Origin of the sequence: Providencia sp. PROV205, from assembly GCF_028479505.1 — a bacterium.
Lineage (GTDB): Bacteria > Pseudomonadota > Gammaproteobacteria > Enterobacterales > Enterobacteriaceae > Providencia > Providencia huaxiensis.
Map to the genome: position 1 here is coordinate 1 of NZ_JAMPNU010000013.1, position 210,043 is coordinate 210,043.

A 210,043-nucleotide genomic window follows, 5' to 3' on the forward strand; every position below is an offset into this window, starting at 1 on the left:
CCCCGTCGTCGATGGAGGTGCATTATAGGGATACTGAGTTCTGAGTCAACGCTTTTTCAATAGATTTTTTTCGTTCGTTGCAAAAATAATCAAGATGTTTCAATATTCGCCAGAAAAGCCGCCTTTTTAATCAATTACCTATCATTTTCTCGTTATTCTTTTAAGAAAAAAACATAAACTATTTTTAAAGCGTATTTATTTATGTCAAATTTGGCGAAACAAACTAATTTCTTGCCTTCTATTCTGATAACTTGATTGAGGAATCATTGTAGGATGATAGAATAGATATACATTTTAGCAATGCTTAGACATTTCACTGCTTAGAACATCAAACTCGCCATCAAGTCAATTGTGCCTGTTTTTAGTCTTCTAAACAGTAAACAGATAAGCGCTTCAAAAACATGTTTTGCAATTAAGGCAATCTCGATGAGTAAAATCAAAACCCGTTTTGCGCCAAGCCCAACTGGCTATTTACACGTTGGTGGTGCACGTACCGCTCTGTATTCCTGGTTATTTAGTCGCCACAATCAGGGCGAATTTGTCCTGCGTATTGAAGATACTGACTTAGAACGCTCAACTCAGGAAGCTATCGATGCCATTATGGACGGTATGAACTGGTTGAATTTAAATTGGGATGAAGGCCCGTACTATCAGACTAAACGCTTTGACCGTTATAATGATGTCATTGACCAAATGTTAGATGCAGGTACCGCTTATCGTTGTTATTGTTCGAAAGAGCGCTTAGAAGCTTTGCGTGAAGAGCAAATGGCAAATAACGAAAAGCCTCGTTATGATGGCTGCTGCCGTGACCATGCCCACAACCATACACCTGATGAGCCACACGTTGTTCGTTTCCGTAACCCACAAGAAGGTTCCGTTATTTTTGACGACAAAATTCGTGGGCCAATTGAATTTAGTAACCAAGAGCTGGACGATTTAATTATTCGTCGTACTGATGGTTCACCAACTTACAACTTCTGTGTGGTTATTGATGACTGGGATATGGAAATTACCCACGTTATCCGTGGTGAAGACCATATCAACAACACGCCTCGCCAAATCAACATTCTAAAAGCATTAGGGGCACCAGTGCCTGTGTATGCTCACGTTTCGATGATCCTAGGTGATGATGGTAAAAAACTGTCAAAACGCCATGGTGCTGTTAGCGTTATGCAATATCGTGATGATGGTTACTTGCCGCAAGCACTTCTTAACTATTTAGTGCGTTTAGGTTGGTCTCATGGCGACCAAGAGATTTTCACTGTTGATGAAATGAAAGAATATTTCAGCCTTGATGCTATCAGTAAATCAGCAAGCGCGTTTAACACTGAAAAACTACAATGGTTAAACCATCATTATATCAATACGTTACCAGCAGAAGAAGTTGCAACCTATCTTGCATGGCATATTGAACAACAGAATATTGATACCAGCACAGGGCCTCAATTAGTTGATCTAATCAAATTACTGGGTGAACGTTGCAAAACATTGAAAGAAATGGCCGAATCTTGCCACTATTTCTACCAAGATTTTGACGAGTTTGATGCAGATGCTGCTAAGAAACATTTGCGCCCAGTCGCTCGCCAGCCATTAGAAGTGGTAAAAGTTAAGTTAGCTGCGATCACTGATTGGACGGCTGAAAATGTTCACCAAGCTATTGAAGCGACAGCAGCTGAGTTAGAAGTGGGCATGGGTAAAGTGGGTATGCCTTTACGTGTCGCTGTGACAGGTGCTGGCCAATCTCCAGGCCTAGATGTCACTGTTCACGCTATCGGCCAAGCTCGTTCTATTGCTCGTATTGAAAAAGCCTTAGCGTTTATTGCTGAACGTGAAGCTTCTGCTCAATAATTTTAATTATTGGCCTCCAATTTATTGGGGGCCAATTCTCTGCCTCAATCTCCCTTCCCCACTCAGCTGACTGCAAAATGTTCTATATTTCAGCAATTAAACCTAAAACCCGATTATTTTATTGACACTCTAACTTAGCTTGAATATGATGCATCCCGTCCAAAAGATTTTGTTTGGGGCTATAGCTCAGCTGGGAGAGCGCTTGCATGGCATGCAAGAGGTCAGCGGTTCGATCCCGCTTAGCTCCACCATCTAATTCCCTGTTAGGTGGCACAATACAAAACATTTCGATTGGGGCTATAGCTCAGCTGGGAGAGCGCTTGCATGGCATGCAAGAGGTCAGCGGTTCGATCCCGCTTAGCTCCACCAATCACTTAAAGACTAAAAGTCGCTATTCACCCCTTCCATTTTAAATCAATAATATCTTTTAGATTATGAATTACTGCGCGGTATAACCACCATCAATAGGAATAAATGCACCGGTTATAAAGCTACTCTCTTCTGATAACAAAAAGGCCACCACATTAGCAATTTCTTGCCGAGTCGCCATTCTGCCCATTGGGTGAGTAGAGGCCATCCATTGCTGCGTTTCCTGGGGTAATACACTGATATTCGGAGTTTCTACATAGCCAGGGCCAACAGCATTGATACGGATACCTTTTTGAGCGTTCTCTAAGGCTGCGGAACGTGTTAACCCCAATACTGCATGCTTTGCTGCCGTGTATGGTGCTATACCCGCTATCCCTGTTACCCCATTGCAAGCTGATAAATTGACGATAGCTCCCCCACCACTACGCAAAATCGCAGGAATACTGTACTTCATACCATGAAATGTCCCTGTTATATCGGTTTCAATCACCTCATGCCAAGCCTCTAAAGGATAATCCTCAATATTGACACCATGAGGGCCAGTGATCCCTGCATTATTCACTAAATAATGTAGAACACCGTATTGCTGCTCAATTTTTTCGACTGTTGTTTTAAAGTCTTGTGCATTTGCGACATCCATTTTTATGGCATAGACACGCTGTCCTGTTGGGTCTATCTCTTTAGCGGCTTGCTGTAAAGCTACCTCATTACGCCCCGTAATTACCGTTATCGCACCAAGTGAATACAGCTTTTGTGCAATAGTAAAACCGACACCCGTCGATGCCCCTGTAACCAATGCCACTCGCTGATTAAACTTACCCATAACTCACCTCAATTATGATTAACTTTAGTTAACTATAATTAATTAACTAAAGTTAATCAACTAGTCGTCTTATTATTAAAATCAATATATACTCAATAGATTGAATGTTACGGAGTTTTCATAATGCCAAATTCTCTTGAAGATGCACTTTCCCTGCTGCAATGTACGCTAGTTGCACGCAGAGTTAGCTTTACCCCTGAGCAAATAACTTGGGGTCAATATGATGTGCTAGAGATATTGAGATTAAAAGGGGATTTAACACCAAGTCAGTTAAGCCAATCACTTGGGCTCTCTCGCCAAAATTTATCGAAGTTTCTTCGAGTTCTGAAATCTTATGAATTTGTCGAGCAATATCAATCTGAAGAAGATAGACGGGAGCTGATCACCCGTTTAACCGACAAAGGGCATCATTTTTTGCAGCGTGCAGCTACAGGGCGTGCTGAAAATGCAGCTAAGGTCAAAGCAGCATTAACCCCCCAAGAACAGAAACTATTTATTACTTTAAGTCAGAAAATTACTCACGCACTAGGCCACGATTAACCCCGTTTTAAAGGTTTTACCAGCCCTTCTAAGCCTTCTATTTTTAGTCCTAGGGTCATCTCCATTAATTGCCCTAAACGTCCAGCAGGGAACTCTCCTTTCTTATAGAACCATAATAAATATTCTTCGGGTAAATCAATTAATACGCACCCTTTATATTTACCAAATGGCATATACGTATTGGCCATATCAATGAGGTCTTGTTTTTCCATTGTGATTTCTCTTTCGTATCAAAGCATAAAAAAACGGCGCTCATTTGAACGCCGTTTCGTAATCTAGCATGTTTTAATGGATTACAAAACTAACCCAACGACCGCTGCAGATAAGAAGCTAACTAAGGTTGAACCGTACAGTAATTTTAAACCGAAGCGAGCCACAGTATTACCTTGTTTCTCATCTAAGCCTTTAATTGCACCCGCAATAATACCAATGGATGAGAAGTTAGCGAAAGACACTAAGAATACCGATAAGATACCAACAGAACGCTCAGATAACCCACCAGCAATCGCTTGTAAACCATCCATCGCAACGAATTCATTCGTGACCATTTTCACTGCCATAATTCCGCCAACCTGTAAAGCTTCATCAGCAGGAATACCGAGCATCCATGCAAACGGATAGAACACGTAACCTAACATAGTTTGGAAGTCGATACCGAATACAGCTGAGAAAATACCGTTAATCATCGCAATAAGAGCAATAAAACCAATCAACATCGCTGAAACGATAATCGCTACTTTAAACCCTGCAAGAATATATTCACCTAACATTTCAAAGAAGCTTTGCCCTTCGTGCAGGTTGCTCATTTGAATATCTTCTTCACCTTCCGGTGGGTAAGGGTTAATCAGTGACAGTACGACGAAAGTACCAAACATATTCAGAACCAATGCAGCGACCACGAAACGTGGTTCTAACATGGTCATATATGCCCCAACGATAGACATAGATACCGTTGACATAGCTGTTGCTGCCATGGTGTACATTCTGCGGTCTGACATCCGGTTCAATTGGTCTTTATACGCGATAAAGTTTTCTGACTGACCCAATAACAATGAACTTACTGCGTTAAAAGATTCCAACTTACCCATACCGTTCACTTTCGATAATACGGTACCGATAATACGGATCACGATAGGAAGAATTTTGATGTGCTGTAAGATCCCGATCAACGCAGAAATAAAGATGATTGGGCATAACACTTGTAAGAAGAAGAACGCTAAGTTCCCTTCAATCATACCACCAAAAATAAATTTGGTTCCTTCTGCTGCATAGCCTAGCAAGTGGGTAAATACCCCTGCCACACCAAGAACAAAAGATTCGCCAATATTCGATTTCAAGAACAAATACGCTAATGCAATTTGAATAACGAGCAGTTGAACAACATAGCGAGGACGGATCCCTCTACGGTTACTACTAGCTAAAATGGCAAGAGCTGCGATTACAACTAAAGATAAAACGAAATGCAGGATCGAGGTCATATGCGACTCCAACAAATTTAAGAATCAGTCTATGGTGCATATTCTATGTAATAGGTAACATTTAAATGAGACGGACGTCACATTAATATGAAAGCTTACTAGGTGTATTTTGCAAAAAGAAGAAGGCGATCACGTTTCAACGATAACAATTCCTACCATTCGCTTTTTTTGCACAGAAATTTTACTGAGAATTTAAGTTAAGACTTACAACAACCTGCGTATAAAATTGTTGCCTACAGAGATTGTAGGCAACTAAGCCAAATTGAATATAGTTCACTATTGGATATTCAGCAAACGAATCAATTCATTTTCATCGATAACACGTATGCCAAGTTCATTTGCTTTCGCTAATTTAGAACCTGCGGCCTCCCCTGCAATAACCAAATCTGTTTTCTTCGAGACGCTTCCTGAGACTTTCGCGCCCAAAGCCACTAACTTGTCTTTGGCTTCATCACGCGTCAATACGCTCATTGACCCTGTTAGCACCACCGTTTTACCTGCAAATGGGCTGTCGATTTCTGCACTATTCACGACTTTTACTTCTGGCCAATGAATGTTTGCCTTATTGATTAAATCATCAATCACTGCTTGGTTATGGGCCTCATGAAAGAAATTAACCACATGTTTCGCAACCACATGACCAATATCTTGAACCGTTTTTAGTGACTCTTCATCTGCTGCCATCACGGCTTCAAGTGTGGTGTAATGCGCCGCTAAATTTGCCGCTGTGGCTTCACCAACCTCTCGAATTCCAAGAGCGTAAATAAAGCGAGCTAACGTCGTTTGTTTAGACTTATTGAGTGCATCAACCAGATTCTGTGCCGACTTCGGCCCCATTCTATCGAGGCCAGTTAAAATGCCTGCACTTAATTGGTACAAATCTGCTGGAGTTTTGACATACTCTTTTTCAACTAACTGGTCGATAATTTTATCGCCCATGCCATCGACATCCATTGCTCGGCGTGAGACAAAATGCTTCAGCGCTTCTTTGCGTTGTGCCCCACAAATCAGCCCACCTGTACAGCGCGCTACCGCTTCACCTTCGACTCGTTCGATATCAGAGCCGCATACAGGGCAATGGGTTGGGAAAACAATTTCACGACTATTCGCGGGGCGCTTATCAACGACAACACTGACGATTTGTGGAATAACATCCCCTGCTCGACGAATAATGACCGTATCACCGATATGCACACCAAGGCGTTCAATTTCATCTGCATTGTGCAGCGTCGCATTGCTGACTACCACACCCGCGACTTGCACGGGCTCTAAACGCGCCACTGGCGTGATAGCACCGGTACGCCCAACTTGAAATTCCACATCTTTTAATAGTGTAACTTGCTCTTGAGCTGGAAATTTAAACGCAGTCGCCCAACGAGGTGCTCGAGAAACAAAACCTAACTCTTCTTGAATCGCAATTGAGTTAACTTTAATGACTACCCCATCGATATCAAAGCCAAGATCAGGGCGAACTTGCTCAATTTCATGGTAAAAATCTAACACGGCCTGATGACCAACTCGTAATTGAACATAATCACTAACTGGTAACCCCCATGCTTTGAATTGCATCAAACGGTCATAATGTGTATCTGGTAACGTGCCACCTTCCACTAACCCAACACCATAACAATAAAAAGTGAGTGGCCTTTTGGCGGTAATACGTGGGTCTAATTGACGCAGAGAACCCGCAGCCGCATTACGTGGGTTCGCAAAGACTTTGCCATCTGTTTTACGTGCTTGCTCATTCAGCGCTTCAAACCCTTTTTGGGGCATGAAAACTTCGCCGCGGATCTCAACACGATCTGGAATATTACTGCCGGTTAAACGCAATGGGATAGCGCGTATGGTTCGAACATTCGCGGTAATATTTTCACCGACTGTCCCATCACCACGAGTCGCAGCTTGTACTAACTCACCGTTTTCATACAACAAACTTACCGCGAGTCCATCAAGTTTAAGCTCACAACAGAAAGTCAGCTCTTGATGGTTTTTCAAACGATCTCTTACCCGCTTATCAAAGGCAAGGTAACTCTCTTCGTCAAAAACATTATCTAGCGATAACATAGGTATTTCATGGCGTACGGTATCAAACGCCGCTAATGGTGCGGCACCAACACGTTGAGTTGGTGAATCACTCGTAACAAGTTCAGGATGCAGCGCCTCAATCTCTTTTAGACGTTGCATTAGCTTGTCATATTCAACGTCTGGAATTTCAGGCGCATCTAATACATGGTATTGATATTCATGATGACGTAACTGTTTTTTTAATTCGTCTATTTCTTGTTTGGTTGTCATGATCCACTCATACAGATAAAAAACCCCCAATTAATGGGGGTTTTGTTTAATGTTTATTTAACTTAATGTGTTTCTAATTCGAGCATGATACACCTCTATTTTTTGAGGTGTCAGCATTTTGCGTTCGTCATCAAGAACGACGCCTCCCGCATCTGATGCGATACGTTGAGCGGCTTGTAACATCAGTTTGAAATTTTGCCCTGCATCACCATAAGACGGTACCATCATAAACATGGAAACCCCTGGCGTACTAAAGTCAGCCATTGTCTCAGGGTCAAATGAGCCCGGTTTCACCATGTTAGCCAGGCTAAACAGCACTGGTCCCGTACCCGACGGATTTACATGACGGTGGAATATTTTCATTTCCCCGAATTGGAAACCAGCTTGTAAAATACTTTGCAGTAATAACTCACCTTGCAGTTCTTGTCCTTGATGAGCGGCTACGTGAAGTACCAGAACTGTCTCCTTGCTACTTGTTGTAGCAGGAGCTTCCTGCGGCTCAGCTTTCTTCTCAATATGCTGCGTCTCTTGTTCATAGGTGCTCGGCTGAGGCTCTTCTCTTAATTTAGTTGAATCAATATGTGGTTCAGCGGCAATACTTGTAACCGGCTGAGTACGAATTTCAGGCTCTATTGCCACTTCCTCACTCATGTTAATGGTGAGTTGCTCAGGTACATGAATAGGTTCAGTACGTTGATGCGGCGTAGGTTCATTATGAACTGGCGGTTTAGCCTCTGGCTCCCTATTCATAATAATGTCAGGTTCAACCGACACCTGTGGCTGTATATTAGGTTCAACTGGAGACTCATTTTTTACCGGATATACAGGCTCAGTTGCAGCCGGATGAACAGGCGCCTGCTGAGTAGGTTGATTTTCAGTAAATAATGCAGAATCATCATATTCTGATGAGTTCTCTTGCATATCGTTCTTTCTACGTTTTACGGGTCTGTCGCGAAATAACTTTGAGCGCTCTTTACGGCTGGTCCATAAACCATGCAGTAATAAAGCGACAATCGCTATCGCACCTACGACCACTAATATCAGACGCAAATCCTGCATCGCTGCTATCTCTAGTTGATGAATGATAATGCCAACACGGCGGAAACTACCTTAAGATTATTTCTCAATTGCTCTAAGTGCAACCCCCAGAACGATTTTCTTACAAGAAAGAGAATATTCCGCTTTCATTTGCTGCTTTTTTAAGCGAATAATGGCTAGTCAGCCTAATTTCATATCTATATGATACATGGTCAACCGAAAAGGAGAGAACAAGAAGTATGACCCAATCGACATTTTCGACACAAAAAGACCATTCTGGTTTTTATTATTTTACACAAGGCTGGAGATTAATCACTCGTCCCGGTATCAAACGTTTTGTTATTTTGCCCCTATTAGCCAATATTTTATTCTTAGGCGGCGCATTTTGGTGGTTATATACCAAGCTTGGTGGCTGGATTGACCAAGTAATGGGTTACATTCCTGACTGGCTACAATGGCTCGATTATGTTATTTGGCCAATCGCTGTTATCTCAATACTGCTCGTGTTTACTTATTTTTTTAGTACGATAGCCAATATTATCGCGGCACCTTTTAACGGCTGGCTATCAGAAAAACTCGAAGCGGAGCTAACAGGCAAACCGTCTCCAGATACTGGCGTCGCGGAGTTATTAAAAGATGTTCCTCGCATGATAAAACGCGAGTTTGTCCGAATCGGTTACTACTTACCTCGCGCTATTGGGTTACTGATCTTATTTTTCATACCCGGTATTGGCCAAACCGTCGCCCCCGTACTGTGGTTTTTATTTGGTGCTTGGATGATGTCAATCCAATATTGCGATTACCCGTTTGATAACCACCGTGTTGGCTTCGGCGAAATGAAGCAAGCACTTGCCAAAGAACGGATGAGAAACGTTCAATTTGGTGGCGTTATCAGCCTGTTAATGATGGTCCCTTTTGTCAACTTAGTGATCATGCCTGTTGCAGTTTGCGGTGCAACATTGATGTGGGTTGACCGGTATCGTGAGCGTTACGCACGCTACTAATCTATTAATCATTGTCTATTAATCAGTGCGCAGGTTTACCGCCTGCGCTCTTTTATTGACTTATTTTTGTTACACTATAATCATTCTTTAGAATTATTAGTTCTAAAATAACATTTCGTTATAAGCTTATTCTCAAATCATATTTGCATTAATCTGTTCTTAACGTATGTTGAATCCATCTCATTATTTTTAATTAATACCGATTACATTACTGGCTAACCGATTTTTAAGGATATCCCATGAGCAAAATTTATGATGATAACTCGTTGACCATTGGCCACACCCCACTTGTCCGATTAAAGCATTTTGGTAATGGCAATATTTTAGCAAAAGTGGAATCTCGCAACCCAAGCTTCAGTGTTAAGTGCCGTATTGGTGCGAACATGATTTGGGACGCAGAGAAAAAAGGTATCCTAAACAAAGACAAAGAATTAGTTGAGCCAACCAGTGGTAATACAGGGATCGCTTTAGCCTATGTCGCTGCGGCAAGAGGTTATAAGTTGACCTTAACCATGCCTGAAACGATGAGTATTGAACGTCGTAAACTGCTCAAAGCACTGGGCGCCAACCTCGTTTTAACCGAGGGGGCAAAAGGTATGAAAGGTGCGATAGCTAAAGCTGAAGAAATAGTGAATAGCAACCCTAAGAAATACCTATTACTTCAACAGTTTAATAATCCAGCAAACCCTGAAATTCATGAAAAAACCACAGGGCCTGAAATTTGGGAAGATACTGACGGCAATGTCGACGTTGTGGTTGCTGGTGTCGGTACAGGTGGGACAATTACAGGGATTGCAAAGTACCTGAAAAACACCAAAGGCAAAGATGTGACTATCGTAGCTGTTGAGCCAGAAACCTCACCCGTTATCACACAAGCCTTAGCAGGTGAAGAAATTAAACCAGGACCACATAAGATCCAAGGGATCGGAGCTGGGTTTATTCCGGGTAACTTAGATTTAAAATTACTCGATAAAGTCATTCAAATCAGCGATGACGAAGCCATCAAAACTGCTCGTGAACTAATGGAAAAAGAAGGCATTCTGGCCGGTATTTCATCAGGCGCGGCTATTGCTGCTGCCACTCAAATTGCCGCAGACCCTGCCTATAAAGGTAAAAATATCGTCGTTATTTTACCTTCTTCAGGTGAGCGTTATTTGTCTACAGCCCTATTTGCTGACATCTCCGCTGAGTAACATAACTTCGTTACAATATCGTTAAAAAAGCACCTAAATGGTGCTTTTTTTGTGGCATGGATCAAAGTTTAGCACGGATGGAGATGATTTATAATTCGGGGTTTAGTATTAAACATAGTAATTATTTTGCACCTCGAAATTAATCACTTTTTAGCCAACCTCTAGGGCGAGTAAAATAATTTGCCAATGAGAAAAAAGTGGCGAGATCGCAAGAAAAATAGAAAAAGGGTTGATACCGCACAAAGTAGGAAACCTTTTTTCAAGTTAATAATCTAACTTATACGCAAACCTAGTCTATTTCATCTACAATTGGCTGGGTAATTAAAAAAACGAAAGTTATTGAGGAAATACTATGTTTCAGCAAGAAGTTACTATTACGGCACCAAATGGTCTACATACTCGTCCTGCAGCTCAATTTGTAAAAGAAGCAAAAGCATTCTCTTCTGATATTTCTTTAATCTCTGGCGGCAAATCCGCTAGCGCAAAAAGTTTGTTTAAATTACAAACCTTAGGCCTAACACAAGGCACAGTAGTAACAATTTCTGCTGAAGGCGAAGACGAAAAAGAAGCCGTTGAGCATTTAGTTAAACTGATGGGCGAATTAGAATAATTTCGCACGAAAATAGCATTTACTGATTTCATTCAATGTCCCTGAGTGATGTCATTCGGGGACATTTGTATAATCGGCTATATTCATTGTCGTCTCTGCAACATCAGAACTCCCAGCACTAGCAGCAGTAAGGTAATATTATGATTTCAGGAATTTTAGTATCCCCGGGTTTTGCTTTTGGTCAAGCTTTAATCCTCAAAGAAGATCCTATCGTTGTTAGCACAAAAAAAATCGCTGACGATCAGGTTGATAAAGAAATCGCTCGCTTTATTGAGGGACGAAACAAATCAGCCGAACAACTCAATTTGATTAAAGAAAAAGCCGAAAGAAATCTTGGAGCTGAAAAAGCTGAGATTTTTGAAGGTCATATAATGCTGCTGGAAGATGAAGAGCTGGAGCAAGAAATTGTCACTTTAATCAAAGGCGACAAAAAAACAGCTGATGCAGCTGCATATTCTGTTATTGAAGATCAAGCTCAAGCCCTTGAATCTCTTGATGATGAATACCTTAAAGAGCGTGCCGCTGACGTACGTGATATCGGTAAGCGTTTATTAAAAAACATCTTAAATATTCCTATCGTTGATTTAAGTGCAATCAGCGAAGAAGTTATTTTAGTGGCGGCTGATTTAACCCCTTCAGAAACCGCACAGCTGAATTTAGATAAAGTATTAGGGTTTATTACTGATTTAGGTGGCCGTACATCACATACCTCGATTATGGCACGTTCCCTTGAGTTACCAGCCATTGTCGGAACTAGTGATGCCACCCGCAAAATTAAAAATGGCGATTTCATTGTATTAGATGGTGTTAACAACACTATCCACCTGAACCCATCTGAAGCCGAAATCGACAAACTCAAAGCCTTCCGTGATGAATACCTACAAGAAAAAGAAGAGCTCGCAAAATTAAAAGATTTGCCTGCTATCACCCTTGATGGTCATCAAGTTGAAGTTTGTGCCAACATTGGTACCGTACGAGATGTCGCTGGTGCTGAACGCAATGGCGCAGAAGGCGTTGGCCTTTACCGCACTGAATTTTTATTTATGGATAGAGACTCTCTTCCTACTGAAGAAGAGCAATTCCAAGCTTATAAAGCAGTTGCAGAAGCAATGGGCAGCCAAGCCGTTATTGTCCGCACAATGGATATAGGCGGTGATAAAGACCTGCCATATATGAATTTACCGAAAGAAGAGAACCCATTCCTCGGCTGGCGTGCAATTCGTATTTGTCTTGATCGCAAAGAAATCTTACACTCACAGTTAAGAGCTATTTTAAGAGCCTCTAAATTTGGTAAACTGCGTATTATGTTCCCAATGGTCATTTCCGTTGAAGAAGTTCGTGAACTAAAAGCAGAGCTAGAAATGCTAAAAGCTCAGTTACGTGAGGAAGGTAAGGCTTTTGACGAGTCAATTGAAGTCGGTGTGATGGTTGAAACACCAGCCGCTGCTGTGATTGCTCGCCACTTGGCAAAAGAAGTTGATTTCTTTAGTATTGGGACGAACGATCTCACTCAATACACTTTAGCGGTCGACCGTGGTAATGAACTGATTTCTCATCTTTACAACCCGATGTCACCTGCTGTCCTAAACTTAATTAAGCAAGTGATCGATGCATCACACGCTGAAGGTAAATGGACTGGGATGTGTGGGGAGTTAGCAGGAGATGAGCGTGCAACCTTATTGCTACTTGGCATGGGGCTGGATGAATTTAGTATGAGCGCAATTTCAATTCCACGTATCAAAAAGTTAATTCGCAATGCGAGCTTTACTGATACTCAAGCGTTGGCTGAACAAGCACTTGCTCAACCAACAGCGGATGAATTGATGAAACTTGTAGATACCTTTATCCAAGAAAAAACGTTATGCTAGGAACAGCACATTAGTTCGGTCCCATATAAAACGATTAGGAGAAGGTCCATGGGTCTGTTTGACAAACTGAAATCACTCGTTTCGGAAGACAAAAGTAGCAGTGGCAGTATTGAAATTATCGCACCTTTATCCGGTGAAATTGTCAATATTGAAGATGTTCCAGACGTTGTGTTCGCAGAAAAAATTGTGGGTGATGGTATTGCGATTAAACCCGCAGGTAACAAAATCGTTGCCCCTGTAGACGGCACAATTGGTAAGATTTTTGAAACTAACCATGCGTTTTCTATTGAGTCAGATGATGGTATAGAACTATTTGTTCACTTCGGTATTGATACCGTTGAGCTTAAAGGTGAAGGCTTTAAACGCATCGCTGAAGAAGGCCAAACGGTGAAAAAAGGTGATTTAATCATTGAGTTTGATTTAGCACTGTTAGAAGAGAAAGCAAAATCTGTTTTAACGCCAGTTGTCATTTCTAATATGGACGAAATCAAAGAGCTCAACAAACTGACAGGCTCCGTGACAGTCGGTGAAACTGTCATCATGCGTATTAAGAAATAGCTTAAGTGCCAATATTTAGTTTAAACCATCAGGTCTTGCCTGATGGTTTTTCATTTAGCATGATGATTAAAACTTGATAATCAGGTTAGGTTTTTTATTTTATCAACAACATTTGAGAATTATATTTCTATTACTTATATGTAAATAAAACATTTACGGTATTGCTAAATGGCCCCTGCTTAATATTCTCATTATTTTTTTTAGATAACTCAGCTGAATACTGATAATTACCGGGCTTTTGCTTAGTAATAACACCTTTATAATACTCCTGACCAAAACTAATTTCTTGCCCCAAACTTCTATCGGTAATCGCCATCTGCAAACCGTTATCAAAAACGATATATTTATTATTCACTACGCCTTTATTGCTTTGAAATTTAACACTAACTTCTAAAGCAGCATCACAAGTTGAAACTGGAGTTAAAGTTAAATTAAAATTTTCTTTTATTGTTTTATTATTTTCAAATTGATCCGTTGTCAGCTCTTTAAAATCAACTACTTTGTCACTCATCGTAACAATCGGTGTTGGACAATAATTAATTAATGTGCCAACAAGGCGGATAGTGTAATAATCAGCAATACGATTTCCCACTCCATCCGTGTGATAGCCAAGAATGAAATCACCTGTGTCAAATGATTTTAACGGCCCCTTTCCACGTTCTATAGTAAAATTATGCCACAATGATATGTTTTCGGTACCTACCTTCCAATATCCCACATTTAATGCTGGAGTAGTCGGTGCTGTAATTTCAACTTTCCCCACATAAGATGACTGAAAAACTTTAACTCCGCTAGAGAGAAGGTGAGCTTTAACTGAGCCGGGTGTTTGACTATGAAACCAGATAGTTCTATCTGCTACAGTTCCAGAAAAATTACATCGCCATGATAACGCTGAAAACCCTGAGCCTAATCTTGTTCCTTCAGGAACAGTACCTGGGATTGTATTCATATCAATGGATAATAATGGTAATGGGTACCACGCCCCCAAAGGAGTACAGCTAACACCGGAATAAGAAAATGTGCTAAAAGCCATCAGTAACGAGCCAAACACACCTAGTTTTAGTTTATTTTCTATTTTTTTGCTCATAAGAGATTTCATTTAATTATTCCTCAGGGCTAATACTAAAATTTTAAAAGTCACATTTATATCTATGTAATCAACATGTTCAACATTGGACTATGCTAATGTACGTACTAGATATCCATCTCACGCTTCAAATTCAGTAAACCCGTAGCTATTGACTGCGTTTTATACACCCCTTTCTACTACTTTAAATGGGCATGCGTTATTTTCACGAATGGTACTCAATTGATGAGTAAAATAGTATTAGTAAATTATTAATTTCATCTATAGTATGTAACTAAATATAATAAATTAAAATAAATGTGCCAATAAATAGGGTTTTTGGGGTATATATATCTATAGATATCTATAGACAAAAAATTAAAAACAAAGAGACTACGCACTCTGCTATTCCAATAGGCGGAGAGCTAAAACTGATCATCGAGGAAAGTAGAGATAATACTGCTAACTCTTACGTTGTTTGTCGGTTCTCAATAAAGAAGTCGCTTGATTAGCTCAGCAGTTCATCATCTTGCACAAACAGTGTCCTAGTTATCTATGCCGTGTATTTTAAAAAGCAAGAAATAAGGACACTCGCTATGCATTCACCTGAGAAGCTAGGCGTAGATCCTCAATTGAGGGTACACAGTGATGTGAAATCAACTAAGATTTATACGCCAATTCATGTTGAATGGGCCAGCGTTCGGCACGCTGAAGTTAAGGTAGGATAACGGTAGAAAACATGTACCTTAAAAAGCAAATAACACTGCACATGATATATATTTAAGTCATCATGTTATGCATGCCGCAAAAATAGCACCTCCATAAATTAGCCCATTTTTCGTTTCATACTATATTTAAAATTAAAATAATTGTGCTTTATACTAAAGTACATAAATAAATTAAAGATACGATGACCTTCATACTCATTAGATGAAATGATTGTCGTTACCAATGCGACATGATTAGATACAGGAGTCATTGCGAAAACGCCTTTTCCCTTTCTGAAGTATTTGTCTGAAGTATTTGTCTGAAGAACACGCTTTGAATGTATTGATTCAGCAAGTGTGCTTTTGCCCATCCACACTTCCAAATGGCGATTTTTCGTTTATGGTCGAATAAACATATCATTGACATCACGTAATATGCTAAGACTTCGGTCTGATGCAGATGCTATTCGGTGAACACCATAGTTTGCGCTGTTACCAAAGATATAAGCAAGAAGATCATTATTATCGGCTTCTAAACTGTTTTTTCTGGATGAGACTGAATTAAAAACAGACAAAAACCCCGTTTCATTGTTCACAAACTTCATGATATCAATTATTCCAGTATTCTTTATTTGCCTATAAATCGGATTATCAATACTGGTTTTCCACTTTTTACTGGCTAAACCCCATTGTAACCGATTTGACGGCGGCTACTTTTTGACAAAGTCATTCACATCTGAATTTATGTTGAGGCTAACATGACTCAGCTTTGTATTAAAATCTGTCTCTAAATTAGCTAAAGTCTGCTCTATTGGGTAAATCAGTCATTCAAGCCCCGTTTTCTATCAAATTAAGACCATAATATCTTTCTAAGACACAATAAACACTAACCAATTGTTTTATAACTAATTTTAGTTTGTCTACTTTATCGGATAAAAATAAGTGAAAAATAATAGAATATCGCCTTCATTTAAGAAAATTTAAAATAACATTAAAAAACAAGTGATTAGATCACTTCCTTTCATGCTAATGAATGATTTAACGTGATAAAATCGTTTCAAACCCATAAACGGATGTAAATAAATATCTCAAAAACTCGATTTTTGATTATTTAAAAAATATTTTATCACCAAAATACTCTGGTGACGTGTTTATTTGTTTTTATTGGCTATGTTGGAGCTTAATCCTTTCCATTGCTAATTTATTGGATTAATAAACTACATTTAATACCCTAAAGCGGCCCCGGTAATAATACCAATAAATATCTCAATTTATACTTTCCTTTAATTTCAATACGTTAGATTAATATATTTCGTTACATTCTACCGCGTAAATACATACTTTAGCGGTATCTGATTACTCATTTTATGGATATTATTTGTTTCGTTCTTCACAACAGATAAATTTTTTTAATTAAATTATTTAATATAAGGTAAACAAAAATGAATAAGACTTTAATTGCATTATGCTTAGCGTTAACTACAACTTCTATTTCTGCAATGGCTGCGGATGCAGGTTCAGGTAAAATTACTTTTAAAGGCACAGTAAATAGCGGTGCATGTACAATTTCTCCGACCGATGTAAATAAAGAAGTTCAATTAGGTAGTATTGCCGCTGCTAATTTAAGTTCTGCAGGTAAAAAAGGCCCACTAAATACATTTGAATTAAAATTACAAGATTGCCAATTAGACCCAAGTGCTTCAGGTACACCATATTCTAAAGTAAAAATTACTTTTAATGGCCAACCTGATGCAACTAACGCAACTTTATGGTCAAGCACAGGTAGCGCAAATAACGTTGCAGTTTCATTCTTAGACAATGCAGGTAAAGCCATTAAACCAGGTGATACCTTAGAGCAAACACTGAAAGCGTCTGACACCACAATTATTTTATCTGCTCAAGCAGAAGCAACTGGTGCAGCAACTTCAGGTAGCATCAACTCTATCGCTAACTATGTATTAAGCTACGAATAAGATAGCCATCATACCTAAACAAAGCTTTACGCTGATTAGTGTAAAGCTTTGTATTTCCTCTATCGATTAGCATAAGAGTGCCAACATGTATTTTAACAGAAAAAATATAGGTTATATTATCTCACTCATTATGTGTGGTGGATATACGAACGCTGAAACTTTTAATATCAACGCCCTTAATTTATCTGTAGACGATAATATTGACCTAAGCTATTTTGAAAAAAATAGTTTAAGTGAAGGTTTATATGAGTCGGATATCATTTTAAATGATAAAAAAATCATCCGCGGCGAAAAAATTAAATTTATTAATAATGGTGGAATAATTGAGCCGTGTATTACGGCGCAGTTAATAAAACGTTTCCCATTAAATGAAGAGGCGAAAGAAATATTACTTTCCTCTCAAGAAAACGATTGTATTAATTTACTCTCTCTCGATCAAAACGTGGCTATCGATTTTAATGATAGCGAACAAGTTCTGAGTATTTCGATACCTCAGAAATATATGGAATCGACTTATTCTTCGTGGGTAACCCCTGAAATGCGCGATTACGGTATTGCTGGGTTAATTTTAGATTATACGATTAGCGATAATCATTTAACCCGTAAAAACGAAGAAACACGTAACCAGTTATATGCCTTCGGAAATGTGGGCGCTAACTTCGCGCAATGGCGTTTACGGGCAAATTACCAATATGAAAATAAATTGGTTGGCGAAGATGGACAGAGTAGCAAGAAACGCAACTTAGATTGGGACCAAGTCTACGCTTTTAGGGATATTACCAGCTTATCGGCGAAGTTGTTTGCCGGGGAAATTTTTATTAAATCAGATTTGTTTGATAGCGTGCGTTTCAAAGGCGTGAGCATGTTCACCGATGAAAGCATGATGCCACCGAATCTCAGGGGGTATGCGCCTCAAATTACCGGGGTTGCAGCCTCAAATGCAACGGTGACCTTATCACAAAATGGCCGTATCATCAGCCAAGTGAAAGTGCCGGCGGGTCCTTTTGTGATTAAGGACTTAAGTCAATCCATCATGGGAACCATTGATGTAACCGTAGCAGAGGATAACGGTAAAGAAACGAAATTTCAGTTTACCACAACCAATATTCCGTTTTTAACCCGTAAAGGACAAGCGCGCTACACCTTGAATTTAGGTCAACTATCCCCGAAAAATGGTACCCATGCTAACGACAATTTTATGACAGTCGAAAGCTCTGTTGGGGTGTTTAACAATACCTCTGTTTTTGGGGGAATAGTGGCGACAGCAGGAAATAAATATAAAGCCATTAACCTCGGCATTGGTCAAAATATCGGCTTTTTAGGGGCTTTTTCGGTGGATATCACCCAATCTTACGCCGATACCTTACTGGGGCATGAGAAAGGCAAAAGCTACCGTATCAACTATGCCAAAGATTTACCGAGTTTTAATGGGCAGTTGACATTAACCGGGTACCGTTTTGCCGACAGAACCTTTAACTCTTTATCCAATTTTGTTGAGCAAAACTTTGTCGACAGACAAAATACCGATACCAATAAAGATAAACATGTTTTTTCATTGTCTTACGCTCAGCAATTACCTGGGATTAATGCGAGTGCGAATATCACCGCATCCCGTAAAACCTATTGGAATGGTAAGCAAAATAACTATTTCAGTGTGGGGCTAAATAAATTCTTCGATGAAGGTATCATGAAAGGTGGGAACATATCCCTATCTTTAAACCAAGTTCGTGGAGCTAATAATAAAACAGATAACCAAGTTTATTTATCAGTCAGTAAACCGTTAAACTCTGAAAATCATAATGCATCCATATCGTATTTCGCCTCTTATAGTGACAACAACAAGCGCTATGCGAATAATGTGAATTACAGTCGTCATATTGATAGCAATACGAACTATAATTTAACTGCATCAACCCAAGATGGGTTATCGGAAGGGATGGTGAGCACATATGTATCACACAGTGCGGATGCTGGCCAAGTGCAAGTCACAGGGTCATTATCGGACTCAATGACGTCGCTGGGTATGACAGTGAGTGGCTCGGTTACCGCGACACAACACGGTATTTCAGCGCACCGTTTAACGTATCGTGACCAATCTCGCTTAGTGGTTGATGTGCCAAATGCGAAAGGCGTGATTATTGAAAATGGCAATGCGACGACGAATAGTCGTGGGTTAGCTACTATCAGTAACGTTCCGACCTACTATAATATGGAGTATAAGGTGGATGTGAACAACTTACCAGACACCGTAAACATTGATGATAATGTTTTAGCGTCTACACTCACTGATGGTGCAATCGGTTATGCTAAAATGGATGCGGATATTGGTAAATCGCTGATAACACGAATTAAGCTAGCTAATGGTCAATACCCACCATTAGGCTCAGTGGTGAAAAATAACGTAACGGGTAAAGTTTCAGGCATTATTGCTGAATCTGGCATCGTCTACTTAACTGGGTTGAACATGGGCGATCAGCTTAGCGTCAACTGGGGAGATGCACAAGCATGCACGTTCTTAGCTGACAGCCTCCTGGCTAAAAGTAGCGATTCAATTACTTGTCGTCACTAATGTGATTTCAATGGGTGAAAAAATGACATTATTTAAAAAAGTATTTTCCGTTGTTTTACTATCAAGCGTCATGAGCCAAGCGTATGCCGTCCTTGGGTTAGATAGAACCCGTGTTATTTTTAATGAAGCCGATGGCGGAACCAGTGTCGTTGTTGAAAACCAAGATACCGCTTCTTCATTTTTAGCGCAGACATGGATAGAAAACCAGAAAGGTGAAAAGCTGACTAACTCACTAGTGGCGTTACCTTTTTTACAAAAAATCGGCCCTAAACAGAAAAAACAAATCAAAATTGCCTATATGGATGGGCAAAATACCTTACCAACGGACAGGGAGAGTCTTTTGTATTTCAATGTATTAGGTATTCCACCGCAAGGTAAAGAAGCGAATGCGGTTCAATTTACTATCCAATCACGCTTAAAACTGTTTTATCGCCCAAAAGGTATTGACTACAAAGTCTCTGCCGAGAAAGATTTTCAGCGCGATTTAAAAGTCACAAAACAAGGTGGACAGATTACGTTATCGAATCCAACCCCGTTTAATATTGTGATCACCAATATCAATGTTGACCAAAGTAAGGATAAAGATTTTCCTGAAGTGCTTGTCGCCCCGTTTAGTGATTCGACCGTGACATTGAAAAACCCAGCATGGAATAGTTTTGAAGTCGCTTATATTGATGACTTTGGTGGCCTGAAATTTAATAAATACCAGTGTGCTGCAGCGCAGCCTTGCCAATTACTACCACAGCCGAAAAACAAATGAAAGTAACAGAAAATAATCAATAAAAGCACTACCAGTTATATTAGGGATAATGCTTCTAGCCGTTGGTCAAGAACCAATTGAGCAGCTTCAAGCTTGAATCCAACACTGAATAGTCGTCTTATACGTTTTGCCATGATTGTCACCCATTATGAGGAGATGATATTACCTCTGAATGGGTGACCAAATTAACTATGCCATTACAGTAATAAGCCCTTATAGGGCTAGAGCAAACCACCCGCATAGCGGGTGGTTATGATTTGTGGAGATTTTTTATTGAGCACAGACTTGCCATTAAATTATCTCACTCATTAAATACACCTGTTGATAAATAACGGTCTCCTCGGTCGCAAATGACTGCCACAATGACCGCTCCTGGGTTAGCCTTCGCCACTTTTAACGCACCGGCAACCGCCCCACCCGAGCTCACCCCACAAAAGATACCTTCAACTTTAGCTAAAGCTTTCATGGTCTCTTCAGCTTCTTGCTGGTTTATATCCAACACGCTGTCGACTAACGAGTCATCGAAGATACCGGGCAAATAACCAGGGGACCAACGACGAATACCGGGGATCTGACTCTTTTCCGCAGGCTGTAAACCAACAACATGTACCTCTGAAGATTGAGATTTTAAATAACGGCTTACCCCTGTAATTGTCCCTGTCGTCCCCATACTGGACACAAAGTGGGTAATGCTACCGTTAGTTTGCTGCCATATTTCAGGACCTGTGGTTTTAAAATGGGCCAACGGGTTATCAGGGTTATTAAATTGGTCTAAAACTTTCCCCTCACCTCTTTGTTCCATTTCCTTAGCCAAATCGCGGGCACCTTCCATACCAACAGCCGTACTCACTAAGATGAGTTCTGCACCATAGGCTTGCATTGAAGCTTGCCGCTCTTTACTCATGTTATCAGGCATGAGTAATTTCAGTTTGTAGCCTTTTACCGCAGCAATCATCGCGAGTGCGATACCTGTATTTCCACTAGTTGCTTCAATTAGCGTATCACCTGGTTTAATTTCACCCCGTAATTGCGCTTCATTAATCATTGAAAATGCCGCGCGATCTTTCACTGAACCTGCAGGGTTATTACCTTCAAGTTTCACCCAAATTTCAGCTTCAATCCCTTGTGTTAAACGCTGAAGTTTTACTAATGGGGTATTACCGATAAATTGTTCCAGAGCCGACACGTTACCATCCTTATAATTTTTATATATAAATAAGAAACAATAGAGATAAGATATTACCCCAATATTGGTACGTGAAAGTTGAAATCTCTTCACATTAATATTAGAAAAATAGATTATCTTAATGACCATTTCTGATATAGCTAATTGATATATTATATTACAATAAGCTTATAGAATTACCAGTTATATTTCACATAAAAATACAATGATTAACCCTATTTTATCAATGAGTTAGATGGATTTTGAACATGAAAGGAATTAGGCTGCATATTTTTATATACAAAGCCTAAATATCGCTAATATATGAAGAAAATAATAGAAAATATAACACCAATAATATATTTATCAGTGTTATAAATTATTGAATTTTATATTCATGCACTTTTAGCTAACTGTGGGAAAATTAATTCCTGATCCCCTTGATAAATCTTCGCCTGTTGGCTGCCTAAAAAGTAACGCTCACCTCGAGTTGGTATCGTTTTAGCAGATTGCCAAATCACTGACAACGGTTCTTTACCCCAACCTAAAGGCTGAACGGTTAATTGCCAAAAATGCCCTCTTGGCCCCGATTCGGTGACCCTAACAGGTAAACGGTGCTGCTCATCCACTTCCGCTTGTAATGAAATATCCCAAGGCCGTAAGAATACATCGACTTCACCTTGCTGAGCACCTGTATGCTTTAGTGGGAACGCATATCCATCGATATTTAATGTGGAACCTTTGATATGGGCAGAGATTTGGTTGATTTCCCCCATAAATTCAAGGACAAAACGTGTCTCTGGACGTTGCCAAATATCACTCGGTGTACCCACTTGTTCAATATGACCTTGGCTCATCACCACCACTCTGTCCGCCACTTCCATGGCTTCTTCTTGGTCGTGGGTGACAAAAACACTGGTAAATTTTAGTTCATCATGTAATTGGCGTAGCCAACGGCGTAACTCAATACGCACTTGTGCGTCGAGCGCACCAAAAGGCTCGTCCAATAATAAAATTTGCGGGTCAACCGCGAGAGCCCTTGCTAATGCCACACGCTGTTTTTGCCCCCCTGAAAGTTGTGCGGGGTAACGTGAAGCCAAATGGCCAAGTTGAACCATTTCTAGCAATTTGGTTACTTTATCTTTAATAACTTGAGCTGATGGCCGCTGTTTTCTGGGTAAGACAGTTAAACCAAATGCCACATTATCAAATACTGTCATGTGCCGGAATAGCGCATAGTGTTGAAATACAAAGCCAACATGCCTATCTTTGGCGTGAATTTTACTGACATCATGGCCATGAAAACGTAATAACCCCTGACTTTGCTGTTCAAGCCCTGCAATAATACGCAATAAGGTTGTTTTTCCTGAACCAGAAGGCCCTAATAGGGCAACCATTTCACCCGATGCGATATCCAGTGAAATATCGTTGAGTACTTGGGTTTTACCAAATAACTTACCGATTTTTTCAATTTCAATACTCATGATTAATGGACTCCTGATTCAGATTGCTGTCGACTTAAATGCCACTGCAATGCACTTTTAAGAATTAAGGTGATAATCGCCATGACTGCGAGGATCCCTGCGGCCGTAAACGCCCCTACCGTATTATAATCTTGATGCAATAATTCAACCTGCAACGGTAAGGTGTATGTTTCCCCACGAATAGCCCCTGAAACTACCGAAACTGCACCAAATTCACCGATTGCCCGGGCGTTAGTTAAAACGACCCCATACAGTAGTGCCCAGCGGATATTGGGTAATGTCACACGCCAAAACATCTTCCATCCTGACGCTCCCAGTAACACCGCAGCTTCATCTTCTTGGCTACCTTGGCTTAACATCAAGGGCACGAGCTCACGCACGACAAATGGACACGTCACAAAAATGGTCACTAACGCCATACCTGGCCATGAAAACATGAGCTGGATATCAAAACCTTCAAGCCACCCACCAAACCAGCTGTTCGAGCCATAAAAAAGTAAGTACAGCAAACCCGCAACAACAGGTGAAACCGCAAATGGGATATCCACCAAGGTGAGTAATAATTGGCGGCCGGGAAACTGAAATCGCGTTACTAACCAGGCCATCATGGTGCCAAAGACTAAATTTACCGGAACGGTAATTAAAGCGATTAATACTGTTAAACCAATGGCATGTAGCATGTCTGGGTCTGCCAGATTTAATAAAACGGTATCTAACCCTTTTTGAAAAGCCGTAATAAATATCCAAACAATTGGAATGACTAACAGTAAAAATGAAAACAATAAACCTATTGCAATTAGTAGCCATTTTCCCCAGTTAATTTGAGTACGGCTAGCGGTGTGAATTGGTGTAATTTGCGCCATTACTTGCCCCCTAACCGTTTACCAAAGCGGCTTTGTACTAAATTAACACTAAATAGAAGTAACAATGAAACCGCTAAAATAACTGAAGCCACAGCACTGGCTGCCGGGTAGTCAAATTGCTGTAGCTGACTAAAAATCATTAATGAAACAACTTCGGTTTGCCACGCAATATTACCCGCAATAAATATAATGGCACCAAACTCGCCTAAACTCCGTGTAAAGGACAAAACCGTTCCGGCTAATAAGGCCGGTGAAAGCTCTGGCAGTACCACTCGACGAAAGGTTTGCCAACGGCTCGCACCTAGGGTTTGAGCAGCTTCTTCGTACTCAGGGCCTAGCTCTTCCAATACAGGTTGAACTGTACGCACAACAAACGGAATACTGGTAAAAGCCATCGCAACCGCAATTCCCAACCAAGTATTCACGACTTTAATATCAAACTGCTGCAGATATTGCCCATACCAGCCCGAGGTTGCAAACAGGGTTGCCAATGTCAGCCCCGCTACCGCAGTAGGTAAGGCAAAAGGTAAATCCACTAAACCATCTAAAAACAAACGCCCAGGAAAACGATAACGCGTTAGGATCCACGCTAATAGCATGCCAAACACCGCATTAAACAAGCTTGCCACTAGTGCTGACAATAACGTCACTTTATACGCGGCAACCACTTGCGGGTAACTAATGACCGCCCAATATTGCTGCCATGTCATTTCCGATAATTGAATTACCAATGCGCTCATGGGTAATAGCAATATCAAACAGGTATAAAATAGACTGCTACCTAGCGTTAGCCCGAAACCCGGCAAGAAACGCTTTCCTGAACGCTCCATTAACGGCGCCCTTCTGCCATTAATTGGTCAAATTCTCCACCTGTAGCAAAATGAACCTCCATCACTTTTGGCCAGCTCTCAAATTGTGATTCAACGGTAAAGAGCTGAGTTTCAGGAAATTTAGCCTTATTTGCATTCATCACAGCTTTGTCATTCACTCGATAATTATACTGAGTGATGATTTCTTGAGCCTGTGGGCTATAGAGATAATTTAAGTAAGCTTTAGCGACGTCTTCCGTGCCATTTTTCTGTACATTTTTGTCGACCCAAGCGACAGGAAACTCCGCTAAGATATCCACTGGCGGTACAATGACTTCGTAGTCTGACTCGCCATACTGAGAGCGAATATTATTCACCTCTGATTCAAAGCTAATGAGGACGTCACCGAGCCCTCGCTCAATAAATGACGTCGTCGCGCCACGCCCACCGGTATCGAATACCTCTACATTTTTCAAAAACTGTTTCATTTGTTCACGGGTTTTTGCTTTATCATCTTTATTTTCCTGATTAAAAGCGCCCCATGCCGCAAGGTAGGTATAACGGCCATTTCCTGATGTTTTTGGATTTGGGAAGATTAGTTTGACATCTTCGCGGACTAAATCATCCCACGTTTTAATTCCTTTAGGGTTTCCTTTACGAACTAAAAATGCCATCGTTGAATAATAAGGCGAGCTATTATTTGGCAAGCGCGCTTGCCAGTCTGCTGGGATCAAATTCCCTTTCTCATGCAAAATTTGCACGTCAGTGACTTGGTTGTAGGTCACGACATCCGCTTTCAAACCTTGTAAAATAGCTAAGGCCTGCTTAGATGAACCTGCGTGTGATTGCTTAATCGTGAGTTTGTCGTCAGGGTGAGCCTCATTCCATTGCTTTTCAAATGATGGATTCAATGCCACAAATAATTCACGAGCAATATCATAAGAGCTATTAAGTAGTTCAGCGGCAACTAATGGCGAGCTCCCAAGTAATGATACCGTTGCCAAACTCGCTAGTGCTGTTTTTTTCAAAAATGATTTTTTCATTCCACACCTGTTCGTAACTAAACCCAAATGGCTAAGATTAAAACCACTGTATCTGTTTTGGTTATAACTGTGTAGCTATCAATCACCTTTTTATATACCAAATTGGAATAACAAAGAAATGAACGTCATAAGCAGGAAAATTAACTGATTTTTTAATTAGTTAGTGATATGAATGCGTTTCATTTTTAAGTTTAGCGAAGCAAAGACACCTTAAACATTTTCCCCCTCTCTCTTTTTTATACACATAATACACACTTTAAATATTGTAAGCACTCTTCAGAGTGTGTATTATGTGTATATCAGTTAACGAAATGGAGGGATCGTGCAAAGTTCGGAACTGATAAACATACTGCAAAAAAACGGTTGGAAACTTGAAAGAATAAAAGGAAGTCACCATCAGTTTTCCCACCCACATTTTTCAATTGTAATTACTGTTCCGCATCCACAAAAAGATTTAAAGATAGGCACACTAAATCACATTTTGAAGGCTGCGAAACTAAAACATTAAATAAGAAAAGCGTTCACGCATGAGCGCTATCTTTAATGGAGATAACCTAATGCTTTATACCGCCTTTATTGAAATTGATAATGATGGCAGCGCAAGTGGCTGGTTTCCTGATATTGAAGGATGTACATTCGCGGGCAGCAATATAGAAGAGGCTTACGCAGAAGCAAAATCAGCAATTGATGCTCATTTTGAATTATTGAGTGAAAAAGGCTTTGAGATCCCATTATCGAAATCTCAGCAAACGCTATTGAACCCAATACAACCTGAATATGCGCATGGGATATGGTTATTTGTGGATGTCGATATGGATAAATACGATGGCCGTACTGAGCGTATTAATATCACCTTGCCGCATCGTTTATTACATCGTATTGATGCTTTAGTGAAGGTTAATCCTGAATATGGTAGCCGTAGTGGTTTTATTGCTGCTGCAGCTCGTAAAGAATTAAAAAAAACCGATTAATACATTGAAAATAATAGATTACATAAATAATTATCAATCGCCGCATCCCTGCGGCAACTTATTGATCAAAGAGACGTCAATGTCTCAATCGACGGAGCATAGTAATAACTCCCCGAAACGGCTTTCGTCATACGTAGCAAATCATCGTATTTGCCGTCTTTTTCGCCGAACATACTTAATAATTGCTGTTCAATATTGTGTAACCTTGCACAATAAGCGATAAAAAATAAGCCATGTTTGCCGCTTGCTGTACCATATGGCAAGCTGTGACGCATAACTGAAAGCTCTTCGCCCTCTTCTTCTATCACCACGCGTGAGACATGAGAGGTGACATTGCGTGCATCTTCATCTAATTCAACACTATCTTTTTTCGTACGACCAATCATTTTTTCTTGTTCATGTTCCGAAAAACGATCCCATTTTCTCAAATCGTGTTCATAGCGTTGGACTAAAACATAACTTCCGCCTGTATCTTCACCGTCTTCGATTAATGTGACTTCTGCAATTTCTTCCCCTTGCGGGTTCTCTGTTCCATCAATAAAACCGCTTAAATCTCTGTCATCTACCCAACGGAAGCCATGAATTTCTTCCACTACAGAGATAGATTTACCAAATGCTTTTAAAGCTGCCTGCGCTAATGAAAAATTAATATCATGGCGCAGTGATTGAATATGAATAAACATATCCCGTTGAGTGGCAGGAGCAAGCCCTTTACCTAGAGTGCGAAATGGTTTCAATTCAGGGGCAGTATTTGCCTTACCGAGCTGTTTCCAGATGTCAGAACCAAACGCGATAACGGCACCAAGGCGATCATCTGGATATTGCGCTTGTAATTTGGTTAAAGCCTCGACAAAGCTTTTACATCCAGACTTAACTTCATCCAGAGCTCCCTCTTGCACTTGCGCTTCAATAAAAATACCAAAACGGCTATGTTCTTTCAAAATACCACTTTGAGAATGAGACATACGGTAAACCTCGTAAAATGAATATGTTATATAACCTATTTTTTATATAAGCGATTTTAATATTCTATCTTATCGCTATGATGTTCGCCTTGTTTTAACGCAAGGGAATATAGGTTTCCGGTCTATTATAAGAAAGAAAATTTAAGAAAGGGGAAATTTCTTTGAAAACAAGGAAAAAGAAATTTTAGTGGGAAGATATCGCCAGTATGAATAGACTTGGCGATATCATTAACGAAATGAGGTTATTTATGCCAAATAATTTGTGAGACTTGCCATGTTTTCAGGTCATTATCTGAAGGCATTAAATCTTCTGGTCCTTGCCATTTACCTGTAAAACGGTAAACCACTTTACTTGATTGCGGTGAATTACATTCAATGGTAGGAACGTCATTGACTCGCTCACCTAAGCCGCAAATACCAAATGCTTTTTGATAAATTTCGCTAAATTCAGTACCAATCGTAGGCCCCCATTCGGTTGCGATATCAGGGTCATTCACCGTAATTCGCGATACATAGCCGTGCTCTGGACCAACTATTTCTAATTTTACTTCATCATCATCCATTCCTTGGAAAATTGTGACCACATCCCCATTTTCCATTTGCATACCGCTGCGTAATGCATAGCGGTCATCCAGTTGTTTCTTAATGATATCCGCTTGCATTGGTGTAAAACTAGTCACTTGACCAAGGCCTGAGTCAGAAACCGTCAGTGGACCACTAAACCAAGTCGACGGTGAAAAAACCTTCACACCCGCACACCCTGATAACAGGGCTGCTCCACAGAGTAGAGAAGCCTTAAACAACGGCGATAATCCATTATTACTATTCAACTTTGCATGTTGGGACATATCACCCTCTTTTATGAGTCGCATAATGCATATTGTGACAATCTATTTATTAAAACATTCCCATGAATAGTTAAATAAATAGTCAATTAACTTAAAAATCCGTTTCGTGAGTTAATTTTTTCGAATAAATTAAACGTTCAGGTTGTTCTTCTTCATACAACATTTTTTCAAACATACAGATAGCCGCATCAGACTCTTCACTCACTAATAGCTCTATTCTTCCGCAGCCTCTGGCGATCAGTTTTTTTTCTAGTCGGCTCACTAGTGCGTTAGCGATACCACGGCCACGGTATTCAGGGTGAACGGCAAGGTAAACAGCAGTACCACGAATGCCATCATATCCTCCCATAATAGTGCCAACGACTTCCCCGGCAACTTCAGCCACTAAAAATAAGTCTGCCCCACACTGTAATTTGCGTTCGATATCGAGCTCAGGATCCCCTGAAAATTCATTGAGAGAACAGCGCTCCCATAGTGTCAGGACGTCTTCATAATCACTTTGCCGAAAGACTCGTATTTCCATCTTATTTGCCTGCTTAACCTAATCTTTCTGCCATTATCTCTGCTTTTACGACACAATCAATATTCAATATGCCTTTCTTCGAGCAAAAGGGTATACTTTAACCATTATTTTTTACCTATGGTTCTATTATAAAACAATGAATTACCCAGATATTGATCGTGTAAAAACCTATTTGCAAAGCTTGCAAGAGACCATTTGCCAAAAAATCACTGAGCTAGATGGTAAAGAAACTTTTCTAGAACAAACATGGGAACGCTCTGAAGGTGGTGGAGGTCGTAGCCGAGTACTAACTAAAGGGGCACTATTTGAACAAGCAGGAGTGAATTTCTCGCATATTAAAGGAGAAAAATTACCTGCTTCTGCTTCAGCCCACCGCCCTGAACTTGCAGGTCGCAGCTACCAAGCAATGGGCGTCTCTCTCGTTATTCACCCTCTGAATCCTTATATTCCAACAACCCACGCTAATGTCCGTTTCTTTATTGCTGAAAAAGAAGGTTGTGAACCTGTTTGGTGGTTTGGTGGTGGTTTTGATTTAACCCCTTTCTATGGTTTTCATGAAGATGTTATCCACTGGCACACCGTTGCTCGTGATTTATGTCGTCCTTATGGGCATGATGTTTATCCTAAATATAAAAATTGGTGTGATGAATATTTCTTCCTGAAACATAGAAATGAGCCTCGTGGTGTTGGCGGGCTATTTTATGACGACCTTAACCAAGGCGGGTTTGAGTCTTGTTTTAACTTCACTCAAGCCGTTGGCAATGGCTTTTTAAATGCCTATGTGCCTATTGTTGAAAAACGTCGAGAGTATTCATGGGGTGAACGAGAACGTCAATTCCAATTATATCGTCGTGGCCGTTATGTAGAATTCAATTTAGTATGGGATAGAGGTACATTATTTGGCTTACAAAGTGGAGGCCGAACAGAATCAATTTTAATGTCAATGCCTCCGCTTGTTCGCTGGGAATACGACTATCACCCAGAACCGAATAGCCAAGAGGCCGCTCTCTATACTGAATTTTTAATCTTAAATAAAGAGTGGGTTTTGCCATAATTAATAACATTGGTTTACAAATTAAGGTAGAAAGATAACTGTTCTACCTTTCTAACATAAAATAACAATAATTAATTTTAAAGCTTAGATATCAGGTAGTTACAAAACCATCACGACGAATTATGATTCCATTTCACCCAACTGAATGGAGTTATAATATGAATCAATCTTTAGGCCGTTCTTTACTCTCACCTTGTTTATTGGCCAATTTAGTGACTAAAGCAGGTCATAGTGACTTAAAACCAACGCTCACACATATCAATGATATTATGAGCCGAACCTATTCACATGAAGATGCCTTACTTCACCGCAATAATCTTTCATCTTGCCCTATAGATACCGCTGGAAAGCGTTATAACCGCTTTATTCGTGACGCTCAACTCCCCGTTCCATATAAGCACCACTGGCACTCCGACCTACCAATCTGTGAACGTTCAGGACTTTCTCCAGATAGTCATATGCCACATGATGACTATGCTGTCATTATGTGCGAAGACGACACTCAAGCTCCCTCAAGGCCAGCTGGGCAAGTATTTAATTCAATTGGTGTTATTCGTACCTTTTTTAAGGAAAAATTAAATATTGACCAAATTTTTGGCTGTTCTGCTGATATTAATGCGGTTATTCATTATGGAACAAACTACGCTAACGCATTTTGGAATTCTCAAGCTATTTTCTTTGGTGACGGGGATGGAATCGTTTTTGGTCCATTCTATAACGACATTGATATAATCGCTCACGAACTTGCTCATGGTTTCATTAGTTCAAAAGCTGATTTTAGATACTCTTTCCAGTCAGGAGCACTGAATGAGTCCGTCGCAGACGTACTTGGTATTATGGTAAAACAATATTTGAACAATGAAACGGCGGATACATCTAGTTGGTTGCTCGGGGAAAATTTATTTATCGACCAAATAAATGCGCCAGCACTACGTTCTATGATGGATCCAGGCGACGCTTATTATCTTTCTGACGATATTAGAGACCCACAAGTTGGCCATATGGCGCAATATCAGGATTTACCTATTTTTATTGATAATGGCGGCGTACATATTAATTCAGGCATTCCAAATAAAGCCTTTTACCTATTAGCCAAGAGCCTTGGTGGTTATACATGGGATATTGCAGGTAAAATTTGGCTTGAAGCCGTATCTGACAAACGCGTGACCTCGAAGGCAACCTTCATCGAATTTGCTGATGCAACGATCCGCGCAGCTAAGAAACTGTTTGATAATAATATCGCACAAAAAACACAACAGAGTTGGTTAGATGTTGGGTTAGAAGTCAATCTGTAATCATTAATATCGCTAGATAGCATTAAACTATTTAAGAACCATTTTCTGAAAAACTAAAGGCCGATATTAAAGAGCATTCGCTAACTCTTTCATTCAGCCTTATTAATCAAACCTGCACGTTAGCGTTTTTTCTTTTTTCTACCTGGTTGTGTAAATTTTTTACGTGTCGGGTTTTCTGTTTTTGCTTTTGGTTTACTTGGCGACGCTTGCTTTGTATTACCTTTGCTCGCAGAAGTGGATTTCTGTGGCTTTTTCAATTTTACGTCTGACTCAGATTTTTCCATCATATCAAATAATTCAATTAGTTCATCATCCGTTAAGTCTCGCCACTCACCGACAGGAATGCCGGTCAACTTAACATTCATAATGCGAACGCGTTCAAGTTTTGTGACTTCAAAACCAAAATGCTCACACATACGACGAATTTGACGGTTTAGCCCTTGCACAAGCGTAATTCTAAAAACAAAAGGCGCTTCCTTCTTAACCTTACATTTTTTAGTCATTGTACCGAGGATCGGGACTCCAGCCCCCATTCCACGAATAAAATCATCTGTAACGGGCTTATTGACAGTAACTAAATACTCTTTCTCATGAGAATTTCCAGCCCGCAAAATTTTATTCACCAAATCCCCATGGTTTGTTAGAAAAATTAACCCTTGAGAGTCTTTATCTAAGCGGCCAATTGGAAAAATTCGGGTGCTGTGATTAACATAATCAACAATATTATCTTTTTCACCACTCTCCGTCGTACTGACAATACCGACTGGCTTATTGAGTGCGATTAACACTAAATCTTCTTCATTACGCGGCTCAATTAATTGCCCATTAACTTTTACCACGTCACCAGAAAAAACTTGGTCGCCAATTCCTGCACGCTTACCATTAATAAATACATTACCCTGCTCAATATAACGGTCAGCTTCACGCCTTGAGCAAATACCACTTTCACTAATATATTTGTTTAAACGTGTAGAAGAACGAGTGTCCATAATTTCCCTCAATCTTTAATTCTTACCCTTCGTCCATCATGATGTATTCTGGTCACGTAAGGGCGATATTCTTTCTTAAAGTATCAATCTAGATAATATTAAAAAGCCGTAACAGAATAATTTTGTTACGGCTTTGTCTGTTCAATAGGGTTAATTAAACCTTCATTAACGCCTTACTGACTAACGCTTTTTCAAATGCTGCATTAAACGCTTACGCTTACGTAGCTGGGTTGCCGTTAACTTATTTTTCTTATCTGCATAAGGGTTTTCACCCTCTTTAAACAGAATTCGAATTGGCGTTCCCATCACTTGTAATGAACGACGGAAGTAATTCATCAAATAACGTTTATAGCTATCTGGTAAATCGGAAACTTGGTTACCGTGGATCACCACAATCGGTGGGTTGTGTCCTCCGGCATGGGCATATTTCATTTTAACACGGCGACCACGGATAAGCGGTGGTTGGTGCTCATCTTCTGCCATCTTCATAATGCGTGTTAATAATGCCGTTCCGACTCGACGAGTTGCTGATTCGTAAGCTTCTTGCACTGATTCAAATAGATTCCCCACTCCACTACCATGCAGTGCAGAAATAAAGTGAATACGTGCGAAATCAACAAAGCCAAGACGCAGTTCAAGCATGTCTTTTACGTGTTCGCGGTCTTCTGGCTTCATACCGTCCCATTTATTGACCGCAATCACCAATGAGCGCCCCGCATTGAGGATAAAACCAAGTAAAGATAAATCTTGGTCTGAGATACCTTCACGTGCATCAATGACTAATAATACGACGTTCGCATCTTCAATCGCTTGTAACGTTTTAATTACAGAGAATTTTTCGACTGTTTCAGTGACTTTGCCACGTTTACGAACACCTGCGGTGTCAATCAGGATATATTCACGCTCATCGCGTTCCATTGGAATGTAAATGCTGTCACGGGTTGTCCCGGGCATATCAAACACAATAACCCTATCTTCACCTAATATACGGTTGGTTAATGTGGATTTACCTACATTCGGGCGACCAACAATGGCTAATTTAATCGGTAGTGTTGTTGGGTCAAAGTCATCTTCTTCGTCTTCATCAAGCTCACCTTGAGCTTCTAACTCAGCCCAATAAGCCGCATTTTCTTCTTCTTCAGTCAGCTCAACCTCTTCTTCGTCTTCACCAATAAAAGGTTTTAACGATTGTTCGATTAACTGAGTGACACCACGGCCGTGCGATGCTGCGATAGGATGAATTTCCCCTAAGCCAAGAGAGTAAAAATCCCCGATTGCCGTTGTAACATCGATGCCATCTGTTTTGTTCGCGACTAAATATGTTTTTTTCTTGCGACTACGAAGATGTTTGGCAATACCTTCATCTGCAGGCATTAACCCAGATCTTGCATCAACCATAAACAGAACAATATCGGCCTCTTCAATGGCTTGCAAGGACTGTGCGGCCATGTGCGTTTCTACGCCTTCCTCAGTCCCATCGATACCACCCGTGTCGATAATAATGAATTCATGCCCTTCAACTTCAGCACGACCATATTTGCGATCACGAGTCAGACCGGGAAAGTCCGCTACTAATGCGTCACGGGTACGGGTTAAACGGTTAAATAACGTGGATTTTCCTACGTTTGGACGCCCTACCAGCGCTACGACGGGTATCATTCTTAGATGCCTCACAACTTTTATTAACTTAAGGAATTCTGAGGCTTTAACTCAGAAAACAAAAAAACGAAACGGCTCCTGTCTTCAGGAACCGTTGATTTTATCGATAAATTGGCGGTTTGTCAGAAAATTAACGTGTTAACAGGTAAACTGTTCCGTTTTTTGTCTGAACCATTAGCTTATCACTCGCAACAACTGGGCGACTGTGAATACCTGAGCTGTTTAATTTGTTTTGTGCAACAAACCCACCCGTATTCATGTCTAACCAATGCAGATAACCTTCTTTATCACCGACAACAAGATAGCCATTATACATTTCTGGCGCAGATAACCCACGATTTAACAGGTCTTCCTGCGTCCATAGCGTCACACCATCGCTTTTACGAACAGATAATACGCGGTCACTTTGGTCAACGAGATACAGGTTTTCACCTGACATCACCATGTCATTGATTGAGCCCAGCTCACGTTTCCACAGAATTTGACCTGAGCGCATATCCAGTGCTGCCAATGTGCCATTATAAGCAATCGCATACACTTTACCGTCATCAATAATTGGTGTCATGTCGACATCATTTAAGCGGCCGATTTCTGTCGAACTTGTCACTTGCGAAATACGTTGTTGCCAAATTAATTGACCTTGAGACAACAGCACCGCACTAACACGGCCGTTGTCCCCACCGACAATCGCAGCACCAAAAGCAACCGCAGGCGCAGATTCACCGCGTAATGACAACGATGGGGTATCCATGTTAACGGTCCATTTGATTTCACCGCTATTGACGTCTAAAGCTTGCAGTTGGCCATTACTGGTATGAATAATAACAAAATCATTACTCACTACCGGTTTAGAAAGGGCTTCACCGGCGACTTCGACATCCCAAACGACTTGGCCATCTTCTTTGTTCAGCGCAATAACGGTTCCGCGCTCTGTACCCACAAAGATTTTGTCGCCATCGACGGTTAAACCGCCTGACAATAACGCAGACAAGTTAGCAGAAAGAAAACCTGTTCGTTTAGATAAATCGACTGACCAGAGCTCTTTACCGCTATCGAGTTCAAAAGCTTTAACTAAACCTTTACGGTCTGCTGCATAAACCGCTGAACCATCCCAAACAGGTGATAATTCAGAATAAAATTGTTCAACACCATTTCCGACAGATTTATCCCAAACAATTGATGGGCTGAATTGATTTTCAACCTGTGGAAGTGGCGCCATGATAATAGAATCAGTTTCGCTGGAACAACCGGCAAGTAAAGCTGAAGCGACTAGGCCAACTAAAAGTGTTTTGCGCAACTGCATGTTTGTCGTTTCCTTTCTTCTTATGAATTAGATACGTTGTTCAACTTCAGAGTCAAAATACCTCTAATAGATTGAGAGCCTTCACTTTCTAACCCCTGAGCGTAAGCCGCTTTTGCACCTGCTTTATCGCCCTTGTGGAGTAAAGCATCACCACGGACATCCTGTGCCGTTGCTTGCCATGACTTACTTTTAATATTTGCAACTGATGCTATCGCACCGTCCGCATTACCTTGAGCCAATTGAACTCGCGCTAAACGCAGGTTAATTAAATCTTGCATATCCGCGGTTTTTGCCTTCGCTAGTGCATTGGTCAAAGCAGTTTGTGCGTTAGCCAAATCACCTTTATCCACAGCGATTTGCGCAAGCTCTAAGCCCATCATCGCACTGTATACATCGTCAGTTTCAGCTGCGAATTTTTGCGCTGCAACAATACTTTGTTCTGAACCTGAACGTAACTGAGTGTTTACTGCTTCAAACTTTTGAGCGCTTTCTTGCAGTACATTGGTTTTATGTGATTGCCAGTAGTTCCAACCAAATACACCACCCACACCAATTACGAGGCCAACAACTAATGCCACGCCATTATTCGCAAAGAAGCGTTTAATCGCATCGACTTGATCATTTTCGTTTGTATAGACTTCCACTTGTCTCTCCTTAACCTAATAACTCGGCGATGCGTGACGCCATAAGTTGCTGCGAAATGGTTTCTTGTACGCCTGTGCGTAAATCTTTCAATGTGACTTGGTTATTTTGAATTTCATCTTCCCCCAAGATCAGGGCAATTTTAGCGCCTTGTTTATCCGCTCTTGCTAACTGTTTCTTGAAGTTACCACCACCGTGGTTAGTCATTAACCGCAGTGTCGGTAGTGCATCACGCACTTTTTCGGCCACTAATATCGCTGCTTGCTGGCTATTTTCGCCAAATGAAGCAAGATAAACATCAGCCACTGAAGCATCCGCTGTAAATTCAGGATTCACTTCTTGGACTAATAACACCATGCGTTCCATACCCATGGCAAAACCCACCGCAGGTGTTGCACGACCGCCTAATTGTTCAACTAAGCCATCATAACGGCCACCCGCGCAAACTGTACCCTGTGAGCCCAACGCCGTTGTTACCCATTCAAAAACAGTGCGGTTATAGTAGTCAAGACCACGAACTAAACGCTGATTAACACGGTATTGAACGCCAGCGGCTTCTAACAGCTTGCATAAGCCATCAAAGTGCTCACGTGATTCGACATCAAGGTAATCAAACAGTTCAGGTGCATCATTCAATAAAGTCTGAACGTCTTGATTTTTGGAGTCCAAAACACGCAGAGGATTTGTGTACATCCGGCGTTTGCAATCTTCATCCAGCTTGTCTTTATGCTGTTCTAAGAAAGCAACTAAGGCCTCACGGTAATTAGCACGCGCTTCTAATGAGCCAATCGAATTCAGCTCTAATGTCACATGCTCACTAATACCTAATGCTTTCCACCAGCGCGCTGTCATTAAGATGACTTCCGCATCAATGTCAGGACCCGCAAGACCAAACACTTCAGCACCTAATTGGTGAAATTGACGGTAACGGCCTTTTTGTGGGCGCTCATAACGGAACATTGGCCCTAAATACCACAAACGCTGTTCCTGATTGTACAGCAAACCATGCTCAATACCGGCACGGACACAACCTGCGGTATTTTCAGGGCGTAATGTCAGACTTTCATCATTACGGTCATTGAAAGTGTACATTTCTTTTTCAACGACATCCGTCACTTCACCTATCGCTCTGCGAAATAGCGGGGTCTGCTCTACAATCGGGGTACGAATTTCACTAAAACCATAACCCTGTAAAATATTTTTTAATGTTGCTTCGATTTTCTGCCATACACGCGTGTCAGCTGGTAAGTAATCATTCATGCCGCGAATGGCTTGGATATTTTTTCCCACTTTATTTCTCTATTTTCAGAATTACATAAGTTTGATTATAAGAGCGAAATATCATCTGGTTCAATCAACAAACACCAATTACTGATACTAATCGGGATTTATCTGTCAATTTGTACGGTGAGCGACCGATTTTAGAAAAAAATGCGGATAATTGATATAGCGTTTGTTCTAAATATGCCAAACGACACAATGAATCGTTTGGCACTAGATTAGACAAAATTAATCTTTTAAGTTGACTTCAATCCGCTTGCTTTCATCCATCATCGCTGCTTTGGCTCGAATTTTAGCTTCTAACTGGTCGATAATGTTGTCATTATCAAAGCGCTCTTTTTGACGTTTACCGTCTTCATAGAAACCACTCTTGGTTTTTGCGCCTGCAACACCTAGCGTGGACACTTCCGCTTCACCGGGACCATTAACCACACAACCAATAATCGACACATCCATTGGTGTAATGATATCTTCTAAGCGCTGTTCTAACTCATTCACCGTGCCTATCACATCAAACTCTTGCCGTGAACAAGTTGGACAAGCAATAAAATTAATACCACGTGAACGAATACGCAGTGATTTTAAGATATCAAAACCGACTTTAACTTCTTCAACCGGGTCCGCCGCTAAAGAAATACGCAAGGTATCACCAATACCCTCGGACAGTAGCATTCCTAAGCCAATTGCCGATTTTACTGAACCTGCACGTGCACCACCGGCCTCGGTGATCCCTAAATGCAGTGGTTGATCGATTTTATTCGCTAATAAACGGTAGGAGCCGACAGCGAGAAATACATCTGATGCTTTTACACTGACTTTAAACTGGTCGAAATTCAGTCTATCTAAGATATCCACATGGCGCATTGCTGACTCAACTAAGGCTTCAGGTGTCGGTTCGCCATACTTCTCTTGAATATCTTTTTCAAGGGAACCACCATTGACCCCAATGCGAATAGGAATATTGTAATGGCGTGCACAATCAACCACTTGGCGAATTCTTTCTTCGCTACCAATATTACCTGGGTTAATACGCAAGCAATCAACACCGTATTCGGCCACTTTTAATGCAATACGATAGTCAAAATGGATATCAGCCACCAGAGGAACACTAACTTGCTGTTTAATCAACTTAAACGCTTCTGCCGCATCCATCGTAGGAACAGAAACGCGAACAATATCCACACCAACACGCTCAAGTGATTTAATTTGGCGGACTGTGGCTTCGACATCAGTTGTGCGGGTATTGGTCATTGATTGGACAGCGATAGGTGCGCCATCGCCTACTGGTACGCTGCCTACATTAATACGAGTGGATTTACGTCTTTTTATCGGTGATTCATTATGCATTTTTGTTTAATTCTCCGAACGTCCATGTGCTCTTTGTTACCGTGGTACTCTTTGCTACCGAGGTATAGTTTTAACGATTATTTTTATACGCTCAACTATACACAAGAAAGCAAACCATAGCCTATCAAAAAAGATGTTTTCGGATATAGTTTGCTTCTTTTTGTCTTTCTAATTTAGGCTTCAGGTAACTTCAATTTTGCCGGACGTTTCGCTTTGATGAAGCGGCTTAAATCAACGGCATTACCTTGGAACTGTACAGTGACATTTGCTGGTGCACCGATGTTCAGACGATAAGGCTGCGGGCCATCAAGCTCCAGCTTATCGCCATTGTTTTTGGTGCCACTGAATAAGATTTTATTATTCGCGTCACGAATTTCTAACCAGCACTGGCCAGTAAAGTTTAAGACCAAAGCTTGGCTGCTAACAGCAACAGGGTCAGTCGTTTCTGTGTTTTGTGTTCTATCTAATGCAACAGAAGATTGCGGTGCATTAGGTAATGGAATGGTTCTGACAGGCTCGGTAATCGGGTCTGTGGTTAATACAGGCTCTTGAACTTGTAATTCAAGCGCATTTTCCTGTGCGGCAGGGGCAGTGTCAGTTGAGACAATTTCTGTTGAAGTCGACAATTCAACCGGCGTTGTGCTGTTATTTTGCTGAGACAAAATCAAATCATTTTGATTTGCAATTGAAACTAGCTCATTTTTCTGTGCGTTATGATCTTGCCACCACCACACACCAACCATTGCAATCAGCACAATCACAATCAACCACGTCAGTTTCATTAGCCAACCTTCACGCTTTTTACGTTTTTTCCCTAAAGAATAGCTTTGCATAGGAGAAACTTTGGCTAATGTGACAGGTTCTTCCGTTTTCAAATACGTTTTTAATTCGTTTTCTGATATGCCGACCATTCGAGCATAAAGGCGAATATAACCACGTAAAAATGTCGGTTCTACACCAGCGGGAGCAATATCTTGTTCTATCTCTTTTACCGTACTGATTTTAAGGCATAATCGTTCTGCAACAATATCTTGGGTTAGCCCCATGCGCTCACGTGCTTGCGTCAATAATTGTCCGACTGTCGTCGTAGTCTGTTCGGTATTATTTTCGATAGTCATTTGCTGGCAACACTATTTCCAAGTTTAAAATATATAAAGCAAACATTGAGCAGCTTTATTCGTCAATAATTTATCATCATGTTGAAACAACAATTAAATTTTTCTTATTGCTTCTACTATTGTAGGTTAACAAGGGCGTTTTGCCTAACTCTAAAACGCCCTAAATCATAACCTAATTCACTAATTCAAACATATTTATAAATCAGACTGTTTTTACCTTAATAGGTTCCCCTGCTAAGCGTTTTTTCAACGTTCGCTTCGTTCTGTCAATCACGTCACCAGCAAGTTGCCCACAGGCAGCGTCAATATCATCACCGCGTGTTTTGCGCACTATCGTGGTAAAACCATAGCCCATCAACACTTTACAGAAGCGGTCGATACGACTATTCGAACTTCTACCGTAAGGGGCCCCTGGGAACGGGTTCCACGGGATTAAGTTAATTTTGCTCGGTGTGTTTTTTAAACATTCTGCTAATTGATGAGCTTGCTCAACACTGTCGTTCACGTGATCTAACATCACATACTCTACAGTTACTCGTCCTGCATTCGCATTCGATTTGGTTAAATAACGATTCACGCTGTTGAGGAAAGTTTCAATATTGTATTTTTTATTAATTGGAACAATATCGTCGCGAATATCGTCTGTTGGTGCATGTAGTGAAATCGCTAATGCAACGTCAATCATATCCCCTAGTTTATCTAATGCAGGTACAACCCCCGAAGTGGAAATCGTGACACGGCGCTTAGATAAACCAAAACCGAAGTCATCTAACATAATCTCCATTGCAGGGACGACATTATTCAAATTCAGTAATGGTTCGCCCATTCCCATCATTACGACGTTAGTAATTGGACGACGTCCGCTGGATTTCAGTGAACCAATAATTTTTGCAGCTCGCCAAACCTGGCCAATGATTTCGGAAACACGTAAGTTACGGTTGAAACCTTGCTGTGCCGTAGAGCAGAATTTACATTCCAGTGCACAACCGACCTGTGAAGAGACACACAGTGTTGCCCGATCTGCTTCTGGGATATAGACGGTTTCAACCAGTTGGTCACCCACTTTGATGGCCCACTTGATGGTGCCATCTGATGAACGTTGTTCATCAGCGACTTCCGGTGCACGGATTTCTGCAACTTCTTTCAGTTTTGCTCTAAGGACTTTATTAATATCGGTCATTTGGTCAAAATCATCATAGCAATAATGATAAATCCATTTCATGACCTGATCAGCGCGGAACGGTTTTTCACCCATTTGAGCAAAAAATTCGCGCATTTGTTTGCGATTTAAATCGAGTAAATTGGTTTTTTGGTTCGTTTTTTCTGGTGTGACAGAAATAGCGGAAGAAGTTGCACATTGTGCATCTGTCGTCATATCAGACATGGTGTATTGCCTCGTTGTTACACTTTCGGCAGTGCTATTGATGAGTATAGCACGACGTAATTTTTGCAGTCTTAAAAATATAATCGCCCCGCTAATCATAGCAGGGCGTCGCATTGTACAAACTTTATAACAATAATGCTAATGCATTAGTTAAAGAAGTCTTAGCGTGAGCAGATTTCATCCGCAGTGAAGAAATATGCGATTTCACGTGCCGCAGATTCTTCAGAGTCTGAACCGTGAGTTGCGTTTTCAGTGAAGCTGTCCGCGTAGTCTGCGCGTAAAGTACCCGCTAATGCGTTATCTGGGTTAGTTGCGCCCATCAGGTCACGGTGACGTTGGATTGCATTTTCACCTTCTAACACTTGCAGCATGATAGGGCCTGAAGTCATAAATTCAACCAGACCTTCAAAGAAAGGACGGCCTTTGTGTTCAGCGTAGAAGCCTTCAGCTTGCTCACGAGTCAAATGCATCATTTTAGCAGCGATAATAGTGAAACCGGCGCTTTCAAAACGGTTGTAGATTGCACCAATAACGTTTTTCTTCACAGCGTTTGGTTTAATAATAGAAAATGTACGTTGAACAGTCATAAATAACCTCTTAGCGATTCATTAGGCCTTTATTCTTTATTCTTCCCTGTAACTTAGGATGTAAGAACTTAAAATAGGCATGTTGTAGTTTTTTATATTATTTCTAATTCTATTGTTAGACCTTTAGACCTCAAAGGCAACCCTATCTAGGAAAAAGAAAAATAAGGCGATGATTATAGGGGCTCTGATTACAATTTCCTACAGTCACAACAACATTTTGTTAAACTTTTTATAGCAAAAAACACTATTTTTTCGGGTAAGTCACGTTTTTCATCTATTACTTCACTCTAAAGCTTATTGCCGTTACTTGGCCGCTTAAATCTAATACTGAAATTTGGTAGCTTCCACTTTTATCGAGTGTTAGCAAAATAGAACCGTTTTGCTCGGTTGTATTCACTTGTTCTCCGTTTAAAAACCACCATTTCTGCCCTTGCCCACCCTGTGTGACTAAACGCAAGTCTAAGCTAGTTTTACCAGGTAAACGCTGTAATACTTCACCATCACGTATACCAGAAATCAATAATGGCGGCATTTCTAACTTCATAGGAGGACAAACTGAATCCGCTTTAGGTAACCGATTTTCCCGTTTTTCACTGTTTGGTAACCATGACTCCACCGTAATTGGCCATAAATGCACTTCTTTTTCTTGGGCATTCGGGCAATCAGCCGCAACTTGGAGCCCTTTCTCATTGACCCAAATTTTTTGCCTTAATCCTAATAACGACTCTTGGTCTCGCGCCATTAAAGTCGGTGGGATCGTATTATCCAAGATCCAGCTAAGACGCCTTTGGCGGCAATTATTGTCATCTTTCAGCAATGCTGTGCCACCCGGCCAGCAAATCACCGCTTGGCTTACACTGGCAGGTTTCACATCTTTTGGTAACGGCTCATGTGATTGGTAAATTTTGCTCAGTAACATGCCATTTATTTGATTCATAATAGGGATCGCTGTGGCGAAACCTAACTGCCCTGCAACAGGCGTGGCATCAGGCCGCCCAACCCAAACACCGATGGTATAACGTGGATTAACACCAATCGCCCACGCATCACGATAACCATAGCTGGTCCCTGTTTTCCATGCCAAATTTATTTGCCCTGATAAATTAGGATCCGGTACAGGACGAGCTTCCCCACCCATAATTCGGCGCACTATCCATGCTGCGCCCGGTGACATCAGCGCTCTATCACGAATTTCATCGGTGGGTTTAAAGCGCAGCGGTGACACATTACCTTTTCGCGCAAATGCGCTGTAAGCGGAAACCAAATCTTCCATCCGTGTAGCTGTCCCGCCTAAAATTAGCGACAAATTTGGCTCGCTGCCTAACGGAAAGCGCAGTTCAGTCCCAACATTGCGGAGTTGAGCCGTAAATCGTTTACTGCCATACACATCTAACAACTGCACTACGGGTAAATTCAATGAGCGAACTAATGCATCGCTGACACTCACAGGGCCATTAAAACCACTGTCAAAGTTACCGGGACGATAATCATTAAAGCGCCGCGGAACATCTTGTAATAACGATTCCGCGTGGATGAGCCCATCATCCATCGCTAATGCATATAAAAATGGTTTTAACGTTGAGCCGGGGGAGCGCCAAGCGCTTACCATATCGACATGCCCAAAACGGCTATCATCTTGGAAATCAATGGAGCCAATATACGCTTTCACGGCCATATCCGTATGATCGACCACCAAAATCCCAAGTGACGTTTGTTTTGGCAGTTGGTTTTTCCAATTCATTGCCATATCTTCCAGCTGCCTTTGTAAGCTGGCATCGATAGTGGTTTCAATGATGGACTCTTGCGTCCCCTTGGTCACCCGCCTTGCCAGCAAGGGGGCTGAATGTGGATTCTTTCGCGGTGCTAACCAAATCTGTTCTTGTTTAATATCAGTAACTTTTTCAGGGCTCCAGACCTGGTATTCCTCTAACCGGTCTAACACCTTATCACGAGCGGCTTGTGCTCTTTCTGGATAACGGTCTGGCCTTAAGCGGCTAGGGGCTTGGGGTAAAACAGCAAAGAGAGCCGCTTCACTCGCTGTCAATTTTGCCGGTGACTTATTCAAATATACCCAGCTAGCGGCGCCAATCCCTTCAATCGTTCCGCCATACGGAGCGCGGTTTAAATACATCTCTAAAATTTCATCTTTTGAATAGTGGTACTCAAGCTGAGCCGTACGCCAAAGTTGTTTTAGCTTACCACCCAATGTTCTTTCATGGGGGTCAATTAACCGCGCAACTTGCATCGAAATGGTACTACCGCCTGACACAATGCGCCCAGAACTCACAAACTGCCCCGCAGCCCTAACTAGCGAAAACGGGTTTACCCCCGGATGGCGATAAAAATGGCGATCTTCATAGGTTAATAACGCTTCAATAAAATCAGGAGAAACCTCCTCGAGTGTAACCGGAAAGCGCCAAATACCCTCTTTGTCTGCAAAGCGCCACAATGGTGTGCCATCCGCTGCAACCACGGTTCGTGCCATTTCAATTTGCTTAATCGGCAACGGCCAGATTTTATCAGCCGCTAGAAAAGCCAGTGGCAAAATAATGACCAACAGAACCAGTGTAATGCCTGTGCGGCGTAACCATTTTTTCATTGATGGGAGTACCGAAAATAAATTAAAAGAGCCCTTATATCTTGAGTATTAATATAAGGGCTTTAAGAGGAGATTAACGAACGATTTCTAATTGGCCATCAGAATAGCCAGTCGCACGCCAGTCAGGGACATACATTGATTCAACTTGTGGTACTGGAATGCTATACACACCCGGTGTCACTGCCCGCGCTAAGTAGACTAATGTCGTTGGTCGATATTGCTGTACTTCAACGGCAGCCACAAAACGGTCATCACGGTATTCCATATGGCGAATTTGTGATTGTTGCATATCATCAATCAGTTCTTGCAGGTTCGGTGCAGATTCACTCAAATTAGCGCTACTGTTCGCTAAATTTTGGTTTTCTAGTTCTAAGCCCGCTGGCAGCAAGTCAACCACTAGCGCATCTGGCACACTTTGGGATGCCTGAACTTCCAGCTTAACCACCACCATTTCACCGCTTCTTAATCTATCTAATGAAATGCGATTGCCTTTCATATCATAGTAACTACGGCTGATACCTAATACGTTCGAACTTGGTTTCGGTGAATGTTGCGGATACCCCACTACGTTTAAGCGTGTATACAGGGTATTGGTTCCACTGTTTTCGATGCTATAGCCTGTTTCTAATTGGCCTTTACTCAGGAACTCACTCACAGGTTTATCTGAAACCATCGGAGGTTCTTGGCCATTAATCGTTGCTTTCCATGGAGCTTCACTTTCATTTAAGTAGAAACGGCCCGCTAAGTACAACGCGTTGCTCTCTTGTGTCGAGAAATAACGTTGAGAAGTCAAATTATTAGACAAAGTTTGCAGTTTTTGGTCGCGCGATTTTGGCATTAAATTATATTCATTTAACAGCGCAACAATCATCGCATCGTCACGGATCACTGAGCCGTAATCCCCGACATAACTGTAGCGATTACGCTGTTTTTTCAGCCCGTCAATCACCGCGCTCTCACCACGTGATTTATCCCCCATCAAGTTCAACGCAACGCCTAACTGAACAAGTGGTAAGCCACTCGCGGCATGATCTCTTTGGTTATAAAGTTGACGTAATGCACCTAGAGGTGCTTTTTGCTGTGACGCCAATACTAAGCCTGCATAAGCTTGGGTTGCGAAACGCGCGCCTGCCTGATTTTCCGTATAAGGATAATTGATTTGGTTGCCATCTTGTAAATAGCTCAATAAGCGCGTGTTTGCGTTACTGATAGCTTCTTGGGGAACCGTAAACCCACGTTGATTCGCTTTATTCAAGAAATCCGCTGCATATGCGGTTAACCAATACTCTTCGCGGCCGTTTCTATCCCATAACGAGAAACCGCCATCATTACGTTGCATACTTAACAAATGCGGAATACCAATTTCAATCGCTTTATGGCGGTCTGCATCCGTCTGCGTTTTAATCCCTATCTTATTCAGCTCAGCTTGAGTTGAGAATAATGATGGATATAACCCGCTGATAGTTTGCTCCAAGCAACCATATGGGTAAGCAAATAACTCTCTAATATAACGAGAAACATCTAACGGTGGACGGCTCGTTAATAGCACTTGCCCTTCAATGGTATCTGGTTGTAGGCCCGCAATCTGGTTAATTGGCAGTGCCCATGAGGTACCTGGCTCAATAGCGGTTGCAAACGAAACGGTTTCTGCCGGTTGTGCCGGACGAACGCCAACTTTCCAACTGTTGCTGTAATCTTTATTGGCTTCGCCTTGAATGTTAATGCCATTAATGGTCATCGACACTTCGCCTTCACCAAAGCCGTAGTCTGCTTTGACCGGTAAGTTAATCGTGGTGCGTTTGCCTTTCGGTAACGCTAACTCACGGCTACTGACACCATCAAGTTTCACCATTCCTGATGCCTTGAAGTTGACGGTCACATTCTGCGTGTTATCCGTCATATTGGTCAAATCAAGTGCAAGGTAAGACTTATCACCGCCAGCCATAAATCGTGGCATCGACATTTGTGTCACTAATGGTGCCGCGACAATCACTTTGCTATCTGCATGGCCGAACTCTTTTTCATTCCATGCTTGCGCCATCACGCGGAGTTCGCCATTAAAATCAGGGATAGCAAGGCTAATTTCACCCTCACCATCTTTATTTAATGTGACAGGCTTAGCCTGCTCAGCAATAATTTGCACTTCAGTGAGTGGCTTCATACCACCACGCTCTAATGCCGCCTCTTCGCTGTCACCACCAAAGCGCAGGTTAGCAACCTTACCTTGGCCTTCAATTAAGTGACCATAAACGTCATATTGGTCAACACTATAGCGCTTACGGCCAAAGAAAGCGTCATACGGGTCTGGAGTTTTGAAATCCGTGATATTCAATACACCAGTATCTACCGCTGATAACAACACATTCACTTTTTCAGGTAATGGTTTTCCGTCTTGTGCGGTCGCTTTAATTTTTACCGTCAAGTCTTGATTAGGACGCATTTTGTCTGGCGTCGTTAGAGCCAACGCTATTTTACGGTTCTCATCTGCAATCGGTAAATGCAACACACCCACCGCACGTTTCACCGTGGCTTCTTTAGAGTCATCTCCTGGGCGAACCACAACTGCTGAGACGTAGAGGTCATGACGAGCCCACTCTTTATTGACTGGAATTTCAACGTCTAAGCCCTTTTCTGGCACGTCGATTTCTTCCCACCACAGTGGGCCATTACTCGACTCGAGCAATATATATCCTTTACCTGCTTTAGGGGATTCAATGCGAACTTTGGCTTTTTCACCCGGTAAGTACGCGGGTTTATTTAGGCTAAGTTTCACTTGGTCAGGGCGAACTGAACCACTTCCCCCCGTATTATCTTGCCATGAATACCCTGCCCAGAACTGGACACTCGACACGAGCTGATTTTCTGGGTTGACGACTTCTAGGCGGAATGCGCCCCAATCCACAGGGAAAGACACTTTCGCAGTCCCGTCTTTGGCGATGACAATATTTTCATTCGCCATAACGAGGTCTTTTTGGTCATAATTTGAAGACCAGCCACCACTTTCAGACCAACTCCAGTAATAATCACGGCGTTCGTACACTAAACGCGCTGTTAAGTTTTCTGCCGCCAGTTTATTACCCGCCGCATCTGCCATGACTAATTCAAACTCAGCAAGCGAGTTTTCATCCACATTATGGCGTTTGACATAACGGTCTGTGCGGTAATCATAAATTTCTTTCTTAGCAAATAATGGGCGAATACCGACCAATTTTTCCGCCGGCCAAATGGCTTGCTCAGCACGACGCGTCACTGGACGGCCACCTGCTTCAAGCAAACTTGCTTGTAAAACAGCTGAAATCGGTGAACGTGTTGAACTCCAATTACTGTTTGGAATTGAAATCACCGTTTCACCGTTGCTGTCCAGCGTCAGGTCAAACTCATCCAACTTACGTGGTAAACCCTCTTCGTTGACAGCACCAAATTCAAAGCCCGGTAATTTTGCTACCGCTTCACGATTGGCCTTTAACACAATTTGGCCTTGTAACTGGTTATCTGCCGCTGGCGCACCATATAAATAACGCCCTTGAATATCAAAATCCACGGATTGATCAGTTAAACGCGGCACATCGCTACCAACGATTTCTAGCGCCATACGTTCAGGCATGAAATCTTCAACATTAAATTTGTAATAACGCAGTGGCGAACCATCACCTAAATCAAAGCGCAGTGACCAACCGCCTGTCTCTGCATTTTTAGGGATTTCAAATTGATATTGATATAGCCCATTTTGGTTTTCTTCCGGCTGCCAAACAAAGCTACGAACCACTTGCCCATCCGTTTTTAATACATCAACTTTAACTGGTTGAGTTTTAACCGGATTACCATCACCATCACGCAATAAACCATTGACCAGTAGCAATTCACCCGGACGATATAAATCACGAGGCCCAAAGGTGAAAAATTGTTTTGCGTAGCCTTCCGGCCCTGAAATGTCGAATTCAGATAAATCAAGTGCAGGCTGAGTTAAATCAATCATACTGGTTTGCCCTTCGTGGGTTGCCAGTAATAATTTTCCACCCGCTAATTTATCTAACTGGGCATGACCATCGCCATCTGTCGTGCCTTTTGTCACTAACTGGCCTTTTTCATCCAAAATACGCAGCTCAACACCTTTAATTGCGGAGCCTTTCGCTAAGGATTGGGTGAAAATGTCGACACGGTCTTGGTAACTGTGTAGTGACACACCAATATCACTCAATGTGAAGACGGTCGCAGGGAATTGATAACTATAGCTGCCTGCTTTTTGCATGATGGCCAAATATACGCCATCTTGCTGCAACTCTTTGACATCTTTGAGTGGCAGCAAAATGGTTTGGCGGGTATTTTTATCTGGGTTTAAATCAAAGCGGCCGGTATAAGCCAGCTCCACTTTGTCGAGAAACTCTTCTGAATACCAATACTCATAATTACTGCGATATTGCCACTGCGCTAAAAATTGTGGCAATTGCTTTTCATCTACACGGAAGAAATTGACGTCGACTTTATCAACGTTCAAGGCTATCACAGGTAAGCCTTGGGCGACCTTGCTCGGTAATAAGGAGCCTTTACTTGCAAAACCAACCGTTGGGATAATTTGTGCTGTGGTCAGTTTTTTCTCAAAACTGTCGGTCGTTGTACGCTCATTAACCGCTTTAATACCTGGGTTAATGGTTAAATTTAATTCTTTAGAGGGTGGAAGGTGACGGAAGCGTAGTTCCATCTGGTTATCAGACAGCTCCCAAGCTCCATCCAATTTTCCTGATTTAACATCAATAAGGTTAATAAACTGGCCGAAGTCTTGGTTGGCTTGCAATGGCACGGAGAATGTCACCACCATGGCACTTGCACCATCAAGTTGTAATTCAGATGCATCCAAAATGGTTAAATCTTTCCCTGCATATTTTTTTACCATTTCTTCAGCGGAAAGTTTCGGTGCTACTTTTTTCTGTTCTGCAACTGGCGCTGTTTTGGTTTGGTTTTCTGGCGCTGTTGTTGAAACATTTGGCTCATTTTTGGTTGTTTCATCTGCATTATCACAACCGGCCAATGCCACGACCGATGCTAACGCAAGTGCTAAATAACGTTTTTTGGTTTTTAGACCCGCCAATGAAGCCCAACTTGATTGTTGTTTCATTACCGCCCGCCCTTTAATTAGTTAAAATGTATTCTATTTTTACGGTTTTAACAGAAGGTTAAAACCACACTATATACGTTTAAATCGTTTAAAATACACACAGATAAATGCTGCTGATAGTGTTTTAATTATCAATATAATTTAACAGAATGTAATAAGAACACCTATCAGACAAAACGGAAAAAATGATGGGAGAGAAAAACAGAGAAATGAAATAATATTTTTTAAATAGTAAGCAGAATATATATTTAATTAATGACCAATATGCATTTTATGAGTGAGAAAAGTATTTTCCTCACTCTATACATGAAATTATTAGGTATTTTTTACTGGGATTGTATCTCGTAAGAAGCTACCAAGACGACGCTGATAAAAAGGTTGAACGTGTTGAGTAATAAAGTGGCTAACACCTTGCTCATTTTCATTCACCACACAAAAATCAATAGATTCGTCATCAGCTAAGAACTCACAAGCAAGTGTTCCCGCCTCATGAATAATGGTATCAATATTTTCCGCTCCTGCGGTAAATTCCAATGCTATCATTAAGATAGGCGTTTCTTGCGCGTCATCGTTCTCTATTGCGGAAACCATAAAACCGCGTCTAACCACTTTGTATTGTTTAAAAAATTCAGTCAGCGCCTCAACAATGGCTTGTGGCTGTTCTTCTAACACACTTAATTTAAGTGATGAACCTTTTGGCACGGTTAATTCAGTAAATTGGATCTCAGTTTCTTGGTTGGAACTGTTATTATTCGATTGCTGCGACATTGCCAATCCCCTGCTATTAAAAAGAATCGCTTATTATACTCGCAAATACGTCAAGGTAAAAAAATAGGCACGAAAAGTCACCTTCCCGTGCCTGTTATCAATCAAACATTCGCTACTTTGATTTACTGATTAATAAGTTAGCCAATGTTCTTACACCTGTACCCGTTGCGCCCTCAGCCCATAAGCTAACAGCGGATTTACGGTAAGTCGCGGAGCAGTCAATATGCACCCAATTTTGACGATAATTTTCAACAAAGTGCGATAAAAAGGCAGCTGCTGTACTTGCACCCGCGGTATGAGATGGCGCTGCAATGTTGTTTAAATCGGCAAAGCCTGACGGTAATTGTTGGCGATGGAATTCAGCTAATGGTAAACGCCAAAATAATTCGAACTCTGCATCTGACGCATTCATTAAGTCAGCGACTAACTTATCATCGAAGCTCAATACTGAATGGTAATCATTACCCACAGCCATTTTCGCTGCGCCTGTCAAGGTTGCTGCATCGATGATCAACGTTGGTTTTTCTTTGCTCGCATCAATCAGGCCATCGGCTAGTACTAAACGACCTTCCGCATCTGTATTCATAATTTCAACGGACTTACCATTACGGTAACGAATAATATCACCCAACTTGAATGCATTGCCGCTAACCATATTGTCAGCAATGCACAGGAACATTTTCACGCGTTTTTGTAAGCCACGCGAAATCGCCAATGCCAATGAACCCGCTAATGTTGCAGCACCGCCCATATCCGCTTTCATTGAATTCATTGAAGAGGAAGGTTTGATGCTATAGCCACCTGAGTCAAAGGTAATACCTTTACCCACTAACGCAGCAAAAACAGGGGCATTTGGGTTCGCACCTGGGTTGTAATCTAACGCTAAAAAGACCGGTGGACGACTTGAACCGCGACCAACCGTATGAATACCGGTATAACCTTGTTCTAATAAATCATCACCTTTAATAATACGGTAACTAATATCTTGTGCGCCCACCGTGCAGAGTAAATCAATGGCGCGTTGTGCTAGTTGCTCTGGCCCTAACTCTTCTGCCGGTGCATTAATGACATCACGTACCCAATCAATGGTACGAATACGGTTTTCTAACTCTTTACGATCCGCTTCTGGCAATACAGGCCATTCAATCGTTCTAGCCCCTTTTGGTGCACGAAAACCTTGCCAAAATGCCCAGCTTTTTTCTAAATCCCAGCCTTCGCCAGCCAAAGCAACATTGCGGATCCCTTGGCCATCTAATTTACGGCCAGCGCTTTGTACTGCACATAATTTACCTGCATGTTTCAGGTGGATTGTCATCCCTTTATCGCTAGAGCTTAACAATGCGCCTTCGCCCCAACAAGGTGCAGCTGGCTCACAAGAAATCATTACTGGCATAATTTGTTTTGTCATCGTTTTTCTCACTTTGTCTATTTTTGCAGACAGCAAAAGCCCATTTATTCTGTCAGCAGATGGCATTACCTTAACTGATAAATGCTAATAGGGATATCATTATAGTGCTGATATAAAATAAAAAACCGAGCACTATTTCTAATAGTCGCTCGGTCTTTAGAATAAATCCCTCGTTATTCGAATTCATCCAGCCAAACTAACAAAATCGCTTCTAGGATTTTTTCATTCGATTTTTGCGGATCATCATCAAATTCTTCTAAATCGCAAATCCACTGGTGCATATCGGTAAAGCGCACCGTTTTTGGATCAACATCGGGAAATGCGTCATACAGTGCCTCTCCGATTTCACGGCTATTTGACCATTTTAAACTCACGACACCCTCTCTTATCTATATCTGTCAGAGACATTTATGTACTTCATACAAGTCATTCAGTGCTCTAATTTTAGTCATGCTCTAAATAGTTTGTGTGTAGCTAGGCGGCAAATGAGCTAATCCCTAGGAGCATACAAAAGTATGTGACTAGGGTTAGTGAAAGAAGCCAACAACGCTACAGCGTGAAGTATGACAATGCATAACAAGCACTTCGATTTTTTAAATAATTCACCTTGTAGCTAGGCGGCAAATGAGCTAATCCCTAGGAGCATACACAAGTATGTGACTAGGGTTAGTGAAAGAAGCCAACAACGCTACAGCGTGAAGTATGACAAAAATCAGTGTTCGCGGGCGTGATTGATAGTATATTTTGGTATCTCTACCACTAAATCCTCATCCGTCACCAGCGCCTGACAACTTAGACGACTTTCTGGCTCTAGTCCCCATGCTTTGTCTAGCATGTCATCTTCGAGTTCACTACTTTCTTCCAGTGAGTCAAAACCTTCACGAACGATACAATGACAAGTTGTACAAGCACAGGATTTTTCACAGGCGTGCTCAAGCTCAATACCGCTGCGTAGTGCAACATTTAAAATAGATTCGCCTTCTTGTGCTTCGACAACCGCACCGTCTGGACATAAATCACTATGAGGTAAAAAAACTATTTTAGGCATAATTATATCTCATCCACAGAATGGCCTGACAACGCTTGGCGAATGGAGGTATCCATACGACGCGCGGCAAACTCCTGCGATTGCTTATCCAGTTGTTTAATGGCATTTTCAATTGCGATTGGGTCTGTACCCTCAACCGCTTTAATTAACTCATTGACCGCATTATCAATTCCTGACTCTTCTTCTGGCGTCAGTAAATTGCCATCTTGGGCTAATGCGCTCGTTAAACTTTCAAGCACTCTTGCTGCTTCAACTTTTTGCTCCGCTAGGCGGCGCGCATTTAAGTCATCTTGCGCGTTAGTCATTGAATCTTTAATCATGTTTGAAATTTCATTATCCGTTAACCCATATGATGGCTTAACTTGAATAGAGGCTTCTACACCCGTGGATTTCTCCATAGCGCTAACACTTAATAGCCCATCCGCATCCACTTGGAAAGTCACACGAATATGCGCACCACCAGCTGCCATTGCAGGAATATCACGCAAGGTAAAGCGAGCTAATGAACGACAATCTGCTACCATTTCACGTTCACCTTGCACCACATGAACGCTCATCGCCGTTTGCCCATCTTTAAATGTGGTAAATTCTTGAGCACGAGCAACTGGGATCGTCGTATTACGCGGGATCACTTTTTCAACCAATCCCCCCATGGTCTCTAGGCCAAGGGATAACGGGATCACGTCCAATAACAACATTTCGCTGTCGGGTTTGTTCCCTACTAAGATATCCGCTTGAATGGCGGCGCCAATCGCTACGACTTTATCTGGGTCGATGGATGTCAGAGGTGATTTACCGAAAAACTCCCCGACTTTTTGGCGTACTAATGGCACGCGAGTCGAGCCACCGACCATAACAACGTTCAGTACCTCTTGCGCTTCAACACCTGCATCTTTCAATGCACGACGACAAGCCATTAAAGTGCGTTTAACATGAGTTTCAATAAGTGCTTCAAACTGTTCACGTTGAATTTCACCTTGCCAATCACCAAGGGTGATCGTCGCAACTTCAGATGCACTTAAGGCAATTTTCGTTTCTGTCGCCACATTTAATAACTGACGATTTAAATGGTGATCGCCTTGTAATGAAACGCCTGCCTGCTCAGCAATCCACTGAGCCAATACTTGGTCAAAGTCATCACCACCAAGTGCTGTGTCGCCCCCCGTCGCCAACACCTCGAAGACTCCACGGCTCAGGCGCAAAATGGACACATCAAAAGTCCCACCGCCTAAATCATATACCGCGATCACCCCTTCTTGCCCTGAATCTAATCCGTAAGCAATCGCGGCGGCAGTCGGTTCATTCAGCAAACGTAATACATGTAAGCCTGCAAGACGAGCCGCATCTTTCGTACCTTGACGCTGAGCATCATCGAAATAAGCAGGAACCGTGATCACTACGCCATCCATTTCCCCCGCTAAGGTTTCTTCTGCACGTTTTGCTAATGTTCTTAGAATGTCAGAAGACACTTGGATTGGGTCGACTTGGCCAGCCGCGGTTTGAATAAATGGCAAACCGTTTTCGCTCGCGCTCAGTTGATATGGCAAGTCAGGATAACGTTTTTGAATATCGGTTAGAGAGCGCCCCATCATACGTTTCACAGAAATGATGGTATTAACGGGGTCTTGCTCAGCACGTTGCTTCGCATCCCATCCCACTAATTTGCTTTCGGATTGATAATTAACAATCGATGGTAATAAAAAGCGACCTTGGTTGTCAGGTAAAACCGCGGCTTCACCACTTCTGACGGTGGCAATTAAAGAATGCGTAGTTCCGAGGTCAATCCCTGCTGCTAATTTACGTTGATGCGGAGCTGCGGTCATGCCGGGTTCGCTGATTTGTAGTAACGCCATAATCGTTTTCTCTTAAAATTCATCTAGTAATCGTTCTTCGAGTTGCTCCGCTTGCTGCTGAAGCTTATCGAGAAAACGTAGTTTACGTACTGTATCAGCGGCTTTTTCCCACTCCATGGCATCCAGTTCTGTCACCATCAGGGCACTTCGTGCTTGCTGCATTTGTTTAACGTTTTGCATAAATTTAGCCAACAGATCAAGTGCATCATCACTGTTCTCAATATTGTCTAACTCTTCACGTAGCTCAAGCTGCTCCATCAAAAATGCCGTGTCATGCATAGTATGTTGTTCGTTATTAATATCAAAACCATGCAATGAAAGCATATATTCCGCACGTTTTAGCGGATGACGAAGGGCTTGGTAGGCAGCATTAATGGTTGCTGCTTTTTGCAGTGTTTGCATTTTTTCCTGTTCAGAACAGGTAGCAAAACGGTCAGGATGGTATTGACGCTGTAAGTCTTGAAAACGTAACGTCAGTTGTTCGCTATCGATGGCATAAGTGGGGGTCAACCCAAAAAGAGTAAAGTAATCCATAAGTGCTCAGTTTCTCGAACCGGTTACCAATACCACTAATAAGCTAAAACTAGTGAGATTGGCCGAAAATTAGGCTTAATTGAACGCATTATACGTGAAAACTTTCACCGCATCCGCATTCACTATTGACGTTAGGGTTATTAAATTTAAACCCTTCGTTTAAGCCTTCTTTAACGAAATCCAGCTCAGTACCATCAAGATAAACAATGCTCTTGCCATCGACGATGACCTTCACGCCTTTATCTTCAAAAACTGTGTCTTCTTCATTGATTATATCGGCGAATTCAAGAACATAAGCCATTCCTGAACAACCTGAAGTTCTTACACCTAAACGCAAGCCTTCGCCTTTTCCACGATTTTGCAGAAAGGATTGAATACGCTGCGCAGCACTTTCTGTAAGAGAAATAGACATTGCAAACCTCACTTTAGAAACAAACAAGGCAGATGCTACTCATGAGTCGCATCCGCCTTCAAATTATTTTATACCCACCCGATTTCTAAGCTAAGAAACTCAGCGATGTTTAGCCTAGATGGCGAGAGTATTGTTCCAGTTATAGGACGATAACTTGTTGTTATTTATTAATATGGGTTGCCCTATAGACTGATTAAAAACTTATTTGCTTTGGCGTTTGCTTTTGTAATCAGCAATAGCAGCTTTAATTGCATCTTCCGCTAGAATTGAACAGTGAATTTTCACTGGTGGTAATTCTAACTCTTCTGCAATTGCTGTATTTTTGATTGACTCCGCTTCATCCAAACTTTTGCCTTTCATCCACTCAGTCACCAGTGAACTTGATGCAATTGCTGAACCGCAACCATAAGTTTTAAAACGTGCATCTTCAATAATGCCGTCATCATTTACTTTAATCTGTAATTTCATGACGTCACCACAGGCAGGTGCACCTACCATACCGCTACCGACGCTTGGGTCGCTGTTGTCAAACGAACCAACGTTACGTGGGTTTTCATAATGATCGATAACTTTTTCACTGTAAGCCATTTTTAAACTCCTGAAACCGTCTGATTAATGGTGAGACCATTCGATGCTGTTAAGATCTACGCCGTCTTTGAACATTTCCCATAAAGGAGACAGCTCGCGTAAGTGGCCAATTGCGCCATGAATCATTTTGATTGCATAGTCAATTTCTTCTTCTGTCGTGAAACGACCTAAAGAGAAACGGATTGAGCTATGTGCCAGCTCATCATTCATCCCTAAAGCGCGCAGTACATAAGAAGGTTCTAGGCTTGCAGAAGTACATGCAGAACCTGAAGATACAGCCAAATCTTTTAATGACATCATCAGTGATTCACCTTCAACATAGTTGAAGCTGACGTTCAGAATGTGCGGCGCACCGTGTTCTAAATCACCATTGAGGTAAACTTCTTCGATATCTTTAATGCCGTTCCACAAACGTAACCGTAAACCGCGTAAGCGTTCAGATTCCGCAGCCATTTCTTCTTTGGCAATACGGTAAGCTTCGCCCATACCAACGATTTGGTGTACAGGTAATGTCCCAGAACGCATACCGCGCTCATGACCACCACCGTGCTGTTGTGCTTCAAGGCGAACACGTGGTTTACGACGGACATACAGTGCCCCAATACCCATTGGGCCATAGAGTTTGTGCGCAGAAAATGACATTAAATCAACTTTTAACGCATTCAGGTCGATGGGCAATTTGCCCACGCTTTGAGTTGCGTCAACGTGGAAAATAATCCCTTTACTACGGCATAATTCACCAATAGCTTCGATATCCTGCACCACACCAATTTCATTATTAACATGCATAATAGAAATTAAAATGGTGTCTTCACGGATAGCGTCTTGTAGGTCTTGCATAGCAATTAAACCGTTGCTTTGCGGTGACAAGTAAGTCACTTCAAAACCTTCACGCTCTAATTGGCGGCAGGTATCTAAAACGGCTTTATGTTCCGTTTTACAGGTAATAATGTGGTTGCCTTTCTTTTTATAGAAATTAGCAGCGCCTTTAATCGCTAAGTTATCAGACTCAGTTGCGCCTGAAGTAAACACGATTTCACGTGGGTCAGCGCCCACTAATTCGGCGATTTGATTGCGAGCAATATCTACCGCTTCTTCCGCTTGCCAGCCGAAACGATGAGAACGGGACGCTGGGTTACCAAAGTTCCCATCCATTGTTAAACATTGCATCATTTTTTCAGCCACACGCGGGTCAACCGGTGTTGTTGCTGAATAATCAAGATAAATTGGTAATTTCATTGCTCACTTACTCCAAAGGACAAGGTAACTTGCCTTTAATTTTTAAAGATACAAATGGCGGAAATTAGCTCTTCGTCTAACAACTCACCGAGGTGTACCGACTGCAATTTTTTTAATATTTTTAAGCACGTACATTGATAATCGATTCAGGTGTAATCCCATTAGGCATGGTTTTACGCTGTTCGTTATCTTGTCTATCAGCAACAACCATGACTTCTTGGTTTTTAACCAGTTCATCAAGGCTAATGCTGCTAAGGAAACTTGTAATTCTATCGCTTAAATCACGCCATAATGCGTGAGTTAAGCAGCGGTCGCCATTTTGGCAACCTTCTTTATTACCCTGACAGCGGGTGGCGTCAACAGATTCATCTACCGCAGCGATTACTTCAGCAACAAAGATTTGGTCTGCGTCTCTACCAAGCAAATAACCACCGCCTGGACCGCGCACACTCGAAACCAACTCGTTTTTACGTAAACGAGAAAAAAGTTGCTCAAGATAAGAGAGGGAAATCCCCTGACGTTCAGAAATATCAGCTAAAGGCACTGGACCTGACTGAGAGTGTAATGCGACATCTAACATCGCAGTTACTGCGTAACGCCCTTTGGAAGTGAGTCTCATAACATATTACTCCATGGTAAATTATGGTCAGATTGTGACATTCCTGAGTAATTTAGTCAACTATTTACCTGACTAATTTACTCAAGTATTATTTGCCTGTTTTTACCGTGGATTTCGCCTCACTTTTTCGCCCATTTTTCCATTGACGTTAAAATACCCCGCAGGATATGTAACTCTTGGGTTTCAATATGTGCACGTGTGAATAACCGACGTAACTTATTCATAATTAAGCCAGGGTGTGCTTTACGAATAAAACCCGATTCATTCAACACGCTTTCAAGGTGAACATAAAAACGCTCAACGTCTTCAGATGGCGGGTATTCTACCTCATCATCTGTTGAAATTACCGTATTTTTTTCATCCATTGAAAGATACGCCATGCGTATCTCATAACTCACCAGTTGAACCGCCATCGCTAAATTCAAAGAGCCGTATTCTGGGTTCGTGGGGATATATAAATGATACTGACATTTTTGTAGTTCTTCGTTGGTCAAACCCACTCGCTCGCGACCAAAAACGATAGCAACGGGAGATTCCTTCGATTGCTCTACAGATTTAACGCCACATTTACGCGGCTCAACCATTGGCCAAGATAAGGTGCGAGAACGAGCACTGGTGCCGATCACTAACTTACAACCTTCTAAGGCTTCATCGAGGGTTTTAACGATTGTTGCATTACCAATAACATCACTCGCCCCCGCAGAAAGCGCAATAGAGTGTGAGTCTGGTTCAACAAGAGGATTAACAAGATAGAGATTAGAAAGCCCCATGGTTTTCATTGCGCGGGCCGTTGAGCCCATATTACCAGTGTGTGAGGTCTCAACAAGAACAATACGGATATTATCTAACATGGTTTATACGTTTCATGAAAAAATTATCGCAATAGCTTAACACAAAATTGCTTATTGTGACGAACATCTATATACTTCGGCACTCAAGTTTTTCGTTCTTTAACATTCCAGTGGAAAAAGCCCATGCATCCGATGCTTAACATCGCCATACGTGCAGCACGTAAGGCCGGTAATCACATAGCTAAAAACTATGAAATGCCTAGCAATATCAAAGTCACTCAGAAAGGCACTAACGATTTCGTTACTAACGTTGACCATGAATCTGAGCAGCTAATTATTGAAATCATCCGCAAGTCATATCCAGACCACACGATTATCACTGAAGAAAGTGGTGAGTTAATTGGTAAAGATGATGATATTCAATGGGTAATCGATCCACTGGATGGCACTACCAACTTCACAAAACGCCTCCCTCATTTTTCTGTCTCTATCGCTGTACGCGTTAAAGGCCGTACAGAAGTTGCTGTTGTTTACGACCCAATGCGTAATGAATTATTTAGCGCAGTACGTGGACAAGGCGCTCAGCTTAACGGTTATCGTATTCGTATCGATGAAAAACGCGACCTTGATGGCGCTATCGTTGCGACAGGTTTCCCTTTCAAACAAAAACAACACGCTGCGGTATATATGAATATCATGACTGCAATGTTCGACAAATGTGCTGATTTCCGTCGTACGGGTTCTGCCGCATTAGACCTATGCTATGTTGCTTCCGGTCGTGTTGATGCATTCTTTGAAATTGGCTTAAAACCTTGGGACTTCTTAGGTGGTGAGCTGATCATGCGTGAAGCTGGCGGTATTATGACTGACTTTATTGGCGGCCATAATTACATCGCATCTGGTAACTTAGTCGCAGGTAGCCCACGCGTTGTTAGAGACATACTGTCTGTCATGAAAAATGAATTATCGGAATCATTAAAACGTTAATCCGGTAACTTATTGAATTTTCACACCCACACAATTCGACTGTTTTGTGTGGGTGTTTTTTACTGATTAAATGGCTTGATGTGTATTAAAATAAGATAACACCTTTAATTAGCTCACGGTTATTAATCACGTCTTGCTCATAACTATCACCAATAGAATTAAAATCAAATTGATGAGTTAGCATCATTTCACTCGCGAGTTTCCCTTCCGCCATCAACCTTGCAACTTTATTAAAATCTTCAAGCGTTGCATTACGACTCCCCATCATTGTTGTTTCTTTCTTATGAAAATCAGGGTCTGGAAACGATAAATTACCTTTAAATAGCCCAACAAACACGATCAAACCGCCATGACGAATTAAATTCACTGCAGTGTTCATTGCGTGTTGGTTCCCCGTTGCATCAATGACTTTCTCTGCAAGCATGCCTGAAAAATGGCTTTCAATACTTGATAAGTAGTTTTCAGCCGCTGGGTCACACGTTTTTAAACCTAATACCTTTTCAACATGTTGGCGACGTGCCTCACTGGTATCAGCAACTAATACGTTAGCACCGTCCGCTTTAGCAATCGCAGCGACACCAAGCCCTATCGGACCCGCCCCTACGACTAGAACAGTATCTTGAGGCTTAACTTGTGCACGCCTCACGGCATGAGCACTAATCGAAAAAGGTTCAATTAACGCCCCATCAATATCAGTAACGGTATCCGCAATGGCTAACACATTGTTTTGTGGGACGTTTAAGAACTCACAAAAACCACCATCTTCATGAACACCAATCACCGAAATTTTTTCACAGCAATTTGTTTTACCACTTTTGCAAGCCCCACACTCATAGCAAGCCACATAAGGCATCACGGCAACACGTTGCCCTACTTTCCATTGAGTGACATCAGAACCAACCTCACAAATAGTTCCAGAAATTTCATGGCCTAATACACGTGGATACTGGAAAAATGGCTGATTTCCTCCCCATGCGTGAATATCAGTTCCACATATTCCAACTGCATGTATTTTTATTTTTACGTGCCCAACTTGAGCTGTAGGTTCAGCGACTTCTTGGTAGACTAATTTTTTAGGTTCTTGGCAAATCAATTGTTTCATATTTCCCTCCATCAATTTATCTGTCTTTTTTAATTTAAAAAACATAGACTAGATACTTAGCAACCAAATTTTGTGATTAAATGTTTTTAAATCGGTTTTAAATCGGTCTTTAAAGAATAAAAAACAGCTTAAGGGGGCATTAAATGGTAAGGAGTAAAAATATACGTTATGGGTCAATTAACGAATTTTTAGATGCGATTCATAAAAATTTATTAACGTCTCCCTTCCCATCACAATCTTCTTTAGCGGAAATGTTTAATATCAGTCGAACCACCGTTAGACATACCCTTGAATATTTACTAGAAAAGAAAATCATTGAAAAACAAGGGAATGAATACCATGTCATTCGCTATCCCAATAAAACTGATTTTTTCCCAGTTGAGTCAAGCCTTCCAGATCAACAAATCGTCTTATTCGAAAAAGCGTTTTACCAAATGATAAAACGCAAAGAGTTGATGCCTGGAGATACTTTTACTGAGTTACAATTGGCGAAAAAAAGCCATGTGAGCTCTAGCGTTGTCCGAGAGTTTTTAGTGGAGTTTTCTCGTTATGGGTTAATTAAAAACACCCACCGAGGAAATTGGCATATGATGAAGTTTTCACGTGAATATGCAGAAAAACTTTTTGAGTTCAGAGAATTACTGGAAACCAACGCCCTTACTCACTTTTTAAATTTACCCGCAGATGACCATCGTTGGATTTTAGCGAAAGAGCTATTACTCAAGCATAGAACACTGCGCGAAACGGTGACTATCAATTACCGCGACTTTTCCCAACTCGATTATGAGCTACATAGCCTTATTTTATCGGGTGCCAACAACCCATTTTTTAATCAGTCTCTTGAAATCATCACTGTGATATTTCACTTTCAATACCAGTGGGATGAATCTGACTTAAAAGAAAGAAATGTACTGGCAATTGAAGAACATATGACCATTTTAAGTGCTTTAATTAGCCGTAATGACATTGTTGCGATGAATGAACTTCGTCACCATTTAGATACCGCTAAACGAACGATGATCAATTCCATACAACAAACTTATGAATAAATAGCACCAACATGCCAGGCCAATGGATGGCCAACAACAGTATTTCATTTTCTCGATAATTGTACACATCAAATAAAACCTGAATTTTTTAGTAAAAAAACAACTCAATTATAAAATTATTATTATTCAAAATTATAACAACCTAAAATATTTGTTATTTTTCAATTAATTAAAATAAATACTTATTAAACACATTTAATCCATCAATAACCTGTCTGTTTTTAACTGATAAAAAACACATTAAAAACATCAAAAAGCCATTCATTCCACAAAATTGATTCAATTAATAGTCCATAGAAAAAAATACTTCTAGTCTGAGTCAACACCAGATGATTAATACACATAATAACTAGAGGAATGGTCATGGATTACTTAAATCGACAGTCAATGGCTAACAAGCAATACCCAGAAAGAATTCTACAATTCGGAGAAGGTAATTTTCTACGTGCTTTTATCGACTGGATGGTTGACCAACTGAATGAAAAAACAGACTTCAATAGTGGGATTACTATTGTTAGGCCAATTGACTCATCACATCCCTCAATTAATCAACAAAATGGACTTTATACCGCCATCACCAGGGGAATTAATGAACAAAAACAAAGCGTTTCTAATATAAGAATAATTAATTCCGTTAATCGTGAAATACTTATTTACTCTGAATATGATAAATTTTTAAAGTGTGCAGAAAATCCTGACTTGCAATGGGTATTCTCTAACACAACTGAAGCAGGGATCGTATATAAGCACGATGTACGCCTAGAAGATGCACCGGCAAGTAGTTTCCCGGCTAAACTTACGCAATTTTTATTTCACCGCTTTCAATATTTTAATGGCGATAACAGTAAAGGGTTAATCATCATCCCATGTGAGTTAATTGACTATAATGGCGACAAGTTACAAGAATTTGTGAATAAACATGCGCAAGACTGGAAACTTCCCGCAGATTTTATTGCTTGGCTAAATGACAGTAATACGTTTTGTTCTACGTTAGTCGATAGAATTGTTACTGGCTATCCAAAAAATGAAATTGAAAAACTAGAAAAAGAATTAGGTTATAAAGACGATTTTCTCGTCACAGCTGAATATTTCTATTTGTTTGTCATTCAAGGACCAAAAGTATTAGAGCAAAAACTAAAACTAAATGAATTACCATTAAATATCAAAGTTGTCGACGATATAAAACCCTATAAAGAGCGTAAAGTGGCAATTTTGAATGGTGCACACACTGCGATGGTCCCCGTTGCTTACTTAGCAGGCATTAGAACTGTTCGTGATGTCACTACCAACCCCATTTTCTTATCTTTCATTAAAGATTTAATTGATAATGAAGTTATTCCTGTTTTATCTCAAAGCCCTTCGGAGCTCGCAGCTTTTGCTTCCGCAGTGATTGACCGTTTTAATAACCCATATATAGAACATGAATTAATCTCAATTTCGCTTAACTCACTAACTAAATTTAAAACTCGCTTATTACCCCAATTAATCTCTTACGTTAATCAATACAATAAAATCCCTTATTGCATTTCATTTTCACTTGCTGCGTTGATTGTTTTCTACCGAGGAGAGCAGGCTGGGAAAATCATTCCTTTAAATGATGATGATTATTTACTGGAACGCTTTAAAGCTTGGAATGAACTCTATGACTCAAATGTAAAACAACTTACTGAAAATGTGCTAGCGATGTCTGATTTATGGGGATTAGACCTCAACGAAATACCGAAATTACAGGATGATGTGAGCCAGAAAGTTACTGAAATTCTGAGTAATGGTACAGAATCAATGCTACGCAAAAAATACGTTTGTTAGAAAGAAATAATAAATACTTAAAACAATAAATCCCCCTACAGGAGATACATTTATGAAACTGAGCACATTAAACGGAAAAACACTTCTTAGCTTAACACTCAGCACAATGCTATTAATGGGCAGCATGACAGGAGCAGCATTTGCAGATGCTAAATATAAGCTAAAAGTTGCTTATGAAAATAACCCCGGAGAGCCATTTGACTTAGCTATCCACGAATGGGCAAAAAAATTCAATGAAAAAACCAATGGTGAAGGTGAATTAATCCCTTATCCAAGTTCGCAATTAGGTTCTAAAAAAGATGTCATCGAACAAATGAAGTTAGGTAGCCCATTAATTACTTTAGCGGATGGTGCCTTCTTCTCTGATTATGTACCTGATTACGGCATTATGTTTGGACCATATTTAGGGCTATCTTATAAAGATATTTTTAAATTGAACGCCTCGCCTTGGTATGGTTCTTTAGAACAACAATTAGATAAAAAAGGCCTTCATGTCGTTTCTAAAGATTGGCTATATGGTTCACGCCATATTTTAGCCAATAAAATGATCCAAACCCCAGATGACCTAAAAGGTTTAAAAATTCGCGTTCCCAATAATAAAATTCAAATTAAAGGTTTAGAGGCAATGGGTGCCACACCCACACCATTACCTTTAGCTGAAGTTTATACTGCACTTAATCTTAAAATTATTGATGGCGCAGAAAACCCAATCCCAGTGCTATATGGGCAAAAACACCATGAAGCAGCTAAGTTCTTGATCCTAACGGGCCATGTAGAGAACGTGACCAACTTAGTCATGGGCAGTAAAACTTATGATAAATTACCCGAAAATATTCAACAGGCTTTAGTTGAATCAGGCAATGAAGCTGGGCAATTCTTAACAGATCTAGTCCTACAACAAGAAAAAGAAATTATTGAAAAAATGAAAAGTGAAGGCGTCACGGTTGTTGAAGTAGATAGAGCGCTCTTCAAAGAAAAATCTAAACCTTTCTATAATGAGTTCCCTGAATGGTCTGCGAACTTATATCAACAAACTCAAGATATTATTAATAATTAACCCTATGACTTGGCGGTACTCACCGCCAATATTTTAACAACACAAACGGTTAACTATTGTTCTCGCAAGGATCTTTTATGTTTAAATTTCTGGGGAAATTAAGTGATATAGTGGCATCACTTGCCGTTGCCGCTATTGTCATTATTACTATTCTTGCTGTATTCATGCGCTGGCTTCTTAATGACCCTTTAATGTGGAGTGAGGAAGTTTTAATCATTTGCTACATTTGGTTGGTGATGATTGGTGCAGCATCCGCTGCGGGTAAAAGAATGCATGTCAGTATTGATGCAATTACCTCTTTATTTCCTGAAAAAGTACAATTAGCTATCGCGGTTATCACTCATATTATGGCCATTATTGCTTTATCAATTTTTGGCTATCTTGGATATGAACTCTCGATTATCGCAGAAGATAAAATAACACCAATTATTGGTGTTTCTTATTACTATATCGACCTTTCTGTTCCTATTGGTGCATCCATCATGGTGTTATTTTCTATTCAACATTTACTGGAAGACATGAGTAAATTAATAAAAGGAGATAAACCATGTCAGTAGTTATCGCCTGTATCGTATTAATATTTTGCTTTTTAATTAATGTTCCTATTTTTTTAAGTGTGCTTATTGCATTGCTCACTTATTTCTTTTCTGTCGGTGATATCTCTCCTCTTATTGCCGTGCAGCGCATTATTGGGGCAGGAGAAAATGTCACATTACTCGCAATCCCTTTTTTCATTCTGTTAGGTAACCTTTTGAATTACACCGGTATCACTAGCCGAATGTTAAAATTTACTGGCACACTGTCTGGTCACTATCCAGGGGGACTTGCCCAATCTAACGTATTATTAAGTACAATGATGGGTGGGCTTTCTGCATCTAACCTTGCTGACTGTGCAATGTTATCTAAAATGCTAGTGCCCGAGATGACCAAATTAGGTTATGGGAAAAGCTTCTCTGCCGCTGTTACCGCTGCAGGGTCATTAATAACACCTATTATTCCACCCGGTATTGCATTAATCATCTATGGATTTGTTGCTGATGTTTCTATTGGCAAGATGTTCATGGCCGCGATCATTCCAGGTTTAATGTGCTGCGTTGCTTTAATGTTTGCCATTTATCTTATTGCAAAAAAACGTGGATACAAACCTGCTAGAGATAAAGCTCCTACATTTGCTGAAGTTTACCAAACAGGTAAAGGGGCGATGTCTGCTTTCCTTTTAGTGCTCGTTATTATTGGTGGAATTCGCTTTGGGATCTTTACACCGACCGAAGCGGGTGCGATAGCTGTACTTTACGTTATTATAATTGGTACTTTCTTTTATCGCGAAATGAAGTTAAAAGACATTGCCGCCTCATTTTTAGAAACAGCGCGTTCTACAGCAAGTATTATGTTGATTATCATGACTTGTTCTGCACTAGCTTGGGTATTGACGAATGAGCAAGTGGCACAAGATGTCGCCAAAATGATGACCAATTTCTCTGACAATCCATATGTTTTCTTAATGATTGTCAATGCTGTGCTCTTAATTTTAGGTATGTTTATTGAAGGTAATGCCGCAATTATTGTTCTTGTTCCATTATTAATGCCTACGGTAAAACTTTTAGGAATTGACCCTATCCATTTTGGTATTGTCATGATCCTTAATTTAGCTATCGGCTGTTTAACACCGCCAATGGGAACAGTCATGTTTGTTGCCACATCGATTACTGGTGTACGTATTTCTGATTTTATTCGTGAAGTTATGCCATTATTCTTAACATTAATTATCGTATTACTCTTAGTCACTTTTATGCCTGTATTTACGACCTTCCTGCCAAGCTTATAAGATAAGATTATATCTCAATGGCAAGTCATTAACTATGACTTGCCATTTTATTATCAATTAATTTTTTATAAATTAAATTTTATTTGATTCCACAAATTAATGTAACTTTTGTTTATTGTTAAGTTAATTTACCTTTATCCTTGTCACAATAACATGCACAACAAAAAATACTCAAAAAGATAAACTACTGATCATTAAAAAATTACACTTATTACGAGTCACATTGAAATAATTAGAAAAACAATATCACATTAAATTCATATATATAAAAAAGACATTAATCTCATTAAATATTTTTTTGACTTTTAATTTGAAAAAAATATATTTTATATCTAGCATAAAATAACACAGCTAATTTACATTTGGCTGTTAATCAAAGTTATATCACTTTATTTTACTTTGACCTTATGGGGTTAATTATGTCTAGATATATACTACCTCTGTCTTTACTTTCGTTATCTGTTATATCAGGTTCAGCACTTGCAATAACTAATAGTGCTGGAGGAATTATTTCAATTTCTGGAGCAATAAGCGATACAACTTGTACTATTAATGGCGGAAATAGTGCCGATATGACTGTTGTTCTTGACCCAATAACCGTAACAGATGCAGGGACCACTGCTGCGACGGTTATTTCTAAAAATCAAAAACAATTTTCTTTAACTTTCTCTGATTGCGCACCTGCGAGCACTCCTGTAAGTAATCTGAAATTACACTTTTATTCATCAAGTAATATTTCCCCTTCCGGTTTGTATTTAGTGAATACTTCCGTCAATGAAAATGATGCTTCCGTTGCTAAAAATGTTGGATTTAGTTTATCTAAAACCAGCACTCCAACAACCGCAATTCCACTCAATGTGGCCTTTGATACTAACCTTACAGGGGCTGACACTGGTGGTGCAACAGGAGCTACACTCAATTTAATTGCCAGTTATTATAAAACTAATGCAACTGCTGCCAAAGTCGGTCTTTTGCAATCAAATGTAATATATACAGTTTCCTATTTATAATTATGACTTAGCCAGGCTTTTATTAGCCTGGCTTTAAATGGATACTATTATGAAAACTCTAGTTTTATTACTCACTATTTTATTTTCGAGCTCAACATTTTCTAATGTTATTATTACAGGCACTCGAATTATATATTCTGCTGACGCTGATAGTATTACTGTACAATTAACCAATAATAGCAAAACATCGTCTCTTGTTCAGTCATGGATTGATAACGGTGATGAAAATTCCACACCTGAGAATTCTGAAGCGCCTTTTTATTTATCCCCTCCTATTGTTAAAATTGAAGGTTTACAAGGTCAGCAATTAAAAATAAAAAAAATACCCGGAAAACTTCCTGACAATGTTGAAAGTGTATTTTTCTTAAATGTTTTAGATATTCCTAAAACTCCAGAATCTGCTAAAGGCAAGAATGCAATTCAGCTAGCCACACGCTCACGAATTAAAATTTTTTATCGTCCTATTGGGCTAACCGAATCCTCCGATGAAATAATTAATCATGCGAGCTACCAGATTAAAAATAATAACATATTAGTTAAAAATAACTCGCAATACCATTTAACTATTGCAGCTATCACACCATCGGACGATAAAAATAATTCATTAATTGATTCTGCGATGATTGCCCCTATGTCTGAAAAAGAATTACCTATTAAAGGAACAATGAAAAGCCACGATCTTATTTTAATGTATGTGGATGACTATGGTGTTTTCAAATCTAAAAACATTAAACTTTAATAGAAGAAATCATCGTGAAAAAAGAAAACTATCTCTACCTCCTAATCTTAATAGGACTACAAAGTTATCAAAAGAACTCAATAGCGGACGAGTTTGAGACTTCCCTATTGGTAGGTAAATCTGCACAAGGAGATATTTCACGATTCTATACCGACAGTAAAATTCCATCAGGTAAACAATTAGCCGAGCTTTATGTAAATAATAGTTGGAAAGGCCAATTTGAAATTGATATCAATAATGATGGTAAACTGATTAGCCTTGCTGCTGATGATGTGCAGAAATTAAACCTGAATTTATCTTCTGAGGTGATTGAACAAACCAAACAACAGCCATTTATTCCTATTGATGATTTAGTGGCCAATATAAAATATAAATTCAATATCAACGACCTACGACTCGATATTACCGTCCCTCAAGTCGCTCTGAAACAACTCGAAGCTAACTATATTGACCCCAGTCTCTGGAATTATGGCGAACCTGCAATTATTTTTTCTTATAATACAAATTATTATAGTTACAAAGAGAAAAAAAACTCTAAAACCAGCAGTGACAATTTTTTTGCTACCTTAAATTCAGGCGTTAATTTAGGCGCTTGGCAATTTAGAGATGAATCCAGCTATCGACATAGCTCTCATAGTAGCCAAAAATGGAAAAACAATACCCGTTATATTTATCGTCCTCTTAGTGCAATCAAATCCGGGTTGAAATTAGGTGATTTTTATACACCCGCAGCCCTATTTAATAGTATTCGAGTTCGAGGGATTGCATTGGCAACAGAAGCTAGTATGTTGCCAAATTCAAGTCAAAATTTTGTACCTATTATACGCGGTGTCGCTCAAACAAATGCCTTAGTCAGCGTGTACCAAAATAATAATCTGGTTTATCAAGAAAGCGTTCCCCCTGGTGAGTTTGCATTTAATGACCTTCAGCCTAGTGCTGGTGGAGGTGACTTATTCGTCGTTGTCCAAGAAGCTGATGGAAGGCAAGAAACCTTTACTGTGCCCTATTCTGCTGTACCTGACATGCTCAAACAGGGCGTTTATAATTACAGCCTCATTGCTGGGCAAACTAAAATTGACAATACCCATTATCAACCCAAATTTACTCAAGGTGAGTTTCACTATGGGTTAAATAATTTAGTGACGCTTTATGCAGGAATGCTATTTAGCGAAAAATACTATTCTGGCGTTATAGGGAGTGGTTGGAATTTTAGTTTTGGAGCCATTTCAGCTGACATTACGCAAGCAAATACTAAATTGGATTCAGGAAATCACAGTGGGCAAAGCTACCGCCTGACTTATAACAAATATATTAATGCAACATCGACCAATTTAACCTTGGCGTCATATCGTTATTCCACAAGTGGTTACTATAGCTTTATTGATGCCATTTATTCCCAAGATAATTATCGCGCTTGGAAAGCTTATCAAGACCAGTTATCAGAAAAACTCGGCAATAATATTCCACCTGAGCTTTCACTCACTAATTATGACGCTTTACGTGGTTCACGTGCTAAAAATACATTTACGTTGAATTTAAACCAACAATTAGCTGATGGTTATGGTTCGGTATTCATATCGGGTACACACCGTGATTATTGGAATGCAAACGGTAATAGCCGTGAATATCAAGCCGGTTACGCAAACAATTATAACGATATTTCCTATAGTGTGTCTGTTTCACGTGTTCGCAATTACGACAGCGAAGAAGAAACTCGTATTTATGCCAACTTTAGTATTCCTTTTTCTTTATTTGAAAAACGCGCCAATATTAGTATGGGAAGCTATTTCACCGACTCTCGTTATCAACAAACTACGCTGAGTGTCAGTGGTATTGCAGGTAAAAATGACCAAGTCAATTATACGTTAACTGCAACGAACCAAAGCGGTGGTAATAACTTAGTTGGTGGGAACGTCAGCTATCAGCTTCCCTCTAGCACACTTTCAGGATCTTACACAGAGGCCAATAATTACCGCCAAACGGGTTTAGGCGCCAAAGGAACTCTGGTTGCTATTCCTGGACATATTGTTTTTTCAGGAGAAACAGGACAGACCTACACCATCATTGATGCACCAATGGCCAGTGACATGATGGTCAATGCCGATAAAACTACCTTAACTAATCAACAAGGTGTTGTTTTAGTCGCTAACTCCACCCCCTATAGAACCAATACCTATACCTTGACAGATACAGAGAAAACCGCAGGCGCTGAGGTGCTCGGTAATATGGCTAATGTAAGTCCATATCAAGGGGCGGTAAGTTACATCAAACTCGAAACTGATACTCGACAAACTTATATCATCCGTGGCGCTCTTGCTAATGGCGATAGCTTACCTTTTGGAACAGAAATCACAGATGCTAAACAACAGAGTATTGGTTATGTCGGTCAATCTGGCGTGATGTATATCAAAAGTGAGCAATTACCGGTGGCATTGCACATAAAGCTTAAAGGGAAACAGACATGTGTTATCGAGCCGCTACTCAACACGATGGATAAGAACAAAAACCTCTGTCGATAAAGGAAAATATGATGAAAAAAATCACTTTAGCACTGATGCTTTCCAGTATATTGGCTTACAGCCAGTATTCCTCAGCGCATTGTAGACAAACTTCTACCGTGACGGCTCCCGCTCTTACTTTTGATTTATCGACAGAGCTCACTAGTACATCATCGACTCAAGTTAGTAAAAATAGTAGAACCATCTACCCTGGAACTTTTACCTGTACTGCAAGAGGGATACTTTTTCCTAACTCTATTGGTATCGCATCTCCTTTCCAAGGTAGAACCGCCACTATTGGTTTTAATGGTGGAAAGCAGTTTGTCTCAATTACAGTCACTGCATTAGAAAAAGATAGGGTTATCGGCCTTACGGAAGGTGTACATCAAGGTAGTGAACTCGATACAAATTTTACCGTTCAATTTAATTTGCTTGCGACTAAACCCGGAACCAACTATGTCGAAGTATCAGGAAGCACCGCCACAGTTACCCCTATTGTACTCGCCTCTGATGCATCCAGCTTGGGAATTCTACAGTGGTTATTAGATATTGTAGTCAAATTAGTCACTTTTCTGTTAACGCTACAATGGCCAACCAGTGCCGATGATATCTACTTACAACCAATTACCTTAACTTATAATCCAATCCTCACTACCTGTAATTTTGTTAACCAAGGTTTAGTCGTTTCGCTACCCCCAGTAAGCATCAATGCAGTGAAAACTGTAACCAGAGCGGGCTACACGCCATTCACACTTAATTTTACTTGCCAAGACTTTTTAGCAGGCGGTAATGCTTCTCGTGATGTATCTATTTTTTTATCCAGTAGCAATTTGCTCTCAAATGATAAAGCAACATTGAATAATACCATTAGCCAAGGCGCTAAAGGCGTTGGCTTCCGATTAGTTAGCGCAAGTAATCTCAATACACCGTTAGTGCTTTCAGATAGTGTGGCAGCTAAAAATGGAGCGACAAATATTTTTTCTGTCCTCAAGGGAAATCCAATCTCCCCTTCTTTTTCAGTAAATTTAGGAGCTTATTACCATGCATACAACACAAATAGTGTCACTCAAGGGCAAGTCTCAAGTACGGCAACAGTTGTGATGTCATATAATTAACAAGGAAAATACCATGGTGGGATTCATTAAAATTACAGGGTTCGCTACATTACTATTTTTTAGCTTCCAAACAAGTGCAAGTCTTGTTTTACAAGGAACACGAATTATTTTTCCTAGTGATAAAAAGTCCGTCGGAATTCAACTTACTAATTACAGTGAACAAGCCACATTAACTCAAAGCTGGGTGGATGAAGGTAATCCGGACTCGACACCAGAAACGACGAACGCACTATTTATTGTAACGCCCCCCGTCACTAAAATCGCAGCAAATGACGGAGTTCAATTACAAATACGTTTTATTGGTGACAAACTCCCTACGAATAAAGAGTCTGTATTTTATTTAAATGTATTAGACATTGCGCCAAAGCCAAAACAAATAAATAGTGCCAATATGCTACAGTTTGCCATTCAAACACGAATTAAAGTTTTTTATCGCCCTACAAACCTCACAGAAAAGCCAAACAATGTCATCAAAAACATCCAATTTCATTTAGCTAAAGACGGTATTGTCGTCAACAACCCGACCCCTTATTTTTTAAATATTGCCAATATCTATCTGGCTAATAATAAAAGTCGTTCTATTGCAAAAAGCTCGATGGTAGAGCCATTTTCATCACAAACTTACTTTTCAACCGCTGATATTAATCACGGAGAAAATATAACAATGATTTATATTGATGACACTGGAAAACAAATTCAATACCAAACCAAGCTATAAAATAGGTTTAACACCTTTCATAGCTTGATTGGTGATTTTAGGATTGAGCGGTAACTTTAGGCCGAATAAATAATGCAGGAACAGCAAGAAGCGCCATTAAATAAAAAACTACGCCATGATGAGCAGGTACTCGTTCATAAATGTATCCGACAATAATAGTCAGTACAGCTAACCCACCACCAGTTGCAAGTGCAGAGTAAACACCTTGTAATGGGATAATTTCATTTTCTTTTCTTGCACTTATAAAACGCATTGCCGCTAAGTGGCAAACCGTAAAAGTACCACTGTGCAGGATTTGCACCACAATTAACACCGGTAATGCCGTAAACGCGCCCATCAAGCCCCAGCGAATAATTCCACAAAAGGCTGATAACAGCAGTAAATTGCGAGCACTCCAACGCCTAAATAAACGGTGGCTTAACATAAATACAATGACTTCAGCAACGACACCGAGCGACCATAAATTACCAATCACTAAGTCTGAATAGCCAGCTTCTTTCCAAAATAGGGAAGCAAAGCCATAATAAGCCGCGTGAGCCCCTTGCAGTAACGTGACACAGATGAGAAACCTAACGACGTTTTTGTCTGCTATCAATTGTTTAAATGTAACCTTATTACCGCCATCCGCTTTCGCCGCCCCCATTGGCATAATTGCTGGCTTCAGCATTGCGCCTAGTAATAATGCTAAACAGCTTACTATCAAGGCCATCATGATGGCTTTATTACCCCAAACACCAGCTAAATACCCCATCAATGAGGAGCCAATAATGAAGGCTATCGACCCCCAGACGCGAATTTTGCCGTAGTCAAAGGTAAATTGTTTTTGCCATGCCCCCGCCAGAGAGTCTCCCAGTGGAACCATCGGCGCAAAGAATAGGTTAAACCCAATCATCACAAATAATAGCCATGCCCAGTGAGACCCCAGAGCAAAGCCAACAGAGAAAATGAGCGAAAGCCCAGCAAGTAAGCGTAGAGCCGTGATCAACTTCGAGGGCTCTTTAACTAAAGGAGTAATAAACATCGCGCCAAGGAAACGAGCTGCTAGCCCAACCCCTAACAAAACGCCAATCATTTCTGCATCAATTCCCTCACCTTGTAGCCAAACTGACCAAAATGGTAAGAAAATACTGTAGGCAAAAAAGTAGGTAAAATAATCAATAGCTAGCCAACGCGTTGATGGAATGACCATCACTCCTCCGTTTTTTCAATGCAAAAAACCCGCTCATACATGCATGTAGAAGCGGGTTTAGGTAATTAATATTACGTTATGTTATGCGTAAACTGGGTGTTTTTTGCAAATTGCTAATACTTTTTGCTTCACGCTCTCAATGGTCGCTTCGTCATTGAGGTTGTCTAGAATATCACACATCCAGCCAGCTAGCTCACCCGCTTCTGCTTCTTTGAAGCCACGGCGCGTAATCGCAGGAGAACCAATTCGTACACCAGACGTTACAAATGGGCTCTTAGGGTCGTTCGGTACACTGTTTTTGTTAACAGTGATATTCGCACGGCCAAGTGCTGCATCTGCATCTTTACCAGTGATGTCTTTATCAACTAAATCAACTAAGAATAAGTGGTTTTCAGTGCCGCCAGATACCACTTTATAGCCACGTTTTTGGAAAACATCGACCATCGCCTTCGCATTCTTAGCAACTTGCTGTTGATAAACTTTAAACTCAGGTTCCATCGCTTCTTTCAGAGCAACCGCTTTACCTGCAATAACATGCATTAAAGGGCCACCTTGAGAACCAGGGAACACTGCTGAATTGATTTTTTTGTATAATTCTTCGTCACCACCTTTAGCTAAAATTAATCCACCACGTGGACCCGCTAAAGTTTTATGTGTCGTTGTCGTCACAACATGTGCGTGAGGCACTGGGTTTGGATAAACACCCGCAGCAATCAAACCTGCAACGTGAGCCATATCAACAAACAGGTAAGCACCAATGCTGTCTGCGATTTCACGCATTTTTGCCCAATCAACCACACCTGAGTACGCAGAGAAACCACCGATAATCATTTTTGGTTTGTGTTTTTCCGCTTGCGCTTTGATATCGTCGTAGTCAATTTTACCGCTTTCATCGATACCATAAGGTACGATGTTATACAGTTTACCAGAGAAGTTAACTGGTGAACCGTGGGTTAAGTGGCCACCATGTGCAAGGTTCATCCCCAGAACGGTGTCGCCTGGTTGTAATAACGCCATATAAACTGCAGCGTTAGCTTGTGAACCTGAGTGTGGTTGTACGTTTGCGTAGTCAGCACCAAATAGCTCTTTTGCACGGTCAATTGCTAATTGCTCGACCACATCAACATGCTCACAACCGCCATAGTAGCGTTTGCCTGGGTAACCTTCTGCATATTTATTGGTTAGCTGAGAACCTTGAGCCTGCATGACTCGTGGACTGGTATAGTTTTCAGAAGCAATTAATTCAATATGTTCTTCTTGACGTTGTACTTCTTGCTCCATTGCTTCCCATAATTTTGGATCGTAGTCAGCAATATTCATTTCACGCTTTAACATTCGCTTCTCCTGCCTCAGCAATTCAATAGGTTGAAAATCGATTCATCGCAATGACACACAGTGTAAACTCTTTTTCACTCTTGAGATAGCCCTAAAGAAAAAATATACGCAAACGATTGCATTAATTTTTTTCACTTCATTTGCTTCTGAAGGCTTCATTATAAAATAGCCCAAATTTTAATTTTTGACGGACAAACCTCCAGATTTGTAATCCCCTTCTCATTATGTGCCTAAATTCACCCTATTTTCCCAGTTTGAGTCTTTACATAAACCCTTAAATATTATAAGTTGTATTTAAAATACATCTTTATAAATCGCCTTCATGGATCTCAAAAAATAGAGGTTAACTGAGATGAAATAATATTATCTCACTGATGTACAAAGAGATATTTTTGATATTACAAAAAATAGCTTTTTACCTTAACGATAACGAGAACATGAAAATAATTCAGGAGCACCTGTATGCTAGATAGCCAAACCATCGCCATTGTTAAATCCACCATTCCTGCCATTGCTGAAACAGGGCCAAAACTGACCGCACATTTTTATGATAGGATGTTTAAACAGCATCCTGAGTTAAAAGATATTTTTAACATGACTCACCAAATGAATGGGGACCAACGTGAAGCCCTTTTCAATGCTATCTGCGCATATGCTGTGCATATTGAAACTCCTGAAGCTCTCATTTCAGCTGTCGAAAAAATCGCCCAAAAGCATGTAAGCTTAAATATTAAACCTGAGCACTATCCCATTGTTGGGGAAAACTTACTCGCGGCTATTGATGAACTCCTTAACCCAGGCCAAGAGGTGCTTGATGCATGGGGAAGAGCTTACGGTGTTTTAGCCGATATTTTTATTGGTAGAGAAGCTGCGATTTACCAAGAAAATGCAGATAAAAATGGGGGTTGGGAAGGCTTACGTGAATTTAAATTAGCGCAAAAACAGTCACAAAGTGATGTGATCACAAGTTTTGAATTTGTTCCTGTCGATGGGCAACCTGTCGCTGATTACCGCCCAGGCCAATATATCACGATTTATGTCAACAACCCGGGATTTGAAAACCAAGAAATCCGCCAATACTCACTGACTACTGCCCCTAATGGTCGTAGCTACCGTATCGCGGTAAAACGTGAAGACCAAGGCGCCGTTTCTAATTTCTTACATCAACAATTAAATGAAGGTGACAGCGTGCATCTCGCACCTCCATGTGGGGATTTCTTTATCGATGTTGATAATACAACGCCTGTTACGCTAATTTCGGCAGGGGTTGGCTTAACCCCAATGTTAAGTATGTTAAATCATCTAACGGAACAAGCTCACAGCGCACAAGTAAATTGGTTCCATGCCGCTGAGAATGGTGCAGTTCATGCCTTCAAGCATGAGATTCAACAACTACTAGCAAAACAGCAAATTAGCCAATCTGCGATTTGGTTTAATCAACCAAGAGAGGAAGATCGCCTCGGGTTTGATTACCAATATGAAGGTTTAATGAATTTAGAATTGGTACGTGAATGGATTGAGCAACCGAATATGCAGTTCTATTTCTGTGGCCCTGTTGGTTTTATGCAGCACGTAGGTAAGCAGTTAATTGCAATGGGTGTCGATGCCGATGCGATTCACTATGAATGTTTTGGACCACACAAGGTATTGCCCCTCAATTAATGCACAAAAAAAATGCTCTTCTGTTTAGGAGAGCATTCTATGAAACATATTAACTGAAGAAAATTGGTTAAATAGTTAAATGTTCGTAGTTTTCTAATTTAGCGGTAACGGGCTCGCATAATAAATACGCAATTCTAATCCCATTCCTGTGTATTTTCCGTTACCGCATTTTCATATCAACTTAAATTGACTAAATCGCTTCTTCGTCTTGCTCACCAGTACGAATACGGATCACGCGAGCGACATCATAAACAAAGATCTTCCCATCACCGATTTTACCTGTTTGTGCCGTTTGCATAATGGTTTCGACACAGTTTTCAACAATGTCATCAGGAACAACAATTTCAATTTTTACCTTAGGTAAAAAATCGACCATATACTCTGCACCGCGGTAAAGTTCAGTATGCCCTTTTTGACGACCAAAACCTTTCACTTCAGTTACGGTCATTCCTGTAATACCGACTTCTGCCAACGCTTCACGGACATCATCAAGTTTGAATGGCTTTATAATTGCATCAATTTTTTTCATAAATAATTCCTGTTATGACCAGTTTTTACGGCCAAAACCTGAGGTGATCGGATAGCGGCGATCTTTGCCAAAATTACGCATCGTAATACGTGGCCCAACCGGAGCCTGACGACGTTTATATTCATTAATATCGACAAGACGCACAACTTTGCGTACTACGTCTTTATCGAAACCAAGTTTGATTAGGTCATTCACTGACAAGTCTTTTTCCACATAACCTTCTAATAAGGCGTCTAGCACATCATAAGGCGGTAAACTGTCTTGATCTAATTGGCCTGGCGCAAGTTCTGCTGATGGAGGCCTATCAATCACACGTTGTGGGATTGCAGGAGATAATGTATTACGGTATTTAGCCAACTCAAAGACAAGGGTTTTAGGCACATCTTTTAACACATCAAACCCACCCGCCATATCACCATAAAGCGTTGAGTAACCGACTGCTGACTCACTCTTATTACTGGTAGTCAGCACTAAGCGACGGCGTTTATTCGACATCGCCATTAAAATAACCGCTCGGCACCGTGCTTGTAAGTTTTCTTCAGTTGTATCAACCGCAGTCCCTTCAAACATAGGCGTTAACTGCGCCATAAATGCATCAAACATCGGCTCGATAGATACGATATCAAACTCAACACCAAGCAAATCAGCTTGTTCTTTAGCGTCGTGAATACTCATTTCAGAAGTATAACGGAATGGCATCATCACTGCTTGCACATGCTCTTTCCCTATTGCATCAACAGCAATAGCCACTGTCAGCCCCGAGTCAATACCCCCTGATAGCCCTAAAATAGCCCCATTAAAACCATTTTTATTGATGTAGTCACGAGTTGACATGACTAAGGCTTGGTATACCTGTGCAACAGGGTCATTTTCAATAAATACACTACCTTCGCTCACCAGTGCAAGTTCATCAAATTGCACTGTAATAACCTGCTCTTTAAACTCTTCCAATTTAAAGGTTTGCTTGCCCTTGTTTGCAATGATTTTTGAGCCACCATCAAACACCAATTCATCTTGCCCACCCACTTGGTTGAGATACACAATTGGCATATGAGTGCGTTTACAATGTTCGACTAATAAATCGGTTCGAATATGTTCTTTATTAATGTCATAAGGAGATGCATTGATTGTCAATAATATTTCAGCGCCAGCCCCTTTGGCTGCATCTACCGGCTCGTCATACCAAATATCTTCACAAATCAATAAGCCAAGCTGATAGCCTTTAAATTCAACGACACAGGTTTTTTCATCTGCGGTAAAATAACGAGGCTCATCAAACACGCCATAATTGGGTAGCTCTTGTTTAAAATAACGTGCGTGCAGTTTACCTTGGTAGAAAAATGATAATGCATTATAGATATCATCCCCTTCATACCATGGGTGACCAACGATAATCGCTGTCTCTGAGCTTGCTTTTTGTAAACGTTCTAATTGTGCGACGCAACGATCTTCAAAATCGCCACGAAAAATCAAATCTTCTGGTGGGTAGCCTGTCAAAGACAGCTCTGAAAACATGACAATATCTGTGTTTGGTGCTTGTTCACTCACAACTTGCAACATGCGTTCGCAGTTGCCTTCGATGTCACCGACTAACCAATTAAGTTGTGCTAGTGAAATATTAAGCTTACGGCTCATAAGGTGTTTTTTCTCCCGGAGCGTGAATATGAATTGCCTTATTCCACATAATGTAATCGATAACAACCATGTGGTAAATAATTCTTATTTATTCTTTGAAATCATTGGCTTCTAAATCATGGCGGCCAAGTAATTTATAAAATTCTGTACGGTTTCGTCCTGCCATTCGAGCTGCTTGGGTGACATTTCCCTTCGTCATTTGTAATAACTTACGTAAATAATTCAATTCAAATTGATTACGTGCTTCAACGAATGTCGGCAAGGCCGTATTTTCACCTTGCAGGGCTTGGCTAACCAACGCTTCACTGATAACTGGGGACGTAGTTAATGCAACACACTGTTCAATAACATTCACTAATTGGCGGACATTACCCGGCCAGCTTGCTGTTATTAAGCATTTCATTGCATCACTGGAAAAACTGCGTACGAAAGGTTTATGTCGTGATGCAGATTCACGTAATAAGTGATTAGCTAATAAAGGAATATCTTCTGAACGCTCATTTAACGCAGGAATACGTAAATTAACCACATTCAGGCGATAGTAGAGGTCTTCACGAAACTCATTTTTTTCCATCGCTTTAGGAAGATTACGGTGAGTTGCAGACAAAATACGCACGTCAATGTCTAAATCGCGGTTACTACCTAAAGGACGAACTTTGCGCTCTTGCAATACCCGCAGTAATTTAACCTGCAATGGCATTGGCATATCGCCAATTTCATCTAAAAATAACGTACCACCACTGGCTGCAAAGAATAACCCTTCGCGGTTACTGACTGCACCGGTAAAAGCCCCTTTCGCATGGCCAAATAATTCAGACTCTAATAATTGTTCAGGCAGTGCACCGCAGTTAATGGCAATAAATGGCTTACGAGCCCTAGGACTAGCTTTATGAATAGCCTGAGCTAATACCTCTTTACCTGTACCACTTTGCCCATTAATCAATACGCTAACATCAGATTGCGCCACCATATGTGCTTGTTCTAATAGCCGTATCATTAAGGGACTACGCGTGACAATGCCAGAGCTCCACTCTTCATCGCTAATCGGTGTCGAGGAGAGCGCGAGTGCCTCATCAATCGCTTTATACAACGCGTCTTTATCGACAGGTTTAGTTAAAAAACTAAATACGCCCCGCTGCGTTGCTGCTACTGCATCAGGAATAGAGCCATGTGCCGTTAATATAATGACAGGCATATTTGGATGCGCTTTTTGAATTTCATCAAATAGCGCCATGCCGTCCATTTCGTCCATGCGTAAATCGCTGATCACTAAATCTAACTTTTCTTTTTGTAAGATTTTTAGTGCTTCTGGACCACTTTCTGCTGTAGTGACTTTAAAACCTTCACTACTCAAGCGCATACCTAACAGTTTAAGAAGGCTTGGGTCATCGTCAACTAACAATAAACTTGCTGACTTGCGATTCGTCATTTTTGTTCATTCTCCGATGAATTTTGTTCTACTGGAGAAGATACGCTGTTACCCGGCTTTGGCTCTTCTGAGGAAATAGGTTTATCTCCTTCCCCCCCATTTTCCACGTCTTTTTCGGTTTCGTTCGTGCTTTTTTTGCGAGAAGAAAGCTGACGTTCAATATCCGTTAAATTTTCAAGCTTACGGGAGGTCGTATTCAGCTCGAAAGCCAATTTAGCATTATCTTCCTTTAAACGGTCGAGTTTGCTATCCATTTCTTGCTGTAAGCGTTTATAGCGGGCCCCTGAGTCTGACAAGTTGATAATTTGCACTTGTTGCTCACGCCATAATTGTAATAATGGCCTTACGGCTGTTGGAAAATTCAAACTATACGTATTTATGCTATCAAGCATTTTACGGCGCTCTGCAATGGACGGATCCGCAGAATTCAACAAAATATTATGTTGAAATGCGCTCGACCAGTTTGTTACTTCTATTTTGCTTGCGTCTTCACGTGCTTGACTGGTTTCAGTGCGATCAGCACAGTCCATCATTCGCAACCAAAATAGTGCATTTTCCCGTGCAGTTGGCTGGTCATTATTCCAAATCGTTTCACATGATGTATAACGGTAGTCTGTAACTTTAACTTCTGGCACAACGACTTGGGCCAGAGTTTCGAGTGGTGACTGACCATTCTTGACTACACAACCACTTAAAATTAGGGAAAATAAAACCGCCCCAAAATTGAGCCCCGTACGTCTCATCACATAAGGTACTCTTTGATTATGTTTATTTAACGATGCGTTACGGTAAAGTACCGCCCAAACACCTGTAGACCGATTTACCATTATTCATTCTCTGCGGTTAGAGGCAGTTCAATTCTAAAACAGACATCTGCTGATTTATTGGGAACGAGAGAAAGTTCTCCTCCCATTTGTTTAATACAATCTTGCGCAATACTTAGCCCTAGCCCACTTCCTTTAACAGCACCTTTTCTTTGTAATGAGCCTTGATAGAACGGCTCAAAAATCATGCTTTGCTCAGATTCAGGAATTGGCGTTCCTGTATTCGCAACTTCAATCAGAAGTTTATTACCCGTTTGGCGACTAGAGATCCAAATATTACCTGATTCGCCACCATAGTGCACCGCATTGGAATAGATATTATCAATAACTCGCCCAAGAAGTGAGGGTTCAGCTAAACAGCTATCCACTTTTAAACGCACTTCTGTTTTGATGTTCTTAGCCCGTGCAGGTAAGTTATGTGCTTTGACGATATCTTCAATGAGTTTTTGTAAATCAACGATCTGTGCTTCTGGTGGGTCATCTACAAGCTTACGATTATAATCAAGTAATTGCTCAATAAGTTGCTGAAGATGCTTACTGCTGTGATCAAGAATTTCTACAACCTCTTTTTGAGACACGGTTAATGGCCCAGCAACCTCGTCCGCGAGTAACTCCGTCCCTTCACGCATGCTTGCAAGAGGCGTTTTTAATTCATGTGAAATATGGCGGAGAAATTCGTGGCGCTGTGATTCAAGCCATGCGAGTCGTTCACTTAACCAAATAATGCGCTGTGCGATTGTCCGTAGCTCCCTAGGGCCTTTAAAGCGCTCAATATTATTGGCTATCGTACGCCCAGTACCGAGACGGTTAATCATTCGCTCGATAGCTTTAACGGGGCCAATAATCATCCGAGTGAATAGTGCCACTAGCAATGCGCTTAATAAGAATAAAATTAAACTTTGCCAACCAAATAGTTGGCCTTTATTCGCAATCGCTTTTTGCAACTGTTCCCCACGGCTAAAAATCACATCTCGAGTTTCTTGCACTAATAAGGCATTCTCAGTAGAAAATTGTTCTAAAGCCCGTGTGATTTTTTCTGTTGGTTCATTGTTTTCACATGTGACCGTCTTAAGCGCATCCAATGTTTTAGTCAACGCGGAAGTATCTGACGAGGCGGGTAAGATAGTACTCTGGCGTTCAAACATTTGCTGGTAGTCAGCAAACTGTTTCTGATATTGGGTTTTCAATGTGGCATCTTGCAAAACACAATATTGACGATAGCTCCGCTCCATTTCTAATGCGAGGCTACTCATCACTTCACTACGCCGTGCGTCAAGTAACGTGGTTTTATTGATATTGGCTGCTTGGTTACTCAGTTGCTCAAGGCTTTGATATGCTTGATAGGCTAATACTAATAAAGGAAGCAGTACAAGCCAAAATGCCATCACAACTAGTTGACGCAAGGAGCGAGGGAAAAAACGCCATTTACTCAATACATTCATCTCATACCCATTAAACGTATTGCAATGGTAGCAGAACTCCCTGTAATGCGAAAAGCACAATCCAAATTCTGTGTCCCATAGCGTTAAAATCAGACTAAGTATAAGAGTGAAATAGCAATGAACGTGCCAAGTTAATTGGTAAAAGACAATAGTTTTCAGGTAGGTATATTCTATAAAGCGAATTGTTTAATATCTGACTCGTCTAAAATATCTTCAGCTATGCCCTAAATAATTCGGATTGCAGCTAGGCGACAAGAGAAGATATCTCTATGAAGCATACAAAAGTATGTGACTAGAGTAGCTGAACGCAGGTAACAACGCTGCGGTTCGAAGTATGACGGGCATTATGATAGGCATAAAACAGGAAGGCGGGATAAAGGACTCACCTTTACCCCGCCAGCGATAACAACTACTCTGATGGTTACTGCTTTATATAATTATGTCTTTACATTAAAGATAATTATATAGGTGGTGCCTCACTCCACGTGTCGCCCTGTGTTTGATAAGGCCCTAAGGCGAATATCTGTGCTGTTGGACGGTAGGCACCTTACTTTGGCGTCATTCTTGGTTTATGTGGTATGTACCCAACTAATTTTGGACCTACATAAGAAGTTGAATGAGCAACTGAATATTATTATGCACATGCCGTGCCAACTTTTCAATTTATTTTTTAAAGCATTAAAAAATAAGACAATTTATTTTTTACAGTCTATTCAGTGATTTTGGATACACTGAAACGGTTTATCTCTTTCTCAATATTGTCGCTAATTTAAGACACCCTAAACACCAATCTTATAAGTCTATATTTATCAATAAGATAAATGTCTCCTTTTGGAGACACCCCTATGGGGGGTTTGTCGCTATTTTTATACACCTTGTTTTTTGGTTATTTATTATTCAATATAAATAAGTTTGCGTGAAAATTTTACCCCAATAAAAAAATTGCTCGTCATTATGGATGAACAGCAGAATTTTACATTCTGCTTCTAGCTTATCTTTTCCTATATTGATATAAGATTTCCCAATACCCTACTCATCAAATTGATAAAAAATATGATAAAAATCGCGTTAGTTGATGACCACATCGTTGTGCGTTCTGGTTTCGCACAACTTTTGACACTTGAACCTGATATTTCGGTTGTCGGGCAATATGCCAATGCTCAAGAGGCTTGGCCTAATTTGCTTAATTTAGATATTGATGTTGCCATCATGGATATTTCGATGCCAGATGAAAACGGTTTACAACTTTTATCACGGTTACGCCAAAAAAAGCCTGATTTTCGCACTATTATCTTGAGCATTTATGATACCCCAGCCTTTGTACAAAGCGCATTGGATGCAGGCGCCAGTGCTTACTTAACAAAACGTTGTGGCCCTGAAGAGCTAGTCCAAGCGGTTCGCTCTGTACACCAAGGCGGTTGCTACCTATGCTCTGATGCTATGCGAGCGCTACGCCATTCACCACAACAGCAAAAAAGCCTACAAGAACTGACGCCCCGAGAACGGGAAGTGTTTGATTTATTAGTGGCTGGCTTGAGTGTCAAAGTGATCGCAGAGCAACTTGAACTAAGCCATAAAACTGTGCATGTGCACCGCGCAAATATTTTAGGCAAACTACAATGTGAAAATACCATCGACCTTGTTCATTACGCGTTAGAACATAACCTAATTTCAAGGTAATTCAGGCATGAATAAAAGCTTACGGTTAACGCTGCAATCCATCTTTTTATTTTTTACCTATTCCCTGTTATGGATTGGGTTGTGGATCATCGGCTTTTATTTAAGTCAAAACAGTTTTCAGGCAACGTTGTTTCTTCCACAAGGCTTGCGCCTAGCATTGATGATTATCCTTTGGCGGCGCTACTGGCCAACACTGCTGCTTAGCGAAGGAATATTGAATTTTTGGTTATCATCGGAGCAACTTCTCTTTCAACCTGTTTTGCTGTTGTCTCCATTATTAAGTCTCGGTGTTGCTTTTGTTATTCAAAACATCTGGTGGCGCTATACGTTATATTGGCAACGATTATTATTATTGCTCGCAGGTGTTGCCGCAAATAGTGTATTACATGCCTTATTATTCAGTGGGTTATCACCCTATTCCATTAGCCAGTTATTTCTAACAACATTCACAGGGGGAATACTCCTTTCTCCTTTTGTTTACCTTATTTATGAGTATCTCCACGAACAGCACTACCAGATGTTACTGGATTATGGAACGCCAGATAAACAATTGCGCACATCCTTAATTGTTTGGTGTTTTCTATTTTGTGTTGTCGGGCTCAGTGTCCAAGTTTTTTTCACCCCCGAAATCGAACGGTTAATTGTCCTTCTGGTATTTATTCCTAACGTTTTTATGGCCTACCGCTATGGCTGGCAAGGTGGCGTACTTTCTGCATTATTAGGCAGTTTAATTATTACTTTTGCACGGCAATTTCACGGGGCATTTGCCGATTTAGAAGAGTTAGAAATGTTTCTCAGCACCCAGGCCTTAATTGGCATTGGGCTTGGGATAGCAATTAGCCGGCAGAAACAATTAGCCAGTAATTTACAGCGTTATCGCCAACGCCTAGAAGAGGAGTTAAAAGCACGCCGCGACTTAATGCGGCAGCTCGTGCACACAGAGGAGGATATCAAAAAAGCGATTGCCCGTGAGCTGCATGATGAGATTGGGCAAAATATTACTGCCATCCAAATTCAGTCGATGCTAGTGAAAAAAACGGCGCCAGATGATATCAGCCACCAAGCTGCAAGCCAAATAAATGAATTAGCCCAGCAAATTCACCAATCTACGCGGCAAATGTTACGCCAATTGCGCCCTCCCGTATTAGATGAAATGTCCCTTGAAAATGCACTTAAGCACTTAATTGCTGAATTTTCTTTCCCACAAAATAATATCCAGTGCCAATTTCATTATGGCTTACAAGAAACACCGATCAATGAAACGGTTTTGTTTACACTTTATCGTCTCGTCCAAGAGTTACTAAACAATATCAGTAAACATGCAAAAGCCACACAAATCCACATATCTCTTAAGCAAATAGGTGACTCGATCCAGCTAGTTGTTGATGATAATGGCGTTGGTATTCCATTTAGCAAACGCACGAGTGGCTTTGGTTTGCGCGGTATTGAGGAGAGAGTTCGAGCCTTAGGCGGTGACTGGACACTGACCACCCAAAATGGAACACAAATAAGTGTTAACTTGCCCACATTTTAAGATAAAACCTTGCAAAACTAGGAATAATTCCTAGTCCTCTAATACCTTCTCTCATCCTTTTTGTTAAAAACTTGATTACATTCTGCCTAACAAGAGAAACCGCCCTATGACAGGTAAAGACACCTTGAGTCTGGATAACACGTATCGTTTTTGGCGTCGCCGCTTAATGCTATCAATGATTATTGGTTATGCCACTTTTTACCTTACGCGAAAGAGTTTTAACTTCGTGATGCCTGTCATGCAAAACGAGCTGTTTCTCGATAAAAGCGATATTGGCTGGATAGCGACTGCCTTTTATTTAACCTACGGTATTTCTAAGTTTTTATCGGGGATTTTCCACGATATTACCGGATACCGTTGGTTTATGGGCGTCGGTTTAGTGATGACTGGGCTACTGAATATTATTTTTGCCTATTGTTTATCGTTTCCCGCGTTATTAATTGTCTGGACACTAAATGGCTTTTTTCAAGGTTGGGGCTGGCCACCTTGCGCACGTATTCTAACGCACTGGTATTCACGCAATGAGCGTGGGTTTTGGTGGGGGCTGTGGAATATTTCCATCAACCTAGGTGGAATGTTACTGCCTTTGCTTACAGCACTATTGGCAACCCAGTACAGCTGGCAAATGGCGTTAATTGTCCCCGGGATTATTGGTGTCATCATTGGGTTATGGCTGTGCCGCCAATTACGTGGCACACCACAAGAAGAACAGCTACCAAGCGTGGGGCAATGGCGACAAGATGTTTTGGAGTTACGCCAAGAGCGTTTGTCCCCTCCCATGCCGATGTTAACGATTTTAAAAGATGCCATTATTTTTAACCGAATGATTTGGTTACTAGGCTTCTCCTATATTTTGGTTTATCTGATTCGCATGGCGATAAACGATTGGGGGAATTTATGGTTAACAGAGAAACATGGCACTAACTTACTCAGTGCAAATGCCACACTGTCGTTATTTGAATTAGGGGGATTATTAGGTGCGCTCTGCTCGGGCTGGGGCTCTGATATCCTATTTCGTGGCCAACGTGCACCTATGATCCTACTGTTTTCATTGGGGCTTTGTGTCTCCGTGAGCGCCTTATGGTTAACACCAATTCATCACTACGCTTTATTGGCTGTATGTTTTTTTGCTATCGGATTTTTTGTTTTTGGGCCCCAAATGTTAATCGGTCTAGCTGCAACAGAATATTGTCATAAAAAAGCAGCTGGAGCGGTAACGGGCTATCTGGGTTTGTATGCCTATTTAGGGGCTGCAATCGCTGGATGGCCACTCTCTCAAGTCATTGCACACTATGGTTGGTCAGGGATGTTTTCTTTACTAGCCAGTGCCGCGGCTTTGATGGGATTACTGCTAATGCCTCTTTTGATTGCCAATGTCAGCAAACGAGAGCATTTAGCAGGCACTGTTTCACCCTCTGATAATAAAACCTGAATAAAGGACTGAAAATGAAACTGAAAACTCTCTCTACGCTTATCGCTGCGGGTTTATCCCTAGCGGCTATTTCTACCACTGTGAATGCGGCAGGCCGTTTAGTTGTTTACTGTAGCGCCACTAACGCCATGTGTGAAACTGAAACGCAAGCTTTTGCTAAGAAATACGATGTCAAAACCACCTTTGTACGTAATGGTTCTGGCAGTACTTTAGCCAAAATTGAAGCAGAAAAACGTAACCCACAAGCTGACGTGTGGTATGGCGGTACATTAGACCCACATTCACAAGCTGGGGAAATGGATTTACTTGAGCCATATAAATCGCCGAATCTGTCTGAGATCATGCCGCAGTTCCAAGACCCTGCAAAACGTAAAGGCAACTACTCTTCCGCTGTTTACATCGGTATTTTAGGTTTCGGTGTCAATAAAGACCGCTTAAAAGAGAAAGGTTTACCAATCCCAACTTGCTGGAAAGATTTAACTAAACCTGAATATAAAGGCGAAATTCAAATTGCAGATCCACAAAGCTCAGGAACTGCTTATACCGCATTAGCCACTTTCGACCAATTATGGGGAAATGAGCAAGCCTTTGATTACCTGAAAAAACTAAACTCAAATATCTCTCAATATACTAAGTCTGGTATTGCCCCGGCACGTAATGCCGCTCGTGGTGAGTCGGCAATTGGTATTGGCTTCTTACATGATTATTCATTAGAAGTGGAAAACGGTGCGCCATTAGAACTTATCGCCCCTTGTGAAGGAACAGGCTATGAAATCGGTGGGATCAGTATCTTGAAAAATGCACGTAATATGGACAACGCGAAACTGTTTGTCGATTTCGTCTTATCGAAAGAAGCTCAAGAGCTGAGCTGGAAAGAAGGGAAATCTTATCAAATTTTGACCAATACGACGGCTGAATCCTCACCTATCTCATTGAAACTCAATGAGTTGAACCTAATTAATTACGATATGGATAAATACGGCGATGCTGACGTCCGTAAAAACCTTATCAACAAATGGGTTACTGAAGTCAAAATGAGCAAATAGTATTAAGTGCGGCGTTAACTCGCCGCACTGAGCACTTACTTAACTAAAATAAAAAATTAATTTAATTAAGCTTCGAGTTATGAGCGTTGCCACTAGGCGGTAAGTGACGTTATCTCTAAGAACATGCAAAAATATGTGACTAGGGTTAGCGAAATAAGCCAACACCGTGACAATGCAAAATATGACGAGCTTAGGGGGAACTATGTCTCAAACCCTAACCTTATCGACCCCAACCAAAAAAGATAGTATCTTTTTTTGGCTGCTGATTGCTTGGCTAGGTTTCGCATTACTACCTTCTTGGAGCCTAGATTATGGCGTTCTTGACTCAACACAAGACGAAATCATAGCGGCTTACGGTTGGAGTAGCCTAAACATTAGCTGGCTTTGGTATTTATTACCTTCCATTTTATTTATTCGCCCGTTAACACCAGCGGACCGTTATCACAAAACACGCCATTATTTCGATATTAGCGTGGCTGTTGCCACCGCTGCGGTGGTGATCTTAACCTCCTACTTTGAAGGGAAAGGGTTAGGTTACTCCGCTATTGTGCTATTTATCGCCTTGGGAATGGTGATGACATTGGCGTTAACCCGCCTTGAATGGCTCGGTGGAGACCAGTTTGTTATTGGCTCGCTGATCACCGTTGTTGCGTTGATAACACTATTTATTGTGTTCCCAAGTGTTGCCATTTTTATCCCAATGTTTACGGATGGAAATGGCGACTTTGCGCCATTCGCCTTTGTGGCAATTTTGACACAATCTCATATTGTCCAAGTTATTATTAACTCAGTATTTTTATCGTTAGCGGTAGGGGCCGGTTGTACTTTCTTTGGCTTAATTTTAGCCATTTATACCACGCGTATTGCTAAACGCTCTGCCATTATTGGCCGTGTTTTTTCTATTTTGCCTATCGTCACTCCGCCATTTGTTGTCGGTCTCGGAGTCACCTTGATGATGGGGCGCTCGGGCTATATTACTGAATTCCTTGCGACCTATATGGGCCTTGAAAATACCAACTGGCTGTATGGCTTTACAGGGATTTGGTTAGCGCAAGTTCTCGCCTTCACGCCAATGTCATTCATGATCTTAGATGGTGCGATTAAAACCATTCACCCATCTTTAGAAGAAGCATCTTATACTTTACGAGCCAACCGTTACCAAACTTTCTTTAATGTATTTATGCCATTACTGAAACCTGCTTTGGCAAACGCATTTTTAATCGTTATCGTGCAATCATTGGCTGACTTTAGTAACCCATTAGTTTTAGGCGGAAACTTCGACGTACTCGCAACACAAATTTACTTCTATATCACCGGGTCACAGCTGGACTATCAAGCCGCCAGTACATTAGGTGCGTCACTATTAGTGTTCTCACTATTAGTATTCTGCGTTCAGTATATGTGGATAGGCAAGCGCTCCTATGTCACTGTGTCAGGGAAATCTTACCGTGGTGATGTTCAACCATTACCGACATCGTTAATTGCCACCGTAACAACTTTCTTAGCCATTTGGGTTGCATTTAACGTCTTGTTATACGGCAGTATTTTCTACGGCAGTTTCACTGTTAACTGGGGAGTTGATTACACCTTAACCTTTGATAACTTTATTAAATTATTTGGTCAAGGCATGAGTGATGGGGCATGGCCGTCATTGTTGGATACCCTTCTGTACGCAGGTATTGCCGCACCGATTACCGCGATCCTTGGTTTACTGATTGCCTATATCGTGGTTCGCCAAGACTTCCGTGGTAAAAAGACCATCGAATTCACGACGATGCTGTGCTTTGCGGTACCGGGTACCGTGGCAGGTGTGTCATACATTTTAGCCTTTAACGACTCACCGTTTTATTTAACGGGAACGGCTGCCATCGTAATTATTTCAATGACCATGCGTAACGTCCCTGTGGGGATCCGTGCCGGTATCGCAGGATTAGGCCAAATTGATAAATCATTGGATGAAGCATCACTCAGCTTACGAGCGGGTTCAATGCGCACCATCTTCTTTATCCTGTTGCCACTGTTGCGCCCAGCCATTCTCTCCGCGTTGATTTATAGCTTTGTCCGCGCGATCACTACTGTCAGTGCGATTGTGTTCTTGGTTACCCCAGATACGCGCGTCGCAACGGCCTATATATTGAACCGTGTCGAAGACGGTGAATATGGCGTTGCCATTGCCTACGGCTCAATCCTGATTGTCGTAATGTTGGCAATTATTTTCTTATTTGACTATTTGATTGGCGAAGCCCGTGTTTCACGTTCCAAAGCCAAAAATGCACAGTAATCATGGAGTAACTGACATGACACAACATCATTTTGTTGAACTAAAAAATGTGACTAAACGCTTTGGCAACAATACCGTCATCGATGATTTAAGTCTTTCAATTCCGCAAGGTAGCATGGTGACCCTACTCGGCCCATCAGGCTGCGGTAAAACTACCGTATTACGCTTAGTGGCTGGCTTAGAGAAACCCTCTGAAGGCCGTATGTTTATTGACGGTGAAGATGTGACAGACCGTTCCATTCAACAACGCGATATCTGTATGGTTTTCCAATCTTACGCCCTGTTCCCGCATATGTCCTTGGGGGACAACGTGGGTTATGGCTTAAAAATGTTAGGATTACCCAAAGCCGAAATAAAAAAACGAGTTGACGAGGCATTAGAATTAGTGGATTTAGCCGGTTTTGCTGACCGTTTCGTTGACCAAATATCAGGTGGCCAACAACAGCGCGTGGCCTTGGCTCGTGCATTGATCCTTAAACCAAAAGTCCTGTTATTCGATGAGCCATTAAGTAACTTGGATGCAAATTTACGTCGAAGCATGCGTGAAAAAATTCGTGAGTTACAGCAGCAGTTTAATATCACCTCTTTATATGTCACTCATGACCAAAGCGAGGCCTTTGCGGTATCGGATATGGTTTTAGTGATGAATAAAGGGAAAATCATGCAGCTAGGCTCACCGCAAGAACTCTACCGCCAGCCAGCCTCAAAATTTATGGCGAGCTTTATGGGTGATGCGAATATTTTCCCTGCAACACTCAGTGCGGATTCTGTGGATATTTTCAATTATCGCTTACCACGCCCAGAACAGTTTGTGACTGATAAAACTGCGGTGACTGTGGGGGTTCGTCCTGAAGCCATCACACTGAGTTTACAAGGCGACGATAGCCAACGCTGTACGGTGACTCACGTTGCTTATATGGGGCCTCAATATGAGGTTACTGTTGATTGGCATGGTCAATCAATGTTGCTGCAAATCAATGCCACTCAATTACAACCTTCTGTTGGGGAAAACCTCTATTTGCAGATCCACCCATACGGCATGTTTATCTTAAACGAAAAAGAATAATCTCAAATGTAATAGCTTAAACCGTCACTTCATCGTGGCGGTTTTTTCGTTATTAAGCCCAAATAAAAAACAGAAGAGTTTCCCCTTCTGCTTTTCTTAACAAACCAATTAATTACAAAAATGCTTTATATGGCAATTCAGGTTCATTTTTAAATATATCGTTAAAACCGCGGAAATGTTGATAATGCATACGGTCTTTATCCGTTGGATAAGTGTATTTTCCACCTACTTGCCAGAAGAACGGCGCAAATTTATATTGCAGACGCTCTTTTTTCATATTCCATAAAACTTCAATTTCACGTGGGTCGTTTTGGAAGTTCGCCCAAATATCATGGTGGAATGGAATAACACGTTCGCAATCCAATGACTCTGCTGCACGTAAAATATCTGATGAAGTCATTTTATCGGTCACACCACGCGGGTTCTCGCCATAGGAAAGCAATGCCACATCAATTTGATAACGGTTACCGTGAGCCGCATAATAGTTTGAATAATGTGAATCGCCTGAATGGTAAATCGAGCCACCTGTCGTTTCAATCAGGTAATTCACTGCACGTGAATCCATACCATCTAAAATTTGCTTATCATAGGAAGAAACGCCCTGTGGCAATGTCACTAACGCAGTACGGTCGAATGAATCTAATACACGGATTTTCATATCACCGATATCAATCACATCCCCCACTTTGGCGACCACACAGCGCTCTACGGGTACGCCCCACTTCGTCCATAAATCCACACAGGCTTGAGGGCCAATAAATTTAACGTGGTCACCGCAGTTTTGCATTACCGCAGCAGCAACATTGACATCTATATGGTCAGCATGGTCATGAGACGCTAAAATCGCATCAACCTCTTTAATAGCAAACGGGTCGAGAGGAAAAATTGCAGTACGTAAATTAGGTTGCAGCGCTTCTACCCCCCCCATACGCATCATTTGATGCTGTTTATTCATCAGTGGATTTTTTTGCGTTTTTTTCCCAGTTCCACACCAAAAATCGATACAAATATTGGTATTTCCCTCACTTTTTAACCAAATTCCTGTGCACCCAAGCCACCACATTGAAAAGGTATTGGGTTCAATAACCGTTTTTTCAATTTCTTCATTTAGCCACGTTCCCCACTCAGGAAACGTACTTAAAATCCAAGATTCACGTGTGATTTCATTTACTTTGCTCATAGTAACAATACCTTTTCTAGAATTTTAGATGTAGGGAGCCTGATGCCTTAATCGAGAAATTAAGGCATGGCGGCTGAATTTGTCTATATTAAAAAATCAGGTATTCGACGGAATTAAACCAGTATCACTCGCGTGCCCTGTGCAGCAATCGCTTTGATAACTTCAGAGTTGGCATTCCTCCCAGTGATAAGAACATCTATCTTCTTAGCTGGGCAAAATAACATTCCGGTTCGATGACCCACCTTGGAACTGTCTACAACAACGACTAATTTATCAATTTGGTCAAGCATTTGCTGCTCAGCTACCGCGGTTAGCATGTCAGCTTTGTATAAGCCAGCTTCGGTTAATCCTTTACCTGAAGTGAACATCCAGTTACCTGCGTAACCCATTAACGTGTTCAATGCGGGGTTTAGAAAGATATTCTGAGCCTTATTATACTGCCCACCGATTAAAATAACGTCATCATGGTCTTGGTCAATCAAATAGCTCGCTAATGGAAAATAATTAGTCACAATTTGTACGTTTTTTCCGCACAATTGCTGTCCTAACATAAAAGCCGTTGAACCACAGTTAATGACAGCACTTTCCCCAGGAAGACACAGTTCCGCGGCTTTAATCGCGATTTCTGATTTTTCTTCATAGTGCTCAGTGCTATTGATGTTTAACGGTGACCACTTACGCTTTTTATTTTCAATGCGTTCAGCACCATTACGGACTTTTCGTAATTTACCTTGCCCATCTAACTTTGAAATATCACGACGAGCAGTTGCAGGAGACACACTAAATTGTTCGGTTATATGAGAAACATTGATCACTCGATGTGATTCCAATAACGACAATATTTCATTGTGTCTTTGCACTTCATTCATAATCATCGCCTTATTTGTTAATAATCACCACCATGATGACAAATGATTCAAAATGATTATCTGTGATTAGTTTTGATTCTATTTATCTCATCTAATGTTGTCAACCTTTGCTCATGCAAAAATACAACATTTGACATAAGTAAAAATTAACATACTGATATATATTGATAATTTAAATTTTACGTGATCAAGTCGCCATTTATTCATTTTTTTACTGGTAAAAAAACAGACAAATGCAAACAATCATAAAAGAGCAATTCGTGATTACATATGATCACCTTTGATTTTTGCGAGACTGTTTGACCGCTTTAAATGATTATATCGCAATAACACCAGATACGATCAATATGAATCATCTCTGACCCAGATAAATTACAAATACAATTTGATTAGAGGTAAAAATATGGATTTTTTATACGACGCTTTCTATATTTTTTACAGCCAAGTAATGACAAAAGCGCCTCTATTATTAGGCTTAGTCACATTTATTGGTTATTGGCTATTAAAGCGCGATGGTACGACGATCCTCAAGGGTACAATCAAAACAATTGTTGGATTTATGCTAGTTGGCGTGGGTGCTAGTACCTTAGTTTCCAGCTTTAAACCCGTCATAGAAAAAATGTCTGAATACCACGGACTGACAGGCTCAGTTATTGACCCTTACACTTCCATGATGGCCACGATGGAAGCGATGGGGGATAACTACTCTTGGGTGGGCTATACCGTCTTATTAGCCCTCGCCCTTAACATTCTTTTAGTCCTTTTTCGCCGCGTGACGGGTATTCGTACCATTATGTTGACGGGGCATATTATGTTTCAACAAGCTGGCTTGATCGCAGTTTTCTATTTTGTTCTCGGCTCAAGCATGTGGGAAACCATTTTATACTCCTCGGTTTTAATGGCGCTGTATTGGGGTATTTCCTCCAATATTATGTTCAAGCCAACACAAGAAGTTACGGGTGGTGCAGGTTTTTCTATCGGCCACCAACAACAGTTTGCTTCGTGGATAGCCACCAAAGTTTCCCCGAAATTGGGCGATAAAAATGACAGTGTTGATAATTTAAAACTGCCCAAATGGCTGCATATCTTCCACGACAGTATCTCCGCCACTGCCATTGTAATGACCTTATTCTTTGGTGTGATCTTAATTTCCTTTGGTATCCCCAACCTACAAACCATGGCAGGGACCACCCACTGGACCATTTATATTATTGAAACCGGCCTAAAATTTGCCGTCGCTATCCAAATCATTGTCACTGGCGTGCGAATGTTTGTTGCCGAGCTTTCTGAGGCCTTTAAAGGGATTTCCGAGCGTGTCATTCCTAATGCAGTGCTCGCCATCGATTGTGCGGCAATCTATGCATTCTCCCCTAATGCTATGGTATTTGGTTTTATGTGGGGTGCTATCGGGCAATTTGTTGCCGTTCTGGGTATGTTGGCATTTAATTCGCCAATTATGATTATCCCTGGTTTTATCCCAATGTTTTTCTCCAATGCCACTATTGGTATCTTTGCAAACCATTTTGGCGGCTGGAAAGCGGTCATGAAAGTGTGTTTCGTGATGGGCATCATCGAAGTATTGGGTTCAGCTTGGGCAATCAGCTTAATTAACAACCACGGAACTGAATTCAGTGGTTGGATGGGCATGGCCGACTGGGCACTCGCCTTCCCTGTCATTATGCAAGGTTTGTCGTTCACTAAAATGTTCTTCTTTGTCATTGTCGCCTTAGCCGTTGTCTACATGTATTTTGCGGCAAAGAAATTGCGTGCCGAAGAAGATGCACAGAGTACAAGCGAACCCGTCGTTAGTATTAGTGAAGAAGCCGAATCCGCGCCTATTGAACATAGTGGAGCTAAACCTGTACGTATCTTAGCCGTTTGTGGTAATGGGCAAGGCTCGTCCATGATGATGAAAATGAAAATTGGCCAGTATCTTGAGAAAAAGGGGATCCCACACATCATGGATTCCTGCGCAGTATCTGACTATAAATCGAAATTAACAGCGACAGACATTATTGTCTCTTCTAAGCATTTAAGCTCAGAGATGGATCCCGGTGATGGAAAATTTGTGCTTGGCGTACAAAATATGCTCAACCCCAACTCATTCGGTGATGAACTACTCGATATCATACATACCAATTTTATCGTAAATAAATAGCCTAAGTCATAGGAATAGATATCGCTCATGGCGGTATCGATTTCCTTAACATTAAAAAATAGGAACGCAATGATGGGATTTAAACAATCACTAATCGACAATAATTCGATACAGCTTCAAGCATCCGCTGATAACTGGCGTGATGCCATTAAGATAGGTACAGACCTGCTCATCGCTTCAGGTGCAATAAAACCCAGTTATCATGAGGCAATCATCAGCAGCGTCGAAAAACTCGGACCTTATATTTGCATCGCGCCTAGCTTGGCCCTGCCCCATGCTAGACCTGAAGATGGTGTGCTAAAAACCGCCTTTGCTTTAGTCACACTGAAAAAACCGATTATTTTTGAGGGTGAAGATGAACCGGTTGATGTGCTGATCACTTTAGCAGGCAGTTCATCCGATGAACATATGGAGGGCTTGATGGAGGTGACTCGCGTCCTCGATGATGAAGACAGCGAAACCGGTGTCGACCTTGATAAATTACGTCGCTGCCGCACCATTGATGATGTTTATCAGGTTATTGATCAAGCATTATGCTAATTTAATGATAATAAAAGAATCATTAATTAGCGATAGAGGTAATCAACTATGTATAACGTATTAGCGCTTGACTTAGATGGCACAGTTTTAACCCAAGAACACACTATCCATCCCGCTGTCAAACAAGCTATTAACAACGCAGCAAAGCAATGCCATGTCATGATAGTCACAGGGCGCCACCACACCGCAGCCCGTCCCTATTATGATGAGCTTGGTTTAACCACGCCAATTATTTGTTGCAATGGTACTTATATCTATGATTACCAAAATGAAAAAGTTCTCACACACAATGCTCTCACCAAAGAGAATGCGCTTACTTTTATTGAATTAGCGCAACAGGACAAACTAAAAATGGTGATGTATATCACCGACGCCATGGTGTATTCAAAAATCGACCCTATCGATTACATGAGCGCGATGGAGCAATGGGCTAACAACCCAACCATGGCACATCCGCCAAAAATTTATCGCATTGATTCATTTGAAGAACAAGTCCAGCACGCTGACTATATTTGGAAATTTGTCGTCGAAGGTGAACCCGCTACGTTAGCGCGTTTCTTAAACTTGCCTTGGATAAAACAAACTTTTAATGCAGAAAAATCATGGTCAAACCGTTTCGATTTTGCTGCTAAAGGCAATAACAAAGGAACGCGTTTAGCTGAGTATCTTAACTCTCTGGGTTATGACTCAAACCAAGTTATTGCTGTTGGTGATAATCACAACGATATCTCCATGATTGAGCTAGCAGGCTTAGGAGTTGCAATGAAAAATGCCGATGACACCGTGAAGTCCCACGCGGATTTTGTTTGTGCGACAGATAACAATGGTGATGGCCTTGCGCGTCTAATACATGAAAATATTTTAGGACAATCACAATGACAAAGCCTTTGATCCAAATTGCTTTAGACCAAACCAACTTACCCGCTGCTCTCGAAGTGGCTGAAAATGTACACACTTTTGTTGATATTATTGAAGTGGGTACCATTTTGGCTTTCGCTGATGGCATGAATGCGGTCTCGACTTTACGTCAAAAGTACCCCAACCACATTCTGGTTTGCGATATGAAAACCACCGACGGAGGAGCCATTTTATCGAGAATGGCATTTGAAGCGGGAGCAGACTGGATCACGGTTTCAGCCGCAGCGCATATTGCCACTATTGCTGCCTGTAAAAAAGTTGCCGATGAGTTTAATCGTGAGATCCAAATTGAAATCTATGGTAATTGGACATTTGAAGATGCCAAAAATTGGGTCGAACTTGGTATTACGCAAGCAATTTACCATCGTTCCCGCGATGCCGAACTTGCTGGTATTGGCTGGACAAATGAAGATATCGAAAAAATGCGTAAACTGTCTGATTTAGGGTTAGAACTCTCGATTACAGGCGGAATAGTCCCTGAAGACCTTCATCTATTTAACGGTATCAAAGCGAAAGCCTTTATTGCTGGCCGTGCATTAGTTGGCGAAAAAGGCAAAAAAACGGCGGAAGCATTAAGGGAACAAATTGACCGTTTTTGGAAATAATGAGCTTTAATTAAACTGCTATATTCGCTCGAATACGGTCAGTTATAATACAGCTAGCCCTAATACTATCAATAGGTTAGGGCTTCATATTTTATTTGCTCTATAACGTTAAAAATAAGTCGCTCATGTACTTAATATTTTTTTGTACTTACCTTTTTGACAAAAAATTATTGACAAGTTGAGCTGGTTGCCAATGGTTATTTATTCTTTCAAAATCATTAATTCCACCGCTATTATATTCATCCTGTAACCGCATTTCTGCTAAAGTATTCACTAAATACTCAAGTTTTTGGGCTGTTGTATACTTTCGGGCCCCTGATAATGAATTATGATGAATAACGATTGGCTCTTGACTATTTTTTTGTTGGATAATCGTGACTTTATAACCAGACTCAGAGCTATAAATATAGTGAACTATTTCATTTTGGTTATCAGGCTCTATTAGTTCAGGTATTCGATTAAAGCTAATTAGGTGTATTTTGTCTTTATCATTATAGTGGTGAATAATACTCTCCCCTCTGAACTCACCATTAACAATAAATATATTTTCCCCTTCTTGGTCACTTAACAACCCACTATGGCCATTAGCAATTAGTACGTCATTTCCTGCACCACCGTATAAATCAATATTTCCTTCTTCTGCATACAAGACATTATGGCCAGTATTATTGTGTGCCATAGATATACTTCCAGTACCCATATTGGCTTTAAATACTCGTCCGTGTTTACTTTCATCTATTACTTTATGTTGATTACCAGTAAATTGCATAACTAACTGAGAAGGTTTGGAATCCTTTGTAATATGGATCTCTGGTAAAGATAAATCGATTATTGCGTGATCCGAGTTTTCGAAAAAACCTTTAAAAGCAAACATCGGCTGCCATGGTAATAATGGAGATTCTCTTTTCCAATATTGTTTATGTTCTGCCAAGTACCTTACCATATGACTCATACTTTCCTTTACATCATTTGAGATATTATCAGGAAGCCTATCATAATGGTGAATATGATTTTTATTTATTTCATCAGAGGATATTCTTTTTATTTTCACCTCGCGTAACTTTGAATTTGACGTAAAAACTTGATACGTCACCCCATTTTCTTCTATATCTTTATATTTATCATTAAAATGCATTAAATGGATGTTGTTAATTCCATTATTATCATTGATAACTGTTATTCCGCGGCCTATAGAACCATCAACAATATAGTGATCATTACCATCATTGCCATTTAAGGTATCATTACCTAAATCTGATAATAATAAGTCCCCTTGCACACTGCCCTCTAAAAAATCATTCCCAGCACCACCATATAAAACATTCATTCCTTCATGTGCAGCGATTCTGTCGTTACCCTTTCCACCATTAACAACCATGCCAAAATAACTATAATTATAAATTTTATCATCTCCATCTAATGCATCAATAATCGCATTTTGATAAATCTCTCCTCTTCTATGGTAAAGTTCATCAGATTGCTGAGTAAATAAATCGGGTCTTTTTTCAGTAACTATTTCATGTCCATCTACCTTTAGGTTAATCTTAAATAGATTATCATTCGCATCCTTTATATATATATGTTGGAATTCTTTATTTTCATAACCTACGAATTTGATATTCAGTTTTTTATCATTAAACATATTGGAAAAATATATTGACTGACCCTCTGCACGTAACTGCTTTCCATATTCATCAAACAGCTTTATAATAATGCTATTATCGCGACCATCCCTTCCTTTCATATTACTAAGATCAACGGTCAATTCTGACTGTGCAAGACCACCTATTTTCAATTGATAAATATCATTCCCTTTTGTTGCTATAATATAGCTACCTCTATTTACCATAGTTAAGTTATCATCATTATGACTACCTGTGTACGTTAGATTTTTAACATTCCCATTAGGATTAAAATCCCCCCATGACGGAGATGAATACCCCTGATTATTGATAATAATATTTTTCTTTTCTTGATTGATGATAACTTTGTCATTCTCGGCACGCCTCTTAAGATAATCTTTATCTTGAAAATAGCTAATCTCATAAATCTTATCAAAACTTTCCTTATTTCTATAATTTTTTAGAATAGGTGTTAAACAGAAACCATCATGGGTATAAAGTTGATAATGATGTTTTAATACTTTTCCATCTGCTGAATTTTGATACGCATTTTTTAATGTTAAGTTCAACTCTAAAGTATCCGTCGTTTTATAAGGCGACTTTGTCTTAATTGTTAACATCAGGTCATTATCAATGAGTTTTACATTAGTTATCTCATTTAGCGTGTAACCTAAGTTAACTTCACTCTGGCTTTCAGTTTTTTCAACAATTCTCGCATTTAATTTAATTGTTTTTTTATTCTTAACATTCTCCCATTGATAACGGCGTAAATAATAATTATCATCGCCATCTCCACCTCGTGCAACACCCGACCGAAAAATAAGATGATCGTTTCCATCATACCCATTAATCGAAGCTTTCATTTTACCTGCATCTAATACATTGTTTTCTTTATTCCCTTTTATAAATAAATTTGATTTTACCTCCCCTGAAAAAACAACATTTCTAGTATTTTTCAGTTTAACTTCATGCCCTTCCTCCTCATTTAAATTAAGGCCATCTCTCATTAAATTAATGTATATTGATTTCTTATCAATATAATCCAAACCTTCAATTTCCTTATCATAAGACATCATCATTTTTAATTTATTTATAGCATCCATATTAACTCTCTAGAATTTTACTGTGAATATAAATAACTAAGTCATTCACTGCCTTAGCACTATTTAACATTCAACAATTTAGCACTTAATTTATTTTTTAATTAAAAAGTTAATCTGATATATCAATAAATTTATTCATGAAATAAATTAGAAATTAATTAATATTTAAATAATAAAAAAGCACTCTATCACGTTGGCTTTATACCTAGTGATAGAGTGCTTGTATTCAAAATTTGCTTAGAGACTAATTTGCTTAAATGCTAATTAACCTAATTGCTTACGTGCGTTACGGAAAATACGCATCCATGGGCTATCTTCTCCCCAATTTTCAGGGTGCCATGAATTGCTCACGGTACGGAAAACACGCTCTGGGTGCGGCATCATGATCGTTGCTCGGCCATCTTTCGAGGTCACCGAAGTAATACCATTAACTGACCCATTCGGATTAGCTGGATATTGTTCTGTCACTTGGCCGTAGTTATTTACGAAGCGCATTGCCACCAGCCCATTATCTTCTAACTGCTGTAAATGTGCAGCCGCACGGGTTTCCACTTGCCCTTCCCCATGAGAAATCGCTATTGGCATACGAGAGCCCGCCATGTCTTGCAGCAACAGCGATGGGCTTTTTGCTATTTCAACTAAGCTAAAACGCGCTTCAAAGCGTTCAGAACGGTTACGCACAAAACGCGGCCAGAACTCTGCACCTGGAATAAGCGTATGTAAATTCGACATCATCTGGCAGCCATTACATACCCCCAGTGATAAGGTGTCTGCACGGTTAAAGAACGCAGCAAATTCATCGCGGACTTTATTGTTGAACAGAATAGATTTTGCCCAACCCTCGCCTGCACCTAATACGTCCCCATAAGAGAAACCGCCGCAAGCCACTAATGTTTGGAACTGTTCCAAAGACAAGTTACCTGCAAGTAAATCACTCATATGCACATCAACTGCGTCGAAACCAGCACGGTCGAAAGCGGCAGCCATTTCCACATGGGAGTTCACGCCTTGTTCACGTAAAACGGCCACTTTAGGACGCACACCAGACAAAATAAACGGTGCTGCAATGTCTTCTTCAATGTCATAAGTCAGTTTCACATTCAAACCAGGGTCTTGGTTATCCTGTTTTAATGCGTGTTCTTCATCTGCGCACACTTCGTTATCGCGCAAACGCTGCATTTGCCAAGTCGTTTCAGCCCACCATTGACGCAGTAAGCTGCGAGACTCACGATAAACAACGGTATCTCGGCTATTGATGATCACGGCATCATCCTTTATTGCAGAACCTAGATGATGAACACAGCCTGCAAGCCCTGCTTGCTCAAAGCATTCTGCCACATACGCTCTATCAGCTTCATGAATTTGAATGACCGCACCTAACTCTTCGTTAAATAACGCTGCCAGCGTGTCTTCATCAAAAGAGCTGATATCAACATTAATGCCGCAATGACCCGCAAAGGCCATTTCCACTAACGTGACGAATAAACCACCATCTGAGCGGTCATGGTAGGCTAATAGTTTTTGCTCTGATAATAACTTCTGAATGGTATTAAAGAAGCCGAGCAAGACTTCCGGGCTGCGTACATCAGGGGCTTTATTACCTAATTGACGATATACCTGTGCAAGTGCAGAACCGCCCAGTGCGTTATTGCCTTGTCCAAGGTCAATCAATAACAAGGCGTTATTATGGCCTGTTTTTAGCTCAGGTGTCACTGTTAAGCGGACATCTTCAACACGGCCAAATGCGCTGATCACCAAGGACAGTGGCGATGTCATTTCACGCTCTTCGCCATCTTGCTGCCAACGGGTTTTCATTGACATGGAGTCTTTACCAACTGGGATCGTTAACCCTAACGCAGGGCAAAGTTCTTCCCCAACCGCTTTAACCGCTTCATATAAACCTGCGTCTTCCCCCGGGTGCCCAGCTGCTGCCATCCAGTTTGCAGAAAGTTTTACACGTTTAAGATCTTGCACATAAGAACACGCTAAGTTAGTTAATGCTTCACCTACCGCCATACGCGCTGACGCAGCGAAATCCACTAAAGCCACTGGCGTTCTTTCGCCAATTGACATGGATTCCCCATAGTAGCTATCTAAGCTAGCAGTGGTTACCGCGCAGTCAGCGACAGGAATTTGCCATGGGCCAACCATCTGGTCACGAGCAACCATACCTGTAACTGTGCGGTCGCCAATGGTAATTAAGAATGTTTTTTCAGCTACAGCGGGTAAATGCAGAACACGTTTTACCGCTTCATTTAAATTAATCGCCGTTCTATCTAATGAATCCGGCTCTGCCTTTAATGTTTTCACGTCACGCAACATTTTTGGCGTTTTGCCTAATAAAACATCCAGTGGCATGTCTATTGGTTGGTTAGCAAAGTGTTCATCATTAAGCGTTAAATGACGCTCTTCAGTGGCTTCCCCAATCACTGCGAACGGAGCACGTTCACGTTCACAAATCGCGGTGAACACAGGGAGTTGCTCAGGTGAAACTGCCATTACATAACGTTCTTGAGATTCATTACACCAAACCTCTAGCGGGCTCATTCCTGGTTCATCATTGAGAATTTTACGTAGCTCAAAGCGCCCACCACGGCCACCATCACTGACCAGTTCAGGCATTGCGTTCGACAAACCACCTGCGCCTACGTCATGGATAAATAAAATTGGGTTATCATCACCCAGTTGCCAGCAGCTATCGATGACTTCTTGGCAACGGCGTTCCATCTCTGCGTTATCACGCTGTACCGAAGCAAAATCGAGGTCTGCATCTGATTGGCCGGATGCCATGGATGAAGCAGCTCCACCACCTAACCCAATATTCATCGAAGGGCCACCCAGTACAATGAGTTTGGCACCAACCGTAATTTCACCTTTTTGTACGTGATCAGCACGGATATTGCCGATGCCACCCGCTAACATGATAGGTTTATGATAACCACGTAACTCTTCACCATTGTGGCTATTGACCTTTTCTTCATAAGTACGGAAATAACCTAATAACGCAGGACGGCCAAATTCATTATTAAATGCCGCGCCGCCTAATGGCCCTTCCATCATAATATCTAAAGCGGTCACAATGCGCTCTGGCTTACCGAAATCCTCTTCCCAAGGCTGTTCAAAGCCGGGAATGCGTAAGTTAGAAACAGAAAAACCCACTAAACCGGCTTTTGGCTTAGCACCACGGCCCGTTGCGCCTTCATCACGAATTTCACCGCCAGAGCCCGTTGCTGCGCCTGGCCAAGGGGAAATCGCTGTTGGGTGGTTATGAGTTTCGACCTTCATTAAGATATGAGCATCTTCTTGATGATAACGGTATGTACGCCCTTCAGGCTCAGGGAAGAAACGCCCAACAGATGAACCTTCCATCACCGCAGCATTATCTTTATAAGCAGATAAAACATGGTCAGGTGTTTTTTCAAAGGTGTTTTTAATCATTTTAAACAGCGACTTAGGCTGTTCTTCACCATCAATAACCCAATCTGCATTAAAGATTTTGTGGCGGCAATGTTCTGAGTTTGCTTGAGCAAACATGTAAAGCTCAACATCCGTTGGGTTACGTTCTAACCCAATAAATGCATCTAGCAAGTAATCAATTTCGTCATCAGCTAACGCTAGACCCATTTCCCTATTTGCTGTTTCCAATGCAAGGCGGCCGCCCGTAATCACATCTATGGATTTCATTGGTGCCGGCTGCTGCTGCACAAATAATGCGCTCGCTTGTTCAAAAGAAGAGAAAATGCTTTCCATCATGCGATCGTGTAAAGCCGCGATCACTTCATGCCACTGTTCTTGGGTCAGTTCATCACCTTGAATATAATAAGCAATCCCACGCTCAATACGCTTTACTTGGCTAAGGCCACAGTTATGGGCAATATCCGTTGCTTTTGAAGACCATGGAGAGATAGTACCCGGACGAGGGGTGACTAAAATAAGCTTACCGAATGGGTCGTGCTCTGCCAGAGAAGGACCATACTTTAACAAACTGCTTAGTTTGCCTTGCTCGCTATCACTCAACGGCGCTGATAATTCAGCAAAGTGCATATATTCAGCATAGATATCCGTGACAGGAAGCTGTTTTTCTGCAAACAGCGCCAAAAGGCGGGTAATACGAAATGCTGATAGAGCAGGTGAACCACGCAAAATTTCCATCGTCTTAATTTCTCTCTTTTAAACGCCAGCCCTGAACATGAAAGCAGGGAAACCGGAACACATTATAGAGCAATGTTCATCAATACGAAACCGTTTGCGTGATTAAAAATAAAGCGATTAGTTAAATATTATTCTGTGCTAAATACGATAATATAGGTTGCACCGTTCCTAAATGTTGAGCAAAATAGCCGACCACTGGAATTATAACCATTACTTAGCCATACTCTTTTATGGACATGCAACACCAGTCAATGCACGAGAAACTATTATTTGAATAACTTAAAAGTTAACTATTTAATTGTCGTGGTCATCGCGCTACTGGCTACTATGGTCATCGGTTTTAACGTCCGTTGGCCCAATACGCAAGATTCACAAATTAATAAAATTATTTCTCAAGGTGAATTACGTATTAGTGCCGTTAGCTCACCACTTATCTATATTGATGAGCAAAAACAGCTGCGTGGGTTTGACTACGAGCTGGCTCAAGGCTTTGCTTCATACCTAGGAGTTAAGCTTAAAATAACCATCCGCCCAACATTCGAGCAAATATTCGATGACCTTGAAAATGGTGATGCTGATATCGCAGTCGCGGGCTTGCTGTATAACAAAGATCGTTTAGCCAAAACGAAAACAGGTCCAAGTTATCTTAATGTCACTCAACAGCTTGTCTATCGCAAAGGGACCAATCGACCTAAAAATTTCAATGAAATTAATGGTAAATTGTTAGTTACAGCAGGTACGGCTCATGCAAGTACACTGAAAGAACTGGCCAAAGAATACCCAAACCTAAAATGGGAAGAAACCTCAAAATACAATACCAATCAAATCCTTGAAATGGTTGCCGATGGTGAGGTTGACTACACATTAGAAGACTCTATCGCTGTTGCGCTACAGCAACGCATTCACCCTCAAATTGCCGTTGCTTTTGATCTCTTGGATGAACATGCTGTCACTTGGTACATGCGTCGTAGCAAAGAAAACAGTTTAGACGCTGCATTGCTTGATTTCTTCAATCTCAGCCATGAAACCGAATTACTCGCACGTCTTAATGAAAAATATTTTAGCCATGTAGAGTCTTTCGATTATTTCGACACAATGGCATTTATAAAAGCAATTGATAGCAAACTCCCTGAATATCAACCACTTTTTGAAAAATACGCTCAAGTCATTGACTGGAAACTGTTAGCGGCTATCGCATGGCAAGAGTCCCATTGGGATCCTTTAGCAACTTCGCCTACAGGGGTACGCGGTTTGATGATGCTAACCAAGCCAACAGCAACAACAATGGGTATTGTGGACAGGTTAGACCCTGAAGAAAGTATCAAGGGTGGGGCCGCGTATATTGCTTATATTATGGAACGTTTACCTGAAACCATCGAAGAGGATGACCGTATCTGGTTCGCCCTCTCTGCCTATAATATGGGATATGGGCATATGCAGGATGTGCGTAAATTAACTGAAATGTTAGGTGGAGACCCTAACAGGTGGTTAGACGTAAAAGCCCGTTTACCCTTATTAACGCAGAAAAAATATTACTCACAACTCACTTATGGCTATGCTCGTGGCCATGAAGCTTATCGTTACGTTGAAAACATTCGTCGTTATCATCAAAGCCTAGTTGGTTACCTACAAAGCCAAGAAAGAAAGCAACATGCGCTTGATATTGCGCAAAAATCACTTATTTATTTAATTTCTCCAGAAGATCTTACCCCAGCAGGGGCTCAAACGATTCAAAACCAGTCCCCTGTTCCTGAAAAAGTGAGTATTTCGCACTTAGAGAAAATGCGCTCTACGACGCAACCCCCTAAAACTCTTGAAGAAAAAAGACTACCATTAGGAAAATATTTGCTTTCACTGCACCCATCGCAAAATACCGATGAGGCCGATGGTGATGCCGCTGTCTCTCCACCAAAAGCACCTGAAAACCCGCTATAAGTTGTGCAGAAATAAAAAATAAAAGCGCTAAATTTTATTGTGTTAGCGCTTTTGTTCTTTTTTTTGGGCTCTACGCAGTTTAAAAAAAGCACTCAGCATTGAAGAACACTCTTTTTCTAGAACACCACCAGTAACATCAACATAATGATTTAGCCCAGCTTGCCCCATGATATTTAGGTAAGAACCACAAGCTCCTGTTTTAAAGTCCTTCGCGCCATAAACTACACGGCTAATGCGGCTGTGGATCATTGCACCTGCACACATAATACAAGGCTCTAACGTGACATATAGCGTGGTATCTAATAGCCGATAATTTGATAGCGCTTGCCCTGCATGTTGCAAAGCTATGATCTCAGCATGTGCTGTCGGATTGTGATCAATAATAGAGCGGTTCCAACCCGAAGCAATTAAGCGGTTATCTTTAACTAAAACCGCACCAACAGGAATTTCTCCGAGATCTTGTGCTTTTAGCGCAAGTTCAATGGCTTGTTGCATCCAATATTCATCAATTTCTATTTGCGTCACTCTTACCTCTGGCCAATGCGTTTACACGTAATTATCCTTAAATGTTAGAGTGACCGCAATTAAAATGCTTTTGCCTCTATAATAACAGCCTAATTTTAATTACTAAAAATCGCTAATTTAGCGGCAAAACCCATAAAGAAAGCACCTACCGTACAATTTCCAAGCTTTGCAAGGAGTTGTTTTTCACGTAAAAAACGCGCTATCAAGTAACCACTAAAAATCAATAAGCTTAAGTATAAAAAACTAACTAATTCTAAGATCGTCGCGAGTACAAGATAGGGCACCCATGCATGAGAGTAATTAAAATCAACAAATTGAATGAAGAAAGAGATATAAAATAAAATAGCTTTCGGGTTTGTTAAGCTAAGTACAAGGGCACGAGTAAAATGTTTTTCTGTTTTAATTGAGATAACGTCAATGCCGTCTTGACTCGATTTTTTACGCATAAAGGTGCTATATAAAATCTTACCGCCTAAATATAGCAGATAAGCCGCACCTAAATAGCGCACTATCATAAATAGCGTTGGAGATGCTTTTATCACTGACGCGACACCGATAAATGATAGGAAAATTAATATCGCATCCCCAGTAAATACCCCTAGCGCAGCCCGATAACCAAACCGTGTGCCGCTCGATGTACTTGTTTTTAATACATATAATGAATTAGGCCCTGGTACGATAATGATTAGTACAAGCCCTGCCAAATAAGTCCAGAAGTTAAGAACGCCAAGATTTTCGAACATATTTTTAACCCTTTATCTTTTTTATTATTTCTATCATAACTTTCAATCTTTGTGAATGTTTATTCTATTAATTAGATATATGAAATGAACTAATAATAAAGATTATTTTAAATCTAACTTATTTATTTATGATAACTAGGCAATCACATTATTATTCATTATTAACATTAGAAGGAATAAATATATGGCTATCATTAGACGATTAGTACAAGATGGTTCATTTGAAGAGTTTTACCCAACAACAATGACGTTCAGTGCTGCAAAGCGTAATTATTTTTTAGGTCACTCAAAAGATAAAACTTACGTTGTATATTCTATGGCTGAAAATGGTAAAATTGACCCAAATGCTCCAGCACAAAAAGGAAAATTAAGATCCTACCTTGGTAACATTCAAGCATTTTATGATACGGTAGAGAATAAACAATATTTATATGGATATAATTTAAGCGAAAAAATTGTCGAGTTATATGAAATCGACGATAAAGCAGGTATAAAACTACTCTATGTTGATGAATTTACTGTTGGAAGTACGATTCAATCAGCAACTCTGTTTATCGCTAATGGGCTTATTCATATATTTAGTCAAGCTGAAAAAGATAAAAGCTGGAGAACTCATAGCTATAGTATCATATAATATCAGCCTTATATTTTATGAAAATTTAAATTAGTTTCCAAGGGGTACCATGCCCCTTATTTAAAATAACTAATTTTAAATTATGTTTTTATAAAAAATAAATAAAAATATTAATCATAAAAATATAAATTTATCAGCGTAAAAAACTCTATCATGAGTAATTAATTTAAAATAATAAATTTTATTTCACACATCTAAATTCAATTTTTTAGTACAAGTCTAGTTATATCCTCATCTAAGCTTACATTATTATTATATTCTAATTTACTGATTATTGTAAAATCAGAAGGTAACTATCCAGGTATCACTCAAATAACAGAAAAGACTGCCAACATCTTGATGTAACAAAAATTGAACGCAAAAAACATAAATTTATCGTTTAAATGATATAAAGCATCTACATTATGATTTGTTGTTACTTTTTTCGAACTTTAAAGGTAAAATACACGACATAAAAATATAAAAACCAAACGAAAGTAACGAATAGGTGCAAGGTATAAGTTACTAGTTTTTAACTTAATACAATGTAAATCACTGATATGTCTTTATTAATTACAAAACGCTGTATCAATTGCGATATGTGCGAACCTGAGTGCCCAAATGATGCAATTTTTATGGGTGATGAAATTTATGAAATTGACTCAACTCTATGTACTGAATGTGTAGGCCATTACGACAAACCTACTTGCCAGTCCGTATGCCCAATTACTAATACGATCATCACTGATCCGCAACATATCGAAACTGAAGAACAGCTTTGGGATAAGTTTGTCGCCATTCACCATGCGGATAAAATTTAGGCTTAACTTCACTTTGTTTTCAATTATTCGCCTAGTTACCCCTAAATGCTGCCAGTAACTCTTACTGGCAGCTCAATATGACATCGGTTTAAGAATTACTTTCTATGATAACTGTCGCAGATGCATAGTGCCGCTCATCGGTAATAGAAACATGGCAATGCGTGACTCTTAACCGATTTGCTAGTGCCAATGCTTCTCCTGTTAGGCTTAGTAATGGTTTCCCCAATTTATCATTGCTGACTTCAAATTGGTTAAATGCTAAGCCATTACGGATCCCAGTGCCTAATGCTTTAGCTGCTGCTTCTTTCACTGCAAACCGTTTAGCTAAAAAGCGAGCTGGCTTTGACTGTTGTTGATATTGAACTAACTCAGTCTCCGTTAAGATCCTTTTTGCTAAGCTATCACCCGTTCGTTCAAGAACAGACTCAATACGTGCAATTTCAACAATATCCGTTCCCAATCCAACAATTGCCATTATTTGCGTGCTTCTAATAAGATTTTTTTCATGTCAGCAACGGCTTGAGCCAACCCACTAAATAAAGCTCGACCAATAATTGCATGGCCAATATTAAGCTCATAAATTTCAGGCAACTGCGCAATGCGTTGAACGTTATGGTATGTCAAGCCGTGACCTGCATTGACTTTAATGCCTTTACTTGCTGCGTACACGACGCCATCACGAATACGACGAAATTCTAACTCTTGCTCTTGTTCTGACTTCGCATCAGCATAAGCTCCAGTGTGAATTTCAATAAATGGTGCGCCACACGCTTGAGCAGCATCAATTTGTTGATGATCCGCATCAATAAATAATGAAACAAGAATACCCGCATCAGTTAGACGTTTTACAGCATCAGCCACTTTTTGCTTTTGGCCCGCAACATCTAAACCACCTTCAGTAGTGACTTCTTCACGCTTTTCTGGCACTAAACAGCAAAAAGTTGGTTTGATACGGCATGCAATTTCAACCATTTCCTCAGTTACTGCCATTTCAAGATTCATACGCGTTTGAATAGTTTCATTCAACAAAGCGATGTCTCTATCTGTAATATGGCGACGGTCCTCGCGTAAGTGCACTGTAATACCGTCAGCTCCGGCTTGCTCCGCAACAAATGCAGCTTGTACAGGGTCTGGATATTGAGTTCCTCTTGCATTTCTAACCGTTGCAATATGGTCGATATTTACGCCTAACAAAAGCTCTGCCATTTTTTATTCCCCATTAATAAACGCTAATAAACTTATCTACCCACTATCCTACTGTAATTTTCTCTGTTGAGGGAATAAATCTCTCACCATTCGAAGCAAATTCCAATCCGCACGCTCTGTTTCAGTATTTGAACTTTATTTTTGCGAAGCGCTTCGTAAGATTTTATATCGGCAAAAAACTTGCGTTGTCTGATTACGCTAATTCAGCTAAAAAGACACATGAGAAAAGGATATATGCTAGTAATAACGGCGTGACAAATTAGATAAAAATAAAATTAAAAACAGTTTTAACTCTGTTTGTTATGTTCAACGGGTGAATAAGTAAACTGACGAAATAATTCTCGACTTTTTAATGGCTTACCACCTAAATAGGGTTTTAATGCCAGCCGGGTAAAACGTTTTGCTGCTTTAAGCGTATCTGTGTCAGGGAATTCTCGACTCGCCAATGCTTTCAGTTGTTTCCCCGTAAAACTAAGTTGGTCAACAACTAGACTGCCAATAAACCCCTTTTCTTCTCTATACCGGTAAGTCATTGTGTCAGAAACAGGTTCCCCGCTACCAGCACAATGTAAAAAATCAACACCATAACCAAGGTAAGAAAGCAAAGCTAGTTCAAATCGACGCAATGCAAACTCGGGAGTGTGCTCACTTGCAGCCAGAATTTGTAAGCAGGAGAGGTAATCAAAAAATAGTGCGGAATATGGTGTACCAAACTCTAATACACGCGCGGTTAATTCATTAAGGTATAAACCGCTATATAGAACGGTACCTGTTAAAGGGAGGGCTAAAGATACGGGATCAGCATTAATTAAGGTTTTGATTTCACCTTTGCCACCCCAACGGATAAGCAAAGGTGTAAAGGGCTGTAAACAGCCCCTCAATGGTGAGCGATTACGGCGAGCGCCTTTTGCAAGTAAACGTATTTTTCCTTCACCTTCAGTAAAAAAATCGAGCAGTAAACTCGTCTCACTGTAAGGCCTTGAATGGAGTACAAACGCACGCTGCCAACCACTCACTTTGCCACCTACTATTTTAGGTCGTCAACATAACCTAGGCTGCGTAATGCTCTTTCGTCATCAGCCCAACCAGATTTAACCTTAACCCAAAGCTCAAGGTGAACCTTGTTATCAAACATTCTTTCCATATCGATACGCGCTTCGGTACCAATAGTTTTCAGTTTGCTACCTTTGTTACCAATAACCATTTTCTTTTGGCCTTCACGCTCAACAAGAATTAAGCCATTGATATGGTAAATACCCGCATCTGTTACTTTAAATTGTTCAATTTCAACTGTAACTGAGTATGGCAGTTCGTCACCTAAGAAACGCATGAGCTTTTCTCGGATAATTTCTGATGCCATAAAACGCTGCGAACGGTCAGTAATATAGTCTTCTGGAAAATGGTGCACTGCTTCAGGGATATGCTGTTTTACAATCTTAGCAATGGTATCAACACCTACACCTTTTTCTGCACTGATAGGAACAACATCCAAGAAATTCATTTTCTGGCTGATCATACCAATATGAGGAAGTAAAACCGTTTTATCAGTGACGTTGTCAATCTTATTAATCGCTAAGATCACAGGGCAGCGTAAGCTAGATAGCTTGGTCAGTACCATCTCATCATCAGCGGTCCAATTAGTCCCTTCAACAACAAAAATAACTAACTCAACATCGCCGATTGAACTGGATGCAGCGCGGTTCATTAAACGGTTAATTGCACGTTTTTCTTCAATATGAAGTCCTGGGGTATCAACATAAATAATTTGGTAATTATCTTCTGTATGGATCCCCATAATACGATGGCGAGTCGTCTGTGGCTTTCTCGATGTAATCGAAACTTTTTGCCCCAGTAATTGATTCAATAATGTCGATTTACCGACATTTGGCCGTCCAACTATGGCGACGAAACCACAGTGGGATTGTAATTCACTCATTCAAGCTCCAAAATTTTCAATGCTTGTTCTGCTGCTGCTTGCTCCGCTTTACGACGGCTTGAGCCAACGCCATTAATCGGTTGGTCAATACCACTGACTTGACAGTGGATCGTAAATTCTTGATCGTGAGCTTCACCCTTAACCTGAACAACCAAATAATTAGGTAGTGGTAAATGGCGCCCTTGCAGATATTCTTGTAACCTTGTTTTCGGGTCTTTTTGTTTATCACCCGGACTGATCTCAACCAGTCTACTTTGATACCAATCTAAAATAATTCTTTCGATCGTTTGGATATCACTATCTAAAAAAATACCACCGATCAGTGCTTCAACAGTATCAGCAAGGATAGATTCGCGACGAAAACCACCGCTTTTTAATTCCCCCGGCCCTAAACGTAAACATTCACCGAGTTCAAATTCACGTGCGATTTCTGCTAATGTATTTCCGCGTACAAGCGTTGCTCGCATGCGACTCATATCCCCCTCGTCTACCTTTGGAAAACGATGGTATAAGTCATTTGCAATCACAAAACTTAAAATCGAGTCACCTAAAAATTCTAGACGCTCATTATGTTTGCTGCTTGCACTTCTATGTGTTAATGCTTGGATTAATAATTCGTTCTGTTTGAATTGATAACCAAGCTTACGCTGTAATCTTTCTAATAAAGAGGGGTTCATGTGCGCCCAACCATTTTTATTTGATAAAAAAGCACACGCAACAGACCTGTAAAATGTCCCATTTTACAAAACTGTTGCGTTTGCACTGACACCTTATTTTCCCACATTTTTTGCAGCTCAGTGGAACTAATTATAAAAAACCATTAGTTACAATAAGTTAAAATAGGTGAGTTAATAATTGAGGAGCCAATAATATTAATTAATTTATATTGTACACTGGGTAAAACAATAATGCTTCGGATAATGCGGATTTTCAAACGAAAACCCGCATTTTCAATATTTAGCTAACCGACTAATCAAATTATAGTGGACCAATTCGACTAAAGCGTACACCCGTCGGCCATTCGTTTTCTTGCTTATCTAAACTTAACCAAATAAATACCGCACGACCAACTAAATTTTCTTCCGGTACAAAGCCCCACATGCGGCTGTCAGAGCTATTATCTCTGTTATCACCCATCATAAAGTAGTGCTTTTCAGGAACAATCCATTCATTCTTCGGCATGCCTGGTTGCAAATATTTTGCTTCAGTAATCGCTTGGCGAATAATAAGAATTTGATGCTCTACGGTATCTAATTTTTCGCTGCGCTCATACTGACGTAGTGCATTTCTTGGTAATGCTTGATCTAACGGAACTTCATAATTCCCTTTTTGGTTATCAACAACAGAACCGATATCAAGGAACATTGTCCACTCACTCGGGGCTAGAGGGCCATAAACAATTGGCAGTTTCTCTGTGCACTTGTTGTCAGCACAATTAGGGTAAATTGTTAGCTCTTTAGCATCCGGGTTATAAACAATTTTATCTCCCGGTAGACCAATAACACGCTTCACGAAATCCACGTTAGTATCTTTCGGATATTTAAATACCGCGATATCACCACGCTTTGGCTTACCCGTTTCGACTAGTGTCGTTTGGGTAATTGGATCTTTTAGCCCATAAGCAAATTTCTCAACCAACATAAAGTCACCAACTAACAATGTTGGCATCATTGACCCTGAAGGTATTTGAAATGGCTCATAAATAAATGAGCGCACAATCAATACAATCGCTAACACAGGGAAAATAGACGACCCTGTTTCAAGCCAAGATGGACGGCGGACAGCATTTGCCACATCCGCTTCACTCACTGCGCCATTCGCTGCATCCTGTAACTGCTTGAGTTTTGCTTTACGCGCAGGTGCAAATTTAAACTTGTCTAAACACCATATAATCCCTGTGATTAATGTTGCCAGTGTTAGGATCAAGGCAAAGGTGTTCGCCATTGAGGCTCCTTGTAAACTTAGTCTTTACCAACGTGCAATATAGCAAGGAACGCTTCTTGTGGTAGCTCAACGTTACCAACTTGCTTCATACGTTTCTTACCATCCTTTTGCTTCTGCAACAGTTTTTTCTTACGGCTAACGTCACCACCATAACACTTGGCGAGTACGTTTTTACGCAATTGTTTAACTGTAGAACGAGCAATAATGTGGTTACCAATCGCTGCTTGGATCGCAATATCGAACTGCTGACGCGGGATCAACTCTTTCATTTTTTCAACCAGTTCACGGCCGCGATATTGAGAATTCGCACGGTGAGTGATCAAGGCCAAAGCATCTACACGCTCATTGTTAATAAGAACATCAACACGCACCATGTCTGATGTCTGGAAGCGTTTAAATGCATAATCTAAAGATGCATACCCACGAGATGTTGATTTTAAGCGATCAAAGAAATCCAATACCACTTCTGCCATTGGGATTTCGTAAGTCAGCGATACTTGATTACCATGATAGACCATATTGGTCTGAACGCCACGTTTCTCAATACAAAGTGTAATAACGTTACCTAAATATTCTTTAGGCATCAGCATGTGGCACTCTGCGATTGGTTCGCGTAATTCTTCAATATTGTTCAATGCTGGTAGCTTAGATGGGCTATCAACATACACAATATCACCGTTGGTCTGCTGCACTTCATATACTACAGTCGGTGCAGTGGTAATCAAATCAAGGTCATATTCACGTTCTAAACGCTCTTGAATGATTTCCATGTGCAGTAAGCCAAGGAAACCACAACGGAAACCGAAGCCTAGCGCTGTCGAGGTTTCCGGTTCATAGAATAAAGAGGCGTCATTTAGACTTAACTTACCTAATGCATCACGAAATGATTCATAATCATCAGAACTTACGGGGAATAAACCCGCATAAACCTGTGGTTTAACCTTTTTAAAACCAGGTAATGCTTTATCTGCTGGATTACGAGCGCCAGTTAACGTATCCCCAACTGGGGCGCCGGTGATATCTTTAATCGCACAAACTAACCAGCCCACTTCACCGCAACTCAAAGCATCACGGTCAATTTGCTTCGGTGTGAAAATACCAAGACGGTCTGCGTTATACACTTGCCCTGTGCTCATGACTTTAATTTTATCGCCTTTTTTCAATGTTCCGTTCTTAATACGGATCAATGAAACAACGCCTAAATAGTTATCAAACCATGAGTCAATAATCAGTGCTTGTAAAGGTGCATCTACATCCCCAATAGGCGGTGGGATCTCTTTAACGAGGCGCTCAATCACATCTTGAACACCAATACCTGTTTTTGCAGAGCAGCGAACTGCATCATGTGCGTCAAGACCAACAATATCTTCTATCTCATCGGCAACACGCTCAGGATCGGCAGCGGGTAAATCAATTTTATTTAAAACCGGAACAACTTCTAAGTCCATTTCGATAGCGGTATAGCAGTTTGCCAAGGTTTGAGCTTCAACACCTTGCCCTGCATCAACCACCAGCAAAGCACCTTCACAGGCTGCTAATGAACGAGATACTTCATAAGAGAAGTCAACGTGACCCGGTGTATCAATGAAGTTTAATTGGTAAGTTTCACCATCTGAAGCTTTATAATCAAGCGTCACGCTCTGTGCTTTAATGGTGATCCCACGCTCACGCTCTAAGTCCATCGAGTCTAAAACTTGTGCCGCCATTTCGCGGTCGGTTAAACCACCACAAATTTGAATAATGCGGTCTGACAAGGTCGACTTACCGTGGTCGATATGAGCAATGATGGAAAAGTTTCTTATATTATTGATTTTCAAGGTAATATCTTCTTTTAAATTGCCTTACAAAATCAGCTTTGTGCAAATATCGCAACAAAACTAAAATGCTATGATTATCACAAGATTGTTAATTAGCTGCATTTTACATATAAGAACCCGCTAACACAAAGATTCAATGTAAAACAACTGTAAACCTGCATCAGGTTAATAGGTTAGTTGCCGTAATTCATCATTGATACGACCCACATCAACCACTTTTATAGCCATAATCAATCTATTGTAATTTCTAACTCAAAACTGACAAAATATGTTAATGACTTGATTTGTCATAATACTATATCTGTCATAATACTATTTGCCTGCTAACTAACTCTCATCCACAAAAAAGGGAAACATATGTTCCCCTTCTATTGATAATATCAAATTAACCTTCTAACTCAACATATTGAAATTTAGCAATTAATTTGCACTGAAAGCTCGTTTGGAGGTAACCCAATCTGTAAAACGACGGGTTGAAAAGCTTCATCATCACGCCAATTTGATGCAAGTCTACGCGCGACATAAAAACCAATAATACCACCAATTACACCTGAAATCGCTATCCAGAACTGTTCAAAATCAAACGCCTGCGCTAAGCCAGCAAAAATAAATAACCCCAAAATAGGCGTTAGATAAACTAATAGCGCTGAACGAATCAAACTTCCTTCAGGAATACCGACTTCAATTTTTTGTCCTTCAACTAACGGTTGTTCAATCGCAATTTCTAATTCATGTTCCGTATTTGGCCCTATTTTGCTTAAAGCATAAGAACCACAGGTTTTACGAGCACCACAACTGCCACACCCGGACGAAGAACCATAGCGCAATAAAGCCCTACCGTTTTGCCAACGGACTACTGTTGCCCACTCTTTTACCATAATTTACTCCCGAAACTGAATACTACCTGCTACCACTTGTGCTGTTGCTAACGGTAATTCACCGATGATAGTGATGACATTTTGCTTTTGCGTCATGGTGTAAATAGTCCGACGCCCATTTTGAAGCGGTTGGTCAAGTAACGGGCCTTTAGTCGATTTTGTCACATTTACAGAAAAGGTAAATAAACCATCACTAAACATTGCGGTTTCTACCACGTCATCTTCAGCTAATTTTCGCGAAGAGCGGGATATTTCTTCAAAACCAGGTGGTAACATGCCAACTTGCCACTTAAAGGAAGGATTTCCATTTTTAGGGGAAATCAATAATGGCGGCATATTTACCTTACTTAACGCAAGTAATGAATCCTTAACTGTTTGGCTATCTAGCACCGTCGAGATCACACGAAATTGTTCTAATGTTTGGCTATTATTATCGAGAAGGTCGATACGTAATGGCAATTTCGTTTCTTCGTCGATCAATACTACATAGTTAAACCGAGAATTGTCTTTCGATATTATGCGAATTACTAATGCTGGCCTATCGCCAATGTGGGTACGCCCAGCATCAATAAAATTATAATAAGGTTTAATCTGTTGATAATTGGCAAAAACTACTGATGGTAAATTATCAACTATATATTTACCACTTAAGCTAAATGCATCAAAACCAGGTTCAAAGTAACTGATACTATTGCCTTTTTGAACAATTTCACGACGCGATGAGTCCATTTGGATCATTTGTGAAACAGGCTCACCATTAATGATTGCGTGGCGGTAACGTACTGGTGTTATTGATTGCGGACTGAATGTCATATAAGACATTTCGTAAGAAAGGTTCTGGGCAGCATTTCCCATTTCTTTAAAAAGAACATCGGCATCTAGTTCAGATGCCGAAGCTTGATTAGAAATAATCAGGCTGCCCGTCAGGCAGATGACGGATAACCATTTGTTCATTATTGCAATTTAACTCCTGCTGAAGACGCAGGTTGTGCAGACTCTTGATATTGCTGGTTAAGCATCGAGCGTCTTTCAATTTCATATTGTTGAAGCATCGCATTAATACGTTGATTTTGTTGTTCAACTTGTTGAATTTGCTGCTCATTACCAAATAATTGGTTATCTGAGATATTCAAGCTAACTGGCGCCCCACTACCAACAGGGATCGTGTTGAACATTGGCTCGTCAACAGGAGAGTCAACAGCACTACTTTGGTTATATTGTTGAACACCAACAATCACGGCCAAAGATACACAAGCTGCAACACCAATTTGAGTTAACTGGCTCGCCCAAGGACGAATTTTGCCCCAGAATGGGAAAGCCCCCCAAGTCGCAGGTTCTGGCTGCGATTCGACAACTACCTGAGGATTAATACGCACAGCTTCATTCTCTAATGCTGCCGCAACTTTACTTGCAATATCAAAGTGCATGACTTCACTAGTATCGTTACGCAGAGTATCACGAATAAGATGATAGCTCTCCCAACGTTGTTTTAACGTTGAATCACGTGAAATAGCGTTGACCAGTTCTAAGTCTAGTACTTCGCCATCCATCATTGCGGAAAGTTTCTCTCTTTGCATGCCCAATTACCTTCAGTTAATTGCATCACAATTATATTTAATTGACTGATTTAACATATCAATATTGTTGAATCAGTGGCTGAACTTTATTGTCAATTGCTTCCCTTGCCCTAAAAATTCGAGAACGTACGGTGCCAACTGGGCAATCCATTATTTCTGCGATTTCTTCGTAGCTCAACCCATCTAACTCGCGAAGCGTAATTGCCATTCTAAGATCTTCAGGCAGCGATTCGATGGTTCGGAAAACAACGTTCTTTAATTCATCAGACAACATTAAGTTCTCTGGGTTCGAAATTTCTTTTAAGGCACCTGCGGTTTCAAAGTTTTCTGCATCACTCGCTTCCAAGTCCGACGCAGGTGGGCGTCTATCTTGGGCAACTAAATAATTTTTAGCTGTATTTACCGCAATCCGATAAAGCCAAGTATAAAACGCGCTGTCACCACGAAACGAACCAATGGCACGATAGGCTTTTATAAATGACTCCTGCGCAACGTCAGGCACATCTGCTTGCGGTACATAGCGGGATACTAGGCTCGCGACTTTATGCTGATATTTTATCACCAATAAGTTGAAAGCTTGTTGATCGCCTTTCTGTACCTTTTCAACCAAAATCTGGTCGGTCAGTTGCTCGCTCATTCCAGGAAATATCTCCCGAATTCAGGCCGATAATATGTTAACTTGATCATGTTCTCCCTTCCTAAAGCAAGCACTACTTTGAGTAGTAGAATTCGTTGAAGTTCAATTTAATCTAAAAAAATAGTCAAAAATTTACAAAACTGATAAAAAAATTACTTAGATGATCTTAAAGATCCTTATTAAAACAACTGCCTATAATAATCTTGCAGACTCATATGACAGCATACAGATTTTAAATACGAATGCGATAGCTATCACAGTAAAACCATTTGAATACGTAAATAGCGCTAGGTCAATATACTGTGTCTTAACAGATATCCACTAATAGCAATAGGGCACTCGATAGGCTAACATAAAAAACTCAATACATACTATTATATACATGCAAACACTTATGAACGGATCCACACAGCATTACACTGATATTTTAATCATTGGGAGTGGTGTCGCAGGACTTTCAGCTGCCTTACGGCTCGCCCCTTTTCATCAAGTGACCATTCTCAGTAAAAGTAGCCTCAGTGAAGGGGCATCTTATTACGCACAAGGCGGTATTGCCGCTGTTTTTGATGACACTGACAGCATCGAATCTCATGTAGAAGACACGCTAATTGCGGGTGCTGGTATCTGCCAGAAAGAAGCGGTTGAGTTTATTGCCTCCAATGCGAAACATTGTGTTCAATGGCTTATAGACCAAGGTGTTTTATTCGATACTGAAATTACCGAGAACGGTGAAACACAGTATCATTTAACACGTGAAGGTGGTCACAGCCATCGTCGGATCCTACATCATGCAGATGCGACAGGAAAAGAAGTTGAAACCACCTTAGTCGACCTCGCTTTTGCCCATCCAAATATTCATATTAAAGAACGTTATAATGCCGTCGACCTTATCCTTTCTAATGAGGTTGAATCACCACGAATTCTAGGCGCTTACGTATGGAACCGCCAAAAAGAACAAGTTGAAACCATTCGAGCGAAAACGATTGTTCTCGCCACAGGTGGAGCGGCTAAAGTTTATCAATATACCACAAACCCAGATATTTCTTCTGGTGATGGCATCGCAATGGCATGGCGAGCTGGCTGCCGTGTTGCTAACCTTGAATTTAATCAATTCCATCCGACTTGTTTGTTTCACCCACAAGCACGTAATTTTTTATTAACTGAAGCATTACGTGGTGAAGGGGCTTACCTCAAGCGCCCTGATGGAAGCCGGTTTATGCCTGATCACGACGATCGTGGTGAACTTGCCCCTCGTGATGTTGTTGCGCGTGCTATTGACCATGAAATGAAGCGTCTTGGGGCTGATTGCATGTATTTAGACATCAGCCATAAGCCTAACGATTTTGTTAAAAATCATTTTCCAACTATTTATGCGAAATTGATGACTTTAGGGCTAGACCTGACCAAAGAGCCTATCCCTATCGTTCCTGCAGCCCATTATACCTGCGGTGGTGTTATTGTAGATGAAACCGGTATGACTGATATCACGAATCTCTATGCTATTGGCGAAGTTAGCTACACAGGCTTGCACGGTGCAAACCGTATGGCTTCCAATTCGCTATTAGAATGCTTGGTATACGGCTGGGCTGCGGCAGAAAACATTAATAAAACGATCAAACAGATCGATGAAATCCCCTATTTATCTGAATGGGATGAAAGCAGAGTACATAATTCAGATGAACAGGTTGTTATTCAACATAACTGGCATGAATTACGTCTATTCATGTGGGATTATATGGGGATTGTAAGAACCACAAAGCGCCTTGAACGCGCACTGCGTCGCATCCATCTATTGCAGCAAGAAATTCATGACTACTATGCAAATTTCCGTATTTCAAATAACTTACTTGAATTACGTAACTTAGTTCAAGTCGCTGAATTAATGGTTCGTTGTGCATTAGAACGCAAAGAGAGCCGTGGGTTACATTACACCTTAGATTACCCAGAGCCACGTCCTAATTCAGGCCCCACTATTTTACAGCCTGAATAACCAAAACTTTAGCCGGCCCTTAGTGCCGGCTTTAGTATTTACCTAATTTAGTATTTCACATAAAATGGTTGGATTAGTTTACGAAATTCATCGGTATATTCCCCATTTTCTTCCTTGAGCGCTAATGATGTCACCTTAGTTTCAATATTCTGTAATCGTAAACCTAACAACATCCGATGATAAGGTGTTACCCTTTTATCACTCACATTGATGCGAAAAGCAGTAAACCAGCCAGAATCTTCGGCCATCTTCTGTAATTTCTCCCCTGCGTCATGTGGTAGCACTAAGCAAAATAGTCCATGAGCAGCAAGGCAAGCTTTCGCACTTTCAAGTAAAACATCATGTGTTAACGTTGATGTATATCTTGCTTGGTCTCGTTTTTCATCTCGACATGCAACCGCAGGCTCGAAGTAAGGTGGGTTACTGACAATTAAATCATATTGCGCGGGAGACGACTGGCTGTAACTTACAATGTCCTGGTTGATAACCTGTAAACGCTCAGCCCATGGTGACCCAATAAAGTTTTCTTGCGCTTGCGCTGCTGCATCACTATCTAACTCAACGGCATCAACACGTAATATTGTATTTCTCTGTGCTAGCATCAACGCGATTAACCCACTACCACTCCCGATATCTAAAGCAGACAGGATACCCTCTACAGGGGCCCAAGCACCCAATAGCACACCATCCGTTCCCACTTTCATCGCACATCGGTCATGAGCCACAAAAAACTGTTTAAACGTAAAACCGCCTTTGCGGTAATTCTTTTGTTGCTTACACATTCAGGCACTCTAATTGGTTAATACTTATTCGATCATTCTCATTTTAAGCAAATAAAAGTGATAATTTAACCTATTTGCTACAATATAATTCTCATATTACGGGAATTATATTTGAGACGGAAAAAATTTACTGATAAGTTCGAAAAAAAGGAGATGCCATGAACAGTATAAATAGAACCTTAGACATCTTGTCTTACATTACAACTTGCGCCTCTCCGGTGACACCACAGTCTATTTCGTCAGCGCTAGATATCCCATTATCAACCGTTTATCGGTTACTGACAATTCTCATAGATTGGGAATTTGTATCTCACGCAAAACAATACGGTACATATTGCGTCGGTTCGCAGAGTATCAAAAATCAAGAAAAATACTATCACCACAGTTTATTGATGAGCGCCTCTAAACAAGAGCTACAAACTTTAGCGAAAAAAACCCAAGAAACCGTGGCGATTATCACCTCAAATCTACGAGAAACCATTTGTGTCGACATGATTGAGAGTGAACAAGCACTGCGCTGTTCCTTTATTATTGGTCGTGGTAATACCTTAATTAAAGGCGCCAGTGCGAAAACATTGTTAGCTTTTCGCCATGAACTCTATCAAAAACAAGTGGTTGAAGCTCATACAAAGCAATTAACCACTGAACAACAAAAAATAAAGCTACAACAAGATTTACAACAAATACGCCAACAAGGTTACGGCATGTCTGTAAGTGAAATCGATGAAGGCGTACTGGGTGTCTCTGCCCCCATTTTCAAAGGGAATGATGTATTAGCGGTCGTTTCAGTTATGGCACCTGAATTTCGTTCTACGCATCGTGTGGATGAATTTATCACGCACACCTGCCAAGCCGCGCATAACATCACTAAACTAATTAACTTGGAGTAACTATGACACAACCTTTCCAATGGCAAGGGCGCACAGATGGTGAAACACAAGAACACTTGCGCATCCACCAAGTCATGAACAAACACACACCCGCCAAATTTGCATTAATTGGTTTTGCCTCTGATGAAGGCGTCCGACGTAATAAAGGCCGCCAAGGCGCTAAAGCAGGCCCTGATGCAATTCGTCATCAGCTGGCAGGGTTGCCTATTCATCAACCACTTGCGATCAAAGACGTTGGTACAATTCGCTGTGATGATGGCAATTTAGAAGCAGCACAGCGCTGTTTATCTGACCAACTTATTGCTCTCCTCGCTGATAACCAAAAGCCGATTGTCCTTGGCGGTGGTCATGAAGTTGCATTTGCAAGCTTCCAAGGTTTGTTTGACTATGTTGAACAGTATCAAACAGGTAAAACGATTGGCATTATCAACTTTGATGCACATTTTGATTTACGCGAAGCCCCTGTCGCCACATCTGGCACCCCATTTTTACAGTCCGCCATGCTGTGTCAGCAACACCAACGTCCTTTCCAGTATTTATGTTTAGGCATCGCTGATCATGGCAATACAAAAGTCCTATTCGATACCGCAGATAAATTGGGTTGCCAATATATCCGCGATAAAGAGTTAGCTTATTCCAAGCTACCTCAAGCTATTGAAAAAATTAAAAACTTTATTGACGCTGTAGACTATTTATATGTCACCGTTGATTTAGATGTATTTTCTGCAGCTATCGCACCGGGTGTGAGTGCGCCTGCACCGAAAGGCATTTCCACTGAAATTTTTGATGAACTATTTGCCATTATCAAGCACAGCCAAAAAATTGCTGTTTTTGATATCGCAGAATGCAACCCTGAATTTGATATTGACAACCATACTGCCAAACTCGCGGCTTATTTGATTTACCAATACTTATTCTAATAAAACAACACAACAACTCGACTGATAAATACACTGTTTCTCACGCTGTTAAGATAATTAATTTTCAAACACCACAATAAAAATAGCTTTGAAGTTGATTATCAAACTAGCCGTAGCGCAATGACTTAATAGTTTTTAACTATTGAATTTCGCGTTACAGCTAGGCGGCAAGTGACGTTATCCCTAGGAGCATACAAAAGTATGTGACTAGGGTAACGGAGCGCGGCCAACAACGCTGTAGCGTGAAAGACAACAGTTAAAAAGGGAAAAATATGATTCTACACCTCGACACACTCTCCACCCTCTTCCTAACGGTGATCTGCCTACTCATGGGGATCCACTTAAAAAAACGCATCGAATGGCTACAACGCTTCTGTATCCCTTCTCCCGTCATTGGTGGTTTTCTCGTTAGTTTGATCATTTGGGGGCTTAAATCATTTAACCTAGCCGAAATCAACTTTGATACCAGTTTACAAACCTTCTTAATGGTCGCCTTCTTTACAACTATTGGTATTGATGGCAGCTTCCGCATCTTAAAAAGTGGCGGCCGGTTACTCTTTATCTACCTGTTTATCTGCTGGTTTGTGGTTATCTTCCAAGACACCTTTGGTGCAGGCCTTGCGCATTTACTCGGTGTTGACCCTGTTATTGGTATCATGGCTGGTGGTGTTTCACTTACTGGGGGCCATGGCGGTGCGGCTGCCTTTGGTGGAATGGCTGAAGGCCTTGGTGTGCAATCTGCAACAGTTGCAGCAATTGCCGCGGCAACTTTTGGCCTAATTACAGGAAGTTTACTCGGTGGCCCTATTGCAACATTCTTAATTAAGAAATTTAATGTGCAGATTAAAGCAGATGAAAACGTTGAGCGAGTTCAAGTTCCTGAAACTATCGCAGGGAAAATTGAATCTATCGATGCTCATGCTTTTCTAAAAATGCTGGCGCTCGTCCTAGGGATTATGGTCATCGGCCAATTCGCTTCAGCGCAATTTACTAAAGCAACCGGGTTTTCATTACCCAGCTATGTTGGGGCGATGATCATTGCAATCGTAATTCGCAATGTTAATGACCAAGTAGAATTATTCCGTATTAACCAAAAATCGGTTGACCTTATCTCTGAAGTTTCACTTGGCCTATTTTTAACTATGGCTATGATGTCACTGAAAATATGGGAACTAAAAGCTGTTGCTTTGCCACTATTCACCATATTATTGGCACAAGTCATTATTTTAATTCTATTAGTTGTCTTTGTCATTTTCCGCTTATTAGGCAAAAACTACGATGCCGCGGTAATGTGTGCTGGCTTAATGGGGCATGGTTTAGGCGCAACGCCAAATGCAATGGCAAATATGTCCTCTGTATGTGAACGTTACAAACAAGTATCAATGAAAGCTTTCATGATTGTGCCACTCAGTGGTGCGGTGCTCATTGACTTAGTTGGTATTCCTTATCATACATGGTTAATTAATATACTTAGCTAAGCATGATGAAGGAGGAGCTTTCTCCTCCTTCAATTATTTATCTTCCCTGTATTTCATTCATATGTATCGATATATCGCTCCCTGTCCGTAATGAAAACAGTTACACTTGAGCAAAGCTGATTTTTTCAGGTGAACAATTTTGCTAACCTGTTTATAATCAGCGCCCCAAATAGAGGTATATCATGACTGCATCCACTTTTACTGAACTTGAACTTGATGAAAGCCTAATAGATGCGCTTTCAGACAAAGGCTATCAACGTCCGACCGCTATTCAAGCGGCAGCCATTCCTGCTGCAATGGATGGCCGCGATGTATTAGGTTCAGCCCCGACAGGAACAGGTAAAACCGCCGCGTTTTTACTGCCTGCGATCCAACATTTACTTGATTTCCCTAGAAAGAAATCAGGTCCGCCTCGCGTTCTAGTTGTCACGCCAACGCGTGAATTAGCCATGCAGGTTGCTGACCAAGCAAAAGAATTATGCGCCCATAATCACTTAGATATCGCTACAATCACGGGTGGTGTAGCTTATATGAATCACGCTGAAGTTTTCAGCGAAAATCAAGACATTGTCGTCGCAACAACAGGCCGTCTACTCCAATATATTAAGGAAGAAAACTTTGACTGCCGTGCCGTTGAAATTTTGATCCTTGATGAAGCTGACCGCATGCTCGACATGGGGTTTGCAAATGACATAGAAACAATCGCAGGTGAAACACGCTGGCGTAAGCAAACCATGCTGTTTTCTGCCACTCTTGAAGGCGAAGCGATTCGTGATTTTGCTGAGCGCTTATTAGAAGACCCAATTGAAATTGATGCAGACCCTTCTCGTCGTGAACGTAAAAAAATTCAGCAATTTCATTACCGAGCTGACACGCTAGAGCATAAAACAGCCTTACTGTGCCATTTATTAAAACAAGACGAAGTCACCAAAGCCATCGTTTTCGTACGTAAGCGTGAGCGTTTACGCGAATTAGTTCAATGGCTACGTGAGGCCGGTATCGAGCCTTGCTATCTCGAAGGTGAAATGCCACAAGCTAAACGCAATGAAGCTGTACGCCGCCTAGTTGATGGCCAAGTTAAGGTACTCGTTGCAACAGATGTGGCTTCTCGTGGTTTAGATATCGAAAACGTTAGCCATGTATTTAACTTTGACTTACCGAGAACTGCTGATGTGTACTTGCACCGTATTGGTCGTACTGGTCGAGCGGGCCGTAAAGGAACGGCAATTTCCTTAGTCGAAGCGCATGATTTCCCTTTATTTGGTAAAATTACTCGTTATATTGAAGAGCCTATCAAGATCCGTGTTGTGGATTCTTTACGTCCAACAACTAAAGCCCCTTCAGAAGCGATGTTAAATAAACCAAAACCATCGAAGAAAGTACTTGCTAAGCGTAAAGAAAAGAAAAAAGAAGAACAAGCCAAGAAAAAAGAAAAAGTACGCCATCGCGACAAGAAAAATATTGGGAAACGTCGTACTCCTGCTAGCCCTTCCGTATCAACAGATAACGACAAAAGCTAGTCACTAAAAACGGGTTTAGGCCCGTTTTTTATTTAGCTCATCATTTGAAAAGCTTTATCTCGCATTTGTTTACCTTCAGGCGTTAATAAATCATATTTAATAATGTGGTTACCAAGTATATCCTTACAGTCTAACCCTTTATTATTTTTGATTCGCCAATCAGCCCCATTCTCTAATAATAATGCAGCAACATCGAGAGCATGGCTATTTAAGGCATCGTGTAAAGGAGTATTCCCAAAATTATCTCTAATATTAACTGCGAACCCATTTTTTAATAAAAGTTGTGATTGTACAAAACAGCCATTTTGCGCCGCTAAATGTAGAATACTTTTTTGTTCTCTTGATTGAAACATTTTAATTGTTTGACCATATCGGGATTCAATTAAAATTTTCATAAATTGCCCATTAGCCGTTCTAACTGAGTGTTGAGCCAGAAAATTAATGTCACAAGGTTTATGGCCTAATGATAAAAGTGCTGAAAACTCAGTTATATTCCCTTTTCTTATTGCACTTTCACAACACTCTTGCCAACTCATTTCCTGTTTTTCTTCTTTAATTGGAAACGTTTCTAATGGTATTTCTTTTACCTTATTATATTCACCTGTAATTGCATTCCAATTATTCCATGGTTTATACTTGCACATAACCCTAATAATTTTAAGCATTGAATGAGCAATAAAACTTCTTGTCAATAAACGGGTCGGTAACCAATCTTTCCAAGAACTATGTTCGCTATAAGCCATTTTAATACAATTTCCCAACGCAGAAGGGATCGGTAAAGAGTTTTGTAATCTATCGAGCCAGTCATATTGCACCGTGTAATAGCGTATCAACCCTTCTTGTGCCATTTTTTCAGCAATGTGATAATCAATCCCAATATTATTAATAGTGTTTTTTGCCAACCCTGCAGGACTGAATGCAATACAGGGGGATTGACTCGCTAACGCCGCAATTGAAGCTAGTCCTCCTCCTAATGAATGCCCCGTGCAAATCGTATTTCCATTTACTGCATTGAATAAAATATTCATCAAGTTAACAGCTTGATAATATTGAAACTCATAAAAACCAAGACCTTGACGAATATTACTGTAAAAATCGATAATATCATTAGTACCAGCAAAACAAAGAATATATAAATCATTAAATCGACAGATATTAGCTTGAAATCCTGTTTGATCGTCATTTAATAATTCAGCGTTAATTCCAAGTTCATAAATCTCTTTATTATTTAATCTTTCAACTCCCTGTATATTCCGCCAATCTTTATGATAGGCCCCCTGCGATAGTAAAGCTAAAATATAATCGTTTTGTTGAGCATACCCTCCTAAAAAATCCTCTCTTAATATATTTTTAGGCCATTGTTCTGTTATGCAAGGTTTAATCTCTTGGTGTTCTTGCCGTAAATAAATATTTAAATTTTCTCTAACAAAAACATATTCATCTTTTTTTGATAGTGTTTGTTGTGTAGATAATAACATGAATTCTCCCTAACAAGTGTATTTGTTGGAAGAATATTGAAATACAAATAACCAAGGAGGGAAATAATCAACTTTATTAGTAACAAATAAAAAGCCATTGATAACAATGGCTTTAGAATTTAATATACATTACTAGATGTAATTATATTTAATATTTATTACAAGCTTTCAGTGAAAGTACGAGTAATAACATCACGCTGTTGTTCTGGTGTTAATGAATTAAAACGCACAGCATAACCAGAAACACGAATTGTTAATTGTGGATATTTTTCTGGATTTTTGACTGCATCTTCTAATGTTTCACGGCTCAATACGTTAACATTTAAGTGCTGACCACCTTCAACGCGTACAGTTGGTTTCATTTCTAAAGGAACTTCACGATACTCAAAAGCACCTAATTCGTCTTTAGCAACGATTTGCCCTTCGTTATAATCGGCTTTCGCACAAACACAACGAGCTTCATTTTTTTCGTCATCGAGTAACCAGAACGAATTCAACAATGCTGCATTATCAGTTTTTGTAATTTGAATACCTGTAATCATGTCGACCTCCACGTTCGAGCTAGATTGCATTCGATTTGCTTAATAAATCGAAGCTACATTAACCATTAATCTTATGAAAACTTGCAATTGGATATTTGGTCTAACCAATGTATATAGGTATTTTATACCAGCTAGAACCCCTTTTTTCTTTGATATTTATCAATTATTCCACTTAGCAACTAATTTACTCAGCTCAACTTTATGATTTAAATCAAAATTCATAATTTGTTTTTTTAACTATTTTTATAAAATTTCAATTTTTTTTAAATTAATCGTCAATATCAGGGCTTTATCTCTCCCTCATGAACCAGTAAGCTTATAGCTATCAACTGGTTCATATAATTGTTCCTTCATAAATTCATTGTTATGGAATATTTCATGTCAAACTCCATTACGTGGCACGATGTTATTGGCCCTGAAAAATCAAAATCTTATTTCAAAGAAACATTGGCGTATGTCGCAGAGCAACGTAAAAATGGTAAGGTTATCTACCCTGCTCAAGACGACGTTTTTAATGCATTTAAGTATACCGAGCTTTCCGATATTAAAGTGGTTATCCTAGGACAAGACCCATATCATGGACCAGGGCAAGCCCATGGTCTCTCTTTTTCCGTACTTCCTGGAATTAAGCCACCCCCATCATTAGTGAATATGTATAAAGAGCTCGAAAAGGATATTGATGGATTTCAAAGGCCGGCTCATGGTTACTTGCTCAGTTGGGCTCAACAAGGCGTTTTACTCCTTAATACCGTCCTCACCGTAGAACAAGGCAATGCCCATTCCCATGCGCATTTAGGTTGGGAAACATTTACAGATAAAGTCATTGAAGCAATTAATGAAAATACTGAGGGTGTGATTTTTTTACTCTGGGGCTCGCATGCCCAGAAAAAAGGTAAAATTATTGATACCAAACGCCATCATGTTCTGAAAGCACCTCACCCTTCTCCGCTTTCTGCTCACCGTGGTTTTCTAGGATGTGGACATTTTTCACAAACAAATGAAATTTTAGCTCAGCAGGGCAAAACCCCCATTGATTGGGCGCCAGTGATTAATGAATAATTTCAGATTGTAGACATAGAAAAAATGGGATACTTATGCATCCCATTTTATCAATTACTTAGACACAATAACCATTGCAGGTCTGAGTAAACGGTTATTTAGCGTGTACCCTTTTTGCATCACATTAATCACATGATTAGCTTGGTGATCTGGTGACTCAATCATCGTTATCGCTTGATGAACTTCAGGATTGAATGGCACATTCACTTCACTTACAGGCTCAATACCGAACTTAGCCACGGCATCTAAGAAGGTTTTCAGTGTTAAATTTAGCCCTTCTAACATCGCTTTAGACTCTTCACTTTCATGGTCTGCAGCATCTATTGCGCGTTCTAAGTTATCAATCACTGGTAATAATTCATTTGAGAATTTTTCCAATGCAAATTTATGTGCTTTCTCGATATCTTGCTCAGTCCTGCGACGAATATTTTCAATTTCGGCGTGTGCACGCAACATTGCTTCACGTTCAGTTTTTTGTGAAGCCTCTAATTGTTGCTCAAGCTCAGCAATACGCGCGGCTAACGCTTGTTCGTCTGCTTGTAATTCATCAGCTTGTTGAACGTCTACTTCTTGCTCTACTTGAACTTTTTGTGATTCATTTTGCTCAGAAGCTTGCTCATCATGCATGTTTTGGTCTTTACTACTCATGAATATCTCCGCGTATTTAGCATTAATCCCATATATGAGAGTATTATGGGGATCTAATACAGGGATTCAAGGGAAGTCATACAATCAGAGGCCAAAAAAGTATGCGAAAGGACAATAATACACCACCAACACATTTTAAAACGATAGGCATTGTCGGGCACCCTAGGCACCCTGAGGCATTGGCAACTCATGAATTAATATACCATTGGTTAATTTCAAAAAATTATCATGCCATTATCGATAAACAAATTGCTAAAGATTTAAAATTAACTAATGCCAACACTGGGACATTAACTGAAATAGGCCAACAGGCTGATTTAGTTGTCGTCGTTGGCGGTGATGGCAACATGCTTGGTGCTGCTCGTATTTTATCTCGATATAATAATAAAGTTATTGGTGTAAATCGTGGTAATCTCGGTTTCCTTACTGATTTAGACCCTGATAACGCATTACAACAACTTTCGAGTGTTCTTGACGGTAAATATCGTGAAGAAAGACGTTTTTTGCTCGAAGCACAAGTTATTAAAGCTAACCAAAAAGCACGTAAAAGCACCGCAATTAATGAGATTGTTCTCCACCCTGGCAAAGTTGCGCATATGATCGAATTCGAGGTCTACATTGATGAAAAATTTGCCTTTTCTCAACGTTCTGATGGCTTGATTATCGCCACACCAACAGGCTCTACAGCTTATTCTCTTTCCGCAGGTGGCCCTATTTTAACCCCAAACTTGGACGCGATTGTATTGGTGCCCATGTTTCCACATACCTTATCCTCAAGACCACTGGTCATTAGCAGTGACAGCAGTATTCGGCTGAAATTTTTACGAACAAATATTGATTATGAAGTCAGCTGTGATAGCCAAATCATGCTTCCTATTCAGGATGGCGAGGAAGTCATTGTTAAACGTAGTAATAAAAATCTTAATTTAGTTCACCCACAAGATTATAATTATTTCAATACGTTAAGTTCAAAATTAGGCTGGGCTAAAAAAACTTTCTAATTTTTTCATTCTGCCTCTTTACTGTATAAAAAAACAGTCATACACTGTATTAAAACACAGGTGTGTATTTTCACAGGAGAGCGCAGATGCTTACCCAACTAACAATTAATAATTTTGCAATCGTACGTGAATTAGAAATTGATTTCCGTAATGGTATGACCGCCATAACCGGTGAAACAGGTGCGGGTAAGTCTATTGCTATTGATGCACTTGGCCTGTGTCTAGGGAATCGAGGTGAAGCCAATATGGTACGCCCTGGTGCACAACGTGCTGACCTTTGCGCTCGCTTTTCCTTAGTAGATGCACAATTAGCTGCCAATTGGCTTACAGAACACCAACTTGATAACCAAAATGAGTGCTTATTACGTCGTACTATCTCTCCAGATGGTCGCTCCCGTGGCTTTATTAATGGCGTTTCAGTTCCTTTATCACAACTTAGAGAACTAGGCACATTGCTGATTCAAATCCATGGTCAACACGCACACCAGCTCTTGCTAGATAGCTCTCATCAAAAATCCTTGCTTGATGCCTATTCCAACCAGCAAGAACTACTGGTTCAAATGAAAAAAGCATGGCAAACATGGCATGATTCCTGCCAACAATTAGCCGTCTTTCAAAAGCAGGTGCAAGAGCGTGAATCTCGGCAGCAACTGCTGGAATATCATCTGAAAGAACTAAACGAATTCCTCCCTGTTCAAGGAGAGTTTGAAGAAATAGACCAAGAATATAAGCAACTCGCTAATCATGGGCAGTTTTTAGCTATTGGGCAAACAACAACACAAATACTATCCGAAAATGATGATTCGAATGTTATTAGCTTATTAAATATGGCAAAAAATGAATTGACTGACTTGGTTGCTCTCAATCCTAAATTCTCAGAGTTACTTGATATGCTTGAAGAAGCATCAATACAAGTCAGCGAAGTCAGCGATGAAATCAAACACTATTGTGACCAATATGAGCTTGACCCTAATCGCTTGTTTGAACTGGAAAAACGCATCTCCAAACAAATCAACTTAGCGCGTAAACACCATGTCACACCAGAAGCCTTACCTGAATTATTTCAGCAATTACTAAGCGAACAAGAACAGATAGCCAATCAGAATGAAGACGCAGAAGTCTTAAATGCACAAGTACAAGCGAATCATCATACAGCTCTCGAATGTGCAAAACGCTTACACCATGTACGTTTACATTATGCACAAGAGTTAAGTACATTAATTACCAATAGTATGCATCAACTTTCAATGCCTCATGGCCTATTTACTATTGATGTAAAATTTATACCTGAACAACTACAAATCGATGGTGCCTGTAAAGTAGAATTCAATGTGACGACTAACCCAGGACAACCACACCAAGCGCTTGCTAAAGTTGCATCGGGTGGTGAATTATCACGTATAGCATTAGCTATCCAAGTCATTACTGCTAAAAAAATGGATACCCCTGCATTAATATTTGATGAGGTCGATGTCGGTATTAGTGGACCAACCGCAGCAATTGTAGGGAAGTTACTACGTGAACTAGGTGAGTCAACGCAAGTGATGTGCGTGACACATTTACCACAAGTAGCTGGGTGCGGTCATCATCACTTTTATGTGAGTAAAGAGACAAACGGTGTAGAAACAGAAACTCACATGCAATTACTGGATAAAAAAGCCAGATTACAAGAACTTGCGCGTCTTCTTGCTGGTTCTGAGGTAACAAAAAATACGCTTGCCAACGCGAAAGAGTTACTTGCAGCATAATTTTTGACAACTTTTTTATGCTTATGTGGTCTTAGAGTCGATAAGGAAGGTTTTAAATTGTATCAATGTCGATTATCATTGATGTTCTGACTCCAAAAGGAATGAGATATCCATGCGTTATAAATTGTTAACTGCTGCAGCACTATCACTCGCATTAATGTCTACGGGCTGTTCAATGATGGAACGTCTTGTCTATCACCCGGACATTAACCAAGGTAATTACCTCACAGCGAAAGATGTTGCTAAGATCCAAAAAGGAATGACACAGCAACAAGTCGCTTATACTTTGGGCACGCCAATGTTATCTGACCCGTTTGGTACTCAGACTTGGTATTATGTTTTCCGCCAAGAACTTGGTCATGACCCAGTTCAGCAAGAAACTTTAACTCTGATCTTTGATCGTAATGGCATTCTGACTGACATCAAAAACGAGAAAAATCTTGCCGCGCAGGAATCAATGGAAGCCGCTGAAACAAAAGTATCAGAAACTAAAGCCGCTGACTAACCATAAGACACTAGGGCCACCTAGTATGATAATAACAGCCTGTCTTTTGAAAAATTATTCAGGCGGGTTGTTATTATGAGTGCCTTTATTATAGATTTATTTAATCTCATTTTAACTAAATAAATTTCAATAAAAAACCGAGCTTTTGCTCGGTTAGCTACAATAGAATAAAGTTACTTATTTTTAGCTTCTTTAGATTTTTCGGCTCGTTTACGCCTTAATTCTTTTGGATCAGCAATCAAAGGTCGATAAATCTCAACACGATCCCCATCTTGCACTAAATCAGTCAATTTAGCGGGTCGGCTATAAATACCAATCTTATTTTTTTTAAGGTCAATATCATCCCTAAGGGCTAGGATGCCAGAAGCAAGTATTGCTTCTTCTATTGTGCTACCTTCTTTAACTTTAACTGATAACAAAAATTGCTTTTCAGGAAGCGCATATGTCACTTCAATGTTCAGCTCAGACACTGTAAACATCCTTTGCTCTTAAAGTGAAAGCTTGGACCATATTATTTGCTAATTCTTTGAAAACTTTGCCAAATGCAAGCTCTATCAATTTATTTGTAAATTCAAAATCAAGGTGAAATTCGATTTTACAAGCATCCGCACTTAAAGGAATAAATCTCCAACCACCCGCTAATTTACTAAATGGCCCTTCCACAAGTTGCATATGAATGCACTTGTTATCTTCTAGCACATTTTTTGTGATAAAAGTTTTGCTAATGCCTGCTTTTGACACCTCAACAGAGGCGGTCATCTCTTCAGAACTATGACTAATAATTTGGCTACCGACACACCCTGGCAAGAAGCTTGGATATGAAATAACGTCATTAACGAGTTTATACATTTGTTCTGCGCTAAACGGAACTAACGCAGAGCGGCTAATCTGTGGCATATCAATTCCTATCCCCAAAAACTGAACGTATAATACCACCTTTGATTGGTTAAACAAAAAACAAAACCCACATAGGGCAAGATTTGCACAATCAAAAAAATATCAGCTTAGAAAGATTTCTTTCAACTCAGCTTACAGTATAATGATTGCACTATGACAAAGAAAAAACCATATAAACCCGGTTCAGCAACAATTGCTATGAACAAGCGTGCTCGCCACGAATATTCTATCGAAGAGGAGTTCGAGGCGGGTCTATCCCTACAAGGTTGGGAAGTTAAATCACTCCGAGCAGGCAAAGCCAACATTGGAGATAGCTACGTTCTTTTAAGGGACGGTGAAGCTTATTTATTCGGTGCAAACTTCACTCCACTGACAGTTGCATCATCGCATGTTGTATGCGACCCAACTCGTAGCCGTAAGTTACTTTTAAATCAACGTGAATTAGATACACTCTACGGTAAAGTTAATCGTGAAGGTTATACCGTTATTGCACTTTCCCTCTACTGGAAAAATGCATGGTGTAAAGTTAAAATTGGTGTTGCCAGAGGTAAAAAATCTCACGATAAACGTTCTGACATTAAAGAACGTGAATGGCAACTCGATAAAGCACGTATAATGAAACATTCTAATCGCTAACCGCTAGCTTTATAGAGTATTTTTCTGTTATACTGCGCTCAACAACTTGGGGCTGATTCTGGATTCGACGGGATTTGCGAAACCCAAGGTGCATGCCGAGGGGCGGTTGGCCTCGTAAAAAGCCGCAAAAAAATAGTCGCAAACGACGAAAACTACGCTTTAGCAGCTTAATAACCTGCTTAGAGCCCTCTCTCCCTAGCCTCCGCTCTTAGGACGGGGATCAAGAGAGGTCAAACCCAAAAGAGATCGCGTGGATGCCTTGCCTGGGGTTGAAGCGTTAAATTTAATCAGGATAGTTTGTTGGTGGCGTGTCTGTCCGCAGCTGGCAAATGAATTTAAAGACTAGACTAAGCATGTAGTACCGAGGATGTAGAAATTTCGGACGCGGGTTCAACTCCCGCCAGCTCCACCAATTAAATCAAGGGGTTGCGTGAAAACGCAGCCCCTTTGTTTTATCTAATGTCCACTTTACGTCCATCACTCTAAATGAAGATGGACACTCAATATTTATTAACGAGGGTGATATGGCTTTAGTAAAATGCAAAGAATGCAAAAAGGAAGTATCAGACAAAGCAAAACAATGTCCTCATTGTGGAGTGAAAGAACCCGGAGTAACAGCAAAACAAAAAGCAGGTGGCTGTCTTGTTGCCCTAGTCATTTTTGCAGGTATTGTTTATTACTTCGCTAGTAGTGATTCTGAGAATAAAACAACGAATACAAACCCTGTTGCATGTGCTAAGAATGATGGAGAGTGCATTGCAAACTCTATGATGAAAAATGCGGATTTAATTGTAAGTTGTAAAACCAATATTCAAAAACTGTCAAAGTACGATTACGAGTGGACTGATGGAATAATGACACCTATGTTTTCACGGTACTTGCTCGATGAAAAGAATAATCAAATGACTCTTGTTGGTGATGAACTTAAATTCACAAATGGATTTAATGCAAAGGTTCCTATGACCTATCACTGCATTATTAATATTGATAGTGAATCAGTTGCTAATGCAAAAGTAACTCAAGGCCGCTTACAATAATTTCGTGACATGTCACAGCGTGATTTATTTTTTCTAAAGTATGTCACGCTAATTTCCCCAAATAATTTTCCAGTTCATTTCAGTTTTTCAATTCCTCTCAAGCCGCATGGTTGCTGGCTTTCTAAAATTGTGCGCTTAATATCGCGATCCAATGAAACCCACGCAAAATAGAAATTTCTTTTATTTTTCATCGGGTTGTGTTTTTGACGCGATCCATTTCGTGATCTAAAAACTGAAATCTATTGAAATTCTTTTCACACATTTCAGTTTGAGATTTTCTGCAACTCCCTAGTATTGGCGCGGCTTGGCGATATGTTTTGTAGAATTTTAAAACTGAAATAATTTTTAGATCCAAATTGTGCAGGCGGGTGCGGTGTAGTGCGTTTTACGTGGTGAAATCTTTTCTTTCGTGGGGTCTGTACTTCGCCTGCGCTATGCAGGGAACGCGATCCAATTTAATGATTAGGTTCAGTTAGATTATAATTAATGCGCCCTGTGTGGCGTGTAGGCTGTTATATTGCAGGTATAAAAAAGCCCACTCGATGTGGGCAATGATGGACGATACTTGTATTTATAATTCACATATTATCTTTAAGCTTTTCTATGCATTCCTGTACTACACCAGCCAGTGCTGGATACTCGCCGCTTTCATCTTTGAGCATTGTTTCAAGGGCTGCATTCATTTCACCAATGGCACGCTGTAACGCTTGTTGCCGTAATACTTGCAGCATTGTTGCATTACTCATAAGAACCTCTCAATAATCCTTTGTTGCAGTGATTCTATCTAATTCTAGTTTTACTTACCAATTACAGGTGAATACTTTTCATTCAAGGTGTCTGACTTTGTGCCAGTGCCTTTAATCGCTTGCGCGTTTAATGGTGCGCCTGTATTGCTGTGAGTGTGTGCTGCTGTCAATTCTGCTAATTCTTTCACTACATCAAGTGTGTCTATCATTAGCTGTGCGACGTTAATTTGCTGGCTACCTATCCAAACAACAGGGGCAATAATTTGTTGCTGTGCGCCTGCGATACTTTGTTTTATCTGCCCAACTTTCTCAATGAGCTTTTGCCCAACCTCAACGGTCATGTCTTTTTCAATACTGGCGACATAGTTTGATGATGTGGCGATTGAGTAGTCACCCTCAGACAATTGCTGTATTGCGCCTGCTAGTAATTTTCGTGTACCTAGAACGGTTAATGTGTCGCTGGCCTGTACTGTGGTTTCCCTTGCGACCAGTTCGCGCTGTTCTTTGTCCGCTTTAATCGTGCGTAACATTGACGCTTCATTAATGCTTTGGTCAGTTTCACGGTTCCAACTGCCATCTTGGGTTACACGCTGAAAAACTTCTTTGCGTTGTTGCTGCAGTTGCTCCCCTGGTTGTATGTCCGGTAGGGTATTATTTTGGCTGAGCGTTTGCCGGATAAACGGTTTATCTGGCCTGCCGCCTTCAAAAGCAATCTCAACCAGTGTTCCATCGGGTGGAAACTGAAAAATACCGCTTTCATCACCCGCCATCGGTAGCGGCAATGGTACCGCTTTATACGTTGGTGCTGCCGATTCGTTACCATCGCTATCTAGCAATTTGACGTCAACAGCATACTTTGGTCTGTATGGGTCCGATATATCACCGGCACTAACCGATTCGCTCGGTGATTCAATTCGCGCGAATTTTGGTAAATGTAAACCTGCTGATAATTCGGGGTAAGCTTTATCAATTTGTTTTTGAATTGGGCTCTTATTTTCGCTTTTCCCTGTCAGTGGATTTGCTGCAGTCCAATACAGCGTAATATCTTCATTTTCAAGCTGAATTTTATTAACCCGCTGATTATTCACCACGGTTCCAGCACGTAAAGCAGGGATTAACGGATAAGTGGCGCTGTTACCTGCAGATTGATTTTTTGAAAACTCTGCAGGTATTTCGTAGTTATCGGATTTAAACATCGAATCAACCCAACTGCCGACAAAAACTTTACCATCTGGCATTTGGTACCATACATAATCAGTGATACTGAAAACTGCGCCTAAATTACTTAATAGCTGATATCCGGTACCGTTGTGGGTGAAATGAGGAATAGGCGTATTGATGTATTTTGCATCGGGCAAAATAAAGGTTAGTCCGCTATTTTCCTGTAAATAGTCGGTGATGGCTTTTAATGTTGGGTGCTGAAATGAACATGGCCACATTTTATCAAACAGGCCAACCAGTTCACGAACAAACAATTTTTGAAATCCATTATCGGCAGGTTGTGAGCGTTCAACGTACCCAGTGAAATATCGATACAGTGAATCTGTGTAACCCGTATCAAAGCGAACTAATTTACCTGTGTAATCATTTTCTGTCTCAACCGTCAGAAACCCACGACCACACGCTGATAGTTCGAGCATGATTTTAGCGTTCACAATATGGACTTCATCATTGGATAAATAACAGCGGCTAATGGGTTTCATGGGTTCCCCCAATCATTAATAGGCTTCAATACTTCTCTCTCAAGCCAGCTTAATTCGTCTTTTTCTTCTTGTGAGCCTGCTGTCGGTGCTTTCGGGTTGCCCGTCTGCTTTTTCGCTTTGACTTGGGCTGCGGCTCTCATGTCCTTTTTCTCAGAGACGGATAAATGCTCTCTTAATGTGAACGTGACTTGCCACGCCATCTGCCCGTCGATTTCGCTTGCATCAATATTATTAGTAAAGGTACCAATGCGAAAATTAATCGCTTTTGCGGTGTGGTTTGCCACCCGATAACGTTTTAGCTTTCCGTTTTCGGTGGCTCTCGCTAATGTAAATAGGCGCGTGAGGATTTTTTCATCAGTAAAATTAATCACGCCCGTGATGCGCAACTCTTGCGGCTTAATGCCTTGCTCCGCTACGGATGTGCTGGACGTTTGACCGGATTGGTCTTTATCTTGAAATTGAATGGACGAATTAACTTTGATGTTTTTCAGCGGAATAGCTTCACCATCAAGGGCGAGCGTGATTGTCGGGTTCTGTGCTGTTGATTGGTTTTGTTGGATCATGAAGCATTCCCTTTAGTGGTGCAAGTTCGCTTCCTGCGAACAGTGTAGCTAGTGTAAAAATGGCATCTGGCTCAGGGATACCTTTTTGTAGCCGTTCCGCTAAATAATCACCTGTGCCTTTGCCCGTAAAACTCCAAATAATCACGGATTTTCCTAATAAATCCGTGAGTTTATTACCAATGTCTTTAAGCGCATTTTCTCTTGCTGATTTAAAACCAGACATAGCGGATTTCATGGCATCGATACCGCTTGCACTGCCTGCGCTGTTTTTGGCTTGTTCTATCAATTGGGCATTAATTGCTGCCCGACTTGTTGATGTTGATAGTGCCTGCGGTTTGGGTAAGCCGCCAAACTGTTTGCCCGGCAATTGCATTTTGGTGACTTGCAGATTAGCCGCTGTTTTTGCCATGCGTTCCACTTGTGAGAAAACAGGCAATGGAAATACAGACGAAAACAATTGTAACAATGACATAAATTCGACCTGCGATTTAGCGCAGACCATCATGACAACAATGTCAGTTTCACCCGCACCTGCCAGTTTTTTTGCAATATGGCGAATCGCATTGGTCGGGCTTAAATAGCAGCCTGTATCGGTTTTTTGCCCAAGTCCGTAAACAAACGGATGTGCTGGCACCATCGAACAGGTTAACCCCGACATAGTCGGGGACATTTTCATCAATGATTTACGCCACGTTGGGTGGATTATGGTTTCACTGGCCATTCGATATCCGGTGCGTTTGAGGTATCAATATCAGATACTTTAATGCTGTATACTTCCCATGCAGTTAAGCTGTTTTTATCATCGTCTGTCGCCATGTTCAGTTTTACCTTGCGTTCTAACATAGTGATATTTTTTTCTGCATCATCGGCACATAGTTGTTTTTGCATTTCAGATTCTGCAATTAACTGTTCTTTTGAAATTGGCGGGTTAAGATGTGCGTCAATCTCTTTTATCGTCATTTTTTTCATGACTTTCAATTTTTCGCGAATACTAAAAAATACAGGTAATATTTCGTCATATTCATCTTTTATCGGCTGATAGGTAAGCTTTTCTTTATCAAATAGTGCTAATGCAATTTCATGTTGACGCGTTTTATTGTCAACTAATAATTTTAATTCGCTGCTTTTTTTAGCACTGTCGTTGTTTTCATTTTCGTCAACAACAGCTACCTCATTTAGCATTGCTTTGGCGGCTTCTAGTTCAATCTCAGCTTGAGCTAGATTATTACTGGCATCAATATAAGCAGGCTCTTTTTCGCGCAATAATAATTCTAATTCCGTGATACGCTCAGCTTGAGTGATATCAGCTTTTTGATAAGCATAAACATCACTATTTTTGGTTTTAAAATAAATCATCGTAATTCGCTCCATGCTTCTATATTAATATTAGCCCCTTTTTCAATTCGATATGAGCTACCCGGGGGAACAATAAAGCTTACTGTCGCCCAAGTGTCTCTTGCATAACAACTTTGTGTTTGAATTAAAGCGCTATCGACATACGCTGAAATATTGGCTTGACCGCCAGTATCCCGTTGAAAGATTGATGCGCAGACATAAATCGCTGCTGCTGTGGTATTTGTATAATTTGTACCTGCCACTTTTTCGGTTTTTTCAGAATGGTATTTCTGACCTTTACCTAATGTGATGTTGTCGACGTAGTTTTTTGTTGCAAACTCAATCCATCCCCCTACGTTGTTACTTTGTATTACTCTAAAACCAATGCGCTCATTTCCCACTGACGGAATAACCGCTAATTGAGCACCATAAGTTGAATCTGTATAACCAAATAAATTTAAGAACAAATTATTAGCACCGAGAAATAAGTCACTCGATACGGTATTCCATGCATAGCCAATTGAGTTTAAACGGTAATCTGCTAGTTTACTGCTGGATGTTAAAGCAACTCCACGGTTAGCCATCCAACCGCCTGCACCAGTATTCATTTTATTATTGAGCAATGAATCAACTTGGGATTTTGTATACCTGTCATTCATCCAGATACTAACTGCATTTTGACTAGGAACTTGCGTTGTTGATGTTCCCGATGTTTGAGTTATATCATTCGTGTTGAGTTTTTTATCAAGTTCTGCTTTAAAAGTAGTGCTTGTAACCAAATTACTCAATGCATTATCAACGTAGCTTTTTTTGGCCAGTTCCATCCAATCACCAACAACATCATTGGAGATAACACGAAACCCGATATCACCCGAAGTATTGGGAATAACGGCTATCTGAGCACCGTATTTATTATTTAAATACCCAAATAAATTAAAAATAATATTATTCGTATTTTTGAATGTGTCAGTTGAAATGGATGCGTAAGCATAGCCTATTGAGTTAATTCGATAATTTGATAATTTAGCTGTGTTATTTAAACTAACCCCGATATCTTTCATCCAGCCGCCATCACCGACATTTAAGTAATTGCCAGATGGTTGTAATTTACCAACCTCAGTTGTTAGTAATTGCTGACTTACAACTAATTCAGTGCTATTGCCTTTAACATGTGTAATATTGGCCTTATCAATTTTTTTACTTAAATCAAGCTTAAAACGAGTTTCTAACGCTGCAATTTCTTGGCTACTTAACCCACCCATTGGGCGTAAATCTTTTACATTCCCTGATGCGTCAATGCTGGCAATGGCAAATACTTGGTGATTAAATCCAGCCGCATCAACATAATTATTTAATGCTGCTGATGATGTGATTTTAACAACGGTATTCCACTGGCTAACAATGTTTCCCTGATAAGAAAAATCAGCGTAAACCTTGGTATTGCGCAGACCATTTAAAATCTGGTTTTGTGTCAGCTCACCACGCAAACCGCCAACATAGCCCAAGCCTTTTTTAACGGTATATTGTTCACCACTGCGCGTGACTTCAAAACTTTCATTAAAGAATGCAGCCGCGCCGTAGCTATCAACATTAATCAGGCGCTGCATTTCATCAATGCCAGACAAACGCGCAGTAAAATCAATTTGCCACGTTTCCGCACTGGTTTTGATTTGAGTTTCTTCGGCTGCGCCTTGGAATTCCAGTATAAAAGAACGGGTTAATACGTTCCCTTGCTGCCCGTTTTGATTTTTTATCTTCTTTTGGGGTGGTGCATGGGTAATCATGGCAACCGTGCCGGATGCTTTATTTAATAAGCCTATCCAGTTGAAATCAAAGTTACCGACATCCGCACCCATCGTGACGCTGTAGGCGACGGCATTTTCACTGGCTAAACCAGCCTTGTTGACCGCTTGACGGTGAACAATTTGATTTGCAGGGGGTAACTTTTCGTTGCGGTCAATCGGTTTGGTTGGGTCTAAATTCGGCACATTAGCGAACACGAATTCATCTAACAACACGGCCTTGCCGCTAGCCGCTTCTTGGGCTTTCCAATTTTCGAAAGCAACTGTAATAACTGATGCCATGAATGTAGTCCTTTACATTAATGATGCGCCAAAGGTTTCACTTGACGCAGTAATTTGTCCAATTCGTATAAATAATGGCTGATTTGGGAGCGTGGCGTAATAGCAAATATAATCAGCTTCAACAAAGCCCACTCGCATTCCTAACTCATGCACCGCCATGACTTCAAAGCGATAGCGTCGGCAGGTTCGCCCGTACTGCCTAATGATTTGAAGTAACAAATCAGGGTTATTCGCAATTTGACCATCACTGACCCGTAAAATAATGACGTCCCAGTCAATATCCGGTTGTCGTTCGTTAATTTCGACATAGCCCACGCCAAGGCGTTTAAATATCTCAATAAACCCTGCGACGCTGCCTGAGTCCTTGGCATTAATAAACGCATACTTCACGCGCTTACGGTATAAATCCAACGGTTCATTATTAAATCGGTGGATATCTCGCTGATAGGCCAACAAGTTTAATAATGGCTCAGTGCATGTGTCGGGGTCTAACTGCGCCAAAGGCCACGTTAACCAGCTATAAACAATTTCCCAAAATCGCTTTGCTGCACGCAATAACGTGGCTAGCTCACCAAGGTTCATCCATGACGGCAACTGCAATCGCTTTAATCGTTCTTTAAACTCGGGCATTTTGCACCTCTATCGTGAGCGATTTTAGGCGTGGGACGCTTAAATCACTGACAATGTCGGGAATGCTAAACACAATAGAGTCCAGAACGGAAAACTGTTTATGTAACTCACGGCCTAAATTTGAGAATGAAAAACGCGAATATGGCCATGTTTTTTTAACGTCATAATTGGTGTTCTCACGAAAGGCGCAACGCACCAAATCACCCGTATCTTGTTTGAGTTTTTGCAATTCCTCAGCCGTGAAGTTTTCCACGCTTTGCACAAATAACGTAATTTTTAATGTGTGCTGTGTTTCTGGCATGGGAAAGCACTGCATATCATCACCGTGCCCGTGGTGGCCTTGTGCATTAATATAATCATTCACTTTGTCGATAAATGGCTGACTGGTGACACCACTGTCTAATAACAAATAGGCATTAGCCGTTCCCGCCCCGCGCGGTGCATCATGCAAAAAGAAAATACGGTCAATACTCAAGCCGACAACATTCGCTATCATTCCACGATAAACCGCATCAGTGTGATATTGACCGACTAAGTTATACTGATTGCGGCAGCGGTCACGCAAATCATTGTCGCTTTCCGCATTCGCACCCGGTACCAATAACCAATTTTCTTCACTTTGAACGCGCTCAATCCCTGCAATCGCCACGGGTAAAATACGAAAATAACCAGGAGCAAGATTGTAAGCCCCTCCGGCATTTTCAGCGATAACCGGCACTAATGCGCTATCGGTATTTATCGCTTTCGTTTCAACGGTTTTCATACTGTAAATAATTCCGTTGATACGCTCTGTTTGCACAATGGTTCCCGCAGGAATAGTGACAGTTCCCGCACCTGCGGCACGATAAAAACGGATAACGCCTTTTGCTTCAGTGGCAGGTTTTCGCGTTAAATTGACGCCCCATGCAAACATATCTAGCCATTGCCCTGATGCGGTAGCTAAATACATATTTTTCAAGGTGACATTAATTAATGCTTCCGTGAGCCAGCGAACAGGCTTTGTCACAATGGTGTTAATCAAACGCCAGAACGGTGACATGTCCGAGGTGTTAGTAACAAAGCCCTCATCGTGGACAATTTCCGCAAATTTATCGCTAATTTCGTCCTCTGATACTGGCATCCCGCTATCACGTAAAACCTGCTCATAATCAATTTCAGGGATATTTTTACTGTTCATAATTTACCCCTAAATTGATACGGCCAAAATCATAAGTATCCGCAGTTACCCAAAGTCGCTTGGTATTTTCTTCATCAATCACAACGGTACCCGGAACTAACCGTTCATCACTTTCAACCAAGATTTCCATTTGCGTGCGAATGTCCGCGCGTAATGTTGGGCTACGTTCTGCCACTAGTTGGGTGGCGAGTCCGCTTTCAATAATACGGTGTGCCACATCTTGGGTGATTGATTGGCGGTTATTACATAACTCCGGCTCATTGCCGGAGTTTAATGTCAAATCTCGGTTTGTAATTAATAAATCAATGTAGAGTAAATTATCCATTATCAAGCGCAGTCCATTCAGCTAAATCCGTTGGTGACATTCCGTTTGTCACATTGATATTTACTGTATCGTATCGCTTGCTGTTATCAATCGATTGGGTTCGGTTATTGCTGATTTGCCGACTAATGCCGCCTTTCTCTACACCACTAAGTTGCCCACCGACTAATAAACCTGCCGCGCCTGCTGGAGCGGGTGAGCCGTCAACGGTTCCTGTGGCTTTGGTTTCAATATTGACGCCCGGCAAGTAATTTAGTGTTTCTACAATGGTGTTGTAGACACTACGGAAAGAATCAGTAATTGATTGCCAAACCTTTGAAAAAATAGCTTTAATACTATTTCCCATTGCTTCAAATGTTTTATCAATCGGTGAGTCACTAAAGAAATTGCAAACCGCATTCCACCCATCCGTAATTGCCTGCCACGTTTGAATAAATGCAGATTTCAAAGTATCAATCACAATCATGAGCGCCTTGAATGCCCATGTATCGGCAAAATAGGCTGTAAACTCTTGCCACTTTTGTGACATCCATTCCCATGCTTGTATAGCAACAAGCCCGACGGTACGCACAGCGATAGCCACCACTTTAAACGCTGTCGTGTTCATTATTGCGGCTTTAACATCATCCCAATGTTTAATGAGTTTATAGATGCCATAAGCTAAAAGCGCGATAGCGCCAATAACTAATAAGACAGGCCAACTCATAAATGAAAAGCTAACACCTGCCGCCATTGCCGCAATACGCACCGCTAACAATGTGCCACGAATAAATTTAAGTGCGGTATTCCATGCCAATATTGCAGTGCGATATAGCCAAATAGCAGCGGTACCAATTTTCAGCACACCACTAAATACCCCCATGATGATACTTAACCCTGCCATGATAAATTTGGAAATACCCATCACGATATTGGCGGCAGCACCTGCGGCAGCAAAACCGAGTGTCCCCATCGTGATATAGCCGACCCACCGCGCGATATTAGGGAATAACGTAAACCAACGCACAAGGGTTTGACCACCTTCTGCGAGTTTATCGATTAATGGGGTAATGACAGGTAATAACGTCATACCAATGGCAATGCGAATAGATTGCCAAATAGACATAAGCCGTTCCCACGGATTGGCTAATTTTGCGGCTTGCTCCGTGGTGCGCTTCATTCCATCACTGGCACCTAAGAAACCAATATTTTTACGCAAAATATCAACATTACCATAAAGCTGTTTGACCACAACGGCAGAATCACCAAAGGCCGCTTCAATTTCTTTTTGGGCTTTTAAATTGCCCTCAATACTCTTTCCGTATTTGGCCTGCAATTTATCCAGCATTTCAGGCATGGATAACATCTGACCTGACGCATTGACGAATGATAGGCCGAGTTTTTTACCGCTATCGGTGGCTGTTTTGAGGAATGCTTCATACGCTCCCGACGACTCACCGCCTAGCGTTCTTTGCAGTTCACCCAATACCGCAAGCTGCTCATCAATCCCGACGCCAAACTGCGTACCTGCATTTTTTGCGCCCTCCATCAAACCTGTTATTTCAGCCATCGATACGCCAAATGCTTTTGACATATACACAGCCTTACCTGCCAAATCTTCGGCAAATTTAACATGCCCAACGGCATTGGCTTGGTTTTCAAACTGATTGAACATTTGCCCCATATATTCGGTGGCTTCGGTTGATGTGGCTTTCAATGCAGCGGCTGTCGTATTGGTAATACGGGTTAATTGCGGCAAATCTTGCTGTGTGACATTGTTAATAGCTTTGCTGATTGCCGTAGTGGAATTGACAAAATCAATGGATGATTTTCCGTATTGAGATGCGAATTTCAGGGCGTCTTTAGACACTTTAGACATGATGCCATCATCAATACCCTGTAATGATGCACTCATCATGGCGTCATTCATTTCAATGGCAGGGTCAAGAATGCTTTTAATAGACCAGAACGCCCCGGCAAGACCAGCACCGCCTACCGCAATTTTACCAAAGGCGACTTGGCTATCTCTAGCAAAATTAGAGACAGCCGATTGCACTTGTCGAATAGGCTTGGTGATATTGTCGATAAGGCTGAGAGTAAAATCTAACTCGCTCATGAGTCACCTTTAAACGCTAATACAATTCCGTTTGCGACTGCAATTTGCGTGTTTTCCCAGTGACGGTTATCTAACCAGATTGCAGTAGCGAGATTTTCTTCCGTGTCCGGCTCATGAGGTAAATAGTGTTTTCTGAGCGCAATGAATTGCTCTAACTCATTACGCTCAATTGCACGAACACGGTTTTTTAGTTTTTTACGCTAATTTCCAGCTTTGGCGCGTATTCTTTGTTTACTGCTTCGGCAAGCTGTGCGGCAGCTCCCGGAAAGCTCAGTAATTCGTCTAAATATTCTTTGCTTTCTGCGGTGACAATACGTTTTAAATAAGTGGTGAGCGGAGCAACTTTATTGTCCATCGACATATCGTTAATCATGCCGTTATAAGCCGTGATATTTGGCTCAAAGCTAACGTCTTTTTCATTGATAGTTAACGTAATAATTTTTTTAGTCATGAGATAATTCCTTTCTCTTTCTGATTTCGTCCGTTAATTGGTTGTGCCGTGCGGCACATTGACCATAAAGTATGGCTGATGCAGTTAAGGCATCAGATAAATCTTTACCTGTTGTCCCCATTAGTTCGGGGAGTTTTGTTGAGCATTTTTTTAACAGGTTTTCCTGATAGCTCACTGTCGATATTGGCGAGGGTGTCGTTGTACATGCTGACAAACTCATCACTAACACAAACGTTAGTAAACACAGGCTTAATAATTTCAGTGCGTATTTCTCTGGGGGCAGCATTGGCAATCCCCTCCAATTTTTCCTCAAGCGCTTGGCCTGATTGGCTTGATATTTCTTCAAGATTAATACGGGTTTTATCTGCCACTTTTTGAGCTGTTAGCTCTAAGCTGTCGTGATAAAGCCCGTTGACTCGCCAACCTGCGCCAAATGCACAAAGTAATAACGCAAGTATTAGCGCAAGTTGCTTTGTCATTACTTAACCCCGTTATGCTCTAATGAGTAGTGATTACCGTCATTAAATCGACCGCCCCACGTTCCTCCGATAGATTCCCAATATTCGCCAAGCGGTTGATGGTCAGTGGATTTTGTCAGCCACACACCATTTTTAAACAGATTAAAATCGACGGCTAAACGTTGCGTATGCAAACTGTTTTTAATGCCTTTGCCTGATTTTGCGTTAGCTGCGGCCTGTTCTGGCGTGCGGTAAGCTTCACCAAAGGTGAGGCGGTAGCCGTGCTCGTCAGCCCAAAAAATTAATTTAGCAATCATCACGGTAAACAATGCTTGTTTTTCACTGAGTGTCATTTTTTTAACTTTCCTTGTAATAATGCGCTTCCACGCTTTTTCAGCCACATTTCAACCAATTGATATCCTGCTATCCCGAATGCCGTGCCAATTCCTGTGAGTGCTAAGGGTGAAATATCAGGAAACCATATCAATAAAGCCCCTGCTAAAACTGATATTGCCGCGCCTAAAATTACACGCCCAAAAAACAACCGAACTGTAATTTGCTCATCACTAGTTAGAATTTTTCCTATAGCAATCAAGACCCCCATAAAAAATAGGGCTATAAACGTTTTTTCGTGTTCTTCCATGAACAAAATCACCTTATCCGATAAGGGTTTGAGTTAATTCCGACTCTAAATACGGAATACCTTTAATACGCACAAAATCAGGACTGGTGACCAGATATTTAATTTTGTGAGTAGTGAGTGCGCCACCTTTTGGATCGGTATCTAAAATATCAGTCAAAATCAATTTATTACCGAATGATTCGACTTTCATTTCTTCATTACCCGCCTTGGCATACCATAAGAAATCCATTGGCTTAATCCCACGCCATGAACCTGCCGCCCGTGCTTTTGCGACGATAATCTCAAAATATTTTGTACTAATTTCGATTTCACCCTCTGCGCTTACATCACCTGCGACAAAACCGTCGGGCATACCTTTGGTTTGCGCGGCTGCAGTATTATCAGTAATGGATAGGCTCACTTTTTCGACGTGAATTAAGTCACCATCAATATTAAAGTCAAAGGATTGACCAGATAAACGTTGGCTCATTATGCGCTCTCCAAGCTAGCATCCAGTAAGATACTGACCGTGATTCCTTTCGGACATTCATACGTTCTTACTGTGATATAAATTTCAACGGTGTTTTTGGTTTTCCACACAATCACGACGTCATTGTCTTGCGGTGGCTTGCACTCACCGGGGAACGTAACACCGTTAATTTCTGCACTGCGTGACATTTCACGCATAGTGCGAGCAAAATACGATTTGTGGGTTTCAATGCTGTTTGGTGTACTGTTTAAGCTACGGTCTGCAATTTTTGCAATAGCTTGTAAGCGAACGCGACGCGCGACCTTATCAACAATACGCAAATTTTCAATTGCTTGAAAATCGCCACCCTCAACATCTAAGGTGCGACCATCCGACCAATACATGCCGTCATAGTCTGGGTACCACATCGGTACGCTATAACGGAGTTTTTCCAACGCTTGCAAGGTGGCTAAATCAATTTCTACACCGCTATCGTCTTTAGGTTTATCAACGCTACCTAAATCAAGTAAAGCGCCTGTTTTCACCCGAGCCGGACTATCAGCAATGGTAACCGCACGGTTACATAAACGCCCCGCCAATACGCCCGCTTCATTTCCCCAAAATGTGGGCACTAATTGAATAGATTCAACCGCTTCGCCTTTTTGAAGTTCACCAAGGCGCGTTAATGCTAGCTGCCACGTTTCTTTTGCTTGTAAACCTGCGACGGAAAGAATTGCCCATGTCCAGCGCCCAAATTTCGCAATTAGATTTGCGCGGAGTGTTTGCGCGGCTTTAATTGTTGCTTTCGTGGTGTCACCGATATAGACATAGCCCTCAACACTGGCAACAGATTGCGCTTTCATTACCGCATCAACAAAATCGGTTTCGGCTGCGCTCTCCGGCAAAACGTGAACATAACCAAACCAATTCTGCCCAGCATTCGCCATTGCTGCCTTGATATTCGACTTTAAAGGGCTATTTTCTACCCCCAATAATGTATCTAAATCAGTTTGAGTATTAATAGGTAAGGTTTCACCAATATGGCTTTTCCCTTTACCCACAAACAGCAAAACACGCTCAATTTCTTTGGTTTCGCCTTGTAACTGATTGACTTGATTAACCTGAATGTTAGGCCACATAGTTAAGTCCTTTTATTTAATATCCTGCGCTTTAACATCAGCGCCAAATCCAATCCCTTGTAACTGCCTTGCGAGTGCCTTTTTAAAATCACTGTCACTCATACCTAAAAACACACGAGATGGAACATCTATCGACCATGTGTTTTTAGGTGGTTTTTCACTTAACTTTCTAATTAATAAACCTGCTTGCCCCATATCCATATTTTCACAAATATGTTTTACAGTTGGTTTTTTCCAACGCTTCCCAGATTTAACTTGATATCCTAAATCCCGTAATTTTTTTGCTTGTTTCTTTGTGGCTTCACGCTCAGTTGTTTTTTTTGATTGAACATCACGTTTTCTTATTGTTGCTTTCATTCCATGTTGTTGAGTGAAACCAACAACACCTGCACTTAATTTTTTACCGCCACTATGATAATTCCCACCTTGTAAATAAATTCTTACTGAATCTGTTTCGGGCATCTCCCTGATATTCAATAACTTAGGCATATTACGAAGCATTTTTTTCTTATAATTACTTTGCCTTTTTTTCCAAGCTTCACCATCAGGCGATTGTTGATTTTTAACATTTCGTTTTGCTGATGCAATTACGCCATGTTTCGCCATGCGCCATAAAAAACGCTGTTTTTTCTTTTCTGGTAATTCAAGGTTTTTTAAAGCTTTTTGCATTTCTGCAAATTGCTCTTTGCTCAATTGGCCTTTAATTATCATTTTTCACATCGCTATAAATTTCAGCGTGCTCTGCGTATCCAAATTCGGTATCTGCCAGTGACCAACGCTTACCATCAAAAGGAACAATCCCGTTTACGTCTTCTTTCATCACAACGGGCTCAGCGAGTGAAATTGACACAATGACAACGGCTGTTTCGTCATCAACTTCAACAATCATAGATGGCGGTTCTTGTTCTATATTGCTATTGCCTAACTCGTTATCTTGTTCACATGCCCACGCATCAATTAGCAAAGGGATATAATCAGGATGAATCAGTCGATAAGGAAAACGCCCCCACGAAATGACAGCTTCGCTTTGTCGTATCATCATTTGATACTGGTCTAAACCTAAATCCCGATGGGCACGAATAAACTGTATTTCGTCCATTTCACTTTTAAATTCAACATCGCAGACGCGTGGCGGTAAATTGGCTTTTAAAAAATCAGTTAGGCTTTTTAATTTATTCATATCATCGCCACCGTGACACGTTTTAAGCCTTTCATATTGCGGATAACAAATGCGGCTTCTGCGAGTAAATTATTCTTTGTTTCAGGGTTTTCTTGCTTCGGATTTGCCGCACGGCTGACAATTGATGTTATCTCACCGATTAAATCCGCTTTAGCCCGTGCGTAGAGTGCTTTTTTATATTGCGCACATAATGCGTTTTGTCCGTTAGCTTTAGCACCCGGTGCATCACTGGCAGTGTTATACCCTTTAGACAACAATTGTTTTTTCAGTGATTCGAGCGATAAATTAATTTCAGCAACACTGGCTAATAACGCATCCGTTAATAACTCATGATTTAAATCCGGTGGTACTTGGCGCTGCTTTTGAAAATCCGCTAAATTAATATCAGGCCAAAAACCATCATTCGTTATTTCAACTGATTGATAATTTAAATCGTTACCGTTGAACATGATATTTTCCTTACCGCAACTTTAATTAGATATCGCGATACAACACACATTACAGCTAGGCTTACAGCTGTAATAATGAATCCTGATAAAAACAATAATACAATTGCTAATACATTATTTATTAAATAGAAAATGGTTCTCGTTTTTGAATTATCTGTATTAAGCATTAAAACATACTCTTTAATTCTTTCTTTATCTTCTGCGTCACCAAATGTAAAAGCAAATAGAGCTAAAAATAACGACCCGGAAATAATGTAATAAAAAGCAATACACACCCATGCGAGTGAAAACCCAACGTTTGATAATATTTCAATATCAAATGTATTACCCACAATTAAACTCATTAAAAATACCAGCGCACCAAATACGCCTATCATCCATGTTTTCATTTTTTATCCTTAAAAAACGGGCAGTCCGGTTTCCACGGTTAATGACATGATTGTCATACCTCCACCGCGCCCGTTTCGGCTTGCGGTAGTCGTTTTTATTCGGCTGTTAACGCTCGAATGCGCATTGCGATCCGTTTTAAATGCGTATCAACACCCACTTTAGGATTAAGCTGTCGTGCTTTTTCCATGTATGATGCTGCTTGCTCGAGTGTATCAACACAGTCAATGGCACTGGCTTTTGCATCTTGATTGATATTGCTTCTTAGCAAATTCAATGCAGCAAATTTGTAGTATTTCGCCCTGATTTTTTCGTGAACTCGCCACTTTTCAGTGACATTTTTAAAGGTTCTTGAAAAATAAGGCTCAATACTGTTTCCCGCTTCATTTTCCAATATTGCCCACGCTAATATAGTGTCAGCCACAAAAGCCGGAAAATTACTGCGGAAATTGTCAGGGGTGAGCTGTCCTTGCTCAATGGCAATATCTGCCCAATCCAATCCCTTGTCGAAATCCCCAACATCAAATAGCCAAATGGTGCAGTAAGCAAAAATCGGGTTTCGGTAGACTTCCCCCTCGGACAAGTAGCGTTCAGCGGTGGGAAGATAAGCGGGGAGTAACTCCCGCTTTTTCATTTCCACTCTGTCAGCCGTTGTCGGTTGCTCACGCAGTCTTTTGACATCCCGCTCAATCGCCCTCGCTTGTAAGTGCATACTGGCACCATCAGCGATAGTGACGGCCTCTTGCCTTTCCAGCTTTTGCTTGACTTCAACGTCTAAGCGGTGGCGTTGGGCGGGTGATAACATTACTCTTGTTCCTGATTATCTGGATTGTTCGGTAATTCAGAAACGGTGCCGATAGTAACTGCATCTTCATCATAAGCGGCATATAACTCTGGGTATTCCAACGCATATCCCTCATTACGCAGATATTTGTTTTCATACTGCTTACGGTCTTCTACAAACTCTGCTTTACGCTGACGCGTGTTGCGCTGGGTGTAGATATGCAGATTTGACAACATTGTCACAACCATGCGCTTACCAGGCATAAATGGCGGCACTAACGCTTTACGACCCGCGATAGTATCTGCCAGCATTTGTGCAGCGATTTTTTCGGTTGGTTTATCAGCCGCTTGATATAATCGATATTGCTCTGCTGCCACTAAATCAGCACCAACAAGCACCACCAAGCGCGGGTCATTACGGAATTGCTGTGGGATGCAGGTATTAATCAGGTCTGATGCCATCGCATCTAATGAGCGATAATCGCCTTTGTCATCCAATGTGACCGGAGTAGTAATAATTTGCTTACCATTCTCCCAATTTTTAGCGATTTGATGCCAACCGATATTGACATCTTCACCGTTCGGGTATTTTTCAGGGTCGGTTTTAGCCGCAACTTTCACACCATTAAAACCAATACGGAGCATATCTAGCGCAAAAGATTCATTAGTAAATGTTTGCATGCGTTGTGCAAATTCGTCTTCCGAGCCAGCATTCGCCCAAACAGACAATAAACTCCATGGCAACGCAGCACCTGAGTCGGTTTCAACCAATTTATATTCGTTACCACTAACCGCAGTTTTTCGAATAAAACGACCAGTATCACTTCGACCTGTAAAAATGCCCGGATTACCAACAGCGACGACTTGGCCTTGTAACTGGTCAACATCAGCGCAAGTAATCATGTTAAGAAACTCAATGCGCTCTAATAATGCGGAACGCAAAGCGGTTTCTTTTGGGTCTGACAAATTAAAATAACGAGAAGTCTTATCAATCCCATAAGATTTTCTAAGGCCTTCTTCATAACTATCAAGACACTTAACTGCCTTTTGATTTAACATGGAAATCCCTCTCCTAAATTAATGACGATTAAAGATATTCGAAGCCTTTTTTGCGTTCTTTATCTTCGCCTTTAGGGTTATTTTTTGGCAACTTAGTGACTTTTTCGTCTAACTTTCCAAAGTTTTTAACGATTTGTGGTAGGTTCTCACGCAAACGTGCGAATTCTTCCGTGTCTACCACTTCTTTTACCGTGTCGACGTCGTCTTGAACGTCTTCCACTTCCTGCTGAGTAGATGCAAGTTGTTCTTTTAACAGTTTAATTTCTTCTTCGGCAGCGGCTAATGCTTCCGCTAGTTTCTGTAACTTATCACCGTCAGCCGTTTCCTCTGGCGGTGTCGCTTCTGGCTCAGCAATGTTAAACAACTTACGCCAGCTTGTTTTCTTAGACTTTGTTGACATGTCCTTGTCCTTTCGTTTTTTTCGGCTGAAATGTAGCCTTGTAGTTCCAACACTGGCAGGCTCATTAGTAACAGCCAGCCCTTCAAGATACGATTTACCTGTCCCTCTAAAATTACCGTCAGGCGTTAATTCTATGGAGGTAAACAGGTATTTATCCTCGGCATTTGCGATTAATAAGCTGACAAATGGCCTGATAATGGCGAGAAGCTGTAATTCACCATGCTCATTTTCTTCAAGCATGACCTCAAGCACTTCGCCCATTGGTTCTGCATCGTGATTATGTTCCGGCCAAATTAGTGCCGCATATAATTTATAATCGTAGAGCTCTGCCGCATCTAACAGGTCTTGCCTTTCAATGACTCTGCCGTCTACGGTGTCACCCTCTGTCGCGATACATAACCATGTTGTTCTTAATTGCGACATTTACATGTTGCTCCCATCCTTGGGTTTATTGCTTCCATTTCGTTAGGTGCTCAGTATTGCCCACATTTTTTTCACTGGCGACAAGTTCGATTCGGTTATAAATGCTTTGCCGAAAGCCGCTTAATGCCAGCGTTTAAAGGTCGGGGCACAATGCATCTACTATGGCTAAATACACGGATGCAAAAATACAGGTCGCAAAATCGTTATATTTGCGACGCTATACTCCAGCGGAAATCGCGGAGGAATTGAGCCTGCCTAATCGTCGGATTGTTTACTATTGGGCAGAAAAATGGAATTGGGCTGATATGCTCAGTCATGAGAGTGTGATTGAAGCAATTAACCGTCGCATTGTTTTATTGAGCGAGCGAACTAAAAAAACGGAGCTTGAATTAGATGAGTTAGACCGCTTAATTGCTAGCCACGTTAAATTAATGGCGCAAGCGAATAAGCACGCTGAAAAAATGGCAGCATTAAAATCTCAATCGTCAGATATGGAAGGGCGTGGCAATTACGTCTTAGATGATGATGGGGAACCGAAGAAAAAGAAAAAATACCGCAAAAATGATATTTCTAGCCTGACGCCAGAAGATTTCCAACGCTTTGCTGATGAAATGCTGTTTGGTTATCAAAAGCATTTGCGCATTAATATCACGCAGGCAGTACGCAATATATTAAAAAGCCGTCAAATTGGGGCGACGTGGTACTTCTCCTTTGAAGCCTTTGAAAATGCCTGTTTGACGGGTGACCCGCAGATATTTTTATCCGCATCAAAACCCCAAGCTGAAGTATTCCGGTCATATATTGTGAATATTGCAGAGCAATTTTTCGGGGTAACATTAACAGGTAACCCAATCCGTTTAAGTAATGGGGCTGAATTACGCTTCTTATCCACCAATAAAAACACAGCACAGTCTTACAGTGGCCATCTTTATTGCGACGAATATTTTTGGGTACCTGATTTTAAACGCTTAAATGATGTTGCATCAGCAATGGCAACGCATGACCGCTGGCGTATCACCTATTTTTCCACGCCTAGCTCTAAAACGCATCCGGCCTATCCGTTCTGGATGGGGGATGAATGGCGCGGCAATGACCCTAAACGTAAAAACGTTGAGTTTCCCAGTGAAAAAGAAATGCGCGACGGGGGGCGTGAGTGCCCCGATGGGCAATGGCGCTATATCATCACCCTTGAAGATGCGATAAAAGGCGGTTTTAACTTAGCGTCCATCGATAAATTACGACAACGATATAACCCTGACACATTCAACATGTTGTATATGTGCGTATTTATTGATAGTGGTAAGTCTGTCTTTAAATATGACACCTTAATGAAATGCGGTGTTGATGTAAATTTATGGGAAGACCATAAACCCGACGACCCGCGCCCATTTGGCAATCGCGAAGTGTGGGGCGGGTATGACCCTGCACGCTCTGGCGACACATCAACATTTGTTATCGTTGCACCACCCATGATGGCACCCGAAGTATTTCGGGTATTGGCAACATTTTACTGGCAGGGCTTTAGCTGGCGACATCAGGCAAAATTGATTGAAGACTTAACCAAAAAATATCGTTTCACACACATTGGCATCGATACCACAGGGATAGGTCAATCCGTATATGAAATGGTGCAAGATTTTGCGCCACGTATCACACAGCCCATTCTTTATAGCCTGCAAATGAAAACTCAACTTGTGATGAAGATGATAGATATTGTTGATGAAGAACGCATTGAATGGGATATGGATCAGAAAGAAATTCCCGCATCATTTTTATGCATACGTCACACAACTACGGGTAAAGGTGGCGCAATGACATTCGTCGCAGATAGAACACAAGAAACAGGCCACGCGGATGTTTTCTGGGCAACGTCTCACGCAGTAATTAAAGAGCCGCTTAACACGGATAAAAAGCGCAAATCTAAATATATATTACCAAAGGCTGCATAATGAAAAAGAAACGGAATTCACGCAAACAAATGGCGCAAACCACTAAAGCCCCCTCGAAAGGGTTTAGTATCACACTGGGCAAGCCAACGCCTATTCTAACGACACATACTGATTATAAAAATATCTGGTATGACAATGATTTTGACCACTGGACACCGCCAATAGACCGTGAAGCACTGGCGCAATTGGTAAATTTAAATGGCCAACATGGGGGCGTTCTCTATGCCCGCCATAATATGGTCACCAGCGATTATATTGGAGGTGGCCTAACTCATGAGCAATTAAAAGCGGCTGTCTTTAATTACTTTTTATTTGGTGATGTGGCCATTTTAAAAGTGCGTAACGGTTGGGGGGAAATCATCGGATTGGAGGTTTTACCCTCACTTTACTTGCGTAGGCGTAAAGACGGTGATTTTGTGATTTTACAAGAAGGTGAGCCGCTAGTTTATACCCCTGATGAAATCATTTATATCAAGATGTATGACCCACAACAGCAAGTCTACGGTTTACCGGACTATATTGGCGGTATCCACGCAGCTTTACTAAACAGTGAAGCAACTATATTTCGTCGTCGTTATTACCATAACGGGGCACACACGGGCGGGATGATTTACTGTAATGACCCGAATATGACCGATGAAGTGGAAGAACAAATTATCCAAAAACTCAGCCAAAGCAAAGGGATTGGTAATTTTGAAACTATGTTTGTGAGTGTGCCAAACGGTGACCCTGACGGCATCAAATTTATACCCGTTGGGGATATCTCTGCAAACGATGAGTTTAGCAATGTGAAAAGTATTAGTGCGCAAGATATCTTGAATGCTCATCGCTTCCCCGCTGGCCTTGCTGGCATCATTCCCGGCTTAGGCTCTGGCGGCTTAGGTGACCCATTGAAAGCAAGAGAAGCCTATCGACAAGATGAAGTTATCCCCGTACAAAATTTATTTATGAATGCGGTCAATAGTGAAATCGGTAGAAATGAGTCTTTGAAATTAAATTTTCATCAAAATATCGTTAAGGAAAATGAATAATGTCTAAAAATAGGGTAAAATTAAGACGTTATCAACAATCGGAGGTCTGGAACGTGCGAGTATTAAAAATATTCTGCCCCATTTGCGGCCAACGCGCGACAATTCGCAAATCGAATCGTAAACATCGTGAAATTTCAGACCTTTATTGCGCCTGTAATGATGTTGAATGCGGTCACACCTATGTTTTAAATCTAACGTTTAGTCACACCATCAGCCCTAGCGCCCACTCAGATGATTTGATTCAATCCATGATTGAAAAATTTAACCCTGAACAGCGCCAACTGGCGCTAGGGTTGTTAACCTCAAAGGGTGTGTGACTGCTGGCCTACATCAGGGCTGCTATTTAGCAGCCTAATTTTTTTATTACTCTTTTTTGTTATTTCTTCTCTTGCGCTATCTGCAAGCTCAGTAATCAGTGTGAGTACAACTTGACGCTCATAATGGTTGCAACCCTCTAAACACCCCAGCTTGGCAATAACACTAATGCGTTCAAATGCTACTGATTCCTGTAATAAATCGCTCATATTCAAATTCCCATTTGTATACTGGATATTTATACAGTATACATAAATTAAACCACAGGGGAACACTGTATAAGCCAAAAAAATAAAAAAATCTTTTTTATTACAGAGTTACGTTAAATGCTTCCCTAACTTTTAATTTCGTGACATGTCACACCAATTTTACTTAACGATAATTCATGCCAACCTTTGGTGTTCCAACAGTCTGCTGCTCCCGACAAACAACACTCAGCAACAGGCAAACTCTCTCCACACTTACCGCAACACTCATTAGAAAGCTGTTTGTATTTTTCCGTCAGTTCTTGGTTGTCTTTGATAATGAGTAATTGAATGTATTCATTCATATCGTAAGGCTCTCGCCCTGGTCGCCGTAATGCACAATTTTGGCGTAACATTTCTAGTTCTTGGCTATCAACAATCAACTCAAATTTCATTTCACCACTGTCTTTTTGTCGTTTACGCTGTTCCGCTTTGCGCTCTGCTGCTGTTTTTGCCATTTTCTTTTATCCTTTGCTGAATTCGAGATATAGCCGATTCACACTTAGCCAGTGATTTTTTGACTTTATCTGACTTAAATACGATTTTTTGAATATGGCCATTCGCGTGAAACTTCACGCTTTGACCGTTTTCTGTATAAATTGCCCCTCTTGCTATTGAATGGATCATGAAAGGGTCTTTTTCGGGGTCTAAAGTGATGCCAATTTCTTTGGCTTTTCTGACAATATCGGGAATAACCGTTTCTTTGTCTTTAATCGTCCTCCGTGCCTGCGTACAGTTATTGACAGAACTCCAAGGGGCGCTAATCGCGCCATCAAAACCAGCCTCCGCTGTCGCTTCGGCTAACTTCGGCACAATCTGCCAGTTCTTAATACGAGTGATAATTGGGGAGTCGTTACCCACTAAAGTACAGTAAACCCCTTTGATGCAATCGACGGGCTCACCATATGCGTTGGTCTTTTCTTCACGCTCATACCATAGACGGGCGATAAGGTCGGCACGACGCACGAACGCACCACCTTGTAATTTAGTGTATTCGCTCCAGTTGCTGGTATCGGCTGCTTTGTGGACTTCGGCAAATTCAACATCTAAACCTGTTGATGCTTCGGTATCATCACCCATACGGCGCAATTCACGCCACACCGACACAGGCGCACCGCCTATTTGTTGAAACTGGCGAATTTTCCAATGTGAAGCCCAAGCGGAAACCGCCCGCGCCATGTCCTTGCACTTCTGGCCTGATTCCTTATCGACTTCATCGTCCATCGCGTAACCGTCGATATTTTTTGAAATGTATTTAGCGATATAGCCAGTTGCACTGCCTTTTCTTTCGTCTATAGGCTCAACGTGAAAACGGGCTCTTAATGCTTTAGGTGTAGTAAGTTCGTCTTTATCTTCTAAACGTGCATAGTGACTAAAAATAGAACGCAATTGTTTTTTATGTTCAGGCATAACAAACAGCAACATATGCCAGTGCGGTGTACCATCATGGTGTGGCTCAGTAACACGAAAACCAAAAACACGGATACCCGCACGGCTATAAGCCGCACGTATTTTCGCCCACGTTTTACATAGATATTTTTGGGTTGCTCTTGGATCACATCCGTTCCAATTATCAACAAAACCACCTGCTTGATAGGCTGAATGGTATTTTGATGGAGCTGTCATTGTGTAAAATTCACCATCACAGCCCATTTCATTTGCGAGGTCTTCAAACCCGCGCATGCGTGCCATTAACTCACAACGACGAACAGCAGGGTTTGCCACGCTACCTAAAACCATTTTTGTAAGTTCGGTTCGGTTGCCGTCTTCGTCTTCTAATTCAAAGTCTTTAAGAAATTGCCAGTTTGAACGCTTTTGCTCTACCCAGCGATGCAAGGTTGTTTTTGAAACATAAGGGGATGCGGATTTTTGAACTTGACCAATCGCGATAGCAAGGTGCTCACGTTTAAGGTCACATAAACGCTTTAAGCGACGATACCACCAAGAAGCATCAAACATGCGAAGTAATGCCGCGCAAAGTTTATCTTCACTTGGTTTAATTCTGCCTTTAATAAATTGCTGCCAATATGGCGGCTGTGTGCCCGACTGCAATGTTAATTTAGCAAGGAAAGCGTAAGTTTTATCAAGACGCTGACGGGCTTCACATTCATCTTTTGGGTCGCTGTTGGCGTATTGCTTTGTTGCAGCTTCATAGTTATCACTCATAAAACTGGCAATATCATTTGCTAAAGTTTTGATAACTGTTCTATCTAGCTGAGCAATATTTTCTAGTTGCTCAATAAAGGGGAATGGCCTATCACCTGAAACACGATGTTTAAACTCATACTGTTTCATGACACGTTCGAATCGTGGCAATACATTTTTAGCGGTTTTGCGCAAAAATTCATTGGCACGACGACGACCCTTTTGATTAAAAAGGCGTGCGTATTTAGTGGCAAAATAAATTGATAGGAAATCGGGAACATGCGAAATAATTTTATGACGCCACTCAGCATCATCTTTATTAGCATCCCACATAATGCGTTCAGCCAGAGTCGCTGATTTCGGCAACTCTGGCTTGTTTTCTTCTTGTTGGCGACGTATTGAAATGTATACGTCGCTATTGTGCTCTAGAGAGTTATTCATTTGATTTTATTTCTAAAAATGATGCTATAAACTCAGAAGCTACTGGAGCTACAATCGCATTGCCCGATGCTTTCAGCATATGTAGTAATCCGGCAAACCCATCAACCACAGGCTGAACACCGGATTTAATTGGTGAGAAACCATTATCGACTCTCTCAACCCAATCAACTCCATCCCAGAACCCGTTACACGCTTGCCTGTCAACCCCCTTACCGCTGCATAATCCAGCCTTAAAAATGTCCGCACTCTCCCATCTTTGCGTATCAACTTCCCTCGACAGCCATTCATATCGCTGGCTGTTGGCGTCGGCCACCCAAAACAATCGCTGTCTGATGTGCGGCGCACCGAAGCCCGCAGCGCATAAATCGATTGCTGCCGAGGCGTACCCCTTACTTTCCAAGTTAGCTTGTACAGAGTCGAACCAAGCAAGTCCGTCTTTGCTTGCAACTTGTTCACCAAACACAACGCTAGGTTTTTGCTTGCTAATGAGCCGAAAGAATTCAGGCCATAAGTGCCGCTTATCGGATAACCCGGCTCTACCACCCGCATCGCTGAAAGGTTGGCAAGGACAGCTTCCTGTCCAAACTGGTTTATCATCAGGCCATCCAGCTTTTTTAAGCGCATATGACCAAACTCCGATTCCTGCGAAAAAATGGCATTGCGTGTATTGTTGGATATCATCTGGTTTCACTTCCTCAATTGAACGGGTATCAACATCACCGGCAGCAATATGACCGGCAGCAATTAAATTTCTTAACCACTGCGCGGCGAATGGGTCTATTTCGTTGTAATATGCAGCCACAATTAATGGCCTGTAGATTTATTTTCAATGTGATTAGCTTCACTCTCCAATAACTGTGCTATCTGTCCATAGTCGAGCTTGTCGCGAATAACTTGCAATGAAAGGCGACGTAAACGAGAAGCAAAAATAATTGAGCGTGCATTTTTTTCATCTTCACGGTTAGCTTGAATAACAGCAATCATTGTGACATCTTCACCGTTACCCATATCAACTACAGGTGTGAATGTTGGTTCTGGTATATTCATTTATTTAATTCCTAAATTTAGAGTGTAAAAATCCCTGACGCGCTAACGTCATTTATTTAATTCGTTTTGTTTAATTTAAAGGTAGCGTTAAATTCTTTGGTAAAAAAGCAGTTGATACCTTGAGGTAATTAATTGCTTTAACGATGTTGAATATCTCTTTTGATGTTAAATCTTCATATTCACAACCATGTCTAGACTTATCTATGTCAGCCATAAAGAATATAATAGCTAAAAGTTTTTTATTATTTGCATTGTCTTCATTAAAACGGTCACGCATTTCTTTTATAAATGACTTTAATTCTTTATTCTCTAATCCCGATGTTTTAGATTTAACTTCACAAACTTTATTGATACCGTGTACACGCTGGCCTATAGACATTGGCATGTAACGTTGTTCAAGTATTGCTGGGTTCTGTTGCATAGTAATCACCTATATTCTAGAAATGATATAAACAGTTGCAAACAAAATAACAGGAACAATATATTTTAATGAACCATCTTTTTTGTTTACGCTGATTTCTTCTAAACGTTTAAATGAGTCACCAGTGACTTTATATTTGTACTGCTGTTTATGTGCTTGAGTCATTTTTTATTCCTCAGAATGGAATTTCATTATGTAGTTTCATTCTCACCCAATCGATATCTCTTAAAATATCTCTTAAAACATCCTCAACCATTTCTATACCCAAATTACCATCATGAATAGCATGAGTAATATCGTGAACAATTTCACCTTTTAGCTGATGCTTATTATTGAGGCTTAAATAAAGCTCATTATTGTAAACACTCCCCTCACTATCTTTGTTTATTTCATTACTTACAGCTGATGCTAATTTTTCTAACGGATGCTTTTCTTTACACATAATTACCTCACACCATTGCTTGGCTGAATCCCACAACGGTATCAATCGCTGATACAAACGCAGGGGATGAATGTAAACGGGCTGAAATTGTCACACCGACTAATGCTAAACAACGTATCGCATTATTTACGCTCTGTTTAATTTCAGCGCCACGGGCATTATTAATATGACCACCTAAAACCGCTTGGCTTGCTAACTTTCCGACCTCTGCCGTTGCATTTAAAATATATGAAGGAAAATTTCCCTCAGTCGCATTATTCAAAGGTACAGACGGCTGACATTGAAGCTGCTCCAGCAAACCATCAATTAAAGTTGCGTCTTCTGTTACATCTGTAACTTTAACTAAATCGCCCCATGTAAATTGGTGCGGCTGTTCTGGGTTTAACTTGTTACGCAACATTTGCGCATTCATGCCGATTGCTTCCGCTATCTGAACAAGGTCACCTTTGTGAGTAATCGCAAAAGCACGACATGCATTATCAAAGTGTGATTGTTTGGAAGCTTGATAATCAAACATAGCCTTTACTCTTTTTGTAATTCACTATTTACACATCAACATTCACGAAACGTGAACTTTTTTATTCAAACCATTCTTTATGGTAAGCGACCAAATCAACGTATACACGTTCATTAGCTTTCTTCTTTGGTTTGATTTTTAATTTACCTTGAGATTTCCAATAACGGGCAGTGCTAAGCGATATTCCATACTTTTCACAAAATTCTGATATTGGAATCCAGCGCTTTTTCATGGTTGTTTCAGTTGAACATTGTTCGTTCATAAGGCAAAATCTCCAGTTGGTTAACAACAGCTAACAATAATTGCTAACTACCTAACAATGGCTAACAATAGCTTGTAGTGAATAATAGATTCACTTAAAGCTAAAATCAAGAGGTATTTACCTTGAATCTAGAAATAGACTTCACTAAAAGTGGTGGCGAGGTGCTAGATCGTTGTATTGAGGCTTATGGATTTGGCTCCAAAGTAGCTTTAGCAGAACATTTAGGTATCGCTAGTAGTAGCTTATCGATGCGTTACAAAAGAGATTTATTCCCCGCCGATATAGTTGTACGTTGCGTTTTGGAAACAGGCGCTAATCTTGAGTGGTTAACATTTGGTACTGGAACACCATTCACACATGAAAAAGTTGATGTTCTAAAAATTACTAACTTTAAGTTAATCAATGGTGAACTTATTCAGTCAAGCAACGTTATGTTTGATAAAGCTATGTTCAAAAACACCGCCCCGCTTCCTGCTGAACCTAAATCCATTCAGGAAGATAATAATTACTACATCATTGATAAACATTTCAGTGATATTTTTGACGGTAAATGGCTAGTTGATATTGAGGGTAAAATAAGTATTAGAGAACTTACTCGCATACCTATAAAAAAAGTTCGCGTGTCTGGCGTTGGTATACCGTTTGATTGTGATTTAGATGACTTATCTATATTAGGTCGAGTTGTTACTATTATTGAAAATCAATAAATAATATGACTGTTAGAAAAATTGACTCTGGCGAATGGCTATGTGATATAAGGCCTAACGGTGTTAACGGTAAACGCATACGAAAAAAATTTGCCACAAAGGGTGAAGCTCTTTATTACGAGAAATATATCTTAGGTGAAATGGAGGATAAGCCGTGGCTTGGTGAAAAACAGGATAACAGGCGGCTTTCTGATTTAATCAATCAATGGCATGACTTATACGGTAGAACCTTAACCGATGTAGACCGCATGATGTCAAAGCTAAAAGCTATTTGTGCAGGGCTAGGCGATCCAATCGCATCACAACTAACCGCATCTGATTTTAGTTTATATCGTGAGGGTCGCTTAAAAGGTGAAATACCTGATGTTAATGGGCGCTGCATGGAAATAAAGCCTGTCACGGTTAATCATGAACAACGCAATTTATCAGCAGTCTTTGGTACTTTAAAAAAATTAGGTCATTGGTCTTTACCTAACCCTCTTGCTGGCCTACCTACTTTTAAGGTAGATGAAAGCATGGTGACATTTCTATATAAAGATGAAATCAAAATTCTACTTGATGCGCTTTCAGAATCTAAAAGTGATAGCGTTTTAATGATAGCAAAAATCTGTCTTTCCACTGGCGCAAGATGGAGCGAAGCGGAAAATTTAGAAAGTAGCCAAGTAACCCCCTATCGTATTACTTATAAAAACACAAAAAGTAAAAAAGTAAGAACTGTTCCTATTTCAAAAGAACTATATAACGAGATACCCAAAAAACGAGGCAAGCTGTTTACCCCTTGTCGTAAAACATTTGAAAGAACGGTAAATAAAGTAGGAATTGAATTACCCGAAGGGCAATGCACCCACGTTTTGCGACATACATTTGCAAGCCACTTTATGATGAACGGGGGAAATATTTTAGTGCTAAGAGACATTCTAGGCCATTCAGATATAAAAATGACAATGATATACGCTCACTTTGCACCTAGTCATTTGGAAGATGCCGTCACCAAAAATCCATTATGTTCACTGGATGAATAAACATTGCTTTTTACACAGCTAACAATTTATTATGTCCACATAGTGTCCATCTAACTCAATAACTATTGTTATTCGTTGATATCTATTGATAGCCGTTATCAGCCATTGTTAGCTAATTTATTGATTAATATAGTAACCTATTGATTTCACTATACCCCATTAGAGAATGTAGAAATTTCGGACGCGGGTTCAACTCCCGCCAGCTCCACCAAATTATCTTCTAAGGACGTCCAAAGAAGACTGAAAAGCCCGCTAACTCAATGAGTTGCGGGCTTTTTTATGTCCTACACTGTCCTATTTTATCCCACCCAAGCTAATTCCTTTAGGCCCATTGATAGGCCCAACGAAAAGAACTAACATCTTTGTTGGGCCTAAACGCATGGAGATTTTTCATGGCAAGAAAAACAAAGCCATTAACCGATACCGAAATCAAAGCAGCTAAACCACAGGACAAGGACTATCAGCTGTATGATGGTGATGGACTCACACTGCTAATCAAATCTAGCGGAAGCAAGTTATGGCAATTCCGTTACTACCGCCCTTATACAAAACAAAGGACCAAACAAAGTTTTGGGGCCTACCCTGCTGTCACACTTTCAGATGCTAGAAAACTTAGAGCAGAATCTCGCTCATTACTGGCGAAAGATATTGACCCTCAAGAATATCAGAAAGATCAAATAAGAAACTCTCAAGAAGCTAAAACCAACACCTTTCAACTTGTCGCTGAACGTTGGTGGGAAGTGAAGAAATCCACCGTCACAGAAGACTATGGTAATGATATCTGGCGTTCTCTTGAGCGAGATGTCTTCCCCGCTATTGGTGATATTAGTGTTACCGATATCAAAGCGCATATATTGGTTCAAGCAATACAGCCCGTACAAGCCCGAGGCGCGCTAGAAACTGTTCGCCGCCTTTGTCAGCGAATCAACGAAGTCATGATCTATGCTCAAAATACTGGCTTAATTGATGCCGTACCAAGTATCAACATTGGTAAAGCTTTTGAAAAACCCAAGAAAAAGAATATGCCAAGTATTCCACCTGATCAGCTACCAAAGCTCATGCAAACAATGCGAACAGCTAGTATTAGCCTATCAACTCGATGCTTGTTTATGTGGCAGCTGCTTACCATATCTCGCCCTGCCGAAGCCGCTGAGGCCCGTTGGGACGAAATCAACTTTGAAACCAAGGAATGGAAGATACCCGCTGCTAGAATGAAAATGAATCGCGAACATACCGTTCCGTTATCTGACGCTGCTTTGGCTATTTTAGAGCTAATGAAACCATTAAGTGGTAATCGTGAATTTATCTTCCCTAGCCGTATCAAGCCTACTCAGCCAATGAATAGCCAAACCGTCAATGCTGCATTAAAACGCGCTGGATTCGGAGGTGTACTTGTTTCACACGGTCTTCGCTCAATTGCCAGCACCGCTCTCAATGAGCAAGGCTTCCCACCTGATGTCATAGAAACCGCCCTCGCCCACGTTGACAAAAACGAAGTTAGACGTGCTTATAACCGCAGTGACTACTTAGAACAAAGACGCCCTATGATGCAATGGTGGGCTGATTTTATTGAGAAAGCAGATAGGGGAAGTATTATTGAAGGAGGAATCAGAGGGATATCGCTAGTTGGGTAACTTGTGCGCCAGTTCGAATTTGAACTGGCACTATGACTACGTAGATCTATACATCATCCAGACGTCAGCTATGTGCCAGGAGCGGAACTCGCTTACATCATGCTATGTTAGTTTGCTGGGAGCAGGTCAAGATGTTCACTGCGCCTATGCTTCAGCAACACCTTCCCGAACTTTTCAAGGAATAGATAAATGGCTCGTAAATATGTTTATGGTGATAAACCAATCCGTACAACAACCGCTGAGATAGTTGAAAATGAGTTTGCTGGAAAGGCTACGGCTGCTCAGGTTGATGCAATTTTAAAGAAAAGATTTCCACATTACAAAGACAATACTTATTTGAATCTGATAGTTAACTCAGTTAACTGCAATCGTGGTCACTGGAGTTTTAACAGGACAGCCAGACGAACAGATGATGCCACCCATCGCCACCATGAATATGACCGACTTTTCAAGCGAGGAAACGTTTTCGAGGTCTATGATTCCGCACTTCATGGTGTGTTTGAAATCTATGAAGCTTCAGACGGCAAATGGCTAACACGTCCGGTTAAAAGTGAGTTTGAAAAGGCCATAGAAACTGCGTCTCAACTTACCTCAGAACAACGTAGAGATAAGTTAGCTACAGCCAACACCACGCCAGAAAGGGTCATTATAAAGAGCTATACCTTCAAGCGTAATCCCCTCGTTGTAGCAGAGGTATTAGCCTTAGCTGGAGGTAAGTGTCAAAACTGCCTACGTGACGCACCATTCAAGCGGGAAGATGGTAGACCGTATCTTGAAGTGCATCATGTGGAGTGGCTTGCTAACGGTGGAGAGGACTCTGTTGAAAATGCTATTGCACTCTGTCCGAACTGTCACCGTGAAGTACACTACGGCGCGCTTGTGTTGAAGCCGGTTAATATTAAGTAGTCTTCTTATAGCCCTCAACGTCTGCTCCTCGCTCAAAGCAGTCCGGCGACCCAAACGCTAGGTGCCAAGAGCAGATATTTTTAACATCACGGTACGTTAATCTGCCTGAGAAAAGTCAGCTCTTTCAAGACAGAAATCACGATGCCAGGCAATATGCTCTTTCAGCGGCCAATCGTCCGGGGATCGGGGTAAGCTAATTGCTTTACCGTGCAACGTGTGATATTCCGTATACATCATTGCAGGGGCAAGACATACCCGGTATTCATTATCGAGCCACAATAAGCCTTTATCAAACAAGGTATGGATATCGGTTTTCAGCAATAACCCAAAACACGCCCGGGAATGCCAAGCTCCAGCATAAGGACGGAGATGTGCGGCTTCAAGCAACTCAGAAATAGTGCACCCAGTGATAGCACATTGCCCCTCATATGCACGAAAAAGGCGACGCCTGAAGGCTGGCTGCCCCTCTCGTACAAACGTTTCGCGCATCATCCTCATACGCGCATCGCGGTATGTTTCGTCAGTAGGCATGTTGTTTGCAAGTTCGTTTTCATCTCTGAGTTGCAGCATAATCAAATCGGCCAATCTAGGCGCTGCAATACAAATAGGAGTTTTGCCATCCTCAGCGATGTCCCAGATACCATGCTTTTCAGGTGCGTATATGACATATCGCGTATTCTTTCCTACTCCAGAACGATAAAACTTGTCCATGGGATGGTTACTGTTACTCCGCATGTCTTTTCGTGTTCCACGATGAAACCATCGCTGACTATGATTCACAGTCAACGCCTGAAACTGATATTCTATTTCAGATTTCTTAAGTGGTGCATTGCTTGTAATTATCCATTTAACTACTTCGGCAACAGAAACTTCACCAAGCAGTTCCACTGTGTATACCACCCGAAGACGTTGCGGTTCCAAATATTCATCCGGAATATTATGACCACTCAATAATATATCGCTTTTAAAACTGTGGTGACGCATCCAGTCCCCCCACTGGCGTGAATGTGTGCTAATGCCTTTTCTAGCCGGCTCTCGACGGTGAATTTCTGCCATAAATTCCAGTCGTGTTGGTGCTCTGCCAAGTTGCTCATACAATTCATGACAACAATCCCACACAGCTCTTACTAACACCCCTTTCGGATAACCTTCTTTGCTTAACCCCATCCTCATTTCCTTATATTTTGTATATAGCTATGAGAACTCACGCATACTTATGAGTATTTCATATTATTCAATATGGTTGTCCTGAAGCCTACCAGCAATACATAACGAAGAACATCGTTACAGTGGGATGAACTGTATCATCAGGCACAGAAAGCACATCCGGAGCGCTGGTCAGGGAAGACAAAAACTGGCAATCGGAAGACCCGTCCATGTTGAATCCGGAACGGGGAAAACAGGCGGCTTAAATTAACCGGGGGTGACAACTACCTTGATACTCAACGACACTTACTGGTTCATAGAATAGACAGAATTTATTTACCTCATTGAATTTTTGAGTAATTAACTTAAGATGATTTTTGCGAACGCTTATCCTGAGAGAGTGTTGAGTTATCTTAGAGTGGTAGGTTAAGGTTCTCCTTGCTACGCGGGGGCCATAGTGAACGCATTGAATTGATTCATTTCAACAAAGGATACACTGTTCGACTTCCCTAACAGAATCAACATATTGAGTTAAATGGAGTAATGGCAATGGATAAATCAAAAAGCTTACCGAAATTACATGTAAGATATAAGAGATTTCAGAAGGATCTAAAAGACGTATGGGAATCTTTTTTAATTATAGAGTTTTATACTCCTCGTATTAAGGATTTAATAAAAAACGATCGGTTGCCGACCTTAACAATTGATACTTTTATAAATGAAAACACTAAAACTATTGATAAAGATAATACCTATGGTGCATTAAGTTCATTGGAACGGCGTGGTAATTTTAGACGGACATTACTTGAGGCTGTTCTAATATTTGAAGACTACATGTCCGACTTGATCGAATTAGTGTATTTAGACTTGCCAAACAAATTAACATCAGTTCAAGATGACAGCAACAATACTGGTTATCAAAAACTTTTAAAGTTAATTCTTAGCTGTTCCAACAAAGATGAAATGGTAGAAAGATTAGTTGAAGAGAAAATTCGAGGGGTATTCTATGGAAATCCTTTGGATGTATTTGAAAAAGATAAAGCAAAATTAGAATTTGGTTCATTCTTTAAGGAAAATTGCACGGCAGAACTTAACAATCTAAAGAAGATAATTGCAGCAAGAAATATTATTGCGCATAACAACGGTAAGATTGACAGGAAGTATCTGCGCGAAACCGACACCAGCGCGAATTTAGGTAGCATAATTAAATTAGATCGTGAATTTATTAAAAATTCTTTACATATGCTTTATTTCTTTGCAACTCAATCTGCTAAACTTGTAGTGGAAAATATCTATAGAGACACTCCAAATGGTGTTCTAGGTAAAGCAGTCAATTCTTTGAATAAATGAATTGAAATTAGATATTTCAAAATTTGATTAATATTTTGCAGTTCCATGTATTTCCTTCATTAGTTGTAGGAGCTCTATTCAAAATCTAGTTCCTAGTTCAAAACCAATATCGCGTTAATTTGTAGAACATATGTTGAGCGAGGAGACTTCCTAAGGTGGGATTTCTCCCCTTCGTTCACAACAGAGCTAACAACTATCCAAACTAGTCGGTGTGTACCAGAAGCATACATTGTTGCCTCTAATTATATTATTCAATATGAGTCGGATAACGGTATGATTACATGTCAGTTTTTATTTGCTCGGTGGTTAATATACGCGTTTGTAGTTGCGTCACCTCATCAGATGAAAATCTATTTTTAACCCTTTTAAGATGATTAATAACATCAAATATATCATTGTCATCCTTGACAATGATATATTTGATATCTCTTGGCTCAAAGCTCAAACGTAGGTGACTGATTTTTCGATTATATTCATTTTTTTGTTGCTTTGTTCTTATTCTGCTTATGGGCACTAATGGTAATACATTTTCCTCATTGATACTTGGAACGAATCTCCATTCCTTTTCATCGGCATATCTATAGTTTTCAATCTCAATTGAAGATCTTTTTAGGTTCCCTTCATAGTTTTTAAGATATCTATATATATCCATGAATTTCATGTAATTTTTATTAAACTCTTTATGCTCTTTATCATCTATGATTAAATTCATGTGTCGATATAAAGCGTTTAATGCTGAAGTAAGGCCATCGGGGAACTCACTATTTTTATTTACATACCAAACTGGATTCAATCCCTTAGAATTTGCCCATGATTTATTTAAACCAATGCCATAATCACCATATTTAGCAATATGATCTTTTAGATCGGACAGCTTTATATCACAAAATGAAACCATTGGAATACCAAACTCCCTTGTTTCATTTCTACCTTGTATCTTTTCTCTCGCATATGATATTTTAAATGTATGTTCAAGTATTTTTAATAATCCATCCCTATCTGTAAAATGAAATAATATTTCAGGGTGTAAGCTCATTATTATTCCTTATATTCATTCAATTTTTTGTATCAAAACAATACTAGTAATTTGTAAATGGTCAATAGATATATGAGATACATGCCAAAAATTTGCAGCTCCAACTAGACAACTATCCATTGGTCAAGATGTCCAGCTGTTAACATTGTTCTCACCAAAAGAGGGAATGATTATGGATCTCCGCTTTTCGCTCAGAGCTGACTGTCAGTTTTAAGTATGCACGACACTGCTCGGGTATGAGCTAATACAATTGCAGTTAATCACTTACCCAATTCTTGACTACGGCTCTAACTTAGCATTACCTCATGCCAACATTTATCCACCTGATTAATTGAGTAATATTTTTACCTCAATCTGGGCCCTCTATACCCTATAAATTAAGTAATTGAATTGAGCAATGAACCGTATATGAAATGTTTTAAGCAACTGTTCTAAATCGTGTTTATTCAAATCTCTGTTCACGTCCTTCAGCATCCTTACGTTCACGGTCTCTTTCATTCTCTATCCAGCGAATCAGTTTTTCATTCACCGACTTTGTAGCTATAGAAATGTCGGTACGCTCATGGGTAATTAGCTGGCTAATTGCATCTGCTCTAGATTGCATTATATTTGCCAAACTACCAGACCAACTAGATGGAGCTGTACGTGCTGCAAAAGCTTCTAAAACAACTTTTGGTTCAGGTGCTAGTTCTAATAATTTAGTTGCCACCTCAGACAAGATTGTTGCTGATGTAATCTCATCTTTTACCCAAAGGTTTATGCCTGTCGCTACAACCGCAAATATGCTGCTATCATTTTTAGTACAGCACCACTCAAGCAGGAAATCCACATCTATTTTTTCAAGAGCAGAACCATTCCTATCATCACTACGGATAAAATATAATCGTGACTGTTTTTGCCTATCCGTTCCCTCAAAAACACGACTAAGAAATTCTTCTGGCATCAATGAAGCTGTCTTCCCAATAACATTTTCAAATGAGTAAAGACAACCATAGCTATTGTCAATTACCTCAAAAATAGTATTTAACCACTCTAGTTTTTCCGATTCGTTACCATCAAAACGTAAAGCAGCATTAATCACATGCTCCATGTTATAATCGCTCATACCGCCAGAGTCATTATCATTCCCCTTAAGTCGCGATATTCCAGCTTTCAGGCCAAGTAATCTAAATTCAGCACCAAGAGTATCGATTGCTTCATCTGTGTCATGTAACCTCATGCTAAGGCCATCTAAAACTACATCATCACCATTTGGTTTATTTAAAAGTCTTAAAGTAAGATCAAGAATACACTCACTAGGTAAATCAGAATATTTAGCCGCCCACAAGATTGATCCGTACATGAATGGGTTAATATCTGAATCATCTAAAATTGCGATGCAGCGATTAAAATCATTTATAGCGAATTCTTTCCATGGATGTAAATCGACCAATACCTTTTTAAGCTCACTATGTTGTGCACATTGATCCAGTATCTCCTGTGCTAATTCCCTATTTATAAAATCAACTTCTTCAATAAATCCCTTAAAAACTGAGAAATCTTTATTAATTTCGGGATATTTTTTCAACTCATCAACAAGATTCTGCCAATAGATTTTCTGGTCGCAAGTTCCTTTAGCTAACCCTTTCCCAAACGCAGCTCGATAAGGCATCCACTCTGAAGAAAACAAATTAGAACCTAGCTCATAAAGCTTATGACTTGAAATAGCAAAAAGTTCACCTAGTCGTTGAGCATTAGCTTCAAGCCGTTTTTGAGCATCTGTATATTTATCGCCAGCATTATGATTGAAGTCATTATCAAGAGCCCAATAATCCCTCCCCCCACTTAAGACAAAAGTTATTATTTTTGAAATCAAGTTATTAGGTTCTAACTCTTTCTCTAAGGCCACGAGGTTATTTGGTATCTGTTTTAAATTTTGACTATCTTGGCTCTTAGAGTAATTAAAATAAATAACTGAACGAATCGCCTTCCAACCTTCACTCCAAGGGGTATAAGCATGTAACTTACGAGCTGCATCAACAAGTATTTCTCTCATCGCTTCTTGATACCACATCCCTCTAAATTGATTCGCTAGTATCTGCCGGGCACTATTTTTCAATTCTAGATCATTCGAATTTCCTAATTGTAATGCAACATTAATAAAAGCATGACGCCAGTCAATCAGTTCATTGTAGTTAGGTTCAAATCCAAAATCTCTAGGCTTAGCACCAAATTCATACAACCCAATACCTGACCATAAACCACCATCAAGAGCAGTTGAAAGCATTTTCAGCCCTAAAGATCTACGAGCAATGATATCTGAAGTAAGGCATTCATTCATAATCTCAATACGCTGCTCTATAGAAGCATGGGTGCCTGATAAATATGCCTGAAAGAATTTAGTGAGCTTTTGCCCTGCATCATCGTGGTTATTACTTTCTTTTTCATTATCTGCAATTCGAATTAACAATTTAGCACATTGCACAAAGTTTCTAGGCTCATAAGCTAATGCTTGCAGTAGTTTGATAGTCGTTGTTCGACGAGAGTCATAGCGCTTTAACTCGTTGAAATTAGAGTTAGTGAGTTCTACCTGAATTCGGTTCAATAACGTATCAGGTGCCACTGGAGCGATATATTCCAACATTCTTATTTGCGAATCATCTAGCTCTAGAATTTTCCCTAACAGTCCTTCAGGTTGTAACCAATCTTCAACAATCTCGATGGCTACAGGATGGTCATGTAACAATCCTAACCGATGAGCAAATGACATTAATAAACGTTGATTGTTCGATGCTTCAAAGGTTGCCCTAAGCTGTTCGGTGGGGATACTATCAAGTGCTGACGATGCTAATCTGTTCGCAATAGCATGAGGTAAAATAGCCCGCCAATGAGCTCTTTTTTGTACAATATGCCTATCTATTAATTTTTTGGCTGTGCGGAATAATTGTTTTTTAGAATACCCAGAAAGAGAGCCCAATACTTCTAATTCACTTCCCCCTACATCGGGATCAGAAATCGAAAATGAATATACTAAAGATAATATTTCAGCTTGCTCCCTTAAATCATCATTTTGGTGATTACGCTGATCGAATAAACGGTTAAACAATTGAGCGTCGGATAGTTGAGCCAAACTTTCCCCCTCTTCCACCCTCTCCGCTATTGCCAAAGAGACTCTTGCATTACCATCTGCAAACTCTGCAATCCTACGGGCATTATTCTGGCCTATATTAGGAAAACGACGGAGCAGTAATTTTTCAGCGACTTCGGGTCCAACTGTCTCTATGTGAATTACCTCTGTGGTCTGTGGCTTATCATCTCTAATATCGTACTCAATAGTAATGAGTTTTACATTGTCACATGCAGTAGAAACCCTTTTAGCCAAATCTGCATGGAGGTCTGATGGACAATTATCAAGGATCATAATTGAATGTCGGTTTTCAGAAATAAGCCTCTCCAACATGACTGTAGCCGACGGCTCTGGTTCAGCACCAGTATCGACATAAACAGCAATTGTTCTATCAAGAGCATCTGTTCCAACTGTATCTACAGTTTCATCAAAAAGCGCCTGTACGATACGCGTTTTTCCTACCCCAGATAACCCAGTAATACGAATTGCTTTATTAGTCGTTCGTACAAGGTCTCTCATCGGTCCGATTGCATCTTCAATACTAAGATTCTGACGTTTTCCTGATGGCAATGAGATCTTCACACCTTGTGCGAAAATTATAGTATCTTCAGCTCCTTGCGGTGGATTGCTCCATGCCCCATACGGCTGCCAGCCAGAGTATCCTCGACCCAACTTCCTTTTCACCCATAACATCACTGACGGATGTTGGCGCACCCACTGAGTTAATTTAGAACGGTCAAAGAAGCGTAAATGCAAATTACTGCCATTAGGATCTCTGCTCGCTGCATCCTGCATGGCTTCAATACGGTCTTTTAACATTGGAGGAGAGCAATCATCAGCTAAGCTGACAATAATGTAACTTCCCCCTTGTGCGGCTAATAAAGAAATCGTTGATGATAATTCACCATCAATAACCATTTCTTTTGTAATAGCAGTCTTCGGCATTGAATGTTTTTTTGATTGAAGGGTTGTATTCGGTCTTTCAATAAACCCTGTAGTTAATTGTGCTACAGGAACATTAACATGAACATCAATACCATCATCTGGAGCATTGATTGATCCAGACCAATTTACCCTAGCAGGGCTATGACCATGTGCTGCTACTTCTGCCTCTGAAAGACGAGCGATTAGTTCTTCTAACTGAACATCAGATAGCCCAAGTAATTCATCTTTTTCAATATCAAAAATTGCCATGGCTTAGACTTTTTAACGAAAATATTGGCACTTAAATTGCCGGAAGTGAAACTATTATATCGAGTTGAGCTAATAGTGCATGTATAAGGTATAGAATGAGTAGAACAATCACAGTAAAGACTAATAAATTTATGATCAGCCTAACTTTCGTAACACTATTGGTTCAGAAAAACCAGAACTAAACCAATAGCATATCAACATAACTATCAAAACTGATTTATTTAATCATACTCATTTAGATCTTTTCTTGGCATTTTTCTTTGGTCGTTTTTTGGTTATAGCTGTTTCCTCCATGGCTGCTTTGACATCATCGTAATCTCTAGACCAATCAAGAATATTTTTAGTTAAATCAGCATATTTAATCTCTATTTGTGGATATTTATTTTTTACTACTTCAATATACTCCCATAAATATTCTGCAATGCCCTTCGCTGCAACAGTTTTATTTTTCCATTTTAAAGGCCTAGGCTGCCATTCACCTAACAACTCACATGCTTTTTGTCTTATTTTAGCGTAGCCATCGCGCCTAGTTCAGATTCCCTTTTTAGCAGCCTCAGATCGCTGTCTATTCAATCGATTTAAATCTTCACTAAAATAACTATAAACGCCTAATCCAAAGATCTCACTTACCACTTCTAGACTTTGCATTAAACACTCAACAACGATAATTTTATGATCGAATGGGGAGTTTCTCTCATAAAAGTTCATCGCTAATTGAAAATTAACACTTGACCAAAATACACTGTTTAAAAGATAAACATTAACGCCTTTCTCTTTATCATTAAATTTAAGATGCAGACTCCTAACTCGTCTGCGATAACTACCTACTGGGTCTTTATTATTTGATATTTTGGCATATAACTCTGCTGCATACTTTTTAACTTCATCATCTTCCCCATTCAACATACCTAAAACTTTTAACGTTGAATCAGCGCGTAAACCCCTCCACCCTCTTTTTTTTATTTCATCATGAAATTGTGCTTGTTTACTTTCAGTAGCCTTACAAACGACACGTATTAAATCAATTAAATCATCTACTTAAAACACCCTCAATATTATTTTTGCTTCCACCATATTTTTCATCCCTAAGCCGCAATAAAATAGCTATTACAAACTTAGACATAACTTAATAAGTAGAGGAAATCACACTATGAATCAATCCAATATCATGATTCTTCGACTACCCACTGTAATCGAACGCATTGGTATCGGTCGTTCCACCATCTATGACTGGATCAACCCAACATCACCAAGGTATGACCCAACGTTTCCTAAACAAAAAAATTAGGGAAACAATCTGTTGGTTGGATCGAATCCGAAATCAACGATTGGTTACTTCAACGAGAGTCAACTTAGCTAGTCATCATTTTATCATTAACGATATTAATGTTTTATTGAGAATGTTTATTATTGTGAAGAAGTTAAAGAAGTAAAACCAAAACTGGCCTAAATTATCGAATATTGACTATTCAATAACGTTAAAATTTATTTATACAAAACTTAAGAGAGGATAATTATCATGTCTCAACGGATAACTATTACTGTAAAAAATGAAAACAATTTAAAACAGATAGATGAGTACTGCTGTAAGCATAAAACTTCACGTTCATCTTTAATATCTAGTATATTAAAGAGTGCTTGCCCATTACTTTCAGAGATAAACCAATACACTCAATTAACTAACGAGCTTGAAAGTAAATTATTTTCCCCAGATAAATCTTCAATGAATTATCAAGGGAAAGCATCTACATTTTCTTTAGCTGAACATCTTTTAGATATATGGCAAACGCACATAATAGAAAAAGGTGTCATTATTGATCAACATGCTTATCCTCATGCATTTAAAAGTCCTAAAGTTGGCTTCAAAGAAAAAACAAGCATTCAAGAAGAACTAGAGCACTATATTAGCGAGCCCAATATTAAGAAGGCTATCTTTATTTATACTGATAGGCATGTTCACTATAAGCTACATAAAGCAGGTGGATTATCAAATACAATTTTAATTAAAAATACTGAGTATAAAAATTACGTTTTTGACTTTAATGGGATCATTAACATACCGATGAATGATATTGTTTTTTTTGGCATTGAAGAAGCGATAAAGAAAAGTAAGGTACAGTTAAAACATACCTATGAGGCTTTTATACCGATTTATCACACAAACCATCAGTGCATTCTAATTGGGGTTATTGATAGGAACAATGCCAGCAGAAGAATAGACAAAAGCTCAAACACCATAATCATAAACCCACTATAACAGGTCATTAATGCGTTTTTTGATACCTAAGGGAATAAAATGAGCCATTATGCATACATCCGAGTAAGACATGATGACAGTGACGCCTTAGCAAATCTTGAGCAATACACACAGGAAATTGTCACGTTTTGCCCTGAGGTTAAGGATAATATCATCATTGAACGTCAACCATTGCTTGATGTGAAACTTCCTCCACCACAACTTATGGAGCATATTGACCATATTTTAACACCAGAAGACACTTTAATAACAAGGAGTCTCTATGATATAGGAAATAATACTCCGCAGGCTGCACAGATTTTATCTCGATGCCATGAACTTGGTATGGCTGTTGTCATCCTTAATCAGTCTATCACGAATATATTTGAGCAGAAGTTTTTCTTGCTAGACGTGCTGAATCTATTAAATGATTTAGAAGAAAGCTATGAAGTACTAAAACTAAGCAGGCGACATTACATTTCGTTATCCCAAAATAAGTCATTAGGTCGACCAGCAGGAAGTAAGTATAAGGATTATATTTACGAGCTAAGGTGCAAGGGATATAAACAACGCGAGATAGCAAATAAGCTTAACATTAGTCTTTCAACTATAAAGCGACACTGGAATAAAGATATTTTCGAATAAGGCCAACTCCAGAGTAATCAATTAATAAGAAATGCAGTTACAGTACGACTCTAAATATAGTTTTCGTGTTGGATAGGTATTATATATACCATCTATTATAACTAGCAAATAATAAAAATACAGCAGGGATGCATTACATAAAAAACCACCAAGGAGACGATATCTAATTTAATAAAAAACCATTTTAAACCTTACTAGCTAAATTATAAAAAAGGGATAAGGCAGATCCTTTGCCCTATCCCTATATTACTTTAATCATAATAAAGGGTAAGTTAATATTACCCTAGGGAATACTCATGTCTAAAAATGAATATAATGAATTTTATCTAGAATGCATTGCTGATACATTGAATTATGCTTTAAAGGAATACCCTCGTATCACGGTAATACGAGTTGACCTTCACTTTCCGCCTATTATCGATAATGGAGATATGCCGACATGTTTCCCTTATTTAGAAGGAAGTCCTATATCCCGATTTACTGATTCCTTAAAGGCTAAACTTAAGCACGATCAACACCGTAAAAAGCTTCAAGGTAAACGTACTTTCGAAAACAATATGCGTTATATGTGGGTAAAAGAAATTGCAACCGCGACACTCCCTCACTACCATGTATTTTTAGTCTTCAATAAAGACGCATACTACCACTTAGGGGACTACAATTTGTTCGAGCCTAGCTTACGGGCCATGATCACCACAGCTTGGTACAATGCATTACAGCTCGAATTTGATCCTTCTTTTGATAAAGGCACATTAGTACACTACCCAGAAAACTGCCGATATTACTTAAATAAACTTTCAGCATCATTTTCTGACGATTACCAATTAGTCATGAAACGTTTGAGTTATTTAGCAAAAGAATACTCCAAGCAGTACAGCCCTGTGCGTCGTAGTTTAGGGCGTAGCCAGTATTAATATTTGTGGTGGCCTTAGGGCCACCTATACAATTAGGTAATATTCACACTGGCAGTACTGCGTAATCTATCCTTATAACAAACTAATATCACACTCAACGAACGTTACTATTCATGCCGAAGAAAACAATTGGACTCACTTCTTTCTAATCCACTTCAATTCGAATATTTTGAGAAAAAATCATTACAATGATAGTATAAGCAACATTGATACATCAAACTAAACAGTAAAAAAACAATGAAAATCAATTCATTAATAATGAAAATCCACTTGCAATAGAAATCACATTGAAAAAATACTAGCGACATATTATGAGAAATCGGACTAGACCGTATTTTGTACAAGAATACGCTATAACTACTTATAAACGCTAGATAAGCCAAGTGAATTATTTAATTACGAGCTGAATCAATCATTGTAATGTTATACGCTACAAATCTGTCATCTAAAGGTTAAGGAACCCAAATGGCCATTAAGAAAAACGAACTATACTCCTCACTATGGGCCAGTTGCGACGAATTACGCGGTGGGATGGATGCCAGCCAGTACAAAGATTATGTACTAACCATGCTGTTCATGAAGTATGTATCTGATAAGTATAAAGGCGACCCATACGGTATGATTGTTGTGCCCCAAGGTGCCAGCTTTGATGATATGGTTGCGCTTAAAGGCGATAAAGAAATCGGCGATAAAATAAACAAAATCATCAGTGCGTTAGCCGAAGAAAACGACCTCAAAAGTGTCATAGATGTCGCCGATTTTAACGACGAAGATAAACTAGGCAAAGGCAAAGAGATGATTGACCGCCTTTCCAAGCTGATAGGCATATTTGAAGGGCTAGATCTCTCTTCCAACCGCGCGGATGGTGACGATTTATTGGGTGATGCTTATGAGTACCTTATGCGTCACTTTGCGACTGAGTCTGGTAAGTCCAAAGGTCAGTTTTATACCCCGTCCGAAGTTTCGCGTATTCTTTCGAAAGTGATTGGTATTGATAGTAATACCCCACAGGACGCTACCGTTTATGACCCAACTTGCGGTTCAGGTTCCTTATTATTAAAAGCGAATGATGAAGCACCGCGTGGCTTGAGTATTTTTGGCCAAGAAATGGACAACGCCACCAGCGCCTTGGCTCGTATGAACATGATCCTACACAACAACGCCACAGCGAAAATCTGGAAAGGTAACACCATTTCAGATCCGCAGTGGAAAGAAGCCAACGGACAACTGAAAACTTTCGATTTTGCTGTCGCTAACCCCCCTTTCTCCAATAAAAACTGGACTAACGGCATTAATCCTCAAGAGGATGAATTTGATCGCTTTAGCTGGGGAATTCCCCCCGAAAAAAATGGTGACTACACCTTCTTGTTGCATATTATCAAAAGCTTAAAAAGCACGGGTAAAGGCGCAGTCATTCTACCCCACGGTGTATTATTCCGAGGTAACGCCGAAGCACGTATTCGCGAAAACCTGATTAAACAAGGTTATATCAAAGGAATTATCGGCTTACCTGCCAACCTGTTCTACGGCACGGGTATTCCTGCCTGTATTATCGTGATCGATAAACAACACGCACAGGCGAGGAAAAGCATTTTTATGGTTGATGCTAGCAAAGGCTTTATCAAGGATGGCAATAAAAACCGCCTGCGTAGTCAGGATATTTATAAAATTGTTGAGGTATTTACCAAGCAATTGGAACAACCTCGCTTTAGCCGGATGGTGCCATTAAGCGAAATACTAGCTAATGACTACAACCTGAATATTCCACGTTATATTGATTCCAGTGAAGCAGAAGACTTGCATGACCTCAGTGCCCATCTGCAAGGTGGTATTCCCAACCGTGATATCGATGCCTTAGAACGCTACTGGCAGATATTCCCGAGTATTCGCGCGACCTTATTCAAACCAGCACGTGAAGGTTATAGTGAAGCTTTGGTTAAAGCCTCTGATGTAAAAAGCACCATTCTAAACCACGATGAATTTAAACAGTTTGCGACGAATAGCTTGCAGCATTATCACGTTTGGGCTCGCGCTGCTGCATTAGCCGAGATTGGTATCGGTGATCAGCCTAAAGCGTTAATCGCTGAAATTGGTGAAAGCTTGTTGCAAGGCTATTCACAAACCCCTTTGCTAAGCAAGTACGATATCTACCAGATCCTAATGGATTACTGGAGTAATACGATGCAAGACGATGTGTACGTACTGGTACAAGATGGTTGGTCAGCGGGTAAGATATTGCGTGAGTTAGAAGTCAAAAAAGGTGAAAAACTGAGAGAAACGCCTGACTTAGTGATTGGTAAAACAAAGTATAAAGCTGAGTTGCTCCCCCCTGCCCTTATCGTTGCTCGCTATTTTGCCGATGAACAAACCAAAGTCGATACCTTGCAAAGCGAACTCGATAGCGCCAGCCAAGCGTTAGAGACTTATCTTGAGGAAAATAGCGGTGACGACGGCCTACTTAATGATGCCTTGAATGATAAAGATAAAGTCACCAAAGCGACAGTCACGACACGTTTGAAAGTTGCCACTGACTCTGATGAAAAATCGGCATTGAAGCAAGCCAAAAAGCTGTTTGATAATGAAGCCGATGCTAAAAAAGCGCTGAAAGAAGCCCAAGATGTCCTCGATTTAGCAGTATTTAAGCAATACCCGAAACTGAGTATCGACGAAATCAAAACCTTAATAGTGGATGATAAATGGCTAACGACGTTGCAAAGCAATATCGAAGCAGAAATTGAGCGTGTGACTCAGCAACTGGCTAATCGAGTTAAAGAGTTAGAAGAACGCTACAGTGAACCATTGCCGGATATTAGTAAATCGGTAGAAGAGCTGAGTGAGAAAGTCGCAGGCCATTTAAAAGCGATGGGTTTGGAGTGGGTGCTATGAGTAACGGAGTAGTTGAAACGGGTTTAAATCTCATTCCGGCTGGTTATAAGCAGACGGAAGCTGGGGTGATCCCCGATGATTGGGATGTCATTCAACTTGGTGATTGCACATCTTATGTTGGATCGGGGAAAACTAATACTAAATCCAGAGGTGAGTATCCCCTATATGGATCTACAGGATTAATCGGAAGTTGTGAGTTACCTGAATATTCTGGAGAATCCTTGCTTGTTGCGCGCGTTGGTGCAAATGCGGGAAGATTGAATTATGTTTATGGAGAGTATGGAGTTTCGGATAACACAATATTAATCAAAACAAAATCAACTAATAACATTAGTTTTTTTAAATATTGGTTGATACGAAAAAATCTTAATACTTTAGTTTTTGGTTCAGGCCAACCGCTAATAACGGGAACTCTACTTAAAGAATTGTCTTTACCTCTTCCTTCAAATACAGAACAAACCGCCATAGCCAATGTACTATCCGATGTTGATGCGCTGATTAGCGAATTAGAAAAACTGATCGCCAAAAAACAAGCCATCAAAACTGCTACCATACAACAACTCCTCACAGGCCGTACTCGTCTACCTCAATTCGCACTACGTGAAGATGGTTCGAAAAAAGGCACTAAACAAAGTGAGTTGGGTGAGATTCCAGAGGACTGGGTAATTCTAGACTTCGGCTCAATATTTCAACGCACTATATCGAAAAAGTTTATCAAGCCAAATAGCTTAGTTTCCTTTGTCGGAATGCAAGATGTTACAGAACAGGCCCAGTTATCAAGTCAACATCTGATGGGTATTGATGATGTAAAAAATGGATTCACTTATTTTGAACGTGGCGATATCTTAGTTGCTAAGATAACGCCTTGCTTTGAAAATGGAAAAGGTTGCCATACTGAATCACTGCTGACTTGTATTGGCTTTGGCAGCACTGAATTTCATGTTCTACGCGCGACAAATAACTCTGATTCAAAATTCATCTACTACTGGAGTAATAGGGATATTTTTAGACAGTCCTTAGAATCTGAGATGGTTGGAAGTGCTGGTCATCGAAGAGTACCTCTATCTACAATAGCAAATTACCAAATACCAATTCCTTCCAAAGATGAACAAACTGCCATCGCCACGATTCTCTCCGATATGGATGAAGAAATTCAGATGTTAGAACAACGCCTTAGCAAAACTCGCCAAATTAAACAGGGCATGATGCAAGAGTTACTCACAGGGAAGACGAGACTGGTGAATGGCTGAAGAAACTACACATTACTTATTAGAAGAACTTGCAGGCTTTAGTGACCAACAATTACTCGAAACGCTCAAACGTAGTTGGCGCTACGACCCACAAAAGCCGTTGGAAATTATTGGTAAACTGAAAAAGATTACCATAGATACCAACTTCTTCTATATTTTAGAAGAATTACATAGTACCCATGATGGCTCTGCTTTAGTTTATCCATTACAACGAGAGGATATCCATCACACTGTATTTGTGGGCACGATTAAAGAGTACAGCGTTGAATCTGGCAGTTGGGTGAAAGTAAGCGTCACTCTTTCTCCTGAAAATGAGCGTGTAAAACGGAATAACCCATTTTCGCTTATGGTGGAGTACGGCTCTGTCAGCCTACTCAGTGAGCTACCGGGAAGTGCCGACAATAATCAGTATTTTATTGATGGTAAGTTCCATGTTGAAAATTGGATAGTCGATTTTTATCTCTCTAAAAATAACAAAAAAATTCAAGAGGATGAAGCTCGTTTATTAGAACAATTTGCTCAAGAAAAAAGCCAAGTAGAGCAAAAAATTCATTCATTAAGTATGACGGAGCAGTCCTTAGCTAACAAAGTCAATAAATCTCAGCAAGAACTGGCTAAAAATACGCAAAGTTTAGAGAATCTACAGGCAGAAATGGCGAAGCAGCAACGAGAGTTTTCTAAGCAACAAACGGAATTGGAGTATAAATTGAACAAACTAACTGAATACGTTAAGAATACGGCTTCAATGCTGCTCGATCTCGATCTTATATCACAAGCCGATGTTGATACTTTATTGGGACAAAGCAAGGTCAGTGAACGACTCATCGGTCATGATTTTAAAACCGTTTTTGATAGTGATCACAAACTCGCTGTTGGTTACATTCAAGCCTTTATGTACAAAAAAGACATTATGTACCAACGTTCTGTATTGGAAGATTTTTTTGCATTAGTGTGCACCAATGATTTGATTGTTTTAGCCGGTGATTCGGGGTCAGGTAAGACAAATTTAGTTAAGTCGTTTGCTGAGGCAATTGGCGGTAAAGCAATTATCATTCCCGTTAAACCAAACTGGACCAGTGCTGAGGATTTACTTGGTTATTATAATCCACTCGAGCAAAAGTACCTCACAACTCCATTTCTTGACGCATTATTTGAAGCAAAACAAAACCCAGATTTTCCCTATTTTATTTGTCTCGATGAAATGAACTTAGCGAGAGTCGAGTACTACTTTGCGGATTTCTTGAGTTTGCTTGAAGAACGCCATTGCAGCCCTGAGATTTCGCTCTATTCAGATTCAGAGTCAGAGCATTTATTGAGTGAAGCACGCAATTTTTTAGCGCTAATAGAAGATTCAAAAACCAAGCTTGATAAATCAGATCTCATCAGCTTCCTCGACTTAATGCGTGACGAGCAAGTTAACGCTAAACTCCATGAGTTATGTGGCTTTCATGAAGGTGACTCACTACTAAAATACCATGCCCGGCTTCGGAAAATGTTACACAGTTATTTAGGCACTCCAGCTAAATTGGAATTACCTGCTAATGTTCGTATTATTGGTGCTATCAATGTTGATGAAACAACACATTATCTTTCACCTAAAATTCTCGACCGGGCACATTTAATGCGATTCACTAGCCCATTATTGACTAACTGGGATGACGTTGAACGAGAAATTGAATCGTTTGATTTGGATATGTCACTACCCGTGAATCTTAAACCAAGCGAATTAGGTATTCGTCAACCCTATCCACCATTTGATAGAAACGAACCCCTCGTTAATAGACTTCTCTATTTAACTAAAGAGTACTTAGACCGCCTAGGTATAGAGTTTGGTATGAGAACAATTAGGCAGGCGAGACTCTACCAAAATGTACTCGCTCCATTTGGTGCAAGCGAAGAAGTTATTTTCAATAACATCATTCTCCATAAAGTTCTTCCTAAAATGATGTTTGATGGCGATAAACAGCTTGAAGGTGACCTACTTCGTAAGGATTTATTGGGTTCCTTGAGGGACTACCTTCAAAGCGAGTTAGCAAGTATTACGAATAGCTCTGTCACCTCCTGTATTGATGAGCTAGATCGCATTATACAAAATGCTGCAAGTAATGATTGGATTGTTAACTACTGGTCACGCTAATGGAATCTATCGACATCCGGTATATAGATATAGTCTGGAATACAGATCGTTCAGTATTGAAAGTTAAGACAAGTTCTCACCCCATTGAGATAGAAAGAGTCGAGCAGCATTGGGTAGGCAATACGGTCGCCTACCCACAAAAATATTTTTATATTGGGATATGCATCGCCGATAAACTTATTTATGAACCCTATTTAAAACTGCCAAATGATGGATCTTCTCCATTAATGCCAATTAAGGTTCCAGGAGAAGATAAAATCTGGTGGGTTCAAAAGGGGAATTGGGATACAAAGCACAATAAGTACTTCTCGACCATATACCATACCGCAGGTCGTATCGAAATTAGCGTGCAGAATGAAACGCTAATTCTAGAAAACCATACTGTAAATTTTTCTGTTGCAGATCTTGAGTACTATTTATCAGATCTTAAAAACAAACTCTGGATGCTGATCCTCGATAATAAAAATGCAAGCAAAATCAAAATTCAAAATGAAGCTCCCTCCATTTTTTCAGAGGATATCGTAAAATTATTTGGCGAGCTAACGTCGAGCTTTGAGGCTATCGTTAAAAAGCCTCACGTCATTTTATCTGAAGTACAAGAGAAACTACCTAAGCGCTTGGTAAAACCTGTCGCTAAAACCTTTCGTGAGATTGTGACTCAACCCCACTCTAAGCGTTTGACAAGTCGTTCATATAAGGAATCTTACGATATTCCAGAAAACCGCTTTGTGCATTATCTGATGCAAAGAACTTTATATTTACTCAACACCCTGAGTCGGCTTGCATATCATCAAGTGAACGCTATGCACGATCGAGTTGAAAGAGACGAACATTGGCTGAAAACAGAAAGCAGAAAAGAAACAAAGGTAGTCGACCCAGTCGTCTTTGATAATGAGATCCAAGCGATTACTTCAGATTTGGAAAAACAGCGCCTTATGTTGAATAACGCAATTAAGGCACAGCAAATAAATCGTGGTGATGAGAATTTTATTGGTCAAACTTATACGGTTACATTAAATAATACCTATGGTAAATCTAATACTGATTACTTTGTACTATCATTAAATGGAAAAATCGTTAGCCAAGATTTTGATACCTATGTCGTTTTCTCATCAGGGATTAATTTTAAGGAGCTATTTAATGATAAGTATTTAACTACATACGAATTTCGAATTACAGGCTCAGGAAAAAAGTATAGCGATAAAAACAACAATGGGAAAATATACTATCGGCTTTGTTTCACTAACATACACGCTATTGATATCTTACGCTCCCCCCTAACTCAAGAGCTTACTCATTTAGAATTAACTCGTGCCAATTTGGAAAATAATGAATGGGTCACTCATTTAAGTCCCGACGAGCAGGAAGGCATTCGTAATCAAATACAGATCACACTAACAAGGTTCGATGCTATTAAGGATGCACTAAACCAGTTGAGCGAATTCAGCTCACATATTTCTCATTTAATTACCCGCGTAAAGAAATCTATGCAGTTTTTCCGAACGCACAAGGTAAAACAGCAACAAAGTCTCCCTAATTCTATGATTTTTGTTAAGAATCCCTTATACACTTCCGTAAAAAGTTTATTTCAACAAATTTCAAATCTAGAGGGAATGGATGACTCGCTGTTAAATAGCATGATGGCCATTGATGAAATAGGACTCGTTAACTTACCGAATCTTTATGAAAGATGGTGCTTGCTTCAATTAATTATTGTTATTAAAGATATTTATCGCTTTCAAGCTCAACACAACTGGCAGCAAAAGCTTATTGATAGTGTATTGAAAAACGAAAGAAATATTGAGATATCATTTTCATGTAAAACGCGGCAACTCGCCCTAATCTTGACCTACGAGAAGGAATTAGATTCAGGTAAAAGACCTGATTTTGTCATTGACTTACATTACGAAACTTACCTTTCGAAGCCGGACACAAATACTTTTTCAAACGAGCACTCAAACCAAACCCAATGGTATATCAATGAACATAACATTAAAAGAATGGTGCTTGATGCTAAATTTCGTGGGAATGTAAGTGAGCGCCATATTGATAATTTGATTAATGAGCTTTACGACGATAAAAATTACAGTGAGAATGACCATAATTCAGTATTCATTGTTCACCCTGTTGCAAACGTGACTGAAATGAGAACTTCGCCGTTAGCATGGGGAAAATATTGCAATTATGGGCATGTTGGTCAAATCGACCATAAGAAAGGTGCTATATATTTGAGCCCTAGCCGAGAGCACCGAAATTCTATTGAAAATTTACAACGCCTCATTGGTATGTTTCTTCAAAATCACACCACCATTCTCGATGATGGTAATAGAAAGAATATTAGTTGGCATAATAAAAACTGCATATCATGTGGTAGTAACGATCTTATTATTTCTTTAGGTAAAACTAAGGCTGGAAATAATGTGAATAAAATTCACTGTAAATCCTGTGGTCAAAATACGATCGAAACACTATGTGCGTCTTGTCGAAGACCTTTATATAAAAATGGCATAAACTGGACTTATCATCGCACCCGAGCTATACAAACAACCAATATCGTCTGCCCATGCTGTGAGACATTTTTATCAAGTAATGGCAAAGGTTCACAAACGTTTTAATGCTTCTTAACAAGAAAGTATTTTAAAGAATAGGCGAAGTTAACAAGTATCAAATATATAAGAGATTATTATGAGCAACGTAGGTCAGCGCGAACGTATCACCCAAAATCGTATCGTTCAGTTTTTTCAAACTGACTTAGGATATCGCCATTTAGGTGATTGGCAGGATCGTACAAATAATAAGAATATTGAAGTTGAGGTTCTTGTTGATTGGTTAATAAAGCGTGATGTAAGTGAAGCGTTGATCAATCGCACAATTCGCCAGCTAGATGCAGCCGCTGCGCTGGGTGAAGGGAAGAAACTCTATTACGCCAACAAAGAGGTTTATCGCTTATTACGTTACGGTGTGAAAGATAAAGAAGGTGCTGGCTACCAAAATGAAACCGTTTGGTTGATTGATTGGGATAACCCCGAAGCTAATGACTTTGCGATTGCAGAAGAAGTCTCGATTAAAGGTGAAAATAAAAAACGCCCAGATATTGTGCTATATGTTAACGGTATTGCGCTGGGTGTGATAGAGCTTAAACGTTCATCTGTCTCTGTTTCTGAAGGTATTCGCCAAAATCTAGATAACCAAAAGAAAGATTTTATTCGTAATTTCTTCACCACGATGCAATTGGTGATGGCTGGCAATGATACTCAGGGACTACGTTACGGCACAATTGAAACACCCGAAAAATTTTATCTTGAGTGGAAGGAACCGCTTGAAAATAATTATGACTATAAACTCGATTTTCACCTAAGCCGTGTATGTAATAAGGCGCGCTTTTTACAAATCATCCATGATTTTATTGTTTTTGATGCTGGTATAAAGAAAACCTGTCGCCACAACCAGTTTTTCGGTGTTGAAGCGGCTAAGCATCATATCGCAAAGCGTGATGGCGGCATAATCTGGCATACCCAAGGTTCAGGTAAAAGCTTAACGATGGTGTGGTTAGCTAAATGGATTCGAGAAAATGTCACTGATGCTCGCGTTCTGATTGTAACTGACCGAACTGAACTTGATGAACAGATTGAAAAAGTGTTTACGGGTGTTGACGAAGAAATTTATCGCACCAAAAGTGGTGCAGATCTTGTGGCTACATTAAATCAACCTAACCCTTGGTTGATCTGCTCATTGGTTCATAAGTTTGGCCGACAATCTGATTCTGAAAATGATGCCGCGACCGATGAATTTATCGAAGAACTGAAAAAATCACTGCCATCAAGTTTCAGTGCTAAAGGGACATTGTTTGTCTTTGTGGATGAGTGCCATCGTACTCAATCTGGTAAGTTGCACAACGCAATGAAGACTATTTTACCCGAAGCCATGTTTGTCGGTTTCACGGGCACTCCCTTGATGAAGAAAGACAAAAAAAAATCAGTTGAGGTATTTGGTCCTTATATTCATACCTATAAATTCGATGAGGCTGTAGCCGATGGCGTAGTATTGGATTTACGCTATGAAGCAAGAGATATAGACCAACACATTACCTCCCAAAAGAAAGTTGATGAGTGGTTCGAGGCAAAAACTCGCGGATTATCTCGAATAGCTAAAACACAGCTAAAACTAAAATGGGGCACCATGCAAAAGGTGCTATCCAGTAAATCACGCTTGCAACAGATTGTGAATGATATCTTACTGGATATGGATACTAGACCACGTCTAATGGATGGCCATGGTAATGCGATGTTAGTTTGCTCCAGCGTTTATCAGGCCTGTAAAGCCTATGAAATGTTTAGCCAGACCGATTTAGCGGGTAAGGTTGCTATCGTCACCAGTTTCCAACCAACACCTGCAAGCATTAAAGGTGAGGAGACAGGGGAAGGCTTAACGGAAAAACTCTTTAAATACGATATTTACCGCAAAATGTTAGCAGACTACTTCGAACTACCTGAAGACAAAGCCGCTAATAAAGTTGAGGATTTTGAAAAGGAAGTTAAAAAGCGTTTCGTTGATGAACCCGGGCAAATGCGCCTGCTGATTGTGGTCGATAAATTGTTAACTGGCTTTGATGCGCCTTCTGCCACTTATTTATATATTGATAAGCAAATGGCAGATCACAGCCTATTTCAGGCAATTTGCCGTGTTAACCGCCTAGATGGTGATGATAAAGAATATGGTTATATTATCGACTATAAAGATTTGTTCCGTTCATTAGATAAAGCTATTTCTGATTATACCCAAGGCGCATTTGAGGGCTATGACAAGGAAGATGTGGTTGGTTTACTAAAAGACCGATTAGAGCAAGCGAGACTCGATTTGGATAGTGCGCTGGAAATGGTTCGAGCATTATGTGAACCAGTAAAAGCACCACGAAATACAGAGGATTACATCCATTATTTTTGTGGCGAATCCGGCTTGAATCAAGATGAGTTAACCGAGAAAGAGGCACTTCGTTTAACTTTATACCAGAGCGTTGCCAAGTTGCTGCGGGCATTCGCAAATATCGCCAACGAAATGCCAGATGCAGGTTATTCTACACATGATATTGACTCAATTAGGTCTGAAGTTTGCCACTATGAAAAAGTTCGCGATGAAGTGAAGCTTGCAAGTGGTGATCTCGTCGAAATGAAGCGCTTTGAGCCTGCGATGCGTCATCTGCTAGATATGTATATTCGTGCTGATGATAGTGAAGTCCTTATGGACTTTGAAGAGCTCGGCTTGATTGAATTAATCGTCGAAAAAGGAGTCAGTGCTGTCGATGCCCTGCCCGAGGATCTGCGTAAAAATCCGGGAGCCATGGCTGAAACTATTGAGAATAACGTTCGAAAAATTATTGTTGATGAAAACCCGGTTAACCCTAAATACTATGAACAGATGTCAGTTTTGCTGAATGAACTGATCGAACTTCGCCGACAAAAGGCCATTGAATATCAGGATTACCTAGAGAAAATACGTGAACTCGCAGCTAAAGTGGTACGCCCTGAGCAAACAGCATCTAGCTATCCTGCATCGATGGATACTAATCCCAAGCGTGCTTTTTATGATAACTTTGGCAAAGATGAATTGCTTGCCACCAAAATTGATAGTGCAATTCGTTATACGAAGAAGGCGGACTGGGTTGGAGATCGTTTTAAAGAACGGGAAATTGCCAATGCTATTCGAGAAGAAACGGCCGGTTATGAATTGGATATTCAAGCTGTAATGGAACTCGCTAAAGCGCAAAAAGAGTATCAATGATGACAATGATTGAAATTGGTTCAATCGCAATACAGTTGAATCGTAAAGCAATCAAAAATTTACATATCAGCGTGTTACCGCCAGATGGTCGTGTACGTGTATCTGCACCTGTATCTATGACAGAAACAGCTATTCGTATGGCGGTGATCCGTCGTATCCCTTGGATTAAACAGCAGCAGAATAATTTTATAAAACAACCCCGCCAATCAGAACGCGAAATGGTCAGTGGCGAATGCCATTACTTGTGGGGTCGGCGCTATCGTCTCAATGTTGTGGCACATGTAGGAAAGCATGAAGCCAAATTAGGCCGTGGGCGATTACATCTGTATGTAAACCATGCTGCAACTGCTGAGCAAAAGGCTTTCGTTCTCACTGAATACTACCGTGAAGCACTTAAAAAGCGAATAGCTGACTTATTACCTATTTGGGAAAGCAAAATAGGTGTCACTGTCAACGATTGGGGCGTGAGAAAAATGAAAACCAAATGGGGCAGCTGCAATACGCAAGCAAAACGTATTTGGTTGAACTTAGAACTCGCAAAAAAACCACCAGAATGTTTAGAATACATCCTAGTTCATGAGTTAGTTCACCTACTTGAACGTAAGCATAATGAACGATTTAAAACCTATATGGATAAGCTACTTCCTGATTGGCAAGAGCGTAAAGATTTGCTGAATAAAGCACCATTGGCTTACAGCCATTGGTTGTACTAACTTTAGCCCTCATAGAGAGCTCAACTAATCTTAACCATTACGTTAAATAATAATTTAATTAAAATGCATTATTTTCTCACAAATTGAAGGTATGGTGAACATCAAATGAATACGTTGATAAAGACGCTCACCATACCTTAGCAAAAAAGCCACAACTTGAAGCCTGATGAGTATAACTCTAATGTGGACTACTCGCTGTTCAATATTATTTCGCAAGCCACTCGATTAAGCTCAACAAATTCATCCCATGTATATAGATTGGCATAGTTAAGTGCATACTGTTTATCCACTCTACATATATCAGGCCGCTCATGATAAATAGTGCATAGCAAATTCGTTTCATTATAGTGCTTACAGATACCATCTCCACGATCTAGAAACTGAGTTTCCTCCGCGCGGTCTACATGGCGGCAGCAAGCACCACATTTATCACAAGGAAAGCTATGTTCAAGCGTTAGCGTCATAAGGAATCTAACCATTCGTCGAATGAATCTTCATTATCGACATCATAAGGCAAGGCGATATTATTTCGCTTGATTTCCTGTTCAAGAATAATTTTACGTTCATATTCTGAATTTGTCGCTTGTAATCCATTCACAAATAACTGCATTTCAACGACATCAAAATTAAATTCCAATTGTGACAATTCAACTAGATATTGATCTAAAGCTAAATTAACTTGTTGATAATACTGCAATGTTAGCTCAAATTTATCACGAAATTTATTTAAAAAACGCCAGACCTTATCCATTAGCTCACTGTGTTCTAAAAAATAACACATCGCTAATGTAACTAATCCCGAAACTAGTGCCCCTATAAACATCGAGACATCATTTCCAAAAGGAAATGTTAATATACCATTTAGCCATGTTGTCAGCGCTGAACCTAATATGACAGATATACTTACAGAGATGATTTTTATTGCTGATTTTAACAAATCACCTAACGCTAAATTTTCTGGGTTAAAAAACAGTAACTTAACTGCTGAAACTAAGCTATTCCAAGATTCACGGATTAATTTACCCACCAGCTTTGTTGAGGTGAAAAATATATTTAATAAAGTGTTAGTGACGCTGGCTAATAAACTACCAAATAAACCATTTTTAAATTCCGTAAAAAAATCTTTAAAACGAACTTTCAATCTTTCCCAAATGTTAGTAACTACATTTCCCAAATCTTCTAAAAAAACTTTAAATTTAAAATTTGATTTATGGCTATTGATCAATTTTGGGATAGCATCTTTTAATTCAAACCAAAGCTCTGCAAATACAATCCCTAGCATCTGCCTAGCCCCCATTCTGATGCCTGTATTGACAGCAGACAAGGCTGTATTAGCAAAAAATTTACTACTGCCATAGTACTTACTGCTAACTTCAGCGTCATATTGCTTTCTAGCTGACTCATCGACAGCCTTCATCGCATCAAAATTGGCCTTTTCTTTATTCTTCAGCGTTCTTAATTTTTTTAATTCAACATCGGTCAGTTGTCCTTTATTTTCTAATACACTTATATCTGCTTTTACTTGAGCTTGCTGAGATTGCATACGCAAAATAAAATCAGCCATTTTGCTGGCTTTTTTCGATTTATTTATTGTTTCATTAGTAAATGTTAAATTAGAATCGCGATTAGCTAAATCAGCGCCATTAAGCTCCGCTAAAACCCGAGCTGGGTCATTATGTACTTCATAAGCAGCAATGATATGGTCAAGGTTAGTCACATCATGTTGACTAAATGTCTCACCGGTATAAGAGTCCTTTAGTTCCCCTGCAAGCTTTTTTTGCTTTCCCTGTCGATTTGTTTCTTTGTAATTTTGATGGCTATGATATTCATGGGAATCATATTCTCCGCGATTTTCATAGCGTTCTTGCTCTACCTCTGTTGCCCAAATATTCTGCCTAACGTTATGTATGGTATCAACATCCCCACCTTTTTTATCCTTTAATAATAAAAAATCCAGACCAAAGGAAGTGACTAGACTTTGAACAATTGTATCGTTAATTTCTTTTTGCCAATTATAATTTGACTGTTGCATATGCCTTACCTATAAAGTAGCCGCCTAACACGGCTACCTATGATTTACTACGTGCCATCAACATTAAGCATTAAGCATTAAGAGAGAGTGAAACGTTCTGTTTCATCTAACTGCTTATCCAGACTATCCAGATTTAGTACTTTCAATCCATTGCTATCAGTTTCAATTTCAATGACTCCATCAACAATAGTCGCTTCATTATTTTCATTCAACTTTGGTTTAAATAATGGAGTTGTTATTAGATTGGTCATAATTGACGCAAGGCTATAACCATTTTTCATGATGAGTCTCAAGTCATCCGTAATAACTTTACTATTTGGCTGTCCTGATGCTTTAGCACGTTCAATAAGTTCATTTGCTTCAATCAGTTTAGATAAATAAGGTTGGAATATTTCAAATTGAGCTTCCAAGACTTGATAAATAGCAACAACATATTCTTTGGTTTTGGTTAAATTTTCTTTAGCGAGTGTCATTTTATGGACTGCATCACGCACTTCAGAACGAATTTTTTGTGCATTCTCTAATGCTTTCTCAGCATGAGAATTATAAGCCCAACCTGCAATTGCCAGAATAGGTGCAACAACAGCTCCGCCTAAGACCATTGCACCGCCAGCCATGCCCCATCCCCCAGCAGCCAATGAACCTCCACCAATAGCAGCCATTGTTGCATTATACGCTGCTGCGCCAGACAGTGCTGCAATTGGTGTACCTGTAGAAGCCGCAGCAAATGCCATAACGCCACCATAAACAGCAAAGCCAGCAGCTGCACTTGATGCACCAGCACCAACTACTGTTCCAAGATACTCAGTCGCTGAAATCGCTAAACTTTGAATTTTATCAATTTCATGTTGAGGAATAGAAACCGTGATATCTTGACCTGACTCACCAAGCTTTTTTAAAATGGCTTGAGCTATCGTGTTGAATTTATTGAAACTATCACCAATATTTAATTCTAATGTACCAAGTTTTTCTAATTCAGATGTTGTGCTGACATTAATATCTTCTAGTACTTCTTTATTTTCATCATAACGATGTTGTGCTTTCTCTAAAATTTCATCAGCCTCTGACTTAGTTTGATAACCATCATATGCTTTTTTTCCGCCAAATGCAGCGGCTGCAATAGCAGCCCCAGCAATAATAAATGGAATAGCCATAGTACCCTCTTAATTTTTATGAAATTGAAATAATCGACTATAAACGTTTAATATAGTCGTATAGATTTTGTTCAAGTTTTAACTTTAACCATTCGGGCTCTAATATCTTAATATTTGGTAGCCAGTATTGAATTAAAGGTAATATTTGTTTGTCACTCATTGCTACACATGAAATAGTGAAATAATTTTCATTCTCCTCAATAATAGATTGCCGAGGAAAGATATCTCTTCTTTTAAAATATTCTGCTATCGAAGATGATATCTCCATTCGGACATCAAAATAGCTGCTTGTTGTCCATGGATCTTGACTATTCAATAACATACCACTAACACTGGCATCAAATTCAAATGACTCTTTACTTACATCTAACCATTCAATTCTATTTAATGAAAATGACTTTAATTGATTATCTTCAGTTGCTTTCAGGTACCAAATCGTATTATGGCAAACTAGTTTATAAGGAGTTAAAATACGATTTTTACCTTTATATAAAACTTGTAATTTCCTTTTATTATCAATTGAACATCTGATTTTTTCATAGTATTTGCTGAGATAATTTTTAACCCTGTGTTCAATACCATTAAACTTAATGAGAACACTTTTACTTTCAATTGTTTGTGGAATACTTCTCAAAAATGACTGATTAAAATCAGGGAGGTATTTATCTATCCCCAAAAAAGAAATCATTTTGTAATATTCCACAACCATCGAAAATCCATAATTAGAATTACCTTTATGCTCAAGAATTAAGCTTAATGAATTTAAATCTCGATAAATCGTTCTCTCGCTAACTTTAAAACGAGATGCCAATTCAAATTTATTTACTTCACCATAAAGATATGTATCAAGAATGATTGTTGCTAATCTGACTCCCTGATTTTTTTTGTAATCATCCATGTTTATCTCACGCAAATTTAAGTTAAGAATAATTGTCCATAGAATAACAAATCAAGTGACAAATGGCGTCAGTACCAAACAAATTTACTAATAGGATAAATCTTATTTTTAATAATTGTATATTTCTTGATTAATTTAAGGTCTGTTTAATTCGCAACTATAATTAGCCATCTAATAGGTTCAACACATATATGGCCCATTCGTTGGCTAATAAGCGCCAGCTTCCAATACTATATGTCAAACATAGGCTCTCAAAGACCTATCGTAAATCTAGCCAAATTAACAATGCCACTTCAGACTTTCTTAGCCTGCATTTATAAATCAAAACTAGGAGGAAAAAACTGGTAATCAACAATATATGCGCCCATAGGGCCTGTTTTTGTTGTAACCCACACCATACCTGTGTTTTCTTTGGTTTTCGATTTTGGATTGCTAATACAAAGTAATTTCCATTGTTCAGTATAGGTTTCTTTTATCCACATACCGTGGTCACATCGACTAAATCGGCTAGTACTCGGGCCCGGTGATGTGATTTCATATTCTGCCTGGTAGCGAATGGTTTTGTTTGTTAGTAAATACGTCAGCACATCAAACACAGGAACGATTAACATAAAACCAGCGAACCCAGACCATAAAAAATTTTTAAATGCGCTTTTTAACGGACGACGTAAAATGCTCCAAATTCCACCAATTACACTTACAATAGCAGCAAACGTAATAGAAATAGTCCATTTTGGAAACCATTCAAACATAACAGTTCTATGGCCTAATATTAGTGACAAATACATGAACGCTATCCAAATGACAACAAGAACAACGCCCCAGTAAATAGACATTACTTTGCTCTTGCGACCCTTATTGTATGATTTGAATTGATGTTCCATATATTCCGCAATAGCCTAATACCGTAGGCCAAAAGTTTAGCATAACTAACCATACTGATGAAGCTCCCCTCATAATTCATCTACTCAATATTTTTATTTAACATATATTGCAAGCATCATATATTGTTTAAATAAATTACGTATAACATAGGAGATATTCATGAGTGAGTTGTTAGGAAATGCAATTAATTTTTTATCTGAGATGCTATCAGGAATGGTTTCTAATGGAGAGTTGAGCAGTTATCAGGCTATTTTTATTATTTTTTTTACGATACTACTACTAGCTGCCATCTGGAAAGCCAAAGAAATAATTACCTTTTTAAAAGATATGAAAAACTCAAAATTAGATGAGTATAATAATATGCTCAAAAATTACCCGCTCGGTGAGGATGATAAATTTTTTCTTAAATCGAATATATCAAACATTATTAGATATCGTATATCTGGCATTTCAGACTCCGGCATGCAACACATCGTGTTTAGGTTAGCATTGCAACATCAAGAATTAATTTCACCCCGTTTTTTTAAAAAATTCCGGACATTTTTATCCATTGACGATGGAATAATGACATTCAATAAAGGACTAGGTTTCAGGTTTGAATGCTTTATTTATGGTTTGTTTTCTATACAATACCTTGTGCTTTCCTTCTTATTTATGGCTTTATCTATTTATAAGGGGGGAAGCATTGAACAATCACAGCATTTCATTTTATATGCAATGAGTTCATTACTTTTAATTTTATTTGTTAATTTCTTCAAGATGATACCAATGCCAAAAGAGTGCCGTTTGTTATCCCATATATTGGATACTCAAAATAACCAATAGAAGCCTTACTTTTGGCGATACAAAATAAAAATTTAACTATTTTAATTTTACTGAATATTTGTCTCTGTAAAATTAATAAGTGAAATAATAATCTACAATATTGAACTGGCTATTCCCTTTTTTGAAGGGCCAGTTCCCCCTGCAATATTAGTCATATTTAGATCTACACTTTGCCAATCACTATACTTACAAAAAATCTCAGATATATATTATCTCCTTGAATAGCTATAATTTTCTTTTATTTCAAGGAGTAATATGCCTCAGCATTCTCATTTTAAAAACCTGCTATCCGCTCTACCTCATTCATTCCAAACCTCTTTTTTCAATCAACTAAACTACCTAATCAACTACTCGCCCACCATCGGTCTAATGGGTAAAACAGGAGCGGGTAAATCCAGTCTGATCAACGCACTATTCCAATCGACCCTATCAACTGTGAGTGATGTATCTGGCTGCACACGGCATGCTCAACGCTTCAATATGACCATAAACAGCCATACGCTCACCTTTATTGATTTACCCGGCGTGGGGGAAAGCCTTGAGCGAGATAAAGAGTACCACCAGCTATATCGTAACTTATTACCAGAACTGGATTTAATCATCTGGGTACTCAAGGCGGATGATAGGGCATGGTCTTCTGATGAACAGTGTTATCGCTTTCTTACTGAGCAATGTGGCTACCAATCTGAACGATTTCTGTTTGTATTGAATCAGGCCGACAAAATAGAGCCCTGTCGCCAGTGGGATGAACAGTGCCACCAGCCATCTCCTGAACAAGCGGTTAACTTAGAATTGAAGCAACAAGCTGTGATAACAGCATTTAAACCGCACCATCCAGTGATGACGGTTTCTGCGGCAGAAGGTTTTCAGCTCACTAAATTATCTGAGCAATTAATACAGGCGTTACCGGCGAAAGCCAGTAGCGGTGTGGCTAGGCAACTGAATAACACTTATCGGACACAATCCGTGGAAGACTCCGCACGTAACGATTTTGGGCAATGTGTCAGTGATATCGTCGATACACTGATAGACATCCTTCCCTTACCTGTCTTGATAAAAAGTACGATTGGTACGGTCAAAAACAGCATCGTTTCCGTCGCTAAATCGCTGTGGAACCTATTCTTTTAACCTCCTACGTTAACTCATTATTCATCACTCTCAGCGCCAGTCCTTAACAGGATTGGTGCTTTTTTATTTCTTTTTATTGGAGTATCAACTTATGAGCAACACAATTGAATCTACTATCACAATGGAATTAGTCCCTGATGAACAACGCCTTGATTTTTGGTTCAACCATTTTGGTAGTGTGAAGGGCTGGGCTACCTTTGAAGTGGTGATCTTCACCACGATGGGTCAATTCTGCAATGAGTATCATGGCGGTTATTGGGAGTATGGCACGCTCAGCAATGGCGGTGCTTTTATTTACCCCGACCTCAACGCAGACACCTTAACCTTATTCAACATGCACAACGGCAATGAAGCCACCGTGAGCCAAGAGGCGGCAGGCATTGCCGTATGTCTTATCCTATACAGCATCTGGTCATTCCAAACAGAAAACGAAGTGATGTGCGAGCGCTTTTATCAGCTACGTGACTACGCTTCACAACATCCCGAATCCGCTGCCATTTTCCACTTAATTGATTAATCCGGAGTTTTATCATGAGTTTATTAGCTTCGCGTTTTGGCTCTGCTAACAGTATTCGCCGTGACCGTCCACTCACCATCGAAGAGTTATTCCATACTGTACCGAGTGTATTTTCTGAAGAGAAGCACGATTCCCGCAGTGAACGCTATACCTACATCCCAACCATTACCTTGTTAGATAGCCTGCAAAAAGAAGGCTTCTATCCGTTCTTTGCTTGTCAGACTCGTGTGCGTGATGCGAGTCGTCGAGAGCACACCAAGCACATGTTACGGCTTCGACGTCATGACCAAATTACTGGTGTACAAGTCCCTGAAATTATTCTCTTAAATAGCCATGATGGCTCAAGCAGCTATCAGATGTTGCCGGGACTCTTTAGAGCAGTGTGTTCTAACGGTTTGGTGTGCGGTGACGTCTTAGGTGAAATGCGTATTCCCCATAAGGGTAACGTGGTGGAGAAAGTTATTGAAGGGGCATATGAGGTACTGGAAATTTTTGACTCGGTAGCTGAAAAGCGTGAACAAATGCAATCTCTTATGTTACCGCCACCAGCACAACAAGCCTTGGCACAGGCGGCTTTGACGTATCGCTTTGGTGAGGAACATCAACCTATTACTGAAGAACAGGTATTACAGCCTCGCCGCTGGGAGGATAAGAAAGATGATCTTTGGACGGTATACCAACGTTTGCAGGAAAATTTAATTAAAGGAGGGTTATCAGGTAGGAACGCTAAAGGCAAGCGAGCTCGCACACGTTCGGTGAATGGTATTGATGGGGATATTAAATTGAATAAGGCATTGTGGGTGATGACTGAAAAGATGTATGAGTGTTTTGATTAGTAGCAATCTGTATTAGAATCATTCAACACCGTCGTATGTTTCACTAATAACCCTATAAATCTCAATCAGAAGACTATCCTAAGAGAAACTCAACGGAACTAAAATAGTTTTATCGTTCAGTTCAGTGACCGCATAAGCGGTCACATTTAATAAAAAATATACCAATTATTAATAAAACCACTTTTAATCCTAACAAATCAGAAGGATAAATATCTACTTATTCGCCAATAGATTTTTTTAAAACATCTGCTATGAACTTGTATCTACCATCTAGATCATTTATACGAAAACTATTTTCGTATACCTGATCAACATGTTCACTAGTTATATGGTCTACTTGAACTGTATTGTGTAGCAACTCTCGAGAAAAGTCCCTTGCAGGCTCAGCCACTCTTAAGCGATCTCTATTTACAAGATCATAAACTCGATCTTTTTGAGAATGCATTAGCTCACCAAGAATTTTTAACTGCTTAATTTCAGAGCTGTTCATTTATCAACCTCCAAAACAATATATAGCTTAATAATTATAGCACGCTTTCAAAGACAAACATTCCCTGAATAGTGTAAAGATACTCTGGAGTGACGCCGTCCATCAGCAGTCCATTGTGTCACTTTTTTCTTTTCAAGGGTTAAAATCATTGCATTTGTATCATTATCAAGACTTAGTTCACGATAAGTACCGGGCTCACTCCAGAATGCAATCGTTCTGCTAGGTGGAAACCCTGTCCCATCTGCTCTCAACGTCATGCCAAGTGGAGTAATTGTTAATACTCCAGAACCTGGATCCTCAGATAAAAAACTAGCATAGCGGCCAGGCCATCGATTCTTGAGCTGTGCACCATCCAAAAGCAAGGCTACGATAAGTGAAGGTCCTAGAGCTCTAACTGAGGGCGCAACTGGATCTTGTCTAGCTAAATCTTCACATATAAGAGGAATAATTTGTATTGATTGCATATGGCAACGATAATTAATCAAACTACGCTCACTAACCTCTATATATTCCCACCATTTCCTTGATGGAGACAAATAACTGCCAAGCTTATAGTTAAAAATTTGAGGCCTATCAAGATACCAACGATGATGTTTATTTTGAGTTAGAATATTTGGAATTCCAAAATCATCCTCTTTGTCCTTCAAATCTGGTGGAACAAACATTTTCAACTGATTACGACTATAGCCTGTCTTTTTCGTTTCATAGGTTCCCGTGATAAAAGCTGGGCATTGATATTTCATATTTTTACTATCTTCAAAAAGTAATTTTGCGAGAGAGGTTGCATCCTCCTGCTCAAGTGCACACTCAGGTAAAACGAGTAGATCTATATGCCCAATAAGATCTGTGGCCCTTCTTACATAATCCACAATATCATTTAACTGTATTGGATTAGATGGTTGATATGAAAAAAAACCAAAATCATTCTCCATTTCAAGCATACGTTGATCTTTTAAAGGTTGAAAAGATACCATGTCAATTTTAAGTGGCCATGGTAAAATTAATAAATTCATCACCTCATCAGATTTTTCGCCACTCCTTTCAACTGTTTTTAATGTTATCTCAGGCTTAATTAAGGCAATAAAATGCGACATACTATTTAAGGAAACACCACTCTGACACACCGTGCTTTTTTGGTGTACAGAACCGAAGTGTCGATCAGTGAACGATAGCTGATATTCAGCGGGTTGATAAATTAATGATAATTGTCTCAAAACCTCATTGGCAAGGCAATCAGGAGATGCATCTTGAAAATTTTTAGAGTTAAATGACTCATCAGAAGCCATAGTTAGCATCAAAACACCATGTATAAATTGACTATCGGTTAGTAAAACTGTTATATCCTTATTTAGGTATTCATATTTAAATACGTTCTGTAATGACTGTAGAATAAAATCGTAACTATCAGAAACTACTTTCTCTGGGGGACTAAAAAGAACATTTTTCCAGTGTTCAGCAATTTTTATTACAGTTTTTACATCTTCTCGTTTCCAATTAATATCATCTTCACCAGAAATCAAAAGTCTATACCCTCCTCTTTTATCTAGAAAGGTAGCTAATACAGCAAAAATATTAGGAGGCCAAAGCATCAAATCGGTAATATGTTCTGGTCGTCTATATATTTTAATAAAATCATCCTTTGTCAGATCATTTTTTTTATCTGAGTGCGAGAACTCCCTTAATTTAGTGTTGCTGCTTGTTACTTTCTCTATATCACTTAAATAATAATCAAACGCATCATAAATAAAACCTCTAAAACTACTCATCTTAATTTAAGATCCTTTTTTATTATAGCCATATAAAATAATTCATCTACAATACCCTATGTAATATTAGCAACTCAATTACTATTTTAAATCTAGTTTTTTCTCAACATATCTATATCTGGCCCAAAGACTACAGTTCTAGGAACCAAAATGATTTCAGTCATAATGTTACTGAATTATCAACCTAATACACTCCAGTTTACCTAAAATAAATGTTATAATAACCATACTATTTTCTGGCTGAAAATGTATGTAACACCTATTAATTAATGAAGACTAACTTTTACTATGATTTCAAAATATTATATTGAGCGAACCTTTACTATTGGTCAAAAACACTATTCTGAAGCAGAATTGTTAGCTACATTTAAGTACATCGTGATTTTAGCAGAACCGGGGGCTGGAAAAACAGAATTGATGAACAGTTTAGCCCAAAAGCTAAACATCAAATCACTCAAAGCTAGTGTATTTGCCTATATGGGAGCTAACATTGACAATACACCTCTTGTCATCGATGCCGTCGATGAAATTGCAGCTATTGATCAATCAGGACTTCATAAATTACTTGCAACTGCAAAAAAGTCGAGTCCTACCTCACTAATTCTATCTAGCAGGTCCAGTGAATGGGCGCAATCATCTTCGATACTTTTCGAACAATTTATCGGAAATCCAGTAACCATTGTTAAATTAGATGAATTTACCATAAATGAACAACGAGCTATCTTTGAGCACTATGCTTTAGGAGAAAATTTTTCTGAATTCCAAACTGAAGTAGCTAGGTTTAATTTAGAAATGTTGTTACCAAACCCGCAGTTCCTAAAAATGTTTGCCGACGCGTATCTAGAAAGTAATGGGTATTTCACTGATAAGCGTTCCATCTTTTCTTTAGCCGTTGAGCGATTAGCTAAAGAAACAAACAGCAGCATCCCCAAAGCACCATCAGCTCTATCCAATAATAAGAAGATCTCTCTATCTTCCGAAGTATTCGCAAAGTTACTCCTTTCAGGAGCGGAAGGAATTAATACAACAGAAGCAACTGAAACTCGGATGTATCCGATTTTGTCTTCACTATTTGATAGTGAAATTATGTGTTCTGATATATTGTCTACCAGACTTTTTAGGCCTGCTGACAATGAAGATAAGCACCATCCTGTCCATAAAATTGTAGCCGAATACTGTGCCGCTGAATACCTCGTGAATCGAATCACAAGTAATGAAGATTCGCTATCCTTAGTAAAATGTCTACCTATAATTGCACCTAACAATACGCCAAGAGATGAGTTAAGAGGTCTACTTGGCTGGATGGCTTCGCTGGGTAATAAAACAATTCAAGAATCAATAATCAATGTTGACGCCTATGCAGTATTAGCTAATGGTGACCCATCCCAACTAGAACCCTCATCAAAAAGATTACTTATAAACAAGCTAATAGAAATTGAAGCGACAGACCCTTATTTCCGACGGGGAGATTTTTGGCGTAGATTTAGCGTATCCGGTTTTTTTACACAAGATGTTTTAAATGAATTAAAGCAAATAATAATGAATGGGAATACTGGTCATTTACGAGGGTTAATACTGGAATTACTAGTTGACTCTCCGGTGCTTAATTTGCTGATCACTGAGTTGAGTAAACTAGTCTTAGACCCTAATGAGTCAGAGAATATTAGAACCCTTTCTAGTCGTTGTTTGTTAAACGTCCCGACATATCACCATAGCAGCCTTCTTCCTACTCTAATATCTGAAGCTACCAGTACCTCACTATATATCGCAGCCGAAACGATTGAGGCTATAGGCCTAGATCAATTTACTCATAAAGATATTGCGAAATTTTTACTCACTTGTACACACCTATATCCAGGACATAAAGAAAGACACGAAATAGTCATTGGTTCTCGTTATTTCATTAAGAAACTAATAGCTCATTTCCCACTGAAATTATTAGAACCACTTCTTGATGAACTTACATATAGTTTAAGCTGCCAATGTAATAAAGAATCGTATGAATGTGATTGCCGTAATGGTATAAGTAAAATTGTTGGTTCAATACTTGACCGCTACTTTGAACTTGCATCACCACCTTTTGAACCTAAACAGGTTTGGCAATGGATATGTAATCTTAATTTTCATAATCAAGTAAAAGCAGACCAAAGCAAAACTGTTGAAGTACTACAGAATAACAATGTACTTAGACAAGGAATTATATCACACGTATTTGGTTCATTAACAAATAAAGAAATAATTTATGATCTAAAAAGTGATAAATTCTCTGGTAGTTTTCAATCTCATTCAGGGTTAAACCTGACTATAAACGATTATAGTTTTCTTCTTAATTTAGCTTTTAATAACGAAAATGTGAACCTATGGTCTTGTTTTCTTATTCGCCCTAATTATTATCATCCACAGGAACAAACATGGATATATGACCTAAGAAAATTAATGCGCCAACATGCAAACTCCAATATATTTTTTATGAAAGAGTGGGCTCGCTTTAATAAAGCCATAAAACTTTCTAATTCTGAATATAAACCACGCTATTTCAAGCGAAATAATAGAATTAAACGTTACAATAAAAAACAAAAAAAAATTAATGAAAAAAATAAAAATTTTCTTAACGAAAATAGAGAACTTATAGAAAGCGGCCGTCACTGGGGATATCTTGACCATTTTGCTAACCTTCTCCTTTTCAGACCAGATACAATAAAAGCAAAGTTTGAAGATGAAAAATTAGTCAAAAATGCATTAAAAAACTGCTTGGACTTCATTGCACCAAACGTACCAAACCTCAGTGAATTAGCTAACTTAAGGTGTGAGTCTAAACATAAGCAATCCGAAAGAATTTTATATGCCGCATGCCTAGAAATTCTACGTAACAATGGAAACTTAGAAGGTGTATCTAAACCTCTTCTTGAAGCATTGCGAACAAGTTTTATTCTAGGATACCAAGCAGTTTCAGAAGATGAATGTAAGACTCTACAATTTGAAGTTGATCGCCTATTGTTTAGTGATAAGTCCTATGCAGAACTGTATCTTAGGCAATACCTAGAGCCTCAATTAGCCCAACCATGCCCACATCCAGAAATTTGGTTATTAGCTTCTGATACAACTTTTAATCATCTACGGGAAAAATTATCGATAGAATGGTTAGATAAATACCCTAATTTATCTATCGATTCGTTAAATACTCTTTTTGAAATTGCGGTAAACAATGGGTGCAGAGATAGCTTGAACAAAATCATTAAAGAACGTTGTTCTGCTCTTTTATATGAAAATATTAATCAATATGAAGAAGATGAAAATACGGCAAGAAAAAAAATATTTTGGCTCATTCGTGGTTTCTTTTTTTTAGACGACATAACTAATGAACATTGGGACATTCTAAAATCCCCAAAAGATAATTTACTTCTTTTTGAGCAAATTTCTGGGGACTTAAGTAATTATGATGATCAATCTTGGCCCAAACTTACCTCTATAAAAATTGAAATGATCTTAGATGCCTTTTTTGATAAATGGCCTGCAATGAAATTACCTAATAGTTGGGGAAGTAATAGCCCCAATGAAGAAAAAGGTTATAGATTCCTAACTGGATTAATATTCAAAATAAGCTCAGATGATGCTGTTGAATCTTTAGATGTACTGAAGCGCCTTATGAGTGATCTTCGGTTTAATTCAATGAATAAAGAACTACAAAGTATATATGCCAGCCAAATTAGAAAATTTGCTCTCCAAGATTTTGCACCACCAACACCCCTAGAAATTGTTAAATTATTAGATCATGGTACGATTATTACAGTTGAAGGGTTACGTGAACTCATTATTCAGGAACTATATGAATTCCAAAAATCAATACATGGAGGGGAATTTAACCCAGTAGATCGTTTTTATGAAAAAGATGAACGATTAGATGAAGTTAGGTCTACACAAATAATCGCTGAGCGACTAAGTTTAAGACTTGAATCTCAAGGTATAACTATAACACCAGAGCACCAATTAAAAGATCAAAATAGAAGCGATTTTACTGCATCCAAAGTTATTAATGGTAAACGACGCCTACTCGTAACTGAAGTAAAAGGGCAATGGCACAGAGAACTCTATGACGCAGCTTCATCTCAGCTATATGAGCGTTATTCGATTCATCCTGATGCTGAGCAGCAAGGTATATTCCTTGTCATATGGTTTGGTGAAATGGAAAGTGTTGCTGGTAGGAAAAAACATGGTTTGAAATCTGCCCAAGAGCTTAAAAATAGTATTGAAGCAAAGCTCCCTGCTGAACTGCGAAAATTTATAGATATTTTTGTTCTAGATGTATCTAGGAAATAAGCCACTAACTATAAATCCATCATTTTTAATTACACTACTGGCTGGAAACATTAATAAAAATCATTCTCGTGATGTTCAATACACTGAGGTAAAATAATAATTTATGAAGTACAGCTTCTCACTCAAATACTAAATGTTGGGCGTAAACTAGGATATCCCTCTGACTCTACTTGTATAGCTAGGTCTGATGTCGTTATTCTACGCAAGGTAGATGCTGCAACAAACTGAACGCCTAATGCCAATCGCACAACCTGAAGACGTTTAAGCCCCACAGGCTTATAGCGGCTAGCTACATAATGAGGCATATTATCAATCACGGCTTTAATTTGTTTATCATCACGATGGGGTAATTTCTCCATCATAGCCTGTGACAAATATGTAAGGTTATGGCCATTCTTACCTTTCAAAACGTTTAAATCAACACCACTCCATACCAACGCCGCTTTAATGGAAAGCTCTGCTACCATGCAAATGGGCTGGATAACTGAATCATGACTAAAGCTATTAGGCAGTGTATTTGCTATGTCTTCAAGATTAGAGCGAGACATTTTCCAGAGTGTTAATGCTTCTGAGGCACACACTTCTGAGGCATATGCCTCTATTTCATTCAAACCCATAGTAAAATCATGAAGATCAGCAGTAGCAAAAGACACTTCTGCTGCAATTTCTCTATCTTCTCGACACCACTCCCAGCACTCTTGATTACTTGAAAAACCTGCCACTTGCCAAATCTCTAGCACGTTATCTCCGAATAAGACAGGAAATATCATTTTTCTAACTTGATCCATGGATGCAATCATACCTATTCCTGCTCCAGGCCAGCTTGTTTCAACTTCAGGCACCATAACAGTATATGCATCTACGATTCTTTGAATCTCTGGATTACTAAAAAAACCAAGCCTAAAATCTGTTCCTAGTATATCCATTGCTGCTGCTAACGGACGTTGATGAACGTGCATCCCATCCTCAGCATATTTTTTATCCAATCTGCGCAGATCATCAAGTGTCCACTGGCTCATACCTATTTCCTTTCATCTTTTGCTAAAATCTTGTATAAAGATGTTATAAAATAACAAAATAAACATTACTTAGTACAAACGAGTATATGTGACACTTAACTTTAAACACCATATTCGCCCTTTACAAGATTACCAACAACAAAAGAAAAATAATAATTTCTACATCAACTGATAAAATACCAAACTATAGTAAATAAGTGCCCCACTAACTCCTATGCACAAAAAACAATCAAAATATTTTTAGGCACCTTAATAGGCACTTTTGAAAAGTTGAATTGAACATTAGCACTATAAAATCACTTAGTTAAGCGACGAATTCAGACTCCGCCAGCCCACCAAATTATCTTCTAAGGACGTCCAAAGAAGACTGAAAAGCCCGCTAACTCAATGAGTTGCGGGCTTTTTTATGTCCTGCGCAGTCTGATGTCACCTAATTAAATCCAATCATCTTAGGCACCTTGATAGGCACCTCGTAACCTTTGTAGTTTTTGAGGTGCCTAAAAACAATGGAACATCAAAAATGGCAAGACAAACCAAACCATTATCCGCAAAAGAGATCGATGCAGCAAAGCCAAAACAGAGTGATTATGTCCTCTATGATGGCGGCGGACTTCTTTACCTCCTAAAAGAGCATGCTGGAGTATCAGCACGTATCAATCCCAACTTTTAATTACCGTTCCAGACTTGGGCTAATGCTTGTAGCGAATGTTCACGAATAGAAATTCAGCACGAGCTTTTTAGTCGAGTAATTCAAGTATTTTAACAGCCATAATTAAATCTCAACGCCACAAGAGATTTAATTATGGCTAAGCTACAAAATGTAGAACTACTTTTATGTTGTATAAACCTTGATGCGTGTATCTACCCGCTTGAAAACATTAACACCTTCAGATGATTGTTGCTCATCTTGAGTGAAAATACCAAGAAATCGATATAGTGTCCGGTTCAGCTCATCACGAGAGTGAGCCATTACGATACGATAACGCCACGTTTCCCTATAGTTGCGTGTTGGATTAAGACTTTTTTCCGTTATCAGGTCACCATCAGTGGAAAGTGAATTGTCCCACTCCCCCGCCTTATACAACCGTGGAAACCAAACCATTACATCTCCGTCCAAACCGATTGCTTTTACAACAGTCTCAGGTACCCGCCAGCTACCTGATTGGTGGTGTCCTTTATCCCCATAACCAAAGCACTGCAAAGCATCCTTGTGATATCGGAATACTGCGTAAGGACCCACTTCAATAACGCCTTCGTCAATATGCTTTTGAGAGGTATAACGGCTGTCATAGTCCCAAGGACGAAATAAGCCTTGGGCTTCT

186 protein-coding genes, 2 tRNA genes, 1 other RNA gene and 4 pseudogenes are annotated in these 210,043 nt (G+C 40.1%); 77 read left to right on the plus strand and 116 right to left on the minus strand.

Translation table 11 applies throughout. The features are described 5' to 3' along the window. Positions 1-426: 426 nt before the first annotated feature. From gltX to PR800_RS08990, 3 genes are all read left to right on the plus strand, one after another. Positions 427-1,848 carry a glutamate--tRNA ligase gene (gltX, locus tag PR800_RS08980; RefSeq protein ID WP_102137578.1) on the plus strand — a complete coding sequence of 474 codons (1,422 nt, stop codon included), beginning with the start codon at positions 427-429 and terminating at the stop codon, positions 1,846-1,848. A 175-nt stretch (positions 1,849-2,023) separates the two neighbouring features. Beyond that, positions 2,024-2,099 (plus strand) — tRNA-Ala (locus tag PR800_RS08985). A gap of 42 nt (positions 2,100-2,141) precedes the next feature. Further along, a tRNA-Ala gene (locus PR800_RS08990) sits at positions 2,142-2,217 on the plus strand. A 70-nt stretch (positions 2,218-2,287) separates the two neighbouring features. Here the strand turns inward: PR800_RS08990 and PR800_RS08995 are convergent. Further along, on the minus strand, positions 2,288-3,040 hold the full coding sequence (locus PR800_RS08995) for an SDR family NAD(P)-dependent oxidoreductase (protein WP_102137577.1): 753 nt from the start codon (positions 3,038-3,040) through the stop codon (positions 2,288-2,290). Positions 3,041-3,163: 123 nt separating this feature from the next. On the opposite strand from PR800_RS08995, the gene PR800_RS09000 reads away from it, so the two are divergent. Further along, positions 3,164-3,580 carry a MarR family winged helix-turn-helix transcriptional regulator gene (locus tag PR800_RS09000; protein ID WP_036959045.1) on the plus strand — a complete coding sequence of 139 codons (417 nt, stop codon included), beginning with the start codon at positions 3,164-3,166 and terminating at the stop codon, positions 3,578-3,580. Here PR800_RS09000 and PR800_RS09005 read toward each other — a convergent pair. The 4 genes from PR800_RS09005 to zipA all read right to left on the minus strand — a co-directional run bounded on the left by PR800_RS09005 (position 3,577) and on the right by zipA (position 8,412). After that, a complete protein-coding gene (locus tag PR800_RS09005) occupies positions 3,577-3,792 on the minus strand; it encodes a DUF3820 family protein (protein ID WP_004912576.1) in 216 nt (71 codons plus the stop codon). The genes PR800_RS09000 and PR800_RS09005 overlap by 4 nt on opposite strands. A gap of 81 nt (positions 3,793-3,873) precedes the next feature. Beyond that, a complete protein-coding gene (locus PR800_RS09010) occupies positions 3,874-5,058 on the minus strand; it encodes a NupC/NupG family nucleoside CNT transporter (RefSeq protein ID WP_102137575.1) in 1,185 nt (394 codons plus the stop codon). 276 nt (positions 5,059-5,334) lie between these two features. Continuing rightward, positions 5,335-7,353 carry an NAD-dependent DNA ligase LigA gene (gene ligA / locus PR800_RS09015; protein ID WP_102137574.1) on the minus strand — a complete coding sequence of 673 codons (2,019 nt, stop codon included), beginning with the start codon at positions 7,351-7,353 and terminating at the stop codon, positions 5,335-5,337. Positions 7,354-7,410: 57 nt separating this feature from the next. After that, positions 7,411-8,412 (minus strand): cell division protein ZipA, encoded by a 1,002-nt coding sequence (zipA, locus tag PR800_RS09020; RefSeq protein ID WP_272530609.1) that lies wholly within the window; start codon positions 8,410-8,412, stop codon positions 7,411-7,413. A 218-nt stretch (positions 8,413-8,630) separates the two neighbouring features. Here zipA and cysZ point away from each other — a divergent pair, with 218 nt between their 5' ends. From cysZ to crr, 5 genes are all read left to right on the plus strand, one after another. Further along, positions 8,631-9,395, plus strand: coding sequence for a sulfate transporter CysZ (gene cysZ / locus PR800_RS09025; RefSeq protein WP_102137572.1), 765 nt, complete (start codon positions 8,631-8,633; stop codon positions 9,393-9,395). A 239-nt stretch (positions 9,396-9,634) separates the two neighbouring features. Next, on the plus strand, positions 9,635-10,588 hold the full coding sequence (gene cysK / locus PR800_RS09030) for a cysteine synthase A (RefSeq protein ID WP_102137571.1): 954 nt from the start codon (positions 9,635-9,637) through the stop codon (positions 10,586-10,588). Between the two features lie 352 nt (positions 10,589-10,940). Further along, positions 10,941-11,198 (plus strand): phosphocarrier protein Hpr, encoded by a 258-nt coding sequence (ptsH, locus tag PR800_RS09035; protein WP_004264876.1) that lies wholly within the window; start codon positions 10,941-10,943, stop codon positions 11,196-11,198. 140 nt (positions 11,199-11,338) lie between these two features. After that, positions 11,339-13,066 (plus strand): phosphoenolpyruvate-protein phosphotransferase PtsI, encoded by a 1,728-nt coding sequence (gene ptsI / locus PR800_RS09040; RefSeq protein ID WP_272530610.1) that lies wholly within the window; start codon positions 11,339-11,341, stop codon positions 13,064-13,066. A 48-nt stretch (positions 13,067-13,114) separates the two neighbouring features. Continuing rightward, entirely contained in the window at positions 13,115-13,624 is a 510-nt protein-coding gene (crr, locus tag PR800_RS09045; protein ID WP_004264878.1) for a PTS glucose transporter subunit IIA, read from the plus strand. A gap of 130 nt (positions 13,625-13,754) precedes the next feature. On the opposite strand, the gene PR800_RS09050 is transcribed toward crr, so the two are convergent. Continuing rightward, positions 13,755-14,723 carry a fimbrial protein gene (locus tag PR800_RS09050; RefSeq protein WP_102137569.1) on the minus strand — a complete coding sequence of 323 codons (969 nt, stop codon included), beginning with the start codon at positions 14,721-14,723 and terminating at the stop codon, positions 13,755-13,757. A 793-nt stretch (positions 14,724-15,516) separates the two neighbouring features. Next, positions 15,517-16,002, minus strand: a pseudogene (locus tag PR800_RS19660) (Tn3 family transposase). An 837-nt stretch (positions 16,003-16,839) separates the two neighbouring features. On the opposite strand from PR800_RS19660, the gene PR800_RS09060 reads away from it, so the two are divergent. The 3 genes from PR800_RS09060 (at position 16,840) to PR800_RS09070 (ending at position 20,699) form a co-directional block, all read left to right on the plus strand. Further along, positions 16,840-17,370, plus strand: a complete 531-nt coding sequence (locus PR800_RS09060; protein ID WP_102137568.1) for a fimbrial protein — start codon at positions 16,840-16,842, stop codon at positions 17,368-17,370. Between the two features lie 85 nt (positions 17,371-17,455). Next, complete coding sequence (locus tag PR800_RS09065) at positions 17,456-19,939, plus strand: fimbria/pilus outer membrane usher protein (RefSeq protein ID WP_239979464.1); 2,484 nt, start codon at positions 17,456-17,458, stop codon at positions 19,937-19,939. Between the two features lie 22 nt (positions 19,940-19,961). Continuing rightward, the gene (locus PR800_RS09070; RefSeq protein WP_195697431.1) at positions 19,962-20,699 is read left to right on the plus strand and encodes a fimbrial biogenesis chaperone; all 738 of its coding nucleotides are present in this window, start codon (positions 19,962-19,964) and stop codon (positions 20,697-20,699) included. Between the two features lie 301 nt (positions 20,700-21,000). Here the strand turns inward: PR800_RS09070 and cysM are convergent, their stop codons facing one another. The 5 genes from cysM to PR800_RS09095 all read right to left on the minus strand — a co-directional run bounded on the left by cysM (position 21,001) and on the right by PR800_RS09095 (position 26,063). Further along, positions 21,001-21,885, minus strand: coding sequence for a cysteine synthase CysM (gene cysM / locus PR800_RS09075; RefSeq protein ID WP_272530612.1), 885 nt, complete (start codon positions 21,883-21,885; stop codon positions 21,001-21,003). Between the two features lie 374 nt (positions 21,886-22,259). Beyond that, a complete protein-coding gene (cysA, locus tag PR800_RS09080) occupies positions 22,260-23,348 on the minus strand; it encodes a sulfate/thiosulfate ABC transporter ATP-binding protein CysA (protein ID WP_102137564.1) in 1,089 nt (362 codons plus the stop codon). Between the two features lie 2 nt (positions 23,349-23,350). Further along, positions 23,351-24,211, minus strand: a complete 861-nt coding sequence (gene cysW, locus PR800_RS09085; RefSeq protein WP_102137563.1) for a sulfate/thiosulfate ABC transporter permease CysW — start codon at positions 24,209-24,211, stop codon at positions 23,351-23,353. Next, positions 24,211-25,041, minus strand: a complete 831-nt coding sequence (cysT, locus tag PR800_RS09090) for a sulfate/thiosulfate ABC transporter permease CysT (RefSeq protein WP_102137562.1) — start codon at positions 25,039-25,041, stop codon at positions 24,211-24,213. Before cysT ends, cysW begins: the two co-directional genes overlap by 1 nt. After that, positions 25,041-26,063, minus strand: a complete 1,023-nt coding sequence (locus tag PR800_RS09095; protein WP_102137561.1) for a sulfate ABC transporter substrate-binding protein — start codon at positions 26,061-26,063, stop codon at positions 25,041-25,043. Before PR800_RS09095 ends, cysT begins: the two co-directional genes overlap by 1 nt. A gap of 322 nt (positions 26,064-26,385) precedes the next feature. Here PR800_RS09095 and PR800_RS09100 point away from each other — a divergent pair, with 322 nt between their 5' ends. Both PR800_RS09100 and PR800_RS09105 read left to right on the plus strand, forming a co-directional pair. Further along, positions 26,386-26,571 (plus strand): type II toxin-antitoxin system HicA family toxin, encoded by a 186-nt coding sequence (locus PR800_RS09100; RefSeq protein WP_094961724.1) that lies wholly within the window; start codon positions 26,386-26,388, stop codon positions 26,569-26,571. Positions 26,572-26,620: 49 nt separating this feature from the next. Continuing rightward, entirely contained in the window at positions 26,621-27,034 is a 414-nt protein-coding gene (locus PR800_RS09105) for a type II toxin-antitoxin system HicB family antitoxin (protein ID WP_094961723.1), read from the plus strand. A 65-nt stretch (positions 27,035-27,099) separates the two neighbouring features. On the opposite strand, the gene PR800_RS09110 is transcribed toward PR800_RS09105, so the two are convergent. The 3 genes from PR800_RS09110 to PR800_RS09120 all read right to left on the minus strand — a co-directional run bounded on the left by PR800_RS09110 (position 27,100) and on the right by PR800_RS09120 (position 29,370). After that, a complete protein-coding gene (locus PR800_RS09110; protein ID WP_166267514.1) occupies positions 27,100-27,999 on the minus strand; it encodes a Dyp-type peroxidase in 900 nt (299 codons plus the stop codon). Between the two features lie 242 nt (positions 28,000-28,241). Next, positions 28,242-28,847, minus strand: a complete 606-nt coding sequence (locus tag PR800_RS09115) for an RpoE-regulated lipoprotein (protein ID WP_102137559.1) — start codon at positions 28,845-28,847, stop codon at positions 28,242-28,244. A gap of 91 nt (positions 28,848-28,938) precedes the next feature. Further along, complete coding sequence (locus PR800_RS09120) at positions 28,939-29,370, minus strand: GNAT family acetyltransferase (RefSeq protein ID WP_004264887.1); 432 nt, start codon at positions 29,368-29,370, stop codon at positions 28,939-28,941. A gap of 136 nt (positions 29,371-29,506) precedes the next feature. Here PR800_RS09120 and hemF point away from each other — a divergent pair, with 136 nt between their 5' ends. Together hemF and PR800_RS09130 are read left to right on the plus strand one after the other, a co-directional pair. After that, positions 29,507-30,424: an oxygen-dependent coproporphyrinogen oxidase gene (gene hemF / locus PR800_RS09125; RefSeq protein WP_272530615.1), complete on the plus strand. Its 918-nt coding sequence runs from the start codon at positions 29,507-29,509 to the stop codon at positions 30,422-30,424. Between the two features lie 158 nt (positions 30,425-30,582). Then, positions 30,583-31,719 carry a M4 family metallopeptidase gene (locus tag PR800_RS09130; RefSeq protein ID WP_272530617.1) on the plus strand — a complete coding sequence of 379 codons (1,137 nt, stop codon included), beginning with the start codon at positions 30,583-30,585 and terminating at the stop codon, positions 31,717-31,719. A gap of 119 nt (positions 31,720-31,838) precedes the next feature. Here PR800_RS09130 and rluF read toward each other — a convergent pair whose 3' ends face one another. From rluF to trmJ, 22 genes are all read right to left on the minus strand, one after another. After that, complete coding sequence (gene rluF / locus PR800_RS09135; RefSeq protein ID WP_102137557.1) at positions 31,839-32,708, minus strand: 23S rRNA pseudouridine(2604) synthase RluF; 870 nt, start codon at positions 32,706-32,708, stop codon at positions 31,839-31,841. A 180-nt stretch (positions 32,709-32,888) separates the two neighbouring features. After that, complete coding sequence (gene der / locus PR800_RS09140; RefSeq protein ID WP_102137556.1) at positions 32,889-34,367, minus strand: ribosome biogenesis GTPase Der; 1,479 nt, start codon at positions 34,365-34,367, stop codon at positions 32,889-32,891. 130 nt (positions 34,368-34,497) lie between these two features. Further along, positions 34,498-35,670: an outer membrane protein assembly factor BamB gene (bamB, locus tag PR800_RS09145; RefSeq protein ID WP_166267522.1), complete on the minus strand. Its 1,173-nt coding sequence runs from the start codon at positions 35,668-35,670 to the stop codon at positions 34,498-34,500. A gap of 20 nt (positions 35,671-35,690) precedes the next feature. Next, positions 35,691-36,314, minus strand: a complete 624-nt coding sequence (locus PR800_RS09150; RefSeq protein ID WP_102137554.1) for a YfgM family protein — start codon at positions 36,312-36,314, stop codon at positions 35,691-35,693. Between the two features lie 10 nt (positions 36,315-36,324). Beyond that, complete coding sequence (gene hisS, locus PR800_RS09155) at positions 36,325-37,602, minus strand: histidine--tRNA ligase (protein WP_102137553.1); 1,278 nt, start codon at positions 37,600-37,602, stop codon at positions 36,325-36,327. A gap of 219 nt (positions 37,603-37,821) precedes the next feature. After that, entirely contained in the window at positions 37,822-38,940 is a 1,119-nt protein-coding gene (gene ispG / locus PR800_RS09160; protein ID WP_004264895.1) for a flavodoxin-dependent (E)-4-hydroxy-3-methylbut-2-enyl-diphosphate synthase, read from the minus strand. 173 nt (positions 38,941-39,113) lie between these two features. After that, positions 39,114-40,058: a cytoskeleton protein RodZ gene (gene rodZ, locus PR800_RS09165; RefSeq protein WP_102137552.1), complete on the minus strand. Its 945-nt coding sequence runs from the start codon at positions 40,056-40,058 to the stop codon at positions 39,114-39,116. A 202-nt stretch (positions 40,059-40,260) separates the two neighbouring features. Then, a complete protein-coding gene (locus tag PR800_RS09170) occupies positions 40,261-41,442 on the minus strand; it encodes a bifunctional tRNA (adenosine(37)-C2)-methyltransferase TrmG/ribosomal RNA large subunit methyltransferase RlmN (protein ID WP_004912645.1) in 1,182 nt (393 codons plus the stop codon). A 161-nt stretch (positions 41,443-41,603) separates the two neighbouring features. Continuing rightward, positions 41,604-42,029: a nucleoside-diphosphate kinase gene (ndk, locus tag PR800_RS09175; RefSeq protein WP_272530618.1), complete on the minus strand. Its 426-nt coding sequence runs from the start codon at positions 42,027-42,029 to the stop codon at positions 41,604-41,606. Between the two features lie 277 nt (positions 42,030-42,306). Next, a complete protein-coding gene (gene pbpC / locus PR800_RS09180; protein ID WP_166267528.1) occupies positions 42,307-44,628 on the minus strand; it encodes a peptidoglycan glycosyltransferase PbpC in 2,322 nt (773 codons plus the stop codon). A gap of 73 nt (positions 44,629-44,701) precedes the next feature. Beyond that, entirely contained in the window at positions 44,702-49,741 is a 5,040-nt protein-coding gene (locus PR800_RS09185) for an alpha-2-macroglobulin family protein (RefSeq protein ID WP_272530620.1), read from the minus strand. 315 nt (positions 49,742-50,056) lie between these two features. Then, positions 50,057-50,509, minus strand: a complete 453-nt coding sequence (locus PR800_RS09190; protein ID WP_102137549.1) for an enhanced serine sensitivity protein SseB C-terminal domain-containing protein — start codon at positions 50,507-50,509, stop codon at positions 50,057-50,059. Positions 50,510-50,621: 112 nt separating this feature from the next. Continuing rightward, positions 50,622-51,917, minus strand: a complete 1,296-nt coding sequence (pepB, locus tag PR800_RS09195; protein ID WP_166267532.1) for an aminopeptidase PepB — start codon at positions 51,915-51,917, stop codon at positions 50,622-50,624. Between the two features lie 173 nt (positions 51,918-52,090). Next, complete coding sequence (gene iscX, locus PR800_RS09200) at positions 52,091-52,291, minus strand: Fe-S cluster assembly protein IscX (protein WP_004912658.1); 201 nt, start codon at positions 52,289-52,291, stop codon at positions 52,091-52,093. Between the two features lie 338 nt (positions 52,292-52,629). Next, a complete protein-coding gene (fdx, locus tag PR800_RS09205) occupies positions 52,630-52,965 on the minus strand; it encodes an ISC system 2Fe-2S type ferredoxin (RefSeq protein WP_042844637.1) in 336 nt (111 codons plus the stop codon). Between the two features lie 2 nt (positions 52,966-52,967). Further along, positions 52,968-54,818, minus strand: coding sequence for a Fe-S protein assembly chaperone HscA (hscA, locus tag PR800_RS09210; protein ID WP_195697440.1), 1,851 nt, complete (start codon positions 54,816-54,818; stop codon positions 52,968-52,970). A gap of 12 nt (positions 54,819-54,830) precedes the next feature. Continuing rightward, a complete protein-coding gene (gene hscB / locus PR800_RS09215; RefSeq protein WP_195697441.1) occupies positions 54,831-55,352 on the minus strand; it encodes a co-chaperone HscB in 522 nt (173 codons plus the stop codon). A gap of 88 nt (positions 55,353-55,440) precedes the next feature. Beyond that, on the minus strand, positions 55,441-55,764 hold the full coding sequence (iscA, locus tag PR800_RS09220; protein WP_004264913.1) for an iron-sulfur cluster assembly protein IscA: 324 nt from the start codon (positions 55,762-55,764) through the stop codon (positions 55,441-55,443). 201 nt (positions 55,765-55,965) lie between these two features. After that, positions 55,966-56,352, minus strand: coding sequence for a Fe-S cluster assembly scaffold IscU (gene iscU, locus PR800_RS09225; RefSeq protein WP_004264914.1), 387 nt, complete (start codon positions 56,350-56,352; stop codon positions 55,966-55,968). Between the two features lie 24 nt (positions 56,353-56,376). Next, positions 56,377-57,591: an IscS subfamily cysteine desulfurase gene (locus PR800_RS09230; RefSeq protein WP_004264915.1), complete on the minus strand. Its 1,215-nt coding sequence runs from the start codon at positions 57,589-57,591 to the stop codon at positions 56,377-56,379. Positions 57,592-57,712: 121 nt separating this feature from the next. Then, on the minus strand, positions 57,713-58,210 hold the full coding sequence (gene iscR, locus PR800_RS09235; RefSeq protein WP_004264917.1) for a Fe-S cluster assembly transcriptional regulator IscR: 498 nt from the start codon (positions 58,208-58,210) through the stop codon (positions 57,713-57,715). Positions 58,211-58,329: 119 nt separating this feature from the next. Beyond that, entirely contained in the window at positions 58,330-59,061 is a 732-nt protein-coding gene (gene trmJ, locus PR800_RS09240) for a tRNA (cytosine(32)/uridine(32)-2'-O)-methyltransferase TrmJ (RefSeq protein ID WP_272530621.1), read from the minus strand. Positions 59,062-59,184: 123 nt separating this feature from the next. Here trmJ and suhB point away from each other — a divergent pair, with 123 nt between their 5' ends. Next, on the plus strand, positions 59,185-59,988 hold the full coding sequence (suhB, locus tag PR800_RS09245; protein WP_102137545.1) for an inositol-1-monophosphatase: 804 nt from the start codon (positions 59,185-59,187) through the stop codon (positions 59,986-59,988). 85 nt (positions 59,989-60,073) lie between these two features. Here the strand turns inward: suhB and PR800_RS09250 are convergent, their stop codons facing one another. Then, positions 60,074-61,090, minus strand: a complete 1,017-nt coding sequence (locus PR800_RS09250) for a zinc-binding alcohol dehydrogenase family protein (RefSeq protein WP_102137544.1) — start codon at positions 61,088-61,090, stop codon at positions 60,074-60,076. Between the two features lie 143 nt (positions 61,091-61,233). Between PR800_RS09250 and PR800_RS09255 the strand changes: the two genes are divergently transcribed. The 10 genes from PR800_RS09255 to PR800_RS09300 all read left to right on the plus strand — a co-directional run bounded on the left by PR800_RS09255 (position 61,234) and on the right by PR800_RS09300 (position 72,910). Beyond that, positions 61,234-62,139, plus strand: coding sequence for a GntR family transcriptional regulator (locus PR800_RS09255; protein WP_102137543.1), 906 nt, complete (start codon positions 61,234-61,236; stop codon positions 62,137-62,139). Positions 62,140-62,502: 363 nt separating this feature from the next. Then, entirely contained in the window at positions 62,503-63,948 is a 1,446-nt protein-coding gene (locus tag PR800_RS09260; RefSeq protein WP_210847953.1) for a tagaturonate reductase, read from the plus strand. A 52-nt stretch (positions 63,949-64,000) separates the two neighbouring features. Further along, positions 64,001-65,005 carry a C4-dicarboxylate TRAP transporter substrate-binding protein gene (locus PR800_RS09265; RefSeq protein WP_102137541.1) on the plus strand — a complete coding sequence of 335 codons (1,005 nt, stop codon included), beginning with the start codon at positions 64,001-64,003 and terminating at the stop codon, positions 65,003-65,005. A 77-nt stretch (positions 65,006-65,082) separates the two neighbouring features. Then, positions 65,083-65,562, plus strand: a complete 480-nt coding sequence (locus tag PR800_RS09270; protein ID WP_004264924.1) for a TRAP transporter small permease — start codon at positions 65,083-65,085, stop codon at positions 65,560-65,562. Further along, on the plus strand, positions 65,553-66,830 hold the full coding sequence (locus tag PR800_RS09275) for a TRAP transporter large permease (protein WP_102137540.1): 1,278 nt from the start codon (positions 65,553-65,555) through the stop codon (positions 66,828-66,830). Before PR800_RS09270 ends, PR800_RS09275 begins: the two co-directional genes overlap by 10 nt. 419 nt (positions 66,831-67,249) lie before the next feature. Next, positions 67,250-67,840 carry a fimbrial protein gene (locus tag PR800_RS09280; protein ID WP_036958998.1) on the plus strand — a complete coding sequence of 197 codons (591 nt, stop codon included), beginning with the start codon at positions 67,250-67,252 and terminating at the stop codon, positions 67,838-67,840. Positions 67,841-67,889: 49 nt separating this feature from the next. Further along, positions 67,890-68,579 carry a fimbrial biogenesis chaperone gene (locus tag PR800_RS09285; protein WP_272530625.1) on the plus strand — a complete coding sequence of 230 codons (690 nt, stop codon included), beginning with the start codon at positions 67,890-67,892 and terminating at the stop codon, positions 68,577-68,579. A gap of 14 nt (positions 68,580-68,593) precedes the next feature. Next, positions 68,594-71,098 carry a fimbria/pilus outer membrane usher protein gene (locus tag PR800_RS09290; protein WP_166267546.1) on the plus strand — a complete coding sequence of 835 codons (2,505 nt, stop codon included), beginning with the start codon at positions 68,594-68,596 and terminating at the stop codon, positions 71,096-71,098. Between the two features lie 11 nt (positions 71,099-71,109). Further along, positions 71,110-72,192, plus strand: a complete 1,083-nt coding sequence (locus tag PR800_RS09295) for a fimbrial protein (protein WP_336298218.1) — start codon at positions 71,110-71,112, stop codon at positions 72,190-72,192. Between the two features lie 13 nt (positions 72,193-72,205). Beyond that, entirely contained in the window at positions 72,206-72,910 is a 705-nt protein-coding gene (locus tag PR800_RS09300) for a fimbrial biogenesis chaperone (protein ID WP_102137537.1), read from the plus strand. A gap of 37 nt (positions 72,911-72,947) precedes the next feature. On the opposite strand, the gene PR800_RS09305 is transcribed toward PR800_RS09300, so the two are convergent. After that, a complete protein-coding gene (locus PR800_RS09305) occupies positions 72,948-74,099 on the minus strand; it encodes a 3-phenylpropionate MFS transporter (protein WP_102137536.1) in 1,152 nt (383 codons plus the stop codon). Positions 74,100-74,180: 81 nt separating this feature from the next. Beyond that, positions 74,181-75,434: a serine hydroxymethyltransferase gene (gene glyA / locus PR800_RS09310; protein WP_102137535.1), complete on the minus strand. Its 1,254-nt coding sequence runs from the start codon at positions 75,432-75,434 to the stop codon at positions 74,181-74,183. 462 nt (positions 75,435-75,896) lie between these two features. Between glyA and hmpA the strand changes: the two genes are divergently transcribed. Continuing rightward, positions 75,897-77,096 (plus strand): NO-inducible flavohemoprotein, encoded by a 1,200-nt coding sequence (gene hmpA, locus PR800_RS09315; protein WP_195697448.1) that lies wholly within the window; start codon positions 75,897-75,899, stop codon positions 77,094-77,096. 190 nt (positions 77,097-77,286) lie between these two features. Here hmpA and glnB read toward each other — a convergent pair whose 3' ends face one another. From glnB to PR800_RS09340, 5 genes are all read right to left on the minus strand, one after another. Further along, positions 77,287-77,625: a nitrogen regulatory protein P-II gene (gene glnB, locus PR800_RS09320; protein WP_004912721.1), complete on the minus strand. Its 339-nt coding sequence runs from the start codon at positions 77,623-77,625 to the stop codon at positions 77,287-77,289. 12 nt (positions 77,626-77,637) lie between these two features. After that, the gene (locus tag PR800_RS09325; RefSeq protein WP_166267550.1) at positions 77,638-79,260 is read right to left on the minus strand and encodes an NAD+ synthase; all 1,623 of its coding nucleotides are present in this window, start codon (positions 79,258-79,260) and stop codon (positions 77,638-77,640) included. 88 nt (positions 79,261-79,348) lie between these two features. Then, positions 79,349-80,689, minus strand: a complete 1,341-nt coding sequence (glrR, locus tag PR800_RS09330) for a two-component system response regulator GlrR (RefSeq protein ID WP_102137532.1) — start codon at positions 80,687-80,689, stop codon at positions 79,349-79,351. Continuing rightward, the gene (gene qseG / locus PR800_RS09335; protein ID WP_102137531.1) at positions 80,686-81,516 is read right to left on the minus strand and encodes a two-component system QseEF-associated lipoprotein QseG; all 831 of its coding nucleotides are present in this window, start codon (positions 81,514-81,516) and stop codon (positions 80,686-80,688) included. The genes glrR and qseG overlap by 4 nt, the downstream gene beginning before the upstream one ends. Beyond that, positions 81,516-82,955, minus strand: a complete 1,440-nt coding sequence (locus PR800_RS09340) for a sensor histidine kinase (protein WP_195697449.1) — start codon at positions 82,953-82,955, stop codon at positions 81,516-81,518. The genes qseG and PR800_RS09340 overlap by 1 nt, the downstream gene beginning before the upstream one ends. Before the next feature lie 1,053 nt (positions 82,956-84,008). Between PR800_RS09340 and PR800_RS09345 the strand changes: the two genes are divergently transcribed. The 6 genes from PR800_RS09345 to fbpC all read left to right on the plus strand — a co-directional run bounded on the left by PR800_RS09345 (position 84,009) and on the right by fbpC (position 91,994). Next, the gene (locus tag PR800_RS09345) at positions 84,009-84,635 is read left to right on the plus strand and encodes a response regulator transcription factor (protein WP_102137529.1); all 627 of its coding nucleotides are present in this window, start codon (positions 84,009-84,011) and stop codon (positions 84,633-84,635) included. Between the two features lie 7 nt (positions 84,636-84,642). Next, a complete protein-coding gene (locus PR800_RS09350; RefSeq protein WP_272530629.1) occupies positions 84,643-86,169 on the plus strand; it encodes an MASE1 domain-containing sensor histidine kinase in 1,527 nt (508 codons plus the stop codon). A gap of 106 nt (positions 86,170-86,275) precedes the next feature. Continuing rightward, a complete protein-coding gene (uhpC, locus tag PR800_RS09355) occupies positions 86,276-87,601 on the plus strand; it encodes an MFS transporter family glucose-6-phosphate receptor UhpC (RefSeq protein WP_102137527.1) in 1,326 nt (441 codons plus the stop codon). A 14-nt stretch (positions 87,602-87,615) separates the two neighbouring features. Then, entirely contained in the window at positions 87,616-88,647 is a 1,032-nt protein-coding gene (locus tag PR800_RS09360) for an ABC transporter substrate-binding protein (RefSeq protein WP_102137526.1), read from the plus strand. A gap of 202 nt (positions 88,648-88,849) precedes the next feature. Next, a complete protein-coding gene (locus PR800_RS09365; RefSeq protein WP_195697450.1) occupies positions 88,850-90,928 on the plus strand; it encodes an ABC transporter permease in 2,079 nt (692 codons plus the stop codon). A gap of 16 nt (positions 90,929-90,944) precedes the next feature. Next, positions 90,945-91,994 carry a ferric ABC transporter ATP-binding protein gene (gene fbpC / locus PR800_RS09370; RefSeq protein WP_272530632.1) on the plus strand — a complete coding sequence of 350 codons (1,050 nt, stop codon included), beginning with the start codon at positions 90,945-90,947 and terminating at the stop codon, positions 91,992-91,994. Positions 91,995-92,106: 112 nt separating this feature from the next. Here the strand turns inward: fbpC and ulaG are convergent, their stop codons facing one another. Together ulaG and ulaR are read right to left on the minus strand one after the other, a co-directional pair. Beyond that, positions 92,107-93,174, minus strand: a complete 1,068-nt coding sequence (gene ulaG, locus PR800_RS09375) for an L-ascorbate 6-phosphate lactonase (protein WP_102137524.1) — start codon at positions 93,172-93,174, stop codon at positions 92,107-92,109. A 113-nt stretch (positions 93,175-93,287) separates the two neighbouring features. Next, positions 93,288-94,043: an HTH-type transcriptional regulator UlaR gene (ulaR, locus tag PR800_RS09380; protein ID WP_102137523.1), complete on the minus strand. Its 756-nt coding sequence runs from the start codon at positions 94,041-94,043 to the stop codon at positions 93,288-93,290. Positions 94,044-94,446: 403 nt separating this feature from the next. On the opposite strand from ulaR, the gene PR800_RS09385 reads away from it, so the two are divergent. The 4 genes from PR800_RS09385 to PR800_RS09400 all read left to right on the plus strand — a co-directional run bounded on the left by PR800_RS09385 (position 94,447) and on the right by PR800_RS09400 (position 98,264). Next, entirely contained in the window at positions 94,447-96,201 is a 1,755-nt protein-coding gene (locus PR800_RS09385) for a PTS ascorbate-specific subunit IIBC (protein ID WP_102137522.1), read from the plus strand. 72 nt (positions 96,202-96,273) lie between these two features. After that, the gene (locus PR800_RS09390) at positions 96,274-96,741 is read left to right on the plus strand and encodes a PTS sugar transporter subunit IIA (RefSeq protein WP_166267610.1); all 468 of its coding nucleotides are present in this window, start codon (positions 96,274-96,276) and stop codon (positions 96,739-96,741) included. Between the two features lie 48 nt (positions 96,742-96,789). Further along, positions 96,790-97,620: a Cof-type HAD-IIB family hydrolase gene (locus PR800_RS09395; RefSeq protein WP_102137520.1), complete on the plus strand. Its 831-nt coding sequence runs from the start codon at positions 96,790-96,792 to the stop codon at positions 97,618-97,620. Further along, positions 97,617-98,264, plus strand: a complete 648-nt coding sequence (locus tag PR800_RS09400; RefSeq protein WP_102137519.1) for a 3-keto-L-gulonate-6-phosphate decarboxylase UlaD — start codon at positions 97,617-97,619, stop codon at positions 98,262-98,264. Before PR800_RS09395 ends, PR800_RS09400 begins: the two co-directional genes overlap by 4 nt. A 148-nt stretch (positions 98,265-98,412) precedes the next feature. Here PR800_RS09400 and PR800_RS09405 read toward each other — a convergent pair whose 3' ends face one another. Together PR800_RS09405 and purL are read right to left on the minus strand one after the other, a co-directional pair. Beyond that, positions 98,413-100,989, minus strand: a complete 2,577-nt coding sequence (locus PR800_RS09405; protein WP_272530635.1) for a calcium-binding protein — start codon at positions 100,987-100,989, stop codon at positions 98,413-98,415. Positions 100,990-101,253: 264 nt separating this feature from the next. Beyond that, positions 101,254-105,141, minus strand: coding sequence for a phosphoribosylformylglycinamidine synthase (purL, locus tag PR800_RS09410; protein WP_272530637.1), 3,888 nt, complete (start codon positions 105,139-105,141; stop codon positions 101,254-101,256). A gap of 270 nt (positions 105,142-105,411) precedes the next feature. Here purL and mltF point away from each other — a divergent pair, with 270 nt between their 5' ends. Next, a complete protein-coding gene (gene mltF / locus PR800_RS09415; RefSeq protein WP_206276242.1) occupies positions 105,412-107,076 on the plus strand; it encodes a membrane-bound lytic murein transglycosylase MltF in 1,665 nt (554 codons plus the stop codon). Between the two features lie 42 nt (positions 107,077-107,118). On the opposite strand, the gene tadA is transcribed toward mltF, so the two are convergent. Together tadA and leuE are read right to left on the minus strand one after the other, a co-directional pair. After that, positions 107,119-107,601, minus strand: coding sequence for a tRNA adenosine(34) deaminase TadA (gene tadA, locus PR800_RS09420; protein WP_102137515.1), 483 nt, complete (start codon positions 107,599-107,601; stop codon positions 107,119-107,121). A 95-nt stretch (positions 107,602-107,696) separates the two neighbouring features. Further along, positions 107,697-108,344 carry a leucine efflux protein LeuE gene (gene leuE / locus PR800_RS09425; protein WP_166267570.1) on the minus strand — a complete coding sequence of 216 codons (648 nt, stop codon included), beginning with the start codon at positions 108,342-108,344 and terminating at the stop codon, positions 107,697-107,699. Between the two features lie 184 nt (positions 108,345-108,528). Between leuE and PR800_RS09430 the strand changes: the two genes are divergently transcribed. Together PR800_RS09430 and PR800_RS09435 are read left to right on the plus strand one after the other, a co-directional pair. Continuing rightward, a complete protein-coding gene (locus PR800_RS09430; RefSeq protein WP_102137513.1) occupies positions 108,529-108,978 on the plus strand; it encodes an XRE family transcriptional regulator in 450 nt (149 codons plus the stop codon). Between the two features lie 539 nt (positions 108,979-109,517). After that, on the plus strand, positions 109,518-109,778 hold the full coding sequence (locus PR800_RS09435) for a YfhL family 4Fe-4S dicluster ferredoxin (RefSeq protein WP_036959019.1): 261 nt from the start codon (positions 109,518-109,520) through the stop codon (positions 109,776-109,778). A gap of 88 nt (positions 109,779-109,866) precedes the next feature. Here PR800_RS09435 and acpS read toward each other — a convergent pair whose 3' ends face one another. The 11 genes from acpS to rpoE form a co-directional block, all read right to left on the minus strand. Further along, positions 109,867-110,253, minus strand: coding sequence for a holo-ACP synthase (acpS, locus tag PR800_RS09440; RefSeq protein ID WP_102137512.1), 387 nt, complete (start codon positions 110,251-110,253; stop codon positions 109,867-109,869). Next, positions 110,253-110,984 carry a pyridoxine 5'-phosphate synthase gene (gene pdxJ / locus PR800_RS09445; protein WP_102137511.1) on the minus strand — a complete coding sequence of 244 codons (732 nt, stop codon included), beginning with the start codon at positions 110,982-110,984 and terminating at the stop codon, positions 110,253-110,255. The genes acpS and pdxJ overlap by 1 nt, the downstream gene beginning before the upstream one ends. Before the next feature lie 287 nt (positions 110,985-111,271). Beyond that, the gene (gene recO, locus PR800_RS09450; RefSeq protein ID WP_102137510.1) at positions 111,272-112,000 is read right to left on the minus strand and encodes a DNA repair protein RecO; all 729 of its coding nucleotides are present in this window, start codon (positions 111,998-112,000) and stop codon (positions 111,272-111,274) included. An 11-nt stretch (positions 112,001-112,011) separates the two neighbouring features. Further along, complete coding sequence (gene era / locus PR800_RS09455) at positions 112,012-112,920, minus strand: GTPase Era (protein ID WP_166267572.1); 909 nt, start codon at positions 112,918-112,920, stop codon at positions 112,012-112,014. Beyond that, positions 112,917-113,597 carry a ribonuclease III gene (gene rnc / locus PR800_RS09460; RefSeq protein WP_102137508.1) on the minus strand — a complete coding sequence of 227 codons (681 nt, stop codon included), beginning with the start codon at positions 113,595-113,597 and terminating at the stop codon, positions 112,917-112,919. The genes era and rnc overlap by 4 nt, the downstream gene beginning before the upstream one ends. 301 nt (positions 113,598-113,898) lie before the next feature. Next, positions 113,899-114,864 carry a signal peptidase I gene (gene lepB, locus PR800_RS09465; RefSeq protein ID WP_102137507.1) on the minus strand — a complete coding sequence of 322 codons (966 nt, stop codon included), beginning with the start codon at positions 114,862-114,864 and terminating at the stop codon, positions 113,899-113,901. Between the two features lie 17 nt (positions 114,865-114,881). Next, positions 114,882-116,675, minus strand: coding sequence for a translation elongation factor 4 (lepA, locus tag PR800_RS09470; RefSeq protein WP_102137794.1), 1,794 nt, complete (start codon positions 116,673-116,675; stop codon positions 114,882-114,884). Positions 116,676-117,094: 419 nt separating this feature from the next. Continuing rightward, positions 117,095-117,559 carry a SoxR-reducing system protein RseC gene (gene rseC, locus PR800_RS09475; RefSeq protein WP_102137506.1) on the minus strand — a complete coding sequence of 155 codons (465 nt, stop codon included), beginning with the start codon at positions 117,557-117,559 and terminating at the stop codon, positions 117,095-117,097. A 3-nt stretch (positions 117,560-117,562) separates the two neighbouring features. Further along, entirely contained in the window at positions 117,563-118,513 is a 951-nt protein-coding gene (rseB, locus tag PR800_RS09480; RefSeq protein ID WP_102137505.1) for a sigma-E factor regulatory protein RseB, read from the minus strand. Then, a complete protein-coding gene (rseA, locus tag PR800_RS09485; RefSeq protein ID WP_102137504.1) occupies positions 118,513-119,136 on the minus strand; it encodes an anti-sigma-E factor RseA in 624 nt (207 codons plus the stop codon). The genes rseB and rseA overlap by 1 nt, the downstream gene beginning before the upstream one ends. A gap of 58 nt (positions 119,137-119,194) precedes the next feature. Then, on the minus strand, positions 119,195-119,773 hold the full coding sequence (gene rpoE, locus PR800_RS09490; RefSeq protein WP_166267576.1) for an RNA polymerase sigma factor RpoE: 579 nt from the start codon (positions 119,771-119,773) through the stop codon (positions 119,195-119,197). A gap of 394 nt (positions 119,774-120,167) precedes the next feature. Between rpoE and nadB the strand changes: the two genes are divergently transcribed. Next, a complete protein-coding gene (gene nadB, locus PR800_RS09495) occupies positions 120,168-121,763 on the plus strand; it encodes an L-aspartate oxidase (RefSeq protein WP_168222854.1) in 1,596 nt (531 codons plus the stop codon). 47 nt (positions 121,764-121,810) lie between these two features. On the opposite strand, the gene trmN is transcribed toward nadB, so the two are convergent. Then, positions 121,811-122,545, minus strand: coding sequence for a tRNA(1)(Val) (adenine(37)-N(6))-methyltransferase TrmN (gene trmN, locus PR800_RS09500; protein WP_206276823.1), 735 nt, complete (start codon positions 122,543-122,545; stop codon positions 121,811-121,813). Between the two features lie 158 nt (positions 122,546-122,703). Between trmN and PR800_RS09505 the strand changes: the two genes are divergently transcribed. From PR800_RS09505 to srmB, 4 genes are all read left to right on the plus strand, one after another. Further along, positions 122,704-123,435 (plus strand): IclR family transcriptional regulator, encoded by a 732-nt coding sequence (locus PR800_RS09505; protein WP_102137501.1) that lies wholly within the window; start codon positions 122,704-122,706, stop codon positions 123,433-123,435. Between the two features lie 2 nt (positions 123,436-123,437). Beyond that, positions 123,438-124,355, plus strand: coding sequence for a formimidoylglutamase (gene hutG, locus PR800_RS09510; protein ID WP_272530640.1), 918 nt, complete (start codon positions 123,438-123,440; stop codon positions 124,353-124,355). 272 nt (positions 124,356-124,627) lie between these two features. Further along, a complete protein-coding gene (gltS, locus tag PR800_RS09515; RefSeq protein ID WP_166267584.1) occupies positions 124,628-125,833 on the plus strand; it encodes a sodium/glutamate symporter in 1,206 nt (401 codons plus the stop codon). 182 nt (positions 125,834-126,015) lie between these two features. After that, entirely contained in the window at positions 126,016-127,353 is a 1,338-nt protein-coding gene (srmB, locus tag PR800_RS09520) for an ATP-dependent RNA helicase SrmB (RefSeq protein WP_102137498.1), read from the plus strand. Positions 127,354-127,385: 32 nt separating this feature from the next. Here srmB and PR800_RS09525 read toward each other — a convergent pair whose 3' ends face one another. Continuing rightward, positions 127,386-128,831 (minus strand): ankyrin repeat domain-containing protein, encoded by a 1,446-nt coding sequence (locus tag PR800_RS09525; protein WP_272530641.1) that lies wholly within the window; start codon positions 128,829-128,831, stop codon positions 127,386-127,388. 158 nt (positions 128,832-128,989) lie between these two features. After that, on the minus strand, positions 128,990-129,373 hold the full coding sequence (grcA, locus tag PR800_RS09530; RefSeq protein ID WP_004912835.1) for an autonomous glycyl radical cofactor GrcA: 384 nt from the start codon (positions 129,371-129,373) through the stop codon (positions 128,990-128,992). 378 nt (positions 129,374-129,751) lie between these two features. Between grcA and ung the strand changes: the two genes are divergently transcribed. Then, positions 129,752-130,432: a uracil-DNA glycosylase gene (gene ung / locus PR800_RS09535; protein ID WP_102137496.1), complete on the plus strand. Its 681-nt coding sequence runs from the start codon at positions 129,752-129,754 to the stop codon at positions 130,430-130,432. Positions 130,433-130,486: 54 nt separating this feature from the next. On the opposite strand, the gene grpE is transcribed toward ung, so the two are convergent. After that, positions 130,487-131,080: a nucleotide exchange factor GrpE gene (gene grpE, locus PR800_RS09540; RefSeq protein WP_166267586.1), complete on the minus strand. Its 594-nt coding sequence runs from the start codon at positions 131,078-131,080 to the stop codon at positions 130,487-130,489. A 101-nt stretch (positions 131,081-131,181) separates the two neighbouring features. Here grpE and nadK point away from each other — a divergent pair, with 101 nt between their 5' ends. From nadK to bamE, 3 genes are all read left to right on the plus strand, one after another. Next, positions 131,182-132,081 carry an NAD(+) kinase gene (gene nadK, locus PR800_RS09545; RefSeq protein ID WP_272530643.1) on the plus strand — a complete coding sequence of 300 codons (900 nt, stop codon included), beginning with the start codon at positions 131,182-131,184 and terminating at the stop codon, positions 132,079-132,081. Positions 132,082-132,167: 86 nt separating this feature from the next. After that, positions 132,168-133,829 carry a DNA repair protein RecN gene (recN, locus tag PR800_RS09550; RefSeq protein ID WP_195697464.1) on the plus strand — a complete coding sequence of 554 codons (1,662 nt, stop codon included), beginning with the start codon at positions 132,168-132,170 and terminating at the stop codon, positions 133,827-133,829. Between the two features lie 112 nt (positions 133,830-133,941). Then, a complete protein-coding gene (bamE, locus tag PR800_RS09555; RefSeq protein WP_166267590.1) occupies positions 133,942-134,334 on the plus strand; it encodes an outer membrane protein assembly factor BamE in 393 nt (130 codons plus the stop codon). A gap of 173 nt (positions 134,335-134,507) precedes the next feature. Here the strand turns inward: bamE and PR800_RS09560 are convergent, their stop codons facing one another. Both PR800_RS09560 and PR800_RS09565 read right to left on the minus strand, forming a co-directional pair. After that, the gene (locus PR800_RS09560) at positions 134,508-134,804 is read right to left on the minus strand and encodes an RnfH family protein (RefSeq protein ID WP_102137793.1); all 297 of its coding nucleotides are present in this window, start codon (positions 134,802-134,804) and stop codon (positions 134,508-134,510) included. Continuing rightward, positions 134,797-135,231: a type II toxin-antitoxin system RatA family toxin gene (locus tag PR800_RS09565; RefSeq protein WP_195697465.1), complete on the minus strand. Its 435-nt coding sequence runs from the start codon at positions 135,229-135,231 to the stop codon at positions 134,797-134,799. Before PR800_RS09565 ends, PR800_RS09560 begins: the two co-directional genes overlap by 8 nt. Before the next feature lie 153 nt (positions 135,232-135,384). Between PR800_RS09565 and smpB the strand changes: the two genes are divergently transcribed. From smpB to PR800_RS09580, 3 genes are all read left to right on the plus strand, one after another. Beyond that, positions 135,385-135,867 carry an SsrA-binding protein SmpB gene (gene smpB, locus PR800_RS09570; protein WP_004265004.1) on the plus strand — a complete coding sequence of 161 codons (483 nt, stop codon included), beginning with the start codon at positions 135,385-135,387 and terminating at the stop codon, positions 135,865-135,867. Positions 135,868-135,915: 48 nt separating this feature from the next. Further along, positions 135,916-136,279, plus strand: a transfer-messenger RNA (tmRNA) gene (gene ssrA, locus PR800_RS09575). A gap of 112 nt (positions 136,280-136,391) precedes the next feature. After that, entirely contained in the window at positions 136,392-136,904 is a 513-nt protein-coding gene (locus PR800_RS09580; RefSeq protein WP_272530644.1) for a hypothetical protein, read from the plus strand. Positions 136,905-137,482: 578 nt separating this feature from the next. On the opposite strand, the gene PR800_RS09585 is transcribed toward PR800_RS09580, so the two are convergent. The 24 genes from PR800_RS09585 to PR800_RS09700 form a co-directional block, all read right to left on the minus strand. Then, entirely contained in the window at positions 137,483-137,650 is a 168-nt protein-coding gene (locus tag PR800_RS09585; protein ID WP_272530645.1) for a hypothetical protein, read from the minus strand. Between the two features lie 50 nt (positions 137,651-137,700). Next, on the minus strand, positions 137,701-139,353 hold the full coding sequence (locus tag PR800_RS09590; protein WP_272530647.1) for a hypothetical protein: 1,653 nt from the start codon (positions 139,351-139,353) through the stop codon (positions 137,701-137,703). Continuing rightward, positions 139,350-139,916, minus strand: coding sequence for a baseplate complex protein (locus tag PR800_RS09595; protein WP_272530649.1), 567 nt, complete (start codon positions 139,914-139,916; stop codon positions 139,350-139,352). The genes PR800_RS09590 and PR800_RS09595 overlap by 4 nt, the downstream gene beginning before the upstream one ends. Next, entirely contained in the window at positions 139,861-140,637 is a 777-nt protein-coding gene (locus PR800_RS09600) for a hypothetical protein (RefSeq protein WP_272530651.1), read from the minus strand. Before PR800_RS09600 ends, PR800_RS09595 begins: the two co-directional genes overlap by 56 nt. Next, positions 140,619-141,272, minus strand: a complete 654-nt coding sequence (locus PR800_RS09605; RefSeq protein WP_272530652.1) for a tail fiber assembly protein — start codon at positions 141,270-141,272, stop codon at positions 140,619-140,621. The genes PR800_RS09600 and PR800_RS09605 overlap by 19 nt, the downstream gene beginning before the upstream one ends. Next, positions 141,269-143,335: a phage tail-collar fiber domain-containing protein gene (locus PR800_RS09610; protein WP_272530654.1), complete on the minus strand. Its 2,067-nt coding sequence runs from the start codon at positions 143,333-143,335 to the stop codon at positions 141,269-141,271. The genes PR800_RS09605 and PR800_RS09610 overlap by 4 nt, the downstream gene beginning before the upstream one ends. A gap of 12 nt (positions 143,336-143,347) precedes the next feature. Next, entirely contained in the window at positions 143,348-143,965 is a 618-nt protein-coding gene (locus PR800_RS09615) for a phage tail protein (RefSeq protein ID WP_048608846.1), read from the minus strand. After that, positions 143,952-145,142 carry a baseplate J/gp47 family protein gene (locus tag PR800_RS09620; RefSeq protein ID WP_272530655.1) on the minus strand — a complete coding sequence of 397 codons (1,191 nt, stop codon included), beginning with the start codon at positions 145,140-145,142 and terminating at the stop codon, positions 143,952-143,954. Before PR800_RS09620 ends, PR800_RS09615 begins: the two co-directional genes overlap by 14 nt. Continuing rightward, positions 145,132-145,467 (minus strand): DUF2590 family protein, encoded by a 336-nt coding sequence (locus PR800_RS09625; RefSeq protein WP_048608849.1) that lies wholly within the window; start codon positions 145,465-145,467, stop codon positions 145,132-145,134. Before PR800_RS09625 ends, PR800_RS09620 begins: the two co-directional genes overlap by 11 nt. Next, positions 145,460-147,559: a phage tail tape measure protein gene (locus PR800_RS09630; protein WP_272530656.1), complete on the minus strand. Its 2,100-nt coding sequence runs from the start codon at positions 147,557-147,559 to the stop codon at positions 145,460-145,462. Before PR800_RS09630 ends, PR800_RS09625 begins: the two co-directional genes overlap by 8 nt. Next, positions 147,556-147,729, minus strand: a complete 174-nt coding sequence (locus PR800_RS19665; RefSeq protein ID WP_413776468.1) for a DUF6890 family protein — start codon at positions 147,727-147,729, stop codon at positions 147,556-147,558. Before PR800_RS19665 ends, PR800_RS09630 begins: the two co-directional genes overlap by 4 nt. A 17-nt stretch (positions 147,730-147,746) precedes the next feature. Next, a complete protein-coding gene (locus PR800_RS09635; RefSeq protein ID WP_096864679.1) occupies positions 147,747-148,010 on the minus strand; it encodes a putative phage tail assembly chaperone in 264 nt (87 codons plus the stop codon). Positions 148,011-148,114: 104 nt separating this feature from the next. Further along, the gene (locus PR800_RS09645; protein WP_272530659.1) at positions 148,115-148,489 is read right to left on the minus strand and encodes a hypothetical protein; all 375 of its coding nucleotides are present in this window, start codon (positions 148,487-148,489) and stop codon (positions 148,115-148,117) included. After that, complete coding sequence (locus tag PR800_RS09650; RefSeq protein ID WP_239354602.1) at positions 148,489-148,821, minus strand: M15 family metallopeptidase; 333 nt, start codon at positions 148,819-148,821, stop codon at positions 148,489-148,491. The genes PR800_RS09645 and PR800_RS09650 overlap by 1 nt, the downstream gene beginning before the upstream one ends. Then, positions 148,818-149,111 carry a phage holin family protein gene (locus PR800_RS09655; RefSeq protein ID WP_239354600.1) on the minus strand — a complete coding sequence of 98 codons (294 nt, stop codon included), beginning with the start codon at positions 149,109-149,111 and terminating at the stop codon, positions 148,818-148,820. Before PR800_RS09655 ends, PR800_RS09650 begins: the two co-directional genes overlap by 4 nt. A 13-nt stretch (positions 149,112-149,124) precedes the next feature. Then, a complete protein-coding gene (locus PR800_RS09660) occupies positions 149,125-149,580 on the minus strand; it encodes a phage protein (RefSeq protein WP_048608860.1) in 456 nt (151 codons plus the stop codon). Next, complete coding sequence (locus PR800_RS09665) at positions 149,580-150,698, minus strand: DUF2586 domain-containing protein (RefSeq protein ID WP_272530663.1); 1,119 nt, start codon at positions 150,696-150,698, stop codon at positions 149,580-149,582. Before PR800_RS09665 ends, PR800_RS09660 begins: the two co-directional genes overlap by 1 nt. 12 nt (positions 150,699-150,710) lie before the next feature. Continuing rightward, a complete protein-coding gene (locus PR800_RS09670; RefSeq protein ID WP_272530665.1) occupies positions 150,711-151,409 on the minus strand; it encodes a hypothetical protein in 699 nt (232 codons plus the stop codon). Next, entirely contained in the window at positions 151,399-151,878 is a 480-nt protein-coding gene (locus PR800_RS09675; protein ID WP_272530666.1) for a phage tail protein, read from the minus strand. Before PR800_RS09675 ends, PR800_RS09670 begins: the two co-directional genes overlap by 11 nt. Beyond that, complete coding sequence (locus tag PR800_RS09680; protein WP_219197668.1) at positions 151,875-152,327, minus strand: head completion/stabilization protein; 453 nt, start codon at positions 152,325-152,327, stop codon at positions 151,875-151,877. Before PR800_RS09680 ends, PR800_RS09675 begins: the two co-directional genes overlap by 4 nt. Then, positions 152,306-152,716: a hypothetical protein gene (locus PR800_RS09685; protein ID WP_272530668.1), complete on the minus strand. Its 411-nt coding sequence runs from the start codon at positions 152,714-152,716 to the stop codon at positions 152,306-152,308. The genes PR800_RS09680 and PR800_RS09685 overlap by 22 nt, the downstream gene beginning before the upstream one ends. 95 nt (positions 152,717-152,811) lie before the next feature. After that, positions 152,812-153,519, minus strand: a complete 708-nt coding sequence (gpM, locus tag PR800_RS09690) for a phage terminase small subunit (protein WP_272530669.1) — start codon at positions 153,517-153,519, stop codon at positions 152,812-152,814. After that, positions 153,519-154,556 carry a phage major capsid protein, P2 family gene (locus PR800_RS09695; RefSeq protein WP_272530671.1) on the minus strand — a complete coding sequence of 346 codons (1,038 nt, stop codon included), beginning with the start codon at positions 154,554-154,556 and terminating at the stop codon, positions 153,519-153,521. The genes gpM and PR800_RS09695 overlap by 1 nt, the downstream gene beginning before the upstream one ends. Positions 154,557-154,584: 28 nt before the next feature. Continuing rightward, entirely contained in the window at positions 154,585-155,379 is a 795-nt protein-coding gene (locus tag PR800_RS09700; protein ID WP_238562762.1) for a GPO family capsid scaffolding protein, read from the minus strand. A 161-nt stretch (positions 155,380-155,540) separates the two neighbouring features. On the opposite strand from PR800_RS09700, the gene PR800_RS09705 reads away from it, so the two are divergent. The 3 genes from PR800_RS09705 to PR800_RS09715 are packed head-to-tail and all read left to right on the plus strand — an operon-like array spanning position 155,541 to position 158,676. Further along, positions 155,541-157,328, plus strand: a complete 1,788-nt coding sequence (locus tag PR800_RS09705) for a terminase large subunit domain-containing protein (RefSeq protein ID WP_272530674.1) — start codon at positions 155,541-155,543, stop codon at positions 157,326-157,328. After that, on the plus strand, positions 157,328-158,359 hold the full coding sequence (locus PR800_RS09710; protein WP_410916301.1) for a phage portal protein: 1,032 nt from the start codon (positions 157,328-157,330) through the stop codon (positions 158,357-158,359). Before PR800_RS09705 ends, PR800_RS09710 begins: the two co-directional genes overlap by 1 nt. Next, a complete protein-coding gene (locus PR800_RS09715) occupies positions 158,359-158,676 on the plus strand; it encodes an ogr/Delta-like zinc finger family protein (protein WP_231068175.1) in 318 nt (105 codons plus the stop codon). Before PR800_RS09710 ends, PR800_RS09715 begins: the two co-directional genes overlap by 1 nt. Here the strand turns inward: PR800_RS09715 and PR800_RS09720 are convergent. From PR800_RS09720 to PR800_RS09765, 10 genes are all read right to left on the minus strand, one after another. Further along, the gene (locus tag PR800_RS09720) at positions 158,662-158,883 is read right to left on the minus strand and encodes a hypothetical protein (protein WP_272530676.1); all 222 of its coding nucleotides are present in this window, start codon (positions 158,881-158,883) and stop codon (positions 158,662-158,664) included. The genes PR800_RS09715 and PR800_RS09720 overlap by 15 nt on opposite strands. Positions 158,884-159,008: 125 nt before the next feature. Further along, on the minus strand, positions 159,009-159,377 hold the full coding sequence (locus PR800_RS09725) for a hypothetical protein (RefSeq protein WP_231068177.1): 369 nt from the start codon (positions 159,375-159,377) through the stop codon (positions 159,009-159,011). After that, positions 159,337-161,505, minus strand: coding sequence for a replication endonuclease (locus tag PR800_RS09730; RefSeq protein WP_272530679.1), 2,169 nt, complete (start codon positions 161,503-161,505; stop codon positions 159,337-159,339). Before PR800_RS09730 ends, PR800_RS09725 begins: the two co-directional genes overlap by 41 nt. Continuing rightward, a complete protein-coding gene (locus tag PR800_RS09735) occupies positions 161,498-162,307 on the minus strand; it encodes a DNA cytosine methyltransferase (RefSeq protein ID WP_272530681.1) in 810 nt (269 codons plus the stop codon). The genes PR800_RS09730 and PR800_RS09735 overlap by 8 nt, the downstream gene beginning before the upstream one ends. Before the next feature lie 2 nt (positions 162,308-162,309). Continuing rightward, positions 162,310-162,552 carry a DUF2732 family protein gene (locus tag PR800_RS09740; RefSeq protein WP_272530682.1) on the minus strand — a complete coding sequence of 81 codons (243 nt, stop codon included), beginning with the start codon at positions 162,550-162,552 and terminating at the stop codon, positions 162,310-162,312. A 70-nt stretch (positions 162,553-162,622) separates the two neighbouring features. Then, positions 162,623-162,973 carry a DUF5347 family protein gene (locus PR800_RS09745; protein WP_272530684.1) on the minus strand — a complete coding sequence of 117 codons (351 nt, stop codon included), beginning with the start codon at positions 162,971-162,973 and terminating at the stop codon, positions 162,623-162,625. Positions 162,974-162,982: 9 nt separating this feature from the next. Further along, the gene (locus PR800_RS09750) at positions 162,983-163,138 is read right to left on the minus strand and encodes a hypothetical protein (protein WP_272530685.1); all 156 of its coding nucleotides are present in this window, start codon (positions 163,136-163,138) and stop codon (positions 162,983-162,985) included. 10 nt (positions 163,139-163,148) lie between these two features. Next, positions 163,149-163,415 (minus strand): hypothetical protein, encoded by a 267-nt coding sequence (locus PR800_RS09755; RefSeq protein ID WP_272530686.1) that lies wholly within the window; start codon positions 163,413-163,415, stop codon positions 163,149-163,151. Positions 163,416-163,422: 7 nt separating this feature from the next. Then, positions 163,423-163,932 carry a phage regulatory CII family protein gene (locus PR800_RS09760; protein WP_272530688.1) on the minus strand — a complete coding sequence of 170 codons (510 nt, stop codon included), beginning with the start codon at positions 163,930-163,932 and terminating at the stop codon, positions 163,423-163,425. Positions 163,933-163,993: 61 nt separating this feature from the next. Next, positions 163,994-164,194 carry a MerR family transcriptional regulator gene (locus PR800_RS09765; RefSeq protein WP_036952399.1) on the minus strand — a complete coding sequence of 67 codons (201 nt, stop codon included), beginning with the start codon at positions 164,192-164,194 and terminating at the stop codon, positions 163,994-163,996. 122 nt (positions 164,195-164,316) lie between these two features. Between PR800_RS09765 and PR800_RS09770 the strand changes: the two genes are divergently transcribed. From PR800_RS09770 to PR800_RS09785, 4 genes are all read left to right on the plus strand, one after another. Beyond that, positions 164,317-164,901 carry a phage repressor protein CI gene (locus PR800_RS09770; RefSeq protein WP_164455372.1) on the plus strand — a complete coding sequence of 195 codons (585 nt, stop codon included), beginning with the start codon at positions 164,317-164,319 and terminating at the stop codon, positions 164,899-164,901. A 5-nt stretch (positions 164,902-164,906) separates the two neighbouring features. Continuing rightward, positions 164,907-165,923 (plus strand): site-specific integrase, encoded by a 1,017-nt coding sequence (locus PR800_RS09775; RefSeq protein WP_164455370.1) that lies wholly within the window; start codon positions 164,907-164,909, stop codon positions 165,921-165,923. A 392-nt stretch (positions 165,924-166,315) separates the two neighbouring features. Further along, on the plus strand, positions 166,316-167,557 hold the full coding sequence (locus PR800_RS09780; protein ID WP_272530690.1) for an integrase: 1,242 nt from the start codon (positions 166,316-166,318) through the stop codon (positions 167,555-167,557). 189 nt (positions 167,558-167,746) lie between these two features. Continuing rightward, positions 167,747-168,463 carry an HNH endonuclease gene (locus PR800_RS09785; protein ID WP_272530691.1) on the plus strand — a complete coding sequence of 239 codons (717 nt, stop codon included), beginning with the start codon at positions 167,747-167,749 and terminating at the stop codon, positions 168,461-168,463. Positions 168,464-168,559: 96 nt separating this feature from the next. On the opposite strand, the gene PR800_RS09790 is transcribed toward PR800_RS09785, so the two are convergent. Then, positions 168,560-169,630, minus strand: coding sequence for an HNH endonuclease (locus tag PR800_RS09790; protein ID WP_272530692.1), 1,071 nt, complete (start codon positions 169,628-169,630; stop codon positions 168,560-168,562). A gap of 528 nt (positions 169,631-170,158) precedes the next feature. Here PR800_RS09790 and PR800_RS09795 point away from each other — a divergent pair. After that, on the plus strand, positions 170,159-170,959 hold the full coding sequence (locus tag PR800_RS09795; protein WP_272530693.1) for a hypothetical protein: 801 nt from the start codon (positions 170,159-170,161) through the stop codon (positions 170,957-170,959). 277 nt (positions 170,960-171,236) lie between these two features. On the opposite strand, the gene PR800_RS09800 is transcribed toward PR800_RS09795, so the two are convergent. The 4 genes from PR800_RS09800 to PR800_RS09815 all read right to left on the minus strand — a co-directional run bounded on the left by PR800_RS09800 (position 171,237) and on the right by PR800_RS09815 (position 177,201). Next, positions 171,237-171,995, minus strand: a complete 759-nt coding sequence (locus PR800_RS09800) for an abortive infection system antitoxin AbiGi family protein (protein ID WP_272530694.1) — start codon at positions 171,993-171,995, stop codon at positions 171,237-171,239. 442 nt (positions 171,996-172,437) lie between these two features. Further along, a complete protein-coding gene (locus PR800_RS09805; protein ID WP_272530696.1) occupies positions 172,438-176,295 on the minus strand; it encodes a hypothetical protein in 3,858 nt (1,285 codons plus the stop codon). Between the two features lie 231 nt (positions 176,296-176,526). Further along, complete coding sequence (locus PR800_RS09810; RefSeq protein ID WP_272530698.1) at positions 176,527-176,781, minus strand: hypothetical protein; 255 nt, start codon at positions 176,779-176,781, stop codon at positions 176,527-176,529. 45 nt (positions 176,782-176,826) lie between these two features. Next, positions 176,827-177,201, minus strand: coding sequence for a hypothetical protein (locus PR800_RS09815; protein WP_272530699.1), 375 nt, complete (start codon positions 177,199-177,201; stop codon positions 176,827-176,829). Between the two features lie 244 nt (positions 177,202-177,445). Between PR800_RS09815 and PR800_RS09820 the strand changes: the two are divergent. From PR800_RS09820 to PR800_RS09865, 10 genes and pseudogenes are all read left to right on the plus strand, one after another. Continuing rightward, positions 177,446-177,651, plus strand: a pseudogene (locus PR800_RS09820) (helix-turn-helix transcriptional regulator). 163 nt (positions 177,652-177,814) lie between these two features. Further along, a complete protein-coding gene (locus PR800_RS09825; protein ID WP_272530700.1) occupies positions 177,815-178,552 on the plus strand; it encodes a hypothetical protein in 738 nt (245 codons plus the stop codon). A 39-nt stretch (positions 178,553-178,591) separates the two neighbouring features. Then, positions 178,592-179,176, plus strand: a complete 585-nt coding sequence (locus PR800_RS09830; RefSeq protein ID WP_272530701.1) for a resolvase — start codon at positions 178,592-178,594, stop codon at positions 179,174-179,176. Positions 179,177-179,472: 296 nt separating this feature from the next. After that, a complete protein-coding gene (locus tag PR800_RS09835) occupies positions 179,473-180,090 on the plus strand; it encodes an inovirus Gp2 family protein (RefSeq protein ID WP_272530703.1) in 618 nt (205 codons plus the stop codon). A 465-nt stretch (positions 180,091-180,555) separates the two neighbouring features. Further along, entirely contained in the window at positions 180,556-182,976 is a 2,421-nt protein-coding gene (locus tag PR800_RS09840) for a type I restriction-modification system subunit M (RefSeq protein WP_272530705.1), read from the plus strand. Next, positions 182,973-184,226, plus strand: a complete 1,254-nt coding sequence (locus PR800_RS09845) for a restriction endonuclease subunit S (protein WP_272530706.1) — start codon at positions 182,973-182,975, stop codon at positions 184,224-184,226. Before PR800_RS09840 ends, PR800_RS09845 begins: the two co-directional genes overlap by 4 nt. Continuing rightward, positions 184,219-186,363: an AAA family ATPase gene (locus PR800_RS09850; protein WP_272530707.1), complete on the plus strand. Its 2,145-nt coding sequence runs from the start codon at positions 184,219-184,221 to the stop codon at positions 186,361-186,363. Before PR800_RS09845 ends, PR800_RS09850 begins: the two co-directional genes overlap by 8 nt. Then, on the plus strand, positions 186,363-188,978 hold the full coding sequence (locus PR800_RS09855) for a DUF2357 domain-containing protein (protein ID WP_272530709.1): 2,616 nt from the start codon (positions 186,363-186,365) through the stop codon (positions 188,976-188,978). Before PR800_RS09850 ends, PR800_RS09855 begins: the two co-directional genes overlap by 1 nt. A 70-nt stretch (positions 188,979-189,048) precedes the next feature. Next, on the plus strand, positions 189,049-192,141 hold the full coding sequence (locus PR800_RS09860) for a type I restriction endonuclease subunit R (protein WP_272530710.1): 3,093 nt from the start codon (positions 189,049-189,051) through the stop codon (positions 192,139-192,141). After that, a complete protein-coding gene (locus PR800_RS09865; RefSeq protein WP_272530727.1) occupies positions 192,141-192,854 on the plus strand; it encodes a M48 family metallopeptidase in 714 nt (237 codons plus the stop codon). The genes PR800_RS09860 and PR800_RS09865 overlap by 1 nt, the downstream gene beginning before the upstream one ends. Positions 192,855-193,042: 188 nt before the next feature. On the opposite strand, the gene PR800_RS09870 is transcribed toward PR800_RS09865, so the two are convergent. The 5 genes from PR800_RS09870 to PR800_RS09890 form a co-directional block, all read right to left on the minus strand. Then, positions 193,043-193,318 carry a YkgJ family cysteine cluster protein gene (locus tag PR800_RS09870; RefSeq protein WP_008910438.1) on the minus strand — a complete coding sequence of 92 codons (276 nt, stop codon included), beginning with the start codon at positions 193,316-193,318 and terminating at the stop codon, positions 193,043-193,045. After that, positions 193,315-194,886, minus strand: a complete 1,572-nt coding sequence (locus PR800_RS09875; RefSeq protein WP_272530711.1) for a cobalamin adenosyltransferase — start codon at positions 194,884-194,886, stop codon at positions 193,315-193,317. The genes PR800_RS09870 and PR800_RS09875 overlap by 4 nt, the downstream gene beginning before the upstream one ends. Before the next feature lie 77 nt (positions 194,887-194,963). Next, a complete protein-coding gene (locus PR800_RS09880; protein WP_272530712.1) occupies positions 194,964-196,040 on the minus strand; it encodes a chemotaxis protein in 1,077 nt (358 codons plus the stop codon). Positions 196,041-196,077: 37 nt separating this feature from the next. Further along, positions 196,078-196,938, minus strand: a complete 861-nt coding sequence (locus PR800_RS09885) for a helix-turn-helix transcriptional regulator (RefSeq protein WP_272530713.1) — start codon at positions 196,936-196,938, stop codon at positions 196,078-196,080. A 314-nt stretch (positions 196,939-197,252) separates the two neighbouring features. Further along, positions 197,253-197,774 (minus strand): hypothetical protein, encoded by a 522-nt coding sequence (locus PR800_RS09890; protein WP_272530714.1) that lies wholly within the window; start codon positions 197,772-197,774, stop codon positions 197,253-197,255. 208 nt (positions 197,775-197,982) lie between these two features. On the opposite strand from PR800_RS09890, the gene PR800_RS09895 reads away from it, so the two are divergent. From PR800_RS09895 to PR800_RS09910, 4 genes are all read left to right on the plus strand, one after another. Continuing rightward, on the plus strand, positions 197,983-198,648 hold the full coding sequence (locus PR800_RS09895; protein ID WP_272530715.1) for a hypothetical protein: 666 nt from the start codon (positions 197,983-197,985) through the stop codon (positions 198,646-198,648). A 255-nt stretch (positions 198,649-198,903) separates the two neighbouring features. Beyond that, complete coding sequence (locus PR800_RS09900) at positions 198,904-199,776, plus strand: GTPase family protein (protein WP_272530716.1); 873 nt, start codon at positions 198,904-198,906, stop codon at positions 199,774-199,776. Between the two features lie 91 nt (positions 199,777-199,867). Then, positions 199,868-200,293 carry an antirestriction protein gene (locus PR800_RS09905; protein WP_272530718.1) on the plus strand — a complete coding sequence of 142 codons (426 nt, stop codon included), beginning with the start codon at positions 199,868-199,870 and terminating at the stop codon, positions 200,291-200,293. Positions 200,294-200,307: 14 nt separating this feature from the next. Beyond that, positions 200,308-201,129, plus strand: a complete 822-nt coding sequence (locus PR800_RS09910; protein ID WP_272530719.1) for a DUF932 domain-containing protein — start codon at positions 200,308-200,310, stop codon at positions 201,127-201,129. 217 nt (positions 201,130-201,346) lie between these two features. Here the strand turns inward: PR800_RS09910 and PR800_RS09915 are convergent, their stop codons facing one another. Then, on the minus strand, positions 201,347-201,619 hold the full coding sequence (locus PR800_RS09915; protein WP_272530721.1) for a hypothetical protein: 273 nt from the start codon (positions 201,617-201,619) through the stop codon (positions 201,347-201,349). Positions 201,620-201,666: 47 nt separating this feature from the next. Continuing rightward, entirely contained in the window at positions 201,667-203,385 is a 1,719-nt protein-coding gene (locus PR800_RS09920) for a hypothetical protein (RefSeq protein ID WP_272530722.1), read from the minus strand. 288 nt (positions 203,386-203,673) lie between these two features. On the opposite strand from PR800_RS09920, the gene PR800_RS09925 reads away from it, so the two are divergent. After that, positions 203,674-207,702 carry an NACHT domain-containing protein gene (locus tag PR800_RS09925; protein WP_272530723.1) on the plus strand — a complete coding sequence of 1,343 codons (4,029 nt, stop codon included), beginning with the start codon at positions 203,674-203,676 and terminating at the stop codon, positions 207,700-207,702. Between the two features lie 122 nt (positions 207,703-207,824). Here PR800_RS09925 and PR800_RS09930 read toward each other — a convergent pair whose 3' ends face one another. After that, positions 207,825-208,721, minus strand: a complete 897-nt coding sequence (locus PR800_RS09930; protein WP_272530724.1) for a hypothetical protein — start codon at positions 208,719-208,721, stop codon at positions 207,825-207,827. A 520-nt stretch (positions 208,722-209,241) separates the two neighbouring features. Here PR800_RS09930 and PR800_RS09935 point away from each other — a divergent pair. Further along, positions 209,242-209,349: pseudogene (locus PR800_RS09935) on the plus strand (integrase arm-type DNA-binding domain-containing protein); the annotation flags it as partial. A 204-nt stretch (positions 209,350-209,553) separates the two neighbouring features. Here PR800_RS09935 and PR800_RS09940 read toward each other — a convergent pair. After that, positions 209,554-210,043 (minus strand): annotated as a pseudogene (locus tag PR800_RS09940) (AbaSI family restriction endonuclease); the annotation flags it as partial.

Bases quoted from the DNA above. Each gene is read 5' to 3' on its own strand.
- PR800_RS09670 (WP_272530665.1), bottom strand. From the start codon at position 151,409: ATGATAATTAAAGGCCAATTGAGCAAAGAGCAATTTGCAGAAATGCAA.
- PR800_RS09005 (WP_004912576.1), bottom strand. From the start codon at position 3,792: ATGGAAAAACAAGACCTCATTGATATGGCCAATACGTATATGCCATTT.
- PR800_RS09920 (WP_272530722.1), bottom strand. From the start codon at position 203,385: ATGAGTAGTTTTAGAGGTTTTATTTATGATGCGTTTGATTATTATTTA.
- lepB (WP_102137507.1), bottom strand. From the start codon at position 114,864: ATGGCGAACACCTTTGCCTTGATCCTAACACTGGCAACATTAATCACA.
- glrR (WP_102137532.1), bottom strand. From the start codon at position 80,689: ATGACGAATCGCAAGTCAGCAAGTTTATTGTTAGTTGACGATGACCCA.
- PR800_RS09630 (WP_272530656.1), bottom strand. From the start codon at position 147,559: ATGAGCGAGTTAGATTTTACTCTCAGCCTTATCGACAATATCACCAAG.
- PR800_RS09930 (WP_272530724.1), bottom strand. From the start codon at position 208,721: ATGAGCCAGTGGACACTTGATGATCTGCGCAGATTGGATAAAAAATAT.
- ung (WP_102137496.1), top strand. From the start codon at position 129,752: ATGTCAAACTCCATTACGTGGCACGATGTTATTGGCCCTGAAAAATCA.
- gpM (WP_272530669.1), bottom strand. From the start codon at position 153,519: ATGTTATCACCCGCCCAACGCCACCGCTTAGACGTTGAAGTCAAGCAA.
- PR800_RS09830 (WP_272530701.1), top strand. From the start codon at position 178,592: ATGAGCCATTATGCATACATCCGAGTAAGACATGATGACAGTGACGCC.
- PR800_RS09625 (WP_048608849.1), bottom strand. From the start codon at position 145,467: ATGGATAATTTACTCTACATTGATTTATTAATTACAAACCGAGATTTG.
- fbpC (WP_272530632.1), top strand. From the start codon at position 90,945: ATGACACAACATCATTTTGTTGAACTAAAAAATGTGACTAAACGCTTT.
- PR800_RS09865 (WP_272530727.1), top strand. From the start codon at position 192,141: ATGACAATGATTGAAATTGGTTCAATCGCAATACAGTTGAATCGTAAA.
- PR800_RS09720 (WP_272530676.1), bottom strand. From the start codon at position 158,883: ATGAGCGATTTATTACAGGAATCAGTAGCATTTGAACGCATTAGTGTT.
- pdxJ (WP_102137511.1), bottom strand. From the start codon at position 110,984: ATGGCAGAGCTTTTGTTAGGCGTAAATATCGACCATATTGCAACGGTT.
- PR800_RS09745 (WP_272530684.1), bottom strand. From the start codon at position 162,973: ATGCAACAGAACCCAGCAATACTTGAACAACGTTACATGCCAATGTCT.
- cysT (WP_102137562.1), bottom strand. From the start codon at position 25,041: ATGGAGCGTTCAGGAAAGCGTTTCTTGCCGGGTTTCGGGCTAACGCTA.
- der (WP_102137556.1), bottom strand. From the start codon at position 34,367: ATGATACCCGTCGTAGCGCTGGTAGGGCGTCCAAACGTAGGAAAATCC.
- PR800_RS09890 (WP_272530714.1), bottom strand. From the start codon at position 197,774: ATGTCTATTTACTGGGGCGTTGTTCTTGTTGTCATTTGGATAGCGTTC.
- PR800_RS09610 (WP_272530654.1), bottom strand. From the start codon at position 143,335: ATGGCATCAGTTATTACAGTTGCTTTCGAAAATTGGAAAGCCCAAGAA.
- PR800_RS09430 (WP_102137513.1), top strand. From the start codon at position 108,529: ATGGCTATCATTAGACGATTAGTACAAGATGGTTCATTTGAAGAGTTT.
- rluF (WP_102137557.1), bottom strand. From the start codon at position 32,708: ATGGACACTCGTTCTTCTACACGTTTAAACAAATATATTAGTGAAAGT.
- trmJ (WP_272530621.1), bottom strand. From the start codon at position 59,061: ATGTTAGATAATATCCGTATTGTTCTTGTTGAGACCTCACACACTGGT.
- qseG (WP_102137531.1), bottom strand. From the start codon at position 81,516: ATGGTAAATCGGTCTACAGGTGTTTGGGCGGTACTTTACCGTAACGCA.
- ulaR (WP_102137523.1), bottom strand. From the start codon at position 94,043: ATGAATGAAGTGCAAAGACACAATGAAATATTGTCGTTATTGGAATCA.
- PR800_RS09105 (WP_094961723.1), top strand. From the start codon at position 26,621: ATGCTTTATACCGCCTTTATTGAAATTGATAATGATGGCAGCGCAAGT.
- uhpC (WP_102137527.1), top strand. From the start codon at position 86,276: ATGACAGGTAAAGACACCTTGAGTCTGGATAACACGTATCGTTTTTGG.
- ptsH (WP_004264876.1), top strand. From the start codon at position 10,941: ATGTTTCAGCAAGAAGTTACTATTACGGCACCAAATGGTCTACATACT.
- PR800_RS09685 (WP_272530668.1), bottom strand. From the start codon at position 152,716: ATGAAAACATGGATGATAGGCGTATTTGGTGCGCTGGTATTTTTAATG.
- trmN (WP_206276823.1), bottom strand. From the start codon at position 122,545: ATGTGTAAGCAACAAAAGAATTACCGCAAAGGCGGTTTTACGTTTAAA.
- PR800_RS09120 (WP_004264887.1), bottom strand. From the start codon at position 29,370: ATGGAAATACGAGTCTTTCGGCAAAGTGATTATGAAGACGTCCTGACA.
- PR800_RS09805 (WP_272530696.1), bottom strand. From the start codon at position 176,295: ATGGCAATTTTTGATATTGAAAAAGATGAATTACTTGGGCTATCTGAT.
- PR800_RS09095 (WP_102137561.1), bottom strand. From the start codon at position 26,063: ATGAAAAAATCATTTTTGAAAAAAACAGCACTAGCGAGTTTGGCAACG.
- PR800_RS09360 (WP_102137526.1), top strand. From the start codon at position 87,616: ATGAAACTGAAAACTCTCTCTACGCTTATCGCTGCGGGTTTATCCCTA.
- PR800_RS08995 (WP_102137577.1), bottom strand. From the start codon at position 3,040: ATGGGTAAGTTTAATCAGCGAGTGGCATTGGTTACAGGGGCATCGACG.
- PR800_RS09010 (WP_102137575.1), bottom strand. From the start codon at position 5,058: ATGACCTCGATCCTGCATTTCGTTTTATCTTTAGTTGTAATCGCAGCT.
- srmB (WP_102137498.1), top strand. From the start codon at position 126,016: ATGACTGCATCCACTTTTACTGAACTTGAACTTGATGAAAGCCTAATA.
- purL (WP_272530637.1), bottom strand. From the start codon at position 105,141: ATGGAAATTTTGCGTGGTTCACCTGCTCTATCAGCATTTCGTATTACC.
- PR800_RS09595 (WP_272530649.1), bottom strand. From the start codon at position 139,916: ATGATCCAACAAAACCAATCAACAGCACAGAACCCGACAATCACGCTC.
- PR800_RS09110 (WP_166267514.1), bottom strand. From the start codon at position 27,999: ATGTCTCATTCTCAAAGTGGTATTTTGAAAGAACATAGCCGTTTTGGT.
- recN (WP_195697464.1), top strand. From the start codon at position 132,168: ATGCTTACCCAACTAACAATTAATAATTTTGCAATCGTACGTGAATTA.
- PR800_RS09780 (WP_272530690.1), top strand. From the start codon at position 166,316: ATGGCAAGAAAAACAAAGCCATTAACCGATACCGAAATCAAAGCAGCT.
- PR800_RS09925 (WP_272530723.1), top strand. From the start codon at position 203,674: ATGATTTCAAAATATTATATTGAGCGAACCTTTACTATTGGTCAAAAA.
- PR800_RS09790 (WP_272530692.1), bottom strand. From the start codon at position 169,630: ATGGGGTTAAGCAAAGAAGGTTATCCGAAAGGGGTGTTAGTAAGAGCT.
- PR800_RS09580 (WP_272530644.1), top strand. From the start codon at position 136,392: ATGGCTTTAGTAAAATGCAAAGAATGCAAAAAGGAAGTATCAGACAAA.
- PR800_RS09065 (WP_239979464.1), top strand. From the start codon at position 17,456: ATGTATTTTAACAGAAAAAATATAGGTTATATTATCTCACTCATTATG.
- PR800_RS09070 (WP_195697431.1), top strand. From the start codon at position 19,962: ATGACATTATTTAAAAAAGTATTTTCCGTTGTTTTACTATCAAGCGTC.
- PR800_RS09660 (WP_048608860.1), bottom strand. From the start codon at position 149,580: ATGAGCCAACGTTTATCTGGTCAATCCTTTGACTTTAATATTGATGGT.
- PR800_RS09115 (WP_102137559.1), bottom strand. From the start codon at position 28,847: ATGTCCCAACATGCAAAGTTGAATAGTAATAATGGATTATCGCCGTTG.
- PR800_RS09895 (WP_272530715.1), top strand. From the start codon at position 197,983: ATGAGTGAGTTGTTAGGAAATGCAATTAATTTTTTATCTGAGATGCTA.
- PR800_RS09565 (WP_195697465.1), bottom strand. From the start codon at position 135,231: ATGCCACAGATTAGCCGCTCTGCGTTAGTTCCGTTTAGCGCAGAACAA.
- PR800_RS09060 (WP_102137568.1), top strand. From the start codon at position 16,840: ATGAATAAGACTTTAATTGCATTATGCTTAGCGTTAACTACAACTTCT.
- smpB (WP_004265004.1), top strand. From the start codon at position 135,385: ATGACAAAGAAAAAACCATATAAACCCGGTTCAGCAACAATTGCTATG.
- bamB (WP_166267522.1), bottom strand. From the start codon at position 35,670: ATGCAGTTGCGCAAAACACTTTTAGTTGGCCTAGTCGCTTCAGCTTTA.
- gltX (WP_102137578.1), top strand. From the start codon at position 427: ATGAGTAAAATCAAAACCCGTTTTGCGCCAAGCCCAACTGGCTATTTA.
- PR800_RS09400 (WP_102137519.1), top strand. From the start codon at position 97,617: ATGACAAAGCCTTTGATCCAAATTGCTTTAGACCAAACCAACTTACCC.
- PR800_RS09185 (WP_272530620.1), bottom strand. From the start codon at position 49,741: ATGAAACAACAATCAAGTTGGGCTTCATTGGCGGGTCTAAAAACCAAA.
- rodZ (WP_102137552.1), bottom strand. From the start codon at position 40,058: ATGACTATCGAAAATAATACCGAACAGACTACGACGACAGTCGGACAA.
- PR800_RS09750 (WP_272530685.1), bottom strand. From the start codon at position 163,138: ATGACTCAAGCACATAAACAGCAGTACAAATATAAAGTCACTGGTGAC.
- suhB (WP_102137545.1), top strand. From the start codon at position 59,185: ATGCATCCGATGCTTAACATCGCCATACGTGCAGCACGTAAGGCCGGT.
- grpE (WP_166267586.1), bottom strand. From the start codon at position 131,080: ATGAGTAGTAAAGACCAAAACATGCATGATGAGCAAGCTTCTGAGCAA.
- cysA (WP_102137564.1), bottom strand. From the start codon at position 23,348: ATGAGTATTGAAATTGAAAAAATCGGTAAGTTATTTGGTAAAACCCAA.
- PR800_RS09295 (WP_336298218.1), top strand. From the start codon at position 71,110: ATGAAAAAAATCACTTTAGCACTGATGCTTTCCAGTATATTGGCTTAC.
- PR800_RS09845 (WP_272530706.1), top strand. From the start codon at position 182,973: ATGAGTAACGGAGTAGTTGAAACGGGTTTAAATCTCATTCCGGCTGGT.
- PR800_RS09680 (WP_219197668.1), bottom strand. From the start codon at position 152,327: ATGTTCAACGGTAACGATTTAAATTATCAATCAGTTGAAATAACGAAT.
- PR800_RS09760 (WP_272530688.1), bottom strand. From the start codon at position 163,932: ATGTTTGATTATCAAGCTTCCAAACAATCACACTTTGATAATGCATGT.
- PR800_RS09855 (WP_272530709.1), top strand. From the start codon at position 186,363: ATGGAATCTATCGACATCCGGTATATAGATATAGTCTGGAATACAGAT.
- era (WP_166267572.1), bottom strand. From the start codon at position 112,920: ATGAGTGAATTACAATCCCACTGTGGTTTCGTCGCCATAGTTGGACGG.
- PR800_RS09280 (WP_036958998.1), top strand. From the start codon at position 67,250: ATGTCTAGATATATACTACCTCTGTCTTTACTTTCGTTATCTGTTATA.
- PR800_RS09815 (WP_272530699.1), bottom strand. From the start codon at position 177,201: ATGTTGAATGGGGAAGATGATGAAGTTAAAAAGTATGCAGCAGAGTTA.
- PR800_RS09765 (WP_036952399.1), bottom strand. From the start codon at position 164,194: ATGAACGAACAATGTTCAACTGAAACAACCATGAAAAAGCGCTGGATT.
- PR800_RS09875 (WP_272530711.1), bottom strand. From the start codon at position 194,886: ATGCAACAGTCAAATTATAATTGGCAAAAAGAAATTAACGATACAATT.
- PR800_RS09300 (WP_102137537.1), top strand. From the start codon at position 72,206: ATGGTGGGATTCATTAAAATTACAGGGTTCGCTACATTACTATTTTTT.
- ligA (WP_102137574.1), bottom strand. From the start codon at position 7,353: ATGACAACCAAACAAGAAATAGACGAATTAAAAAAACAGTTACGTCAT.
- glnB (WP_004912721.1), bottom strand. From the start codon at position 77,625: ATGAAAAAAATTGATGCAATTATAAAGCCATTCAAACTTGATGATGTC.
- PR800_RS09800 (WP_272530694.1), bottom strand. From the start codon at position 171,995: ATGAGCTTACACCCTGAAATATTATTTCATTTTACAGATAGGGATGGA.
- cysW (WP_102137563.1), bottom strand. From the start codon at position 24,211: ATGGCGCAAATTACACCAATTCACACCGCTAGCCGTACTCAAATTAAC.
- iscU (WP_004264914.1), bottom strand. From the start codon at position 56,352: ATGGCTTACAGTGAAAAAGTTATCGATCATTATGAAAACCCACGTAAC.
- PR800_RS09260 (WP_210847953.1), top strand. From the start codon at position 62,503: ATGGATTACTTAAATCGACAGTCAATGGCTAACAAGCAATACCCAGAA.
- hemF (WP_272530615.1), top strand. From the start codon at position 29,507: ATGAATTACCCAGATATTGATCGTGTAAAAACCTATTTGCAAAGCTTG.
- ndk (WP_272530618.1), bottom strand. From the start codon at position 42,029: ATGACTGTTCAACGTACATTTTCTATTATTAAACCAAACGCTGTGAAG.
- PR800_RS09190 (WP_102137549.1), bottom strand. From the start codon at position 50,509: ATGTCGCAGCAATCGAATAATAACAGTTCCAACCAAGAAACTGAGATC.
- PR800_RS09525 (WP_272530641.1), bottom strand. From the start codon at position 128,831: ATGTTATTATCTACACAACAAACACTATCAAAAAAAGATGAATATGTT.
- PR800_RS09740 (WP_272530682.1), bottom strand. From the start codon at position 162,552: ATGAATATACCAGAACCAACATTCACACCTGTAGTTGATATGGGTAAC.
- hscB (WP_195697441.1), bottom strand. From the start codon at position 55,352: ATGGATTACTTTACTCTTTTTGGGTTGACCCCCACTTATGCCATCGAT.
- PR800_RS09345 (WP_102137529.1), top strand. From the start codon at position 84,009: ATGATAAAAATCGCGTTAGTTGATGACCACATCGTTGTGCGTTCTGGT.
- PR800_RS09915 (WP_272530721.1), bottom strand. From the start codon at position 201,619: ATGAACAGCTCTGAAATTAAGCAGTTAAAAATTCTTGGTGAGCTAATG.
- PR800_RS09675 (WP_272530666.1), bottom strand. From the start codon at position 151,878: ATGAATAAATTAAAAAGCCTAACTGATTTTTTAAAAGCCAATTTACCG.
- PR800_RS09715 (WP_231068175.1), top strand. From the start codon at position 158,359: ATGTCTAAAAATAGGGTAAAATTAAGACGTTATCAACAATCGGAGGTC.
- PR800_RS09840 (WP_272530705.1), top strand. From the start codon at position 180,556: ATGGCCATTAAGAAAAACGAACTATACTCCTCACTATGGGCCAGTTGC.
- cysZ (WP_102137572.1), top strand. From the start codon at position 8,631: ATGACCCAATCGACATTTTCGACACAAAAAGACCATTCTGGTTTTTAT.
- bamE (WP_166267590.1), top strand. From the start codon at position 133,942: ATGCGTTATAAATTGTTAACTGCTGCAGCACTATCACTCGCATTAATG.
- PR800_RS09000 (WP_036959045.1), top strand. From the start codon at position 3,164: ATGCCAAATTCTCTTGAAGATGCACTTTCCCTGCTGCAATGTACGCTA.
- PR800_RS09250 (WP_102137544.1), bottom strand. From the start codon at position 61,090: ATGAAACAATTGATTTGCCAAGAACCTAAAAAATTAGTCTACCAAGAA.
- PR800_RS09585 (WP_272530645.1), bottom strand. From the start codon at position 137,650: ATGAGTAATGCAACAATGCTGCAAGTATTACGGCAACAAGCGTTACAG.
- PR800_RS09340 (WP_195697449.1), bottom strand. From the start codon at position 82,955: ATGAATGTATTGAGTAAATGGCGTTTTTTCCCTCGCTCCTTGCGTCAA.
- PR800_RS09390 (WP_166267610.1), top strand. From the start codon at position 96,274: ATGGGATTTAAACAATCACTAATCGACAATAATTCGATACAGCTTCAA.
- PR800_RS09305 (WP_102137536.1), bottom strand. From the start codon at position 74,099: ATGGTCATTCCATCAACGCGTTGGCTAGCTATTGATTATTTTACCTAC.
- PR800_RS09880 (WP_272530712.1), bottom strand. From the start codon at position 196,040: ATGGCTATTCCATTTATTATTGCTGGGGCTGCTATTGCAGCCGCTGCA.
- PR800_RS09835 (WP_272530703.1), top strand. From the start codon at position 179,473: ATGTCTAAAAATGAATATAATGAATTTTATCTAGAATGCATTGCTGAT.
- acpS (WP_102137512.1), bottom strand. From the start codon at position 110,253: ATGGCAATTGTTGGATTGGGAACGGATATTGTTGAAATTGCACGTATT.
- PR800_RS09600 (WP_272530651.1), bottom strand. From the start codon at position 140,637: ATGGCCAGTGAAACCATAATCCACCCAACGTGGCGTAAATCATTGATG.
- rpoE (WP_166267576.1), bottom strand. From the start codon at position 119,773: ATGAGCGAGCAACTGACCGACCAGATTTTGGTTGAAAAGGTACAGAAA.
- PR800_RS09590 (WP_272530647.1), bottom strand. From the start codon at position 139,353: ATGAAACCCATTAGCCGCTGTTATTTATCCAATGATGAAGTCCATATT.
- PR800_RS09645 (WP_272530659.1), bottom strand. From the start codon at position 148,489: ATGACAAAGCAACTTGCGCTAATACTTGCGTTATTACTTTGTGCATTT.
- ispG (WP_004264895.1), bottom strand. From the start codon at position 38,940: ATGCATAATGAATCACCGATAAAAAGACGTAAATCCACTCGTATTAAT.
- gltS (WP_166267584.1), top strand. From the start codon at position 124,628: ATGATTCTACACCTCGACACACTCTCCACCCTCTTCCTAACGGTGATC.
- PR800_RS09870 (WP_008910438.1), bottom strand. From the start codon at position 193,318: ATGACGCTAACGCTTGAACATAGCTTTCCTTGTGATAAATGTGGTGCT.
- PR800_RS09255 (WP_102137543.1), top strand. From the start codon at position 61,234: ATGGTAAGGAGTAAAAATATACGTTATGGGTCAATTAACGAATTTTTA.
- glyA (WP_102137535.1), bottom strand. From the start codon at position 75,434: ATGTTAAAGCGTGAAATGAATATTGCTGACTACGATCCAAAATTATGG.
- PR800_RS09755 (WP_272530686.1), bottom strand. From the start codon at position 163,415: ATGTGTAAAGAAAAGCATCCGTTAGAAAAATTAGCATCAGCTGTAAGT.
- zipA (WP_272530609.1), bottom strand. From the start codon at position 8,412: ATGCAGGATTTGCGTCTGATATTAGTGGTCGTAGGTGCGATAGCGATT.
- PR800_RS09270 (WP_004264924.1), top strand. From the start codon at position 65,083: ATGTTTAAATTTCTGGGGAAATTAAGTGATATAGTGGCATCACTTGCC.
- PR800_RS09170 (WP_004912645.1), bottom strand. From the start codon at position 41,442: ATGTCTGATATGACGACAGATGCACAATGTGCAACTTCTTCCGCTATT.
- PR800_RS09775 (WP_164455370.1), top strand. From the start codon at position 164,907: ATGACTGTTAGAAAAATTGACTCTGGCGAATGGCTATGTGATATAAGG.
- PR800_RS09350 (WP_272530629.1), top strand. From the start codon at position 84,643: ATGAATAAAAGCTTACGGTTAACGCTGCAATCCATCTTTTTATTTTTT.
- PR800_RS09605 (WP_272530652.1), bottom strand. From the start codon at position 141,272: ATGATTTATTTTAAAACCAAAAATAGTGATGTTTATGCTTATCAAAAA.
- PR800_RS09435 (WP_036959019.1), top strand. From the start codon at position 109,518: ATGTCTTTATTAATTACAAAACGCTGTATCAATTGCGATATGTGCGAA.
- PR800_RS09275 (WP_102137540.1), top strand. From the start codon at position 65,553: ATGTCAGTAGTTATCGCCTGTATCGTATTAATATTTTGCTTTTTAATT.
- pepB (WP_166267532.1), bottom strand. From the start codon at position 51,917: ATGACAAAACAAATTATGCCAGTAATGATTTCTTGTGAGCCAGCTGCA.
- iscR (WP_004264917.1), bottom strand. From the start codon at position 58,210: ATGAGACTCACTTCCAAAGGGCGTTACGCAGTAACTGCGATGTTAGAT.
- PR800_RS09695 (WP_272530671.1), bottom strand. From the start codon at position 154,556: ATGTTAAATCAAAAGGCAGTTAAGTGTCTTGATAGTTATGAAGAAGGC.
- PR800_RS09265 (WP_102137541.1), top strand. From the start codon at position 64,001: ATGAAACTGAGCACATTAAACGGAAAAACACTTCTTAGCTTAACACTC.
- nadB (WP_168222854.1), top strand. From the start codon at position 120,168: ATGAACGGATCCACACAGCATTACACTGATATTTTAATCATTGGGAGT.
- PR800_RS09655 (WP_239354600.1), bottom strand. From the start codon at position 149,111: ATGGAAGAACACGAAAAAACGTTTATAGCCCTATTTTTTATGGGGGTC.
- PR800_RS09785 (WP_272530691.1), top strand. From the start codon at position 167,747: ATGGCTCGTAAATATGTTTATGGTGATAAACCAATCCGTACAACAACC.
- leuE (WP_166267570.1), bottom strand. From the start codon at position 108,344: ATGTTCGAAAATCTTGGCGTTCTTAACTTCTGGACTTATTTGGCAGGG.
- hscA (WP_195697440.1), bottom strand. From the start codon at position 54,818: ATGGCGTTACTACAAATCAGCGAACCCGGCATGACCGCAGCTCCGCAT.
- grcA (WP_004912835.1), bottom strand. From the start codon at position 129,373: ATGATTACAGGTATTCAAATTACAAAAACTGATAATGCAGCATTGTTG.
- PR800_RS09795 (WP_272530693.1), top strand. From the start codon at position 170,159: ATGGATAAATCAAAAAGCTTACCGAAATTACATGTAAGATATAAGAGA.
- nadK (WP_272530643.1), top strand. From the start codon at position 131,182: ATGCGAAAGGACAATAATACACCACCAACACATTTTAAAACGATAGGC.
- PR800_RS09730 (WP_272530679.1), bottom strand. From the start codon at position 161,505: ATGAATAACTCTCTAGAGCACAATAGCGACGTATACATTTCAATACGT.
- crr (WP_004264878.1), top strand. From the start codon at position 13,115: ATGGGTCTGTTTGACAAACTGAAATCACTCGTTTCGGAAGACAAAAGT.
- cysK (WP_102137571.1), top strand. From the start codon at position 9,635: ATGAGCAAAATTTATGATGATAACTCGTTGACCATTGGCCACACCCCA.
- PR800_RS09705 (WP_272530674.1), top strand. From the start codon at position 155,541: ATGGCTAAATACACGGATGCAAAAATACAGGTCGCAAAATCGTTATAT.
- rseB (WP_102137505.1), bottom strand. From the start codon at position 118,513: ATGAACAAATGGTTATCCGTCATCTGCCTGACGGGCAGCCTGATTATT.
- PR800_RS09050 (WP_102137569.1), bottom strand. From the start codon at position 14,723: ATGAAATCTCTTATGAGCAAAAAAATAGAAAATAAACTAAAACTAGGT.
- PR800_RS09285 (WP_272530625.1), top strand. From the start codon at position 67,890: ATGAAAACTCTAGTTTTATTACTCACTATTTTATTTTCGAGCTCAACA.
- PR800_RS09850 (WP_272530707.1), top strand. From the start codon at position 184,219: ATGGCTGAAGAAACTACACATTACTTATTAGAAGAACTTGCAGGCTTT.
- PR800_RS09665 (WP_272530663.1), bottom strand. From the start codon at position 150,698: ATGTGGCCTAACATTCAGGTTAATCAAGTCAATCAGTTACAAGGCGAA.
- PR800_RS09650 (WP_239354602.1), bottom strand. From the start codon at position 148,821: ATGACACTCAGTGAAAAACAAGCATTGTTTACCGTGATGATTGCTAAA.
- PR800_RS09910 (WP_272530719.1), top strand. From the start codon at position 200,308: ATGAGTTTATTAGCTTCGCGTTTTGGCTCTGCTAACAGTATTCGCCGT.
- PR800_RS09395 (WP_102137520.1), top strand. From the start codon at position 96,790: ATGTATAACGTATTAGCGCTTGACTTAGATGGCACAGTTTTAACCCAA.
- PR800_RS09635 (WP_096864679.1), bottom strand. From the start codon at position 148,010: ATGACTAAAAAAATTATTACGTTAACTATCAATGAAAAAGACGTTAGC.
- PR800_RS09860 (WP_272530710.1), top strand. From the start codon at position 189,049: ATGAGCAACGTAGGTCAGCGCGAACGTATCACCCAAAATCGTATCGTT.
- rseC (WP_102137506.1), bottom strand. From the start codon at position 117,559: ATGGTAAAAGAGTGGGCAACAGTAGTCCGTTGGCAAAACGGTAGGGCT.
- PR800_RS09905 (WP_272530718.1), top strand. From the start codon at position 199,868: ATGAGCAACACAATTGAATCTACTATCACAATGGAATTAGTCCCTGAT.
- PR800_RS09405 (WP_272530635.1), bottom strand. From the start codon at position 100,989: ATGGATGCTATAAATAAATTAAAAATGATGATGTCTTATGATAAGGAA.
- PR800_RS09230 (WP_004264915.1), bottom strand. From the start codon at position 57,591: ATGAAATTACCAATTTATCTTGATTATTCAGCAACAACACCGGTTGAC.
- PR800_RS09700 (WP_238562762.1), bottom strand. From the start codon at position 155,379: ATGTCGCAATTAAGAACAACATGGTTATGTATCGCGACAGAGGGTGAC.
- PR800_RS09385 (WP_102137522.1), top strand. From the start codon at position 94,447: ATGGATTTTTTATACGACGCTTTCTATATTTTTTACAGCCAAGTAATG.
- rnc (WP_102137508.1), bottom strand. From the start codon at position 113,597: ATGAACCCCTCTTTATTAGAAAGATTACAGCGTAAGCTTGGTTATCAA.
- hutG (WP_272530640.1), top strand. From the start codon at position 123,438: ATGACACAACCTTTCCAATGGCAAGGGCGCACAGATGGTGAAACACAA.
- rseA (WP_102137504.1), bottom strand. From the start codon at position 119,136: ATGCAAAGAGAGAAACTTTCCGCAATGATGGATGGCGAAGTACTAGAC.
- PR800_RS09725 (WP_231068177.1), bottom strand. From the start codon at position 159,377: ATGGCAAAAACAGCAGCAGAGCGCAAAGCGGAACAGCGTAAACGACAA.
- PR800_RS09710 (WP_410916301.1), top strand. From the start codon at position 157,328: ATGAAAAAGAAACGGAATTCACGCAAACAAATGGCGCAAACCACTAAA.
- PR800_RS09130 (WP_272530617.1), top strand. From the start codon at position 30,583: ATGAATCAATCTTTAGGCCGTTCTTTACTCTCACCTTGTTTATTGGCC.
- ulaG (WP_102137524.1), bottom strand. From the start codon at position 93,174: ATGAGCAAAGTAAATGAAATCACACGTGAATCTTGGATTTTAAGTACG.
- PR800_RS09505 (WP_102137501.1), top strand. From the start codon at position 122,704: ATGAACAGTATAAATAGAACCTTAGACATCTTGTCTTACATTACAACT.
- pbpC (WP_166267528.1), bottom strand. From the start codon at position 44,628: ATGAAAAAATGGTTACGCCGCACAGGCATTACACTGGTTCTGTTGGTC.
- PR800_RS09615 (WP_048608846.1), bottom strand. From the start codon at position 143,965: ATGCCCGAGTTTAAAGAACGATTAAAGCGATTGCAGTTGCCGTCATGG.
- PR800_RS09825 (WP_272530700.1), top strand. From the start codon at position 177,815: ATGTCTCAACGGATAACTATTACTGTAAAAAATGAAAACAATTTAAAA.
- PR800_RS09365 (WP_195697450.1), top strand. From the start codon at position 88,850: ATGTCTCAAACCCTAACCTTATCGACCCCAACCAAAAAAGATAGTATC.
- PR800_RS09620 (WP_272530655.1), bottom strand. From the start codon at position 145,142: ATGAACAGTAAAAATATCCCTGAAATTGATTATGAGCAGGTTTTACGT.
- PR800_RS09325 (WP_166267550.1), bottom strand. From the start codon at position 79,260: ATGAGCCGTAAGCTTAATATTTCACTAGCACAACTTAATTGGTTAGTC.
- PR800_RS09885 (WP_272530713.1), bottom strand. From the start codon at position 196,938: ATGGATGATTACAAAAAAAATCAGGGAGTCAGATTAGCAACAATCATT.
- fdx (WP_042844637.1), bottom strand. From the start codon at position 52,965: ATGCCTAAAATAGTTTTTTTACCTCATAGTGATTTATGTCCAGACGGT.
- ptsI (WP_272530610.1), top strand. From the start codon at position 11,339: ATGATTTCAGGAATTTTAGTATCCCCGGGTTTTGCTTTTGGTCAAGCT.
- iscA (WP_004264913.1), bottom strand. From the start codon at position 55,764: ATGTCTATTTCTCTTACAGAAAGTGCTGCGCAGCGTATTCAATCCTTT.
- PR800_RS09900 (WP_272530716.1), top strand. From the start codon at position 198,904: ATGCCTCAGCATTCTCATTTTAAAAACCTGCTATCCGCTCTACCTCAT.
- hmpA (WP_195697448.1), top strand. From the start codon at position 75,897: ATGCTAGATAGCCAAACCATCGCCATTGTTAAATCCACCATTCCTGCC.